This is a genomic window from Paenibacillus sp. CFBP 13594 (assembly GCF_014842675.1).
GTDB lineage: Bacteria > Bacillota > Bacilli > Paenibacillales > Paenibacillaceae > Paenibacillus > Paenibacillus amylolyticus_B.
The window spans coordinates 1-230,686 of sequence record NZ_JACYVQ010000006.1 but is presented as its reverse complement, the minus strand read 5'-3'; the positions used below and the strand labels follow the sequence as shown (position 1 = coordinate 230,686).

At 43.9% G+C, this 230,686-nt stretch carries 260 protein-coding genes, 4 pseudogenes and 1 riboswitch (1 of these 265 cut by a window edge); of the genes and pseudogenes, 49 read left to right on the top strand and 215 right to left on the bottom strand.

Annotated features, from left to right (window positions below):
• The 41 genes and pseudogenes from IFU39_RS20315 to IFU39_RS20120 form a co-directional block, all read right to left on the bottom strand.
• Nucleotides 1–76 carry the start of an HAD family hydrolase gene (locus IFU39_RS20315; RefSeq protein ID WP_192134559.1) on the bottom strand. Its footprint begins 587 nt before the window's first position, so only the first 76 of its 663 coding nucleotides appear in the window; its start codon is at nt 74–76; its stop codon lies off the left edge, out of view.
• Nucleotides 63–524, bottom strand: a complete 462-nt coding sequence (locus IFU39_RS20310) for a GNAT family N-acetyltransferase (RefSeq protein WP_192134557.1) — start codon at nt 522–524, stop codon at nt 63–65. Before IFU39_RS20310 ends, IFU39_RS20315 begins: the two co-directional genes overlap by 14 nt.
• A gap of 94 nt (nt 525–618) precedes the next feature.
• The gene (locus IFU39_RS20305) at nt 619–789 is read right to left on the bottom strand and encodes a YHYH domain-containing protein (RefSeq protein ID WP_094030640.1); all 171 of its coding nucleotides are present in this window, start codon (nt 787–789) and stop codon (nt 619–621) included.
• A 115-nt stretch (nt 790–904) separates the two neighbouring features.
• A pseudogene (locus tag IFU39_RS20300) lies at nt 905–1,042 on the bottom strand (HAD family hydrolase); the annotation flags it as partial.
• 83 nt (nt 1,043–1,125) lie between these two features.
• A complete protein-coding gene (locus tag IFU39_RS20295; RefSeq protein WP_192134555.1) occupies nt 1,126–2,688 on the bottom strand; it encodes a PH domain-containing protein in 1,563 nt (520 codons plus the stop codon).
• Nucleotides 2,685–3,182 carry a PH domain-containing protein gene (locus tag IFU39_RS20290; RefSeq protein WP_192134553.1) on the bottom strand — a complete coding sequence of 166 codons (498 nt, stop codon included), beginning with the start codon at nt 3,180–3,182 and terminating at the stop codon, nt 2,685–2,687. The genes IFU39_RS20295 and IFU39_RS20290 overlap by 4 nt, the downstream gene beginning before the upstream one ends.
• Before the next feature lie 131 nt (nt 3,183–3,313).
• Nucleotides 3,314–3,874, bottom strand: coding sequence for a GNAT family N-acetyltransferase (locus tag IFU39_RS20285; protein WP_192134550.1), 561 nt, complete (start codon nt 3,872–3,874; stop codon nt 3,314–3,316).
• A 27-nt stretch (nt 3,875–3,901) separates the two neighbouring features.
• Entirely contained in the window at nt 3,902–4,324 is a 423-nt protein-coding gene (locus tag IFU39_RS20280; RefSeq protein ID WP_192134548.1) for a hypothetical protein, read from the bottom strand.
• A gap of 98 nt (nt 4,325–4,422) precedes the next feature.
• Nucleotides 4,423–5,103, bottom strand: coding sequence for a zinc dependent phospholipase C family protein (locus IFU39_RS20275; RefSeq protein ID WP_206759576.1), 681 nt, complete (start codon nt 5,101–5,103; stop codon nt 4,423–4,425).
• A 138-nt stretch (nt 5,104–5,241) separates the two neighbouring features.
• Nucleotides 5,242–6,021 carry a hypothetical protein gene (locus tag IFU39_RS20270; RefSeq protein WP_192134544.1) on the bottom strand — a complete coding sequence of 260 codons (780 nt, stop codon included), beginning with the start codon at nt 6,019–6,021 and terminating at the stop codon, nt 5,242–5,244.
• Between the two features lie 147 nt (nt 6,022–6,168).
• Nucleotides 6,169–6,498 carry an HIT domain-containing protein gene (locus IFU39_RS20265; protein WP_179198453.1) on the bottom strand — a complete coding sequence of 110 codons (330 nt, stop codon included), beginning with the start codon at nt 6,496–6,498 and terminating at the stop codon, nt 6,169–6,171.
• Between the two features lie 42 nt (nt 6,499–6,540).
• A complete protein-coding gene (locus IFU39_RS20260) occupies nt 6,541–7,131 on the bottom strand; it encodes an HD domain-containing protein (protein WP_192134542.1) in 591 nt (196 codons plus the stop codon).
• Between the two features lie 30 nt (nt 7,132–7,161).
• Nucleotides 7,162–8,001, bottom strand: a complete 840-nt coding sequence (locus IFU39_RS20255) for a GNAT family N-acetyltransferase (RefSeq protein ID WP_192134540.1) — start codon at nt 7,999–8,001, stop codon at nt 7,162–7,164.
• A 52-nt stretch (nt 8,002–8,053) separates the two neighbouring features.
• Nucleotides 8,054–9,052, bottom strand: a complete 999-nt coding sequence (locus tag IFU39_RS20250) for a phosphotransferase (RefSeq protein ID WP_192134538.1) — start codon at nt 9,050–9,052, stop codon at nt 8,054–8,056.
• The gene (locus IFU39_RS20245; RefSeq protein WP_192134536.1) at nt 9,036–9,491 is read right to left on the bottom strand and encodes a GNAT family N-acetyltransferase; all 456 of its coding nucleotides are present in this window, start codon (nt 9,489–9,491) and stop codon (nt 9,036–9,038) included. The genes IFU39_RS20250 and IFU39_RS20245 overlap by 17 nt, the downstream gene beginning before the upstream one ends.
• Nucleotides 9,492–9,528: 37 nt before the next feature.
• Complete coding sequence (locus IFU39_RS20240) at nt 9,529–10,422, bottom strand: PhzF family phenazine biosynthesis protein (protein ID WP_192134788.1); 894 nt, start codon at nt 10,420–10,422, stop codon at nt 9,529–9,531.
• Entirely contained in the window at nt 10,415–11,080 is a 666-nt protein-coding gene (locus IFU39_RS20235) for a Type 1 glutamine amidotransferase-like domain-containing protein (protein ID WP_192134533.1), read from the bottom strand. Before IFU39_RS20235 ends, IFU39_RS20240 begins: the two co-directional genes overlap by 8 nt.
• A 20-nt stretch (nt 11,081–11,100) precedes the next feature.
• On the bottom strand, nt 11,101–11,643 hold the full coding sequence (locus IFU39_RS20230) for a GNAT family N-acetyltransferase (protein ID WP_192134531.1): 543 nt from the start codon (nt 11,641–11,643) through the stop codon (nt 11,101–11,103).
• Nucleotides 11,644–11,684: 41 nt separating this feature from the next.
• Nucleotides 11,685–12,059: a hypothetical protein gene (locus IFU39_RS20225; protein WP_192134529.1), complete on the bottom strand. Its 375-nt coding sequence runs from the start codon at nt 12,057–12,059 to the stop codon at nt 11,685–11,687.
• Nucleotides 12,056–12,568, bottom strand: coding sequence for a nucleoside deaminase (locus IFU39_RS20220; RefSeq protein ID WP_091015005.1), 513 nt, complete (start codon nt 12,566–12,568; stop codon nt 12,056–12,058). The genes IFU39_RS20225 and IFU39_RS20220 overlap by 4 nt, the downstream gene beginning before the upstream one ends.
• 31 nt (nt 12,569–12,599) lie before the next feature.
• The gene (locus IFU39_RS33020; RefSeq protein WP_218780897.1) at nt 12,600–12,734 is read right to left on the bottom strand and encodes a GNAT family N-acetyltransferase; all 135 of its coding nucleotides are present in this window, start codon (nt 12,732–12,734) and stop codon (nt 12,600–12,602) included.
• A gap of 20 nt (nt 12,735–12,754) precedes the next feature.
• Nucleotides 12,755–13,321: a phosphoglycerate mutase family protein gene (locus IFU39_RS20215; RefSeq protein ID WP_192134527.1), complete on the bottom strand. Its 567-nt coding sequence runs from the start codon at nt 13,319–13,321 to the stop codon at nt 12,755–12,757.
• 14 nt (nt 13,322–13,335) lie between these two features.
• Nucleotides 13,336–13,827: an NUDIX hydrolase gene (locus IFU39_RS20210; RefSeq protein ID WP_192134525.1), complete on the bottom strand. Its 492-nt coding sequence runs from the start codon at nt 13,825–13,827 to the stop codon at nt 13,336–13,338.
• Nucleotides 13,824–14,009 (bottom strand): hypothetical protein, encoded by a 186-nt coding sequence (locus tag IFU39_RS20205; RefSeq protein WP_036610391.1) that lies wholly within the window; start codon nt 14,007–14,009, stop codon nt 13,824–13,826. The genes IFU39_RS20210 and IFU39_RS20205 overlap by 4 nt, the downstream gene beginning before the upstream one ends.
• A 38-nt stretch (nt 14,010–14,047) precedes the next feature.
• Nucleotides 14,048–14,887: an adenylyl-sulfate kinase gene (locus IFU39_RS20200; protein WP_192134523.1), complete on the bottom strand. Its 840-nt coding sequence runs from the start codon at nt 14,885–14,887 to the stop codon at nt 14,048–14,050.
• A gap of 63 nt (nt 14,888–14,950) precedes the next feature.
• Nucleotides 14,951–15,460 carry a hypothetical protein gene (locus IFU39_RS20195; protein ID WP_192134521.1) on the bottom strand — a complete coding sequence of 170 codons (510 nt, stop codon included), beginning with the start codon at nt 15,458–15,460 and terminating at the stop codon, nt 14,951–14,953.
• A gap of 239 nt (nt 15,461–15,699) precedes the next feature.
• Nucleotides 15,700–16,047, bottom strand: coding sequence for a hypothetical protein (locus IFU39_RS20190; protein ID WP_192134519.1), 348 nt, complete (start codon nt 16,045–16,047; stop codon nt 15,700–15,702).
• Nucleotides 16,019–16,444, bottom strand: a complete 426-nt coding sequence (locus IFU39_RS20185) for a hypothetical protein (RefSeq protein ID WP_192134517.1) — start codon at nt 16,442–16,444, stop codon at nt 16,019–16,021. Before IFU39_RS20185 ends, IFU39_RS20190 begins: the two co-directional genes overlap by 29 nt.
• A gap of 40 nt (nt 16,445–16,484) precedes the next feature.
• Nucleotides 16,485–16,883 (bottom strand): hypothetical protein, encoded by a 399-nt coding sequence (locus IFU39_RS20180; RefSeq protein WP_091015018.1) that lies wholly within the window; start codon nt 16,881–16,883, stop codon nt 16,485–16,487.
• Between the two features lie 15 nt (nt 16,884–16,898).
• Nucleotides 16,899–17,309, bottom strand: coding sequence for a hypothetical protein (locus IFU39_RS20175; protein ID WP_091015019.1), 411 nt, complete (start codon nt 17,307–17,309; stop codon nt 16,899–16,901).
• Complete coding sequence (locus IFU39_RS33015; RefSeq protein ID WP_105597853.1) at nt 17,306–17,752, bottom strand: LytTR family DNA-binding domain-containing protein; 447 nt, start codon at nt 17,750–17,752, stop codon at nt 17,306–17,308. Before IFU39_RS33015 ends, IFU39_RS20175 begins: the two co-directional genes overlap by 4 nt.
• 208 nt (nt 17,753–17,960) lie before the next feature.
• Nucleotides 17,961–18,461: a hypothetical protein gene (locus IFU39_RS20165; RefSeq protein ID WP_192134516.1), complete on the bottom strand. Its 501-nt coding sequence runs from the start codon at nt 18,459–18,461 to the stop codon at nt 17,961–17,963.
• A 25-nt stretch (nt 18,462–18,486) separates the two neighbouring features.
• Nucleotides 18,487–18,990, bottom strand: coding sequence for a DUF4188 domain-containing protein (locus tag IFU39_RS20160; RefSeq protein ID WP_445739030.1), 504 nt, complete (start codon nt 18,988–18,990; stop codon nt 18,487–18,489).
• 42 nt (nt 18,991–19,032) lie between these two features.
• On the bottom strand, nt 19,033–19,476 hold the full coding sequence (locus IFU39_RS20155; RefSeq protein ID WP_192134514.1) for a hypothetical protein: 444 nt from the start codon (nt 19,474–19,476) through the stop codon (nt 19,033–19,035).
• Nucleotides 19,477–19,612: 136 nt separating this feature from the next.
• On the bottom strand, nt 19,613–19,885 hold the full coding sequence (locus IFU39_RS20150; protein WP_192134513.1) for a hypothetical protein: 273 nt from the start codon (nt 19,883–19,885) through the stop codon (nt 19,613–19,615).
• A gap of 53 nt (nt 19,886–19,938) precedes the next feature.
• The gene (locus IFU39_RS20145) at nt 19,939–20,574 is read right to left on the bottom strand and encodes a zinc dependent phospholipase C family protein (protein ID WP_192134511.1); all 636 of its coding nucleotides are present in this window, start codon (nt 20,572–20,574) and stop codon (nt 19,939–19,941) included.
• Between the two features lie 43 nt (nt 20,575–20,617).
• Nucleotides 20,618–21,082: an NUDIX domain-containing protein gene (locus tag IFU39_RS20140; RefSeq protein WP_192134509.1), complete on the bottom strand. Its 465-nt coding sequence runs from the start codon at nt 21,080–21,082 to the stop codon at nt 20,618–20,620.
• A 505-nt stretch (nt 21,083–21,587) separates the two neighbouring features.
• Nucleotides 21,588–22,121: a GNAT family N-acetyltransferase gene (locus IFU39_RS20135; protein WP_244661040.1), complete on the bottom strand. Its 534-nt coding sequence runs from the start codon at nt 22,119–22,121 to the stop codon at nt 21,588–21,590.
• A 194-nt stretch (nt 22,122–22,315) separates the two neighbouring features.
• Nucleotides 22,316–22,552 (bottom strand): hypothetical protein, encoded by a 237-nt coding sequence (locus tag IFU39_RS20130; protein ID WP_105597845.1) that lies wholly within the window; start codon nt 22,550–22,552, stop codon nt 22,316–22,318.
• 33 nt (nt 22,553–22,585) lie between these two features.
• Nucleotides 22,586–23,074, bottom strand: a complete 489-nt coding sequence (locus IFU39_RS20125) for a cysteine hydrolase family protein (protein WP_105597844.1) — start codon at nt 23,072–23,074, stop codon at nt 22,586–22,588.
• Between the two features lie 49 nt (nt 23,075–23,123).
• Nucleotides 23,124–23,834: an AAA family ATPase gene (locus IFU39_RS20120; RefSeq protein WP_192134507.1), complete on the bottom strand. Its 711-nt coding sequence runs from the start codon at nt 23,832–23,834 to the stop codon at nt 23,124–23,126.
• A gap of 296 nt (nt 23,835–24,130) precedes the next feature.
• Here IFU39_RS20120 and IFU39_RS20115 point away from each other — a divergent pair, with 296 nt between their 5' ends.
• The 3 genes from IFU39_RS20115 to IFU39_RS20105 are packed head-to-tail and all read left to right on the top strand — an operon-like array spanning nt 24,131 to nt 27,006.
• On the top strand, nt 24,131–25,015 hold the full coding sequence (locus tag IFU39_RS20115; protein ID WP_342345673.1) for a PRD domain-containing protein: 885 nt from the start codon (nt 24,131–24,133) through the stop codon (nt 25,013–25,015).
• Complete coding sequence (locus tag IFU39_RS20110; RefSeq protein WP_446740349.1) at nt 25,015–25,518, top strand: PTS sugar transporter subunit IIA; 504 nt, start codon at nt 25,015–25,017, stop codon at nt 25,516–25,518. The genes IFU39_RS20115 and IFU39_RS20110 overlap by 1 nt, the downstream gene beginning before the upstream one ends.
• Before the next feature lie 30 nt (nt 25,519–25,548).
• Complete coding sequence (locus tag IFU39_RS20105; RefSeq protein WP_192134503.1) at nt 25,549–27,006, top strand: PTS transporter subunit EIIC; 1,458 nt, start codon at nt 25,549–25,551, stop codon at nt 27,004–27,006.
• A 152-nt stretch (nt 27,007–27,158) separates the two neighbouring features.
• On the opposite strand, the gene IFU39_RS20100 is transcribed toward IFU39_RS20105, so the two are convergent.
• The 7 genes from IFU39_RS20100 to IFU39_RS20070 form a co-directional block, all read right to left on the bottom strand.
• Nucleotides 27,159–28,172: a bifunctional glycosyltransferase family 2/GtrA family protein gene (locus IFU39_RS20100; RefSeq protein WP_192134501.1), complete on the bottom strand. Its 1,014-nt coding sequence runs from the start codon at nt 28,170–28,172 to the stop codon at nt 27,159–27,161.
• Entirely contained in the window at nt 28,169–29,182 is a 1,014-nt protein-coding gene (locus IFU39_RS20095) for a phosphodiester glycosidase family protein (RefSeq protein WP_192134499.1), read from the bottom strand. Before IFU39_RS20095 ends, IFU39_RS20100 begins: the two co-directional genes overlap by 4 nt.
• Nucleotides 29,183–29,479: 297 nt before the next feature.
• A complete protein-coding gene (locus IFU39_RS20090) occupies nt 29,480–30,436 on the bottom strand; it encodes a radical SAM protein (RefSeq protein WP_192134497.1) in 957 nt (318 codons plus the stop codon).
• A gap of 335 nt (nt 30,437–30,771) precedes the next feature.
• On the bottom strand, nt 30,772–31,347 hold the full coding sequence (locus tag IFU39_RS20085; RefSeq protein WP_192134495.1) for a GNAT family N-acetyltransferase: 576 nt from the start codon (nt 31,345–31,347) through the stop codon (nt 30,772–30,774).
• Between the two features lie 79 nt (nt 31,348–31,426).
• Nucleotides 31,427–32,083, bottom strand: coding sequence for a pyridoxine/pyridoxamine 5'-phosphate oxidase (locus tag IFU39_RS20080; protein WP_192134492.1), 657 nt, complete (start codon nt 32,081–32,083; stop codon nt 31,427–31,429).
• Between the two features lie 105 nt (nt 32,084–32,188).
• On the bottom strand, nt 32,189–32,803 hold the full coding sequence (locus tag IFU39_RS20075) for a histidine phosphatase family protein (RefSeq protein WP_192134490.1): 615 nt from the start codon (nt 32,801–32,803) through the stop codon (nt 32,189–32,191).
• Between the two features lie 119 nt (nt 32,804–32,922).
• Complete coding sequence (locus IFU39_RS20070; RefSeq protein WP_179198456.1) at nt 32,923–33,429, bottom strand: DUF2569 domain-containing protein; 507 nt, start codon at nt 33,427–33,429, stop codon at nt 32,923–32,925.
• Nucleotides 33,430–33,769: 340 nt separating this feature from the next.
• Between IFU39_RS20070 and IFU39_RS20065 the strand changes: the two genes are divergently transcribed.
• Nucleotides 33,770–34,714 carry a hypothetical protein gene (locus tag IFU39_RS20065; RefSeq protein ID WP_192134488.1) on the top strand — a complete coding sequence of 315 codons (945 nt, stop codon included), beginning with the start codon at nt 33,770–33,772 and terminating at the stop codon, nt 34,712–34,714.
• Nucleotides 34,715–34,733: 19 nt separating this feature from the next.
• Here the strand turns inward: IFU39_RS20065 and IFU39_RS20060 are convergent, their stop codons facing one another.
• From IFU39_RS20060 to IFU39_RS20020, 9 genes are all read right to left on the bottom strand, one after another.
• A complete protein-coding gene (locus tag IFU39_RS20060) occupies nt 34,734–35,027 on the bottom strand; it encodes an RNA polymerase alpha subunit C-terminal domain-containing protein (protein ID WP_192134486.1) in 294 nt (97 codons plus the stop codon).
• A 19-nt stretch (nt 35,028–35,046) separates the two neighbouring features.
• Nucleotides 35,047–36,054 carry a phosphotransferase gene (locus tag IFU39_RS20055; protein ID WP_192134484.1) on the bottom strand — a complete coding sequence of 336 codons (1,008 nt, stop codon included), beginning with the start codon at nt 36,052–36,054 and terminating at the stop codon, nt 35,047–35,049.
• Between the two features lie 79 nt (nt 36,055–36,133).
• Entirely contained in the window at nt 36,134–36,727 is a 594-nt protein-coding gene (locus IFU39_RS20050; protein WP_192134482.1) for a DUF4304 domain-containing protein, read from the bottom strand.
• 27 nt (nt 36,728–36,754) lie between these two features.
• Nucleotides 36,755–37,168 carry a DUF4275 family protein gene (locus IFU39_RS20045; protein WP_244661039.1) on the bottom strand — a complete coding sequence of 138 codons (414 nt, stop codon included), beginning with the start codon at nt 37,166–37,168 and terminating at the stop codon, nt 36,755–36,757.
• Nucleotides 37,169–37,289: 121 nt separating this feature from the next.
• Entirely contained in the window at nt 37,290–37,850 is a 561-nt protein-coding gene (locus tag IFU39_RS20040) for an NUDIX hydrolase (protein ID WP_192134480.1), read from the bottom strand.
• A gap of 164 nt (nt 37,851–38,014) precedes the next feature.
• Nucleotides 38,015–38,692 (bottom strand): ABC transporter ATP-binding protein, encoded by a 678-nt coding sequence (locus IFU39_RS20035; protein WP_192134478.1) that lies wholly within the window; start codon nt 38,690–38,692, stop codon nt 38,015–38,017.
• The gene (locus IFU39_RS20030) at nt 38,689–39,819 is read right to left on the bottom strand and encodes an ABC transporter permease (protein ID WP_192134475.1); all 1,131 of its coding nucleotides are present in this window, start codon (nt 39,817–39,819) and stop codon (nt 38,689–38,691) included. Before IFU39_RS20030 ends, IFU39_RS20035 begins: the two co-directional genes overlap by 4 nt.
• A gap of 67 nt (nt 39,820–39,886) precedes the next feature.
• The gene (locus IFU39_RS20025) at nt 39,887–41,263 is read right to left on the bottom strand and encodes an ATP-binding protein (protein WP_192134473.1); all 1,377 of its coding nucleotides are present in this window, start codon (nt 41,261–41,263) and stop codon (nt 39,887–39,889) included.
• Nucleotides 41,260–41,937: a response regulator transcription factor gene (locus IFU39_RS20020; RefSeq protein ID WP_192134471.1), complete on the bottom strand. Its 678-nt coding sequence runs from the start codon at nt 41,935–41,937 to the stop codon at nt 41,260–41,262. The genes IFU39_RS20025 and IFU39_RS20020 overlap by 4 nt, the downstream gene beginning before the upstream one ends.
• Before the next feature lie 290 nt (nt 41,938–42,227).
• Between IFU39_RS20020 and IFU39_RS20015 the strand changes: the two genes are divergently transcribed.
• Nucleotides 42,228–43,199: a cation diffusion facilitator family transporter gene (locus IFU39_RS20015; RefSeq protein ID WP_192134469.1), complete on the top strand. Its 972-nt coding sequence runs from the start codon at nt 42,228–42,230 to the stop codon at nt 43,197–43,199.
• Nucleotides 43,200–43,345: 146 nt separating this feature from the next.
• On the opposite strand, the gene IFU39_RS20010 is transcribed toward IFU39_RS20015, so the two are convergent.
• The 13 genes from IFU39_RS20010 to IFU39_RS19950 all read right to left on the bottom strand — a co-directional run bounded on the left by IFU39_RS20010 (nt 43,346) and on the right by IFU39_RS19950 (nt 50,985).
• Nucleotides 43,346–43,642: an SHOCT domain-containing protein gene (locus tag IFU39_RS20010; RefSeq protein ID WP_091015079.1), complete on the bottom strand. Its 297-nt coding sequence runs from the start codon at nt 43,640–43,642 to the stop codon at nt 43,346–43,348.
• A gap of 65 nt (nt 43,643–43,707) precedes the next feature.
• Nucleotides 43,708–44,091, bottom strand: coding sequence for a hypothetical protein (locus IFU39_RS20005; RefSeq protein ID WP_105597824.1), 384 nt, complete (start codon nt 44,089–44,091; stop codon nt 43,708–43,710).
• Nucleotides 44,092–44,179: 88 nt separating this feature from the next.
• Nucleotides 44,180–45,217 (bottom strand): hypothetical protein, encoded by a 1,038-nt coding sequence (locus IFU39_RS20000; RefSeq protein WP_091015082.1) that lies wholly within the window; start codon nt 45,215–45,217, stop codon nt 44,180–44,182.
• Between the two features lie 143 nt (nt 45,218–45,360).
• On the bottom strand, nt 45,361–45,744 hold the full coding sequence (locus tag IFU39_RS19995; protein WP_091015083.1) for a hypothetical protein: 384 nt from the start codon (nt 45,742–45,744) through the stop codon (nt 45,361–45,363).
• A gap of 15 nt (nt 45,745–45,759) precedes the next feature.
• Nucleotides 45,760–46,326 carry a MepB family protein gene (locus IFU39_RS19990; protein ID WP_192134465.1) on the bottom strand — a complete coding sequence of 189 codons (567 nt, stop codon included), beginning with the start codon at nt 46,324–46,326 and terminating at the stop codon, nt 45,760–45,762.
• A gap of 205 nt (nt 46,327–46,531) precedes the next feature.
• Nucleotides 46,532–47,005: an NUDIX domain-containing protein gene (locus IFU39_RS19985; RefSeq protein WP_192134463.1), complete on the bottom strand. Its 474-nt coding sequence runs from the start codon at nt 47,003–47,005 to the stop codon at nt 46,532–46,534.
• Between the two features lie 19 nt (nt 47,006–47,024).
• Nucleotides 47,025–47,573 carry an HAD-IIIA family hydrolase gene (locus IFU39_RS19980; RefSeq protein WP_192134461.1) on the bottom strand — a complete coding sequence of 183 codons (549 nt, stop codon included), beginning with the start codon at nt 47,571–47,573 and terminating at the stop codon, nt 47,025–47,027.
• Nucleotides 47,574–47,633: 60 nt separating this feature from the next.
• Nucleotides 47,634–47,849 carry a hypothetical protein gene (locus tag IFU39_RS19975; RefSeq protein ID WP_091015091.1) on the bottom strand — a complete coding sequence of 72 codons (216 nt, stop codon included), beginning with the start codon at nt 47,847–47,849 and terminating at the stop codon, nt 47,634–47,636.
• Between the two features lie 329 nt (nt 47,850–48,178).
• Nucleotides 48,179–48,877 (bottom strand): DUF4085 family protein, encoded by a 699-nt coding sequence (locus tag IFU39_RS19970; protein WP_244661038.1) that lies wholly within the window; start codon nt 48,875–48,877, stop codon nt 48,179–48,181.
• A 193-nt stretch (nt 48,878–49,070) separates the two neighbouring features.
• Nucleotides 49,071–49,586 carry a hypothetical protein gene (locus tag IFU39_RS19965; RefSeq protein ID WP_192134459.1) on the bottom strand — a complete coding sequence of 172 codons (516 nt, stop codon included), beginning with the start codon at nt 49,584–49,586 and terminating at the stop codon, nt 49,071–49,073.
• Between the two features lie 59 nt (nt 49,587–49,645).
• Complete coding sequence (locus IFU39_RS19960; RefSeq protein ID WP_206759575.1) at nt 49,646–49,999, bottom strand: hypothetical protein; 354 nt, start codon at nt 49,997–49,999, stop codon at nt 49,646–49,648.
• 96 nt (nt 50,000–50,095) lie between these two features.
• A complete protein-coding gene (locus tag IFU39_RS19955) occupies nt 50,096–50,590 on the bottom strand; it encodes an NUDIX hydrolase (RefSeq protein WP_192134454.1) in 495 nt (164 codons plus the stop codon).
• The gene (locus IFU39_RS19950) at nt 50,587–50,985 is read right to left on the bottom strand and encodes a winged helix-turn-helix transcriptional regulator (RefSeq protein ID WP_192134452.1); all 399 of its coding nucleotides are present in this window, start codon (nt 50,983–50,985) and stop codon (nt 50,587–50,589) included. The genes IFU39_RS19955 and IFU39_RS19950 overlap by 4 nt, the downstream gene beginning before the upstream one ends.
• Before the next feature lie 247 nt (nt 50,986–51,232).
• Here IFU39_RS19950 and IFU39_RS19945 point away from each other — a divergent pair, with 247 nt between their 5' ends.
• Entirely contained in the window at nt 51,233–51,820 is a 588-nt protein-coding gene (locus IFU39_RS19945; protein WP_192134450.1) for an NAD(P)H oxidoreductase, read from the top strand.
• Between the two features lie 102 nt (nt 51,821–51,922).
• Here IFU39_RS19945 and IFU39_RS19940 read toward each other — a convergent pair whose 3' ends face one another.
• The 6 genes from IFU39_RS19940 to IFU39_RS19915 form a co-directional block, all read right to left on the bottom strand.
• On the bottom strand, nt 51,923–52,564 hold the full coding sequence (locus IFU39_RS19940) for a FusB/FusC family EF-G-binding protein (protein WP_192134448.1): 642 nt from the start codon (nt 52,562–52,564) through the stop codon (nt 51,923–51,925).
• A gap of 296 nt (nt 52,565–52,860) precedes the next feature.
• Nucleotides 52,861–54,477, bottom strand: a complete 1,617-nt coding sequence (locus IFU39_RS19935; protein WP_192134782.1) for a xylulokinase — start codon at nt 54,475–54,477, stop codon at nt 52,861–52,863.
• Between the two features lie 119 nt (nt 54,478–54,596).
• Nucleotides 54,597–55,064, bottom strand: coding sequence for a GNAT family N-acetyltransferase (locus IFU39_RS19930; protein WP_192134446.1), 468 nt, complete (start codon nt 55,062–55,064; stop codon nt 54,597–54,599).
• A 43-nt stretch (nt 55,065–55,107) separates the two neighbouring features.
• Nucleotides 55,108–55,764, bottom strand: coding sequence for a hypothetical protein (locus IFU39_RS19925; protein ID WP_192134444.1), 657 nt, complete (start codon nt 55,762–55,764; stop codon nt 55,108–55,110).
• 196 nt (nt 55,765–55,960) lie between these two features.
• Complete coding sequence (locus tag IFU39_RS19920) at nt 55,961–56,833, bottom strand: carbohydrate ABC transporter permease (protein ID WP_091015104.1); 873 nt, start codon at nt 56,831–56,833, stop codon at nt 55,961–55,963.
• A 16-nt stretch (nt 56,834–56,849) separates the two neighbouring features.
• Nucleotides 56,850–57,707, bottom strand: coding sequence for an ABC transporter permease (locus IFU39_RS19915; RefSeq protein WP_179086446.1), 858 nt, complete (start codon nt 57,705–57,707; stop codon nt 56,850–56,852).
• Nucleotides 57,708–57,981: 274 nt separating this feature from the next.
• Here IFU39_RS19915 and IFU39_RS19910 point away from each other — a divergent pair, with 274 nt between their 5' ends.
• The 3 genes from IFU39_RS19910 (at nt 57,982) to IFU39_RS19900 (ending at nt 63,641) form a co-directional block, all read left to right on the top strand.
• On the top strand, nt 57,982–59,793 hold the full coding sequence (locus IFU39_RS19910) for a sensor histidine kinase (RefSeq protein ID WP_192134442.1): 1,812 nt from the start codon (nt 57,982–57,984) through the stop codon (nt 59,791–59,793).
• A 423-nt stretch (nt 59,794–60,216) separates the two neighbouring features.
• A complete protein-coding gene (locus tag IFU39_RS19905; protein WP_192134440.1) occupies nt 60,217–61,827 on the top strand; it encodes a response regulator transcription factor in 1,611 nt (536 codons plus the stop codon).
• Between the two features lie 134 nt (nt 61,828–61,961).
• Nucleotides 61,962–63,641, top strand: coding sequence for an ABC transporter substrate-binding protein (locus IFU39_RS19900; RefSeq protein ID WP_149846476.1), 1,680 nt, complete (start codon nt 61,962–61,964; stop codon nt 63,639–63,641).
• A gap of 124 nt (nt 63,642–63,765) precedes the next feature.
• Here IFU39_RS19900 and IFU39_RS19895 read toward each other — a convergent pair whose 3' ends face one another.
• From IFU39_RS19895 to IFU39_RS19860, 8 genes are all read right to left on the bottom strand, one after another.
• On the bottom strand, nt 63,766–64,068 hold the full coding sequence (locus IFU39_RS19895) for a hypothetical protein (protein ID WP_149846475.1): 303 nt from the start codon (nt 64,066–64,068) through the stop codon (nt 63,766–63,768).
• Between the two features lie 36 nt (nt 64,069–64,104).
• Entirely contained in the window at nt 64,105–64,290 is a 186-nt protein-coding gene (locus tag IFU39_RS19890; RefSeq protein WP_149846474.1) for an aspartyl-phosphate phosphatase Spo0E family protein, read from the bottom strand.
• An 810-nt stretch (nt 64,291–65,100) separates the two neighbouring features.
• A complete protein-coding gene (locus IFU39_RS19885) occupies nt 65,101–67,344 on the bottom strand; it encodes a protein kinase domain-containing protein (protein ID WP_149846473.1) in 2,244 nt (747 codons plus the stop codon).
• Between the two features lie 976 nt (nt 67,345–68,320).
• Nucleotides 68,321–68,467 (bottom strand): hypothetical protein, encoded by a 147-nt coding sequence (locus tag IFU39_RS19880; RefSeq protein ID WP_188310536.1) that lies wholly within the window; start codon nt 68,465–68,467, stop codon nt 68,321–68,323.
• 121 nt (nt 68,468–68,588) lie between these two features.
• Nucleotides 68,589–69,107, bottom strand: a complete 519-nt coding sequence (locus IFU39_RS19875; RefSeq protein ID WP_149846472.1) for a hypothetical protein — start codon at nt 69,105–69,107, stop codon at nt 68,589–68,591.
• Nucleotides 69,108–69,369: 262 nt separating this feature from the next.
• Complete coding sequence (locus IFU39_RS19870) at nt 69,370–70,659, bottom strand: hypothetical protein (protein ID WP_192134438.1); 1,290 nt, start codon at nt 70,657–70,659, stop codon at nt 69,370–69,372.
• 151 nt (nt 70,660–70,810) lie between these two features.
• Nucleotides 70,811–71,371, bottom strand: a complete 561-nt coding sequence (locus IFU39_RS19865; RefSeq protein ID WP_149846470.1) for a hypothetical protein — start codon at nt 71,369–71,371, stop codon at nt 70,811–70,813.
• Nucleotides 71,372–71,549: 178 nt separating this feature from the next.
• Complete coding sequence (locus IFU39_RS19860) at nt 71,550–72,191, bottom strand: hypothetical protein (protein WP_192134436.1); 642 nt, start codon at nt 72,189–72,191, stop codon at nt 71,550–71,552.
• A 549-nt stretch (nt 72,192–72,740) separates the two neighbouring features.
• Between IFU39_RS19860 and IFU39_RS19855 the strand changes: the two genes are divergently transcribed.
• Nucleotides 72,741–73,136: a hypothetical protein gene (locus IFU39_RS19855; RefSeq protein ID WP_149846468.1), complete on the top strand. Its 396-nt coding sequence runs from the start codon at nt 72,741–72,743 to the stop codon at nt 73,134–73,136.
• A 44-nt stretch (nt 73,137–73,180) separates the two neighbouring features.
• On the opposite strand, the gene IFU39_RS19850 is transcribed toward IFU39_RS19855, so the two are convergent.
• The 35 genes from IFU39_RS19850 to IFU39_RS19695 form a co-directional block, all read right to left on the bottom strand.
• Nucleotides 73,181–74,806, bottom strand: coding sequence for a serine hydrolase domain-containing protein (locus IFU39_RS19850; protein ID WP_188310534.1), 1,626 nt, complete (start codon nt 74,804–74,806; stop codon nt 73,181–73,183).
• Between the two features lie 293 nt (nt 74,807–75,099).
• Complete coding sequence (locus tag IFU39_RS19845; protein WP_149846466.1) at nt 75,100–75,654, bottom strand: hypothetical protein; 555 nt, start codon at nt 75,652–75,654, stop codon at nt 75,100–75,102.
• Nucleotides 75,655–75,766: 112 nt separating this feature from the next.
• Nucleotides 75,767–76,330 (bottom strand): hypothetical protein, encoded by a 564-nt coding sequence (locus IFU39_RS19840; RefSeq protein ID WP_192134434.1) that lies wholly within the window; start codon nt 76,328–76,330, stop codon nt 75,767–75,769.
• A gap of 148 nt (nt 76,331–76,478) precedes the next feature.
• A complete protein-coding gene (locus tag IFU39_RS19835; protein WP_149846464.1) occupies nt 76,479–76,823 on the bottom strand; it encodes a hypothetical protein in 345 nt (114 codons plus the stop codon).
• Between the two features lie 463 nt (nt 76,824–77,286).
• Nucleotides 77,287–77,781, bottom strand: a complete 495-nt coding sequence (locus tag IFU39_RS19830; RefSeq protein WP_149846463.1) for a hypothetical protein — start codon at nt 77,779–77,781, stop codon at nt 77,287–77,289.
• 57 nt (nt 77,782–77,838) lie between these two features.
• Nucleotides 77,839–78,588, bottom strand: a complete 750-nt coding sequence (locus IFU39_RS19825) for a metallophosphoesterase family protein (RefSeq protein WP_149846462.1) — start codon at nt 78,586–78,588, stop codon at nt 77,839–77,841.
• Between the two features lie 190 nt (nt 78,589–78,778).
• Nucleotides 78,779–79,099: a tyrosine-type recombinase/integrase gene (locus IFU39_RS32610; RefSeq protein WP_223199891.1), complete on the bottom strand. Its 321-nt coding sequence runs from the start codon at nt 79,097–79,099 to the stop codon at nt 78,779–78,781.
• Nucleotides 79,084–79,380 carry a phage integrase N-terminal SAM-like domain-containing protein gene (locus IFU39_RS32605; RefSeq protein ID WP_149846460.1) on the bottom strand — a complete coding sequence of 99 codons (297 nt, stop codon included), beginning with the start codon at nt 79,378–79,380 and terminating at the stop codon, nt 79,084–79,086. Before IFU39_RS32605 ends, IFU39_RS32610 begins: the two co-directional genes overlap by 16 nt.
• Nucleotides 79,355–79,585, bottom strand: a complete 231-nt coding sequence (locus IFU39_RS19815; protein ID WP_192134432.1) for a hypothetical protein — start codon at nt 79,583–79,585, stop codon at nt 79,355–79,357. Before IFU39_RS19815 ends, IFU39_RS32605 begins: the two co-directional genes overlap by 26 nt.
• A gap of 210 nt (nt 79,586–79,795) precedes the next feature.
• Nucleotides 79,796–80,089, bottom strand: a complete 294-nt coding sequence (locus IFU39_RS19810) for a hypothetical protein (RefSeq protein WP_223199890.1) — start codon at nt 80,087–80,089, stop codon at nt 79,796–79,798.
• A 12-nt stretch (nt 80,090–80,101) separates the two neighbouring features.
• On the bottom strand, nt 80,102–81,328 hold the full coding sequence (locus tag IFU39_RS19805; RefSeq protein ID WP_223199973.1) for a WXG100 family type VII secretion target: 1,227 nt from the start codon (nt 81,326–81,328) through the stop codon (nt 80,102–80,104).
• Between the two features lie 330 nt (nt 81,329–81,658).
• Nucleotides 81,659–83,458, bottom strand: coding sequence for a serine hydrolase domain-containing protein (locus IFU39_RS19800; protein ID WP_192134430.1), 1,800 nt, complete (start codon nt 83,456–83,458; stop codon nt 81,659–81,661).
• A gap of 111 nt (nt 83,459–83,569) precedes the next feature.
• Entirely contained in the window at nt 83,570–83,944 is a 375-nt protein-coding gene (locus IFU39_RS19795) for a hypothetical protein (RefSeq protein WP_192134428.1), read from the bottom strand.
• Nucleotides 83,945–84,049: 105 nt separating this feature from the next.
• Nucleotides 84,050–84,685, bottom strand: coding sequence for an AAA family ATPase (locus tag IFU39_RS19790; protein ID WP_192134426.1), 636 nt, complete (start codon nt 84,683–84,685; stop codon nt 84,050–84,052).
• 88 nt (nt 84,686–84,773) lie between these two features.
• On the bottom strand, nt 84,774–85,004 hold the full coding sequence (locus tag IFU39_RS19785; protein ID WP_192134424.1) for a hypothetical protein: 231 nt from the start codon (nt 85,002–85,004) through the stop codon (nt 84,774–84,776).
• Between the two features lie 170 nt (nt 85,005–85,174).
• Entirely contained in the window at nt 85,175–85,606 is a 432-nt protein-coding gene (locus IFU39_RS19780; protein ID WP_341072749.1) for a DUF4279 domain-containing protein, read from the bottom strand.
• Nucleotides 85,607–85,817: 211 nt separating this feature from the next.
• Nucleotides 85,818–86,210 carry a hypothetical protein gene (locus IFU39_RS19775; RefSeq protein WP_150366412.1) on the bottom strand — a complete coding sequence of 131 codons (393 nt, stop codon included), beginning with the start codon at nt 86,208–86,210 and terminating at the stop codon, nt 85,818–85,820.
• 423 nt (nt 86,211–86,633) lie between these two features.
• Nucleotides 86,634–87,134 (bottom strand): hypothetical protein, encoded by a 501-nt coding sequence (locus IFU39_RS19770; RefSeq protein ID WP_192134778.1) that lies wholly within the window; start codon nt 87,132–87,134, stop codon nt 86,634–86,636.
• Nucleotides 87,135–87,204: 70 nt separating this feature from the next.
• Nucleotides 87,205–87,354, bottom strand: a complete 150-nt coding sequence (locus IFU39_RS33600; RefSeq protein ID WP_445739053.1) for a DUF6557 family protein — start codon at nt 87,352–87,354, stop codon at nt 87,205–87,207.
• 150 nt (nt 87,355–87,504) lie between these two features.
• Nucleotides 87,505–87,834, bottom strand: a complete 330-nt coding sequence (locus IFU39_RS19765; protein WP_206759574.1) for a hypothetical protein — start codon at nt 87,832–87,834, stop codon at nt 87,505–87,507.
• 86 nt (nt 87,835–87,920) lie between these two features.
• A complete protein-coding gene (locus IFU39_RS19760; RefSeq protein WP_192134420.1) occupies nt 87,921–88,229 on the bottom strand; it encodes a hypothetical protein in 309 nt (102 codons plus the stop codon).
• Between the two features lie 131 nt (nt 88,230–88,360).
• Nucleotides 88,361–89,056, bottom strand: coding sequence for a hypothetical protein (locus IFU39_RS19755; RefSeq protein WP_192134418.1), 696 nt, complete (start codon nt 89,054–89,056; stop codon nt 88,361–88,363).
• 37 nt (nt 89,057–89,093) lie between these two features.
• Nucleotides 89,094–89,510 carry a hypothetical protein gene (locus IFU39_RS19750; RefSeq protein ID WP_150366416.1) on the bottom strand — a complete coding sequence of 139 codons (417 nt, stop codon included), beginning with the start codon at nt 89,508–89,510 and terminating at the stop codon, nt 89,094–89,096.
• A 221-nt stretch (nt 89,511–89,731) separates the two neighbouring features.
• Entirely contained in the window at nt 89,732–90,337 is a 606-nt protein-coding gene (locus IFU39_RS19745) for an oxidoreductase (protein ID WP_341072748.1), read from the bottom strand.
• Between the two features lie 330 nt (nt 90,338–90,667).
• Complete coding sequence (locus IFU39_RS19740) at nt 90,668–92,389, bottom strand: helix-turn-helix domain-containing protein (protein ID WP_192134416.1); 1,722 nt, start codon at nt 92,387–92,389, stop codon at nt 90,668–90,670.
• 45 nt (nt 92,390–92,434) lie between these two features.
• A complete protein-coding gene (locus IFU39_RS19735) occupies nt 92,435–93,211 on the bottom strand; it encodes an IucA/IucC family C-terminal-domain containing protein (protein WP_192134415.1) in 777 nt (258 codons plus the stop codon).
• Nucleotide 93,212: 1 nt separating this feature from the next.
• Nucleotides 93,213–94,253: an ABC transporter substrate-binding protein gene (locus IFU39_RS19730; RefSeq protein ID WP_192134413.1), complete on the bottom strand. Its 1,041-nt coding sequence runs from the start codon at nt 94,251–94,253 to the stop codon at nt 93,213–93,215.
• A 137-nt stretch (nt 94,254–94,390) separates the two neighbouring features.
• On the bottom strand, nt 94,391–94,669 hold the full coding sequence (locus tag IFU39_RS19725; protein ID WP_192134411.1) for a hypothetical protein: 279 nt from the start codon (nt 94,667–94,669) through the stop codon (nt 94,391–94,393).
• Nucleotides 94,670–94,797: 128 nt separating this feature from the next.
• On the bottom strand, nt 94,798–95,103 hold the full coding sequence (locus IFU39_RS19720; RefSeq protein WP_149846446.1) for a hypothetical protein: 306 nt from the start codon (nt 95,101–95,103) through the stop codon (nt 94,798–94,800).
• Nucleotides 95,104–95,108: 5 nt separating this feature from the next.
• Complete coding sequence (locus IFU39_RS19715; RefSeq protein ID WP_192134409.1) at nt 95,109–95,705, bottom strand: chloramphenicol phosphotransferase CPT family protein; 597 nt, start codon at nt 95,703–95,705, stop codon at nt 95,109–95,111.
• 156 nt (nt 95,706–95,861) lie between these two features.
• Entirely contained in the window at nt 95,862–96,401 is a 540-nt protein-coding gene (locus tag IFU39_RS19710) for a hypothetical protein (RefSeq protein ID WP_192134407.1), read from the bottom strand.
• Nucleotides 96,402–96,578: 177 nt separating this feature from the next.
• Nucleotides 96,579–97,304, bottom strand: a complete 726-nt coding sequence (locus IFU39_RS19705; RefSeq protein WP_105597786.1) for a hypothetical protein — start codon at nt 97,302–97,304, stop codon at nt 96,579–96,581.
• A gap of 30 nt (nt 97,305–97,334) precedes the next feature.
• Complete coding sequence (locus tag IFU39_RS33010; protein ID WP_244661037.1) at nt 97,335–97,472, bottom strand: hypothetical protein; 138 nt, start codon at nt 97,470–97,472, stop codon at nt 97,335–97,337.
• Between the two features lies 1 nt (nt 97,473).
• Nucleotides 97,474–97,665 carry a hypothetical protein gene (locus IFU39_RS33005; protein ID WP_244661036.1) on the bottom strand — a complete coding sequence of 64 codons (192 nt, stop codon included), beginning with the start codon at nt 97,663–97,665 and terminating at the stop codon, nt 97,474–97,476.
• A 111-nt stretch (nt 97,666–97,776) separates the two neighbouring features.
• Nucleotides 97,777–98,343, bottom strand: a complete 567-nt coding sequence (locus IFU39_RS19695) for a histidine phosphatase family protein (RefSeq protein WP_192134405.1) — start codon at nt 98,341–98,343, stop codon at nt 97,777–97,779.
• A gap of 127 nt (nt 98,344–98,470) precedes the next feature.
• On the opposite strand from IFU39_RS19695, the gene IFU39_RS19690 reads away from it, so the two are divergent.
• The gene (locus IFU39_RS19690) at nt 98,471–99,115 is read left to right on the top strand and encodes a hypothetical protein (RefSeq protein ID WP_192134403.1); all 645 of its coding nucleotides are present in this window, start codon (nt 98,471–98,473) and stop codon (nt 99,113–99,115) included.
• 53 nt (nt 99,116–99,168) lie between these two features.
• Here IFU39_RS19690 and IFU39_RS19685 read toward each other — a convergent pair whose 3' ends face one another.
• The 14 genes and pseudogenes from IFU39_RS19685 to IFU39_RS19630 form a co-directional block, all read right to left on the bottom strand.
• Nucleotides 99,169–99,648 (bottom strand): hypothetical protein, encoded by a 480-nt coding sequence (locus IFU39_RS19685; protein ID WP_192134401.1) that lies wholly within the window; start codon nt 99,646–99,648, stop codon nt 99,169–99,171.
• Between the two features lie 161 nt (nt 99,649–99,809).
• Entirely contained in the window at nt 99,810–100,454 is a 645-nt protein-coding gene (locus tag IFU39_RS19680) for a DUF3885 domain-containing protein (RefSeq protein ID WP_192134399.1), read from the bottom strand.
• Nucleotides 100,445–100,714 (bottom strand): DUF3024 domain-containing protein, encoded by a 270-nt coding sequence (locus IFU39_RS33595; protein WP_446740348.1) that lies wholly within the window; start codon nt 100,712–100,714, stop codon nt 100,445–100,447. The genes IFU39_RS19680 and IFU39_RS33595 overlap by 10 nt, the downstream gene beginning before the upstream one ends.
• A 160-nt stretch (nt 100,715–100,874) precedes the next feature.
• The gene (locus IFU39_RS32670) at nt 100,875–101,030 is read right to left on the bottom strand and encodes a hypothetical protein (protein WP_206759573.1); all 156 of its coding nucleotides are present in this window, start codon (nt 101,028–101,030) and stop codon (nt 100,875–100,877) included.
• A gap of 235 nt (nt 101,031–101,265) precedes the next feature.
• Complete coding sequence (locus IFU39_RS19670; RefSeq protein ID WP_095289351.1) at nt 101,266–102,102, bottom strand: carbohydrate ABC transporter permease; 837 nt, start codon at nt 102,100–102,102, stop codon at nt 101,266–101,268.
• Between the two features lie 17 nt (nt 102,103–102,119).
• Nucleotides 102,120–103,055 (bottom strand): carbohydrate ABC transporter permease, encoded by a 936-nt coding sequence (locus IFU39_RS19665; RefSeq protein ID WP_091015158.1) that lies wholly within the window; start codon nt 103,053–103,055, stop codon nt 102,120–102,122.
• A 72-nt stretch (nt 103,056–103,127) separates the two neighbouring features.
• Nucleotides 103,128–104,429 carry an ABC transporter substrate-binding protein gene (locus IFU39_RS19660; RefSeq protein WP_192134397.1) on the bottom strand — a complete coding sequence of 434 codons (1,302 nt, stop codon included), beginning with the start codon at nt 104,427–104,429 and terminating at the stop codon, nt 103,128–103,130.
• A gap of 371 nt (nt 104,430–104,800) precedes the next feature.
• Nucleotides 104,801–105,925 carry a GntR family transcriptional regulator gene (locus IFU39_RS19655; protein WP_192134395.1) on the bottom strand — a complete coding sequence of 375 codons (1,125 nt, stop codon included), beginning with the start codon at nt 105,923–105,925 and terminating at the stop codon, nt 104,801–104,803.
• A 189-nt stretch (nt 105,926–106,114) separates the two neighbouring features.
• Nucleotides 106,115–106,246 carry a hypothetical protein gene (locus tag IFU39_RS33275; RefSeq protein ID WP_258170201.1) on the bottom strand — a complete coding sequence of 44 codons (132 nt, stop codon included), beginning with the start codon at nt 106,244–106,246 and terminating at the stop codon, nt 106,115–106,117.
• Between the two features lie 370 nt (nt 106,247–106,616).
• Nucleotides 106,617–108,659, bottom strand: a complete 2,043-nt coding sequence (locus IFU39_RS19650; protein ID WP_192134393.1) for a B12-binding domain-containing radical SAM protein — start codon at nt 108,657–108,659, stop codon at nt 106,617–106,619.
• Between the two features lie 545 nt (nt 108,660–109,204).
• The gene (gene recQ / locus IFU39_RS19645; protein ID WP_192134390.1) at nt 109,205–111,085 is read right to left on the bottom strand and encodes a DNA helicase RecQ; all 1,881 of its coding nucleotides are present in this window, start codon (nt 111,083–111,085) and stop codon (nt 109,205–109,207) included.
• 344 nt (nt 111,086–111,429) lie between these two features.
• Nucleotides 111,430–111,724 (bottom strand): annotated as a pseudogene (locus tag IFU39_RS33590) (Rpn family recombination-promoting nuclease/putative transposase); the annotation flags it as partial.
• Nucleotides 111,721–113,484, bottom strand: a complete 1,764-nt coding sequence (locus tag IFU39_RS19635; RefSeq protein WP_244661053.1) for an ABC transporter ATP-binding protein — start codon at nt 113,482–113,484, stop codon at nt 111,721–111,723. The pseudogene IFU39_RS33590 and the gene IFU39_RS19635, both read right to left, overlap by 4 nt.
• A 196-nt stretch (nt 113,485–113,680) precedes the next feature.
• Nucleotides 113,681–115,501, bottom strand: coding sequence for an ABC transporter ATP-binding protein (locus IFU39_RS19630; protein WP_192134386.1), 1,821 nt, complete (start codon nt 115,499–115,501; stop codon nt 113,681–113,683).
• A 114-nt stretch (nt 115,502–115,615) separates the two neighbouring features.
• Here IFU39_RS19630 and IFU39_RS19625 point away from each other — a divergent pair, with 114 nt between their 5' ends.
• The gene (locus IFU39_RS19625) at nt 115,616–116,509 is read left to right on the top strand and encodes an AraC family transcriptional regulator (protein ID WP_105597775.1); all 894 of its coding nucleotides are present in this window, start codon (nt 115,616–115,618) and stop codon (nt 116,507–116,509) included.
• A gap of 24 nt (nt 116,510–116,533) precedes the next feature.
• A complete protein-coding gene (locus IFU39_RS19620; protein ID WP_192134384.1) occupies nt 116,534–117,058 on the top strand; it encodes a DUF5412 family protein in 525 nt (174 codons plus the stop codon).
• A gap of 246 nt (nt 117,059–117,304) precedes the next feature.
• On the opposite strand, the gene IFU39_RS19615 is transcribed toward IFU39_RS19620, so the two are convergent.
• From IFU39_RS19615 to IFU39_RS19595, 5 genes are all read right to left on the bottom strand, one after another.
• Nucleotides 117,305–118,435 (bottom strand): glycosyltransferase, encoded by a 1,131-nt coding sequence (locus IFU39_RS19615; protein WP_192134381.1) that lies wholly within the window; start codon nt 118,433–118,435, stop codon nt 117,305–117,307.
• A gap of 449 nt (nt 118,436–118,884) precedes the next feature.
• Nucleotides 118,885–119,637 (bottom strand): class I SAM-dependent methyltransferase, encoded by a 753-nt coding sequence (locus tag IFU39_RS19610; RefSeq protein WP_192134379.1) that lies wholly within the window; start codon nt 119,635–119,637, stop codon nt 118,885–118,887.
• Nucleotides 119,624–121,147 carry a nucleotide sugar dehydrogenase gene (locus IFU39_RS19605; RefSeq protein ID WP_244661035.1) on the bottom strand — a complete coding sequence of 508 codons (1,524 nt, stop codon included), beginning with the start codon at nt 121,145–121,147 and terminating at the stop codon, nt 119,624–119,626. The genes IFU39_RS19610 and IFU39_RS19605 overlap by 14 nt, the downstream gene beginning before the upstream one ends.
• Before the next feature lie 63 nt (nt 121,148–121,210).
• Entirely contained in the window at nt 121,211–122,200 is a 990-nt protein-coding gene (locus IFU39_RS19600) for a polysaccharide biosynthesis protein (RefSeq protein WP_192134377.1), read from the bottom strand.
• A gap of 17 nt (nt 122,201–122,217) precedes the next feature.
• Nucleotides 122,218–122,907, bottom strand: coding sequence for a glycosyltransferase (locus IFU39_RS19595; protein ID WP_192134375.1), 690 nt, complete (start codon nt 122,905–122,907; stop codon nt 122,218–122,220).
• Nucleotides 122,908–123,218: 311 nt separating this feature from the next.
• Between IFU39_RS19595 and IFU39_RS19590 the strand changes: the two genes are divergently transcribed.
• Nucleotides 123,219–123,929 (top strand): GT-D fold domain-containing glycosyltransferase, encoded by a 711-nt coding sequence (locus IFU39_RS19590; RefSeq protein ID WP_192134373.1) that lies wholly within the window; start codon nt 123,219–123,221, stop codon nt 123,927–123,929.
• Nucleotides 123,930–124,144: 215 nt separating this feature from the next.
• Here IFU39_RS19590 and IFU39_RS19585 read toward each other — a convergent pair whose 3' ends face one another.
• Nucleotides 124,145–124,552, bottom strand: coding sequence for a hypothetical protein (locus IFU39_RS19585; protein ID WP_091015180.1), 408 nt, complete (start codon nt 124,550–124,552; stop codon nt 124,145–124,147).
• A gap of 189 nt (nt 124,553–124,741) precedes the next feature.
• Here IFU39_RS19585 and IFU39_RS19580 point away from each other — a divergent pair, with 189 nt between their 5' ends.
• From IFU39_RS19580 to IFU39_RS19510, 14 genes are all read left to right on the top strand, one after another.
• Nucleotides 124,742–125,890 (top strand): RluA family pseudouridine synthase, encoded by a 1,149-nt coding sequence (locus IFU39_RS19580; protein WP_192134372.1) that lies wholly within the window; start codon nt 124,742–124,744, stop codon nt 125,888–125,890.
• Between the two features lie 72 nt (nt 125,891–125,962).
• On the top strand, nt 125,963–126,541 hold the full coding sequence (locus tag IFU39_RS19575) for a DUF1273 domain-containing protein (protein WP_036669296.1): 579 nt from the start codon (nt 125,963–125,965) through the stop codon (nt 126,539–126,541).
• Between the two features lie 157 nt (nt 126,542–126,698).
• Nucleotides 126,699–127,514 carry an adenosylmethionine decarboxylase gene (gene speD / locus IFU39_RS19570; protein ID WP_036610662.1) on the top strand — a complete coding sequence of 272 codons (816 nt, stop codon included), beginning with the start codon at nt 126,699–126,701 and terminating at the stop codon, nt 127,512–127,514.
• Nucleotides 127,515–127,698: 184 nt separating this feature from the next.
• Nucleotides 127,699–128,109 carry a flagellar basal body rod protein FlgB gene (flgB, locus tag IFU39_RS19565; protein WP_192134370.1) on the top strand — a complete coding sequence of 137 codons (411 nt, stop codon included), beginning with the start codon at nt 127,699–127,701 and terminating at the stop codon, nt 128,107–128,109.
• A 149-nt stretch (nt 128,110–128,258) separates the two neighbouring features.
• Nucleotides 128,259–129,359: a GNAT family N-acetyltransferase gene (locus IFU39_RS33435; protein WP_342345672.1), complete on the top strand. Its 1,101-nt coding sequence runs from the start codon at nt 128,259–128,261 to the stop codon at nt 129,357–129,359.
• A 61-nt stretch (nt 129,360–129,420) separates the two neighbouring features.
• Nucleotides 129,421–129,675: a hypothetical protein gene (locus IFU39_RS19550; RefSeq protein ID WP_192134367.1), complete on the top strand. Its 255-nt coding sequence runs from the start codon at nt 129,421–129,423 to the stop codon at nt 129,673–129,675.
• 14 nt (nt 129,676–129,689) lie between these two features.
• Nucleotides 129,690–130,190 (top strand): helix-turn-helix transcriptional regulator, encoded by a 501-nt coding sequence (locus IFU39_RS19545; RefSeq protein WP_192134365.1) that lies wholly within the window; start codon nt 129,690–129,692, stop codon nt 130,188–130,190.
• 69 nt (nt 130,191–130,259) lie between these two features.
• Nucleotides 130,260–130,781 carry an ankyrin repeat domain-containing protein gene (locus tag IFU39_RS19540; RefSeq protein WP_192134363.1) on the top strand — a complete coding sequence of 174 codons (522 nt, stop codon included), beginning with the start codon at nt 130,260–130,262 and terminating at the stop codon, nt 130,779–130,781.
• Nucleotides 130,782–130,957: 176 nt separating this feature from the next.
• Nucleotides 130,958–131,473, top strand: a complete 516-nt coding sequence (locus IFU39_RS19535) for a sigma-70 family RNA polymerase sigma factor (RefSeq protein ID WP_240661784.1) — start codon at nt 130,958–130,960, stop codon at nt 131,471–131,473.
• Nucleotides 131,470–132,804 carry a DUF4179 domain-containing protein gene (locus tag IFU39_RS19530; RefSeq protein WP_192134361.1) on the top strand — a complete coding sequence of 445 codons (1,335 nt, stop codon included), beginning with the start codon at nt 131,470–131,472 and terminating at the stop codon, nt 132,802–132,804. Before IFU39_RS19535 ends, IFU39_RS19530 begins: the two co-directional genes overlap by 4 nt.
• Nucleotides 132,805–132,901: 97 nt before the next feature.
• Nucleotides 132,902–133,945 carry a S66 family peptidase gene (locus IFU39_RS19525; protein WP_192134360.1) on the top strand — a complete coding sequence of 348 codons (1,044 nt, stop codon included), beginning with the start codon at nt 132,902–132,904 and terminating at the stop codon, nt 133,943–133,945.
• A 64-nt stretch (nt 133,946–134,009) separates the two neighbouring features.
• On the top strand, nt 134,010–134,315 hold the full coding sequence (locus IFU39_RS19520) for a hypothetical protein (protein WP_047842070.1): 306 nt from the start codon (nt 134,010–134,012) through the stop codon (nt 134,313–134,315).
• A gap of 245 nt (nt 134,316–134,560) precedes the next feature.
• Nucleotides 134,561–135,322, top strand: a complete 762-nt coding sequence (locus IFU39_RS19515) for a threonine/serine exporter family protein (RefSeq protein WP_091016159.1) — start codon at nt 134,561–134,563, stop codon at nt 135,320–135,322.
• An 18-nt stretch (nt 135,323–135,340) separates the two neighbouring features.
• Nucleotides 135,341–135,799 (top strand): threonine/serine exporter family protein, encoded by a 459-nt coding sequence (locus tag IFU39_RS19510; RefSeq protein WP_047842069.1) that lies wholly within the window; start codon nt 135,341–135,343, stop codon nt 135,797–135,799.
• Between the two features lie 102 nt (nt 135,800–135,901).
• On the opposite strand, the gene IFU39_RS19505 is transcribed toward IFU39_RS19510, so the two are convergent.
• From IFU39_RS19505 to IFU39_RS19485, 5 genes are all read right to left on the bottom strand, one after another.
• Nucleotides 135,902–136,453 (bottom strand): DUF2569 family protein, encoded by a 552-nt coding sequence (locus IFU39_RS19505; RefSeq protein WP_192134358.1) that lies wholly within the window; start codon nt 136,451–136,453, stop codon nt 135,902–135,904.
• 275 nt (nt 136,454–136,728) lie between these two features.
• Entirely contained in the window at nt 136,729–137,196 is a 468-nt protein-coding gene (locus tag IFU39_RS19500) for a DinB family protein (protein ID WP_223199881.1), read from the bottom strand.
• Between the two features lie 390 nt (nt 137,197–137,586).
• The gene (locus IFU39_RS19495; protein WP_192134356.1) at nt 137,587–138,531 is read right to left on the bottom strand and encodes a DUF1963 domain-containing protein; all 945 of its coding nucleotides are present in this window, start codon (nt 138,529–138,531) and stop codon (nt 137,587–137,589) included.
• Nucleotides 138,532–138,680: 149 nt separating this feature from the next.
• On the bottom strand, nt 138,681–139,970 hold the full coding sequence (locus IFU39_RS19490) for an ammonium transporter (protein WP_036610695.1): 1,290 nt from the start codon (nt 139,968–139,970) through the stop codon (nt 138,681–138,683).
• Entirely contained in the window at nt 139,967–140,386 is a 420-nt protein-coding gene (locus tag IFU39_RS19485; RefSeq protein ID WP_036610699.1) for a hypothetical protein, read from the bottom strand. Before IFU39_RS19485 ends, IFU39_RS19490 begins: the two co-directional genes overlap by 4 nt.
• 286 nt (nt 140,387–140,672) lie before the next feature.
• Here IFU39_RS19485 and IFU39_RS19480 point away from each other — a divergent pair, with 286 nt between their 5' ends.
• Nucleotides 140,673–141,164 carry a DinB family protein gene (locus IFU39_RS19480; protein ID WP_192134354.1) on the top strand — a complete coding sequence of 164 codons (492 nt, stop codon included), beginning with the start codon at nt 140,673–140,675 and terminating at the stop codon, nt 141,162–141,164.
• A 114-nt stretch (nt 141,165–141,278) separates the two neighbouring features.
• Here the strand turns inward: IFU39_RS19480 and IFU39_RS19475 are convergent, their stop codons facing one another.
• Nucleotides 141,279–141,782 (bottom strand): GNAT family N-acetyltransferase, encoded by a 504-nt coding sequence (locus IFU39_RS19475; protein WP_192134353.1) that lies wholly within the window; start codon nt 141,780–141,782, stop codon nt 141,279–141,281.
• A gap of 108 nt (nt 141,783–141,890) precedes the next feature.
• Nucleotides 141,891–142,940, bottom strand: coding sequence for a peptidoglycan DD-metalloendopeptidase family protein (locus IFU39_RS19470; RefSeq protein ID WP_192134351.1), 1,050 nt, complete (start codon nt 142,938–142,940; stop codon nt 141,891–141,893).
• A 229-nt stretch (nt 142,941–143,169) separates the two neighbouring features.
• On the opposite strand from IFU39_RS19470, the gene IFU39_RS19465 reads away from it, so the two are divergent.
• From IFU39_RS19465 to thrS, 3 genes are all read left to right on the top strand, one after another.
• The gene (locus IFU39_RS19465) at nt 143,170–143,931 is read left to right on the top strand and encodes a response regulator transcription factor (RefSeq protein WP_192134349.1); all 762 of its coding nucleotides are present in this window, start codon (nt 143,170–143,172) and stop codon (nt 143,929–143,931) included.
• On the top strand, nt 143,928–145,688 hold the full coding sequence (locus tag IFU39_RS19460) for a sensor histidine kinase (RefSeq protein WP_192134347.1): 1,761 nt from the start codon (nt 143,928–143,930) through the stop codon (nt 145,686–145,688). Before IFU39_RS19465 ends, IFU39_RS19460 begins: the two co-directional genes overlap by 4 nt.
• 564 nt (nt 145,689–146,252) lie before the next feature.
• On the top strand, nt 146,253–148,160 hold the full coding sequence (gene thrS, locus IFU39_RS19455) for a threonine--tRNA ligase (RefSeq protein ID WP_342345674.1): 1,908 nt from the start codon (nt 146,253–146,255) through the stop codon (nt 148,158–148,160).
• 47 nt (nt 148,161–148,207) lie between these two features.
• Here thrS and IFU39_RS19450 read toward each other — a convergent pair whose 3' ends face one another.
• Nucleotides 148,208–149,071, bottom strand: a complete 864-nt coding sequence (locus tag IFU39_RS19450) for an SDR family oxidoreductase (protein ID WP_192134345.1) — start codon at nt 149,069–149,071, stop codon at nt 148,208–148,210.
• Nucleotides 149,072–149,175: 104 nt separating this feature from the next.
• Here IFU39_RS19450 and IFU39_RS19445 point away from each other — a divergent pair, with 104 nt between their 5' ends.
• Both IFU39_RS19445 and IFU39_RS19440 read left to right on the top strand, forming a co-directional pair.
• The gene (locus IFU39_RS19445) at nt 149,176–149,718 is read left to right on the top strand and encodes a hypothetical protein (protein ID WP_105597750.1); all 543 of its coding nucleotides are present in this window, start codon (nt 149,176–149,178) and stop codon (nt 149,716–149,718) included.
• A 55-nt stretch (nt 149,719–149,773) separates the two neighbouring features.
• Nucleotides 149,774–150,505, top strand: coding sequence for an MBL fold metallo-hydrolase (locus IFU39_RS19440; protein ID WP_105597749.1), 732 nt, complete (start codon nt 149,774–149,776; stop codon nt 150,503–150,505).
• Between the two features lie 523 nt (nt 150,506–151,028).
• Here IFU39_RS19440 and IFU39_RS19435 read toward each other — a convergent pair.
• On the bottom strand, nt 151,029–152,240 hold the full coding sequence (locus IFU39_RS19435; RefSeq protein ID WP_105597748.1) for a PQQ-dependent sugar dehydrogenase: 1,212 nt from the start codon (nt 152,238–152,240) through the stop codon (nt 151,029–151,031).
• Between the two features lie 262 nt (nt 152,241–152,502).
• Between IFU39_RS19435 and IFU39_RS19430 the strand changes: the two genes are divergently transcribed.
• Nucleotides 152,503–153,591 carry a M24 family metallopeptidase gene (locus tag IFU39_RS19430; protein ID WP_091015224.1) on the top strand — a complete coding sequence of 363 codons (1,089 nt, stop codon included), beginning with the start codon at nt 152,503–152,505 and terminating at the stop codon, nt 153,589–153,591.
• Between the two features lie 109 nt (nt 153,592–153,700).
• On the opposite strand, the gene IFU39_RS19425 is transcribed toward IFU39_RS19430, so the two are convergent.
• The 3 genes from IFU39_RS19425 to IFU39_RS19415 form a co-directional block, all read right to left on the bottom strand.
• Nucleotides 153,701–154,054 (bottom strand): hypothetical protein, encoded by a 354-nt coding sequence (locus IFU39_RS19425; RefSeq protein WP_192134343.1) that lies wholly within the window; start codon nt 154,052–154,054, stop codon nt 153,701–153,703.
• A 207-nt stretch (nt 154,055–154,261) separates the two neighbouring features.
• Entirely contained in the window at nt 154,262–154,945 is a 684-nt protein-coding gene (locus tag IFU39_RS19420) for a queuosine precursor transporter (protein ID WP_192134341.1), read from the bottom strand.
• Nucleotides 154,946–155,210: 265 nt separating this feature from the next.
• Nucleotides 155,211–156,608: an L-cystine transporter gene (locus IFU39_RS19415; RefSeq protein ID WP_192134339.1), complete on the bottom strand. Its 1,398-nt coding sequence runs from the start codon at nt 156,606–156,608 to the stop codon at nt 155,211–155,213.
• 353 nt (nt 156,609–156,961) lie between these two features.
• On the opposite strand from IFU39_RS19415, the gene IFU39_RS19410 reads away from it, so the two are divergent.
• Nucleotides 156,962–158,662 (top strand): methyl-accepting chemotaxis protein, encoded by a 1,701-nt coding sequence (locus tag IFU39_RS19410; RefSeq protein WP_105597743.1) that lies wholly within the window; start codon nt 156,962–156,964, stop codon nt 158,660–158,662.
• Nucleotides 158,663–158,788: 126 nt separating this feature from the next.
• On the opposite strand, the gene IFU39_RS19405 is transcribed toward IFU39_RS19410, so the two are convergent.
• The 11 genes from IFU39_RS19405 to cobD all read right to left on the bottom strand — a co-directional run bounded on the left by IFU39_RS19405 (nt 158,789) and on the right by cobD (nt 170,414).
• On the bottom strand, nt 158,789–160,333 hold the full coding sequence (locus IFU39_RS19405) for a cobyric acid synthase (RefSeq protein WP_192134770.1): 1,545 nt from the start codon (nt 160,331–160,333) through the stop codon (nt 158,789–158,791).
• Between the two features lie 129 nt (nt 160,334–160,462).
• Nucleotides 160,463–161,353 (bottom strand): adenosylcobinamide-GDP ribazoletransferase, encoded by an 891-nt coding sequence (gene cobS / locus IFU39_RS19400; protein WP_105597742.1) that lies wholly within the window; start codon nt 161,351–161,353, stop codon nt 160,463–160,465.
• A complete protein-coding gene (gene cobU, locus IFU39_RS19395; RefSeq protein ID WP_192134337.1) occupies nt 161,350–161,910 on the bottom strand; it encodes a bifunctional adenosylcobinamide kinase/adenosylcobinamide-phosphate guanylyltransferase in 561 nt (186 codons plus the stop codon). Before cobU ends, cobS begins: the two co-directional genes overlap by 4 nt.
• On the bottom strand, nt 161,907–163,028 hold the full coding sequence (gene cobT, locus IFU39_RS19390; RefSeq protein WP_149846408.1) for a nicotinate-nucleotide--dimethylbenzimidazole phosphoribosyltransferase: 1,122 nt from the start codon (nt 163,026–163,028) through the stop codon (nt 161,907–161,909). The genes cobU and cobT overlap by 4 nt, the downstream gene beginning before the upstream one ends.
• A gap of 45 nt (nt 163,029–163,073) precedes the next feature.
• Entirely contained in the window at nt 163,074–163,946 is an 873-nt protein-coding gene (locus tag IFU39_RS19385; protein WP_244661034.1) for an ABC transporter ATP-binding protein, read from the bottom strand.
• Nucleotides 163,943–164,989 carry a FecCD family ABC transporter permease gene (locus IFU39_RS19380; protein WP_091015237.1) on the bottom strand — a complete coding sequence of 349 codons (1,047 nt, stop codon included), beginning with the start codon at nt 164,987–164,989 and terminating at the stop codon, nt 163,943–163,945. The genes IFU39_RS19385 and IFU39_RS19380 overlap by 4 nt, the downstream gene beginning before the upstream one ends.
• Entirely contained in the window at nt 164,986–165,984 is a 999-nt protein-coding gene (locus IFU39_RS19375) for an ABC transporter substrate-binding protein (protein WP_192134335.1), read from the bottom strand. Before IFU39_RS19375 ends, IFU39_RS19380 begins: the two co-directional genes overlap by 4 nt.
• 410 nt (nt 165,985–166,394) lie before the next feature.
• A riboswitch (cobalamin riboswitch) is annotated at nt 166,395–166,525 on the bottom strand.
• Nucleotides 166,526–166,694: 169 nt separating this feature from the next.
• Nucleotides 166,695–167,381, bottom strand: coding sequence for a histidine phosphatase family protein (locus IFU39_RS19370; protein ID WP_192134334.1), 687 nt, complete (start codon nt 167,379–167,381; stop codon nt 166,695–166,697).
• Nucleotides 167,372–168,352: an adenosylcobinamide-phosphate synthase CbiB gene (gene cbiB, locus IFU39_RS19365; protein WP_192134766.1), complete on the bottom strand. Its 981-nt coding sequence runs from the start codon at nt 168,350–168,352 to the stop codon at nt 167,372–167,374. Before cbiB ends, IFU39_RS19370 begins: the two co-directional genes overlap by 10 nt.
• A gap of 44 nt (nt 168,353–168,396) precedes the next feature.
• A complete protein-coding gene (locus tag IFU39_RS19360; RefSeq protein WP_192134332.1) occupies nt 168,397–169,227 on the bottom strand; it encodes an adenosylcobinamide amidohydrolase in 831 nt (276 codons plus the stop codon).
• Nucleotides 169,224–170,414, bottom strand: coding sequence for a threonine-phosphate decarboxylase CobD (gene cobD, locus IFU39_RS19355; protein WP_192134330.1), 1,191 nt, complete (start codon nt 170,412–170,414; stop codon nt 169,224–169,226). Before cobD ends, IFU39_RS19360 begins: the two co-directional genes overlap by 4 nt.
• A 189-nt stretch (nt 170,415–170,603) precedes the next feature.
• Between cobD and IFU39_RS19350 the strand changes: the two genes are divergently transcribed.
• Together IFU39_RS19350 and IFU39_RS19345 are read left to right on the top strand one after the other, a co-directional pair.
• Nucleotides 170,604–171,608 carry a lipoate--protein ligase gene (locus tag IFU39_RS19350; RefSeq protein WP_091015244.1) on the top strand — a complete coding sequence of 335 codons (1,005 nt, stop codon included), beginning with the start codon at nt 170,604–170,606 and terminating at the stop codon, nt 171,606–171,608.
• Between the two features lie 277 nt (nt 171,609–171,885).
• Nucleotides 171,886–172,689, top strand: coding sequence for a Cof-type HAD-IIB family hydrolase (locus tag IFU39_RS19345; protein ID WP_192134328.1), 804 nt, complete (start codon nt 171,886–171,888; stop codon nt 172,687–172,689).
• Nucleotides 172,690–173,017: 328 nt separating this feature from the next.
• On the opposite strand, the pseudogene IFU39_RS19340 reads toward IFU39_RS19345, so the two are convergent.
• Nucleotides 173,018–174,543, bottom strand: a pseudogene (locus tag IFU39_RS19340) (FAD-dependent oxidoreductase).
• Nucleotides 174,544–174,700: 157 nt separating this feature from the next.
• Here IFU39_RS19340 and IFU39_RS33270 point away from each other — a divergent pair.
• Nucleotides 174,701–174,979: a TetR/AcrR family transcriptional regulator gene (locus IFU39_RS33270; RefSeq protein WP_342345671.1), complete on the top strand. Its 279-nt coding sequence runs from the start codon at nt 174,701–174,703 to the stop codon at nt 174,977–174,979.
• Nucleotides 174,933–175,271: a hypothetical protein gene (locus IFU39_RS19330; RefSeq protein WP_192134323.1), complete on the top strand. Its 339-nt coding sequence runs from the start codon at nt 174,933–174,935 to the stop codon at nt 175,269–175,271. Before IFU39_RS33270 ends, IFU39_RS19330 begins: the two co-directional genes overlap by 47 nt.
• Before the next feature lie 64 nt (nt 175,272–175,335).
• On the opposite strand, the gene IFU39_RS19325 is transcribed toward IFU39_RS19330, so the two are convergent.
• Nucleotides 175,336–176,274: an EamA family transporter gene (locus IFU39_RS19325; protein WP_192134321.1), complete on the bottom strand. Its 939-nt coding sequence runs from the start codon at nt 176,272–176,274 to the stop codon at nt 175,336–175,338.
• Nucleotides 176,275–176,394: 120 nt separating this feature from the next.
• Here IFU39_RS19325 and IFU39_RS19320 point away from each other — a divergent pair, with 120 nt between their 5' ends.
• On the top strand, nt 176,395–177,816 hold the full coding sequence (locus tag IFU39_RS19320) for an aminotransferase-like domain-containing protein (protein WP_342345670.1): 1,422 nt from the start codon (nt 176,395–176,397) through the stop codon (nt 177,814–177,816).
• 140 nt (nt 177,817–177,956) lie between these two features.
• Here the strand turns inward: IFU39_RS19320 and IFU39_RS19315 are convergent, their stop codons facing one another.
• The 11 genes from IFU39_RS19315 to cysT all read right to left on the bottom strand — a co-directional run bounded on the left by IFU39_RS19315 (nt 177,957) and on the right by cysT (nt 186,990).
• A complete protein-coding gene (locus tag IFU39_RS19315; RefSeq protein WP_192134319.1) occupies nt 177,957–178,583 on the bottom strand; it encodes an ABC-2 transporter permease in 627 nt (208 codons plus the stop codon).
• Nucleotides 178,576–179,442, bottom strand: a complete 867-nt coding sequence (locus tag IFU39_RS19310; RefSeq protein ID WP_192134317.1) for an ABC transporter ATP-binding protein — start codon at nt 179,440–179,442, stop codon at nt 178,576–178,578. The genes IFU39_RS19315 and IFU39_RS19310 overlap by 8 nt, the downstream gene beginning before the upstream one ends.
• 5 nt (nt 179,443–179,447) lie before the next feature.
• Nucleotides 179,448–179,822 carry a GntR family transcriptional regulator gene (locus IFU39_RS19305; RefSeq protein ID WP_091015256.1) on the bottom strand — a complete coding sequence of 125 codons (375 nt, stop codon included), beginning with the start codon at nt 179,820–179,822 and terminating at the stop codon, nt 179,448–179,450.
• A gap of 227 nt (nt 179,823–180,049) precedes the next feature.
• The gene (gene clpP, locus IFU39_RS19300; protein ID WP_091015258.1) at nt 180,050–180,631 is read right to left on the bottom strand and encodes an ATP-dependent Clp endopeptidase proteolytic subunit ClpP; all 582 of its coding nucleotides are present in this window, start codon (nt 180,629–180,631) and stop codon (nt 180,050–180,052) included.
• A gap of 18 nt (nt 180,632–180,649) precedes the next feature.
• Nucleotides 180,650–181,522, bottom strand: a complete 873-nt coding sequence (locus tag IFU39_RS19295; protein WP_192134315.1) for an RNA polymerase sigma factor — start codon at nt 181,520–181,522, stop codon at nt 180,650–180,652.
• Between the two features lie 118 nt (nt 181,523–181,640).
• Nucleotides 181,641–182,447 carry an MBL fold metallo-hydrolase gene (locus tag IFU39_RS19290; RefSeq protein WP_105597730.1) on the bottom strand — a complete coding sequence of 269 codons (807 nt, stop codon included), beginning with the start codon at nt 182,445–182,447 and terminating at the stop codon, nt 181,641–181,643.
• 174 nt (nt 182,448–182,621) lie between these two features.
• Entirely contained in the window at nt 182,622–183,068 is a 447-nt protein-coding gene (locus IFU39_RS19285) for a hypothetical protein (RefSeq protein ID WP_192134313.1), read from the bottom strand.
• 156 nt (nt 183,069–183,224) lie between these two features.
• Entirely contained in the window at nt 183,225–184,289 is a 1,065-nt protein-coding gene (locus IFU39_RS19280; protein WP_192134311.1) for a sulfate ABC transporter substrate-binding protein, read from the bottom strand.
• Nucleotides 184,290–184,314: 25 nt separating this feature from the next.
• On the bottom strand, nt 184,315–185,379 hold the full coding sequence (locus IFU39_RS19275; RefSeq protein ID WP_091015266.1) for a sulfate/molybdate ABC transporter ATP-binding protein: 1,065 nt from the start codon (nt 185,377–185,379) through the stop codon (nt 184,315–184,317).
• Nucleotide 185,380: 1 nt separating this feature from the next.
• A complete protein-coding gene (locus tag IFU39_RS19270; RefSeq protein ID WP_017689977.1) occupies nt 185,381–186,178 on the bottom strand; it encodes a sulfate ABC transporter permease subunit in 798 nt (265 codons plus the stop codon).
• Nucleotides 186,175–186,990 (bottom strand): sulfate ABC transporter permease subunit CysT, encoded by an 816-nt coding sequence (cysT, locus tag IFU39_RS19265; protein WP_017689978.1) that lies wholly within the window; start codon nt 186,988–186,990, stop codon nt 186,175–186,177. The genes IFU39_RS19270 and cysT overlap by 4 nt, the downstream gene beginning before the upstream one ends.
• 345 nt (nt 186,991–187,335) lie before the next feature.
• Between cysT and IFU39_RS19260 the strand changes: the two genes are divergently transcribed.
• Nucleotides 187,336–187,737 carry a secondary thiamine-phosphate synthase enzyme YjbQ gene (locus IFU39_RS19260; RefSeq protein ID WP_192134308.1) on the top strand — a complete coding sequence of 134 codons (402 nt, stop codon included), beginning with the start codon at nt 187,336–187,338 and terminating at the stop codon, nt 187,735–187,737.
• 189 nt (nt 187,738–187,926) lie between these two features.
• Here the strand turns inward: IFU39_RS19260 and IFU39_RS19255 are convergent, their stop codons facing one another.
• The 5 genes from IFU39_RS19255 to tkt form a co-directional block, all read right to left on the bottom strand.
• On the bottom strand, nt 187,927–188,529 hold the full coding sequence (locus IFU39_RS19255; RefSeq protein WP_192134306.1) for a TetR/AcrR family transcriptional regulator: 603 nt from the start codon (nt 188,527–188,529) through the stop codon (nt 187,927–187,929).
• A 5-nt stretch (nt 188,530–188,534) separates the two neighbouring features.
• A complete protein-coding gene (locus tag IFU39_RS19250) occupies nt 188,535–189,167 on the bottom strand; it encodes a YigZ family protein (RefSeq protein WP_036669098.1) in 633 nt (210 codons plus the stop codon).
• 176 nt (nt 189,168–189,343) lie between these two features.
• A complete protein-coding gene (locus tag IFU39_RS19245) occupies nt 189,344–190,699 on the bottom strand; it encodes a glucose-6-phosphate isomerase (protein WP_091015272.1) in 1,356 nt (451 codons plus the stop codon).
• Nucleotides 190,700–190,935: 236 nt separating this feature from the next.
• A complete protein-coding gene (ppnP, locus tag IFU39_RS19240; protein ID WP_017689983.1) occupies nt 190,936–191,253 on the bottom strand; it encodes a pyrimidine/purine nucleoside phosphorylase in 318 nt (105 codons plus the stop codon).
• Between the two features lie 195 nt (nt 191,254–191,448).
• The gene (gene tkt, locus IFU39_RS19235; RefSeq protein ID WP_036610788.1) at nt 191,449–193,491 is read right to left on the bottom strand and encodes a transketolase; all 2,043 of its coding nucleotides are present in this window, start codon (nt 193,489–193,491) and stop codon (nt 191,449–191,451) included.
• Between the two features lie 431 nt (nt 193,492–193,922).
• Here tkt and IFU39_RS19230 point away from each other — a divergent pair, with 431 nt between their 5' ends.
• A complete protein-coding gene (locus IFU39_RS19230; RefSeq protein ID WP_192134304.1) occupies nt 193,923–194,402 on the top strand; it encodes a hypothetical protein in 480 nt (159 codons plus the stop codon).
• 74 nt (nt 194,403–194,476) lie between these two features.
• On the opposite strand, the gene purU is transcribed toward IFU39_RS19230, so the two are convergent.
• The gene (gene purU, locus IFU39_RS19225) at nt 194,477–195,370 is read right to left on the bottom strand and encodes a formyltetrahydrofolate deformylase (protein ID WP_017689986.1); all 894 of its coding nucleotides are present in this window, start codon (nt 195,368–195,370) and stop codon (nt 194,477–194,479) included.
• A gap of 42 nt (nt 195,371–195,412) precedes the next feature.
• Complete coding sequence (locus tag IFU39_RS19220; protein WP_192134302.1) at nt 195,413–196,519, bottom strand: deoxyribonuclease IV; 1,107 nt, start codon at nt 196,517–196,519, stop codon at nt 195,413–195,415.
• Between the two features lie 170 nt (nt 196,520–196,689).
• Here IFU39_RS19220 and IFU39_RS19215 point away from each other — a divergent pair, with 170 nt between their 5' ends.
• A complete protein-coding gene (locus tag IFU39_RS19215; RefSeq protein WP_192134300.1) occupies nt 196,690–197,157 on the top strand; it encodes a DUF2621 domain-containing protein in 468 nt (155 codons plus the stop codon).
• A 159-nt stretch (nt 197,158–197,316) separates the two neighbouring features.
• Nucleotides 197,317–198,228: a TIGR01777 family oxidoreductase gene (locus tag IFU39_RS19210; RefSeq protein ID WP_105597724.1), complete on the top strand. Its 912-nt coding sequence runs from the start codon at nt 197,317–197,319 to the stop codon at nt 198,226–198,228.
• 12 nt (nt 198,229–198,240) lie between these two features.
• On the opposite strand, the gene IFU39_RS19205 is transcribed toward IFU39_RS19210, so the two are convergent.
• From IFU39_RS19205 to IFU39_RS32665, 25 genes and pseudogenes are all read right to left on the bottom strand, one after another.
• Complete coding sequence (locus IFU39_RS19205; protein ID WP_192134298.1) at nt 198,241–200,013, bottom strand: DUF6382 domain-containing protein; 1,773 nt, start codon at nt 200,011–200,013, stop codon at nt 198,241–198,243.
• 322 nt (nt 200,014–200,335) lie between these two features.
• Complete coding sequence (locus IFU39_RS19200; protein ID WP_192134296.1) at nt 200,336–200,851, bottom strand: A24 family peptidase; 516 nt, start codon at nt 200,849–200,851, stop codon at nt 200,336–200,338.
• Nucleotides 200,852–200,862: 11 nt separating this feature from the next.
• On the bottom strand, nt 200,863–201,894 hold the full coding sequence (locus IFU39_RS19195; protein WP_192134762.1) for a pilus assembly protein: 1,032 nt from the start codon (nt 201,892–201,894) through the stop codon (nt 200,863–200,865).
• Nucleotides 201,895–201,923: 29 nt separating this feature from the next.
• A complete protein-coding gene (locus IFU39_RS19190; RefSeq protein ID WP_244661033.1) occupies nt 201,924–204,152 on the bottom strand; it encodes a hypothetical protein in 2,229 nt (742 codons plus the stop codon).
• Nucleotides 204,133–204,807: a TadE/TadG family type IV pilus assembly protein gene (locus IFU39_RS19185; protein WP_105597721.1), complete on the bottom strand. Its 675-nt coding sequence runs from the start codon at nt 204,805–204,807 to the stop codon at nt 204,133–204,135. Before IFU39_RS19185 ends, IFU39_RS19190 begins: the two co-directional genes overlap by 20 nt.
• Nucleotides 204,791–204,979 (bottom strand): Flp1 family type IVb pilin, encoded by a 189-nt coding sequence (locus tag IFU39_RS19180; RefSeq protein WP_047842034.1) that lies wholly within the window; start codon nt 204,977–204,979, stop codon nt 204,791–204,793. The genes IFU39_RS19185 and IFU39_RS19180 overlap by 17 nt, the downstream gene beginning before the upstream one ends.
• An 11-nt stretch (nt 204,980–204,990) precedes the next feature.
• Entirely contained in the window at nt 204,991–205,860 is an 870-nt protein-coding gene (locus IFU39_RS19175; protein WP_091015287.1) for a type II secretion system F family protein, read from the bottom strand.
• 12 nt (nt 205,861–205,872) lie between these two features.
• Nucleotides 205,873–206,616 carry a type II secretion system F family protein gene (locus tag IFU39_RS19170; protein WP_105598426.1) on the bottom strand — a complete coding sequence of 248 codons (744 nt, stop codon included), beginning with the start codon at nt 206,614–206,616 and terminating at the stop codon, nt 205,873–205,875.
• A 40-nt stretch (nt 206,617–206,656) separates the two neighbouring features.
• A pseudogene (locus tag IFU39_RS19165) lies at nt 206,657–207,082 on the bottom strand (ATPase, T2SS/T4P/T4SS family); the annotation flags it as partial.
• A gap of 52 nt (nt 207,083–207,134) precedes the next feature.
• Nucleotides 207,135–208,862 carry a recombinase family protein gene (locus IFU39_RS19160; RefSeq protein WP_192134294.1) on the bottom strand — a complete coding sequence of 576 codons (1,728 nt, stop codon included), beginning with the start codon at nt 208,860–208,862 and terminating at the stop codon, nt 207,135–207,137.
• Nucleotides 208,863–208,878: 16 nt separating this feature from the next.
• Entirely contained in the window at nt 208,879–209,202 is a 324-nt protein-coding gene (locus IFU39_RS19155) for a hypothetical protein (protein ID WP_192134292.1), read from the bottom strand.
• A gap of 185 nt (nt 209,203–209,387) precedes the next feature.
• Complete coding sequence (locus IFU39_RS19150; protein WP_192134290.1) at nt 209,388–210,191, bottom strand: hypothetical protein; 804 nt, start codon at nt 210,189–210,191, stop codon at nt 209,388–209,390.
• Between the two features lie 98 nt (nt 210,192–210,289).
• Nucleotides 210,290–210,523 (bottom strand): hypothetical protein, encoded by a 234-nt coding sequence (locus IFU39_RS19145; protein ID WP_192134288.1) that lies wholly within the window; start codon nt 210,521–210,523, stop codon nt 210,290–210,292.
• A 135-nt stretch (nt 210,524–210,658) separates the two neighbouring features.
• The gene (locus IFU39_RS19140; protein ID WP_192134286.1) at nt 210,659–211,033 is read right to left on the bottom strand and encodes a type II toxin-antitoxin system PemK/MazF family toxin; all 375 of its coding nucleotides are present in this window, start codon (nt 211,031–211,033) and stop codon (nt 210,659–210,661) included.
• 436 nt (nt 211,034–211,469) lie between these two features.
• The gene (locus IFU39_RS19135; RefSeq protein ID WP_192134284.1) at nt 211,470–211,862 is read right to left on the bottom strand and encodes a hypothetical protein; all 393 of its coding nucleotides are present in this window, start codon (nt 211,860–211,862) and stop codon (nt 211,470–211,472) included.
• A gap of 268 nt (nt 211,863–212,130) precedes the next feature.
• Nucleotides 212,131–212,838 carry a BRO family protein gene (locus IFU39_RS19130; protein WP_192134282.1) on the bottom strand — a complete coding sequence of 236 codons (708 nt, stop codon included), beginning with the start codon at nt 212,836–212,838 and terminating at the stop codon, nt 212,131–212,133.
• Nucleotides 212,839–213,224: 386 nt separating this feature from the next.
• Entirely contained in the window at nt 213,225–213,434 is a 210-nt protein-coding gene (locus tag IFU39_RS19125; protein ID WP_192134280.1) for a hypothetical protein, read from the bottom strand.
• The gene (locus IFU39_RS19120) at nt 213,382–214,065 is read right to left on the bottom strand and encodes a DUF3990 domain-containing protein (protein ID WP_192134278.1); all 684 of its coding nucleotides are present in this window, start codon (nt 214,063–214,065) and stop codon (nt 213,382–213,384) included. Before IFU39_RS19120 ends, IFU39_RS19125 begins: the two co-directional genes overlap by 53 nt.
• Before the next feature lie 223 nt (nt 214,066–214,288).
• A complete protein-coding gene (locus tag IFU39_RS19115; RefSeq protein WP_192134276.1) occupies nt 214,289–214,678 on the bottom strand; it encodes a hypothetical protein in 390 nt (129 codons plus the stop codon).
• Between the two features lie 72 nt (nt 214,679–214,750).
• On the bottom strand, nt 214,751–215,479 hold the full coding sequence (locus IFU39_RS19110) for a stalk domain-containing protein (protein ID WP_192134275.1): 729 nt from the start codon (nt 215,477–215,479) through the stop codon (nt 214,751–214,753).
• Between the two features lie 80 nt (nt 215,480–215,559).
• Nucleotides 215,560–215,847 carry a hypothetical protein gene (locus IFU39_RS19105; RefSeq protein ID WP_192134273.1) on the bottom strand — a complete coding sequence of 96 codons (288 nt, stop codon included), beginning with the start codon at nt 215,845–215,847 and terminating at the stop codon, nt 215,560–215,562.
• Between the two features lie 26 nt (nt 215,848–215,873).
• Nucleotides 215,874–217,433 (bottom strand): hypothetical protein, encoded by a 1,560-nt coding sequence (locus tag IFU39_RS19100; protein ID WP_192134271.1) that lies wholly within the window; start codon nt 217,431–217,433, stop codon nt 215,874–215,876.
• Nucleotides 217,434–217,451: 18 nt separating this feature from the next.
• Nucleotides 217,452–217,898: a hypothetical protein gene (locus tag IFU39_RS19095; RefSeq protein WP_192134269.1), complete on the bottom strand. Its 447-nt coding sequence runs from the start codon at nt 217,896–217,898 to the stop codon at nt 217,452–217,454.
• 28 nt (nt 217,899–217,926) lie between these two features.
• Entirely contained in the window at nt 217,927–218,103 is a 177-nt protein-coding gene (locus IFU39_RS19090; protein ID WP_192134267.1) for a hypothetical protein, read from the bottom strand.
• Nucleotides 218,104–218,550: 447 nt separating this feature from the next.
• A complete protein-coding gene (locus IFU39_RS32665) occupies nt 218,551–218,802 on the bottom strand; it encodes a hypothetical protein (RefSeq protein ID WP_206759572.1) in 252 nt (83 codons plus the stop codon).
• Nucleotides 218,803–219,083: 281 nt separating this feature from the next.
• On the opposite strand from IFU39_RS32665, the gene IFU39_RS19085 reads away from it, so the two are divergent.
• Nucleotides 219,084–220,580 (top strand): DEAD/DEAH box helicase family protein, encoded by a 1,497-nt coding sequence (locus IFU39_RS19085; protein ID WP_192134265.1) that lies wholly within the window; start codon nt 219,084–219,086, stop codon nt 220,578–220,580.
• Between the two features lie 461 nt (nt 220,581–221,041).
• On the opposite strand, the gene IFU39_RS19080 is transcribed toward IFU39_RS19085, so the two are convergent.
• Nucleotides 221,042–222,190, bottom strand: coding sequence for a hypothetical protein (locus tag IFU39_RS19080; protein ID WP_192134263.1), 1,149 nt, complete (start codon nt 222,188–222,190; stop codon nt 221,042–221,044).
• Between the two features lie 470 nt (nt 222,191–222,660).
• On the opposite strand from IFU39_RS19080, the gene IFU39_RS19075 reads away from it, so the two are divergent.
• The 3 genes from IFU39_RS19075 (at nt 222,661) to IFU39_RS19065 (ending at nt 226,067) form a co-directional block, all read left to right on the top strand.
• A complete protein-coding gene (locus IFU39_RS19075; RefSeq protein ID WP_192134261.1) occupies nt 222,661–222,840 on the top strand; it encodes a hypothetical protein in 180 nt (59 codons plus the stop codon).
• On the top strand, nt 222,837–224,828 hold the full coding sequence (locus IFU39_RS19070; RefSeq protein ID WP_192134259.1) for a recombinase family protein: 1,992 nt from the start codon (nt 222,837–222,839) through the stop codon (nt 224,826–224,828). The genes IFU39_RS19075 and IFU39_RS19070 overlap by 4 nt, the downstream gene beginning before the upstream one ends.
• 402 nt (nt 224,829–225,230) lie before the next feature.
• Entirely contained in the window at nt 225,231–226,067 is an 837-nt protein-coding gene (locus tag IFU39_RS19065; protein WP_192134257.1) for a hypothetical protein, read from the top strand.
• Nucleotides 226,068–226,125: 58 nt separating this feature from the next.
• On the opposite strand, the gene IFU39_RS19060 is transcribed toward IFU39_RS19065, so the two are convergent.
• The 7 genes from IFU39_RS19060 to IFU39_RS19030 all read right to left on the bottom strand — a co-directional run.
• Nucleotides 226,126–226,749 (bottom strand): recombinase family protein, encoded by a 624-nt coding sequence (locus IFU39_RS19060; protein ID WP_192134255.1) that lies wholly within the window; start codon nt 226,747–226,749, stop codon nt 226,126–226,128.
• Nucleotides 226,750–227,443: 694 nt separating this feature from the next.
• Nucleotides 227,444–228,040 (bottom strand): hypothetical protein, encoded by a 597-nt coding sequence (locus tag IFU39_RS19055; protein WP_192134253.1) that lies wholly within the window; start codon nt 228,038–228,040, stop codon nt 227,444–227,446.
• A gap of 140 nt (nt 228,041–228,180) precedes the next feature.
• Nucleotides 228,181–228,561, bottom strand: a complete 381-nt coding sequence (locus IFU39_RS19050; RefSeq protein ID WP_192134251.1) for a hypothetical protein — start codon at nt 228,559–228,561, stop codon at nt 228,181–228,183.
• A gap of 137 nt (nt 228,562–228,698) precedes the next feature.
• Nucleotides 228,699–229,133 (bottom strand): hypothetical protein, encoded by a 435-nt coding sequence (locus IFU39_RS19045; RefSeq protein WP_192134249.1) that lies wholly within the window; start codon nt 229,131–229,133, stop codon nt 228,699–228,701.
• Between the two features lie 428 nt (nt 229,134–229,561).
• Nucleotides 229,562–229,729, bottom strand: coding sequence for a hypothetical protein (locus tag IFU39_RS19040; RefSeq protein WP_192134247.1), 168 nt, complete (start codon nt 229,727–229,729; stop codon nt 229,562–229,564).
• Complete coding sequence (locus tag IFU39_RS19035) at nt 229,729–230,079, bottom strand: YolD-like family protein (protein ID WP_192134245.1); 351 nt, start codon at nt 230,077–230,079, stop codon at nt 229,729–229,731. The genes IFU39_RS19040 and IFU39_RS19035 overlap by 1 nt, the downstream gene beginning before the upstream one ends.
• Nucleotides 230,076–230,686, bottom strand: a 611-nt coding sequence (locus tag IFU39_RS19030) for a DinB/UmuC family translesion DNA polymerase (protein WP_446740347.1), incomplete at its 5' end; no start/stop codon positions are given. The genes IFU39_RS19030 and IFU39_RS19035, both read right to left, overlap by 4 nt.

Here is a 230,686-nt window from a genome sequence, read left to right as displayed (position 1 = left end):
TGAAGCCGTCAAAGGTCATCGTTCTGTTCAGAATTGTATTGTCCAAATCAAAAATAACCGCTTTAATATGATCCATCTTCCTTCTCCCCCAATTCCAGTACATGCGTTATCTTCTCCATACTTGTCACTTCTCTAAATCCCAAGTTGCGATAAAAAGATCCAGCAACCGGTTGATCCGTGTACAGAACCAGTCGAGCGTAATGATTTTCCGCTTTTTGAATAACCGCATCCATCAGCCTGCCCCCAACCCCATGTCTTCGAAATTCTCTCATCACATAAAGTCTGCGAATTCTTCCGGTATCAGTCACCTCAGAATAAGGATCTCTGTTCAAACCGCAGATCCCAACCACCTTATCGTGCACTCTGCATTCAAAAAGCGCTTCATCTTCTTGCTCGAATGTATTAATTCCTGTCTCATATTCATGGATTAATCGCTCGATATGTCTGAACCCCTCACTGGAGCTCTCGGCCAGCATCTCCACTAAATCGTCATGATTCCATCCCCATATCTCCTGTATCTGCATGGTGTAACCGCCTCCATCATTTTAAATCAATGGTACACATGCAAACCCAACCATACATTGAATGATGGCCGGGTTTATCTTGTAAAGCTCATTCTCATTTTTTCTTTTTGTGATAGTGATAACCCGTGCACAGACCCTTTTGTTTGGATTTGGCTGAACAGTTATGTCCACCGTTCTTATCCAGTCTGCCTGGATGAGCATAAGCGGAAGAGGATACACCAACAAGTACGACAAGAGACAGGATTACGATAACAACCTTTTTCATAAGTCACCCTTCGATCAACACCCTATGCTTTAGGGTTTAATACGTGCTATATCATTCTACATGAAAATCCACAATTGGGATATCCTTCATCTTTTTCATCTGTACATTCTCATAAAGGCCTGCCTGTAACGAGTACGACTTGAACGCCTTTACGAATCAACTCCGGGATCGACTCAGCTGTACGCGGTGATAAACTCCGATCTATTTCGCTCAGCAATGTACCGTCCACATCAAAGAATACAGCTCTAATCATATTGTCCTTCCTCCTCTATCTTCAATTTAAAAAGAGCAAGTACAGAATAACCTTGTTTGGTCTTCCTGCACTTGCTCTTGCAATTAACGGGTCTGAACATCTTGGGTACGACCCATGTACCATGATTGAAATGATTTCGCCGTATCCAGGGAAATGTCATGTGCCCGATGATGCAGTACTGGTTTGGCACGGTTCACCGTATGAACAGAAGCCACACCGAACCAACGCTGTAACACATTACGGGTGATCTGCACTTCGATGACTTTCTCACGTTTGGAGATGAAGAGTGTCGACGTGAGCGCACCGGTTCGAAGTTGAATGAAATTCTGATGCAGGATATATCGGGTATGGAAAAAGTCCATCACTCTGCATGTTGCAATCCACACGAGCAGAATCGCGGAAATCATCCACCAGGCATGTTTCTGCCCAAACACCACTGGTTTGAAGTACCACAATAAACCCGTGATTATGATCCATCCCCAGCTTGGTTTGAGCAGGCGCAGCCATAGTGATATTCGTGGAAGTTTTTCCATCTCCTGCGTAACCCGATAGGATGGCAGGATCTCCTCAATCAGGATATAGGCTTGCTTCACAGGCAAGAAAGGATAAAGCGAATTCACCTCCTGCTCGGATTCCCCCAGACTACCCGCAGTCGTCAGTTCTACTTCCGCCAGTCCAAGCAGCCTTTTCATCGGAGACTGTGTAATTTTCACGGCCTGTACTCGTTCTTTCAGGATTGAAAATGACGTTTGCTCCATCATGCCCTTCGAGATATAGATCCGCTTGGCATCCGAGGTGATCTGGAAATTTCCATATTTTACGAAGGTTCTGACTATGCCCAAAGCAATAGATATAATCAATAAAACTAAAATCATTAAACCGGCAATCCACCAGGAATCAAGCCAGGTTAATAACAAACTTTCCGTTACTTCTTCATCAGGGAAGAAGTCCTTCACCCAGGAATAAAGCGTAGCCAAGACCGGAATCAGTACGAGAAAACTAAGCGAGGTAAAGGATGCTTTGAATATGTCCTTGCGGGTGGAGTGATAATGAACAATCCGTTCCTGTTTTTCTTTTGCAGGTAGAGACATCGCTTCAACAGTTATAAAAGGTTCGGATTGCGCCTCTCTCTCTTCCATAACCTGAACTGCATCCAACGTATCATGTTCCTCTGTTGCCCCTGCTGTTTCTGCTTCTTCAGCCATATGACCTGCTACAATTTTCTCCAGCTGTTCCGCTTCGGAAAGTGAAACAACGTGTAACTGAAAGGTAGCATCTTCTCCCTTAATTCCGGTCTCGAATCGAATCGACGTCACGCTGAACAACCGATGAAACAACGTCGTGTGTCGGTTCACGTTCTGGACCTTGGTATACGGTATCGTTCTTCGAGTACGGTTGAACACACCACTGTAGATGTGAAAGGCCTTAACGTCTGCTGTATAACGAGAAGTAAACCACTTCCAGATGATCGACACAATGCCGATGGAAATCCCTGCATAAAAGGCGATCCTTCCATAGAAAAGCCATGGGGACTCTGACCCTTGACGGAAAACAAACAAAAACAGGACGATGGCGAACGAATTTTTCACCAGTTTCCACAGACTCCAGAGCATGGTTAATGGATGATGTCGCTTCAGATCGATCATTCATCCACCTCATTAATCCGCGCATAGGACGCAATTTGATGACGGAGTGCAAGCGCGACTTCCTCTGGCAATGCCGGGATTTCATGCGATGAACCCATCGTGCCAACCGATACGGAATAGAGTCCATATTTTCGCATCAAAGGTCCCTGATTTGTTGTAACCGATTGCACTTTCGCCATGGGGATGATCTGATGTACCTTGGTTAGCGCCCCACGCTTCAGTTGCAGGAACTCCTCATTCACATCATAGTACCAATGCTTGTATAACCATGACGGCTGGATGAAAATATCCCACACCGCATAGACCACAGATATAGCCGTAACGCCCCACAAGATCCAACCAATCCACGTCTTCCATCCATAGATGGAGTCGAGTATTAACAGTATGGCAAGGATCAAGAAACCTATTACATTCCATATGATAGCGCTAATTCTCCACAAGTTTACCGCATAAGGGGAAAGCCTCTGCTCGGGTATATTCCACTGGATTGACATATGTTCACTCCTTTTTCCTCGGGTACATAAAAACACACATGATACACTGTACGAACAATCGTCCACGATCGATGCAAAAAGATAAAGAGATGACCCCTATACAATACAGGTCGTCATCTCTTTTGTTCATTTCATTTTACTATAAAATCCTGTACTTCACACAGCCATACCATATGATCTGTTCCTTCGCCCCAATAGTTGTTCGCCACCACATAGGGTTCACCGAATTTGCGTTGCCACTTTTTCTGTGCGATCTGGTAACCGCTATCCAGGCAGAATTGCTGAATTCCCAGCCGTTGCAGTTCAGTAACCAGTGCGAGAATGAGCGCCGAACCAACCCCCTGTCCTTGAACCTCGGGCAACACATACAGGCTACCCAGTTCTCCGATATCGTTCAGCCGGCCCTCTGTACATTCTCGAATCTCCTTACCACACGGTCCATACGAGATTGTGCCTACAATAACATCTCCTATTTTGGCGACGAGGAAAAATACACTTGGTTCTATGTTGTCCTTTGCCTGCAATGCCTTGTGAATCATCGCTTTTTTCTGTGCTATTTCATCCTGAATATCATCCAGAAGCGAGCCTATTCCCTCCTGATCAAATGCTGCGGGAATGGTTATCTCGAACACCTGATACACTCCATCTGCATCCGATCGCAGCAAAGGTTCAATGGTAATTTTGTCATCCACAGATTCTTCTCCGTTCCATATACCTTCTTAATCTGTACGTCGCTGAATCAGTCTTCTTATTTGATTCGAATCCTCAAGGGATATGCTATATCCAATGTTCGTGTCTTCATGATTTACTAACAGGCCTTGCATCTTGGGATCCATTCCTAATGAAAAATCATACCGTGTTATCGAGCCATCCACATTGGTTATGCTCAGGTCGTACTGTGTACCATAATCGAGAATGCCGGGCATACGCTCAGCCTTATGTATGGCCTCCATCATGATCCGTATCTCGTCAGATCGATCAAACTTAACATCTTGGCATGGTTCCAAAGTGAGGTTTGGATTACAGGTTAAGGTGATCAGCACAGGAAGCCCCTCTTCCGCGTTCGATTCATTCGGTTTACTGCACCCTGCAATGAATGCGGCAATGACACATACGAGCAACACTCCTACATATTTCACCATACTGCACGCCTCCCTGACTTAGTATTAAATAAACTAGTAATGAGTAGAGAAGTAATAAATACAGTATATAATGACTCAACTGCACTAACTATCTATATTCATATCAAGTTACGTAACTCCGGGTCCCATGAAGACAACAAAGCGATCAGTCGCTCTAAGGTCTCTTCCACAAATACCTGAACTCTCTCACCTGTAATGAACTCAGGAGTAATTCCAGGCTCTTCCCCATTAAGAAAAGAAAACGTGTGGTCCCGCCAGCGTACAATCTCATCAGCAGTTAAACGATCCATCATGTCATAACCTGGTGAACTGTTGAGCACCTGCCATACCTCTTCGCTCCAACTTGAACCTTGATAGAGATTAAAATCGATCTGGTCCGTCTCCTGGTAATATAAACGCGCCATTTCATCCTTCGATCTGCTACTGCCTGCATGTTGGTCTACCTTGTTGACCCGTTCGACGAATTCGGGATGCACACTCCGGAACCAGTAATAGTCTGTCAGCACATGCATAAAGTATCCTCGCACAAACCACTTCCATCCTTCATCGGTAAGTTGTTGCATATAGAATGAGTAGAGATCCTTCAGTTCACCAACGTAATCTCCATCATCTTTTGGGTTAAAATGGGTGTACTCCTTATCATCTCTGGTTGTACCTTCGCGCATATGTATGGAATCCGGGGCGATATTCCCCAGATAGAATGAACCTCGATCAGCCTGCATTTGCAGCGAGTCTGCAATCAGATTAGCAATATTGAGATGAACCATAGGTAGCGGCATAGAGATGATCTCCTTTTATCGGGAAGTATTCTACTATACTTAGCAAAAAGAAACCATATAATCTACTGGTGCAACGTACAGATCACTGGAATAGTGAGACATCGCTATGTTCCATCCTTTTTCACCGTAGATGCGTGATTATCCCTGAATTCTCTCCACTTGCATGCGGTCAAACAGCTGCTCCAGATCCGTATGGTATTCCTGGTCCTGCTTAACAAGCAGAGCAATGTATTCCGACCCACACTCATAGAACATCAAGCGGTTAAACGGAGCTGTGTCTCCCATATGATTGCTTTCCTGCCCGAATTTTGCCCGAATCAGATTCTCAATATAACGCGCGTAACCCTCGTTCCACTCCAACCAGCTCCAGTACTCAGCTTGTTCTTCATTTAATGAAGTGAACAACGCCTTTCTAGCTGTCTGTACTTGTGTCAGGTCTTTACTCTTCAAAGCAGACAACAATGAGTTAACCCGCTCCACAACGATTTCATCTTCATACGGAAACTCATAATCCAGTTCCCATGTTACGCGCTTCAGTTGGTCCATTTTATGCTTAATCTGAAGACGGTTGACGATCCGCTCATCATATTTCTCATATACATAACAATGAACATATTCATGGAACAGATAAACTTTCTGCTCCAGATCTTTGAACGCTGTATCCGTTACGATCGCACACATTCGTCCGTCCATATGGTGCACCGGCATAGCGGCAAGGCATTCATCTGGAATATATAAATCGTCCGGTACCGTTTTTATCCACTCATATTGCTGTGTCTTGGACGAATAATCATAGATATATAATAAAGCTTCATAGGCGACAACCACTGGATAATGTTCTGCAAACAAAGGATGTATGCTGACCAAGTCTTTCTGAAGCTCGTTTAACTCGTTAATTTGCTCTAAAAAAGCATCCATGTCATTAACCCTCTCTTTACTGGATTGATGCGTTAATCATACTAGAATAGAAAAGATAAAACACTGAGAGAAAAATGATAATTCTGTTCGAGTATGAGATGGTGAACGTTAGAAAGGTGGAAGTTTTATAATCCGGCATACATTTTTCTAAGTTCGTTCACCACTGACTATATGCCAATGTTGATGCTTCGAGTCCTGATAACTGCCCAGGTTAGTTATAATCTTTGATGAGCCTGTCTGAGCTAACATGTCAGCAGCTACTTTTTTAATGACCCGCATCATTTCAATAAGCAGCTCATCATTATTCTCTTCCTCTTCTGAAATGAAGGACTGAATATGTATCTTGGGAATTACAACAATGTGATGCTTGTAGTATGGCCGAGTGTGATGATAAGCCATAACGTTCTTTGTTTCCATCACAACTTTGACTTGCGTTTTACCACTTAACACCTCATCACAATAAAAGTCCTGCGTCATTATACTCCTCCATCTTCGAAATGCATACGTTAAAACGTATCCTTATGATTTGGTCAAGATTCCCTGATCCACAGATTTCTGAATAAGCTGCTGCGCATACTCCCACAATGTTTCGGAACCGTTCGCAATCTCACGGTTTCTGTTTAACACCTGATCACTTGTAATGTTATATTTCTGCCATGTATCTCCCTCATTCTGATGGTTGTGGATAATAGGCTGCAATCGATCAAGAGAGGAGGCAAATTGCGCTTCAGGCGTCTGTTTTGCTTCAAATTCCAACCATAACTGGAGTAGTTCTTCAGCCTGTGCCTTAGGCAACATACCAAACAGCCGATGAGCTGCTTTGAGTTCACGATCATATTTATCCGTGTGTCCCACCGTATCGTAAGCGAATGTATCTCCGGCATCGATCTCAACCAGATCATGAACGAGAAGCATCTTAATAACTTTGAGGATATCCACATCCTTGTTGGCATGACTCTGCAAAACCAAGGCCATCATCGCCAGATGCCAGGAATGCTCTGCATCATTTTCAAGTCTATCACCATGCATAATTCTCGTCTTTCGTTCAATCGTTTTGAGTTTATCAATCTCAATGAGAAATTGAATCTGATCCTGTAATGAGTCGCTCACAACATATCCTCCTTCATATCTGATCTCCCATCAAATAGAGAGGTCATACCAGTAGACTCTATAGTTAAAATCCAGTGACATACCAACACCCTGAGCCAGACGGATTGAACCCGTATTGTCCGGGGAACAATCCCAATATGGATGTATGCCTACGCGGTTGCACTCTTCTACAAACGCTTTTGCCACCATCGCACCATAATTTTTTCTTCTATAGTCTTCAAGCGTTTCAATATCAACCGCATGTGTCTGATTTGCAGTAAATGCCGACAGGCAAACACTCGCGATATCATCGTTATGCACTATAACGTAGCCAAATCCATGTTGTAAAAAATCATCTCTTGTCGTCCAAAAGTGAGAGATTTTATCTTTCAGGAATGGAGAATTGTTATATCTTTTCTCTCCTAATAGTACTTGATCTATCCTGAGAATTCTGACTTCCTCGTCCTGTGAAGCACATATGTCGAGATGTACTTGCTGACTTATCGAATTTGGATTCAACTTGAATACATGCTGAATATCACTGGAGATATCTCTTTTCCCGGAGATATGTTGAAGAACATCTTCCCAAGCTTCATCCACCACACCAATTTCCACAGCATGAATATGTAAGTTCAATAATTCAGGTTCAATACGTTCCCGCATGTACTCTTTCAATTCATTCAGAAAGGGTTCACTTCGAGAATCTCCGATCAACTGAAAACCAGATTGTCCATGTATCCAAATTAATGCTGCTGTGATATTCTCTGCATCATCTACATAGATCCGTCCCGGGTTCAAACCAGACGACACCGCCTTGACTTCAATATTCTGACACGAATCCGTGAGATGTTTTACTTTGTGAAACTCCTGTTTATTAATCTCGGTGATCATAGGATCATTCCTCCTAAAACGACAGCTCAGGAATTATTTATCTAACGTGTAATCAGATCAAGTATCTATTAAGCAACTCTTGAATGCTAAGATTATGCTTTTCCAGCCAATTCATGTTCCTCTCAAACTGTTCAATCATAAACGTGAAGTTGTGTTCAATCGTTGCTCCGGCATAATGCTGACCAATATAGAAATGAAGTACTGCTATATAATAGATTTTTGTAAGTAAAGGGAGATAACCGAACTCAAGCACTGAATGCTTGCGTTCACGACCATACCCCTGAATAAAGGACTCAATCATTTCCATTGATCCTTGGGATTCCTGAACCACATGGTTAAAGCTAATTGTGAATTCCATAAACGCAGCATCCATACCCATAAAATCAAAATCCAGTACGCATGTGATCTTCTCATTTTCAGCGAGCAAATTATAAATCAACAAATCATGATGAACCAACTGTTGTGGTAATATCTCTAACTGCAGATTAGAACTCTTAATTTCTGTGATCATTTTCTGATAAAAGGTAACCCTTGCAACTGATAATTCAAAAGGTAGATTTTCATAAAAAACCTTAATCGATTGACGATTAGCTAACGGATGAATTTCGTACACTTTAGTAAATGAAATTCCCCTGTAAACTTGCTTGCCTATTGGGAACCCTTGCATTCGTGTCGAAAACTCACCCACCAGCTGCCCAAACTTCTTAGATTTGTCTACGCTAGACAATTGGGGTACAGTACCTTCTAGAAAGGTAGTAATAGCCGCAAGCGTCCCATCTTCTAATATTAAATAGTTTTGGCCATCTATTGTCCTATGAAAGCGAGGGACCTGAAACGAGGAATGAGTGCTTTCAAGGAACGCTGTCACTTTACATTCAAGTTCAATACCATCCATCGTTTTGAGATGTCTGTTGTAGATACGAACGATAAACCTCTGTCCATGTATTTCAAGAATTTTGGTCGTATTCGTCAAGCCAAATGGAACGGCTTCCAAGGTATACTCGGTATCTTCGAAATAATGAAAAATGATTTCGTCAAATCTTATATTCATAGATTCTCGTCTCTTCATCATCAAGTAGATATCCTTTACCGATATAGGCCCAGTTATTTTTTTCATAATAATCGGTCAGATCAGTACATAAATACAGCTTGTCATACCCCTTTGTTTTCACCTCATTCAATGCATGGGTCTGGAGTTGTCCACCCAGGTTTCGGCCCCGATATTCTGGATCAACATGAAGACATGCAAACCAGGGAAAGAGATCCTGCCTGCTATTCAGATCACTTCGTAACAAAGCGTACCCACCGATAATTCGGTCTCCGTCCAGCATCACATAAAACCTTGGTACATCACTATCTGTCTCCACAGAACGCTCTATACAATCCCGATAGAAGTGGAAGCTTGATTCCGAACCCCATTGTTTCCAGAAATACTGCACTGCTTCTTGCAGCACGTCCGGCTTCTGCCGAATATCAAAAATTTGCAACATGTTAATCTCCCTTCGCGCTTTTTACTTTCGTATAGGATCAGGTGTCCAATTCAACATTCAGTTCACGCACAAATACAGCTGTCCCCTTTATTCTGACATCCATATCCTCACCATCCCGAATCACACTCACTTGAACCTTACCATCTCTTCCAATCTCATGCCCTTGCTCTACCACAAACTGTACCTCATCAATCCCCGGTTTCACATAGGTTAAATAATAAGCCCCCATCACCCCTGAGGCTGTTCCAGTCACTGGATCTTCCGTCGTACCTGAGTAAGGTGAAGAGAAATGTCTGACATGCATCATTGAATCGGAATCACGGGTTTCGAAACCAAAGGGATGTAGGGAAGCTTTGGGATTCTCAATTAAAATTCCTGGAAACAGGGAAGAATCCGGTTTCATTTTCATAAAAGAGCTTAGTTCACGAATTGGAATTAATAACGTCCAGGTTCCTGTACTTCCATAAACGATTGGCGTAGAAAGGTCAACCTCATCCAGAGTGAGGTTTATGGCGCTCACCAGCTTCTGGATATCACCCTGGAACGGTATAAACTGCGGTTGATCCTGTTTCATTTCCATGTAAATGGTGTCGGCAGCGCGCTCAAATCGTATAGGTAATGTTCCTACATTGGTTTCAATCGTGATCAACTCTTGGTCACCCAACATACCACGCGTCTTCAAACCATACAGTGATGCCATTGTGGCATGACCACACAGATTAATCTCATGGCCCGGTGTAAAATAACGTAATCTGACGTCAGCTACTTCAGAATTCAACACAAATACTGTCTCATTAAAACCAACCTGATAAGCGATCTGTTGCATCTCCGTCTCACTGAAATGATCAGCATCAAAAACCACTCCTGCCGGGTTACCTTGGCCGGAAACTGTGGAGAAAGCATCATAATGATGGACCTTAATATTACTCATCACTTGACCCACTTTCTTTGCCATCTACGAGACGCACATTTCCATATAACTCTACGCTTTCACCATCAACTACAACCCCGTCTCCATCTTGGCACGCGTAGATCGCTGTACGGTGAACATGAGTATATTCTCTTAATGGATTTAGTTTATCTTCCGAACCGTCCCAATGCGGTGCAAACTCAAAATTAACGAGTTCCAGTGCTTTCATATCTTTCAGATCTACTTCGTTTTCATCAGCATCTTCCCCATACCCCGCTATCTCTATCGTAGGTGTCGTCAAAATACTTCCTGCGCTGACCCCGATCAGCATGCCGCCACTCTTCACATAGGAACGTAGCAAACCAAGCACATTTCTCTTCTGTAATAAACTTAGAAAATAAAACGTATTTCCTCCGGATAGATGAATTGCATCACACTCGAAAATAGAGCCAAATGTGCTCTCCTCATACTTCAGATCAAGATCATAATATTGAATGTTATCTATTCCTAATTGATTGTAGTAACGTCTAGTGTGTTCAAAATACTTCCGCTCCGGGTCGGAGCACGAAGGGATATATCCAATGGAAGGCTGTTCACTGTTAAATAAGCTTCGTATTCTCTGATCCAATTTATCGTTAGATTCGAACACCAAATCACTTAGCAGAACCAACGACGTCATCTTATTTCCTCCCGTACCTATTAGACTGACTTAAACTCTCTATCCAAAATCGAGAAAAAATACTGGTCTGTCCACTGATTGTTCCACCATAGTTCTTCTTGGAAGACGGCCTCCCGTGTCATTCCCACATGCTGCATCAGTGCTGCTGAGGGAACGTTTTGTGAATTGCACATGCCAACGACCTTATGAGCTTGTAACTCTTGAAACGCAAATTGTAGCAAAAGTCGGGTAGCTTCACTCCCGTATCCTCTACCTGCGTATTCCGAAAGTACAGCGAATCCAAGTTCCCAGCTTTTTCGGTGATCCACATAACTCCACATCTGAACGATACCAATGGGTGTATCCTCTGGATCATTCATGCGCCGTATAACGAAATCATAAGCATACGGTTTCTCATCTGCGACAGCAAAATGGCTACGATAATCCTCACGAACCTTTTCCTCATCCGTCTCAACAGTTTCCTCAAAACTCCAAATGTTTGTGTCACATTCAAGTTGACCTATGAAGTTGAGGTCCTGCTCTGTGACTGTTGTTATTCTTACCTTCTCTCCCACGAATTCCATGTGGCTTCATCTCCTTTGGAGTATGCCATCGTTCCCATAGACTACTGCATCTGCCCATTAATATATCTTCTGTGACTTGCAGATGCTTCCTGAACCCACAAATCCAACTCCACTCTACTAACAAAAAATTGATCCTGAACCTTAATGAACGGAAACATTCTCCCATCAAAGAAACCTGATACGGTAAAGCTCCCTTGTTCCGCCTTAATAATACTCATCACCTGTTCTTCAGTCATACTCAGATACTCGGCAGTTTCTTGCATCGTCAATAATACTTTATCGTTTGGTACTACTTGTTCTTCTGCCTGAGTGAGTTCACTATTTCTCTCCTGAGTCGTTAACAATATGCAGCCAATAATAAACGAGATACCCAAAACGACACTGGATAACAGGATAGAGAGCGTTACAGATTTCATTGTTTTGGAATCTCCCACTCTGTATGAAGCACTCCTCTACCAATGTTCCATTTGGCAAGTAACGCCCTTTGTCTATTTTCCAAATCCAGATAGGGAGCCGCTACACAGGATAGCGTATCAAACATCTGGATAAAATGAGGTCCTTCCTTGAACCGTCGAAGCCCTCCATACTCTTCATCATCTGCTGCCCATACAATCTTTTTAATACCCGACATTAGTATGGTACAGGAACACATAGGACAAGGTTCACAGGTAGTGTAGAGTGTCAAATCATTCTTCGTGTATCTCTTCTTCTCTACATCCAGCAAATGTTGTCCGGCCCGACGAATGGCATCCACTTCAGCATGTGCGGTGGGATCGCACGCAGAGTAGACACGGTTCCTGCCTTTACTCACGACATTCCCATCTACATCAACGATTATCGCACCAATCGGATACGTTCCTTCAATCAGTGATTGCTCTGCTTCTTCCATAGCCAAAGTTAAATATTCATAATCCGATAACTTCATTGAAAATCCCCCTAAGTGCAGTTATAGTCGCTTATACAGCAGATTCCTTCTCCATAAACCGGGTTACATCCGGTTCAGCGAAATGTTCATACACATCCTGCCGGTCTGCTAAGGTTAATTCTCTGAGGTACAGACGTTCAGTCTCTACATTAGGAAAATGTATCATGACATGATCTCCTTTAATCGTTAAACGTTACGAATTGTGTACTGCCCTGCTTCACCAAGAAAATCACTTTTGGTTATCCCTTTTTCTCCGAGTAACATCCTGTAGTTCGATATCGTACCATCATGTGAAATGATAAACGTATTCCCGCTCTGTTGCCTGCACCATTCAAGAAGCTGTTCAGCTAATATCTTGAATCGACATGCATCCATCTGATTAATACTTTCTTCCCAACAATCCAGCCCCAGCTCAACCATTCTTATGCCAGGATACTTATGGCTGAGCTCTTCATTGGAATAGATCTGATCACAGACGAAAGGAACAGACTCTGGATTCTGAGGAAACATTCTTGGGCCAACCAGTGGGCTGAACGTAAGATTGGTACTTTGGGCTAAAAGGAGTGCCGTTTCAATCGTACGTTTGGTTGGACTAACCAAAATGACGTCTTCAGGCGCAACAACCAATTGTTTACGTAACGCTATAACCTGACTTTTTCCCAATTCAGTGAGACCAGGATGCAGGCAATTTAATTGGTTAGGGTAGTCCATCAAGTGTTCACCATGACCATGACGAATAAATGTAATGTCCATAGGCACCTATTCCTCTATTTCTGAATGAAGTGTTTGATGCCTTTTGCATCAAGAAGGTTACTCAGTTCCTTTTTCAAAAACACAGGATATACTTCCATCTGCTCTAGTTCGTCCAAGGAAAACCATCGGAAGATTAACTTACCGTTATCTTCTAGTCCTTTGAATTCAGTTGCACTATATAGCTTATGGGCTTCCGGCAATGTGATGAGATAATAAAAGCCAACTTCATGATACTTCAGGCCATCATATTCAAAGAAATCTTCACTAACATATGCGAGCCTTTGCGCTTCTACCTGAACACCCAGTTCCTCCATCATCTCTCGCACAATAGCCGCTTCTGTTGTCTCGTTTAATTTCACCCGACCTCCGGGCAGATTCCAGAAAGCATCCTGTTCAGTCGTATGCAAAAGAACTCTTCCCGCATCCATCACAATACCTACCACACGGAAGTTGAATTTGTTGTTATTTTGGTCATACGATACATTATTGTTATCTGCAGTGGTCATCTCGCTGACCATCCATCAGCAAATCCATCCATGAATCCCATGATGAATGAGGGAATGATGAGTACGAGCAATAAAATTAAACTGGCTATGCCCCATCTAAGAATTACTTTCCGTTTGCTTCGAACACCTATAATAATTAAGATTGCGGTTGTTGCAATTAAGGCTACTCCATAAAATGTCATAAAACTAACCTCCGGTATGTATTCGTATTTCATTAAGGTTACTGCAAAATCTTTTCTAACTTGTGCCTACAAGCCTCGCGGTCATAATCCGAATTATCCAGCCATACCTTATCCATCTGAAGTAAGCCATAGATTTCGGACTCCAGCTTCTTTCTTTCCTGCAAAACCTGTACCGTACCCTTAACACCCTGATAACCCTGTGCCTGCCCCAAACCCTGGTTCGTATAATAATGAATGAATCCCTCTGACCATTCTTTGGGTCTTTCACTAACCGCCTTATCAAAGGTATAGGATATATCTTTCTGATCGATATAGATGAGAAGCGGATTCAGAGCATGAATGATACGCCCCAGTTCCAATACATACTGCACGTTCTGCTCTTTGGATTGATTGCATTTTACGAGACCCATGGTTAGTGGATTCTGGATAAAACAACACTCAAATATCGTGATGCAGTCATCATTCGTGCTTAACACGTTTTGGGTGAAATCTTGCCACTTCTCGGTGATCAGCTTCACATTTTGCGCAAAAGGAATTTCGTAAATATCCCGGCTGAAAATATCCTGTACAACGTGACTGGGGAACTCTATGCCCCGTTGTTCTTTCATCTTACGATAAGGAATCAGGTATCCTTGATCATGAGCAATTGCATGGCTTTTCAGAATCTCTGTGTATTCTTCATGCGTTTTCAATAAGGACTCGAAGTCTCCAGCATCATAAAAAGCAACACCTTCGTAATCAGCAGGGTGATCCAGGTTCCCTTCTTGAAATAGTTGTACCACCTTGCCTTGTTCTATCAAAATTTCGGATACCATTTGGGCAATTGTTGACTTGCCTGAACCCGGTAATCCTTCAATCAGTACTAAGCGTCTAGCCATTATTACATCATCCTTTATTTTGTGCAATGACATGGATTTTCCATGTATCTATCCGCTATTTTATTAATCAATATCTGCAATAATCCATTGCGCAGAATCGCCATCTTCTTTCTTTTTCCAAAACACCATCGTATTGCTATACTCTTCGTCGTTCTCATTTAACTCGTTAATCATCACCACTGCCTGATAGAGCTTCCTTTGCTCCTGTATCGTTATGTCGCTCATGGAAGTAACCTTGAGAACTTTGTATCTTCCCATACCTGATATAGGAGATTTCGGATCAAAAAGATTCATATATCGCTTTTCATCCTCTTCGTATAAATAACGCATACGTGCATTCATAAGTTTGACAATCTCCAATTGGTCCCCTGTATAGTTTGTTTCATCGAGATACTCTGGTGGGATGCCTTCTTTCTCTTGAAGTGTCGATATTTCTTCATTCTGTTGTGTCTCTTTTTCAGTGACGCTTTGAGATGGGGAATCTATTGATTGCTGTGCATCTTGTGTGTTTCCCTTGTTCTGACAGGCCGCCAGAAGTAGAAGTAATAATGAAAGTACGGTTAACTTTCTCATAATCAGTCCTCCAATCAGCAATCGTCTACATAAGAAGACTTCCTATCTATGTAAAATTTTCTCTCAAGGTACATCATAACCCATAATGTGGGATTTGCGAACGAGCGAAATTAGCCATTTCAACGTATAAGGCATCTCACGCCAAAAACACGCTTCTCTGCACAAGTTACATCATGCATAGAGCGTGGATATCAGCAGAACTTTTTCCTAACTTTTTTAACTGTCCTTAGTCAATCTACCTATCTATTCCATAGCATATTCATTATGCCGACCGCTTCAATCTGGATTTCTTTTTCTTCATGATCCGAGAAAAGATAACTATACGTTGAAAAGATTCCCATATGGCGTATATGTCCACCTTTGTAATGAAGCCTCTTTTCGTCACCGTCGATCTTCTGCGTAAACGTCCTGCCTTCATCCACATCATACGAAGCATGGATGCCATGTTCACTTGAGAGCCAGGCAACAAAATCCTCTTCGTTTGGATTGGTCATGACTAGAATAACGAGCAGAACAACAAATACAACAATGCCTGTTCTTAGTCCTGCGCCCCTCTTGCTACCATGTTGCGTGTATTGAGGCTTCATCTTGATCACCCATTTCTTGAACAGAAATCTCTACGTTCTTCGCCAGAACCCAACCACTCAAACCATACGAAGATGAGATCACCATGTACTTATATTTCTCCTTGATCAGCCGGGTGTGCAATTCGTCATCGGAATCATAACTGACAGGCCAGCCTTGACCTTTCCCCGATTCCAATAACTCGCGATTATATGGGATAAAATGTTCTAGATCCCACTCATCCAGATCCAAAATAATGCTGCCATGCAGCGGTGTATCAAACGCATGGGCCATTACACCAGAGAATAAGACATCCATATTTTTCGGCACAGCGTGACTTGAACGAGTACGCATCCTGATTCTTTCGTTCTCTAAATCCACTTCGTAGCTCAATATGGTGTTGTCATGTAAACTTGGCATACTCCCCCTCCTTCCAATATGTCCGTTAGCTCGTTTATCCTCAAACACCATAATATCGTTTATAGTTCGAGACCCATTCCGCTTTGGAGAAATCAACAAAATCATACGGCTCGCAATGTCTAAGGTACAGCAACTCCTCGTGCGCCTGTTCCCCGTCCATCTTTTCCAGGTAAAACAATGTCTCTTCATACCCTGCACCACATAATAACTGCACATCAATATAACTGCTCGTATCCTGATTCTTCTGTTTGGCTTGCCAGATCAGCGTGGTGTCCTCTACATTTCCAATACAGAATAACATGATGCACAACAGTCTCAGAACCTCGTTATTCTCTGACTTTCGGTTCTCAATCTCTTGCTGAAGCAGCTGCCGGATGGCCTCCCGGTGTACCTCATCAGGTTCCACCCCGTACAACTGCAACATTTCTTCCTCGTTCATATTTGTTCCCCTTACCTACTTGAGAATGTTGTTTAACTCTTCCGCTTTTTTCTTGCTATCCATTCTAGCATAAAAATAAAAAGCGATGATGTGCAGCACGATGGATAATAACCACATGCCGGGGAACCAGGGAGCGATGAACTGGAACATGTCTACCGAGAATAACCATACCATCGCCATACCTCCTGCAATATTGAATGTGGACGAGATGACGATATTCCATACCGGTTTTAACGTAAAATGGTTCCATAGTAGGTTATACATCATTCCAAACACTATAGCAGCAATGAAAGCAATACCCGCTATGTTCCATAAATAGGACATCTGAATGGGCAGTTCACCAAAGAATATGGTTGCCAAGAGCGTGACCCATAGCGTCATTATGGTGAATACTTGAAAAAAAGAATGTCTAAGTTGAGTAATCATGATAATTTCCCCCTAAAGTTTTTAATATAAAATCGGCTGACAAAGTAACTGGAGCGATCGCTCAGGTCTACCTTAATTCGGGCATGGTCTGTTGCAGAGAATGCGGTGATGTACCGTGTATTGATGATCGTTTGATTATTAATTTTCACAAAATGAACGTCATCCAGATCCTCTTCTACAAATTTCAGACGTTTATTAAGCAAATATCTCTCACCTGAGATCACCCGGACACAGCACATCCGATCCTCTGATTCAAAGGCAACCACCGAGCTCAATTGGATCTGCATATTGCGATTATTCTTGGCATGGATGACCGTTAATTGAGTTTCTGATTCGCAGATCGCCTGCTGAATACGGTCCCACTTCGACTTCTCCACCGGATGAGTAGTTACCTTGGCTACTTTTTGCTCTATTGCTGGATCCTCTTCAAAAATGATTTTCACGTGTTGCCCTCCTCTCACAACTCATATTACAAGCATAGCTACGACAATCCCACTGTATTGCGTTTTGTTGCAGGATTTTGCAAGTTTGTTGCATCGGCACTGCATAGATACGAAAAAGAACCACTCCATGGGAGCAGTTCTTCTATGTACTCATCCAGAGCATTCAGGGCATGAGTTATTCTTTTCGCATACTGGTGCTAGGTTAACGTTAATCAATCTCCAGATACATCTCCTGATTTTGCAGGATCATTTCGTTCATGTGTGTAATAGCTTTTTCTGCCACAGTCTGATAAGTAGCATATAATGCCTCTGTTCTCTGAAGCAAGATCGGGTCCTTCTCCAGATCCGTTGCCAACACCTCACGCCACGTTTCATCCACTCTATTGTGGTCCGTAATCAGGCATTCGATCTGATCCAGTACATTCACCATCTCATCTAAATGAAAAAAGCGCATCCCATTTTTTATTCCATTCCAACTTTTGATCTCAATGATATTATATGCCGAAAACCAATAAAATTCTGTCAGACTCTTCGTGTGATTGTGATAAGAATAGAACAAAAATAAAGCTTGTTGCCCCTCATGTAACTGTCGGTATATCTCTGTTTTGGCGGCCATATCTCTGCCCCCTACGGAAACAAGCATCGGTTCAATACATAACCAGCTTAATTGCTTGGAATATATATCTTCCGGTCGAAGTCTAGCCTTCATAACATGCTCCTCTCTATTCACTAATTTAAGGATTCTCTGGTGTATCCACCGCCGGGTCATTCTCTCCGCCCATTCTGCGTCTGGATGTCTCCATCTTGCCTGTCGAAGGCACATGGTCAGACGCTTTAGCTAATCCGAATTCGGGCATATTGACATATATGGTCTCGAAGGAACCCGACTGAGCCTTGTATGTTTCATGATAAATTCCTACTGTTCCGTCAGTACCAATGGAGCGGTTGAATTTTTTCCAAGCTTCCAAGTGTAATCCGCCCCGTGCGTATTTCTCCAATTCATCGTAAGAGCGCCAGTATTGGAGTAACGTCACCCCGCGCCAGCTTATAAAATACTCTGTACTCAGAAATCCGGTCTCCGGATTCATATACAACTCTTTAATCATCGGGCCCATGGACTTAAAGACAGGCAGCCATTTGTGTATAGCCCACAAACGATTGATCCTCATTCCGATAATAAAAACAACAAATTCTCCCTCAATCTGAGCTGAATATCTTCCTTTATGTATGTTCGGCACGTCACCCCTCCTTCTCGTCAAAAACATTCGATTTCATCGGATCTAAACGATCCTTCCTATCCGCTCATAGGCATTCAGAGGGAAATCAAAACTCCACCGCTTGTGATATTCCTCCAGTCCCAATTCCTTCATTTTGCTCAGTTCTCTGTAAAATAGCTTAGTCAACTTGACCAAGGATAACTCCTCAGACATGAGCAATCGCCCCTCTGTAACGGCTTCCGTGCTAAAGTTATCACTCATCTCATACACCATGAATTGAACGATTACCTGCGAACGTTTCTTGATCCAGAAGCGATATTCTCCAGGTTCTGTCTGCATGGTCATGGTTACCTCCGTGGCTCCTTTGTGCAATGCAACGATTTGACGTGCTATCTCATCCACCGCATCCGACAAAAAAGAAACCGGAATCTCAATCTGTTCTCCCTGATCAGGTTGAACCAGGATATCCAGCCATCCGTGCGGTTCAAGCGTCATAACGATGTCCATGTCCTTCCTCCTTTATGCGATTCTATGATGCAAGATTAACTGGTGGCCATGCCTTTCATTACATATCTTCTAATTTAAAATAGGTGAATTAAGGAGCAGGAGACGTGTTTTCAATTTGTGTCCACGTTCCTTATGATCATGTTTGTTTCTCTGCCATTAAAATTCTTACAATGCTGTTCGCGTTGTTGAATCTCATTTTGTTGTTCTTCTGTTGGTAGTCCCACCCTTGTTTTATAGCATATTGAATAAGGTTGGATATCAGTCTGGGTTCATAGACAAATATATCCCATGTATCTTCCCAAGCAACATCGAACTCTACAAATGTGGATTTAAGCGCATTCGAATAAACCCGAATGACGATATCGTATGCTTGCTCATCCACAACGTACAGGAACAGTGTATCATTCACTACAATTTTGCGGAGTTGTTTCCTGTATACCTTCAGGTAAATCCCTCCCTTACTTACACACTGGTGCGTAAATCATTATACACATTCCATTTTGTATACAATTGTTTTAGCGCTAATCCTGTTGTATGTATGAACTTGTCCATAACTTCCATGGATAAAATATTTAAATCACCCAAAGGTTCGTTGTCAGGGTTAGTTAAAAACTCAAGTTTCTTTCCTCTATACTGGTACACCTCAGACTCCAGCAATCCACCTAAACCAAATGCTTTCCCCACGTTCAGCTCACTTAACCATTCATGGGCCCCGTTCCAATTCTGTAGAATCATAAACTCTAACTTCGTGACATCCTGTGTATACACGTTTCTTCCATTGGGGTGAACTTCATATGCAGGATATATATCGAATGTCCACACGCGATCCGTATAGATATGGGCGATGTAACCACACAGATATTGCAGGAATTTGGGATCACTATAAGCTATCTTCTTGTTGGACTCAAAAAATCCTTTAAGTTCTTCGTCTGTTGCGAACCTTCCTGCCTCAGGCATGAGGTGGGTTTTCGCCTTTTCGGTACGAAGATTAGTTCTTACATGGATGGAATCTGGAGCGAGGCTTCCCAATAATAATTCAGGGGATGGATCTGATATCAATTCGGATGCAATTGCAAAATGAACCATAGGCCAAGGCAATATAAAAACTCCCTACTGTATCTAAACTATTCTATTAACGCGATCACTCGCGTAGCAATTTAGACTCCCCTTGCTTCAAGTCTACAAATATAGGCTTCTGCACATTGTTAATTGTGGCAATATCAATCTCATCCACACTTTTAAAGATAAGCTGTAATGACTCCTTTTGTTCATCTTCAAATAAAAGAGTTACCTGGTCATCACAGAGTTTTCCTTCCAACTCCGCAATAACGTCAAATAAAAACATTACAAATACTACTTCATTTCCATCCGGATACGTATAGTGCATCCTCTCGCCCGTGTAGATGGAGGCCAATTTATAAGAACTCACGTCAAGCCCTGTTTCCTCTTTCACTTCTCTAATCATGGTTTCTTCGATTCGTTCACCTGGCTCCATACCCCCACCTGGTAATCCCCAGTCCCCATAATCTGATCTCTTTTGCAGCAGAATCCTCCCCATATGATCGCGAATAATAGCTCCACCCGTAACAACAATACGACTAGTCATTACTCTTGCTCCTTTCTATTAGATTGCTTCTCAACAGCTTACGATTTTTATCAGGAACCTTTTCTATCGATTCATATCCCAAAATGCACAATGCATTTACCATTTGCCTCAGCGTACTTTGCCATGTTCGCAAGCTTATGTAATTCGTAGATTAATTCAACCTTAGGGCTCCTCTTTCGTCAATCATAACCCATGTATTGGTAAATGAAAATTGAAAAAGATCCTATCCACCTCCCAACGCAGGAGAAGCAAATCGGACCTAAAAAAAATCAATTACACTCAAAAAACCTTTCGTTTATACAGGAACTCTGCCCCTTCCTCACGATACATCTCTATCCATTCATTGGTCACATGATCATGTCTCAGTATTCCCATATAATCTGTTCCAGGTTTCTTTGGTCTATAATCTGAATCCACCTTGTAGATATTGAAGTGCACCTCATCTTCGTCCCCTGATATATCCGTATGATCGAAAAGTGAAATCACTTCATCTTTGCCGAGAAACCTAAATGGAGATGCCTGACGCTTTTCCACGCACAAAAGTCTGAGACAAAATCCGGTGGCTGCCAGCGATGTTGTCAATCTCAATGTTATATTCAGACTCGGTATATTCAATCTGATGTTGCTCATAATACTTTTTCCAGAACGAAACTGCTGCTGCATTGTTAGCGAGTTGTCCTACTTTGAATCTACCCTGAAACTGAGCAAAAACCAAGTCGACCGCTTGTGCTGCCAGTCCCTGTCCACGATACTTTTTGACCAGGAACAGCTCCTGCACGGTATAATCCACATCTTCTGGCACATATGGAGGTGAACACACCAGGACGAATCCAATAATCTTTCCTTCATACTGAATCAAAAACGGATGTAATTCATCGCGTTCCAGATAGAGATAGGTGTTCGTTGGATCATATTTCCCCTCTTTAAGTAGATCCTCGCCAGAAAATTCAGACAGATCATATAAGTACAAGTTGTACAGGTTGAGAAACAATTCCTTTTGTTCTGCCAAAATACTCTTAATTTGTACGTTCATCTTCATTGCACATCTCCCTTAGTTAATGAGTTAGTTAGTGATCAATACATAACCTTTCCGATGTTCACAGCACGTTTGCTGTGCCCTGTTCTCAATATATCCTTTCAACCACAACAGATATAGGCAAAGTTTGGTTTAATCCATAGAGTAAACTTAACTTTCACAGTGGACATGAACATTTATGCATAAAAATAGACCCTTTACAGGGTCCGGTTGGTGCTCTTGTCTTTATTTTTCACCAAGTATCCACTAGCAAGTGCAGCCGGAGCGATAAAAGGTAGAAACGCCATCCAATCCAGGAAGAGGAGTATAGGAACGAAAATAAATATTACACTGATATACATCATGACTGGCGATTTTTTCTTCAATCCCTGAACGCCGAAGGCAACGCCTGCCAATGAGATCACAAATACAAAAGCAATGTGAAGCACGTTCATCACCATCACCTCCATTTTGGATATAACCGACACTTAATGGATTAGATAATCAACCACAGGATATGAGATCACATTGCGATCTCTGTACGTTGAAATCACCGCTTCGTGATGGGTGCTTAGAATTCCATTTTGCAACATCACCGGACGGAAACCTCGCTCCATCGCACCGTTGTAGGTGAATAGAACACATTCCTCTGCGGCAAACCCGGCAATAATCACCAATTCAATTCCGTGACTCTTCAACACCTGCTCCAGATTAGTCTGCCAGAAAGCGTTGGAAGCTTCTTTGGTAACTGTGATATCCTTCTCATTCACATCTACCTCGGGAATAATACGATATTCTTCCGGTGGTGTCTCCTCCATGCCCTCCACATCCTGCACGTGAATGACCACATGATCATTCGAGCGCAGCACGTTAGCTACATGGTTAATGTACTCGCAAGCATGGTCTATCGAGCTCTGATCCATCTTTTTCCGCACAATACTCTCTTGCATATCAATGATTATGAATCCTACTTTCATCCAATCTCTCCTCATAAAATGTAGTATTAAACTTGTATCACATCTCAACTTAGTCTTTAAATAATTCATTCAGCATCCGGTCGCGGTTCTCCAGAAAACTGCGGGTAATCTGGTAGTGATCGGTATCCTCATAGACTACCTCTTGAATATGGTTATCGTCAAAACTTAAAATCTCCGCCCCCGGATACCCGAGCAGAATAGGTGAGTGCGTCGCAATAATGAACTGCGAAGTGCCTGACAGATCATGAAGAATCCGCAATAAAGAGAGCTGCCTAGCTGGGGACAATGCGGCTTCGGGCTCGTCGAGCAGATAGATGCCTTTGGAACTAAAGCGGTTGACGAACAGACTGAGAAAAGACTCCCCATGTGATTGTTCATGTAATGAACGCCCGCCATAATACGGAAGCGATTCCGGCATCTCGTCGACATGTGATGCGAATTGATAGAACGATTCAGAGCGCATGAAGAAACCCTTCGTTATTTTGGGCAACCAGGCCAGCCTGAGATAATTCCCGAGCGAGGATTCCGAAGCATGTGTCTCATAGGTATTATTCCTGCCACCCCCTGCGGTATTGAAGCCACATTGATGTGCGATGCCTTCCAGCAGCGTAGATTTCCCTGAACCATTTTCACCTACAAAAAAAGTAACGTTATTCGTGATCTCCAATCGTTCCAAGGACCGGATCGCGGGGATGTCAAAAGGATATTGGTCCCGATTCTCGATCTTGGCCGACAGGAGTTCCACACTTCGAAGATACATAGGCATACTCCTATTCATGTTAGATTTGGCTCCAACTACGGCAGGTACCTTTTCGTTTACACATTCCCTATATTAAACGACGAACAGTTGGATGACAAAATTATGGTTGACGGTGGCAGATCAGCTTTATATTATGTAGGAAGAACGTTCTGATGAAAACATAAAATGAATTGGCGTGTTACCACCCCAGAGGGCATGAGCCAAGAAGCGAACATGAGACTATACTCGCTTCTTGGCTCTTTTTGCGTTCCGGAGGCATGAAAGCGTTAACTTTAGAAATGAGGAGGCGGTGAACCGTGAGTAAAGGAATGATTTTGCAGGTGGAGCGGGTCGTTGGCAGTAATATTGTTCTGGCCCGGTCGCACCAGAATACCAAGGAGTACGTACTGATTGGCAAAGGGTTGGGATTTGCGTTCAAGGTGGAAAGCACCGTTCAGGCCGATGATCCGCGGATTGAAAAAAGGTTCCGGCTGGAAGACCGGGAGGAGTGGGGGCAGGCGCAGGAGCTGATGAGGGACTTGGACCCCAATGTCATCGACATCTCTGACCGAATTATCCGTCTCATCGCTGATCAGTTTCCCGGCAAGCTGAATGACAAGATCTACCTTGCTCTTCCGAGTCATATTCAGTTCACCTTATATCGTATCCGCAATGGGATGGAGATTCTGAATCCTTTTCTTACGGAGACAAAGCTCAGTTTTCCGAAAGAATTCGAAATCGCCTTGGAAGCGGCGGCCATGATCGGAGAGGCCTTTGGCGTAGAGGTACCGGAGGATGAGGCCGGGTTCCTGACATACCATGTGTACTCCTCCGTAAATCACGTCCCTGTCGGACAGTTGGTTAAGGTATCCAATGTGATCAGCAAACTTCAGTCGATTATTGAAGAGGAGGGTGGTGTTCGCTTTGATCAGGGCAGCCTTAGTCAGGCAAGACTCATGATACACCTGCGCTTCTCCATGGAACGTCTGTATCAGCAGCCGATGACGGCCCCCACCTTCGCACAATATGTGAAAAATGAATATACGTCCGAATACCAGCTGGCCAGAAAACTGAGCGCTGTAATGGCCGAGGATTTGGGTACAGAAGTGCCTGAGGAAGAAACGGCTTTTCTCGCAATGCATTTATACCGGCTTTTTCAAACCCATGCCAAAACCAACAACAGAAAGGACAACACACAATGATCTGGAAATGGAAAAACAACAAATCTGCCAAAACATCTGAAACAATATCCGTCGCATCCCCACTCACCGGAACCTGCGTCAGTTTGGAAGAAGTGCCTGACGAAGCGTTCGCGCAAGGACTTATGGGACCGGGAGTTGCAATGATTCCCCAGGAGGGCAGGCTGGTCGCCCCTATCGACGGCACTGTGGTGCACCTGATCAATTCGCACCATGCCGTAATGATTGAGCATGCTTCCGGGCTGCAGCTGCTGCTGCATATCGGTATGAATACTGTCAGCCTGAAAGGACAGGGTTTCACCCCCCAAGTGCAGACCGGGGATCAAGTCACTATCGGTCAGACTCTGATTGAATTTGACCTGAATGCCATTGCTTCCGCCGGTTATCCGGTCATCACCCCTGTCATCGTTGCGAATGCGACTGAACAGCCGTGGGAGTCACACCCGGAGTATGGCAGCGTAGAAGCAGGCATGGGAACGATCATGAAAGTCAGCTTGTCCAAATAACCTAAATCAAAGAAAGAAAGGAAGAACAATATGCTGAAATCACTGCAAAAGCTGGGAAAATCCCTGATGCTTCCTGTAGCAACCCTGCCTGCGGCAGGTATTCTTCAAGGCCTCGGTCTTCTTAATTACGAAAAGGACATTCCACTCGGTCCCGTGATCGGGGGATTTCTTAATCAGTATGTAGTTCCATTCCTGAATGAGGGAGCGGGGGCGATCTTCGGCAACCTTGCGCTCATCTTCGCCATTGGGGTTGCAATCGGACTGGCGGGGGATGCGGTCGCCGCGCTTTCCGCCCTGATCGCTTATATGGTACTGACGCGGATTCTGGGAGCCGTTCCAGGTGTATTCGGCTATATTCCTGACGATGTCAAGCTGGATATGGGCGTATTGGGCGGGATATTTGCCGGACTGCTTGCAGCCTATATGTATAAAAAATATCATAATATCAAGCTTCCTGACTGGTTCGGCTTCTTCTCCGGCAAACGCTTTGTACCGATGGTCACCGCCGGCTCCATGCTGGTGTTAGCCATCCTGTTCGGCATGGTCTGGAGCCCGATTCAGGATGCCATCGGCGCTTTCGGCGCCTGGATTGTAGGTTTTGGCGGCGTTGGCTCCATGGTGTTTATGATCGCCAACCGCCTACTCATCCCGCTCGGTCTGCATCATGTCCTCAACTCCATCGCCTGGTTCCAGATCGGAGATTATACCAATGCAGCCGGGGAAGTCGTGCACGGCGACCTGACCCGCTTCTTCAACGGAGACCCTACGGCAGGCATGTTCATGTCTGGCTTCTTCCCGATTATGATGTTCGCTCTTCCGGCGGCGGCGCTAGCCCTGATTCATACAGCCCGGCCTGAAAAGCGCAAAATGGTCGCTTCGATCTTTATCGGCGCAGCGGTGGCTTCGTTCTTAACGGGTATTACCGAGCCGCTCGAGTTCTCCTTTATGTTCGCGGCGCCTCTACTGTATGTGGTTCACGCTATTCTTACCGGTGCGGCGGCCCTAATCATGTACCTGCTGAATGTTAAGCTGGGCTTCGCCTTCTCTGCAGGTCTAATCGATTACCTCGTGAACATGAAGCTGTCGACCAATCCGCTGCTCATGATCCCGGTCGGACTCGCATTTGCGGTCGTCTATTATTTCCTGTTCCGGTTCATGATTATCAAGTTCAACCTGAAAACGCCGGGGCGCGAGGATGACGCTTATGATGCCGATGCCCCCACTAATGCTTCCGCCGTGGCAGCGGCGTCTGCCGACACCAAGGCTGGCAAAGTGCTCGCCGAGATCGGGGGAACAGATAATATCGAGAGCATTGACGCCTGCATCACTCGCCTCCGGCTAGTTGTCAGGGACGACAAAGCCGTCAACGATCAGGCGCTCAAACAGCTCGGCGCTTCCGGCGTCATGAGGCTCGGTGGTGGAGCTGTGCAGGTCATCTTCGGCACTCAGTCCGAAATCCTGAAGGATGAGATTAAGAAGCTGATGTAACGCTCGTCCTCCTGTGAGTTTAAAAGGCCGAGAACAAGGGTATGCTTCCCCCTGTTCTCGACCTTTTTTGTTAACCAAGAAGCGCAGGATATTCTTTTGAAACGGTTTTGATTGAAAAAAAGAGAGCAAACTGTATGCCCACTCTCTCTGTGTTAATAGACAAATCTGCGCTGCGCCCAATAGCTGAACAGGAAGATGGACACCTCGGTCAACAGCTTGGCTGCGAGCAGTGGGATAATTAATTTTTCATTATAAAAATAAAATAAACCGTAGTTTAATAACAGCACCAGTAGGACAAGTGAGAAGTATTTGGGCAAAGAGTGCCGAACCTTCGAGATTCGCCCTGCGGAGAACACGTACTTCCGATTCATCGTGTAGTTGAAGGTGGAGCTGCACAGTCTTGCTGCAAGGACCGACAGAAACAGATTGTGAGTGAAATACTGAATGACGAATAGTAGTCCAAAATCAATTAGAGCAGACAGCAACGAAGATGTGCTGAACATCAGGATTGGCCTATAGATCCGGAACGAATCGACCAGCGGGCGGAAATGAGAGGACTCATTGTGATCCAGATACACCGTATCAATAAACTCCTCCGTAATCTCATACCCTTCCTTGTGTGCCGTTAGCAACATGTTCATCTCGTATTCAAACCGATCCCCGGGAATCTGGTTCAGCCAATCCAGCATGGAGTAAGGAAAACCGCGTAGACCCGTCTGCGTGTCATATACTTTGGTACCTGTCGTGAGCAAAAAAACTGCCCGAGTGACTGTGTTGCCAAAACGGCTGCGTGCTGGGATTTTCCCGCTGAAGCGACGGCTGCCGAGTACAATTCCGGGTCTCGTTTGTGTGAGCAGCCCTTCGAAGATACGCTTAATATCATGTGGCAGATGCTGTCCGTCACTATCTGCGCACACTACACCGCCTTGAGGTCCGTACTCCTTAATATGCTGAAAGCCTGTCTTCAACGCCCTGCCCTTCCCCAGATTGACGGGATGTGTCAGGACCGTACAGCCATAAGCTTCTGCCGTCTCGAAAATCCCACGGTAACCCGGGCCACTGCCATCATCCACAATCACAATGGGTCCAAGCTTAAATGTCTGTAACTGCAGAACGAGATTCAGCAAACGCACATCGGGTTCATAGGATGGAATTAATATCGTCATGATCCTTGTCCCTCCGTCAGATATAGAATGTCACTTACGCCACGTTCCTGGTTGCGCCCCAGTGGATTATTGACGATTCTGCCCATAAAATACATCGTGGATGAACCGCCGCCGTCCAGATTGTAGGCTTCGGTTGCTCCAAGGCCTTTCATGACATCGGCCAGTTCTGCCAAGGTCATGCCACGACTGTCGTCCTGCCGCCCGTCCACCACCACGAAAACGTAATGATTCGGAGCAATCATGCCGATTGCAGTTCTTGGATTCGCATCCTGGATGGAGCGGTTACCGAAGTTGTTGTCAATTTTCACACTGCTAAAATCACTGACAATCTCTCCATCCTGAATCAGAATGGGCCCAAAGGATAACGTATTGGTGGCACCTTCGGCCAGTAATTCCGAGGAAGAAATCTCGTTCTCGTTATATGTTTTCATCGTTCCGTCGTTGAACAGGGCAAGTGCATCCCGCGTGGGGCTGTCCCGATACAGTGTTCCATTTCGAATAATGACACCATCATCGCGGAAACCGTAATAATCACCGTTGATGGCAAAGATCGCATTGTTGGCTGCGGCAATCTCTGACGTATTCTCGGTAATGTTCGTTCCAAAACTGTTATCCGCCAGTGCTGTTCTCAGGCTGCTTGCATCCGTTAGCTGAACATCAGCGACATAATACGTAATCTGATCCGAGCCAGATCCTGACTGTACCTTATCAATATGGACCTCCATATCATCACTCGAATAATTCCAATCATCTGACATTGCATTCACTTCAGTAGCGGTGGTCGATGTACTGATGGAATCATTGGCGTTGCCAGATGCTGCCGTTGCCGTGTTCTCATCCGCTACAACCACCTGTACATGCCGGATCAGGTAACGGTCAGCCAGGCTGTACAGGATTCCACCTACCGCAAGCACGATGACAAGTGTGATGATGAGCCATCTGCGCTTTCTTGGGGAGAACAGTCTTTTATGTGGGTCTTTCCGGTTTGGGTTCCCATAGATCTTTATCATGTGAAGCTCACCTCTTCATCTAAGTTCTTAAGGCCATATTAGGCCGGGTAGCTTAAATGAATCTGAAACCGAATGAATTGGACTAAAGATTATTACACTGACACTACGATGACAGAACAACCTTCCAATCGCTGTTATTGTGTGAATGAATAGTTCAATAAATAAGGTGATCCTTTTTCCTACTGAGGAAATCAGATCACCTTGACTTTTTTAATCTATATAACCTTAAATGTCGCTGTTATCGTTTATATGTTTCGTTCAGCTTACATATCAAAACATCTTCGTCAGAGCTTCCTGTTATGCGTTTGCAAAAAGAGCATCATACGCGGGACATGGCCGCTTTTCCAAAAATTCTGTCAACGCCGGTGGCTGCTGGGCATAAATATCCTTCAACGACGTTCCGTTATAAATGTTGCCAATCACGACAGGTTGGCATAACTCACATATGAGAATATCTCCGTTGCCGTGCAAGTGAAGTTGTTTCGTGCCATCCACGCAATTAGAGAAATACACGCCCGGTTGCTCCCGCAAATTCAACTGTTCAGCAAACCGGTCCATACAGGTGAAATAGAGCGTTGTATCTGGCTTTTTATGCTCAATTAATTCCGTTACAGATCGTACAAGAGACTCTTTGGATACAATCTGGCTCCAGTCCGTATGCGGCATCTTAATGCTGTTCTGGATCTCATGGATGCGCACACCCAGATCATATACCTTATCGCTAATGGCCTGCATATTCGCTTGATTACCTTCAAACAGTAACGTTTCCAGTACCGTCTCCAGACCGGCTTCCGTGCACAAACGGATATTCTGTTCCAATCTCTCATACATGCGAGGATGCACACGGTAGTACGCAGCATAGGCCTCTGCATCCGTATAGTTGAACGAGATATGGATGTTGGACAAGCCCGCATCACGCAAAGCAAGAATCCGTTCTTCTGTCAGCAGACTGGCATTACTGTTCAATTGTGTATCGATTCCATGTGCCGCGCAGTACGTCACGATCTCCAAGCAATCCTGGTATTTCAGGGTAACTTCTCCCCCGGACAACCGCACGCGCTTAAGACGAGGAAGCTCACTAATAATGCGGATGACTTCCTGACTATCAATGCATGCTCCATCATCCCGATTGTAGGCGCAGCAATAGTCACATTTATAATTGCAGTTCGATGTCACTCCCACTTCAAGCCCTTCCAGCTCATATACGCCGGGTGTTTCCAGTTCGAGTGATTTATATCTGTTTTTGGCTATCAATTCGTTGTACCTCCTGATTCCTTCATTCAATCCACGTTTGGATAACTTGAAGAGTATAGCGGATGGCACACGGTTGACGATATGACATTATGTACGTTGGTTGTTGAAACAAAAATAAAACCCAGTTCCTCAGCGATCAGGAATGGGCCAAAGCTTGGCATATAATTATTGAATTAGACAATATAAAATACGATACCTTGACCTTTTGATGCAGCAAATTTAAGCTCTTTCTTACTTCTGCTTTTATTGTGTACCACTGATAAATTCAGGATTATAGGAAAATCTATGGCTTGCCAGCATGATAAATGACACATGACTTTTCAAAAACACGTTCTTTATTTAATACGAGTATAGAAATCTTCTTTTACAATGGCATACATCTTCAGATCCTGAAGTTCATTTTTCACCTTCATGTATTTCTTCAGCACACCTTCAAATTGCATGCCGGCCTTTTCCATGACTTTCGCGGAGCCCGTGTTCTTCACTAAACATTGAGCCTGGATTCGTTCCAATCCCACTTTGTCAAATCCAAATTGGATGATTCGTTTCACCACTTCGGTCATGTAGCCTTGATTCCAATATTGATCAGATAACACATATCCCAACTCGACTCTCCTGTTATCGCTATCACACCCTAGATAGTTACAACTCCCAATCAGCCGCTTGGTTTGTTTATCTTCAATGCCCCATGGGCCTATTAAATTCACATCATACCGGCTCATGACAAAATCCAAAAAAGCTTTGGTATCTTCTTTGCTCTTGTGCGCGTCCCAGGTAGTGAACTCCGAGACAGCAGGTACAACACAATATCTATACATATCATCCAGATCATCATAGGTAAGCCGCCGGAGTATCGTCCGTTCTGTCTCCAATACCGGAAATGGTTCGAAGAAACTTTCAATTGTTTTCATAGATTCGCCCTCCCTGAGATTGTTAAGAAAAGAAACAGATAACCGTTCGATCCGCGCTGCCTACTCATCTGTTATAAAATCAAGGCCACAACCTGCGTGTCTTCCACTGCCCATCTTGCATCACATATTGGACTCGCACATGCTTACGCTTTGAATCTCCCTGCCAGAACTCCACCTCTTGTGCATTCACGGCATATAAACGCCATTGTGGTGTAACGACATCGGGGTCACGTTGAATGTGTTCTTTCTGAGTTTCAATGGCATTATCCAACACTTCCTCACTATCCAAAACCTCACTCTGATGCCCGGTCATGGCAACTGCTCTCGCTCCAGCTGACCGTTTGCGGAAATCATCAGCGCCCGCTTGATCTCCCTGATCCTCGGCAATTCCCCTTATCCGAATCTGTCTTCCCAGTGAGGGCCAGTAGAATGTCAGAGCCACATAAGGGTTCTCCTTCAACTGCTGCCCTTTTCGGCTCTCCGAACTCGAAGCAAAATAAAACGTTTCGTCGATTACGTTTTTCAAAATCAACACCCGCGCATCAGGATAACCATCGTGATCCACGGTGGAGATCGTCATGGCATGAGGTTCTTTCACTTCGTTCTCAACTGCCAATCTCAACCACTCCAAAAATAGCTTCCCCGGCCGCTCCGGCAAATGCCCCATATCCCACGTTGGAAATGGGCCGGATAAAGATTTTAAACGTTGCAACAGTTCAATGGGTTGATTACTCATGTCATCGCCTCCATCTTCTATTTTTACCATTGTAATACATTGGGGCCTATGAGTCTCTACAGCCTGATTAAGTCTCGACTGATCAGCTCTGGATCTAATAAACAACTACTCTAGATGACTTAATGCATTTGCACTGCTAAGTTTCCAACCATGCCTTCCCTTTTCAACGGTATGTACACTGGTGTTGCCCATGGGATAAAAGCTGGACTGATTGCTCCATTCCCGATTCTCAAGCAGATAATACAGGATGTTAATCACTCCGCCGTGAGTAATTAACAGAACATTGGACTTGAGTGTATTCTCCTCTAGACCTCTGAAAAGATTCTCGAAAGCAGTGCTTATCCGTTTATAAAAATCCCTTGGACTTTCTCCTCCCGGAAAAGGGGAATCCATCTCAAGGGTGTTGAAATAAACCCCTGGGTAATGTTCTTCAGCATCCTTATGGAGCATGCCTGCCAAATCTCCGTTATTCATCTCCCGCCAATCTTTCATTAAGCTAGCCTGCATGTTTAATCTCTTCTCAATTTCCCGTGTAGTCTGTACTGCACGAGGAAGATCACTGCTAATGATCGTATGTATGTTGTACTCGTCAGCATGATGTTGCAAATGCTCTCCCAATTTCCTGGATTGATTGATTCCTTGTTCCGTAAGTCCACGATCGCTCCATCCGCCTCGATACCCTTCCTCATCCATCCCATGCCTTATCAGATAAATTTTCAAGATCTCTTCTCCTTTTCACTTTGAACAGGTTAACTATATATGTGACTGGTTTCGTTTGTAACAAATAAACCCGACCTCTGATAGCTTCTATCCGAGATCGGGCATTTCCTGCAACCCATTTATCTTACAAATGTGTTATGAACTCGCTCTGATTTGATAAAGTAAGGAATCCAGATCGCACAAGTAAGTACCGACTTGCCAATATCTCTTAACGAGTTTCCATCCTCAAGTTCTCTCGCCATCGGAATCTGAAGCAACAATAAATAATCAATGACACTAACGGCTAGACTGACACTATAAAACATGATCATAAGACGAGGAAAGATCGATTTTTTACTATACAAAGCAATGATAGTATATATGCTAAACACTAAAAACAGTGCGTTATATACCGTTTCAAAAATAACGACCGGTCCCCATAGCGGGTGATAATATGCAGATTGCTCCGAAGTTAGCAACTCCCAAGTCTCTGTGGTAAGCATGGGCAAACAATACAGGACCAATTGGAGCGCCAGGAAAATCAACGTAAGAAATAATCCGATCTGGACGAGAATCAGCCAACCACCCAAGCCCGATACGCCTAGTGGACGGTAGTCTGTCTTTTGCTCTTGAATATGTGGTTCCACCTCGTAACACTTCCTTATACATTTTAGTTTTTTAGTTTTTTAGTTTTTCAGAGATGAGTCTTCCACGTAATCGTACTCATACAAATCAAATCTACGGGTACTTCTTTCCCCTTACTACACGTGCGTTGTATGTATTCTCACACTCTTCTTATAGCTACCTCTCCATCCTCCTCTTATATAGAATTTTACACAACTTCCTTATTGTACTACGTGTGTCAAGAAAGCCAAAGAAGACCTTCGCTATACTTCCGCCATGTTCAGTTTAGTACGCGTCAGTCATAATCCTCTTATACAGATGCAGATGGTGACTCAGTATTTGACTACAAAGGAGGATATGGATATGTCCAATCCCAAAGTAAAACTTTTGCCTTTTGCCGACATTTCGAACTATGTCGAGGGATTCGATATCGTTTCCACCCAGTGGGGCGGGGATGGCCGAGTCTATGTGCTGTTGATGAATCAAATCCCCGAAAGAAAACGAGGTATGTTCGTCCAAAGTAATTTGAATCAAAGTTATACGTACAAAGTGCTTATTGTGACTGACCAAACTATCGAGGAAGTTGTCATCTGGGGACAGACGTTCAATTATCATTACGTACAACCATTACATGATCATCTGCTGCTGGTCGGAGCACGGTGTGCGAATTATGGGAATGAACAGGTTGATCTGAACGCCAAAGTGTGCGATTTAGACGGAAATACAATTCGTGAGTTTTTGTTGGGAGACGGTATTCAGAGTGTACAGGTCACAGAAAAGGGAACGATCTGGACTAGTTACTTCGATGAAGGGGTATTTGGTAACTACGGATGGAACGATCCGATTGGATCATATGGTCTGCTGGCTTGGGATGAGCACGGGAATAAACTATATGAAAATCGTGAAGCTGACATTGCGGATTGTTACGCACTCAATGTGGTGAATGAGAAGCAAGTCTGGTTCTACTTCTATACCGATTTTGAACTCGGTTGTATCTCAGGGGGCACCCGTGAACCCAACGTTACATTCATGAATCCAAACATCTCCGGTTCCTCCGGCTTCAGCACGGATGGTTATCATTTCTTGTTTGATGCCGGGTACGGTAAACATGGGACGTTTGTGCTTAAGAAGATGGAGAAGCCCGGAAGATTGAGCAAGGGGCAGAAGGTTGATTTATTAAATGAAAATGGTCAGCCCTTCAAGCAGGCAAGGCAGGATTTTCGCCAACATCGTCTGCTACTCAGTGAAGGTAACTTGTTGTATCGGGTAACGATGGAGGAGATTACTTCCGCTTCTGGTTTGGATTAGTGGAACAGCGTGAAGAGGGTTATTTCTTAAAAGACATTCCCTCTTCTTCCAAAGCGCTTCGCAGTTTAGGTATGGCAGATGGCCCGATTCCGTGCAGCTTCAGGATTTCTTTCTCCGTGTACTCCGCAAGTTGCTGTAGTGTTGTAATCCCTTCATTCTCCAAGGCTCGTCTGGCGGGAGCAGACATCAAGGCTAGAAATCCATTTTTCGGTTTACGTTCAGCTTCGCACGTTGGACAGGTTGGGCAATCACTTTTTTTATAATACGAATGTCCTTGTTCGCATGTTCTGAGTGTTCCTTTATCGTTTGCCATATGGGCATCCCCTTCTGGATTAAGTATTCAACCAGTTCTTCATATCTGAGATCATATTTTCGTATTGTTTCAAAGCCTCTAAAGTCCTAATGACTTGTGATGTTCCTAATAACTGTTCCTCTATGTCCGTACATTCAATCCACAGTGACCGTTTAAGACTATACTCGAGCCAGTCCAACTTTCCAGCAAAACCAACATCCAGAACCACTTCCCAATTGGCTGTTAGACTCCCCACTCGCTTCTTATATCCACCTATAAAAGCCAAGAACTTTTCCTCGTTTATACTTCCAGAGCTATCTACTGACCAATACACAGCTGTTTCTACCAGATCATGCATCGGATTAATATAACCTGCCGATTCCCAATCTATAATAATAGGAATGTCTTGTCTCCACATCACATTCTTAGGCTCCAGATCTCTGTGACTAATAACATTATTGGATGCCAGCATTGAAGATGAATTCTTAGCTTTCATGCTCCACTCATACAGCTGATCCATATTGGAATCCAAAATCTTAATCCATTCCGAATTCTCAATTCTTCCTTTGTTCAGATAAAACATCCAATCTATTTTTTTAGAATTAGTCGCCTGTGAACTATCCAATTCTAGTTGTCTAAAATCCGTTTTATGGATATCTGCAAGGATCGTTCCCATCAGAGAACTGTTATTGAAGGTAACTTCATCTTGTTTCAAACATTGACCCTCAATCCAATCAAATATTAGATAGAATTGATTATCAATGTTATGCATAGAAGCACCCTTTAACCTTTTTGCAGGTTGAGCATGGATATGTTCAGCTGCCACGTTTGCTATTTTTTCTGAATCCATATAATTCTGCACAGCAGAAGGTCTTATCATGATTTGGGGATTCAATGCCTTAACTGCATAATTAGCTTGCGTCGTTTCAATGGCGTACATTCGATGAAGAAGTCCACCTGAGATTGGTTTGGGCGAACTGATCAATTCACCAAGCTGTAATTCATTACACAGTTTCTCAAAATTTAAAGTATATTGAGTATCGCTCATATGTTATCCCCATTCATTTTGTATTGATCAAATCCCTCGCATTGGAAATTCTCATTTGGGCCATTTGTCGAATCAAAGATTACATTCCGTACTCAGCAAAAATGGCTGCATATTTCTTTTCAAATATCGTCCAGCGCTTTTCGGCTCCGTATTTGGCATGTAGTTGCTGTAAATAATACTTGGCTTCTTCCGTATCGCCGGCTTGTAGCAGGAAGCGGAAAGTTTCTTCACTTAAATGTAGCGCTGTCTTCGCCATATAATAATGGACTATATCTCTGGCCCCTGTTAGCGAGTGTAGGAATGAAATACCCTCTTCCAAATGTGAAACCAGTTCTTTCGATAAAGCGTCTGGATTGATATCGGGCGTTAAGGTATAGTGCGCCGGAGCGGAAGGGACTATTTCCTCGATCCGGCAGGTGAAATGCGATTTGTTCTCCAATACGACCCCACTCAATGCAACAGACTGCAACTCCGCGAGCTCGGTGGAATGGACACTACAGTTAATATAAAACTGCACGTGACTACTCGTGTTAACCTTTGATTTTTGAACGTTGAACTTGTATACGAGACTTCCAGCCGCTTTGGAGAAATTCAGATCTTTCTTGGAATAGTCGTGTTTGGCCAATAAGGGTTTGACGTCTGTGTTGATGATCTTCTTAAACAGTTCCTGCATAAGATATCACTCCCCTTTTGTTCAGAATCATACTTGTTCTATTTTATAAAAATAAGGGCCACACATGGATTCATGCGTATACACGTACGTCCATGTAAACGCCCGGTCGAAGATATAGATATCTTGCTCCGAATCAAAATCTGCTGCAATGATCCGATTCGCATTTTCGTATAAAAGTACCCAACCACCACTTTCATACATCACACATACTTCATCTTTCGGCTCGGCATTGAAAGCATCTCGTGCTTCATCATGTGTCAGACATTTCTGTTGTTCATAACTGAACATATGCCACTTGTACTCGCTATAATGGATAGACTCTTTGACCACATCATCGATATTATGTGCAAACACGCTATCCCATTGCTTTACAATCCCTTCGGATTCCTCGTACAGTTCGGACACGATAACTCTCTTATCCTGCAAGTTCTTCTTGAACATTTATTCCTGATGGATACGCTCAATTCCCCAATATGCTCGGTTCAGTTCCAATTCGGGTAAAGTATCCAGCAACTCATTAATTTTATCTCGAATCATCATTACCTCCGTAGGCTATCTGGAATTAAAATAGTTGGTCCTTGCCTGCCTGTTTAGCTTCTTCTCGCAGCATATGAGCCAGTTGGTACATCTCGGCGATGTCATATCTGTTCTGTGCCCGGAACCTCCGAATCGCTTCATCAGTCTCTACCACTTCAACAGCAACCACCTGCTCGCCATCCTCTGGATTCAGCGGATCACCGACAAGTTCAACATCTCCATATCCGATGATTCGCACGAAATGGGGATGCGGGATATGCGGTCGATACGGTTCCAACGCACTGGATGTACAGTGGAATTGGCCAAAAATCTGATAGGAACGCATTTCTGCCCCAAGTTCCTCCATCAGTTCGCGCTTCAGTCCATCCATATACTGCTCACCTGCTTCAAGCGTGCCTCCGGGCAGCTCCCAGTCTCCATTATCCAGTTGGAAGACAACACATTGATCCCCGACAAATGGAATGATGCTAATATTGCTCACCAGCTTTTCATCCAGGATGTCGTTTAATCTGAACTCTGCCTCAATAATCCCCCAATGAATCGACGTACTCAGCGCCGGGAATTGTTCTGCATTCAAGCTGCTCATCCGCACCGTTCCTCTCTATGTAAAATAAAATCTCTCATCTATATACTTCTGCCAATTATAGATGAAAATGAAGAAAGAAGGCCACCTTCCCCTTGAGGGAATACATGACCTTCTCGTCCTTAATCACATCAGATCGTTCCATTCCTGACAACTCACCTAATCGTCTAATGCTGCACCAGCTTTCCCCTTTCCAAAAAAAGAACCTGGCTACAGAGCGGCAAGATCCGCTCATCATGTGTAACCATCACTGCACTCTTGCCCTGCTCTTTCACGAGCCGTGCAATCATGCCGACAATATCCAGCCCGCGCTCCGCATCCAGGCTAGCTGTCGGTTCATCCGCGAGCAGGACAGCCGGATCGTTCATCAACGCCCGTGCAATGGCGACCCGCTGACGTTCCCCGCCAGACAGTTTCTCCGTATACGCCTTCCGCCGATGGGTCAACCCTACGGTATCCAATAGCTCATCCACTCGTTTCTCCGCCTTGTTTTTATCCGTTCCGGCAAGCTTCGCGACCACCATCAGTTGTTCTTCTACTTTGAGGTAAGGAATGAGGTTGGCACTTTGGAAAATAAAACCAAGCTGTTGAAGCCGTACATCGGATATATCTTGTTTGCTTTTGCCCATAATAGAAGCCCCGTCCAGCAGAACCTGTCCTTCCGTTGGTTCAAGAAGTGCGCCAGCAATGGACAGGAATGTACTTTTACCCGAGCCGGAAGGCCCCATCACAGCCACCAGTTCCCCCTCGGCCACCTCAAGGTCGAGCTTATCCAGAATCGTGCGTTTACTGCCACCATCTTCAAAGGTCTGGGTAATTCCCTGTAATACCAATCGGTTTCTCATGCTGCAGTCCTCCCAATCGCATCAAGTGCATCAATTTTGGTAACCTTCCACACTGAAAATAATGAACCCGCCATAGACATTAGGATGAACAATATGCAGGTTGAGGCAAGCGTGGATAAGCCTAATTGAAATGGCATTGATGCTGGCAAGATGGACTCAAACAGTCGAACCAACAGTACGCTAATGACCAAACTGCCAACCGATAGAATGAACACTTGTAACGAAACACTACCCGCCAGATATCCATTCCGCGTTCCGATCGCTTTTAATATGCCGAACTGACTTGTTTTCTGAATCGTGATGACATAGAAGAATACCGCAAGCACAAACGCCGAGATGACATATAGAAAAGCGATCATCATGAGCAACGATCCCTGCTCTTCCTTATATCCAGGAATGGCCGATACGGCATCCGATTTCGTGATGACTTCCGTATTAGGCATTGCAGCACTTAGTTCGTCTACCTGCTCACCCGCGTCCTTTACCGCAATGGCATTGTATATCGGAGCATTGGCATTGGTGTCGGCCGAACCTTGTGTAGTTCGTGAACCTCCTTGAAGCGTAACCCATTCTTCTTCATTCAGGAACACGACCGGCGAGTGACTGAAAGACTCATTTTGTACAAATCCGCCAACGGTCCACTTCATCCCCGAAGCTTGATCGACCAGAACGGTGCCAATCGTCACACCGGATTCAGCTAACTTATGATCCACCACAACCTGCCCGTTGGTCTGATCCGTAATCGGAGTTCCTTCGGTAACTGCTGGAGCAAGCCAGCCTTCCGGATTCACCATGAACAACGTGACATCAATCTTTTTCGTGTCGCCCATTGGACTGACGGTTGTCATTTTCACACCGAGCGGCTCAGCGTTCTCTTGCCCCACTACGGAGCGAGCTTGATTAAGCTGATCCTGATCCACTTGTGACCGGGTAAACCGATGATTCGAATCCTGTTCCAGCACAAAGTGGGTTGCTGCCATATTTTTGACCGAAGCTGCGTTATCATACGCCAGCCCCTGTGCAAGACCTGTAACAAACAGTACCAGAAATGAAACCAGCACCATGATTGTAGCAATTAAGGCATACCGCCCTTTGGCATACCTCATTTCCCGAATAGCCAAGTACATGTTGTGTGACCTCCCTCTTGATAATCCAAGTATAGGAGGCGAAAATGAACGGAAAATGAATAACAGATTACATCTGCGGAAGGGTCACGGTAAAGACTGTTCCCTCAGGCGAACTGGCAACCTCAATTGTACCGTCATGGATTCGGATAATTTTCTGCACAATGGCAAGTCCAAGCCCGGTTCGCCCCGAAGAACGTTCCCGCGCACGGTCCACCCGGTAAAATCGATCGAACAGAAAAGGCAGATGCTCCGCAGCAATGCCGTCCCCTGTATCCCGAATCTGGATTACACACTGGTCATCTATCTGCTCGGCATGGATCTCGATGCTTCTTCCTTGTGGAAGGTGATTCACCGCATTACCGAGAAGATTCATCCAGACTTGCATGAGCAGCACTTCATTGCCAATCAGCTGGATGGATTCGGGCACCGAAATCCGAAGGAGCAGTTCTTTTTCTTCCAGTTGCCATTGCAGCACCTGAACCGCTTGCCGGAATTGATCCCGCAGAGAGAACTTCACTTTGGTCAGATCTTCGTTGCCTTGTTCAAGGGAGGACAGGAGAAGCAATTGTTTGCTGAGCAAAGAGAGATGACGACTCTCCTCCTCAATGATCGATGCATAGTGCTCTCGTTCCTGTTCGGGTAGATCTCGATCCGCCACCAATTGGGCAAACCCCTGAATCGAGGTCAGCGGTGATTGAATCTCATGGGATACGTTCGATACAAACTGTTGCCGTGCCTGATCGACCCTCTCCAATTCACGGCTCATGGTCATGAAATGCTGGGCTAATTGTCCAATCTCATCCCGTCTTGCAGTAGGCAATTTCAGATTATATTTTCCTTGTGCGATGCGTTTGGTCGCCTCGGACAGACGTTCAATCGGATTGACCAGATATCGGGTACTGATCAGAAAGATCAGGATACTGATGCCTATGGTAAATGCGCCAATCAGTGCAAAAAAGATTCGCAGCTCACCGAACTGCAGAATTACATCCGGACGCATAAAGAGAGCGTAATTCGCATTGCCTAGCTGTAGATAAACACCCACGGTATTGCTTAATTGATTATCGAAGAAACCGGTAATGAACGGTTTACTTGGAAACTGGGCGACGCCATGGTACACCTCACCATTAAGTACCAGATCTACAGCTCGCTTGTCCAGGTCCTTCTCACGGAATTCGCGGCCGTAGAATTGGTCGTTGCCTTTTCCATCCGTTACATAGATTTCGTACCCGAGTGCGGCGGCATTGTTCAAATACTGCTCCATGGTGCCGGGTTGCTGCTCTACAAATTGCTTCATTTGCGTTGCAATGCCTACCAGCTTCTCATCATTGAATTCCTTGAGCTTCGCATGATAGTAGATATTCGACAAAAGGAAACCCAGCATGCCGCTGACCACAATTACCGCAACCGTAATGAGGAATACTCGGACGTACAAGGTCCTCACGGTGCTTTCACCTCCATCTTGTAACCGATGCCTCGCACCGTTTGGATGACAAAATCCTCCGTATAATCAGCAAACCGATCACGGAGTCGCTTAATATGTACATCAACAGTACGGTCATCTCCTTCGTAATCTGCTCCCCAGACAAGTCGAATGAGTTCATCCCGAGAGAACAAACGCCCCGGAAACTGGGCAAGCTGTGAGAGTAATTCAAATTCCTTCATTGGTAAAAAGAGAATGGATTGCCCGTCCGTGACCTCCACATTGTTACGGTCAATGACGATTCGATTCATGCGGATGATATCGCTGGATGTGCGATGGTACCGACGAAATAATGCCTTTACCCGGTAAACCAGTTCTTCGGGTTCAAACGGCTTGGTCACATACTCATCCGTTCCTTTCAAATAACCTTCTCTCTTATCAGATAGCTGATCTCGTGCCGTCAGCAACATAATCGGAATGTCGTAATGCTGCCGAATGAAATCACATAACTCCAGTCCGTCCATGCCTGGCATCATGACATCGAGGATCGCCAGATCGATTGGCGTTTCTTGCATCAGTTTCACCGCTTCTACACCATCCTGCGCTTCATGGACCCGATAGCCTTCCTTGGTCATGACATGCCGGAGGAGTGCTCGAATATTTGCATCATCGTCTGCCAGCAGCAGATGTTTCATATCGTTATCCGCCCTTCTATGTTGCGAGAACATCTCACTATCATCCTGCACAGATGGTAGCACAAAAGCAATCTCATTCGCCAGCACGTGCACGGAGATACCTTGGTATGTTTACATTTCCTTAAATCTGGTTGACACTACTATGAGGCGCAACTATAATAAAACAATAACATATGAACAAACGCTCATATATTCATTTGTAGGTGATTAATCCTTGTTAGGGATCATTTATAGTCACACTAGAATTCATATTACATAACGGAGCCTCGCTCCAAAGGAGAGGATTTAATATGTCTGGACATCAACACAGTCATAACCATGGGCACAACCACGCTCACACCACCAATAACAAGAAAGTCCTGTTGTTTTCCTTCATTATTATTACCGTCTATATGATCGTTGAAGCCTTTGGCGGATTCATTACCAACAGCCTTGCTCTAATCTCGGATGCAGGTCATATGTTGTCCGATTCCATTGCACTCGGGATCGCTTTGCTGGCGTTCACGTTTGGTGAAAAAGCCGTGAATACTGGCAAAACGTACGGCTACAGACGATTCGAGATTCTAGCTGCCACGTTAAACGGAATTACATTAATCGCCATTGCACTCTACATTTTCTACGAAGCCATTGGTCGATTCATTAACCCGCCAGAAGTCGCAACCGTAGGTATGTTAATCATCAGCGTCATTGGATTGCTCGTCAATATTCTGGTGGCCTGGATCATGATGCGTGGTAGCGATACGGAGAATAATCTGAATATGCGCGGTGCTTATCTCCACGTCATTAGTGATATGCTCGGATCGGTTGGTGCCATTGCGGCAGCATTGCTCATGATGTTCTTTGGCTGGGGTTGGGCCGATCCACTGGCAAGTGTAATTGTCGCGGCACTCGTATTGCGTAGTGGGTTCTATGTCACCAAATCATCTCTGCATATCTTAATGGAAGGTACACCGGCCAATGTGGATGTGAATGAGCTGGTGCAGACCATCAAACAAGTGGATGGCGTCAAAGGCGTACACGATGTGCATGTCTGGTCCATTACCAGTAACCTGAACGCACTGACTGCTCATATCGTCGTAGATGGAACGATGGATGTTTATGCATCCGAGATCCTGGTTCAGAAGATTGAACATATGCTGGAGCATAAAGAAATTAAACACGTGACGCTTCAAGTGGAGTCCGAGAAACATCTGCATGACACCTCGGTACTATGTACGGTCAAAGGCGACGCACCAGATGCTCACGCACACCATCACCATTGAGATGGGTATAAATATATAATTGCTTCTAAATAAAAACAGGGCAGATTCCCCGGAATGGGAACGCCCTGTTTTTATTTTCCTAAGTTCAGCTTTTTGGTATGAGTAGAAAATGGAATAGCCTTTACCTTATCGCAGCAGACTCTGGGCTATTTGTATCTGGCGAGTAGCTTTTCTTTCTTTTGATCGAATTCATATTCTGAAATGATATTTTTTTCTTTTAATTCACCTAGCTGAAGCAGTTGTTCATGAACATTCACAGGGGTCTTTTTTCTCTTGCCAGATATCACTAGGGCTAGAATTGAGAAAAGCAGACCATATAGGACACCGAGAAGTCCCAAACCTGCCGCTACTTCCGCACCATCTTGCGAACCATCTAAAAAAACGACCATTAACAAAAAATTGAGTACGAACCCAATAAGGCTGACAATCGATAATGCTTTCAATGAATTTATTCCTCCTACTTGTTATGTATGTTTTTATTCAAAATCAGGAAAGGTCGGTCAGAAGACTAAACATTAACCTCGTCCCAGTTTGTTATGACGTATCCAAGCTGAAACAACAGGATGACAATATAACTGATGTTGATTCCCAGACTGGTCTTCACTCTCTTAGTCTGATCTAAGAATTCCTCTTTGTTCATTTTTCCGCGTTCCAGCTTGGACTTTATCTTTTGTTTTTCTTTCCATAACAGCATAAACTCGATTACACCAAATACACCCCATACCAACGTATATATCAGTAACACTGCATTAGCAACTGACAACAGCATAAGGGAACCTTCATCCAAACCTTTCTCCATTCCTAGTTTGAAGCTTACATTCACACTCAAGGTGAGAATGACTAATCCAAAACCTATAAAACTTAAATACGGTGTGAATCTGGAGCTTCGCATGTGCTCTTCCTTTCCGGAATTTCCATTTGTCTAGTGACTGTTTCATTCAAGATTGCAGATTCTAATGCAGCCTACATACTCAACTTCATTAATCTCCGCCACCACCACAAGATGAACAGCTGGATGAGCTGCAAGAAGAGTCAGAAGATGATCCCGAGGATGATCCGGATCCTCCCGAGGAACTACCACTATCAGTACATTGATCCGTATAACAGCTGGAACCGCTTGTGCAACCACTGCTTGACGAGGAACCAGAGACTGCCTTTTCTTGTGGAAGAATTTCCTGCTCCAGTCGGCCCATGTGTAGTCCATATGTCGCCTCATTATGCATGGAGTAATACACCATGGCGCTAGCCATGACGAGAGCTACATCGCTACCTCCGGAAGATGCTGGAGATAACTCTTCTTCACTTAGAGTTGCGGATCCACTTAATTTATCAATCAAGTAAGCAATCACCTGAGCAGCTTCAGGATCCTCTTGCATGCGTCTGGCATGAAACAATTCATTCACAAGTTTTGATTGATCACCCTGTGTAATCAGCTTCTGAACATCACTGGATAATGGGTAAGCGAAAAAATCACCCCAGATTGCAGCACTGTAGGGGGTGAATTCGAATAATTGACAGTACACCCAGTCAAACCATGCACGTGCTCCTGGCATTTCGCGGCGAGTGATTGCAGGTTCATGGTGTACCATGGAACCCATTAACTCTGCACAAAAGTCAGCGTAAGATTTCGTGAACATCAGCATCTCATGCCACAAATCATCTATCTCATCACTAAACATAGGCACCTGCTTAAGTAATGAAGCCATAATGAAGTATCGCTTAAGCTCTATTAGTTTCCACCGATACTCCAGCGTTTTCATGTGAGGATATTCCTGTTGAATTCGGATCTTGAGTTTGTTGGCAAAATGTTTATTGTAGCTCTTCTCCAACTGAAGAATGGTTTGTTGATAGGAAACTTCTTCTCGAAGTCCAAGATTCAATGGCACTTTTTTTCGTCTGTACGTAACTTTCGTCTGTTTCCTGCGTCTTCCTGCTGGACGGAAAGTCTTGAGCTTGCGTCGAATCAAATAGGCTATTACAACCAATAAAACTGCTGCAAGGTAGTAGTAGATCGGCATAATAAAACCGCTCCTCTCCGTTGATCTTCTCTATGTAAGGGTTAAACTATCAATAGTATAAATGAGGAACGGCAGTGATTCATAGAGCCCTTTGGCATAACATGCCAGGGCTCTAGTTTTGTAAATTTCGTTGTTGCCCATTGTTATGAAATGGCAATGATTATACTCGTTATCAGCATCAACAATGTTACAGGCGCCCAGATTCTTCGTTCCCATACACTTCTCGTAATCAGATTCAAAATCGTCCCAAGTACTAAATACGCGACGATAAACCAGATCGCTGTCTCTGCAAAAACAGACCACTGAGGCCAAAGCAATCCTGCTTTACTCAGAACAATGATCCCCATGAATGCCAAAATCGCAATCAGAACTATGCAGGAAAATCGCATGGAGATAGGGTATTTCCCGGGAAACTTCCCACCCATAGCATACTCGCCCCACGGCACACCTACCGCTAAAGCAACTTGAAAGAGAATCACGATTAGGATCAGGAAGGTAAATGCTATTGCTGACGTTAATACGATCATGAGCACGCTCCTAAATCATAGGTGATTATAATGGTTTATCATAAGTACCCGGGCTTGATCACAGTTCAATGGTTCAGTAAAAGGTACTTCCAGGAAGTATTCAAGCTGCCACTGCTGGGTTTTCTGAGCCTGGTTACTTGTTGGTTTGTCCCAAGGCGGATATACACGTATGGCGCGCTTGCCACCTTTGCCTTGATCCGATATGATATCTCGCTGTAACAATACATGTTTTGGAAATACAAATTGACCAAAGTTGCTACCTGTGCGCGTACTAATGACATACATATCTGCTGGATCTGATACATCATATGGCTGTGTCGATCCATCCTCACTCCGCTCCCACAGGGTAACAAATTGTCCAATCTTAGTTGGGGTGGTTTTGGCGATGCGAAATCGAATGGAGAGAGAATTTAAGGTGAATACATACGCCCCGTATTCAGCATTTTGTGCTTCTTCATGTGGTTGTGAGCAGATAAAGCCACACTTGTCATAGATAAGTTCTTTACTGGCAACTAAGTCGCCATGAAGTATATCAGGAGTAGTCCAAGCATTCGGACAATTCAAACTACTTTTGTTATCCAACTTGTGATATCTCTCCTGTCTTATATAGTCTGAACTAAGGCATTTGCGATAATTTCAGATATTTCTTCATTGATATGATGTATATTGAATAAGTTATTGATCTCATTTATCGTTGGATTGATTAACATATAGTTCCCTCATATAACTAGGATCTTGATTCATTTGGTAAACATGCGGCGAGGTTAGCTTCCAATTACACAGGGGGTTATCTTTCAAAATGGGCTCGTTCTTCTTGCTTGGAACTAAAAATATAATCCGGATACTGGTTTGCCATGGGTGGAAGCTGATCCTCGGGGAAAAATTGCAGATCCTTCATCTCTTCATTATCGGGCGTGAGTTGCCCCGACTTGATCCTGCATTCAAATACGATAGTCAAATATTCGACCTGATGACCGTTACTGTATGTAAACCGTCTTGCTTCACCTCCGTATACTCCGATAATCTTTTCGGGTTCAACGACCAGACCTGTCTCTTCCAGTGCCTCTCTCACCATCGCTTGCGCCGGTATTTCACCAAGCTCAATTGCTCCAGCAATGAGCCCCCAGGTTGATTCGTTATGTTTACGACCGAACAGAATCTCCCCTTCTCCATTCCGAATAATCCCAGCTACACCCGGCATAAAAATAAGCTCGTTGCCGATCTTGTCCCTCAGGTTTTTGTAATAGTCTGATATGCCCATACAGGTCTACCTCCTGTCTTTAATTAATGAATTCTCTTCTATGAATGATCCATTGTACGGCATCCCAAATATCTGCAGCGATATAATCAGGTTCAGTCTCCATCCATCTGTCTCTGAATTGGGTTAGTGAAGATTCCCCCCAGCCTGTTCTCACCATGATCTTGGTCGCTCCTACGGCATGGGCAGCAAGCATGTCTGTATCTCCCACATCTCCAATAACTATGCATTGGGATAAATCCAGACCGTGTTCCTCGGAAGCTTGCAGTAACATTCCGGGTTTCGGCTTTCGGCAACTGCATTCTTGCTCATGTGGACATATATAGGAGTGATCGAATCCATACTCGCGAAATTGCGCTTCAAAATCCTGAACACTTGCTTCTCCACGTGAGATTCGATATTGATTCGTAAACGCCAGTACCATAATTCCTTCTCGCTTCAAACACATAATGGCTTCTTGAGCTTTGGGGTATAAGCTGAAATCTCTCGGATGAATAAAATGTCCTGTACCACCGATGGTTCCATCTCTGTCTATAAAAACAGCTTGTACATTCCCATTTGGTTTCATCATGGTCTGTTCCTTTCCGAGGACATATTATTGTATCTCTCGCATCGATCTAAAATTAGTTCCCTATACTTTCTCATCGATAATATGCTTGCTATCATCTTGCTGCTTATGGTGTTGCTGTTTTTTGATTTCAGTTTTAAGATAGTGTACTTCTTTGATGAGTAGATCCAGCTTTTGGGATGTTTTGGATGAATCTACGGCATAACGTATAATTGCCGCAAAGATAAGAACCACAATAATACTTATCATTGAGATAATCAAAGCCCAGAAAAACTCCATATTTTTGCTCAACTCCTTGCTGTCAAAAAACTAAATTGTAAAACTCTTCTGAAAACCAAAACCATATCAACCCCAGGATCACCATAATGGTGCCTAGTACTTTTAATATTATTTCGATATGTTTAGGGATATCACTATGAGGTGGGTTATCTTCGAACTCCCAATTCGGTTAAATTTCTCGATATCTCATCAGAACAAATACTTTGTATAAAAGGTTAGGAAAAAAGTAACACGCAACGCCCACGATAAATACGGGAGTAGATAAATAACCAAAGGTGCTGGTGGTCCATTCCATCTCTATTCCCTCCATCCTCCTTTTGGACTCTCTCTCACTCTTCCTCTGCGAGAATGTCAGCACAGCGAACAATCAATTCAGGCATATTTTCTCCATCAAATAGAACATGAAGCTCATATCCATTATCGATCCGATACAGCTCCTGATACAACCAGTGAGTGCCTATAATCCCAACGTCTTGCTTGATGATTTCGGGTGCAACCAGCGTAAGTTTGTTTATATTGGTGAAGCCCCCGCGGGTGTCAAAACGAATGAGCACTTCATCCCCTGTCAGTAGCTCTGTTACAGTACAATCATGAAACTGAACCCGGTTACGAATTTCATCGGAAATACCCTGCGCTATAATAACTTCCCGGTATTCATTCGATACACGCTCCATCTCTCTCCTATTTTCTGCACTCAGTTTCTTTAGCTGTAGCATAACCTCTTTCGTACAGTAGCCCAACGTAAACACACGGATATCCGCAATTTGTTCAACGATTTCCTGTGGCAAATTCTCTGCCTTATATCGAAAATTCCATTCCATTGATTCTTTGTACTCTTCCTTGCATTTCTTCTCATCAAACGGAGGGCGTACATCATATTCTGCAATAAGTTTCTCGATATGCGCTCTTTGTTCCGGCGGCATGTGAAATACGATCTGATCCTCTTCTGTCACTTCTCCCTCACCGAAAGCTTTGTCTACGCGAGTGAGCACCTGTCCATCATGCTCCAGCATGAAACGTGGATCCATATTATATAGCTCTCGCTCCTGTTTCACATGCGCTTTTTGCTTTCTTTTATATAGCCTTAAAAATAGATTCTCATCGAACTCATACGCTCCTCTATGTACCCTCATCCCAAAATGAAGTCCTATTCGTTGACACAGCTCATACCATTCTTTCGTTAAATATCTCATATGCACCTCTTCTGCTGATTTTTAGAATCTACTTTGCGATTGAAGCGTAAAGCTTTTTTATTTGTGACGAGAAATTAGCTGCACCTGGAATATGTGTGCGTTTAAAAAACGCTGTTAATTGTTTAGGATGATTTTTGACCATATCATATTCAATGATGGTGTTAGCGATAACAGATCTCGTAAAACCTAATACCTCGACCACTTCAGTTCGATCTCCCGCATCAGGCTCCTCGCCTTCTGGAAATTCTCCATCTGGATCATCTTCCAATTGTTCACTGAATGTTAAACGAGCCAGAACATAAGACATGATGTGGTCCTTGTTTCCGTCCATCTGCTCCATAATCCACTGTATGCACTCTTCTTCGGTTGGAGCCGAGACGCCAAACCCTTCCAGCACATATTTCCGTTCTTTAAATGAATCCATCAGCAACGATGCTTCGAAACTGGCATGCTCGACAAATTGGACCTGAGGTTTAAGCTGAATAATTTCAGTTGTTACCTGTGTATACCAATCACTCGTTAGAAATTGCTCTATGGTTTGCATCGCTACGCCTCCCCTATCTTCAGCCTTAACAATCCCTTATACTCAACAGACGTACAGGTCTACGCCAAGGTTTGGAAAAATTTGTGTTTTATTTCTTTGTCGTTTCGCGCCGCCCATTCATGCACAGCTTCTACACCTGCGGAATCCTGACCTCGTCGAAAATAAAAGCACAGATCGATCGGCACTAAACGTTTACCATAGAGTTTGATGCCAATCCGTCTGTAATTCACATAAATACACTCAATCTGAGCTGTATCATATCTATGATTTCTCGTAGAAATCACATGATCTCTTTCCAGCGTAATACTGGGTTTAGTGAAAAATAAACGCCAGATCAGGAAAACGATATAACCGAGAATAAAGGTCAATATAACGATCAGGGAGTACTTCGAAATACCATTTTTACCGTACATACCATCCCTGAAAAGTATAGCTTCAATGACCAACATACATAGTAGGCTCAACCATGCTCTTGGATAAATCGTCTTGTACGTGATGAGTTCCACCTCCTAATTATTCTCTCCATTAATCCGAAGCCACTTGGAAGGGACTTTTCTGGCAAAATGCTTTTCAACAAAATCCAAAATGTCTTCAATTCCGGGCAATGCCGCATTTTCTTTGGCTTCGTCAAACGTCATCCATTGGTACTCGGTATGTTCATGATTTAACCGGACAACCTGGCTTTCATCCACGTATCCTACGAATACGGGAGCGGTATAGATATACTCTCCCATGGGTGAATAATATTGTTCGAATTGATTGGCAGAATACAACTGGACTTCCGTAATACCTGTTTCCTCGTGGGCTTCTCTGAGTGCAGCTTCCCATGCCTTCTCGCCCTTCTCTATCCCGCCGCCAACATAACACCACTCATTATGCAACATACGACCAGCCCGCTTCAGCATCAGTACACGGTATTGATCCAGGCTCTTCTTCAACAGAACTACAGCCACGCCTTCGCAACGAAAGGGCACTGCCTGTTTCGCGTGCTCCTCACCATTCATATTCCCGACCCCTTCTCTTCGGAATCAAAGTCTTCCAGAACCTTAAACTTATCCCCGTGGATTTTGTCCAGATGATCTTCTCCCCAATAACACAAATGGTCCAGGGCAGGCTTAAGTCCCCAGCCGTAATCCGTTAACTCATACTCCACTTTGGGAGGAACCTCCGAATATACCTTGCGCTGCACAATCTCGTCCTTTTCGAGACCTCTGAGCTGTGTTGTCAGCATCTTCTGCGTAATGTCCGGTATCAATCGTCGAAGCTCTGACGTGCGTTTCCGTCCAGTCATCAAGTGATAAATAATCAAAGGCTTCCACTTCCCACCCATCACTTCCAAGGCCGCTTCCACGCCTACTTTATATTTCTTTGGAGCACTTGTTTCTCCATGTTCCGTCATTTTTGAACCCCTCCATAATCAGGCTGTATCCTAGGTGAAAACATAATCTTCTTGCTTCTCTTTTTCCATTTATTCAAGCCCATTTCGGGGCCGCCATTTAGGGTACTTCAATGTTCCTATGGCACTTTATTCTTCTTATAGAACATCAAAGTGCGTACTTCCAGATGTTTTCATACCTGTTTATAATAGCATCAGCCATTGATTTATGGCTACAAGACCGTAATCCAGAAAGGTAGTGAAAGTTAAGATGAACGTACTCGTTGTCGTATCCCACCCGCGTAAAGATTCGTTGACCTTCCAGGTAGCTGAACGTTTTGCAAAAGGGCTTACCGAGGCTGGTCACGGTTATGAGATATTGGATTTACATGGAATTGGCTTCGACCCGATTCTTCGTGAAAAGGATGAACCCGACTATACTCAAGAAAATCAGGTGTTCTCACCAGAGGTTGAAACGGAGATGGAGCGTTTGAAGAAGCACGATGCTGTGGCTTTTGTGTTTCCTCTCTGGTGGTGGCATCTGCCAGCCATGTTGAAAGGTTATGTAGATCGTGTCATGAACAATGGGTTTGCATATGGCAAGAACAAACTTCCTCATCAGCAGATATTATGGATCTCTCTTTCGGGTGTGACGGAAGAACAGATGCATAAGCGCAACTATGGTGAATCAATTGCCAATCTGCTCAATGTGGGTATTGCCGATTATTGCGGCGTGTCCCGATCCAGGGTTGAGTTTTTATATGAAACGTTGGAATCCAAGCCTGAGCATTATGAGGCATTGCTGAACCATGCGCATAACCTGGGACTGAACTACGCCAACGACCCTTCGACGTTATAAAGGCATTATAGCGCTACATCGATATGACGCCTGACGCCGCAACTCCGCTGGAACACAGCAAAAAGGTCGCTCCAAAGAGCGACCCTGTCTGTTTAAATGCAATTATTTTACGGTCGAGAGAAGGAACTTCTCCAACATACTGGTATCGGTAATACTATGGTTGCAAGCTGTGTTATCCATGCATACGTACTGGGCCACGGAAGAACTGTTGTCCGGCGTATAACTCTTGGTTTTCACGTTGAAAAATCCGAGCTCCTGATGGCGATGACAGAACATGCAATACCCTTTCTTGTTCGTGGCTGTAAGCCGTCCCTCAATTCCGAGGAATCTGCCTTCATGCGGATACACGATGAACAAGCGATCGGTAGCAATGTCGGTCCATCTCAGATAAGTTGTACGTGCGTAATCGACGGATTCCAGATCCGGCACTTTGAGCTTCTTTACCTTGGGAAACAGCTTCTGAATCTGCTTCGCGGATACTTGCGGAAATGGAATCAGATATGCTTCCAGCTGGTTCAGATAGGTCTGCAACTCATGTGTCTTCTCATACGTGGATAACTGCTCCAGCAGTTGCTTTTGTTCCGGCGTCAGATCATCGAAGATGCCAACGGCATTCGTACTGACGGTATAACGGACCGTATCCAATACTTTGGGGTCCACGACCGAGCGCAGCGTTTTGAGCAGGAAATCAGCTTGTTTTTGAATATAATTGAATTGATGATTATGAATAAATGGTGTTTGCATGGCTTTCAGCCCCTTATTTTTATTAGGAAAATAAAGTAAGGTGCAAAGCCTGCGGGTTGAACCATGATGTTGATGTTGATTCCAGGGCAACGATCTCATTTTGTCGCGCCCTACACAAAGTCCGCCCCTATTCAGGCTTTGCGTAAGGCTTTCTAGCGAACGAGCAATCCGGCATCATCCATATTGCCACGTCATAACCCCCAATACGATAGATATATCGAAATTATATCAGGGTAGCATAGCGTAGGCAACGGGCTTCGTTCCAGTTTTCTCTTTTCAGGAAATATGATTGATTCTCAGGCTTTCTTCCCATTTTCCACGAAATGATCTACTGCTGACTGCTCAATGGCCAGTCCTTCAGTGTAACGCTCCATGAACAAGGCAAATCCATTCACATCCGCGCTATTTGGAGAAACCTCTTGTCCTTCTGCATCAATAAACACCTTAGTAGTAAGGTACTCCGCCAAACCCTCATGCTGCTGCTTATTCACCATGTAGGAAGCCAAAATAGCCATTCCCCATGCTCCGCCTTCGCCCGCGGTAGACATGACCGAAACGGGAATATTCAGTGCGGATGCGCACATTTTTTGAGCGACAAGTGGGGTTTTGAACAATCCGCCATGCGCCCATATGTGCTCAATCGTTACGTGCTCCTTCTGTGTGAGAATATCCAGTCCGAGCCTGAGTGCAGCAAATGCAGCAAACAGATGGACTCTCATGAAGTTTGCCAGATTGAAGCGACTCTCTGGAGAACGCACGAACAACGGACGACCTTTCGCAATTCCTGTAATGTTCTCGCCTGAATAGTAGCCGTAGCTCAGTAAGCCACCGCCATCCGCGTCAGCTTTCAGCGCTTCATTGAACAAGACGCTAAATAACTGATTCATATCGGGTTTCATCCCCATCGCCACATAAAATTCACGGAACAAGTCGACCCAGGCATTAATATCGCTGGAGCAGTTATTCGCAAGCACCATAGCCACAGGATTGCCATCAGGTGTAGTGACAATATCAATCTCAGGGTATACCGCAGATAGGTTTTTCTCTAATACAATCATGGCAAAAATCGATGTACCCACGGAAATGTTGCCCGTACATTTTTGGACACTATTCGTAGCAACCATGCCTGTTCCGGCATCGCCTTCCGGAGGGCAGAGTGGGATATGGGATTCCAACCTACCCGATGGATCTAACAGTCGCGCACCAGCTTCACTAAGATATCCGGCATGTTCACCGGCAGTATACACATTAGGTAAAATATCTATAAGATTCCACGCGTAGCCTCTGTCAGCAATTAAATCGTCAAACTTCTTCAACATAACTTCATGATATCCCCGTGTGGATTCATCCATTGGGAACATGCCTGAGGCATCCCCTATACCAATAGCTTTACTGCCAGTTAACAGTCGATGTATGTAACCCGATAACGTCGTAATATAATTGATGTTCGTGACATGCTCTTCTCCGTTCAAAATCGCTTGATACAAATGTGCGATGCTCCAGCGCTCTGGAATTTTAAACTGGAATTTCTCGGTTAGCTCTGATGCAGCCTTCCCCGTTGTGGCATTACGCCATGTACGGAACGGAACCAATAACTCCCCTGCCTGATCAAGTGCAATGTAACCCTGCATCATAGCAGAACATCCGATTGATCCAATCTTTTGTATCGTTACACCATATTTTTCCTCAATCTCTTGCTGTAATTGATGATAGGTTTGTTGCAACCCATGAATCATTTCATCCATATGGTAAGTCCAGTAACCGCCAATCAATTGATTTTCCCATTCATAACTGCTGGAACAGATGGTATTAAAATGTTGATCTATGAGTACAGCTTTGATTCGTGTGGATCCAAATTCAATGCCTAGCGAAGTTTCTCCCCTGACTATTGCTTGTTGCAAGTTTTGACCCATGATCGTATTCATCCTCTCTGAATTTGAAATAGCTCGATTCGGGAATAGGTGATTTGAATAGCCCAAATCAAGGTGTAAATTTCATGAAGAAAGAGCAGGATTGGAGCTGTAACGGACATTTACAAAGGTAATACCGCCTGTACTTCACCACATGCCAATATTTCACCGGTTTGAATAAAACCAAGAGAGTCATAAATTTTCTTCGCAGCTAGATTTTCAGGTTTGTAGGTGAGTTCTACAACTTTGGCTTTTCCACGTGGGAAAGTCCTCGCATACTCAATTGCTTTTACTACGATTTCTTTACCATATCCGTTACCTTGGTATCGCTGGTCAATCATCATCTTGAAGATGCCATAACTGCTATATTCAAAGTTGCCATCCCCGTCATCATAGTACATCGAAATAAAACCTACCATATTGTCTTCCTTATAGACTGCAAAAGTAATAATAATCTGCCCCTCATCTGAGGCAACGTACGCTTCAGCAAGTGCATGTTGGTTCGAGGATATGAATCTTTGTTGGTCTGGAGTGACTTTAAGTTCAATACATTCGATAAAATTATCCCAAGTTATTCTTCTAAATTCCATTTTGAATTCCCTCCTGCACTTGTCATCATTACTAGTTTCTTCTCTATCTAACTGCACTCGTAAAACTCGCTTTAAAAATAAGATCATACACATTGGTGTAAGAATCGTAATACTCAAGTGCCTGTTTTCTTTCTTCGTAAAACGACTTCAACCTCTCTGTGTCTCCAGTATCGACATAAGCGATTAACTCACGACTTGCTTTTTTGTATGCTTCTACACTTTGTCTCGTAGGTGCAAAATCAAACGAATTATAATCTAGCACGGGAGTAAAGTCCTCCGGTCGGATTCCCACATTTGATTCAGCTTCCGCTATGAACTCGTGTAATTTCGAGAAATCTACCGGCTCTTCCAGAAGTACATTGCCCAAAATGTGAACCACTTCCTGATCCATCTTGTTGAATCGAGTTGTAAAGATGTGATTCAACACATGCATCTCCATCAAATTTCTGGTGTACAGAAAATAGCTATTAACCAAATGAAGCGTTGAGTTTTTATACTCTACCGAGAATCTCGCACCTCGAAGGATATTAGCCGGGATATATACTCGGCCGTCTATCATTTTTGCTTCGGCTCCTGCCTTTGTTTGGAGTTCCTTTTCATTAAATATCACGCTGATTTTCTTAGGTGCACTTGAAACGGTATGAGCCATGGAGCAGCTTAATAACGTTATAGCAAGTGTAAACATCATCATCTTTTTCACTATGTACAACTCCTCGATAGGAATAATCAGGATATACTTGCATTTCATTTTTTATCGTACCATTTTATTCAAATAAAGGTAATAGACTACATATATGCAACGTTCTTTATCCATACACCAAAAAGAAGCCACCTCCCTGGCCTTCCCCAGTTCAGTGACTCCTATTTCACAGCCCTATTCTAACCCTTACATTTAACTACTCCTTAACAGCACCAACCACAATCCCGGTTACAAAGTACCGTTGCAGGAACGGATACACTAACAAGATCGGAAGTGCACTGATAAAGATCTGCGAAGCCCGAATCGTCCGTTGGGACAGGTTCTTCACCGCTTCCGGATCAAGCTTCGACATATCGGCCTGTACAATAATCGTCTGCATGAATGTCGCGAGTGGCAGCTTTTCCGCATCACGGATGTAGATAATCCCATCGAAATATGCGTTCCAATGCCCCACCATCATGAAGAGCGAAACGGTTGCAATAACAGGTACGGAGACTGGCAGATAGATTTTGATAAACGTCTGAAAATGTCCTGCCCCATCGATAAATGCAGCTTCCTCCAGATCCTTCGGAACGGTACGGAAGAAATTGAGCAACAGAATGATGTTGAACACCGCAACCAATCCCGGCAGGATCAAGGCCAGCAATGTGTTCATCAGTCCCAGCTTCAGAATCAGGATATACCCCGGAATGAGACCACCGCTGAACAGCATCGTGATGACAAAATACCACAGATAGATGTTACGTGCGCGGAACACCCGCGTCTCCTTGGAGAGCGCATAGGCTGCAATCGTATTAACGATTAACGCAAGTCCTGTACCCAGTACCGTCCGCTCCACAGATACCCATAAGGAGGAGAGGAAGTTGGTATTGGCAAATGTTTTTGCATACGCCTCCAATGTAAATCCAATCGGCCAGAACGTGACGAGACCAGCATTCGCAGGTGCAGATGCGCTAAGAGATACCATGAGCAAGTGATACAAAGGCAGCAAGCAGAGCAGTGAAAGCAGGGTCAGTAACACATTGTTGAATATGCTGAATATGCGGTAAGGCATCGTTTTATGATACATTCGTTCGTCCTCCTTTCTAGAAAATTCGGTATCCGGCGAATCGGTAAGCCAGTCGGTACGAGATCACAATCAGGATTAGGCTGATGACCGATTTGAACAGATTCACAGCGGTAGCGAAACTGAACTGCCCACTAAGCAGACCTTCTCTATACACAAACGTATCGATAATATCGCCTTGTTGGTAAATCAACGGGCTATATAAGTTAAAGATCTGGTCAAAGTTGGCGTTAAGCACATTCCCCAGTGCCAAGGTTGCAATGACGATCCCAATCGGAATAAGAGCCGGGATGGTAATATACATCGTTTGCTTCCAGCGTCCTGCGCCGTCCACCTCAGCCGCTTCATACAGAGCCGGGTTAATGCCGGACAATGCCGCGAGGAAGATGATCGTGTTGAATCCAAACTCTTTCCAGACGTCACTCGCAATAATCGTGAATCGGAACCAGCTGCCATCCCCCAGGAAGAAAATCGGCTTGATACCGAATACCGAAACCAGGAACTGATTGACAATACCCGTCTGGGCTAGAATGTCGATCAGGATACCGGATAACGTTACCCAAGACAGAAAGTGTGGTAGATACACGAGCGTTTGAATCGTTCTTTTTAGCGCCATCTTCCGTACCTCGTTGAGCAATAAGGCGAAGACAAACGGAATGATCAGATTCATGACAATCTTCGTACAGGCAAAAAATAGCGTGTTCCACGTAATTTGCAGGAAGTAATCATTTTCCCACATGTACCTGAAGTGCTTTAGCCCTACCCATTCGGAATTGAAAAATCCCAGTGCAGGTTTATAATCCTGAAATGCCATCAAAATCCCGGACATCGGAATGTATGAAAATATAAAGACCATAATGGCCGCCGGCAACACCATGAAGTGCAGAATCCATGGCTGTTTATAGCGTTTTTTTCTCTTTTTTTCCAGCTTGTTCCCAACGTTTGCCTGCGGGACCCGCTTACCCTCCAATTTAGCCTCCATAGCACTGCTCCTGTTCCCAAAAAAAGTTTTTGTGTGTGATGGGGTTCTCTGATATAAATAGTATCAAGCCATACTGAGGTCTGCTATATAACATTGTTAGGCTTGATAGTGTTTTGTTAGGGCCATCCTAGAAGAAGTTGTTTACACACGAATTAGAAGGAGACTTTTTATGTATATATGGAAGCGCTTCATGCCTTTTCAAAATAAAACCAGATCCCGATTCAGTCTATTCGCCAAAATAAATCTGTTAATTGTGGTCTTGTTCATCCCCATTCTGATCATGTACACCTACTCCAACAACGTCACCTACGATGTCGTCAGCAAAGAATTACAGATCTCCAACACGAAGCAGCTCACGTTCTTGTCCAGTCAGATCGACTCCCGTATCAATCAGATGATGGATTTCAGCCTGATTCTCTCCCGAGATCCGAATGTCAGAGCCTTCAACGGCCTGAACATGTGGGATGATCGATATGACCGGATGCAGACCCGTTATGTAATTCAGGAGAAGATGATGCTTCAGACGAGCGTTACCGATATATGGCCTACCCGATATGCGGTGTATTCACAGCAGAATGAGGATGTCATCGCCAACTACAACCGAACTACCGGATATGATGAGGCCTATTTGAAAAAAAATATGAGCGGACAATGGACCTATGGGGACCAAAGTGCCGAATCACAAGATGAGATGAAATCCTTCTATTGGTTCTATACGGACTCCCTTGCCCAACCAGGAATGCTCACGGGAAGCAATCTGGTGATTGAAGCCAGTTTCAGCTATGAGAACATTCAGAATATGCTGGATACGTATAAAGCAGGCGGACAAGGCGATCCTTTCTTATATCACAAAGGAAATGAACCCATTCTGAATCGCAGCGCGGACAAGCAGTTATCCGCAGCACTTACTCAGTATCTGGATACGCACTCACCAGAGGATACCACACAGGACGTGGTCGAACTGAACGGAAAGAAATATCTGGTTAGCTCCGTGAAGTCCACCTATCTGGATTGGCATCTGGTTGACGTCATCCCGCTGTATCAGATTTTGAAACCCATCTCGCTCAGTCAGAATCTGTTCTACACCAGTATGATCTTACTACTCGTTGTGGGCATCTCGGCTTCCATCCTGCTGTACCGGAATGTCCAGTATCCCATCAAACAGCTGATCAAAGGTTTACGCCGCGTAGAGCAGGGCGATTATTCCGTTCGACTGCATAGCAAAAACCAGAATGAATTCTCATTCCTGTTCCGCCGATTCAACGATATGTCCCATCAGATTCAGGATCTGATCGAGAATGTGTTCCATGAGAAGATTAGAGCGAGGGAAGCTACGCTGAAGCAATTACAAGCGCAGATCAATCCGCATTTCCTATATAATTGTCTTGGTTATATCATCAACATGGCCCAGATGAAGGACGAACAAGCTGTGGTCTCCATGGCGCATAACCTAAGTGCGTATTATCGCTATACCACCCGTATGGAAAAAGAGACGTCTTCGCTTCAGGAAGAGATCAAGCTGCTGATCAACTATCTGGACATTCAGAAGCTGCGCAATGGCCGGATTGAATATCACATCGATATCCCTGAGGATATGCTTGCCCAATCGGTGCCACGATTAATGCTTCAGCCAATGGTTGAGAATTCCGTCATACACGGCGTGGCGAAGTCCTATTCATCCGGGGAAATCCGAATTACCGGGGAGCGCAAGAACGGTTTTGGCAGAATATACATCGACGACGATGGCCCCGGCCTAAGCTCGGAACAGTACGAAGCGCTGAACTTGAAGATGCAGGAACCACTGCAAGAAGAAATGGGCTGCGGCCTTTGGAATACGAATCAACGAATCATGCACACATTCGGAAGCCATTCCTACCTCCTATTCGGCCCATCCCCGCTTGGCGGATTCCGAACCGAAATCATCTGGGAGATATCAAAAGAGGATACGGATTCCGATAAAGGTAGTACAGATACGAATTGATATGATACGAACGATAAGTTGATATTTGATTTTGAACGAACCATTTACACGTGAACGCGGAGGACAGAAAAAACCTGAAGAAACGAAGTGCTCGGAAGTGTTCTCTTGTGCGGCTTTTATTAAAAAGGCTGCACAAGAATCGCAGCCTTCGCCCCTATTACAAATTCAACCTTTATATAAGGCTCATTTTTAAAATAAAGGGTTAGACTTTACGTGAACCAAAGCGAAGGATTGAAGGGATTCTGTAGAAACGAAGTGTTCGCCTTTCAAGCATCATTTTAACCTTATAATCATCTAATTCAGAAAATGGGGCTTGAACAGCGATCGAAAGAACCCTTCAAATCCGTAGCGACCTCGTTCACAAGAAGCATCCATTGATTTTAACTTTTAAGACCTATATACCACCAAGGGAGACACTACAACATGCAAATGATGATCGTAGACGATGAAGCACACTGGGTCGATAACCTGTCCATGACCAAGCCCTGGCATACGCTGGGGATTGAGCATGTGCATAAAGCCTACTCGGCACACGAAGCACTACAAATGATCGACACCCACCCCATCGATATCGTGATCTCGGACATCCAGATGCCCGAAATGACAGGCATTGAACTAATCGAACGCATCCGCATCCGGGACAAAAAAATAAAGTGCATCCTGTTATCTGGGTATTCCGAATTCGAGTACGCCAAAAAAGCCATCCAGTTCGAAGCCGTAGACTATCTGCTGAAGCCGCCCACTGACGATGAACTAATGGGTGCTGTGCAGAAAGCCATCGATCAATTGAACAATGAATGGGAACTGGTCAGTTCACTGACACGAACGCAATTTACATTGCGAGAGAATCTCCCCCATTTGCGAGGACGACTGCTCCTTGGGGCTCTGCAGGGACAACGAATCGCCGCTGCCGAATGGGAGCGGAAGCTTGCCAATTACGATCTACCCTTTCACACAGGGGATGCCGCATTAATGTTGGTTCGTTTGGAAGAAGAATTCGGACACTATGACAGCAATGATCAGACCCTGATCGAATATGCGATCATCAACATGGCGGAAGAGATTATGGGTGAGTTTATGGAAGTGTGGGGCGTCAAGGAGGAGCACGGATATCTGGTGTTTTTGCTACAGTTGAAAGAACGGAAAGGTGATATTGGCAAAGAAACCATGCTGGAGAAGCTATCGATTCAGCTTCAATCCAAAGTAAAGCAGTTTCTGAAAGGCTCCCTCTCCATCGTTATCACTGAGTGGTTCACCTTCCCGGAACAGATTTACGATCGTTTCCGTCAGGCTTCGGCCTATTTCCGGCAGATCGTCGGCGACGAACGCGAATTTGTCATGCGCGTTAGCGATGTCGAGACACCTGCGGCGAAAGGCCCCTTGGATGTACTTTACACCCCGCCCACCTTCATTAGTCTATTGGAAAGCGGACAGTGGGATGCCGCCGAAGAGAAAATCCTCGCAGTCTGCGCAGAGCTGGATGAGAAATGGTCGGAATCCTGGGAACATTGCATGGAGGCAGGTTTTCTTATTACCGCTTCGTTCACCAACATCGCCCACCGGAACAAGCTCACTCTGACCACTTTAATGGGCAATGATGTCGAAGATTTGCAAAGTGGCGAAGTTTTCGCTACCATCAGCAAACTGCGGAAATGGTCGCTCAGCGTGCTAGGCAAACTCAAGGAAGGCACATCCAACGAGATCAAGGATATTCGTTCGGATTATGTGAGGAAGATTCAGGATTTTACAGATAAAAACCTGCATCTGGATGTATCTTTGCGCGTGCTCGCTGACCATGTCAATCTGCATCCGACCCACTTGTCCAAGATCTATAAAATCGAAACGGGCGAAGGTATCAGTGATTATATCTCGCGCCTGCGTATGGATCGGGCCTGTCACAAGCTGGTGACGACCACCAAAAAAGTATATGAAATCAGCATGGAGATTGGTTATATGGACCCGGCTTATTTTATCAAAGTGTTCAAGCGTCAATTCGGCGTTACGCCGCAAGAATACAGAGACCAGCACAAATAACATGACTGAAAGCTGTTCTTTTGGAACATTCACTAATAGAGTCCTATGGAAACTAACAAACTCATATAGATGCCCTCCCGCTCAAATTGGTACAGTTACATTGTAAAGATCATACACCGTAGGGGGATTGAACAATGATCAAATTTAAAACATGGTGGTCACTGCTCATGGTTATCGCGCTCATCACGATCACTGCGTGCGGCAGTGGCGAGACAGCCAGTGACAATGGTACCGATAATACGCCGGGAACTGTCGGCTCAGCGGAAGCAGAAGCTGCTTTTGCTAAAGGAAAATATGATCCACCCATCGAGTTCAGTTCGGTATTAATGCCGAAGAAATACGTGCAAGGAGATACCAAAGAAAATAACGTGCACGATCGCTGGATGCTCGAAACGCTGGGTATGAAGCATAAAGATACCTGGTATCCGGCCAATGACGATCAATACAGACAAAAGCTGCAACTGGCTATCGCCTCTGGCGAGAAGCTCCCTGATTTTGTCACCGTACCCACCAATGCGGTATTGACCAATCAACTGATCGACTCCGGTCAATTCATCGCCATCGATGAGTTGTTCGACAAGTACGCAAGCCAGACCCTGAAAGATCACGCAGCAGCACATCCTGAACTGTGGTATCCGTTCACCAAGGACGGCAAGAAATACAACATGCCGATCATGGAGTACACCGATAACGACGATACGCTGCTCTGGCTCCGCGAGGACTGGATGGAGAAGCTGAACTTGGAAGCGCCGAAAACCATCGCAGACCTTGAGAACATCATGGACAAATTCAAGAACGAAAACCCGGACGGTCTGTCTCCTGACAAAGTATTCCCGCTGGCAATCTCGCTGAAAAATAACACCAACACCTGGATGGGTCAGCTCGACTGGTTGTTCGGTGCATACGGTACAATTGAAGAGCAATGGAACAAAGACGCAAACGGCAACCTAGAGTACGGCTCCGTTAACCCGGGTGCCAAACAAGCCCTTGCCAAGCTGGCTGAATGGATGGATAAAGGTTATATCCACGCTGACTCCGCTCTGTGGGACGAAGGTAAATCCGCTGAAAGCTGGACAGCTGGCAAAGCGGGCATTCTGCCTGGCGCTAACTGGGTACCAGACTGGCCAGCACCTGACCTGCTGAAGAACGTACCTGGCTCTAAGTATAAAGCTTACCCTGTTCCAGCTGGCCCAGACGGCAAGATTGGTACGAAGTGGCAGAACTCTGGTGTCAACGCAAGTATCATGATCAACAAAGATGCGAAGCATCCAGAAGCCATCTTCCTGTATTACAACTACTTGCTGGATAACCTGGCTAACCCGAAAGCGGGCAGTGAGTATGAATACGGCTTCGCCAAAGGTTACGACTGGGATATCATTGACGGACAACCGACCAGTGACAAAGAGAAGATCAAAGACTTCTCCAACGAATTCCCTTTCCTGACCGGCCCAGCACGTATCCCGGATCTGTACATGAAAACACTCGTGAAGCTGGCCAACGGCGAGAAGCCTGAAACACCGTACGAGAAACAAATGGCCGAATTCCGTAAACCGGAAAACTGGTATGCAGGTAAAGTCGTCATGTCCCAGATCGATATCCGTAAACAAAACTATTTCACTGGCGCAGCCACACCAACCATGGTATCCAAATGGAACCTGCTCCGTCAGTCCGAGATGGAAACCTTCAACAAAATCATCTACGGCAATCTGCCAATTGATGCCTTTGACCAATTCGTTGCCAACTGGAAATCCAATGGCGGAGATCAGATCACTCAAGAAGTGAATGATTGGTTTAAGTCTGTAAGTGCGAATTAATATTTGGATTTTGGAAAAGTAGAGCGTTAAAAAACCAGCCGAAGCGTGTAATTTACCGCTTCGGCTGGTTTTTTAAGTTAAGATCGGGGTCGCTCCCCCTTACTTTTGGGTTCGCATTAGTGGATCAAGCCTTCGTATCAATCTCCTCCGGCATCGACTGACCTAGCAAGGATACAGTGAGCCGAATCCCATCTCTTAGCCCCTGCATGTACAACCGCTCATTTTCTATGCCTCTGCTGACAATATATCGACTCTCCCACTCAGCATATTCTGGTGTCTGCTCGACATCTTTGCTAGCAAACAAAGCTTCAAAAGCTTCGTCGGTTTCCCCACGTACACGACTAAGTTCAGTATCATGTTCGATTCGGGCAGATACCTCATCCAGCCTTGCTTGAATCGCTCGTTGCATCCACTGTGGAAAATCCATTGCTTCCCCTCCCCTAAGCATTATGTACCTCGCTCATCATCGTACAACTCGATTATGTCTCGCCTTCATCTCACTCACTCGGGCCACCAGTTCATCCACCCTCCGGCTCTGTTCCTGAACCTCAGGGTTCTCCCACAACGGAATCGCTTGCTTCAAGGATGCCTCACCAAGCTGATTAAGCATGCGCCGTTCCACTTCCAATAAGTCAAGCAATCGGCTCATACATCCACCTCTCTAATGGGTCTAACCACATCATGTCTTGTTGCTGTTAGACGGAAGCAACCTTTTAATGCAAACCTAGCTCTATGGTGCACATCCATTCTATTGTCTCATCCAAATTTTACATAAAAATATGATTGTTTTAATGCAGGTTTCGAATTAAAACTGCTATAAACCTTTGATGTTAAAAATATTATCAGTTCCCGGGTTGTAGCTATCGGCAAAAATAAAAGCATCAAACAACAGAGTTTCTTGCCAGAATGTAGACATTAGGGTTAGATACCTGTCGGGGATTTACTTGAAGGGGAAATCTGATAAATGAGTTTTAACCACGAACGCTATCATTGTAAATGGTCAGCACTCCAGCTTCAAAATCAATTCTGCCCATAGTGAAATTTTCTCCACGCAAGAAGACTAATGCTTTTATCATTTGTCATCCTTTAAATATTTTTATAAAAATGTGGCTCAACCTTAAAATAAGTGCTTGGCACTTGAGCATCCACAAAACCTATTTCACAAAATTCATGGTACAACATGAGCATTGTTTTAAACCAAGCACTTATTTCGGCTTTGAGCCCAAAAACATTAAATTATTTTAAGGTTTTAATATAAAAAGGAAAAGAGCCAGTCCCTGAATCACAAAGGGTGGCTCCTTAACGATTATTGATGGATAAATTATTACTCTAGATGTAGTACACGCAAATAAAGAATGTATGCAAATGCCATCCAGATACACAATGAAGCAAACTCTCTAAATATTCATGCTATGCACTAAGTTGGAATCATCAGTCTCATAAAACATTAATAATAATTTTAGTAATACTCTCTAATTTCCTGTATTAGAATATCTATATCTTTATTCTCATGTACATAATCCATATACATACTTACCCCGGATTGCAAGTACATTAACCATCCTTGTAGAGATGATACATAAACATCATCCAATGTCGAAAGTTTAGAGTATTTTCCAACATATACATTTCCAGCATTCCATGATTCATGTCTTACCGGATATAAAATGCCCTTGTTTATATCTTGAATAACTTTAGCATACCCATTCTCATCAATTACTAGCATGTTATGGTTACGATCATCAGCAATTCGCATAACTTCTTCAATTTCTGACTTTGTAAATAGATGAGTCGGTTTTCCAATTTTTTTTAAGGTTATTGAAAAATATTGTTCATATTCTAGTAAATCAAGCCCATTTCGAACAAGAATATCACTAACATAATTAGTGAATTTATCAAGTAGATGCAATGCATCTTCTCTATTATAAATACAGTACGCCTCGATTGCATTTTCCTCATTTAAACTTTTTATATAACCATCCTTACAAAGGTAGAACTTTTCCCTTGAATACGTGGGATAATGCGATTCCTTTTTCACATTATATAAAATATTAAATGCGATGTTTCCTTTACAAAACTTTTCATTAGCAATAAATTCCGAAAGACACCATTCTAGATAGTTTGAATTTATAAATTCCCTTGTACTTTTGATATTCCCTTTTTTAGTAGTCCTTTTAATCTCTTTGGTTGTTTTAAACGGATTTTCGTTAAATAATGAACTGCCTAAAATCCTATCTTCTTCAAATCCTCTACTCTTCAAAGTATTAACTGCTACTATAATTTTATTGATATACTCTCTAAACTCATCGTTATTGCAATCACCATGTCTACCATCATATGTAGCGGGGATTGCATTATAAGGACCATTTTTTAGCACTATTAAGAATTTACCTTTCAAATATCGATGTACGATTTTATAGTTATCTGGAAGTGGTTCGCCACTATCATAATCATACACACCATACTGAGAGTAATCAGCAGAAACGTAATTTCCTGGATAGTCTTCAACAAGATATTCACGGGATACGTCATGATTAAAACAAATTGGTGACAGCTCGTCTAGTTCAAGCAAGAAATAATTCCAAACGTACTCTTCACTAAACCCTTCATAGCGTAGGCAACTTGGCTTTACAACAAAACAAAATCCAATTGAATCGTATAAGCAGATACACCCATTTTCATCAGCTTCCCGAGCCATGCTAAAATCTAATCCACCACCGTCTGAGAAAAGGATGTGATTATATGCAGGCAGCGTACCAATTACATTTAAGACGTCAACTATTTTCCCCACGTTTCTCCATACAGTAGATTCTGGAGGATTGTTTCCAAATAGATATTTATTCAAAAAATTCCAATCACTAGCCTGAGATTTTTCATAATCATTAAAAATATTCGACCAAAACTTTAATTCCTTTACGAATATATCAATGCTCGGTCTGATTTCAGGGCTATTATCAGTTGATTTTTCCAATAACTCTTCCAATTCCACAAGATGAACACTTTTAAATAAATCCATAAAACGCAAACTATGGCTTCTATCAAGGAAGTTATATACTCCATCAAACCCTAGTTCATTTCCTGCAAGTAACATCCACATTGTTTTAGCTATAGAAAAAACATCTGCTTTTTTTCCATCAGCATTTTTAGGATTTCGTTTCATTTCTGGGGCAATTGTAAAGATAGCTCCAAGACCTTTATCTGACTTTGTGAAGTCATTTGGATTATCTGGGAATTCAACCAATCCAAAATCTCCAAAACAGTATCTTCCATTGTAAAAATATATGTTTGAGGGCTTTATATCTCTATGAGAAATTCCTTTGGAATGTAATTTACTCAATGTTATAGAAAGCTGAATAACACCATCTATGATCTCTTCTATAGTTTCCTCCGAAACCCTTATATGTTCTAATATCGGTAGAGCGATTGGCATAGTGTACCAAAATTCTTTTTCAGAATATTCTTTAATTGGAATAATTCCATCTATACTTTCAAAATTATTTATTATTACTTGAATTTCATCAATGAATCTACCTTTCTTCTCTTCATTTTTATTGTATAGATGCTTTAATGCGAATTCTGCTTTATCGATTTTTCTTATAACATGATATACTCTAGCGTTACCACCTACTCCTAATTCCGAAACAATTTCAAATTGATCTTCCCAAACTTTTTGTTGGTCCTTACGTTTTTTATTTTTAGACATAAAAATCTCCCTTTCGTATCATCTCAAACCATTTTCATGATAATTCTTATATATTAGCTAAGATCCACAAGTCCGTCCTTATTACATTCAACTAACTTTCATAAAAAAATCGATCATGGGGTTTCTTAACTCAACTTTCGCATAGTCAAAATCGAGTTAACCCCAGGCCGAGGTTAATGTGAAGCCGATTCAAGTAGCCCATCTTGCCCATATAGAAAAACACCTCTTCATTTGGTAACGTGAGATTGTAGAGATCCACTAAACCACAGAAGAGGTGTCCTTCCATGATAAAACAAAAGTCATCCCTAGATAAACTTCCACTTCAAATGAGACCTGCTTTTCAAGAACTCGGTGTGCTAAAACATCTGAGAAACTCAGGATTCAAAAAAACATTTGGCTACACCTGCTCACAAGGCGCATTCATACAACGAGAATATTGTGTTAGATGTAGTTTAATAGATCAGAAGATCTCCAACGCTTAAGTTTTACTACCTTAAATCCTGAATCAATAATTCTGTTTTTATGAAATTCCATTAGAATCGGTGTATACTTCTACTTCGGTAAAATGCTTTATTTAAATCATGTCCTTCCTGTCTAATTTCGTTATGTTTTACCCTTCTGTTGTCCAAATTTCTGATTATAGGGTAAAATAACTTATTTGACATCTCGTACAACTTTAAGTGTTTCATTACAAAATCATCAGGGGGTCCAGACACTTTCAATTCAAAATGCGCTTCTTTTTCATTTTCAATCCACGAAATATTCAATGATTGAATTTGAGGATCATCAATAAGTATTCATTTTGAGCCTTTTATGGCATTACAAATCAATTTTGCATATTATCTAAATCAGCGAGTTCCGGTGTCTCAAATCTTTTCTGTTCAATTTAATAAAGAGTTATATTCACTCTTACTTCTCCAAAATACACATAATTTACTTTTAATTCAGAAGCACTTTCTCCTTAAATACATGTCTCTCACGAACCATAGGGAATAGGTTCAAAGTTAAATTTTCTTTGATACTCTCCAAACATTGGGTTATTGTCGTTTTCATAACCCTCGTTTTCTATTTTCAGTATTTCATTATCGTCAAACATAAAAATACCTTCAAGAATTAATTCCATGTAACGTTCCTGTATTCACGACCCGACGTATGTCGGGTGTCCGGCTAATGCCGGGCCAAGGACGAATGTCCGCAGCGTGAATATTATGTTATGTGGAGGCAATTTCTTCTTCGGATTGTAATCACTTTTGTTCGTCCTTCAAGTTTCTAGTTTTCCTTCTTTCTTTCCAATACTTCAATGTCTTTTTATGAAGGGGTAATGTAATTGACTGGATTTCTGAATTTACTGTACTATGTGCAAATCCATATAAAATAGATAATATGTTTTGAATTCTATGAATCCAATCAAGAAGTTCATCCTTATCTAACTTATTATTGGTTAATCTTTCATTGATTAATGTCCAGAAATTACTCGCTAATATATTTGAAAATTCCCCAAAATTAGCACCTTTAATTTTATGAAATAATATAAGACCTTCATGAAAATATTCAGTACTGAATTTAGACAAATTTGGTTTCTTCTCGTCATTATCTAAATCAATCTCTAGTTTAACTTGATGTAACATTTCTAAGTATTTTTCAATATCACTAAGTACATCTTCCCTTCTTTTCAAGAAAATTTCAAAAGCTTTTAGCTTCATTTGATTTCTGTAAGTCAAATAAGCCACTGTTATTGCAGAAATCAGTAATATATATTCCAATATTATTCATATTTACCTCCTTTTGATCTTCCAATTACTTTCACATAACGTTCTTGGATTCACGAACCCTCACAGCCTTAAGTGAGCGAAGGTAAGGACCGCGATGTGCTAAGGGAGTGCAGGGTTGTCCGGCTGAATCTGCTTCCCTGCCACTGCAATTACTCCAACCGAATCCGCTTCTTATTGCTCCGGTCCGGACCAAGACCACAGGTCGCAGCGTGAATCTTGTGTTAGGTGATGTTTTCACCTTCTATGAGTAAACTTACGATATTATTTCATTTTTTGTGTTTGTCATTTTCTCAATAAAAGCTTCATATTCAGCTGTTTGTCGAACAGAATTAAAAATTGGCCATTTTTTTAAATGTTCAAGAGATATCTCCGAAGGACAGACCTCTGGAAGAATATTAAAAAAATTATTAAAGTCATCCTTAAGAGCGAAAAAACATAGTTGGAAATCCAGACTTCTATCAGAAAAATCTTCCTTCTCAATTTCACCAATTACCTGATCATACTCGTTTAAATTTTTAAATGATTGCCAATAGTTAATAAGCCCCATAGTTTTACTACGATTACCAATCTCTCTTTCATTTATTAGTAAACTAAACACTTCTCTAGATAATTTCCACTTTCCTTGAAGCATAAATTCAAATCCATATTCTTGTATAAGATCCTGACGAACCATAGACACTTTTTCGAATTTTTGCCACAACTCCAGTGCAAGAATTACTCCTACATATTCAATTAAATCAATTGTTTCATCCATATATTCATTAGTAATAATTATCTTCTTCCCAAGGCTAAAATCTTTAACTAAATCTTGATTTACTCTTGATAAATAAATGTTATTTACAATTCCTTCATTATGAACAAAGAGATTTCTTCTCTGAAAAACTTCAAAAAGTTTAGCCTCTATATCAGTTAGGAATAGAAATTTTGATTTATAGTTTTTTTTCATATACTCAATCCAATCCAGTATATTCTTTCTCATTATTTGTTCAACTTCATTTTCAATTAGATATATTTCTGCATTTTCAAATGAGCCAAGCTTTCTAATTTCTTCGAGAGTTAAAGATCTTTCATCAATATTCAAAGCACTAGGATAATCAAATAAACGTTTTTTAATAATACTCGCAACTAATAACTCAAAAAAAGTAGCAAGACTTATCAATGAACTTTGGTATAAGATATTAACTTGATTCTTATTTAATTTGTAAGATTCAAACTGATCTTTTATCTTTCCAGTAAGACCGCCAGTCATTGTAACTTTTGCGGTTTCTGGTTCTTCTAAATCAATTTCTAAATTGAATTTCTCCTTGAGTTTCTCTTCCAGTTCTTCAAATTTTTCATTATGGTCGTTAAATTCAGAAGGATTTATTTTCTTGCGAATAAGAAGCTCTATTGCATTATCAAGAGATTCAACGAATTTTTGATCACTTTTTTGATTATCAAGCGATAATGAAACACTTTTGATGTACGTTCTTAGTGAATTAATATTAAATATAAATTTTTTAAATATAGTTTCAAATTCGACTTGAGCTTTTGTTCTTTTCATGTTTACCATCCTTTGCAATAATTTCACCTAACGTTCCTGTATTCACGACTCGACGCCTGTCGAGTGTCCGGCGTATGCCGGATCAAGGGCGTATGCCCGCAGCGTGAATATATTGTTAGATGATGTTCCTGGCTTTTAGCTTTACACTCAATCAATATTTATTTATTAATTTAATCGTGCGTTTCTCATATCTTTCTATCATTCTTTCAATATTAAAGACATGCTCTCCTGATGAACTAACACTATATCCTTTCTCTTCTAATCTCTTAAACAACCATGTTAAACCCTCGGTTCCTTTCCCATAAAGCCCTTTATTAAATTCATCTAAGAATTCATTTAATTCACTATCATTTGTACTTATTTCAAAAAATATATCTTGAGATTTATTGTTTTTTGCCTGCAACCTATAAATAAGGCATGGGACTATTATCGTTGCCATACATGATACTCCAGCAATAACAAGTTCAATACATCCATTGTTGATACTTTTAATTTGTGCTCTATTTCTGAATTCTCTAAGCAAATAATTATTTCTTGTCATAATGAATTTTTGTCTTGAGGATAAAAAGTTCTCATCAATAAGCGAAAATCTTTCGTTTTGCATCAACTCACTAAAAACAATCAATTGATATAAATCTGTAGAAAAATACCCCAATTCATACAACGTATTATTACCAAAATTAAATTTAAGTTTTAATTCATATGTTCCCACGATAATTTCTCCTTTAATTTAGTATATCTATTGCTTTTAAGGAATTTCATCTAACGTTCCTGTATTCACGAACCCCGAAGGGGTTGTCTGCTGAAATCCCTCCTCGAATTCCTTCCCGCAGACCAAGGCTCCAACGGAGCCGTTGCTTGAATATTATGTTAGGCGATGCTGCAATGAATCACTCACAAAAATCTTCCAAGTAGTGTCTACTCACCTTGTTAGAAAAATCAATGAAGGTCTCTATAGATTCTTTAATACTTATTATTAATTCTGATATGGGCAACTCTTGTCCTAATCTGATTTCATTAGACGAAAACAATGAATTTAATAAAATTGTATTCCTTACGTGCTCTGCAAACAAGAACCTTTGGTCGTTCTCTTCGTAAAATATAATTTCATTGCTCAACGCTTTTAATGCTTCTGATAGTTCGTTCCTTTGAGGTTTGGAGTAATGATAAGTTATGTTTCTTGCGTTTGTTAATTTTTGCAATAAATCTGCCTTTGCACCGTTTCTAAATAGAAGTTTAAGAGCCATATACATCTGGATTAACTGCTCAGGTAAAGAATTAATATATGTCCTTATTTCTGCTAATTTTTCAGACTCCTCTAGATAGAAAATAGCCTCTCTTAGGGAAGCAGTGAGAATTTTAAGGATAGATGGTGCTTCTGAAATCAAGTCCGAAAGCACGTCTGAAGATTTGAATAACTTCTTCTTTAGAAAGAGAAAATCATTATGTATGACTGCCAATCCAACTACCCACTTAGCAACATCATTATCACTTGGAAAAACCTCGTTCATGCAGATAATAGCATAATCCATTAATGTACTCCTCTTTATTATTATCTACTACGAAGTTTCGCCTAACTACCTAATCTATGTACTTCGTAAATACCACACTTCCTGCCTGATATCTGAACTAGGTATATGATAACCTATACGGTGACTTTTGCGAAGAAAAATTTGGTGAAAAAGGGAGAATTATAGGGAGGCTCAATTCCCGTATCCATATGATCCGATTGGCTTTGAATGCGATGAATATTTTTCATACTAACATGCGTATAGCGCTGAGTTTGTTCGTGCACTTTTATAACCGAGTAGCACCTGGATGTACCGTAGATCTTTCCCGTTTTCCAGCAAATGAGTGGCGAAGCGCATGAATACTCACCACTTTTGCAATCCCTGCAGGCTGTCTAGCTTCTTCGAAAACCTGCTGCAACGATTCTTTGATCGATTGGTTTTTTACTTACTAGCATTTCATTGAAACAATCTACTTACAGATAACGGAAAATGCTGATAGAATAAACGGATGATAAAGTTGTTTTCACACAGTGATATTGTTAGTAGTACACACATAAGGATGGTGTTTATTTGAATAACAAGAAGTTAATATTTAGCGTCTTTACACTTTGTATTCTAATCATATTGGGTTTTCTCAGGTGGGATAATCTTGAATCCAGCGCAGACTTGCATTATAAGTATGATCGATGGGCAGGTCAAAAATGGGTAGAGTTCTATCCGCCGCTAGCTGCTTCTTCCAACAGCATGGAGTTTCCACTTATATATATAGATGAAACTCATCCGAATGATATAAATAAATATTTAGGAAAACAAGCTCTCTCTGGAGAGTTAGTGAACAAGTGGGTTGAACGTACAAAGTTAACAGATGGATATATAGGTCTATTATTATTGAATATTCTAATGGTCATTTACAGTTTCTTCAAAAGCCAAAGAGCATATAAACACAAAGACAGCAGTCCCCGATGAGGAACTGCTGTCTTTCACTCCAATACCTCTTCATGAGTGCCCTTCTAAAAATACAAATCCCATCCCACAATAAAAGTAGCAAATAGGAAAGCCGATACTCCGGTCATGATATATACAACCTTTCGCTTTTTGCTGTAACTTATCTTCCACAGTTTGTAGATTAGCAAGACAAGATATGCTAAAGCTAGAATCACATAAATCAGGTTAAAGATGAGATGAATTCGTAATGAAGAATAAGAGGCGTTTAAACTCAATGCTCGCATGGCTAGTACTGTAGTATTCAGTAGGAATGCCAGACCTGCAATATTAATGGCAACATGATATTTATCAAACCCTGTCCCGGGTCTTTCCCATTTTTTCAATCTGTAAAAACATAATCGGATAAAATAGCCAATCACAGCTCTCAAATTGAATACGATGGCTATTGCAAGAGCTATTAAAGAGGCAATGATCCAGATCATCGTTGAGCTTGATACACGTACATAATCATTGTAAGTAAAGGAGACCTTCTCAACGACACCATCTTTCTCAACAACATTGGTGAAGTTACTAAGATCAAATGTGGAATACTTTTTCAGCAAGAGAATCGAATAAAGCTTCGTAAATCCAGAACCGGAACGTCGTGTAGTGAGATAATATCCATCATTTCCAGAGGTTACAGAGCTAGTGCTGTAATTATCCCCAAACAATTTCTGGACAAGACCGAAACAATATACCTCTTCTTCGAACTGGTTGGTCATCACCACTAACCCAAAATTAGATTTCGGGTCAAAGATCAATTTATTCGAAAACCCCAATGTATTCCCACCGTGTTCCAGTGCAGGTGTCCAGTACTCTACCTCAATGAATCCATGTGCGATTCGAGGGATAGAAGTTCCATCATAATACAGACTGGTTGACAGCATTTCGTTTAAGGTTTCTTTGTTCTTGAATAATAAATTACCACGATTGATTGGCATCAGGGCTGCTAGGAATTTTGCTGCATCTTCTGCGGTGCCCATGGCACCTCCTGCAGGATATATGTTCATGTATACTTTGGTTTTGGGGATGAGTTCGGCATTAGCAGTATAGCCTTGAATCTGATCCCTTCTCAGCACGAGGTCTGGACGATCTTGATGTGATGGATGAATCGTAGTTTCTTTCATATCCAGTGGTTTAAATATATGTTCATTCACGTATTCGTAAAAAGGTTGTCCGCTCTGCACTTCTACGATGTAGGCAGCCATAGCAACACCATAGTTTGAATAAGCAAATACACTCCTCGGTTCATAGATCTGTCTTGGCTCAAATTTTTGCAATGTTTCTCCCAGATCCATAACTTGATTCTCGGATAGATACCATAACTCAAGCATCCTATCCTCCCAACCCGCTTGATGATTCATAAGATCTAATAGCGTAATGGGGGCATCATACTCCAGCTTCTTTAGAAACCCTTTCGGTAGATATTCCTGAATATTAGTATGTAGATCGAGCTTTCCCTGCTCGACAAGCTGCATTACACTCGTCCAGACCAACAGTTTAGTGACGGAACCCCATTCAAAAACAGTAGAGCTGTCCGCCTTTCTCTGTTGCTCAATATCTGCATAGCCATAGGCCTTACTATAAATCGTTTCCCCATTCTTGATAGTCACAATTGAAACGGCAGCGGTGTTTTTCTCATGCGTAGCCACATAAGAATCGATCGTCTCCTCTAGCGAGGACAACGGAATCCTGGAAGGCGTAGTCTCCACATTCTCTATCTCAGCGTGGGCCGGTAACCCGCATGCCATAATGAGAAACACGAATAACAGAACACAGGCGACCACTTTGTTAGCATAGCCATGCCTTCGAACTATTTGCATTAGCTGATCTCCTTTAACATTAAAAATAACTGTAATTTCATCACGATATAAAGGTATCAGGGCAGAGCAACCTTATAGTCCTGCATTTGCTCCCGCCTTTACGAATGCGTTCTCAATAAAATCTAACCAAACCAGAAAATCATTCTTACATCTTCCGTACTCCCTAATTTCAATAACTTTGGAATGGTTACATTGATAAATTCAGAGCATGTATTTTTAATATTTCTGTACTCCATAAATTGATCACAATAATAACTTTGATCCCAATTGAACTGAAGGATCTCCTCCAATAAAAGCCAACTGTGGTCATAAAAATCTTCTTTATCCTCAAGTACAACTTCACTTAAGTCTGGCGAGGTATCTACCGGAATTCCTCGTGGCGAAGATATGAAAGGTAGATTTTGATCATTCCTGGTGTTTGATAAAACACTAAACAAATCATAATTCCGCCCCCCACTATAAAATTCATGAGGATCACTTAGTTTCAATTTAGAGATCTTTTTTTCTGGAAACAAGTAATAATCAGGATTAATCATCCACTTATCCATACTGATCCAGCGAGCAGTACTATTCAATTCTTCCTCACTCTTTGTTATTTCTCTTACAGCACCATTATTCCATTCATATTCTCTCCTGTAATGCCTTACCTCTACAAAGAAACAAATGTCTGTACCCATGTATCCTCCTGATTTGTTTATTGTTAAATCTATTCTACAATGTTCTGGGATATCTGAGAGCCTGGTTTCTTATGCAATGATTTCACCTATCTATTTTGGTGTGACCGCTGAATTACTTCTTAGAATAATCATACACGTTATATCCATCGTACTTCACATAGAATCCCTCACTTATTAATTTCTGTTCTTCCGTTTCAATTCCGAATGAGAACGATGCTTCAGGACCAATACCTGTCTGAACTACGGAGAGCTGATTCATGTTTTTATCATATAACCGTACTTCCTCTGGTGAATAAGTAAACGTTCCATTCTCATTAAACAGACCATTATATATGAACTCCCCAGATGGATCATCCATATTAAATGTAGTCCTAAAACTAAAATAAATATCATCATCTCTGTTCTGCACATCTAATATCAAATTGCTGCTATGAGTCTCTGATACTTTGATATCTCTTTTAAGAGGTTCACCTGCACTGAATGGAATCCATTCAGATTTCACAAAAATTTGAATCGGCATTTCTGGAGTTCTCAGCGTCAATGCATATCCATCTTGATTTAAAACCTTGTTTGTTATACCCTCATTCGTATAATTTAACGTGTAGTATTTATAGATGAATAAGAAGATTAAGATAAAACTGACGGATAACAAGACCACTATATTTCTCTTCTTCATATTCACTCTCCCCTCACTTTCCCTAATACGAATCGATCTGTTCCTCCACAGAAAGCAACTGAATTCAAGAATCTTTGAACTATCCACACATCCTAATCAGTATCTTAGTTACATCTATGATGACGATGTCACCTTCGAGAATCTTTTATTAGTATTCACCGTTATATTCAACGAAACTGGTTTGTTTAAACCGTGTAATATGATAAGGAGTATACATATTCTTAGTAGCTGGACTGATTTTTTCAATTAAACTAATTGCTGCATCTATATGCCCATCTGATGAAAAAACGTCCTCATCTAGGAATCCACTTAAGAGTGCTGCATCATCTTTATTTTTCAAGCAAAGATATCCATACCCAGGATCAACTATTACTAGATTTATTATGTCAGCTTCTGCTTGTTCTTTAGATCGATTAAAAAACCTGATTATAATGTCATTGTCTTTGAGATAGATCTCAGTATCACAAGAAAAATTCTTATAATTAAACTTCATGCTGTTTGCTCTCCCACTTTTATACGTATGTTTTCATTCTAATTGTAACTCTTTCTTGTAACCTGTTATGTTCACGAGTCTGTAATCCTTAAGTGACTAACGAGGATGATTCGACAGCCTGAGAAGTGCAAATTTGTCCATTAACCCCACTGATATAGATCTAAGATAAATACTTCATTACCTATGGAACATCCTCCAAAGTAAGTACATTACTTATTCCTTCTAAATATCCATTAATTTTATTGCATAGTTCATGATTCATAGAGTCACATCCAATATTTTAGTGAATTTACTCCGGTGTTATGATATACCAATAAAAGTAAACTCTCTAATGCCACATATGGAACTGATAGTAGAACCGCATGTCGGGTGTCCCGTGAATGACGGACCAAGAGCGTATGCCCGCAGCGTGAACATTATGTTAGCTGATGTCACTGACTTCTTGAAAAACCCTCAATAATATTTAAAAAATCACTAACTTGCCAGAAGGCCACGTTCCTTCCCATCCACAAGGATAATGACCGATTGAATATATGTATAATAAGTGATCGGAGTAAAATTTATTGCGGTTATTCCCTAACTCATTTAAATAACTGTATTCCATAATGATGTTCAAAATGTCCCATCTTACACATTCACCAAACATATCATCTAGTTGAAACGCATTTCGAGTTTTATTCAGCTGCTCGTTTAAAATCTCATCGCTAATTGTCTTTGCCTCTTTGACTAAGGCATTCCAATCTAAATACTCTTTTGAAAAATGATTATGCAAATATGAAGTTAATTGATTTCTAGTCTTCAAAGTTGTTTCTTCCCATTCTTGAGAATCACAATATTCAGAAGCTTCAACCCAAGAATTAGTGTAAAGTATGGTGTTACTCTGATAATCTCTCATTCCACATTTACTAAACCACTCAATGTTAGATAGCATTTTTATTATTTCTTGGTTTATCTTCACGTAATAGCTCCTTCCCGCAGACCAAGGCTCCGAAGGAGACGTAGCTTGAATATTATGTTATGAGATGTTATTTCCATCTTTGAAATCTCTCTCAAGTTGGTTCCCATGAAATGCTTTTATCATAAACTCTCTGTCTGGAACTTTTAACTGCTCAAAAGACTCCAAAAATGCTTTATTATCATATGTGATTCCTATAAGCTGAATATTCACTGTTCTTTTTTTCAGTTCTACTACCGCGTATCTTGCAATCGCATGATCATTACAACCTAAAGCTCCAGGATTCAAATAAACTCTTTGATCTGTCTTGAAGTAATGGATTGGATGATGATGACCAAAACAAACGAGACTATACGGTGAGCCTTCATACCTTGCGTCTAATTTTAATCCCGAAGGGGTTTCATCTATTATTTCTCTTTCTTCTTTCTTCATATGGTAATGCGTTATTAATATTTTTTTCCCTTCTATTTCAACTTCTAATGTCTGAGGGAGATTTTCTATAAACTTGATATTTTCTTTTTTTAGCTGCTTACCGACCCACTTATGATGTTCAGCAATCATTTCATGACCTGGCAAGGTATCTTTCCCTTGCAGTAGTTTTAAAACCGCTTCTTCATGATTACCTGAAACCGCCGATACATCCTTACGATTCATTATCTCTTCAAGCACTTCGTTAGAGTTAGGGCCGATACCAATCATATCACCCAGACAATATGTATGTTCGATGTCCCCGCGGAAAACAATATCAGAGAATACGGCACTCAATGCCGGATAATTACCATGTATATCAGTTATAATTGCAATCTTCATTTAGGATTCTCCTTCAATCACTTTTATTTATCTTTGATATTTTTTCTTGCAATAATTTCTCATAACATCTAATTTATGTACTTCGTAAATACCACACATCCTGCATGATATGTGAACTACGTATATGATAACCTATGGTGTAGTATTTGCGAAGAAGAATTTGGTAAAAAAGGGGGATTTATCGAAGCATTCAATCTCCCAAATCCATCCGATCCAGCCGGCTTTGAATACGCTGGATATTTTTCGTACTCACATGCGTATATCGCTGAGTTGTACGTGCACTCGTATGACCAAGTAACTCCTGAATGTAGCGCAGGTCTGTCCCGTTCTCTAACAAATGAGTGGCGAAGGAGTGTCTCAACGCATGGATACTTACCTTTTTCATAATTCCTGCGCGTTGTCTAGCTTCTTCAAAAACCTTCTGTACGCTCCGCTCGGTAAGATGTCGTTCAGAAGATTGGCCCGGAAATAGCCAACGATTGGGTCTGTATTCATCTATGTATTTCTGCACCCTATCCCAGGCGAGGCTTGAAAGAAGCGTTCTCCATGTTTGCAATAGAAGCGGAGCGCGCTAATGGTCTGATTCACGCTTGAATGGGAAATTCCTCGCTCCAGCAAACCTAAACAATACATCTGAACATTGGAAGTAGTGACATCCTTATTTTTAAGGCTAAGGCTGCTTAGAAAACGCTCGACCTGATTACAATACGCTTTGATCGTTTTGCGACTATATCCTCGTAACTTTAGTGCCTTCTGTAACGGTTCTTTACTCCGGGGTAATCTGAACTTCATCTGGATCAAACTGGCTCGTAAACTCCTGGATGGCCGCAATAGTGCAGGGTATGATCCACATTTTCTGTTTGGGTTCCCACTTTCTGCCCGTAATCTGGCGAATGCACTGAATATATGCAGGGTTATAGGGACAACGAATATGCAATGAATCAGTGGAACCTTTAGTTATGGTAATCTTCTTTTCCGTTGTATTATCATCGTTCATAGGAAACTCTCCTTTGTTTGAGTCTATGTCTTTCTCCGCAATTCTGAGAAATAAAAAGGAAGGCTATCCTCATCCCAAAAAGGGAATCAGATGACCTTCCGATGCTTTCGGAACATATATGATCTTTAAAAGAAAGATGGGCACAGTCAGTGCAATAAAAACTGCCACTCCATGTAGATTCAACAAAGTATACCTACTGTCAATTTGTCCTCATGGATAACAGTAGACGATTGAACCCGCAGGTATTTCGTCTGGGGATATACTTTTACCCAAACATATACCGATATTCTTTTTACCCGCAATAGAATGATTAATTTGAGTAGAAACAACTCCAAACACTTGCTCCTCCCCATCCGTTTTTTTGATAATAATCTGGTCACCGATCATCTCTTTGATTGTTGACGGAGTTAGTTCATCCAACTCTTCATTGGCTCCCATGACGATGGTTCCGAATTCCGGTGTATCGAAGACTAACCCAACGCCAAACAGCATTTTAGTTTCCATTGTAAGGCCTCCTTATCTCTGATCTATGAATAGCTCGCCTTTGACATCTCGCACTCTGAGATCGGCATTACGAAGTCTAACCATCGCGTCTCTTAATAAAGCATACCGTTCAGTAGAATTGAGTTCAGGAGCAAACCTTGCTGCCCGGATACTTGCCTGAGCCTCATCAAGAGCATAGTTTCTCTTGATGACTTCAGGAGGAAGATCATAAAGTGGGAACGATCTGCCTGCGATAGAAGCCTCATAGTGCCCAACAATCTCGTGAGCTAGTGTAGCATTCATTGAAATGCGTGTATTCGCACTCAAAGTCCCTACTCCCGGGGCTGCTGCTGGTAAGACATCCGTATTGATGACCAAGCGATTATACATCATGCCTGTATTCCAGGTATCATAATAACCAGGTTGTGCGATTAAGATATTTTCTTCGGGGAAATCAAGCTTGTTCAAGTAACTCTTTATCTCAATCTTTTGGTTATCCGTCAGCGGAAGCTCATTGCGTTGTCCGTCACTTAAAATCTGTCTAAAATCCACTGCGCCCTCATATTTGACAGGGGTATCGATATGCAGCTTTGGTTTGAAAACAGAGCTTACCCCTAATACCATACCACCTGTACCAAGCATACTTGCCCAATGTTCACTTGACCAAGCATTTGTAGGCAAAACGGCTTCCCTAATCGTTCCATGGACTCCAAATGTCAACCAGTTCAGTGTGTCTTGAGGCGACTCTAAAGCTTTGTCAGCTCGATCAACATACCCGTTTACGAGTCCACTTGGAATACCAAATGTCCAGTAATCCAGAAATCCGCCTACACTATCATATCTCTTCTGATATCGGTCATCTGCCGATTGTATAAATGCTTGTCCTAGCTCTTTTAAACTATCTACAGACTTCTCAATTGCATTCCGATCGTCTACACCTTCCTGTGGGCCACAAGCATTCGGTGGGGGTGGTGGTAAACAGTTCATGTCTACTTGCCCTTCCGACTCGTGATCAGCTTGGAGAAATCGTTCTCCATGGTTATGTAACACAGTTGATATTGAACTCATAAGTGTGACAACTTCAGTCATAACAAGCTGTGACTTCTTGAAATCATAGTAGAACCTTTCTCTAGTACTCCCATCCCAGTTCGCTTCTATATCAGTCATGCTTCGTAGAAGACTTTCATTCATGTGTTGAAGGGTAGTATAAGCTGTAGAGAACTGTTTACTAATTGCGAAAAGTTGCTCTGGCGTAACCATAATTCTCGTCATAGAATACCTCACACCTACTAAAGAAATATTTAGTTTCTGAATTCAGGGAATATCTGGATTTTACCGTTCATTTATTACCTCTGTCAAATACCTGTAGCAATAAGCCAGTAAAGGATCTAAACTAGAGCCCTGATCATTTTTGTTGTTACCTTTGACTTTGTTTATATGCTTGTCCAACTAATTTAAAGACAGCAGGTCCCGATAAGGAACTGCTGTCTTTATGTCTTTGTAATTGACCTCACTTAATATCACTTATATATAGGAGTCATCCGCAAGCCTTTGTAATGTTTGAAATATCTATATTTAGCTTCTGCCCTTCTAAACATACAAATGCCATCCCACAACAAAAGCAGCCAAGATGAACGCCGAGATGCCAGACATGATGTACATCACCTTTTGCTTTTTGCTGTAACTGTTCTTCCGCAGTTTGAACATAAGCAAGCCAAGATACGCGACTGCTAGAACCACATAAAGTAGGTTAAACATTAAATTGATCCGTATCGAAGAGTGAGCAGGATAATTGGGAAGTCTCGTGTGTATGATTAACAGGTTAAGAGGAAGTACCGCACCTGCAATATTAATTGCAAGATGATATTTATTAAAATCTATCCGAGGATTTCCTCGTTTATTTCGTTTGTGAAGTAGCATCCGGATAAAATAGACGAGCAAAGCAGTCACACTGAAAAGGATAGCTAGTATGACAGGAATAAAAGATATTACAATCAAGTTCACCTTCCATTTCGATACAGGCAAGTAATCCATGTAAGGAGTGAAGGAAATTTTCTCAACCACGCCATTATGCTCGACCACATTATAAAGACTACTTAACTCAGCTTTTGAAAATTTCGTTATATCAAGCTGTCTGAATAAATCGGTAAATCTAGCGGCAGGTCGTCGTGCGGATTGAAAATATCCTCCCCCCTCTGAAGTAATAATATTAGAATTTACGTTATCGCCAAAAATCTCTTTGATAAGCCCATAATAATAAATTTCTTCAAAAGACTGGTTTGTCATGACCACCATCCCAAATTTAGATTCGGGATCAAAGACAAGTTTGCTGGAGAACCCTTTCAGATTCCCCTCATGCATCAGTGCAGGCACCCAGTATTCCATCTCAACGAACCCATGCGCAAATCGCGGAGTAGAAGTCCCGTCATAATAGAGACTTGTCGACAACATTTCGTTCAACGTATCCCTGTTCTTAAATAATACATTGCTATCATCCACAGGCATCAATGCCGCAAGGAATTTCCCTAAATCTTCTGCTGTCCCAATCGCTGCCCCTGTAGGATAAAACGTTACGTATACTCTGTTCTCAGGGATCAGTTTCAAATCTTTCGTATACCCTTCAACCTCATTCCTTCTCTGTACGATGTCTGGACGATCTCGCCCCGTTGGATGAACCGTAGTGTCGTTCATATGAAGAGGTTCGAAAATATGTTGATTAACATATTCATAATAAGGTTGCCCACTTACCAATTCCACGATGTAACCGGCTAATCCAACGCTATAGTTTGAATAACCAACGACGCTATTCGGTTTATATATCTGTTTCGGCTCATTTTTACGCAACGTTTCTCCCAAATCAACATTTTCATTCTCGTCGTAATAATACACTTCCGTGACTGTTTGATCTTCCCAACCCGCATTGTGATGCATCAGGTTCAATAGGGTAATCGGATCATCATATTTCAGCTTTTTGAAAAATCCCTCTGGCAGATATTCCTGGATATCCGTCTCCAAATCAAGCTTTCCTTGTTCGACAAGCTGCATCACACTCGTATAGACCAACAGTTTTGAGATGGAAGCCCATTCAAAAACCGTAGAGGTATCCGCCTTTCGCTGATTCTCAATATCTGCGTAACCATATGCCTTATTCACAATGGTTTCACCGTCTTTGATAGCCACAACCGAAACGGCAGCAGTATACTTCTCATACGAGGCTACATAAGCATCAATCGTTTCCTCTAAATTGGATAAAGGAATCCTGGATGGTGTAGTCTCAACCTGTTTCTCATCAGCGTGGGCAGGTACTGCTATTGCCATAATGATAAATATGAATGACAGAACACAAGCGATTACTTTGTTAACCGCGTGATATCCACGATTCATCTGCATTAGCTTCTCTCCTTATGTATCAAATGTTAATTACATACTCTTTTTTCACGTATACGTTTTCAAAAGAGTCCACATGAATCTAAATTTTTTTCAACTACAATTACACGCTATTCAGGAGATAGGTTGGAGAATTTCACCTTTCCAATTAACGATGTTTATTTCTTTGTTTTTCAAGAGGCACCAATCAATAATTTCTCCTATCAACTTTGGCGTGATGATCTCATCGCTCCATTTCGGTGTTAGTACTCTTCTGTATCCTATATATTCTGTTGTCCAGCCTTCAAATTCTTCTCCGATGATGACTATAAATGGGGGCTTGTTCTTAATACTGTGTTGTCCCACTTCATAAGTGACGATTAACTTCTTATCCTCAGAAACGATATGTAATTTGATTATCCCTTCGTCGTCAATATCCGGGTCAACATACCAATAGAATAGTCGATTGGATCGAACGATTTTACGTTTATATTTTTTTCTTACGCCCATAACTCACCTCACATATTCCTTTTTCCTTTGGTCACAGTATTTGGTCAGTTATCCAAGGCACAGCTACAGTAGTTTTGGAAACTAATATCAAACACCATACGGAGTTTAAGGAGTAGTACTCTTGTAAAAATCAATGACTCTATCAAAGATCTCGATCTCTCGTTTTTTTATGCCCGGTAATGTCTCGCAATGCTTTACAATATGATGTATATTATCTGCTATAGACTCAGCTTTATGAATTCCCACATATCCTGGTACCAGTTCATTAAGATAATGGAAGTATCTCATTTGAGGTTCAATCATGCGTAGGTGTTTATCAAAATTTCTTCTGGATCTTGTCTGATCCATTTCCTTTCGCTTGCGCAGCTCATCTTCTTCCGCCCAGAATAGAACATATGCATCCGGTAATGATATTTCATTCTCTGATAACTTCTCTCTAAAAAAGTTCGCTGTTTCATCTAAAGATAGGTGCTCATAACCATATATCCAACTGTACCAAATCTTAAATACATCACCATCCAAAATCACATACTCATGTTGTTGATTCTTCTCAGCTGCTATATGCCATCTTTCAATTTGTCTCTCCAGTAACCACATCATAAGTTCCTTACCTTCAAGATGAGGAGTTTCAAAAAGAATCCCTGTTTCTGGAACAATAAATGCATCATATTGTGTAGCGAATTGCTGACAAGTCGTACTTTTACCTACAGAGCTGGCACCTTCGAGACAAATTATCGTCATTGAAATATATTACCTCCTGATATGACTCACAAAATAATTAATCAACCTTCACTGGCTCTTAAGTGATCATGTTGAATTTCATGTTAGACTATGCATTGTAGAGTTCTTTGATCTTCAGCCATGTTTCATACCAAAATGTTTTTCGTTTAAGAGGTTTAATCACCTTAATTTGGACTTCTTTTCGTTTCAAATAAACCGTGCCATCTACTTCGATGAGTCTATCGCCAAATTCAAATGCCTTATCCTTGCAGTCTTTGTGATACTGGTTCTCTCTTGTTTCTGACCACTCCGCTTTATCAATAGAATGCCGTTTTCCCATTTTTTAAGATCCTCCTTTAAGGAAACACCACTATTTTCAGCAAAAATGATACCTGTCCCACATCATAAACACCTTGTTATCCGATATTGATGATCCTTAAGGTTCATTCATTCCTACACAATGTTATCTGATGTCCATTCCTTCGAAGCCTGTTTTAAAAACTATATTTCTTATTCCAATTTTTCATTATATGGATTTGCATATAAATCAACATCAACTTCAGCATGAATCATATTAACAAATTCAATAAAATCAGAATCGAAATAAAGAGCAGGCGTTTCCCCCTCTTCTATTCTTATTACAATGAAAAATTTCGTGCTTAATTGATGTTCAATCCGAATCGAATTGATCTCTTTTGCTTTGTTTCTTAACATATCGACTACTTTTATTAATTGGTGATTCACATCTAATGATTCTTCATAATCCGTACCTAATGTCCATGATGTTTCTTTTATTCGATGCTTTTTGTTAATTATGTCGCCTTTGTAAGCCGTATTGGTAGGTTCGATTCTAAGTATTGAAGTTACATGATTCGGATCGAATTCATCTCCAAACAAACTAAAATAAGCCATCACTTCGGTTTTGTCTTTCAGGGGTTTCACCTCTTTAAAAATGGATGTATGGAGTTCACCTTACGTTCATAAATTCATGACTGGCTTCATCCTTAAATAGTTCTTATCTTAGGAATGAAACCTGTGTTGGTGATCATGCTTCTAATGTATCTCTTCTTACGGTTAAGGGCGCATGCCCATAGCGCGAAACTTTTGTTATGTGATGGGTAGATTTCTGCAAATTACTCACATTATCCATTATCTAAAAAGCCCACCTATGCTCCTCTGGCAAACACTCATCACAAAGTAATTGTCCTTCAACAACTGCTCCGTTATTTAGTTCATCAATATGATTTGGTTTGTCTCTATCAGTTACCCATGAATTACATTTTGCGCATCTTCCGCAATTCATTGCTTCTGGATCGAGCAATACAGAGGAACTGCTCTCCCAATGTAATTTCAAATCTCTCCTTATTGTAATTTCATTCTCTAGTATAGGAGTCAATTCCCCATCAAATTCTTTATATTCTTCGTCAGTCAAGTCAATTAGATAAGCTATATTTACAAGATATGTCTTCTTATTCATTTCTTTCATCCTTTGATTTTCATGGTTATATATTTTCCTAGTTTTTCTTACAACATCTAATTCATTCACTTCGAAAAAACTACACATTCATCGTAATATCTGAACTACGTATATGATAACCTATGTGGTGATATTCACAAAGGAAAATTTGGTTAAAATGGGATAATTATCAGAATACTTAATCTCACATGTCCATATGGTCCAATGTTTTTTTAATACGCTCATTATATGGTGGGTTGTATGGGATGCGAATATGAAGTGAATCAGAGGAACCTTTCTTTTGTGATGACAAAACAAACAAGGGAGGCCCTTCTTCATCCCACAGGGAATCAGTGTACCTTCCTCAAGGAAATATCCAAATTAATCTAAATAATTGAAAAATATCTTTCTATTGCCGAGCTCAAGGTGCTAAAGTTAAAAAAATTTAATATTTTTCTGCGCCTTAGGCTGAGCTAAGCTCTCCCGTTATGATATTAATAACGTTTCCTATGCTCACGACTCAGCATAGCTGTTTCGAATTTTTTCTTTCTTCTCTTCTATGATTTTCATTAATTTCATAGCTTCTTTTTCTTTTATTTCCCCATTGATCAGGTCGTTTTCGATCTCTTCCATCATATCTTCTAACAAGTTCCTTGTTTGATACAGTCTTAATCCAGTCCAATCCGAAATAAAATAATCATCTTCAACCTGGCCGTCTATACCGAAAATTAATCTGTAATAGCCTATATGATTTGCTCGATATTCAATTCTGACCTTAACTTCAATATATTCAAGCTCTTTATTACTTGGGTCCAGGTATTCCAGACTCTTGATATGGAGTGATATATCCTCTATCCAAATTTTCAAATACTTTTGGTCGTAATCCCAAAATAACTCTGTAAACTCCTCAGGATCTTCAACTCTATAGGTTTCTAAGTTATGCCAAAAAGCCTCTATTGCCCGATTTCTTGCATTATGCTTATCCGACCAATCCCTTAAATCTTGTATATTCATAAAATCACTCATTTCATGGATGTATAGTTTTCTGGGATTCATATAATGTTCCTGTGTTGAGTAGTACTTGCTAAGATGATTTGTCGTTCTCCAAGTTATCGGTCTTGCTCTTGATTTGTTCTTCAGTAAAACCAAGCCAAGTCATTTCATATAAACAAAGCGTTACAATTTGTTCACTCGAAAAATTTTCAATTACTTTATGATCTACATAAAAATACAGTATGCTGTCTCCAACTTTTCTGGCAATTATTCTGCATCCGCTACTCTCTCCAGTGAATATGCTCCTTAGAAATGCATTTTCAACCGAATATGTTGATTTTAATGTTAGATGAAGCTAATTTTTTTCTTCAAGTTACTTTAAAAGTCAATATTATTCTTGCTTCCATTGATGTGATTCGTGTAGTTTACCAGTTTCATGAAAATACTGTAGTACTTCAAGCATGGGTATTAATTCTATACAAATGTTATCGCAATAATTTCCTAACTGACCACCAATAACTAGAGAAATTTCACTATTTCCCTGCTTATCGTTCATAAGCGTATATATATGTTCATCCATTGTAATAGACACTACAAAATATTCCGGTCCCCCTCCAACTAATGCTGAACCTGTGTCTGATACCTCAAGAAAAACTAATGTAAATGTATCTCCATCGAGTTTTCTCAAAAAACGTAAACTGTCTGCCCATGTAGGGTTCATAACGATCTCTTCATTAAATGTGGTCCCATTCCGTTCATCAATGCTAATAGAGTTTATCATTTTTTCTTTTTATCCTCCTTCTTTCATCACACATATCCATCTTCAGGTTCGCCAACATCAAACCCCAACACTTTTGACGCTTCCAACTTAAATGTTTCTATCCAAGATATCCATACATCGCTATTCATCTGTGCATAAAATGATAATCCACTAGGCTCAACGGATGCTTGAATGAAGACATCATCCTCTTCAGTTCCAAACCAATATGGAATTCCACTTTTATAACCACTCCACCCTGGCATCCGCTCATATACTTTAGAAACTTTATCCCACACTTCATCAGGTAGATCATACCTTATATTTAGGTTGCAATTATGAGAGTTTATGTTGTTCATTTACATTCTCTCCTTCTACCTTAGACGTATATCAAAATTCATCCTCTATTTTTATGTAAAGTAGTACAACTCTTCCACCACTTGCTCAAAATTGTATCTCTTGGTCTTTATATACTATTTTCGTTTATCGTTTACCAAATATCTTCTCCCTTTAAGATTTCTTTCGTAGGCTGGTCTACAGCTAGCCAAGTCGAAATATCATCTTCTATTTTTCTCTTCCAAGCTATTAAAAAATGTACTTGGCATATCTCGTGAGAATCCATCTCTGACATAGGTATCATAGCTACTTCAATGCCTTGATCAGAATGTAAGACAAAACTATAATTCTCAAAATCAGAATTTAAAGCAAGAAATTTAGGAATCATATCACCTTGGTTTCTTTTTCGCATTATCAGTGGTTTTTCTTGAGTTCCTATGTGTAGACGGTATTGTTCATTCTCATATTCTACAGCTTCAAGATTTTCTCCCGTGTCAGCTCCGTAATCGTCCCAGCTGTATCCCTCTTTCCAAGAAGCAGAAAAGCTACACGTGCTTATCTGATGATATGCATTGGGTTTGATTCTAAATACGGCCCCCCAGCATTCGTCTACTTCCTGAGGTGAAGAAAGATTATGGTTCAGATTACAGAGCAATAACTCGCAATCAAACGCGTCGTAGTAATACTGGTATAGTGTGCCGCCATGTTTGAGCTGAGCACAGTGAGTAGGAAGATAACATTCGCTGGAGACAGCAAGAGAAAGTTCAATTGTTCCTAGAGGCGTATATATTAAAGGTTTTATAAGATCAGTACCTTGAATTAAGGCTTCTTTTCCACGAAAAAGCTTCATAATGTCCCTCCTTACTCATCTACATAAGAGTTACTTTCTATTCTTGATAATTAAAAAAATATTTATTATATAAGTTTGGCTCCATTTCTTTTATTCTAATTCCATTCTCTCCTGTGTCCTCTATTCCTCTTATGTAGAAAAGACACTTTAAATTTTTATCAAAGACAATACAAGAAAAGTCCCAGTCTTGATACCTGTATTGATCTAATAAATCTTTCTTGGATTTAATATATGGTATAAAACTCATCTTATTTGAGTTATCGATTATTTGTATCACATTATCTAACTTTAATACTTTATTTTTAGATAAGTAGGTATCGAGATCTTCTTCATGGTAAATGTCTAAAAATAAAATAGAATTATCTTCTATTAGTAATCCATCTAGAACCTCGGTGATATTACAATTTAGAATCTTAAAGTATGGAGGCGTATTGATAATTGGTAATGATTTCATAAGTCCTCCCCAAAAAAAGTTTTATCGAGAATTTCATAAAGTGTTCTTATATCTACAAACCCTCACTACTTTAAAGATGCAGCGACTTGTCGCAATTCAATAAGGTAGTGCAGGGTTACCTGCTGCCTCCACTTCTTCGAATACCCTCGGCAGACAAAGAAGTGGAGGCAACGTAGCGTAGATATGTTGTTATTTAGATCTCATTACCTTCCACAAAACACTTATAGATTGTATTTCGTTTTAATTCTTTCATATAACTTAAACTCCGTATTCCGATTTACAATCTCTCCAATTAACTCTTTCCATTTGTTTTCAATCCACTTAGGACTTTGTTTTTTCAGAATATCCTCGTTAAATTGACTATCAATATACTCCAAATCTTGTTTAAACACTCCTATATCCTTAATCAGTTGATTTCTCGATTCTTTTTCTAGCGATATCTTATTCGATATAATGTCGTCTGTGATTTCTACACTTATATACGTATACATATCTCTAAACACATTATAGATTAAATAGGTTGATGATAATTGATCTTCCCTGATGTCGGAATCCAAAAAGATGAATGATTCTTCACCCACTTTCAAAGATACGGCCACATTTCCTAATCCATGTATGACTGTCTCCTTCGAAGAATTGTCCTCTAAGCTTTTGATCACATTATCTAAATTGTAGATTGATTCTTTTATACCAATTTCGGTTCCATGATTCAGTTTAACGGTGTAATCCACTTCTTGATTGTCTTTGTACGCTTTGAATTTATAGTTGAAGTACATGCTTATTATCAATCCAACCATTAGTATGATTATCGCAATATTTTTTCTCACTGAATTACCTCCTACTAGTGCCTGAACTACGTATATATTAACCCATATTGTTACAATTGCGAAACCAAATTGGAGAATAAGGGAGATTTATTACTTTTCTCAAACCCTCATCCATACAATCTAATGGGCTGTAAATACGCTGAATATATGCAGGGTTGCGTAGAATGCGAGTATGCAGTGGAACCTTTCATTATAGTAATAAAACAAAAAGGCCGTTCTTCATCCCACAGGGAATCTGACGACCTTCCGATGCTTTTGGAATATATCAATTTTTTAAAAGGTGAACGTACCATCTTTCGCTTCAAGCGGGCTAGCACCAGCAACTGCCCCTCACCCCAACAACGCCTGCTCAATCTGATCCACAATGCCATTGATCCCCATCGGCCCATAACAGCCAATCCATGTCGCGGCATCTACCGAATGTATGTGCTGTCGCTCATCCTTATCAAGCATCCCCCGAATACGTTGCTCTGTCGTGGATATTCCCTCCTGCATGAGTTCATTGCTAAGCAGAAAGTAGTGGCTGGCTTGGACAGCTGGTAATCTATCAATCGAAATATGATAGGCTGTGTCGTCTGTATCTGCTACAAATATTGGAACAGGCAGACCCAGATCACGGTACAGCACAGCGCCTGTACGATGAGCGGCAGAATGTACACGAACGAGAGAGTCCAGCGGACGAATTAGTGCCACGCTCTTGCCTGCCAGTACCGGAGCCAGTTCTTCGGACAGCAAAGCAGTACGTCGATGATAATCCGCAAGTATACGCTTGGCCTCTGCTCGCTTGCCTGTCAGTTCACCGAACAGACTCAGAATAGTCTGCCAGCTCTCATTACGTTTAAACATGATTACTGGAGCAATTCGGCTTAACCGTTCAACATGTTGATCATGTACCTCGGTACAGATAATCAGATCCGGCGACAATCGTTCTACAGCAAGCAGATCAGGGTACTCATACGTTCCGAGTAATTCGGTACCCTGAAGTCCTGTTCGGATATATTGAGGGAAATTGACCACAGCACTTCCCGATCCTACACTTCCTACTGGAGACAACCCAAGCGCGAGCAAATGATCGGCATATTGAACATCCAGTACGGCAATACGCTGTGGTGATTCAGTAACTTGATATTCACCTCGCATATGGCAGATCACCGGACCTTGGGCCGACTCGTACGAAGAAGCTGTGCGATTCCGCAGTAAGGCTTGAGCATAGTTTTTATCTAGCTCTGAAGCGGCTGCTAGTCGATAACGCAGCGGAGGAACACCATAATATTTCTTAAACGCCCTGCTGAAATAATACATATCGCGGTAGCCCATTTTGTCAGCAATTTCCCCAATGGAAGCATCCGTATGGAGCAACATCCTAGACGCATTCTCCATCCGCAACTGGATGACGTACTCCATCGGCCCGAGCTGCTTCTCTTGTTTGAATCGTCGCTGCAACTGCCTTACACTGCATCCAGCGAGGGCTGCCAGCTCCTTAAGCTCCAGATTCTGGCGATAATGCGATGATATATAGGACACGACAACATCCACCATGTCGGACTCTCCTCCGCCTTGACCACGTTCATAATCCATGATCAGTTCGTAGATCATCCCCTGGAGCAACGCATTGGCATGAAAACGTTCCAGCCCTTCGCCGCGGCGCCATTTGGCAACGATTTTTTCCGCATTCTGAATCCATTCCGCTTGCATCACAGGATTTTGAATAAACGACGTTTGCAGCGGATGTTTGCGATACGAGGGCAACGCATGGGAGGCTCCTTCCAGGGAAGAAGCCTCATACATAATCAAGATATAATAAAGTTCGTCTGATCTGGCCGTCAGCGTAAAGGATGTTCCCTTCGCCACATGACAAGCAAAAGAAGCTCCAATGTGGCAAACTTCACCATTCATTGCAAGCTCCCCTTCCCCGCCTATTGCCAGCAGCAATACATTCGAGGTTAATTCGGTTTCGCTAAGAACACTGCTTGTCTGCAAAGTACCGCTATACCCGTCAAGCATCTTGATCGTCGTATCACTCCATAGACTTGTCTGTTCTTGCAGCGGCATTTCTCTCATCTCCTGACAATAGCAATGGTAAAATTGTTGCTGTTGTCATTTTAATTGAGATTCTTTCTCATTGTCAATTTTCGGACATTTGAGACAATATTCCCCTGACATCTGGTAATAGAAACAGCAGGTGATCCGCTCACTTTTGGCAACATGCACATTGTCCTTACAATCGGTGAAGCGGGTTAACGGATTCTTCCTCTCACCAAATACCTCCCCGGATGCCACCTGCGTCAGATAAGAAAAGTCCTCTCGGATGATCTTACTTTCCTGCTCTGTCTCGGCTCCATCAGGAGCGAATAGTCGGCCAATCCGTACCATAATATTCTCCCAGAGAATGCTCATCGAAAGAGGTGCAATCGCAGCAAGTGTCTTTAACAAAGGTGTCAGCTGTACCGCAAACATCTCCTGGACCACTTTTTCCCGCCATACGTTCCTGTCTCCAGTCAGTTCTTCAGCCTGAAGCCCATTCACCGCTAGAAAAGGAAACCGTGTACCGCCCTCCTGATCTGAGAGCGCCGGATGATAGAGATAACTGTTCTCCAGCTGAAAGGTTACATGCTGATGATGAAACGTCATCGCGGTCACGAGCGGAGTCGTCCATAGATAGCCAAGCCGCTTGGCCAACATGGAGGCTGCAACTTTCATGTCAGGCGCATCGATATAATTCTGAAACCAGCGGATATACTCTCGACACGCCTCTTCGTCATGCAACTCACTCAAAGCAATGGTACGGACACTATGATCAGGCGGCTCACCAAGCAAAATCGAATGATCCTCTACCGTCTCTTTCCATAAGTCTGTCGAGAGATATGGGTTCATATTAATTCGATCCGAGCAGGGCTTCCGCTGCCTGATCTACAATCAGATTAATCGCAAGCGGTCCATAATAAGCGATCCAAAGTGTTGAGTTCACATCATACGTGCGGTTATTTTTAACAGCATCCAGGGACTTCCACACGGGATTACTCACCATAGCTTCTGCTTCTGCCGCAAACAGCTCATCCGACAGCACAAAATAACGATCTGCCCCGATCTCAGGCACCTTTTCCATCGAGATTTCTACGGAACCATCTTCATTAATCTCCTGTACAAGAGCAGGCATTTTCAGCCCCAAGTCATTGTACATAATACCACCGATGCGATGCTCAATACCGTGAACACGAATTCCTTCTTTTCGTGGACGAATGATCGCCACTGTTTCATCGCCCAGCTTCTCTGACAATTTTGTCTTCAGCCCGGCAATTTTGTCTTCATACGCTGTACGCACTTTCTCTGCCTCGTCCTTCTTGTCTGTAATCTGAGCTACTGTAGCTAACGTATCACGCCAGTCTTCGTAGAAGTCAAGTACGAGGGTAGGTGCAATTTTGCTTACACTTTCATACTGTTTCTCCTGGAAGTCAGTCATGATGATCAGATCCGGGTCGAGTGCAACAATCGCTTCCAGGTTCGGCTCGTCTCGTGTACCCAGAACTTCTACGCCATTCGGTTGGTCTCCTAAATATTCTGGAAAATCGGTATTCCCTCCTGCAATAACACTACCTGCTGGCTTCTCACCGATCGCTAACATTTGATCCAAAAATTTAACATCGAGAATTGCAATTCTCTGTGGTTTTTCGTTTAGAGTGATGTCACCCTTCATACCCTTGATCGTTACGGGAAAAGCTCCATCCGTCTGTGTTTCCGCATTCGCAGGTGTCTCTGCTGGTGTTGCCGCAGATTGCTTACCGCTATCTGTACCTGTTGCAGCACCGCAAGCTGTCAATACAAGAATAAGGGCCAACATCAAGCCCATGAGTAATCGTGATTTGTGAGCAGCATAGCCTTTGGTTCCGGCTGCTTGCCCCTTTGTTCCTTGTTTCATTTGTAAATCCCCCTTATGTATACTAGTGATAATGATTTTCATTATCGAAACATAAAGAGAGTATATACGATCTCCGTATCGGGTTACCATGTACTTTTGCGACATTTCAGCCGGACTAATGCGACATCACGAATCACTTATCCGCCCTTTAACTTTTCTGCAATGTACGCTTGCAATCGGTAGATATCCGAAAGAAGCTCTTCTTCCTCCAGTGTATTTCCATACTCCCCCAGCCAGCGCGGTGTGCGGATATGCCAATCATTAGACAAGTATTGCTGTCCATCCCGATACTCCAAAATATGTCCCAGGAAATATTCCAGTGAGCCGAGGGATTGTTTATTGCTATCCTTAATGATGGATTGTGTTTTTTCGATGATCACCTGCAACATATGTTGGATATGGTCTTCTGGATTCATTGCGTTGCCCTCCTTGTCCACAAAAATTATAAAATCAAAAAGAGGAAGGGCCTTCTCTATTCCATAGAGAATCAGACAACCTTCCAACATGCATTAACACATCTTATATAGAACTCATCATTTCAAAGCTACTCTGGATATTCCTTTGATGCCTCGATCAATTTATCTTCTTCATCAAAAACGTTCAACACTCTCTCAATGTCATCCACTTCATAGCTTCTAACAACAATCAGTTGCTGCATATGAAGACCTGGTGGGTCAATGTCCAGTCGAGACAAATTATTTAGCAAACGTTCTGGTGTATATAAGATGCTCCATCGTCTAGAACCATCTGTGAAAACCATTGTGATCTCTATCCAATTCCAGTCTTCCGGATGATCCGACCTAACCTCATCATCAAAACGCCAGCCTACCAGCCTTGGCCTTGAATTCATTACTTTTACGATGTTTTTACCTCTCTTCTGCTTAACTTCTTCAATGCCGAGTATTCTTGATCGGACTTGATATAACTTAATATCTTTTCCGCACATGCAGCTGAGCTAAGCTCTTCCGTATTCACTTCCAGATCATATTCATCATAAGAGTAGATGTAGTCGAACTGGGAATGGGCAAGTCCAATCTCGCGATCTCCCCTGCTCTGCTCTCTTCTGGTGAGTTCTTCTTTCGAGCACTGCACGCCTACAAACAGTATCGGATAATCCGATAGTAAATTATAAAAATCGTTAAACCACTTGTCATTGCTGATGACCGTATCCACGATGACATTTAGACCCATCTCCGAAAACAGTTTAATGGTTGCACAGTACAACGAATTGATGGGGTCGAACAGGATATCGGTCATCACATGGTGTTCCACTTCTCTTGTTGGATTCATATCTGGGTATGTATTGTCGATAAATTGATCATAATTATGCAAAAATTGATCTACAGATAGATGATGAAACGGAATGTCTCCCTGATTTTTCATTTCCATCGCAATGCTTGTCTTCCCCGAACTTGACGTACCGTTCAAAAATATAATGAGTCCTCGCTCCATATTGATCACCCTTATCTATAAAATTACATGAGGCCTTCCCTTATAAGCTGTTATACATCCTAGAAGCAAAATCGAATAAATAGGTCTCTATTTCTTCCTTGTCAGTGATTTACGTGTCCGATGAATCACTTTTTCAACAAAATCATAATGCAAATTTTATTTTGATGCTTCTCTTTCCTTCATAGTATATTGTTTAAAATACTCCCTAAACACATCATAGAGCTCCTGCATTTCATGAATTTCGCCCCGAAACTTACCCCATATTTCTTCTCTTTGTTTATGTTCAACCTCAATGTTAAATTCTTCGGCTTCATATTCAGTCAATAATTCAAAGAAATATTCACAAGGCTCTTTCACAGCTTCACAACTGTCAGCATACTGGCCAGACTCCAGCAGAAAGCTGGCCCAGGATATTTCTCTTCTGTCGTACTTTATGTACAAACAAGCAATGTATTGATCGAAAAGTTTACTATTGTAGTAAGTAATACAAGGTTCTGAGTGAATATATTTGTTAACGATTTCAATAGCGCTGCCTTGATAACGCACCGTGGCTAGTTCTATGATCCAGAACGGCGGGTTCGTGTACTCAAGGATAATGTCATCACAAAAAGGATGAAAGTGTTTGTACCAGATTAATTTACTATCGAGCATAATACCCATCTTACAAGCAAACTCTTTATTCGGTTCTATCTTCATACCAGTAACTCCTTGTTGGGTAGAATATTCCAAATGACCTTAAGCGCTTAGAATTTCTCCGTTTAACTAATGTCTACCCAGGAGTTCTGCTTCTTCTACTCCTCTTTCATTCTTCTTATCCTTGTCCTCTTGTTGACTAATGACTGTTTGACTACTAGTTTCAAACCCCAACATTCTTTAGCGTCTGCCGATGAATAGCTTATTTTGAGTCCAATGAAGATTATAGCCATAACGGTATAGCTCAAAGTAAGGATGCAGGCAGTCTTCCGCCTCCTGTAGACCTTGATAGCGGGGCCACTGCAAGTAGTAGGATATCCAATAATCGCAAGCGATGGAATAGTACGCTTCGCTTAATAGCTCGATGGTTTCATCATAATCACTGCGCGAACTGAGGAGTTCTCCGAGTGCTTCGTAAACGACCTCTCCATCTTCTTCATCCGTGCCTTGAATCAATCTTTGCTCCAGCTTGTTAATTTCGCTTGTAGGTAATACAACGACCTCCGTAAGACTTGCCAAATCTTGTAATGCTTCATTTGCTACGTCAGCCGCTTCGTCATCTTCCGGTACCATGGAGAACAGACTCTTCAAATTTTGAACCAGCTTCTCCCCCAGACCACGCAACATTGCCTCAGAAGCAGGCTCATTTCCACCGTTGAAATATCCTGGCACATATTCGCCGGCGAAGTCCTCAGGATTCAACATCTCATAGATCGGACGTATTCTATCCAAAAAACGCTGACCGTCTGGAATAGGCTCAAACACACGTTCAACGCCTGCTCCCGATGGCATAAACCACTGAAAAAATCCGTAAAGATGGTCTGCTTCAACTTCAGCATCATCCGCTGGCTTGAATTCTTCTCCACCCATCGCTAATAAATAGCGGCCATATTCCTGTTGATTCAATCGGTACCATCTCCTCTTCTGTTACACCGTTTACCACTCTCTCCATTCTTCCGTAATATCTTCATCCTCCTCAATGTCTAATCCAGCCAGCCTAGCTGCCTTGTCTATAAAATCAGCCAATTCTTCACGTTCCATCGTTTCAATAAAGTAACCATTGGCCTCATTCATTTCATTTAAACCTAACCACAGCTTCTTCTACAGCCTTCATCATGCGCTCAGAATCTTTCGTTTCTTGTAATGCTGTTAATTGGTGCAAATATGTATCCAGGGCTTGATCAGACATGAGTAATCTCTCTTCTGTGAAAAAGCTCATCTCCGTGTTTAACCATTCTCTCGTTCCATAGTTTCGTTGGTTTTTCATGAAACAAGTTTTGTAACGTCAATAGAATCAATCCCTTCCATATATAATGATGTCTGTATTTTACCTGTAACCAAAATCATGAACAAGCGTTCTAGCCTATTCACTTTCACCCTATTCGCCCCATAGCCTTGTCACGTTCTCTAATTCCATCTCGTCAAATTGTAATCGATAAATGTCCGGTTTCTTGGTTTGATTCATAAAATCCAATCCGTAACTCGAATCAAAGTAATTCATCATCAACGTCATTACATGTCCGTGTGTGCCGATCGCCACTTTTTTACCCATGTATTCTTCTAAAATCTGTTTCAACACGCCCACTGCTCTATTCTGGCAAACTGTGTTCGACTCGCCTCCTGGCAATGCATAATCCGGGTCATCAAACATCTTCTTCGAAGCAGGCTTGAACTCTTCATCCGCAATCATATCATCTGAAAAATGTCTTTCCCGAAGATCCTCCATGATCTGAATATCTAATTCTAACGCTGCTGCCACACCTTCTAAGGTCAGAATAGCCCTGGCATAAGGACTTGAGACAATGGAATGTATTCCTTCATTCGTTAATATTTCCGTTATTCGTTCTGCATTCATCTTGCCCTCCAGAGTAAGCCCCCTCGTTCTTTCCGTTCCTTCCGTATACGGTGACTCCGCATGCCTTACCATATAAACGATGGTCTTCATAGGACCCTCCTTGAATTTCTTCTATCAAAATTTATGGTCACGCTTAATTTTGATTCTGGATTCAGAATTGATATTCTGCTAGACATTTAATTTACAATATATATGTGTATAGTAGAAATGAAGCAAGATGCTTTCAAAAGAAGTTAAATCTAACGGAGAGGATGAGATCATGTCTTTTTTCAAAAAGAAGGTTGTTCTAGTCTCTTTATTCGTATTGGCTATCTCTGCTGGTGCAATCGCTTACGTAAATGGTCAATCGAAACCGGACGTGCCCATTCATAAAGTCGTCAACCTTTCAGCCAACTCTTTAATATTTCATGAAATAGATAAGCTGGATGCGTTTGCTGAACTGATCGTTATTGGTTATGCAACAGAAGATTTCAGAGATCGAGAGCATGTTATTACTGCATTTGATGATGGAACCATGCAGTCCTTTCACACCAATACAAACATCAAGATTGAAAAGATATTAAAGAAACCCGACGATTTCCCTTCGGATCAGAACGAATTGACAATCATTGAACCCGTTAGCCTCGAAGGAGACGTCAAATATACAGTTAATGACTATGTAGAACTACAGAAGGGTGATAAAAGTGTGCTTTTCTTGATGAAAAACACCTTTGGTGATTATGGATTAATCAATGATAACTTGGGCAAATTCAGCCTTGAAGGGATAACTCAATATAGTGTACCTCAATCCTCCACTGCACAAGCGTTATCAGAATACGAAACATTTCGTAACTCTGTCATGGAGAAGTATAATCCGGATTAAAGTTTTCATGATGCAACGATCATCCCTTTGCGGACATAGCTGCTCCCTTCAATCTATTGCACTTCTTTATCAAGACTTACGGCAAATGATGAAGTTATCGATTTTTGTCTAAAATCATTGGGTATCACTTTAATCTCCACATTTAGATGTATAGATTCAGGAAGATTCATTTCAGTTATATTCTCATGACCAATGAAGTAATGATGCTTTTCATTCAGTTCTATTAAACCTCCACCTGTTGAGCCAGAAGTTGAAATCAAATGTCCGTCATGATAAAGCTCATAAGCAATATTATATTCCTCCAAACTGAATCCTTTCACTTCATATCCAATCTTGATTTGATTTTCCGTGTAATCAGCATTTCGTAAACTGATCGCACCACCATTGACCATTTCGGTCTGAATTGCAATATTTGCTTCGGGCATCTCCGGTTTCTTTAATAGATAGCCTACTTTTAGGTACCATATAACTCCGAATACAACTACAGCAAGTACAATCAAAACGATGATAGACTCCTTCTCTTTTTTATACATAATCCTTACTCCTTACATCTGGACACTCTTTAAGTTCTTTTCAAACCAGTGTTTCAAATAATACGTTATCCCTGCTCGATCAACATCAGAATATTGTCTTGGATCATCGATCATCCATTCCATTCGGGATTATAATCGATTGAATTTCAGGTTTTCCCGCATTATCCTAGAAATACATTGTTAATTCTGTCTCGATCATAATCTAGAATCCAATCGTTATATTCTGAATAGATATCCACTAGCGCTTCCCTTGATGCTGAAATAACATCGCAACCTCTATCATCATAGATATGAAATATCGTTTTCTTACTTATATTAATGAAATACACCCTATGATAAATCTTTGGCTTAATTCCAACATCATGATTACATATAGCTTTGATTAACTGATTATATTTCAAGTCCTCAACTCTACATTTAGTCCAGTACCTATACATGTTGTTCCTTGGGTCTAGGATGTCATCCGATTCACAATCCAAACCTGGAATTATCTCAAGGCTCAAGGCTCTAATCGGCCCTTTCTTCTTGATATATTTCCTGTACAGGTTCAATTTCTTCACTTTGTGTTTAGGCTTATCTGCAAAATAAGCTTGAGTTATTAATAGGACTTCATCTTCTTGATCATGAAGAGCCTTAAATAATTCAATTGATCGATGATAAACTTGTTCCATGTAATGCTCCGTATTCATTCCAAACATCAGAGGATTGCCAAGCTCGAATCGTATTGCAACATCCCAATTATAAAAAAGGGGCGGTTCTAAGGTCAGGTTTGGAAAATTCTCTGCCAGGTACGTCTTCAGATCCATTCTGTGGCCTCCGTCTCTTCAATAGTTGCCGATTTGATATACGAAAAATTAACCCCAGAACATTCCGTTATGACCTTCGTCCACGATCTTGAGCTGTTTTTCAAAATCTCCGTTCGGATCGATATCATCGATGTAATGCCACTTGCCTTACTGTCCTGCCAATACACTTTCCATGCCTTCTCATCCAAACTGAACTGTGCTACCGGCATCTGTACCCATTGATCACTTTGAAAGGCTTGTCTTTCTTCAATCAACGTCACATGTTGTCCTCTGATTTTATAACTAATCTTTATCTGACTTTACACATGCTCGGGTACAGCCTTCTCGGTGTAATGGTCCATAATCTTTTGAATGCCTTTCTTCGTAAAATCATCCATGCTCTCTAACTCTCCTGCCTTGATCCGTTTTGCTTTGATTATATCATGTTGTTTTCTCCGATTTAAATGATGCTTTTAGTGTTGTAAAAGGTGAAACGGAGCGCTGCTTATGCAATGGCAAGCCGCGTCTGGATGAGGTGCTGCGCCCAATGGGCAGCACCTCATGAGGTTGCACCGCGTGCATTAGCGCGGTGCTCATGCTGCCATCACGAGCACACTTGCATGATGGCAACACTTGGTGCATCACGATAGCTGCGCCGTGATGCACGCAAAAAAGCGCCGCGACCTCATCGTCGTGGCGCTTCCTCCTGCTGCATAATGCCAATCGGCCATGCAGCTTCTGCTTTACACATCGCTGCCTATTTGCATATTAACTTTTTTCCACCCTTGCGTTTAATCAAATTCAGTATCGCTGGAGCTGATACAAATGATGTTCAACCTTTTATACCGCTAAATGTAATGCCGCTAATAAACGTCTTTTGAAGAAAAAAGAACAAAACAATAATAGGTAATGTCATCAAGGTGGATACGGCCATTAATAGACCCCATTCGGATCCCTTTTGACTCTGAAATTGCTGCAATCCGAGCGAAACCGTGTAAGATGGTTCATTGGTTAAATAGAGCAAGGGGCCCATGAAATCAGTCCAGCTCCCCATAAATTGAAACAATGCCACGGCTAATACGGCGGATTTGGCTAGTGGAAACATGATCTGTAAATATATGCGGAACTCACTAGCGCCGTCTAAGCGGGCCGCTTCGCGCAAGGCATCAGGCAGTCCCATGAAAAACTGCCGCAACAGAAAAATGTAAATGGGCACTCCAAAAAATTGGGGTACAATCAGTGGAAGAGGAGTTCCTACCCAACCTAATTTAGTAAACAACAGGAATAGAGGAATCATGGTCACCTGTCCGGGGATCATCATAACAGCAAGGGTAACAAAGAAAAGTATACCTCTCCCACGGTACTCTAATTTGGCAAAACTATATGCAACCAAGGGACAGGATATGATCACACCAAGCGTACTAACGATAGTTATAATCGCCGTGTTTTTCAGATATGTCCAGAAAGGGATATACTCAACAGCACGGGAATAATTACTCCACAGAATTGGACGCGGAATCCACTCTGGTGGGAATGTAAAGATTTGTGTGAGTGGTTTAAGAGAAGTCGAAAGCAGCCAAATGAACGGAATCATGAAAAATGCAGAAGCAACAATTAGACATACATAGGCTAAGGCACGATTGATTCTTTTGATAGCGGTAGGATTCATCCCTTACTTCCTCCTCCTTATTTCCCCTGATAATGAACCCAGCGTTTAGACGTAATAAAAATAATTCCGGTTAATGCCATAACGATAATAAATAAGATCCAGGCCATTGCGGAAGCATAACCCATTTTGAAATACCTGAAGCCGTTCTCATATAAATACATGACGTAAAAAGTCATGGAATTTGCAGGAGTTCCTTGCCCTTTGGTCAATGTATAGGGAAGAGTAAACTGTTGGAATGCACCAATCATTCCCATGACAAGGTTGTAGAAAATAACGGGAGTGAGCAAAGGCAAGGTTACCTTTCTCGTTTTCTGAAACCAGTTAGCTCCATCAATTTGCGCCGCTTCATAGTACTCCTCAGGGATGTCTCCTAATCCAGCAAGGTAGATAACGACAGCTTGCCCAATACCCCAAAGCGACATCAGAATTAGAGAGGGCTTGGACCACGACTCACCACCAAGCCAAGCGGGCCCATCGATACCAATATTCGCTAACATCCCGTTCACCAATCCGAAGTTTGGATGTAACAGCCACATCCACAGAACAGCCAGAGCCACTTGTGGCACGAGAGTAGGTAAGAAAAAGATTGTTCTGAATACAGCCATACCCTTGACCTTCATATTCAACATCATAGCGAGTGCCACACCGAAAAATATACTTAATGGAACAAAAAATACCGTAAAATAAATCGTGTTGTATATGGATTTCCAAAATAGAGGATCATGAAAAAGCTCTTTATAATTATTCATTCCGATAAATTCACCAGGCTGCAGAATGCTGTAAGTAGTGAAGCTGAAGTAGATGGACATTAGCATCGGAATTGCATAAAAGCATAGCAGCCCTATAGCCCAAGGTGAAGCAAACAGCCACCCAATCGCGTTAGTTCTGTGGAGTGCTCGTTTACTTGCCGATGGAATTGCTTTTACTTGAACTGGATCGGCCAGTTTCACCATGTACATTCTCCTTCCAAGTGTCATTCATGAATAGGCAAGGAGAGAGAGTTCGCTCCCTGCCTACCGAGCACTCTATTTGTCGTATTTTTCTAAAGCCTTATTAACAGTCTCTGTTACTCTATCCAGGTTCTCTTTCGGAGTACCGTTACCGCGGGTTGCCTTTTCCGTAGCGGAAGCTAACTCATTCCACAGCAGTTGTCCTTCAGGAATAACTGGGCGGTTGTGTGAATTGGGCAAAATATTAATAAATTCCTTCATAATCGGATCGTCTTTGTAACCGTATTTGTCGTTAACCGAATCAATAACGGAAATTTGAGAGTCAGCGTTTAATAACGTTTGCCCTTCTTCTTTCCCTAAGAATTCGAGGAATTTCCAAGCAGCAGCGACGTTCTTGGCGCCTTTAGGGATAATAGCGGACCCGCCTCCCGACCATGTCGTAAAATTAGTACCTGTTGGGGTCGGTATGGGTGCAACACCGTAATTTAAATCCGGCTTAAATTTTTCGATACCCTTCACCGTAAAGTTTCCACTTATCTTCATGCTGACTTGACCAGAAATGAACGGATCCATTTCCTCCGTGCCTGCTGCGCTTGTGAATCCCGCAATATCCTCGACATTGTATTTTTTGCCGAAGTCGGTCATCCATTGTAGCGCTTCCACGACTTTAGGATCATTTGCGGTAATTTTGCCGGTGGCAGCATCCTGGAATTCTCCTCCAAATGCCCATCCCCAAGTATACAGCCAGCCTTGCGAATACCATGGGATGAACCCGATCCGTTTGAACCGTTTACCTTCCTTGATGGTTAACTTATCAGCGGCCGCTTCAAGCTCGGCGATCGTTTGTGGTGGTTTGTTGGGATCCAACCCTACTTCTGTGAAATGATCCTTATTGTAAAATAGCAGACGAGAGTCTGTATCCATTGGCATTGCATAAAGCTTTCCTTGATAACTGGACTCCTCCCATGCAAATGGATAATACATTTCCTTACGTATTCCGGATTCTGCTGCCATCGAGGATAAGTCAGTCAGAGAACCTTGCGCAGCCCAAGTACCGACCTTAAAACGGTCGAATAGTGCAACGTCAGGAGGATTGCCGCCTGCGACTGCAGTAAGCAGCTTCTGATCGGATCCCTCGTTGGATTCTGTATAAACCAAATTCATTTTGATCGTAGGGTTTTTCTCTTCAAATGCCTTCACGACTTTATTCATATTATCTAAATCAATTGAGGTAAGACCATGCCACATCGTAACCGTTGTAATCCCCTCTCCGGCCTGATCGCTAGAGCCTCCATTCGTTGAACAAGCCGTTACAAGTAGTACCATAACCAGAAAGCAAACAAGAATTGGAAATGCGAATCTTTTGGATCTCCTCATTCAAAGTCCCCCTTAAGTTAAATGAATTCGTTTAACTTGGATTCCTATAGGATCCACTTCATTTTCTGATCATCCACAACTTATGTAAGCGCTAACAACTCTGGTGATATGAACTATTAAAATCAGAAAATGATGAACGCCGTGAATTTGTTATAAGAGCCCACTAGTTATACTAAGTATATTAATATGACATCATAAAACATGTCAATTGCAATATTACGACATCACTATTCATGATGTATGGCTATAATTTAGATATAGAAATCGCGTTTCATATGTCTGATATCAAAAAAAGTGCCGATAAGCCCCTTGGGACTTCTCGACACTTTGAACAATATCCTTGCTTTTGTTTAGCTGCACTTGTATAAACCCTACCCGTTATTTTTCACGACCATACGATGTTTAATAATGTTAAGCTCGGGAACTGCTGTTCCATGCAGTTGAGAGATTAACATATCCACTGCCAATTCACCCATCTGCTTCTCGTCCTGCTTAATATGAGTGAAGATGGGTTGACCCAGGTGATCGTTCAGGGAGTCGAAACAAACGATCTCGTATTCCTCCAGAGATTTCCCCATCGAGTGGATGACTTGAGCCAGCATGGTAGCTATTAGAAATTCCGATGCGACAAACGCCTTTACATCAGGGTGTTGTTTCAAAAAGTGCTTTACTGTTTCTTTATCACTTTCAATCGCTGTTCCGTTTATGTTCTTGGGAAGGGTGCCCTTCAAGTTCGTCAATACATAATCTTTGTTCAAATTCATTCCTTCCTGGGTGAAGGCAAACGTATATCCGAGCAGCCTTTCCTCCAATGTTGAAGTGTTCTCTTCCGGCGGAGATAAAAAAGCAATTTTTTTATGACCTTTGCTAATCAGATGACGCGTAAGATCCATGGCTGCTTTCTTATTGTCTGTGTATACCGAACAAACCGGAATTCCTTTTAGATATCTATCGGCCAAAACAATTGGAAACCGATCTAATACAAGTCGAAGCAGTTCAGAATTATAGTGTTGACCATGAATGGGGGTCACGATTAATCCTTTGATGCCTAAACCAATAAATAAGTCGATCGCACGTTTTTCCTCATCCCGATCCCCGCAAGTTCGCTTGATAATGAGTTGATAATTATGCTCAGCACTCCGCTTTTCCATCGATCTAAGAAGTTCCAGGCCAAACTCGTCAGAAAAATTCGGTATAATAAACCCAATCAACCGCTTATCGTCCTCAGGAACCAAAGTTGTTCTTACCTCTGAATAATGCTTCGGTTCTTGTCCTCCAGTGATACCATCGGCCACATATGAACCTTTTCCTTGTATTCGTTTAATAACCCCAGAATCTGCCAATTTCTCCAGAGCCTTTTTAGATGTAATACGACTGACGCCAAATTGTTCAGCCAACTCTTTTTCAGAAGAGACCCGGTCACCTTCGTTTAAGCGACCTTCTTTAATCTCTTGTACAATATAGCTATATATCTGCTCATATAAATGCAATTCCACAAAACCACCCTGACATCATAATATTAATATACTAAGTATATTACACAAGAAGTAATTCGCAAAGTTACTGGGTGGGATTGTGGTATTCCTTGAAGAAGGTCGAGTGCCTCCTAGAGGCTTGATGATTGTACAGGCGTCAATACAGAAAGTTATCGTGGAATTCTAGGTTTAGCTTCGCTGAATGGATCTCTAAATTCGTCTACCCGATATCTGACGAATGTGTTGAATATGTACAGCGTTATAGAGAATATGGACATGTAGTGAGTCAGCTGAACCTTTAGGTACAGTGATTGTCTCTTCGGTTCTGGTCTTATCATTCATACGAAACACTCCTTTGACTGAATTCGACATGTGATTCTATGTAACTTGCAAACAAAAAAAGAAGATCATTCTTCATCCCGTTTGGGAATCAGATGACCTTCCGATGGTTTCGGAAATATGATGTTGAAAAGGTAAAGCGGGAGCGCGGCATATGCAACGGCAAGCCGCGTAAGGGTGAGGTGCTGCGCCCGATGGGTGCAAGCACCTTATGAGGATGCACCACGTTCATTGACGCGGTGCTCATCAATGCAGGCATCACCCGCGCATAGCCGTGATGTCTGCCAATAAAGTGCAACGACCGCAAAGCCGTGGCACCTCTCCCTTCTGCATCATGCCAGTTGGCCATGCAGCTTGTGGAAGGCCGCCGCACCTACATGGCAGCGGCTTCTTCTCCCAGCGGCAGCGTGTAATACTGCGCCTGCTGCCCTTCATGCTGCTGGTACACAACGACCAGCAGCGTCCGGCCTTTCGCAGCAAGCGGGCTGGCGCCAGCTAGCACACGCTCAAGCCGGAACGGAAGCACATCCAATACGGTGTGCTTCTGCAGTTCCTTTTCGCCGAGACCAAGGTCGGCGAAAGCACGGGCACCCATGACCGTCTGTGCGGTCATGGCCGAGGTCATCGGCAACGCACGCGAAGCGTTGCCGTCTTCCCCGTCCGCCGCTCCATCCGCGGCGGACCCTGTTGCGTCGCCCGCAGGGAGCGACGCTTCACCCCCGGCTTCGCTGCCGATTACACCCGCCGCATCTGCGGCAGAGTTCTCCCCGGCAGCAGCCGAGCTTGCCACAGCGGCACTCGGACCCGTGCCGCTGCTTTCCAGCCATGCCGTGCCAGCGGCACCGGCAACACGTGGCAGACGAACGTCTTCCGGACGTTCAGCCAACGTTTTCATATAACCCGCCCACTGATCTTTCTGGAGCGGATCTGCCCACCAGATTTTGCGTGGTTTGTACTTGTGGCCGAGGAAATAGTCCAGCTTCATCAGGCCAAGCACAATCTCCATATGCGGCGTATTCCGCGACTCCAGGAAGCTGTGCAGACGAGTAAACAAATCCTCCAGTTGGTGACCGATCTTCTGCCAACCCTGACCCTCCCAGTAATCCCCGAACGCCTGGAAGAAATCAAACGGCGAGTTGAACTCCTGCTCCATCAGATATTTCAGCGTATGATCCATCCGGTGTGCGTTCCAGTATTTCTCCAGCACATCTTCCAGCCGCTTCAAGCGCACAATGTCGCTGAACGGCAGCACGTCACTACCCAAAATCTCATACGGCGCGTGATCCATATACGTATAGTTGTATTTTTCCGCATCCAGACGCAGACCCGTACCACGCAACATTTTAAGGAATCCGAGCTGAAGCTCTTCCGGCCCCAAGGCAAACACATCGTTAAACGTCTTGCGGAACGTATTGTAATCTTCCTCCGGCAGTCCAGCGATGAGATCCAGATGCTGGTCGATTTTGCCGCTGGCTTTAACTTTGTTTACCGTGCGGCTTAGCTTCGTAAAGTTCTGGCGACGTTTCACCAGTTCATTTGTCGGATCATTCGTGGATTGAACCCCGATCTCGAACCGGAATGTGCCTGGCGGCGCATTCTCTGCCAGATAATCCAGTACCTCGGGACGCATAATGTCCGCCGTAATTTCAAACTGGAACACCGTCCCCTGATGATTCTCAATCAGGAATTTGAACATTTCGAGCGCATAATCCCGCTTGATGTTGAACGTCCGGTCCACAAACTTGATCAGCTTCGCACCCTTCTCAATCAGATACAGAATGTCCGACTTTGTCCGCTCAATATCGTAATACCGCACGCCGACCTCAATACTGGACAGACAGAACTGACAACTAAATGGACAGCCACGGCTGGTCTCAAAATAAACAACCCGTTTCCCAAGCTCCGGTATATCTTCTTCAAATCGATGCGGTGACGGCAGATCATTCAGATCCGCTTTCGGCCGACCTGGCATGAGAATGACCTCTTCCCCTTTGCGATACGCCAGTCCATAGACAAAGTGGAACTTTTTGCTTCCTTCCAGCTCTGTCAACAGCTGATGCAGCGTCTCTTCCCCTTCACCCATCACGATGAAATCAACATTGGGAATCCGGTTCATCCAATATTCCGTGTCGTAGGACACCTCCGGCCCGCCCAGCAAAATTTTCACGTCAGGCATAACCTTTTTCAGATTATCAATGACCTTAATCGTCTCTTCGATGTTCCAGATGTAACACGAGAAACCAATCACGTCCGCCCCACGCTGGTACAGATCAGACACAATATTCATCACCGGATCTTTGATCGTATACTCCGCCAGGTCAATATCAAAATCCTTCTCACTGTACGCCTTCAGACACCGCAAGGCCAAGGAGGTATGGATGTACTTTGCATTTAATGTAGATAGAATAACCTTCATGGTTCACAACCTTTGCCTGGACACCCAGACCATATATTTTTAGGGAAAAGTAAAGCTCCACAGCCATCCTACCCCGGATGCTGTTCATCTAAACCTCTTTTGAACTAGCCATTCCACGTCTCATGGACATATCCTACTTTTGTCTTTCAAAGAGTGGACACTCTTTTCAAAAAGACACATACAATTCGTCAATACTCAAACACAACATACAGTGTACTATCAACTAAATAAAACTACATATTGTACATGCTGCTTTCTGACATTCCTAACGCCAATGTCCACCCTTTGAAAGACAATTCACCTTAATTTGTCCACAATACAGAGACACACTATAGTCCAAGTCCATTTCAAACTTAATTGCGCTCCGGCTTTCGACAGGTTTGAAGATATCCTCTGGATAGACATATAGCATCTCTACAATCATTTAAGCTTTACGCAAATGAGCTTCAAAGACCTGAAAGCGAGAATTTAACCACAATTCACACTTCATCCCAACTTGCTCATATCTGAACATACTCACTCATATCTGATGATACCTTCTCATACTACTCATACTCGTAAAATGCATCATCATCCGTATCTACTTCTTCGCCCGATTGCTTCTGGAAAAACTCTAGGAACGGCAGTCCGTACTTGCGGTACTTGACCTCACCGACCCCTTTGATATCCAGCATGTCACGTTCTGTCTGTGGACATACCACACTCATCTCACGCAGGGTCGCATCATTGAAGATAATGTACGATGGTACATGCTCTTTCGCCGCCAGATCACGCCGGATCAGACGAAGCTGTTCAAATACCGTCTCATTAACCGCAGATGGCATCGCATCGCGTCCGCGGCGTCCACCATAGTTCGTACCCGAAGCCATCGCCGCTGTTTTGCGGACAACACGTTGCATCACTTCACGCTGGCCCTTGAGCACTTCAACCGCCAGCGGCTGCAAACGCACAACCGGATACTGTCCCTCAGAAAGCATCAGATATCCTTCGGATACCATCACGTTGATGATCTCCGAAATTTCACGCTCTGTCCGATTCCCCATCACGCCGTAGGTAGGCAGAGAGTTGAATCCATAATCAAGCACTTTTTTGGCACGGGAGCCTTTGAGCACCGAAGCGACCAGCGATACACCATACCGTTCACGCATGCGGTGAATGCAGCTGAATATTTTCTGCGCATCAATCGTCATGTCTACCAGCTCGCGGTCGTCCGTACAGGAGCTGCAAGTACCGCAAGGTGTATCGTCATGCACCTCACCAAAATAATCCAGCTGTGCACTGCGCAGACAACGTGTCGTGTAACAGTAATCCACCATCTGTTGCAGCTTCCGGTAATCGTTCTGTTTGCGGTCGCCGTCCATCGGATTCTGCTCAATCAGGAACTTCTGGGTGATAATGTCCTGTGCCCCGAATAGTAGAATACACTGGCTCGGTTCTCCATCCCGGCCTGCACGTCCGGCTTCCTGCACGTATGCCTCCATGTTCTTCGGCATGCTGTTATGAATAACGTAACGCACGTTCGATTTATCAATCCCCATTCCGAACGCATTGGTCGCCACCATCACTCGGATATCATCGTACAAAAAAGCTTCCTGGCTCTGGGAACGTTCATCGTCCGTCATCCCGGCATGGTAGCGTCCTGCGGGCAATCCCGCCTGCAACAAACGCTGATGCAGATCATCCACGTCCTTACGGGTCGCGGCGTACACAATACCCGGCTCGCTGGCATGCTCGCGCGCATAATTCAGGACAAAATCCTTCTTGCTCTCGCCGCGCAGCACGCTAAACGCCAGATTATCCCGCCCAAGTCCGGTCACATACGTCTGCGGGTCCTGCAAACGCAGCAGCCGCAGAATATCGCCCATGACCTCGGGCGTCGCTGTCGCCGTAAAGGCCGCAACCACCGGCCGCTCCGGCAAACTGTCCACAAACGGCGCTACTGCCAGGTAGCTTGTCCGAAAATCATGCCCCCACTGTGACACACAGTGAGCCTCATCCACTGCAACGCACGAGATCGGCAAATAGCTCATCTCCTCGCGGAACCAATCCAGCTCCAGTCGCTCAGGCGCGACATAGAGCAACTTCAGCTCACCGCGCTGCGCCGCGCGGATGCGATCATTCACTTCTTTGCCGCTAAGTGTACTATTAATATACGCGGCAGCAATTCCGGCGGTCGTCAACGCATCGACCTGGTCCTTCATCAATGAGATCAACGGGGAGACAACAAGCGTCAGACCCGAATATAACAGAGCGGGGATCTGATAACAGATCGACTTACCGCCCCCGGTTGGCATAATGCCGAGCGTATCTTCACGTTCGAGCAGGCTGGCTACGATCTTTTTCTGTCCCTCACGGAAGTCGGGGTAGCCATAATATTTTTGCAGGAGACCCTGCGCTTCTTCAATAGTAGGTGTTTGCACACTCATGTAAAGACTCCTTACTTATCACCGGTGTTCTTCCACCAGCTTGGTCCGATCCGATTCTGACATCCGAAAGCGGCTCATCTACCGCATCCTTGACAACAAAATGGCGTTCTCATGACTTGTCCGTCAAGCAAACGCCGCTCCCTTTAGTTTAACGGCCCAGCCCCGAATGAGCAACCGCGTTTTACTGTAAAACGATCTTTTGCAAATGTGTAACAGTGGTATAACCTGAGTCATAGGAAAGATTACAAGGAAATTAAGATGTGATTGAACATTCTAGTAAAAATCAAAAAACAATCGCATGCCTTTTTAGGGACAAGACGATTGTTTGAATTAAAGTACACTTGCTAATCTTTTAGCGCCTCAACTTCAGACACAGTTAGACCACTTGTTTTGGCAATAACTGAAACTTCAATCCCAAATGAGAGCATGTTTTTTTGCAATTTCAATCGCCTTCCTTTTTTCCCCTTCTACTAATCCCTTTTCTATTCCTTGAGCTATCCCCTTTTCCGTAGCCTACTCAATCATGGAAGCTTCATCATGCAAATACTTCTGCCGTTCTTCATACAAACGACGCGCTTCACGATCCTGACTCAAGAACTCCAGCGTATCCATTGCTTTCTTAACCCCAGATTCATTCATGTTGTATCACCTCCTCTTGCATTCATCCGATAATACAATCCTTTCCTCTGCATTAACTGTTCATGCGTCCCATCCTCAGCAATTCGGCCTTGCTCCATCACAAGGATACGAGAACACTGACGAGCGACCTCCATGCGATGTGTGACAAGCAACCCGATTCTGCCTTTCATAAAGTTCAGCAAGTGATTCATCACCTTCTGTTCTGTCTGAATATCCAGTGATGACGTTGGTTCGTCCAGAATGTACAGATCGGATGACCTCATAAAGAGCCTGGCTAGCGACAGTCGCTGCTGTTGTCCTCCAGATATATTGGAGCCTTTCTCTTGCAACATGGCTGCGTATTGTCCTTCCTGAGCCTCAATGTATTCATGCAAACCTGCCTGCTCTGCCGCAAGCTTCACTCTGTCCAATGTAACGTCTGAACTCAGACGAATATTTTCTTCGATCGTTCCTGTAAAAAAAGTTGGGGTCTGCGGCATATAAGTCAGTCTGGATTGCTTATCCATCTCATTATCCATCTCTATATACTCTGCAACATGTTGATCACCCAGCAATGCGCTTCCGTTTGTTGGCTCGATCAGCCCTGCACACACTTGGCATAATGTAGATTTGCCTGCCCCGCTGGGGCCAACTACCGCAACCAATTCACCAGGAACCAGACTAAGCGAAATCTGATCCAGAATTTTTCGACCACTGTCTTCATCGGTTACCGTAACCTGTTGAAAACGTAGCATAGCCATTTCGTTCTCTTTATGTGCCCCTTTTTGTGTACTCCCTTGATCTTGGTTACACATTCCCTGTGCAAGCGCCCCGTGCTTAGTATTAGATGCGTCTGTCTTCTTGTTCTCCGCCAATTTCAACCATGCAGAGATACGTCCAAATGCTCCCACGCTGGCTTGCATCTGACTCCACTGGCTGGACAAGCCGAGTACTGGCCACACCACCAATTCAAACAGCAGACTACTTGCAACAACCATGCCCGGAGACAAAGTTCCCCTAGCCGCTGACAGAGCAATAAGGAACAACGCTGCCAATTGAGCCAGACCAAACACCGCCATCGCCACGTTATCCGACATGCTCAGGGTCATCTGTAACTTAGCCTGAACACGATTCAGTGATTGCTGTTGTGTCCGAAAACGAGCGAGAAACCACGGTGAAGCATCATACATCTGAATCACAGGTATCCCTTCAACATACTGTTGGATCTGTTCTTGGGACTCGCCTTCTCTGGATTCGACCTCATCGGACAGATGTACAATCCGCTGATCATACAACCTCGCCGTAAACCAGATTGCCCCTGCACTTACCAAGGCAATAACCGCAACCCATGCATCTGCTCTGTACAAGTATCCCAGCGATAGAGCAATGATGAATACAACCGTAACACCCTCTGCAATAGCCTCCACAACTTCCGCACCATGCTTGGTGTCTTCCTTGATGCGAAGCATCACATCCCCGGACTTCTGTCTGCGCACCCAGGAATAGGGCATCCGGTTTAACAGTTTCAACAGATCCATGGACATATCCCGTTGCATCGATTCCTTGAGCCATACCAGCACATACCGATGCATCGCGAGCAACACGATAAACCCTGCCAGAATGGCAATAAAGATCAACGCCGTAGCATTAAGCTGCTCCTGTCCCCCATCATGAATGGCATCCACGAAGAATCCCTGTACAAAGGCAAGTCCCCAATCGAAGATTGCATCTGCTGCAATAAAAATGAGCAAGATCGCTACAGCTAATCCATAAGGCTTCATCCATCGAAAAATAACGGGCCATACCGTTGCCAGTGATACAGCTTGCTTTAGGTCATCTGGAACATGACTTTCGTTCATCTGATGATCAACTTCTATTTCACTATTTTCATTATTTTTATTTATCTCATTTGCTCCACTTTTCTCTTGACTGCTCTTCGTTCCAATACCATCGGCATATGCTGCATCTTCAATTTTGTTACTCATGCTGCCCCTCCACTTCCGTATACTGCTCCGCAATATAGCTCCGATATCCATTGGGACGATCCAGCAATTCACGATGAGTCCCTGTATCTTCGACGCGTCCCTTCTGAATATAGATGACCTGATCTGCCCGTTCTATCAGCGATAATCGATGAGTAACTGCAATAACCGTTGTGCCTTTGTCAGCAGTAATTCTCGCAAAGAGATCATTCAATCGTTGCTCATGCCACGGGTCTTGAGATGACGTCGGTTCATCCAACAATAGAATATCCGGATTCCTCAGCAGCGCTCTGGCTAGACTGATACGCTGAAGCTCACCACCTGACATCGTCCCGCCTTGCGGCTGAAGCTCTGTCCCATAGCCAAGTGATTGACGCATAATCGCGTCATGTGCATGCGTCATGTGGGCCGCAACCTCTACCTGATCGGCAGATATCCCCTCTTGTCCAAAAACAATATTCTCTTCCACTGTGCCTGTGAAAATAAAGGCTTGTTGCGGAACATACACCTGATTGACATGTGCTGTCTGAACTTCGTGCATATCCTTCAGTGAATTCTTCTGATTCATGACCTGGATCGAACCAGTAACAGGTCTATCTAATCCGGCTATTAATTTCAATAACGTGGTCTTCCCACATCCGCTTGGCCCAGTGATTACAGTAAGCTTTCCTTTCTTGGCTTCAAAAGTAATATCCGTTAACACTTCTTCTTGCTCTGCATACTTATAAGACACATGCTGTACGTTGATGCCAGCCGGTTTAGATTGGTTTTCAAGCTGCCCTAAATTCGTATCGGACCGTACATATGTATTTGTACTGGGATTAGCAACCGTGTTCTTTTTCTCCAAATCCAACACCTCAAAGATTCTGGACGCATGAGAAGCCGAACCAATAAAATCATTCCACAGCCCAGATAACGATTCAATCGGACGAGTTAATTGACTGCTTGCTACCAGAAAAGCAGCCAGTCCTCCTACATCCATATGTCCATTCAGGACCTGCATGCCGCCTAGATAGAGAATCAGAATCATGCCACCATACGTCGAGACCCGTCCGGCTGCTTCCGAAAGTCGTTGTAACACAGATACGGACATCGTATGTTTGAACACCTGATCCATTCGCTCTTTAAAATGATGGTGTACATAACCCGCGAGTCCGTAACTTCGGATCTCAACTGGGGCTTGGATGATTTCAGTCAGTATCTCATCTCTTGACGCTGCGCTGGCATTCAACTGATCATGTCGTCTTTGTAGACGTTTACCAAGTCCTACCGTTACAAGAGGATAGATTAACGTGAATGCAATGATAGCCAATGACAACGGCAAGTTCACCCAGCTGAAGTAAGCAAAGGCAAGAATCAGCTGAATGATATTTTTTGCAAGTTCAATGCCATGTTGGTTGATCCCCTTCTGTGCTTCCTTGGCTGAAGTCCAGACCCTAGAGGTTAAGTCACCCGTATGATAATGTGCCAGATCGCGTGTCTCTGTGTTGCCTAGAGATGAGAACAGTAGAGACTGCATAGACAATAATGTCTTTTGCTGGAATAACGTCTCGACCCTCGTCATGAATGCGGTTACAATCAATCGTAATACTACAATGCTAACGCCTATGATCAAACCTGAGTAGAGTAACGAAAACTGTGCTTCGGTAGCACCTTTGACCAGTCTTCGGATCGATTCCAAATAACCGACCTCAATCAGGGAGACCATACATGCGGCGAATAGTAACAGAATGATGAACACACGGTACTTGCCCGTTAATGTCCATAATCGAGTTATCATGCCTAACGTTGTATACGTTCTTTTGTCAGCTAACATGGATGGTTTCTCCAATCTTGTCATTAAATTATGTACTTGGTTATGATATCATCGGTGATAAGGAAAAAATGAACATTTATTGCTGTAAGTACTATTCGAAGTAGGGAGATTGATATGCAACATGATTTGCTAGACACACTTGATAAGCTATTCGACTACATAGAAGACCATATTCAAGACAAATTAACACTGGATCATCTGGCATCGGTGACTCATATATCCAAGTTCCACCTGCATCGTATGTTCAAACATGTGAGTGGGCAATTGCCTGGAGAATACATTCGTTCACGCAAATTGGCGCGCAGCCTGGAGCAATTGGTGAATTTGAATTGGAAAATTATCGATATCAGCGGACATTACGCTTTTGAACATGAACAATCCTACATACGTGCTTTCAAACAAGCCTTCGGCATTACACCCCTGCAGTATCGCAAACAGGGAGCTGGAGACCTTGAATTCACAGCTCGTATGACTTCATCCATGATCACAATACTTCCGTATGGATATATTTTCAAACCAACGTATGTACGAAAACCGGTCATGAAACTCATCGGACAGCGTTCCCATATTCGGTATGCAGATAACGAAGAGCATTATGAAGCCAATTCAGCAGGCAACGACTTTTTTGAAAAACACTTTCATTCGATTCCTAACGTGCTGCAACCCAACGTATATATCGGATTTACCAATGAAATTAACGAGGATTACAGTACATATCAGCCGTCTGTAGAAGTAACCAGTCTGGATCATATTCCTGAAGAACTGGACGGAATTGAGGTCCCGGCCAACCAGTATGCCGTATTCAAATTCGTCTGTGATTTCCATCCAAGTCTGATCAACATTGATCATCTGGACAGTGTCTGGACATTTATTGATGAATATTGGCAGAGCCATTCAGGGTACGAGAAGAGTGACTCATACTACTTTGAACGAATTGATGGCAGTCTGGCTCAGGACCACTACGGAGAAATGGACATTTATATCCCTGCAAAGCAAATTTCACTGTAAGCTGCAAATGGAGGTCCAATGCTTATGGATCAAAATACTCAAGCTAATTCAAGTTCATCCTATACAGATTCTCGCAAACCTTGGATACGTAGACACCCTTTTTTCACCACATTTTCATTGTTGATTCTTGTACTGTTCGTTGCCTTATTCCTGTATTTCGGGCTCCGCCCATACTTCTCCACATTTGACCGTTCCGAACAGGGGGAATTGAGCTATTCGATGCCTTCACGGAACGGTGAATATACTGCCGAGATTTACGGCGTACCTTACGGTGGTGCGGCAGGCGGCGTTACGATCTGGGTCGATGTAAAAAAGACGAGTGCCCCTGAGGACTCAACGGTAAAAACGATCTATCGTGCCGAGCACCACGGAAATAACCATCTTGAATGGGAAAATGAAAACACACTCCGGATTGAAAACTGGAATGAATACACGGATGAGACCATTACCCTCAATATCGATGACGAAATATATGATGGATGGGGCTGGGTGTGCAAAAGCTTACGGATGAAAGACCACTATGTGCGCTGCCTGGCACCCGAAAAGTAAAGCAACTTAATAGCTAATATGACAGCCCTGAGCACTCGAGGTCTCCTCTTGTGACATGTAAATACTCACTGCACCGCACATCAGAAGTTTTGCCCGGTGTAAGCCTTGTGAAAATTTCACCAAATGCTACTTCATTACACCATGGCAAGAAATACACGCGGCACGAGAAACGTAACAAGCCCCACTCACCGACTCTTTCGGTTAAGCGGGGCTGCTCTTGTTCATTATCTGTCCCAGTTCGTCTCCCTACTTACGCGGTGACACTTCACCACGTTCTTCCCGCTCCTTCATCTCTTTGCGTACCACAACTTCGAGCTTCTGCCGATTGGCAAGCAATCCGGGATCGTTTGGCAAGTACTCACGGGCTCTGGTGTTATGCATCAATGCCTGCTCCCAGTTGCCTAGATGGGCATAACAAAGGGATAAACGAGCATGTGGCAGCCAGGTGCGGCAAGCCATAGGCACCGGGCGCAGACCCGGATCGCGGCTGCTCACGTCCACCGCCTGCATATACCAGTAGATCGCCGAGACGGGTTCCTGCCGCTCATGGAAACAAGCCGCAATGGCGCAGCAGAAGTCGGCATGTGGCAGATCATACTGGAACGACTGCAGCAATGCGCCGAGCTTACGACCCGGCTCACCCAGTCGTTCATAACATTCCGCCAGCCGCGCACAGGCAATCAGGCGATCCTCGTGGTATCCGCTTGGCTGTTCCAGCAGCTTCGCGTACCCGCGTGCCGCCGCCGCATAACGCTGGCGGTCATAACATTCGCCTGCATAATAGAACAGCAGGCGACCTTGGGCTACGCCCTCTTCGGCGATCCATTTGCGCAGAATGCGCACGTTTCGCGCCGAATGATGTCCCGCTTCGCGGCGATGCGTGACGGCAATGTCTGCCGTAATGACCTCGCCCCGCGGGAAGCTGAGCTGCTCGTGCAGCCGGCCATGCCAGCTGCACCCAGCATCCCGCTTGACCAGGCGAAGGCGTCGGTCCGTCACAAGTGGACTCTCCTCCGCTCCCTCGGCCAGCGTGTAGTTCAAGATCACAGCTTCCGTCTTCCCCCCGGACGGAAGCTGCTGCTTCAACACCTCCAGCTTCGCCCGTTCCGCGGGCAGCAGCACATCATCCGCATCAAGCCACAGGATATACTCCTGCGTGGCCTTGGCGAATGACTCATTCCGCGCTGTGGCGAAGTCTTCCTTCCATTCATACGTGTAGACATGGTCGGTATACTGCGCAGCGATGTCCATCGTGCGATCCGATGAACCGGTATCCACAATGACGATCTCGTCGGCGATGCCAGCAACCGAATCCAGACAACGCGCCAGCGTGCGTTCCTCGTTCTTCACAATCATGCACAGACTGATGGTGATCACGTTTTGAGCCCCTTCCTGTCCCTTTTAGCTCCGCTTCTTGAAATTCTTTCTGCCTTCACCGTTTCGTGTGAATGTTTATTCCAATTTATTTGGTATTGGTATTTGGTATTTGGTATTGGTCACGGAATTTATTTCATCTTTCTCCTTGGCTAACGAACTGAGGTAACGCTATATGGTGTATTTCAGCTACTTGGAAAATGTAACGAATCTGAGACCCTCTATTCTCGCATTTCAGGGAACTATTCGTCGTTTATCAAAGCTTTCAGATGAAATAGCACCGCTGAGATTCGTTACATTTCTCATCTCGTCTATTTCGTCAAAATAAGGCGTGTGAGATTCGTTAGAATATAGAATAGCTCTAGCTCTGCCGTCACACTAAACAACAGGGAGGAATAAAAGATGCTCTTGTGGCCCTAACCCTCGCCTTGCCGCTGTCTCTGTCCCTACCTTCACTGCTCCCCTTCCCCACTCTCCTGACGACGAAGCCGTTTCACCTGCTCCACCGCACTGTCCAGAGCCTTCTTGCGCTGTTTCATTGCGCGTAGATGCTGTTGTTCCACCTCGGCAAAATGTGCATGATCCAGCTCCATCCACTCCATCAGTTGATCTAACGTTGGCGACATATGCAGCTGTGTTCTCCGCCGTCTGCGGGCCACGCAACATAGATATTTATGATGAACTTCCAGTTTCAAGACTTCAAAATACGGCATAAGGGTCATCGCCAGATTTCCTGCATAGAAGGTCTGCTTGTGATCATAGAACGGATGATATCCATATGGCACGGTTACAACCAGCGTCCCCTCTTCTTGCAACAGCCGATGAATCTGGATCAACAACGTCTCCGGATGAGCAAAATGCTCCAGCACTTCTCCAAGCAGTACAGTATCAAAGGTAGTCCTTACTTTCCATTGCGTAATATCCAGCATTCTAAAATCTACATTGTTCCGAACTGGCCTAGACTCTTTGGCAAGCTCTTCTTGTGCATACCTAATGCTCTCTTCCTCCAGATCAATGCCAGTGACACGAAATCCTTCACGGCCCAGCAGAATGGACGTAATGCCCTGACTGCACCCGACATCGAGGATTCGTTTGCCTGTCGCCTCACGGCACATCCAATGGATACGCGTTCTCGTCGCTTCATGAGAATCTTCCGAATTAATCTCGCCATAGTAGCGCTCACTCACTCGATCATGATTTGCCATGGGCATCTCCCTGATCCTTGTCGGGATCGATGGCAACTTCATGGTGAGCTGCAGTATCCTTGACTGCCGTTTCTTTTTGTCCTACCCCTACACTCTCCTGTTGCTCGCGAACTCCCTTCACCTTAGGCCGTATAGGCTGGCCCAGCACCACAATATTTCCCCCGTGGCAGTCGGCCGTTGCGTTACGTGTATCGAAGATCAGTTTTGCATGATCTGCCATCTCCTGATAATTGAATCCCGAATGATCCGTTGTGATGATCACCAGATCAGCCCATGCCCACAATTCCGGCACCGCCGGACTAGCGTGCAGCACTGTCCCATCATCCTTGCGGAAGACAGGCACCATCGGATCGGCGAAAACCACATCTGCCCCCGCTGCGCTCAGCAGCCGAAAGACGTCCAGCGCTGGTGATTCGCGCAAGTCGTCAATGTCCTTTTTGTAAGCCATTCCCGCCAGTACAACGCGCGCCCCCCGCATAGATATTCCCTTCTGCTCCAGCAACTCCGCTGCACGCTTCACTACTTTCTCTGGCATTTGCCGATTGGTTGTATCCGCCAACTGGATAAATTGCAGCTCCGATCCTTGCCGGCTTGCCGCCCAGGACAGATAGATGGGATCGATTGGGATACAGTGTCCGCCGATGCCTGGACCGGGATAGAATGGCATGTAACCAAACGGCTTGGTGGCCGCCGCACCCAACACCTCCCAGATGTTCACGCCCATCTGTTCACAGGCCGGAGTCAGCTCATTTACAAGTGCAATGTTGACACTGCGAAATGTATTTTCGAACAGCTTTGCCGTCTCTGCTACCGTCGTCGAACTGACCGGAACAACTTCGTTGAGGAACGAGCCGTAGAACTGTTTACCATAATCCAGACAGGCAGGAGTAGAACCGCCAATGATCTTTGGCGTATTTTTTACACCATAATGCACACTGCCCGGATCTACCCGCTCGGGAGAATAGCAAACGTAGAACTGTTCTCCCGCCCGCCAGCCGTTTGCACTTTCTATCGGTTGTTTCACGCGTTCTTCCGTCGTGCCCGGATAAGTCGTGCTTTCCAATATAACAAGACTGCCCTCCTGCAGGTATGGAGTCATGCCATCCACCGCCGCTGCAATATACGAGATGTCCGGTTGGTGCTCGGCAGTCAGCGGAGTGGGCACACAGATTACAATGACATTCGCTTCTGCCACCGCTGCATAATCCGTACTGGCCGTGAACAAACCTGCCTTCATGAGAGACTGCAGGACATCATCATCTATACCGATGACATACGATTGTCCCGCACTCAGCTTGGCTACCTTGGAGGTATCGATATCGATCCCGTGAACCTGATATCCTGCCTGGGCCATCTCGATGGCCATGGGCAAACCTACATAACCGAGACCGATGACAACAGCTTTCAAGGAGCGGTCATGAATAGGTTGTATTGGGGTCGGTGGCTGTAATTCTTCATTTCCTTCGTGCTGCTCATGGTGATGATTCTCTTCCATTCCTTCCAACTCCAAATGCTCCGCCTCCCTTCGCTGGGCGTGTCTGAAAACTCCGAAAAAGCCGTTTTGAGACACACCCTAATCGATATAACCGCCTGCACGCAAAAACCGGGCAATCGCTGATTTGTTCATCATGGCACTGTCCGAACGATACTCGGAGAAGTTCACACGAGGCAGGCTGCTGTAATGTTCCGTCAGTCCCTTGTCCTGGTGCTCCGGCAGGATCACATAATACTGCGCATCGTATTGACGAGTGCGCGGTGCTTCAAAGGGCGAGATCAGCACTTCATGCAATTTCTCCCCCGGACGAATTCCCGTCACCTTATAATCGAAGGATGGACGACCTGCCTGTTCCAACATGACGGATGCAAGTTCCGTCATCTTGCAAGCTTTCATTTTCATCACAAACGTCTCTCCGCCCACGGCTGCCTCAGCGGCCTTAAGCAGTAAATGTATGGCCTCGGTACGCGTAAGGAAAAAACGGGTCATGCCTTTGTCTGTAATGGTCAGGCTCTTGCCTTCATCGATCTGACGACGGAACAAGGGCACAACACTTCCGCTGGTTCCAAGCACATTACCGCCGCGGATGCAGACAAACCGGGTCCCTTCACTCAGCCAATTGGCACGGATCATCATTTTTTCACCCAAAGCCTTTGTCATGCCATATACGTTAATCGGATCTACCGCCTTATCCGTGGACACATCAATAACTTTGGGAATCCGCATACGGATCGCAGCCCGAATAATGTTCTGTGTCCCGATTACATTGGTCTTGAACGCCTCATCCGGCTGGTCCTCGCAGACCGGAACATGCTTCAGCGCAGCCAAATGGAAAAGCACATCCACGCCCCTGCATGCATCTTCCACTGCCCGATAATCCCGGATATCTCCAATGATGAATCGCAGACGCGGGTCATGGTTGAACTCACGCTGCATTGCAATCTGGGCGTATTCATTGCGTGACAGAAGGCGAATCTCAGCCGGGTCCTGTTCCAGCAGCACCTCGGTCAGCTTTTGACCCCAGGAGCCTGTTCCTCCGGTAATCAGAATCGTTTGTCCTTGAATCATCGATGAATCCCCCCTGATCAGATCATAAATTCCCGTAATACCTGTGCCATCTCATCCCGGCTTAATCGGTCCTTGGGCGGTACTTTTTTCACTGAAGTATTGTTTGAATGTACGATGTTGACATAATTGCGCGGAGCAAGCAGTTCATGCGGCAAGTCAATGACATTGCCATGTGTGCCTCTGCCCGGAAGCTTGACCCGGTATCCGGATGCGTACTCCGCTGTTTTATACAGGTAGACATAGAATTGCGGAGAACGATGAAACGCTGGTGCCATCTCGTTGTTCACGCTATCCCAGAGATAACCGTTCTGATTAATCAGTGCTACCGTCTGCGGCTGTGGCTGAATATCGTAGAGTTGTTGGACAAAGGTTCTATGGTACAGATCATCCGAATCCAGACGGGCAATATAGATATCCTCTGCGCCTTCAGCAAAAGCCAAAATGGCACGCACACTTTCAATATTTGTTCCAAAACGGATATTGGAAGGGAGCGGCTCTTGACCTGCCAGAATCTCCTTCATCAAGTCCCCCGATTCCTTGGACAGCTTCACCACGGTCAGAAAATCCTGATTCGTCTGTGCCTTCAGGCAATGCAATGTGAACTTGCGGAAGATGCCCATCCGACGCTCCAGCCACTCCCGCGTTAATCGCTGCGGGTCCATCCCATAATTGTTGAAGTTAATCTCAATTACAACTTTCCTGGACATAACATTCCTCCTCATGGACACTGCAAGTTCCGTTTATCGGATGCAGACTGTTTTCATAGTTTCGATGCCGTCTTCCTACGAAAACCATCTTCTATCTATCTGATCACTTCCAAGCAACATCTCCTTTGGAATCCCGCACTCTATAACGTATGAAACGTTAGTAGAAGCGGTACCGACAGATGTACTAACTTTCCATATAAATAGATTCATATACGCCTGAAGATGGAGCCCTGCGGGTCGAACGTACATATCGTTGTTCCAGTCGCAACATAGAATAGAGCAGTTCTATTTTCAAAGGGGGCAATCGCTGAATGGATTCGATCTATCTTGAACTGGAAGGTGTGCTTGAGCAGCTTGAAGCGGCGCTTCGTGAACAGCGTCCGCTCTCGCTTGTGCGAGTCGGTGATGGCGAGAATATCGTCATGTCTCAAGAAACCGTGTGGACCACGGAACAGGTCCTTCAGGAGCGTTGGGCCAAGAAAGCCAATTTAGGACAAAAGGGATTGCGTCTTCCCAACCCGCAGCTCCGGGATGAAGTCGCTGCTTCCTTGCAACGGGCGGATATCGTCGGCGTTCTTCCTCGCGGTGACAGTACCATTAACGCGCCGGATTATCTCAAAAGACCTCTGACCGATATGGTGTTTGCACACTTTGGCATCTCTCCTCCGATGACTTGTCACGCCTGTGTTAATCGGGAACTGGCGCAGAACCCGCGTTTCTGGCAGATGCTTGCAGGCAAGCGTGTATTACTTGTTACTCGTGAGATTGAGGCACTGCGTGTCATGCTCGAACGTGAGCCGTATAATCTGGACATTGTGACTGCCCTGCCCTTTGACAGCTATGATCAAATGGATGAAACGCTGCATTGGATTCAGAATAATCAAACTATATTTGATGTCGCTCTCTTCTCCTGTGGCGTCAATGCGGTTATCCTTGCGGAGCGAACAGCTGCACTCGCAGGTAAAGTTGCCATCGATTTTGGCAAAGCCAACAACATCATTCTGAAAGGCCGTGCCAACTGATCATGGACAGTTCCAAACTTTAGATTCGTGAGTTGTATTGAAACATGCAGATGCTTGTACGGCAAAAACCCCCGACTTCTTAAGCCGGGGGTTTCTTGCTGGCGCTAGTCGAGACCATCGCTGCATTGTCTTGCGTTTCTGGGGTATGAAGCGAACTCTGCCGTCAACGGAAGTGATGACGAAGCACTCTGCCTGTAATATTTCGCCTTTCACTACTAACCGGTGGCTGCAATACCGTATAACATCTCCGGCCCGGTTCTTACTGCTGTGGACACCCCCGAGATGAACGAAGTATACACACTTTCCAATGCTGGTGGTGCAGCTAGATCCTGAGCTGTGAACGAATGAAATTCGGCACCTCCGTTCTGTCCAATCGTACCTTCAGCACGGTAGATGATATAGAAAGGATCATATAAAAAACCCCGCACAAGCTCCACAACAAAGGTATCTCCCAGTTCTCCCGTAACACCTACTGTCCCGTTCAACGTAATAATGGGATTCACCACGCCCTGCGTCTGTAGACCAATGGTGCCAAAAGCGGTCGGGGATTCTGACAGTGACAAACCGGGCTGTCCTACGGTTGCCGAGTTCATCGAAGTTCTCATATCGAGAAACACGCCCATGAGTAACACCTCCAATGCTATGGGATACCCTATCCTATGAATCTCACTACTCTTATGATTGGATGTATGCAGATTGCATGAACCTATTTTTATTTGTCGACTGTTAATGGTATATTGAACTGCATAACGAAAATGAACGGATCGTATGCACACAAGCGGTACAGGCTGTTCAGAAGGAGATTACTATTCATGAATAAACGCAAACGTCCAACAGGCAAGACATCGGCCTCGACCAAAGGGAAATCTTATGCAGGTTCATCTTCAGTACGGTCCGGCAAGTCTAACTTCTCATCTGCAAAATCATCAGGTGCTTCCGCATCACGCAATACGGAGGAGAATAAGAAGCCATTAGCCGCGAAATCATCGGGTGCACCCAAGAAAGCTGGAGGCAACAAACCCAAAAATGCCAGCGCATCCAAACGACCAGGCAATTCCTATTATCGCAAGCAGGAACCACCACGCCAGTACAAAGTGACCGAACCGGATGAGCTGTTGAACTTTCTGTTGCAGCATTTGAAATCAGGACGGAATGCAGTGAAGTCCATTCTGGGTCGTGGACAGGTATCCGTGGATCAGAAGGTCGTAACCAAGTTTAATGAAGCGCTGACGCCAGGTCAGATTGTTTACATCCGTAAAGAAGGTGCAGTCGCTGCTCCATCCTTGACGGGTATTAACATTTTGCATGAAGACGATGATATCATTGTGGTCCGCAAGGAAGCCGGACTGTTGTCCATTGCCGCTGACAAGACGGATGACCTGACGGCTTATCGTCAACTGACAGAGCACGTGCGCCGCACCAATCCGCTCAACCGGATCTTTGTTGTCCATCGTCTCGATCGGGATACATCGGGTGTGATGATGTTTGCCAAAAGTGAAGAGGTACAGCAGAAGCTGCAAAACAACTGGAAGGAAAATGTGCAGGACCGCGTATACGTTGCGCTTGTTGAAGGTTCAGTAGCCAAAGAAGAAGGCACCATCTCTTCCTGGCTGAAGGAAACCAAAACGCTGAAAATGTACTCCAGCTCTCGTCCAAATGATGGACAACATGCCATTACACATTACAAACGTCTGAAGTCGAACCGTGAGTTCTCCCTGCTGGAAGTGCGTCTGGAGACAGGGCGTAAAAATCAGATTCGTGTGCATATGGAAGATCTCGGACATCCGATCGCCGGTGACAGAAAATACGGCGCACGCACAAGAGACCTTGGCCGTCTCGGACTTCATGCACGTATACTCTCGTTTATCCATCCCACAACGGATGAGTTAATGTCATTCGAAACGGATATTCCAAAGCCATTCCTGTATCCGTTCCGTGCAGAAACTCCACCTGCGAAATAACTGCACCTCTAATGTGTGCATATATAGAAAATTCACTGATTCATTGATCATGCCTGAAAGGAGGAACGGACACTGAAAAACCTGTTGATCACCGGTTACCGGGCACATGAATTGCAGATTTTTGGACAGAAGCATGAAGGTATTCCTTTTATCAAAAAAGCCATCTCCTCCCGCCTCACACCTCTTGTCGAAGATGGTCTGGAATGGGTGCTGACGCCGGGACAATACGGTGTGGATCTGTGGGCCTGCGAAGTGGTAATTGATCTGAAGAAGACGTATCCACATCTGAAACTGTCGATCATCACTGCTTTTCAGAACCCGGAGGAGCAATGGAAAGAAGACAAGCAGGAGTATTACCGTTCCATCCTCTCGGGTGTGGACTATTACGGTGCGATTAGTAATCAACCTTATATCGGGCCGTGGCAGTTCACTGCACGGGATGACCTGTTGCTGCGTAAAAGCGACGGTCTTCTGCTCGTCTATGACGAAGATGCTGGAGAAGGCAGTCCCCGTTTTGTGAAGGAAAAAGCCGTGAAGAAACAGCAGAACGAGGACTATACAATCATCAGTGTCACTTCAGAGGATATTCAATCTGTAGCTGAGGATGAGCGCATGAACGATGTTATAGACTTTGACGATTCTTCATTCTGAAAAAATGTAGATTATCTGAAGTCCTTTCATGCATAGCCGTGATCAGAGGAGAAACGTATTTCGAATGACGTACATATGTTTTTTTTCGAGGCAGGTTGGGTATAAGTAGTATTATAACTGCGATGATATGTCGTATGGGATAAGGGGAACTGCAACCATGACAATTACGCCAGAGCAGCGCATTCAACTGCATGGATTTAACAACCTGACCAAGTCATTGAGCTTTAATATGTACGATATTTGTTATACCAAAACCAAAGACGAACGCGAAGCTTACATTGAATATATTGATGAACAGTATAACGCCGCCCGGTTGAGCAAAATTTTGAACAACGTCTCCGATATCATCGGAGCCCACGTGCTGAATGTTGCCCAGCAGGATTACGTGCCTCAAGGTGCGAGTGTGACGATGCTGGTCTCGGAAGGTCCAATCGTGGAGATTCCCGAAGAATCACTCGATGAATCTCCCGGCCCTCTGCCCGATAACGTTGTCATGCAGCTGGATAAAAGCCATATCACTGTGCACACCTACCCTGAATTTCATCCTAGTGAAGGTATCAGTACCTTCCGTGCGGACATTGATGTCTCCACCTGCGGTGAGATCTCACCGCTTAAGGCGCTGAATTATCTGATTCACTCCTTTGATACGGACATTATGACGATGGATTACCGGGTGCGTGGTTTTACGCGGGATACGAGCGGGCGCAAGCTGTTCATTGACCATGAGATTGGCTCGATTCAGAATTATATTCCGGACGAGATCAAGAGCAGCTTTGACATGATTGACGTGAACGTCTATCAGGAGAATATTTTTCACACCAAGTGTAAACTGAGGGAATTCGATCTCGACAATTATCTGTTTGGGTACACCAAAGATAAGCTCAGCAAGAAGGAACAACAGGAGATTACGGAGTGGCTGAAGCTGGAGATGGACGAGATCTATTACGGCAAAAATATTAATCGTCCCTCTTAAAGAGGTTGTTCAACGCTGATCCGTAAGGGCAAGGTCTAAGACAAGACTTCATGAAGGCAGGGTTCTTCTTTTCGGGGGACCTCCGGCATGTGCTTGTCTTTTTCTTTGTTTTGTTGACAGTGTGCAACTTTATTTCTTATTATAGAAGTAACTGTATCAATCTACAGTGAAGGAGACTGAGCCCGTGATCGAAACGAATACGACAAGACGTAATGAATCACTGTTACAAGCACTGACTGCACAACACAATGCCATCACCAATAACATTGCCAATGCAGACACGCCCAACTACAAAAAGAAAACGGTAGAGTTTCAGGAAGAGCTTAGACGTATCGTTGAAAATGGCAAAACAGATCAGCTCGCCATGAAACGGACTCATGACAAACACTTTCCTATCAGTGATCCCAATTCTTCCATCGTGAGGTACCGAATTGTCGAGAACAACGAAACAGCCATGAACAATAACAACAATAACGTTGACATTGACAAGGAAATGGCGAATCTTTCGGAGAATCAGCTCATGTATAACTACATGGTCGATCGGGTCAGTGGACACTACAAAAAAATGAAGAATTTATTGAATGATCTGAAATAATGAATGTACAAGCAGCCCGAAACGGCTGCTTTTTTTTGTTGTTTTTCACGTGAATGTAGCTCGTTTGGTGCCATTTTTCGGTATCCTCTCCTGTTCGTAGTATAATGGGGGGAAACGATTGATTTCATATCGAACAAAAGAGGTGCAACATGGCTCCACGTCATTTAAATGCTTTTCAAGGTTCCAAAGTCAGACTCGCGGCCCCATGCCCGGAAGATTGCATGCGTCTCTCCCGCTTCACGGACGATTACGAATATTTGCGCAACATGGATACCGATATTGCTGTTCCATTAACGCCGGATGAGACAGGTTCCTCCTCTGTCCGTCGAGACAACGGCTTTGAATTTGCATTACGTACACTGGAGGGTAACCGATTTATTGGATTCACAGCCCTCTACCGGATTGAATGGAACAATCGCTCCGCCCGTCTGGCGATTGGCATCGGTGAAGAAAATGATCGGGGTAAAGGATATGGCAGCGATGCCCTCGCCCTGATTCTTCGGTATGGCTTCCACGAATTGAATCTGAACCGGATTGCGCTGGAAGTCATCGAATACAATGAAGCGGCTAGACGTGCGTACCTAAAAGCTGGATTCCGGGAAGAGGGGCGCCAGCGTTCAGCAGTTTTGCGGGATGGCATGCATTACGACCTGATCTCGATGAGTATCCTTGCCGAGGAATGGTCGGCGCAGTCTGGGCTTCCATTGTCATTCCAGTCTACTCACACTCCTCAATCTGGGGAAAGGGTAGCGGGTGGTTTCTCACAGCGTAATGGGAACGAACAAGCTGCGCTGTCCCTGTCGGAATTAAGTTCAGATCCAAAAGGTGAATCTGAAATTTCACCTCGCATCGGCGTAGGTGCGGTCATCCTCAATGAACGGGGCGAAGTGCTTCTCGCCTGGCGGAATCGTCAGCCCGAGCAGCATACCTGGAGTATTCCCGGAGGGAAAGTCGATCCCTACGAAACACTGGAAACCGCCGTTATCCGTGAAATCAAGGAAGAAGTGGATCTGGATATTGCCATTGACAGTCTGCTCTGCACAGCGGAGACGATCCAGCCACAACAGAAGGAACATTGGATATCCGTGCTCTATTCCACCAAGGTGATTGGCGGCCATGCTCGTAATCTGGAAGAAGGCGGAGCCATTGGTGAGATCGGCTGGTTCCCATTGAATGATCTGCCTTCTCCACTCGCCTGCTTTGCCGTGCCTGGGCTGGAAGCTGTGAAGAAGTTATACAACCAGAATTAATCTTGGAGGTGCTTGCAAGTGTTGGAGATTCCTCTTCCTCGACCTGTACCCTTCATTCTGCATGAATCGAGTTCCCAATTCGATTGGAAAGGCAGCGGGACGCGGTCACTTCGCAGTCACTAATGAGAACTATCTGCTTCTGAATGAGGGCCAGGAATATGGTCTTCACATTGATTCATCTACGCCAGTTGAATCCTTCTGTATCTTCTTCCCTCCCGGTTATGTGGAAGAGATCGGTCGGAATCTGATTATCAGTGATCTTGGCTACTTGATGAGCCGTATCGTTATTCACCCTCAAGCAAGATGGAGTGGGTAGAACGTACATACGCGATGAATAATCGGCTTGGCGCAGCCCTGAAACATTTGCGGAATTTGTACAGTCAAGACACCTTGGATTCCTGGGCAATAACGGAGCAGCTTCATCAGCTTGCTGTTCACATGCTGGATCTACACCGTAACGTTCAGCAAGAGATCAACGAACTGGATATGATCAGACTTTCAACCCGAGAAGAGTTGTATCGAAGAGTGTATATCGGGCATGAGTATATCTCCGCCTACTATGATCAGCCGTTAACGCTAGAACAGACAGCATCGGCTGCACAACTATCCGTGAATCATTTTCTACGCAATTATAAAAAGTTGTTTGGTACTTCACCCCATCGTTATCTGACTGAATGCAGACTATTGGCTGCGAAGCGGCTTTTGCTAGATTCGGACAGGTCTGTCACCAATATCTGTTATGATGTGGGCTTCGAAAGCCTCGGTTCGTTCAGTTCATTATTCACTAGACGCTTCCATAGCTCTCCTTCCCAGCTGCGGGCAAAAAGGTGATTATGAAGAAGAACCTCTGAAGGGTAACATCTATAATTACATTATCTCATTAGATGGAGGTATTCCTTTATGAATCATGCAGAACAGATAAATCAACTATTTCAGGCTGCACAGGCTGGAGATGTGGCCAACCTGCAATTATTGCTCGCTTCTCACCCGGAACTCACCAATACTGAAAATCAGGATGGGTTAACTCCGCTGGGGTATGCATCTCATTATGGACAAGCAGGAGCAGTTCGTCTTCTTCTGGAGCATGGAGCGGATGCTAACGCCCTTTCTCATTCCAAGATTTCCTTTATTCCGTCCAATACTGCACTACATGCCGCGCTTGCGGGAGAACGTTCGCCAGAAGTTATCCAACTTTTACTCGAACATGGGGCATCCACGAGTATTCTGGACAGCGATGGACAATATGCGTTGCACTCGGCAGCATTCCATACGGATCAGATCGAACTTATCGAGATGTTACTTCAGCATGGAGCTGATCCAAACGCGCTGAACTCAGTGGGCCAGACTGCACTGGATATTTCACTTGAACGTGGTAACACGTCTACAGCTTCATGTCTGCGAGCAGCCGTGGCAGCACAGTAGCAACAATTAGATAACGTGAGCAATCCCGTGAATAACCGTCAGGACTCTTTTTGGAGTACAAAAAGAAGGTCTGACGGTTATTTGTTATTCGATTACATACCTTTTTTCAGAAAACAAGAACCGTTTGACGCCTTACACGGTCTAATACTCAACATATCCAGGAAAGGAGGAGCCATGTGACCCCTACTCAGCTCACCATCGCCGCACAAAAAGGGGATGCCGAGGCTTTTGCAGCCTTAATGGAATTACATCAGAGCCAATTGTACCGTATCGCCTATGCCTACCTGCATAACGAAGGTGATGCGCTCGAAGCGATTCAGGAATCAACGTTCAGGGCATTCCATAAACTCAAAAAATTAAAAGAGCCCTCCTACTTTGGCACTTGGCTCATCCGCATACTGCTCAACTACTGTGCGGACGAACGCAAACGCAAAAGTCGGTTCAGTCCCGTCACCGAGATTCATGAATCCAGCAGCTGGGATCATCCTGCGGACCCCGATCTTGCTGCCGCTGTATCCACTCTTGACCGGGATTGCAAACAGATTATTATTCTGAGTTATTTCGAAGGTTTCTCTTTAACTGAAGTTGCCGATATTCTCGAAATTCCGACCGGAACCGTAAAATCCCGATTACATCGGGCGCTCGGACAGCTCCGTGATCAACTTGAAACGAAAGGAGATGCATCCTCATGACGGATGAACAAAAATCATTTGACACATTGGAAGAACGGCTGAATGCTCGCAAGACGGAATATGAAACCATGCCTGTACCGGATGCTGCCTATCAGGCTGTGCAGTCCGGAATCCGCCAGGCTGCCCGCAAACGAAAGTCCCGGCTGCGCTGGTACATGAGTTCCATCTCGGCAGCGGCCCTCATCCTACTGTTTACCGGATGTATCCGTGTCTCTCCCGCTTTTGCGTCCTTTGTGGAGCAATTGCCCGGCATGGAAGGCATTGTGAGTATGATTCGCCAGGACAAGGGATTAATGATGGCGATCGATAAGTCACTCTTACAGAAAGTCGGTGTCACCGACGAGCATGATGGTGCTTCCGTGACCGTTGAAGGCATTATCACGGACGAGTCACGTATGGTTATTTTTTACACGATGAAAGGCATGAAAGATCCGGAGAAGGGTGGATATGATATCGATTTGCTCGATGAGAACGGTAAAGATCTTCCGGTTGGATTTAGTTACGCTTATCCGACGCCTTCTTTAGACGAGAATGTGTATGAGAATATGATTGATGTGATCTTCACGGATGGAGCCTCTCCGCCCGAAGAGCTGAGCGTTGTGTTTAAGTCCAGAGATACAGCAAGTGCTGAAGAGTGGAAAATGACGTTCCCGGTAGATAAGAATCTTACCAAAGGCATGAAAAAAGTCATTCCTGTGAATCAGACGTTAACAGTGGATGGGCAGCGTATTGATGTGAAACAGGCTACTCTGTATCCAACCCGTCTTGTACTTAATGTGAATTTTGATCCAAAGAATACCAAAAAGGTATTTGGCCTGAGTGATCTTCAACTGGTCGACGAACAAGGCCGCGCGTGGAGAACAGATACCTCAACAGGTGGGGATGAACGCTCCATTTACTTCGAAAGCATGTACTTCTCCATACCGAAAAAGCTGACATTGCAAGGATCTGGCTTCTCGGGATTGGATAAAAAGGATCTGGATCTTTCCCTTGATCTGAAGTCACACCAGATTACAGGTGGCCCTCCTGGATTGAAGATGGTTGGCAGCAAGGTTGAAGGCAAAGATCTAATTATCGACTTTTCTGTTGTTGGCAGTATGGACGGTGGGTTCGTTCTCTCTTTCGGAAACGTTACAGACAGTGCAGGGAAGTCATATGAGGTTCCTGGCTCCAGTTGGAGTAGTGGAGATGGGACGGATGACAGTCATACGATTGTTTCTTCTACTGTCGAAAATGGAGCCAAATTAAAAGGAGAAGTGAAGATGAACATCTCCACCTATCCCATGAAAGTGAAGTCACCATTCTCATTGGACATTCCGGTGAACCCTTAATCTTCCGTCAGCAGGCTGTGATTATTGCAAATATTCTATATAATGGAAACATTCATAATAACGATTAATGATGTTTACAGGAAAGGGTGTTTCCGCAATGAATAATCGTTCCATCCGTTATCCGCAACCACTCGCGCAAGGGGACATGATCGGTGTGGCAGCACCCTCCAGCGGTGTAGGCGAATCCCTGCACCATTACCTTGAGGAGAGCAAACGCAACATGGTGCGCCTTGGTTTTGGCGTGATGGAAAGCCCGTCGCTCCGCCACAATACCAAATGTGTTAGTGCCTCCAAAGAAGAACGCGCCGAAGAGATGAATGAATTTTTCCGCAATCCAACTATTCAAGCCATTATCCCTCCATGGGGCGGGGAGTTTCTCATGGATATCCTGCCACTGCTGGATTGGGAAGCTTTGAGAACATTGCCGCCCAAATGGGTCATGGGATATTCGGATATCAGCACGTTCCTGTTCGCATACACCCTGATCACCGGAACAGCATCAGCACATGGCACCAATTATGTTGATCTAAGATCAAACGCCCTCGATCCGGTGACTGCGCGCTGGATTGATGTTCTACAGACCGAATACGGCGGACAGATCACACAATCGTCTTCCACACATTATCAATCGGCATGGAAACCGGAATCTCCTGGATTTAACCTGGATACACCTTCGCGCTGGAAACAGCTCGACCACTCGGAAGATGCAGACACAGATGTGGTGTTCTCCGGTCGGCTGATCGGCGGCTGCATGGATACGATCTCCAGTCTGATTGGCACGCCGTATGCACCTGTTGCATCCTATCTGGAGCAATACTGTGCAGTCGAAGGTACCATCTGGTATCTGGAAAGTTGTGAGATGAATGCGGGGGATATCTACCGTCATCTGTGGCAGATGAAACAGGCTGGCTGGTTTGCAGGTGTGCAAGGCTTCATGTTTGGCCGACCTGCGGGTTATTCCGATACAGCCGATTTCAATTTCTCTGATGCTCTATCCTCTGCACTTGGGGATCTGGATGTCCCTGTACTGTACGATGTGGATCTCGGCCATGTTCCGCCCCAGCTTATCTTTGTGAATGGAGCATTGGGCAAAGTCGCTTATGAAAATGGATGTGGGAGCCTTGAGACGGCGTTTGTGTAATCACCTTTTATAGGCAGATGCATACCTTGAAGTAAGAACTTATTTTGAGGAAGGGTTGTGCATCATGTCTGAATCCACATCCACGCCATCCACACGTGTCGTGTATCAAGCCAATCAACCGATGCTTCAATCCGTACAAAGTGTGCGGAATATGCTTCATCATACAGCCCGGCAGCATGTAGGCAAGAAGGTACAAGTCCAGAATATCGATGGGCAAGTGTGGGAAGGTGTCATCATCAGTGCAGACCGGGGGATTTTGTATCTCCAGGTTACCCCGATGCATGGATACCCTGAACCGCGTGCCTTGTTTGGACCCACGATTTTGCCGCTTGTGCTGTATGAATTGTTGGTTATCACCCTGTTGATGTAGGGGTATTGTTCCTGTTGATCCTTTTATATCCGAACCTGTTCCACGAAGCTTCGCTCCTGAGATCTTCAAATCTTGGGAACGAAGCTTTTTTATGGTCTTGGCGATGGTGCGGTATGATTCCTTGCGAGCGTGTGAAATATGATACAATGGTGTCGCACCACCCCATATCACTTATGAAACGGAGCTTGATCCGGTTGGAATACATACGTCATGATTCATCACCCGTATCACAAGTCGAGACGGGTATGATTGACAGCAACCCTACTGAACAATCCCGCGTGATTGCCATCTGTCTGCTCGCAGGCAAAATCATGCTGCAAAGCGGTGGTGAAACCTACCGTGTGGAAGATACGATGAAACGTATGGCCGCTGCGCTCGGTTTACCCCATTCACACAGTTACGTTGTGCCTACAGGCATCTTCTTTTCTGTCGATGCAACCGAACCCGCCAAGCTGATTCGTATCTCCGAGCGTACGACGGATCTGGACAAGGTATCCGAGGTGAATGCGGTCTCCCGCCGCATCGGACAAGGTGAGCTATCCGCTCAGGAAGCCCATGAACTGTTGGTGCAGATCGAAGGCAAGCCCTCCTCCTATTCAACGGCTGTGCAGCTTACGGCCGCAGCGTTATCCAGTGGTTGTTTTACCATTATGTTTGGCGGAGGCTGGAGCGACTTTCTTCCGGCGCTAATCTGCGGGGGCATAGGTTATGCAGCCGTTATTGCCTTTCACCGGTTGGTACGGGTCAAATTCTTTGCCGAGCTTACGGCATCCTTTGTCATTGGCTTACTCGCTTTTCTCCTGATCTATATGGGAGTAGGTCATGAACGGGACAAAATCATTATTGGTTCGGTTATGCCGCTGGTTCCGGGGCTACTGATTACCAATGCTGTACGCGATCTAATGGCCGGACATCTCGTCTCCGGATTATCCAAGGGAGCCGAGGCATTTCTGACTGCTTTTGCCATAGGTACCGGCATTGCAGTTGTATTTTCACTTTTTATGTAAGACGGAGGAATGCAGGATATGCTCCATTTTATTGAACAAGCCTTAACCAGTTTTGTCGCTTCAGCCGCGTTTGGGATCATCTTCAACGCACCACGGCGCATGCTGCTCCACGGTGGATTTGTCGGCATGATCGGCTGGATCATCTACATCGTGCTTGAATATGCAGCGGATGCGGTGCCTGCTACACTTGCAGCGACCATAGCCGTAGGTGTCATCAGCCAGGTATTCTCTCGCATGTTTCGCGCACCCGTCATCATCTTCAGCGTTGCAGGCATCATTCCTCTGGTTCCTGGTGGACTGGCGTATAATGCGATGCGAAGTTTTGTGCAAAATGACTACAGTGCCGCTATGGAGATGGCCGCCAAGGCACTCATGTTATCCGGCGCTATTGCCGTAGGCCTTGTGCTGTCCGAGGTATTAAACCAGATGATACGCCGAATTCCCGCCTCACTGCGGACAAAATCATCATCGAAATGATTATTCTTTTCATAGATTCAACACACGTAAGGCCCGTTAGCATACAGGATGATCTCTTGTATACCTACGGGCCTTACGTATCACTTTTCCAATCCATCCTTTTTACTTCACGAACGTATTCTTCACACGTACCGACCTCAGGAAATACGGAATGAAGATACTACACACCAGAATGGATCGTACGATCAGATGAAAAGCCGAAGTTGCATCAAGCACATGCTGTTCTCTTGGGATTTCATTTCGCGCAATCAGAATCCAGGTCACGATGCTTATGATCACATTCATCCCGTACATCACCATCATCACACGTGGAAACTGTCTCTTCCGTTTATATAAAAGAATGAGACTCACAATAACGATCATCAATAGAATGATACTGCTTATGAAGCCAAACCACAGAAGTGGACGAACCATCTCCGTGTAGATCTGAGGATCGACACCACGGCCGACTTCCCATCTGGCAGGGTCCATGATGACATTCACCTGCGATACATCCGAGATGAGAAACACCAGGGCAAGCCAAAGACTGATCTGGATTAAAATAAGCCATCCACCTAATCCGGAGATACCAGGCCGTTCCGGTCTGACACCAGTTTTGGGTTGCAGTGCGTTTATATCCGTATCTGCATCCGAGTTACTGTATTTACCTTCCATTTCATCCTCCTTTTACACTAGATAAGACAACATATTATACATTAAAATCTGGATTCTGTGTATTTTAGAGGACGAACGGAACGTGTTATTCCCGTTTTCCCTACTACCTTGTGCTTACCTAACTATGCACGACTTCCTGTTTCCTGACTAACTACATTTACGTGTAATTTCGTTGGTCTATCCCCATGTTAACCCATAATGTTCCCCGTAACATGCTTATATGTATTCTATCCGTTTCTATCATTACCTTATGTCTCGTAGAGAATAATACCTTTCTATTTAAAAAGAACTGATTCAGGTTCTTTACCCGTCAGGGTCAGCATCGTATACAATTGTCCTCTGTGATGATATACATGCCCCATAATCTCAAGTAACCACTCCAGCCGACTATAGGAGGCTCCCCAGTACGAATCCGTCACATGTAATAACTCTTCCGTGTTAAACTGCCTGTAACGTTGGTATAGATACATCTGGTTATCAATCAAAGCCTGCTTGATCTCACCGAGCGAATGCACCTGATTCTCTACATAGAATTGAGCCATCTCTTCCTCCGAGGCACCTTCGGAAATATAAACATCCGCTCGGCAGATCACAGACAGATGAGCTAGTAACTCTCCAACAGGCCGTTTACCTTCAATTGGAGTCAAAGCCAAGTCTTCTTCCGACAGCTGATCACATATATCAATTAACGATGTTACAGCCACGTCAATATGTTTGAACGCAGATTGAATCAACAGACACACTTCCTTTTTATCCCATTATACAGAACATATGATCGGTTACCAACCAACATATCCCTCCTTAATATATACCCCAAATCTATATAAATTGAACAAAACATTTACACAAAACGGAGAGGACAGAAAGGACCTGAAGAAGCGGAGCGTTCGCCTACAAGCTTTCTACAAGAAAGCTACATCGGAAGCATACGCTATCGCTGGATTCCCTTTATAAAAGGAATCAAAAAAATCTGGGGATAACAGCGATCAAAAGGTTGTTCTGTCATCGGAGTGTACAGTGTAAATATTCTTTAGTTCAATTTATATAACAATCTACGAACAAAAAAAGTCCTTCCTCCTTCATATAGACGGGATTCAGGACATTTTGTTGCCTATTTGTTTTCAAATCTTTGCTCAACTTGAGTATAACGAACAATACGTTTGCTCGAATCGTTCAGCCTCCAAGTCAGACTTGCGAATGAAAAATTGCAGTTCCCCGCAATCCCACCATTGGAAACCAATAGCATCATGTGTATCTATCTTCAGCAGCAGCAGCAGCGTATCGGATAGTTCCTGCCATGTCCGATCCTCATCTCCGCCGTAATACTTGGTCAGCTTCTTCTCACACGCCTGCTCATTATAATCGTACTCTTCTCCCAGTGCGATCTGTAACAAGGCACGATGCTCGGCATCCGGATGCTGCCCGTCAGGATATCCAAACATCCCCCCCCAATTCAGCGTACTTGGATGATTCCAACTCGACTCGAATTCAAGGTAACGGTCATACAAACTCACTTCCGCTTCGGCCTCATCGTTCTCGAGCCTCTGCGGCGATAGCTCATTCAGCGCGTTGGCGTCAATATATGCATATGTAGGAAACTCAAGATTAGGCAGCACGGTCACCGAATGTGCAACAAACGGTGCTCCATCCAGCGCAGTATCACCTTCTGACTCTCGCCTTATCAGGTTATGAGAACTCGGCTCAAAAATCACACGATGTTCAATGGGACTAGCAGATTCATCCGTGCCAACGAAAAAGTATAACATTCCGCGTTCAGGCAAAGTCCCGCGCCCATCATTCGGCGTATACGGCGACAGATCCACCAGGTTCAACTGGGCCAGGAAAGTCATCGGAACTCCTTCTTGTGTTACGGGCCACTCCATGCCACTCGGCAAATCCGGATGTCCACCTACACGTGAGTTTCCTGTCCTGCGATATTCGTCCAGTGTGGATACATCGAGGCGAATTCCCCAGCGGCTTGAGGACAACAGCAGATCGGCAGCAACTCCCAAACCATATTCCTCAAGTGTTTTACGGGCTTTTCTGGTCAGACGTTCACATTGTTCTGGCTTAATCATATAGATCCTCCCCTTTTGACAATACACCTATGCTGAGACATATTCAGGTTCACACCTGTATATTCTTCCGCCCAGTCGTCTTTCCCTGCTTCTAGCAAAAAAAGAGACTGACTTTCCTTGTCAGTCTACTTCCTTATCCTATATTCCATTTAACGATTTGGATCAGAAGACTTTTCCTGGTAAGCGCGCATATGCTCCTCACCGTCCAGGAATTCATGGGCCTGATGGGCTGCCATCACACCATGATAGCTGATATCCAGACCCAAATCCTCCTCTTCCTCTGTCGAACGTACAGGCACAATTTTGCCAATCAACTTTAACCCGATCCAAGTCATGGCGAATCCCCAGATGACCAGGGCTGTAAGGCCAAGTGCCTGAACACCCAGCAACCTCCAGCCGCCGCCCATGAATAATCCACCATCCGTGGCAAACAGACCTACAGCAATCGTGCCCCACATTCCGGATGCAGCATGCACCGGGAAAGCACCAACTGGATCATCAATCTGCCGACGGTCCAGCCAGTTGGTGGCAGCCATCATCAATAAGCCGGATACTGCCCCAATGAATATCGCTGCTACATCACCAACAAAAGCACAGCCTGCCGTAATACCGACCAGTCCCGCAAGCGAACCGTTAATGACCGAGGGTGCATCTGAACGATTGAAGCGGAATAACGTATACAGCAACGTAACCGCACCACCCGAAGCCGCAGATAACATCGTGACAATCGCAATGTGACCAATTCTTACATCCGTCGCGCTGAGTGTACTACCAGCATTAAAGCCAAACCAACCGAACCATAACAGAAATGCACCTACAGATGCCAGTGGCAGATTGCTTGGGAGTGCAATGGCACTTACGCCAAGTGGCGTGTACTTCCCTTTACGCGGACCAATGATAATCGCAGCAGCCAGTGCTGAGAATCCGCCGAGCGCATGGATGACAGCAGAACCGGCAAAGTCCTGCATCCCCAGCTGACTAAGCCAGCCGCCGCCCCATGCCCAGTGTCCACCAATTGGATAGATGATTGCCGTCATCAATATGATATACAAAAGATAAGCACGGAAGTTGATCCGCTCGGCTACCGCTCCCGAAACGATGGAAATAACGGCAATGGTAAAGGCCGCCTGGAACAACCAGAATGTCTCCAGAGATACCGGCACGTCCAGGTGAGACAAATCCCCATTCAGGAAAAATCCCGTTACTCCCGCAAAACCGCCTACGTCCGAACCATACATCAGTCCAAAACCGATGGCATAGAACAGCAACGTTCCAATCGTAATGTCAGCAAATACCTTCATAATAATGTTCACACTATTTTTATAACGCACAAAGCCAGCCTCGAGCAGGGCGAATCCACCCTCCATCAATAAAATCATCGCTGCACTCAGTACGACCCAGACCGTATCAATCCCGGTGCTTAACGTCTCCAAAGTCATGCTTGTACATCCTCCGTTTCACTAAGCTGTCTGAGCTCACGGATTGTATCGGGCGCAAGCTCAATCTCGTCCCGCTCAATGCTGTCCGGATGCTTAATTCGTTCTGCGATCTGATCCAATTCACGTATGCGTCTGCGAATCTGTTCCATCTTGCGAAAACGTTCCTTCACCTGCACCATATACTCTACCGCCTGATGATGGGATGCGGGGCGTCCCGCAAACCATTTGCGTACGGGCGACAACGATTGATAAGCAACCTCTTCCGCTCGACGTTTCTGTTCGAACTGTTCGATCTTCTGCTTGAGCGTTTGGATCTCATTTTCTTTTTTGACCTTCAGCCGTTCGATAAGGTACAATAAATCGGACGATGATATTTGCAATGCTGTATGGTGATACACCTCGTCGATTACTAACATATCATGTCAGGACTCCTTACATATCAAGTTACTTGTACCGATTATAGTTTGCCGGGGTCTGCCCGTCAATCTTTTTTTGGACTTGGGATGGATTTAAATGAACCGTTCATGGAGAACGGCTTTTTTTATTTGGCACAGATTACATCTAACAAAGGCTAATCTTGCCTAGGTTCGCTTTCCCTCTTTCCATTCTCAATGCTTATAGAATAAGCATCCACATTTGGGGTAATGAACATACACAGACTACCCGCATCATAGAACCTGTATATAAGGAGAGGATTCCACAATGTTTACTCGTAATGACAATATACGCAACCAAATCTGGGAAGCAGTCTCTGGACTCGAAGAAGAACAATTGAACCGAAAACCTTCACCCGAGCAATGGAGTATTATGCAAGTACTACGACATCTGAATCTGATGGAAAATGTAATTGGAAAACAAGCCCGCCTGGCCCTCGAGAAGGAACAGACGGTGTCTGTGGACAAAAAACCATATGAACTATCGTTGGACCGCAGCCGCTCCGTCGAGGCACCACCCCATCTTCAGCCTCCAGCAGCACCTGAAGCACTTGCAGACGTACGCAGTGATCTGGACGAATCTCACCAAGCGTTAAACAACTTTGCATTGGATCATGATCCTGACCTGCTGCGCAGCAAGTCCTTTCCGCATCCCGTATTTGGTGAGATGGATCTTACCCAATGGATTGACTTTACAAGTTATCATGAGGAACGTCATCTGGGACAGATCCAAGAGATTAAACAGCAGCTTGGCGTATAAGCACAACCTACACTTTCACATAGCGAAGAATATAGTTGAACGACAAAAAAACCTCCAATCCTTAACCTGGGTTGGAGGTTTTTAATGTTCTTATCTCACGAACAAGAACAACACTTATATTTTTTTGCCCAAAATCGCCAGATCTCTATTCACACCATCCAACACGGCCACTTCGGGATAATAACCCCACTGTTCAAAACCATGCTTGCGCAATAACCCCAGACTCGGTTCGTTATGCCCGAAGACAAATCCAAGAATGGTTGTAATTCCAAGCGCAGGACATGCCGCAAATACCGTTTCGAGCAAACGTCCGCCAGCCCCAATTCCGCGGCATTGCTGATCCACGTATACACTGACTTCCACCGTTCCATTATACGCAGGGCGTCCATAGAACGAGCTGAGACTTGCCCAAGCTACCACATGCCCTGCCTGCTTCATCACCCAAAGCGGACGATGATCCGGTGAATGGTCCTCAAACCACGGAATACGCTGCTCCACCGTCACCGGCTCCAAATCCGCTGTTGCCATACGGCCCTCAATAGTGGAATTATATATTTCCACAATCCTCGGCAAGTCCTCCAGGCGCGCATATTCAATCTGCACATCTTCCAGTTTCATCGCTATTCCTCCATCATTCCAGATCAAACCTCTAATTATAGAAGATATTATAACGGAGAAGAGAAGTCTTCGTCATCCCTAACATGCTGACAGAGAGTTACTCAATCATCACTCTGGGAGTCCCTGTATTGTGTTTCCACGCGTTAACTGCTGACTCTGGTCAGCCCAACGAATGTTAATTGAGCGAGATGTGAACAGATCCGGTCCGTCAGATACCTGGAAATGCAGATGAGCTTCACTGGAGTTACCCGAATTACCCAGCTCACCGATGAGGTCTCCCTGCTTGAGTTTATCTCCTTTTTGGACCGTAACACTGCCTTTCTTGATGTGTCCTGTGATGCTGTATTCCCCATTCCCATGGTCGATCACGACATAATTACCCGCTGGCTCCTCCGGATTCATAACACCCGGTACGTTGTCCGGAAGATCATTCTTGATTTCGACGACAGTACCATCGGCAGCTGCATAGAGCGGTTCACCAAAAGCATAGTAGTTTTCATTAACCGCCGCATCCCCCTGATAACTTGAATGATCCTTCATCCGAACAATATCCAGCGCATAGCGCTGTGTCTCATGCTCGTAATGATAGTTGGACAGTACATTATGACCTCCCCAGAATACATACCATTCCCCCTTCATCGGGAATTGAAACTCTGTTTTGGTGAATGTGTTATCCGTGGATTCATGTGCTTCCAACGGTTGAATAGTTAGACCACCGATCTGATTATCTTCTGTAAAATAAACTCGAAGCCCTTTGGTACCTGTTTCGTCTTGCCATGCATGCTCCCTTAGATGATTCACTTCGGCGTCTACCACTTGCTCCCACGATTTAACGCCCTCAAAAAAATTATCGGCGGAAGTTTTGAACTGTTCAAGTGTTAACGCCTCCTTCAATTCCGGAGAAAACTGACTATAGATTGCATCTTTCGAACCATTCATCAACGTATCGATGAAATTGTCTGGTGTAATAGCCACGCTCGCCTCTGAACTTGAGTTCTGCTCCTGATTCGAATTCTCGCTCGATTCATTATTCGACGTCTTTTCGACTGACTGCTGCTCCGCCTGTTCGGATGTATTCTTGTTACTGTTGCCGCAAGCTGACAGAATCACGCAGGCTCCAAGGGCAATCGCAAGCACCTTCCAATTCTTTCTTTGCATCATTTTCAACATCCCTTCTGCTAATGCTAATCGTTATACTTTCCAGTTAAGTGTACAGAATGAGTCTTATCCTTCGTCTAACCCTAACTTACCAGTAGATAAACTCGTCTGGCCCTTTAACGATGCATAATTAAGATTCCGTTAAGATAGCTTGTACGCAATACTGCCCTCTTGGATGGTATGATTAGCAATAAACACAATGGAAGCATCAGGAGGTCATTTTCAAACTATGGATAACGTCTCAATACTGCTTGTGGATGATGAACAGGCTATTCTGCATATGCTCAAAACCGTTCTGCTCAAAGAGCAGTTTCTCGATATTGATACCGTTACAACAGGCGAAGCTGCCATCGAGGCATGCAACAACAAGACGTATCATTGCATCGTGCTCGACATCATGCTTCCTGGCAAAAGTGGACTGGAAATCTGTCCTTTTCTACGGCAGGTCACCGATGCGCCCATCCTGTTTCTAACGGCCAAAACAACCGATTATGACAAATTAACCGGATTCGCCGTTGGTGGCGACGATTATGTCGCCAAACCCTTTAATCCGCTGGAAGTCGTTGCTCGAATTAAATCATTACTGAAGCGTTATTTACCTTCTAAAACCGCAGCGATCTCAGACCACGTCCCATCTAACGTAAATACGTCATCTCCCAGCACATCGGAAGGCGTGTACGACTTTGGACGGTTTCAAGTGCTGGAGTGGGCTGGTGAACTTCGTGTTGAAGGTGAGTCCGTATCTTGTCCGGCACTTGTGTTCCAACTGTTACTCTTTTTCTGCAAACATCCCAATCGAATCTTCACCAAATCAGATCTATATGAGCGGGTCTGGGGCTCGGAAGCCATTAGTGATGACAATACCGTGATGGTTCATATTCACCGCATTCGGGAGCGCATTGAAGCCGATCCTTCCAATCCCGTGTTTCTCGTAAACGTCCGGGGTCTGGGTTACAAACTGATTCAGCCGGAACATGTGTCACGATCATGAGTATTCGGCGCAGGTTAATGACCCGGTTTATCGGGATGCTTGCCGGTGCAGTCGTTCTTATCATCCTGCTTGGTTCTGTAGCGACTTACTGGGTCGTGCAAAAGGTAAATGAAGTGAATCTGGTAGATGATTTTGCTGCCAACGGTCTGGACCAATTAATTAATACAGCAGAGATCATGCCGGATGATACGATCCGCTATGACCCCGAATTGCTAAAGCAAGTGGATAAATATCAAGGCTGGCTCCAAGTTTTGGATGAACAAGGTTACGCCATTGATGAATACCACACACCCGCCGATGTTCCTTCTCACTATAAACCGGGGGAATTGATTGCATACTGGGAAGGCCAGAAGCCTTTTCCTTATCAGATCGTCATGCTGATCCGGGAGAAAAACGGGAAGAACTTCACCTTGTTATATGGCGAGAGTAACCCGGCCAAGTCCTTAATGAATAACATTCGTTCAGACCTTGCTTTCACCAACGGGAAGCTTAATCTTCAGCCCGACCAACAGGAGGCCCTTCGTGCCGCCAATGCTTATCTTCAAGTATTGGACGCATCAGGAAGCGAACTCTCCTCCTATAACAAACCAGCCATGGGCGTACCAAGTGAATACACCATTCAGGAACTGGTTCTGCAAATTCGCTATCCGAGTCGATCAGGTATGTCTGTTGCAACGTGGTACGACGAACAGAATGAAACCACCTGGCTGATTAGCATACCTGGTGATCCATTGACGACCGGAACTCAAAACCCCTACAGTTTTATTCTGGAACCGGCATTGGTTGTATTGATCGTGTCTATCATCATGCTGCTCATTTTGCTTGCCTTCTGGTATGCCAACCGATTTGGCTCACCCATGCTGCATATGCTCCAATGGTTACAACGTCTGGAGCGAGGACATTACGAGGAACCTGCCGGAGCCTCTGGAGTGCCTCGCAGTCAGCGTCGTAACGGAAAATGGAAACGAAAATACAACGTGTATGCTGAAGTGCTTCGCTCCATGCAGGCCCTGTCTCACACTTTGAAGCAAGATGAAGAACTTCGGAAACAGACCGATTCTCTGCGGGAGGAGTGGATCGCTGGCATAACACATGACCTGAAGACACCCCTCTCCTCCATTCAGGGATATGCTCATATGCTTGAGGCGGATAAGTATAGCTGGACCGCGGAGGAAGTCAGGGAATTCGCAGGCATAATGCTCGATAAGTCCATGTATATGGACAGGCTTGTCAACGACCTTGCCATGACCTATCGATTACGCAGTGGAGGATATCATCCTGTAGTGGAAGAGACTGACGTAAATACGTTGCTCCGTGATCTGATCCAGCGCGCTGAACGGAATCCGGCATATGGAGAAGGTCGCATCCTATTCCAACCTTCCGAAGTGCCTGTGTATGGACTTGTTCATATTCCGTCGTTTGAAAGAATTGTGGATAATCTGACCGCCAATGCCCTTCTTCATAATCCGCCCGAGTCCATCCTGGTTGTCAGCGTGCATTCTGGTAAGCAGGCAGATGAATTCAGCATTCAGTTTGCCGATAATGGAAGAGGCATGGACTCCGAGATGGTATGGAAGTTATTTGAACGATACTATCGCGGTACAGATACAGGTACATCGGACGTTGGATCAGGGCTGGGCATGGCGGTAACCAAAGGTTTGATCGAAGCCATGAATGGTCGTATTGAGGTACAGTCCACCCCTGGTGAAGGAACGATCATTCGCTTAATATGGGATGGGCCGTCCGAAACCAATTAAAATGTTCCGCTTGACCTTTCCATTTTCAGTCTATATAATCGACACTCAATAACACCTGTTCCAATATATTAATATTGAATGCAACACATTTCAGAATAATTTGAATGAGTTGATCTAACATATTTGGCGATGACCAGAGACATGATTTCGTTTGCGTGCTGCCCAGAGAGAGAGGGGATTGGTGAAACCTTCTTCAGCGAACGGACCGGAATTACCCCTCTGCAGCCGTGACCTCGAACCTCAGCATTTCGAACTTCCCTCGGATGTTTGGCTTGTTGCCAGTAGAGTTCACCGCCTGATCCCCGATAACGGATTCCAATGAGGGTTATGATGTTTTCTGTTCCGGCGGCTGGCCGAGAGCAGGGTGCACCATAACCAAAATTAGGGTGGAACCACGAGCCAAGCGCACTCGTCCCTTTTCCGGGACGGGTGTTTTTTGCGCTTTCATTTTAAGAAATGGAGAGTGGTTCAGATGAGCAAACAAGAAAACAGTAACTCAGCAAGCAACAAATCAGTAACGAAATAAACAACCAAGCAAATGGATTTCAACCATCCAGTCATTCCATTGAGGTCCGTCTGCAAGGTGGCGCGGTACGTTCATACGAAGCAGGCATCACTGTAGGTGCGGTTGCCTCATCTATCAGCACAAGTCTTGGGAAACAGGCTATCGGCGGTATTGTAGATGGTCAAAATGTCGATCTCGATTGGGTGCTCCAGCAAGATTGCGAACTTGTTATCGTTACTTTGGAAAGTGCGGAAGGTCTGTATCGTTATCGTCACACTGCAGCACATGTGCTGGCACAGGCGCTCAAACGCATCTACGGTGCAGAGCAAGTGAAACTGGGTATCGGCCCAGTCATTGAAGATGGATTCTATTACGATGTTGATCTGGAGCATGCCTTGTCCATCAGTGATCTGGCTGCCATTGAGCGGGAAATGAACAAAATCATTCAGGAGAATCATAAGATCAGTCGCCGGGTCGTTAACCGGGAGGAAGCCCTCCGTATTTTCGGAGAGATCCAGGACCCCTACAAGCTTGAACTCATTCAGGATTTGCCAGAGGGCGCCGAACTTTCAATCTATGATCAAGGAGAGTTCTTCGATCTGTGTCGCGGTCCACATCTTCCATCCACTGGTCGAATCAAAGCGTTCAAGCTGCTGAATGTGGCTGGTGCGTACTGGCGGGGTAACTCGGATAATAAGATGCTACAACGCATCTACGGCACTGCTTTCCCGAACAAAGCCCAACTGGATGAACATCTGCACATGCTCGAAGAAGCGAAGAAACGAGATCACCGTAAACTTGGCAAAGAGCTTGAACTGTTCATGTTCTCCGAAGAAGCTCCCGGCATGCCGTTTTATCTGCCCAAAGGCATGACTGTTCGCACTGAACTGGAGCAATTCTCCCGTGAGCTACAATTACAGGAAGGTTATCAGGAGGTTCGGACTCCTCTCATGATGAACAATCGTCTGTGGGAGCAATCCGGTCACTGGGAGCATTACAAGGACAATATGTATTTCTCGGAAGTGGACGATGCCACTTTTGCACTGAAACCGATGAACTGCCCTGGGCATATGCTGATCTTCAAAAACACACTTCATTCCTATCGCGAATTACCGATTCGCATGATGGAATTTGGTCAGGTTCACCGTCATGAATTCTCAGGTGCCCTGAACGGCATGATGCGTGTGCGGACATTCTGTCAGGATGATGCCCATCTCTACGTCATGCCAGAGCAGATCGAGGACGAGATCAATCAGGCGATCTCACTGATCGGACGTATGTACGATATCTTTGGATTCGAATATAAGATTGAATTGTCCACTCGTCCGGAAGATTCCATGGGATCGGAAGAGCTGTGGGATCAAGCGGAACGCGCATTGCAAAATGTACTAGATCGTCGGGGCGTGGAGTATCGCATTAACGAAGGGGACGGTGCCTTTTATGGACCGAAAATTGACTTTCATATCCTCGATGCGCTGAAGCGCAGCTGGCAGTGCGGAACAATCCAGCTTGATTTTCAAATGCCGGAGAAATTCGACCTCACTTACATTGGCGAGGATAGCCTGAAACACCGTCCGGTCGTGATCCATCGTGCCATCTATGGTTCGATCGATCGTTTCATCGGCATCCTGACTGAGCACTATGCAGGAGCGTTCCCACTCTGGCTCGCACCTGTACAAGTGAAGCTCCTACCTGTGTCAGATCATTATGCAGACTATGCACTCCAAGTACAGAACCAACTCCGTGCTGCGGGCATTCGGGTAGAAACAGATCTGCGCAGCGAGAAGCTCGGGTACAAAATCCGTGAATCCCAGATGGAAAAAGTGCCTTATTCGCTCGTGCTTGGTGAGAATGAAAAAAATGCCTCATCCGCCTCTGTCCGTGCATACGGTCAGGGAGATCAAGGCATCCAACGTATTGAAGCTGTTATTGAAATGATCCAACAAGCTGTGAAGGCAAAAGTATAAAAGATGTAACGACTCTATTCATGGGTCACTCATCAGCTTGTGCTGAATTACAACTTCTCGTCATCTCTTAGCCCCACCTGTTCTTCGCTCCACGTCCAGAAACGCTCAGCTGAAGCATCGTCAACGGCATGTGCCTTCAGCTGCTGCTCTTTCTGTTGATAGAAGTAACGACCGGTGATGCCGACGACTTCAGGGCTTGTGGCCAGATAAACAGCCGTTCGCGCCCCTTCTTCAGGGGACAGAAAGAATGGAAGTTTACCTGCAAACGCCATAATGCGTGTGCCAAATCCGGTATTGCGATCTACGCCAATACTCGTTCCCACCGCACCAGGGTGTAGACAGTTCACTGTGACAGACGTACCTGACAGTTTGCGAGCCAGTGCACGAGTGAACAGCACGTTAGCCAATTTGGATTGAGCATAGCTTTTGATCGGATTATAACCTGTGTGCAGATGTGGATCTTCGAAGTGGATTTTGCCGGCCTTGTAAGCACCTGACGAAACGTTCACAACCCGTCCCTGCTTCGCAGCTTTCAGAGGTTCGATCAAAAGTAAAGTCAGCAGGAAATGTCCCAGATGGTTAATACCGATACTTTGTTCGAACCCATCTGAGGTTTCCTTCCGCTTGACCATCACCACCCCCGCATTATTAACCAGAACGTCAAGGCGATCATGACGCTCGCGGAATGTGCGGGCAAACTGGCGTATACTTTCGAGTGAACCTAGGTCACACAGCATCAATTCAATCGCAGAAGAGCCGGACTGACGCACAGCTTCCTGAAGAGCCTCCTGTCCGCGCTTCTCACTGCGGCATGCCATGATTACGCGATATCCTTGTCTTGCAAGTTCAATGGTGGTTGCCAACCCCATACCTGAGTTAGCTCCTGAAACAATTGCTGTCTGATTGGACATGAGGTACTTCCCTTCTGAACCTGAGGTTCTGAAATTAGAGGCGCGACGACGGACAATATGAGATAATGATAGGATCACATCTCGGTTTCCATGGGAGGACAAGTATGCTGACCAAAGAAGATTTTAAAAAAGTTAAAAAACAAGCCAAACTTGAAATCGCACTACTCGAACAGGAATATCAGGAAATCTTGCAGAACGTTGATTCTACGCTGTATGAAAAATACGGTATTTTGGACAAAGAAGAAACACGTGAACTCACCCGAAAACGCAAAAACCGAAGATATGCTTCACTCGTCATCGAACTATGCGCCATTATTGAACAAATGTTACATCAACTGTACAGAGACGTATATCAGAAAAAGTTTAATTCGACCCAGCTGATGAAAACTCCTGCCTACCGTGCACGCTCCAACATGGAGATCATTCAAGCCGAACTGAGTAAAGAGTTCATTGCTCTGGAATCCGAAAAAGAACACTTCGCTGAAGCCCTTGGTCTGGTATTTCAGACAAGGAACAAACTTGTTCATGAGAACTTCTCATTTGTCTCCATCGTTAAGGATGGCAGTAATGAAGAAGAAACGTTTGAAGCATTACTCCATACGGTCAAAAAATATAGAAAACACTTAAAATATAATCGCCCTGAATAACAACATCATCGCTAAAAAAGAAAAGGAGGTGTACCGGACTACGGTCCGGATCACCATGAGCCATCCAACAACTTCGATTACTGTGTTAAATCTCCAGATTCCGACACCTTCCGGGAACAGCCCCATATTCCCCGTCATGCTTCGTGATGTAGATGGCGCTACCTTGGTGGATACGGGCATGATTGGACAATTTGCTGAACTTCAATCCGCATTGGAACAAGAGGGCGTACAGCTCTCGGACGTTAAACGGGTGATTATTACTCATCAGGACATCGATCATATCGGTAACTTGGGTGCTCTTTTGGATTCCATCCCTGATCTGGAAATCTGGGCACATGCCGATGAGATTCCATATCTAACCGGTGAGAAACCTTTGATCAAATTCACACCTGAACGTCGTGCTCTGCTGCCCGCGCCCGTTTTGGCACTGGCAGACCAACTGCTTATGCAGCTGCCGGAAGTGAACATCAGCAGAACTTTGGCAGACGGAGACCTTTTACCTCTGCAAGGAGGCACACAAGTCATTCATACACCAGGACATACCCCAGGTCATATCTGCCTGTATTTCGGAGAGCAGCAGTTCCTGCTCGCTGCCGATGAACTTCGTGTAGTTGATGATGAGCTGGTTGGCCCTGCACCACCCGCGACACCGGACATGCCTGAAGCACTCCGAAGCCTGAAGAAACTAACAGACCTTAAACTCGATAAGGTTCTCTGTTATCACGGCGGAGAGTACACGAATGATCCGGCCCAGCGTATTGCCACACTTGCGGAGAGCGCAGAATAAGTAAAGAAAGTGGACTTGTGAGTATTTTTGGAACGACACAAGCATCCTACTAACGCTGTTTCTCTTCGTGCGGCATTGTGCGTTGTAGCTCATTCAAGATTAGGATGACACATACATTACAAGCAAGGAGCTGTCCCATAAGTCATGAATTTGACGGGGACAGCTCCTTTGATTAATTAACCATGTGTATTTACCACTGCACTGGTGTTGACCGTATGGCAGCTCCTATTGCGCACGCCATGCATACGGTATGCACGCAGTATCTTATATCACACCGCTATATTACACCACGGCATGTGCACAGTATCTTCCCCTGCCCGTTTGGCAAAACAATTCACCGGAAAATCCGTAACGTAAGTGTTTGATTTTTGACAGAGTTCCACCAGACCTCTTATTTACTCATTTCGTTGATTTTCCCGCAGGTTTCGAGTGAATTTTGGCGATATAACGTGGCTGAGGTTCGTTACATTCTACAAACGCCATTATACCTCTATTTATGGTGTGCCAGGTTCGTTAGAATAAATCAGCTCTCCGGAGTTAGTACAATCAGCTTGTCATCTCCATCCCGTGGCGATCCTCGTCCATCCCGATTGTTCGTAAGCACATACAACTTTCCGTCCTCACCAGCACTCACATTACGAATCCGGCCCCATTCATCTTCGAAGATGGGTTCCACCTTCGCTACCTGTGTGCCATCTTCCGAAAGAGTAATCTTCAGCAACTGCTCTCCACGCAGATTTGCAGCAATCAGTGATCCAGCCCAAGGTCCTTCCTCAACAAAAGCTACACCAGACGGCGCCCATGTATCATTCCCACTATGTGCAAGCGGAGCCTGATATGCGCCATTGTCATCATCGTCTCCCTCCACCTCGGGCCAGCCATAATTCTCACCAGCTACAATCCGGTTAATCTCATCATGATTCCGCTGACCATGCTCCGTGGAATAGAGGTAACCGTTGTCTGGGTTCCAGGCCAGTCCCTGTGCGTTACGGTGTCCCATACTGTATACAGGTGAATTCGGCCATGGGTTGTCTGCCGGGATCGACCCGTCAAGACCTATCCGCAATATTTTACCTCCAAGGCTATCTTCGTTCTGTGACAATTCCGGCTCATAACGTTCACCTGTCGTGATATAGAGCAACTTGTCCGGGCCAATTTTGATCCGCCCACCATTATGATTTGTTCCGCCTGGAATGTTACCAAGCAACTCTTGATCTATGACCGCTTTCGCATCATTCACCTTGAGACGTAACACTCGATTGGCAATGTCATCGCCTTCCAGATAAGAGTGGTATGCATACAAGTAACCGTTCTCCTCAAAGTCCGGATCTGCTGCAAGACCTAACAAACCTCCTTCACCTTCTTCATTAAATGGGGCTGAGAATTCAATCAGTGGTTCAGGGGCTAGTTTTCCATCCTCAATGACTCGAATCGCACCAGGGCGTTCCGTTACGAACATCCGACCATCAGGCACACTCACAATCTCCCATGGTGCATTCAATCCTTCAACCAGAACGGAAGCCCGATACGGAATGACCGTCTCTCCCTGCGCTCCACTCTCATTTCCACTTGCACCGGTATTGCTTCCATTCGCTGTCTGTCCCTGACCTGTTCCCTGTCCCTGAGACGTCTGCTCTACTCCTCCCGTTGAGGGTTCGCCTGAAGAGCATGACGCGGTCAACAGTGCCACACTTAATAATGAAGCATACAGTGGAACGATTCCTCGATTATTCATGATTACATCTCCCTTCGCATATCGATCTTTTGTATAAAATAAATAAGCCAAGCTTCAATGTATTGTTAACATATTGTTCTCTATAGTTGTCGCACTATTATTCATGTGTATCACGGTTTCGCCCTGTATTACCCTTCACACCAGCCGCTTAAACGAAGAATGCAAGGGATTCCGAGGACATGAAATCATCGCAGTTTGGAATTCCATCATAATCTTTTATAATAGAAGGATAGTATGAATGGAAAGGTGGACAACTACACTTATGAATCAAAATCCTTTATCTCGTCTTGAAGCCGATCTGTCCGGGCAAGGATTGGACGCCATGCTGATCACAGATCCGAAACATATCTACTATTTAACTGGATTTGCGAGCAATCCGCATGAACGTTTCCTCGGTCTGGTTCTCGCACGTGGCGAAGAGCCCCTGTTGATTGTACCCGCACTGGACGCTGAAGCTGCCGCAGCCGCTTCCTCGGTATCCAACATTGCCACGCACACGGATACGGATAATCCATACGCTTTGTTTGATCGTTATCAGGGGCGCTTGGGCCGGGTTGGTCTCGAGAAAGAATACGTGACAGTCGCACGTTATGAGCAGCTTACTGCCGCTCTTGGTGCTGCCAGCTTTGAAGATGTAGGCCCGTTGCTTCGCACATTACGTGTGAAAAAAACTCCGGATGAGGTAGCCCGCATTCGCCACGCCATTCACCTGATCGAAGAAACATTGCGTCAAGGCCTCTCTCATGTTCGCACAGGCGTAACCGAGATTGAACTTGTTGCCGAGATGGAATATCAGATGAAAAAACTGGGTGCCGATGGCCCTTCCTTTGATACCATGGTACTCACCGGACCCAAAACAGGTCTGCCACACGGTACACCGGGTGAACGGAAACTGCAACATGGTGACCTGTTGATGTTTGATATGGGTGTGTATGCTGGCGGATATGCCTCGGATATCACGCGTACATTCGCCTTTGGTGACATCTCACCTGAACTCAAAACCATCTATAACACGGTACTCGCAGCCAACGAAGCGGCTATCCAAATCGTAAAACCAGGCATCACCTGCGCTGAAGTGGATCGTGCAGCACGCCAAGTCACGGAAGAAGCCGGATACGGCGAACGTTTTATGCATAGAGTAGGTCATGGACTGGGTATTGACGTACATGAGTATCCTTCTCTCCATGGAGAGAATATGGACATCCTGAATGAAGGTACCGTATTCACGATTGAACCGGGCATTTATACCGCAGCAGGCGGCGTTCGTATCGAGGATGATGTCATCGTGACCGAGACGGGTGTTGAAGTTCTGACAACATATCCAAAAGAACTGCAAATCCTTACCGACTAGTCCAATTGTGAACTCAAAAATCCCGCAAATCCATGATATCATGGGTTGCGGGATTTTAATTCATACGAAGCATATCCTACGTGTCTTATTCCTGCTCACTCATGTACCATTAGCCAAACTCATGCGTGATATCCTGCCAGGATTCCAGCTGTGGCAGCTGTTGCTTCCCCCAATAATCCAGAAACCATTGAATAATCGCAGTCTGATCTGTTGTCTTGTAGCCGTAATGCCGGAAACCATCCTCACCTTCCTGCAACCGAATCTCCGCCACCATGTGCCCTGGTTCCTCAAGCGCAGCAGCCTGCAAATACATACTTCCCTCCACCAGCTCCGAAGGTACAAGTACTACGTATTCCTGCAATTCCAGATTGGTAATCAAATCCACCAATAGTGAGGCATTAATGCTATCATTCTCGTAGGTTGTGCCATTGCTTTCCAGTGTATAACGCAGTGTAGAGTACATATGCGATTCCCCTTTGGTTGAAATCTTCGTGCTAATGATACATGCTCATAAACGACAGGTCGTTTATATTATAACTTTTTCATAATAATGTAAAAAGAGTTTTTCTTGTTTCGGGTAAATGTGTTTTCTATAAAAAATCCCCTTGCAGAGTCCGAATTACAAGCGACTGCGCAAAGGGTGATTTTAAGTCATCCTCTTGAATATTATCTAAGCTTCATCCTTGAACTTAAAGCTGCGTGCAGCATACAGGAACGGTGTTCCAACCGCAGTTAATACAAATTTGATAATATACGTCGTCAGGAAGATTTCCAGCCAAACGTCCCAAGGATAGATGAACGCAAACGCAATCGTGCAGAACACCAGTGTATCCACGAATGAACTGATGATCGAACTGCCGTTGGTACGAATCCACAACTGATTGCGTCCTGGGGCCACCTTGCGCAGCCAGGAGTATAATCGTACATCCAGGAACTGACTGATGAAGTACGCTGTCAGACTTCCGAGAGCCAGACGTGGCAGCAGACCGAATAATGTTTTCATCGAATCCTGTGCAAAGTCCGTCGGTGCCGGATCAAAGCGTAACACCATTTGCATCAGTACCGTCGTCATGATCAACGTAAAGAATCCGAACCATACGGCTTTGCGTGCCTCACCTGGTCCATATTTCTCATTGAGCAGGTCACTGGTCAGGTACATGCTGACATACATCGTGTTGCCAAGCGTCAGTACAACCCCCATAATATCTATCGTTTTGGTCACCTGAATGTTGGCTATAACCGTAGCCACACCAATCCAGGCATAGAGACCTTTTTTACCGAACAAGCGGTAACACAACAGGAAAAATCCATAAGTTACGAGAACGAAAATCGCTCCCCACCCTAAGTTAAACATAAATACATACACTGCCTTCCTAGTTTTGATTACGCGGGATGGTTACGAACCGCGGTTTGGCTCAGGGCCAAAACATGAATACTCTATCACATTTCTCGTCCCATGAACAGAACTAAATAACTCCAGGTCTGCCTGAGTGACAGTATAATTGGATTGCCACAAAAAAAACCGCCCTCCAGATTCCTCCGAAGGACGGCTTTTCCCACTTGGCTTATAGACGGCTCTAGATATCTTAATATGAGCCTCTATCTAAATCCATTCTGTATTAAGCCTGAGCCGCAGAATCCAGCTCACGGCTCTGATCATTGAATGTGTCATGATCATTTTCTTTCAAAATTTTGCTGGTTACAAGTCCAGAAGTCATGGACCCGTTCACGTTAAGCGCTGTACGACCCATGTCGATCAGCGGCTCCACCGAAATGAGTAGTCCAACCAGAGCCACAGGCAGATTCATGGTGGACAATACGATCAGGGAAGCGAAGGTTGCCCCGCCGCCAACGCCAGCCACACCAAACGAACTGATCATGACTACGAGGATCAGAGTCACAATGAAGTCCCAGCTCAGCGGGTCGATGCCGACCGTCGGAGCAATCATCACCGCCAGCATGGCCGGATAGATCCCGGCGCAGCCGTTTTGCCCGATCGTCGCCCCGAAGCTTGCTGACAGGTTCGCAATACCGTCCGATACGCCCAATTTCTTCGTCTGAGTCTCCACATTCAGCGGGATCGACGCTGCACTTGAACGGGATGTAAAGGCAAATACCAGTGTTGGCAGAACCTTTTTCACATACGTAATCGGGTTGAACCCGGACAGTGAGATAATGATCAAGTGAATGATAAACATCACGATGAGGGCCACGTAGGACGCAATGACGAATTTGATCAACTTGAGAATTTCATCCGGATTCGTTGTCGCCGTTACTTTGGTGATAAGGGCAAGAATCCCGTATGGTGTAAGCCTGAGCACCAGCGTAACAATTCGCATAACCACCGCATATACCGCATTAACCATACCGCGGAACGTCTCCGCCTGCTGAGGTTTTTTGCGATCCAGTCCAAGTACGGCTACACCGATGAACGCGGAGAAAATAACCACGGCCAGTGTGGATGTACGACGTTCTCCTGTCATATCTGCAAATGGATTCGAAGGAATGAATTCCAGCACTTGCTGCGGGATGGTCTGATCCTTCACATCAACAAGCCGTTCCTCCACCTTCTGAACCTGCGCATTCTCCCGCTCTCCTCCTTGAATCTCAATGGAAGTCAGGTTAAAGCCAAGGCTCGTTACAATGCTAACCCCTGCGGCAATCGCTGTGGTGATCAACAGAATGGCAATAATGGAAACACTCATCTTGCCGAGATTTTGCTTGCCCTTCAGATTCATAATGGCTGAAATGATCGATACCATGATCAATGGAATCACGACCATTTGCAACAAACGAACATATCCTGAACCGACCAGATTGAACCAATCGACTGATTTCGTAACTACATCAGAACCTGATGTGTACACCAATTGGAGAATAACCCCGTAAACAACCCCCAGTCCCAGACCCGCAAATACGCGTTTCGTAAAGGAGATATGCTTTTTCTGCATCCAGTAGAGGATGCCAAGTAAGGCAAGCATAACCACTACATTCAATATGACTAGAAAAGTATCCATTTCTTTAAATCCTCCTCAGGCATGTGTGTAACCGAAAAATATCCGGTTTTCTCTTTTATCTTTTTGTACTTCCGACAAAGACATTTTACAATATAACATATAACAAACTATTCTGGTAGGTATTAATTGATATTATGTAATATGCATGTAATAGATTCATGTATTTCTGAAAAAAATACACCAATTCGTGAAAATTGTTCTATTCAACCTCCGGTTAATTTTGTAATATAGGTATATCCGCTTATTCCCAAGTTTTCTCAACGTATAATTTAGGTCTTTGTTCATTGGTAGATAGGTCTTATGAGTACGGAAAAGCGATAATGTTAATGAACTTGACGTGAAAGGATGATCATATGTTTCGTAATCGCACCGTCGCCGGTAAAATCAGAGGCACCTTGTTCCTCGTTCTGCTGGTTGCTTCCCTGTTGTTCAGTATTAGTTTCTATGCCGTGTCGATGAATATTATTCAAAGCTACGTGCTACCGCAGTTTGACAAAGTCCTAAACACGTCCATTCAGGATATATACAAGAATACTTCAGCATCCAAAATCCTACAGGTACAGAGTGGCGGAGCCGGTTCTGAAGGTGCTGCCATGACCGTGGAATCGTATCTGGCAGATAAAGCAAAAGAACATAATCTGGATGCAGCTTACGTTGTCGCTATCCAGGATGGCTCAGCCAAAGTCGTTGTGGCCAACTCTTCCTCAGGTATGAAAGCCCAGGATGATATCACTGTAGAGCCAGCAATGAATACAGCCATCGAGAGCAAAGAAATGGTAATCAGCGAAGTCTATTCCGATTCCTTCGGTGTACATAAGGCAGCATTCATTCCAATTGCAGGAAGTAACATGATTATGGCTGTGAGCATGGATGCCCAGTTCATTCAAGACAAGATTACCCAGATTTTCTGGTTGTGTCTTGGGATTACAGCATTAGTGTTTGTGCTCGGCTGGCTTATCTCCACTAGTATGATCAAAAGAGTTACCAAACCAATCATCAAGCTCGTCCAACATAGCAAACAAATATCCCAAGGTGATCTGACCGCTGAACTCCAGATCAAAGGCAAAGATGAAATTGCCCAGCTTGCCGCAAGCTTCCAGACGATGACGCATAACCTGAAAGAAATGATCAGCCGTGCCTTGTCCACGTCCAATGAAGTTGTGTCAGGCTCCAATGACCTGCTTCAGCGGGTTGAATCGATGTCCGGTATGGTACGAAACTCCAGCCGCTCCGCAGAAGATGCAGAAAAAGGAAGTATCAGCATTGCGTCAAGCGCATCCGAGAACGCCAGAGCTATGGAAGAAATTACGCAGGGTATCATGCATATTGCTTCTTCTTCCGCTGAAGTGTCTGACCAGATTGGTGAAGCAGCCAACGAAGCAGTTAACGGTAACCGACTGGCTCAGAATGCCATTGAGCAGATGGAGCGTGTAGGCCAGACAGCAAGCGAATCGTTGCGTTATGTTGAAACTATGAATGAACGTTCGGTAGCCATCGGCACCATTGTTGCTTCCATTTTTGAAATCACCAAACAGATTAACATGCTGTCACTCAACGCCTCCATTGAAGCAGCACGTGCCGGAGAGCATGGCCGCGGATTCGCTGTTGTTGCTGGAGAAGTTCGCAAACTTGCCGAGCAATCCAAGACAGCCACTGAAGAAATTTCGGATTATCTGGGTACCATTCGTGAAGATGCTGAACGCTCGGTTGATGCCATGAACCGTGTAACCCAGGAGATTGGTTCAGGCACAACTGTCGTTCAACAAGCAGGCTCTGCCTTCCAGCAACTGAATGAATTGATTCAGAACGTGAATCTGACCATTCAGACCGTCTCTGCTTCCACTCAACAAGTATCTGCTGGTGCTGAAGAAGTGAGTGCATCCGTTGAAGAAACGGCACAGATTACGACCAAATCCCGTGAGAGCATGTTACAGATTGCTTCAACAGCAGATCTTCAGCTTAGCGAGATGGATTCACATTCGAATACGGTTCGCCATCTGCATGAACAAGCTGTAGAACTGCAATCCGCTATGAAAAATTTCAAAATAAACTAACAGGTTAACCATTAACCTATCATCACCTGTTTTAAACCTCATTGAATCATAGGATATACAATACCCCCATGCCGCTAACATTCCGTTTCTAGAGAACGGGTTGTCGGACATGGGGGTATTGTTGTTTCACTCGGGTGCCTGAACACCCATAATCTCGTACACGCGCTTCATATCCAATGCCGAACGTAACGATTCGGCTACCCGATCAAACTCCATCTCCTTACGTTCATGTACACTATATGTCTCCTGAAGTGGAGCCAGTCCCTTTCCTACACGCAAACCATTAAGCCACGAACGGCGGAACAGATCACTTTCAAACAAACCATGCAAGTAGGTTCCCCACACGCTGCCATCCGCTGAGCCCCAGCCTTCTTGGAAAGGTTGACCACCTGGATGTGAGATTTCAAACAACGCGGTTACACGTTCAGGCTCGTGGCACTCTGTAACGCCCATATGAATCTCATATCCGTTAATAGGTAATGAAGCATCTGTTACATCTCGCTCACCATACAGACGAATCGGGTGATCAGGCCGCACCCGTCCGGAAGCTCTGACGGTCTGCTTTTCCTGAAGAAACGTTGTCGATAGCGGGAGCCAGCCAAGTCCTTTTGCTTCCTGGATCTGATTCGCCTCCACAGCAAACGGGTCCTTCAGATGTCGTCCCAGCATCTGGTACCCGCCACATATGCCTACGAGCTGAACATGATCACGCTCGGTCTGGCTCGCAATCGCCTGCTCCAGCCCAGACTCACGCAGAAACGCCAGGTCACCTATGGTATCCTTCGTACCCGGTAGAAGAATGGCATCCGGACTACCCAATTCCTCTGGCGAGGTCACGTAACGCACATTGACATCCGGTTCACGGGAAAGTGCATCGAAATCTGTAAAGTTGGAAATTCGCGGATATCGGATCACCGCCAGATCCAGCTCGGTTTTGCCGGATTTCCCATGACGGATGGAGTCCAGCACCACTGAATCCTCTGCTTCAATCTGAATATCTCTTATGTAAGGCAATACACCTAATACTGGAATGCCTGTCCGTTCTTCGAGCCAGTCGAGTCCTGGCTGCAACAGGGACAGATCACCGCGAAACTTGTTGATAATGAACCCTTTGACACGAGCAACCTCATGGGGTTCCAGCAGCTCGAGCGTACCTACAATGGAAGCAAATACCCCGCCCCGATCAATATCAGAGATCAGAATTACCGGTGCATCAGCCCAACCTGCCAGATTCATATTGACGATATCCCGATCCTTCAGATTGATTTCGGCAGGACTGCCCGCTCCTTCCATCAGTACAATATCATAGGTATCCCGTAGCCGGTTCAACGCATCCATAACTGTCTGCTTTGCTTCAGGCAGGAAATGCTGACGGTAGTCCGAAGCACTCATCTGAGCAAAAGGTACACCGTGTACCACGATCTGCGAATGCATGTCCCGCACCGGCTTGATCAGGATCGGGTTCATGTCGGTTGTCGCCTCAATACCGCAGGCTTCAGCTTGTGCTCCCTGAGCCCTACCTATCTCCTTGCCATCTTCCGTCACATAGGAATTCAGCGCCATATTCTGTGACTTGAACGGGGCTGGCTTGAAGCCATCCTGCTTGAATATACGGCATAAAGCCGTTGTGATGACACTTTTGCCCACATCAGAAGCCGTTCCTTGCAGCATGAGTACCGCCGCTGTTTGCTGTACAAGCTTACCCTCCACGATCTCTCCCCCTGTCTCCGTGTTATCTCCAGATCACCTTGCTCCCGACCTCATGCGTAACGCTATCCAAACTGCTTCACACTTCAAAAGTTAAAGCCAGAACAGTCCTTGAAGCACGCTCAGCACGGTCAACAAAACCGCCTCCAACAGCTCATTCATGGCACCATACGTATCTCCGGTTAAACCGCCGAGCCGTTCACTGATCCGGGCAGCCACGAATCGGCCGATGTAATAACACGCCACAGGCAGTATAATAACGGCCGTCACCGGGTATAGCCACCATGGCAGTGTTCCCAGACCACTCACCATCGCATCCGCAATCCCCATATCCGGCTTGAAAAGCCACACCGCGGCAAACGTAATTGCACCTGCGATCAAGGTCAGGCCAACGGCTGAGCTGCGTGCACGCTGGACCTCCTTCCGATCACCCAGACCTTTGAACAATACGGCAAGTCCATCATCTCCGCGGGCATTCGGCCAGGCCGACATCGCATATACCATGAACCAGCGGCTCCAGATCATGGGCAGAATCAGCAACGCACCGTATACCCAGTGGCCCCGGGCAATAAAATCGGCGATCAGCGCAGCTTTCATCATAAGCAGCAGCACACAGGCAATTACCCCCATGGCCCCTACACGGCTGTCCTTCATAATCTCCAGCATCCGTTCACGGGTACGATAACTGAGCAAACCATCTGCCGTATCCATCCATCCGTCAAGATGGAGCCCTCCGGTGAGCCACACCCATAACGTCAGGGTCAGGACGGCAGCCGGAAAGGCTGGAAGCACTGCACCACTTAAGGCTCCCAAGAGCCAGACACACAGACCGATTGCAGCACCGACCAACGGATAAAAGACAACACTTTCCCGCAGCAGCGGCGGGACAAAATCGATGTGCATTTTGACAGGGAAACGGGACAAAAATTGAAAAGCGGCTGCCGCTGCATGTTTACGCTGAGGAGCAGTCGTGCCATCCTTCATAAGCGGTACTCCTTGCTTTTTAGTTCAATCGCAATGCCTACGGTCACCAGAAACACTTCACCGCATATCGCCGCAATGCGCTGATTCAATACACCGGCCAGATCCCGATATTTCCTGCCAAGAGCATATTCCGGTACGATTCCGTCCCCCACTTCATTCGTAACCAGAACAAGCAACCCCGGATAGGTTCGAATCGCTTCAACCAGCGCGTCCAAATGTCCCTGTAACACATGTTTCTCGTCATGCTCATGTGCTAACAAAACATTTGTCAGCCACAGCGTCAGGCAATCCACTAGAATGGTTGGTGCAGAAGTCCCTGTATGCCCTTCACCCATGCGGCTTATCAAAGCAGGCAAATGTATCGGCTCTTCCATCGTGTGCCACAGATACCCTGATGCCTCGCGTTGATGCTGATGCATGGCGATACGCTCACGCATTTCATCATCGTACGCCTGGGCTGTCGCCACATACCAAGCCTCCGAGGAACGCTGCATGCAGAGACGTTCGGCAAAGGAGCTTTTGCCACTGCGTGCCCCGCCCGTCACCAGTACACTCATCGGGAACTCTCTCCTTGCAGGGATGAATCACCCGACGCAGTGGTGTCCGAAGCAGTGCTTGACCCATCCGTGACACCCGCGCTTGCAAAGGTTGCCATCTCATTCAGAATGAGACATGCTGCGTCAATCAGATGAAGACTGAGCACACCACCTGTGCCTTCACCCAGACGCATGTCCAGATCCAGCATCGATTTCAGGTCCAGTTCACGCAGCAGCGCTCCATGTCCATTTTCATGTGAAGTATGAGAAGCGATCATATAGGCTGTGCTCAGAGGTGCAAGTTGTCTCGCAACCAGCGCTGCTGCGGTAGAGATGAACCCGTCTACAACGACCGGGCAACGATGAGCAGCTGCTGCGAGGATAACCCCCGTGAGTCCAGCAATCTCCAGTCCACCCACCTTGCACAGAACATCCAGTGCATCTTCCGGGTTCGGTGCGTTTACGCTAAGAGCACGGCTGACTACAGCAGCCTTCCGCTGTAAGCCTGCATCATCAATGCCGGTTCCTCGCCCCACGGCGGCGGCAGGGGCAACTCCGGTTAGTGCGCTCATTACCGCAGCACTTGCAGTGGTGTTGCCAATTCCCATCTCTCCGGTGACAAACAGCTGTGTTCCCTTCGCCACCTCTGCCGATACAACTTCGGCTCCTGCAAGGATCGCCCGAACTGCCTCATCCCGGGTCATCGCTGCCCCTCGGGCCATGTTGGCCGTACCTTTGCGAATGTTACGGGAGAGCAGGCCTGGATGTTCAAGGTCGGCATTCACCCCGATATCCACACAGATCACATCAGCACCTGCGTGACGTGCAAGCACATTCACGGCTGCGCCCCCAGCCAGGAAATTCATGACCATCTGCGGGGTTACTTCAGCAGGAAAAGCACTGATACCTTCTTCCACTACGCCGTGATCTGCGGCCATGACAATGACCGCTCTGTGATCAAAACGCGGACGTGCATTGCCCGTCATGCCTGCCAGGCGGATTACCAACTCTTCCAATTTGCCCAGACTCCCTGGCGGCTTCGTCAACGAATCCACGTGTGCAGAGGTCGCTGCCGCCACTTCCTGGTCGGGAGCGGTAATCCTTTGCGTTAATTGAGCCAACACCTGTTCATTATTCATACAACCAGCACTTCCTTCATCAAAATATGTGTTGCCCCGCTTCATTTAATCGATGTCCCGCCGCAGTAGCAGTTGAGGTATGGCATGGTCGGGATGGGAAACAATTGCGGGTTTGACGCGAAATATGTCCTGAATATTCTCATCGTTGATTAACGTATGAGGCGTGCCCTTTCCAACCGCAATGCCCTCACGCAGCGCCAGAATGTGATCGCAAAATAACGCGGCCAGATTCAGATCATGCAGCACAGCCACAATCGTAATGTTATTTCTCTGTCGCCATGCCGATAACAATTCCATGAATTGCAATTGATATTTAATATCCAGAAACGTGGTTGGCTCGTCCAGCAGTAGTAACCTCGGCTCCTGAGCCATAACTTTGGCTAGTGCGACCCGCTGACGTTGCCCGCCGCTGAGTGCATCCAGCGGTCTGTCCGCCAGCTCAGTTAATCCCAGGTCTTCAAGCACTCTGTCCACCACAAGTGCCCCATCGCCCACTTCCCGCCCCAGCCAGTTCTGGTATGGATATCGCCCCATCTCCACCACGTCTCGTACAGGATAGGAGATGGGTGGCAAGCCATCCTGTTGCAATACAGCGATCATGCGCGACAGGTCCTTACGGCTGTAAGAGCCAATGTCTCGACCATCGATACGGATCTGACCTTCGCTTAACTGTTCCGTTCCGGCAATAAGCTGGATCAGGGTGGACTTGCCGCTGCCGTTTGGCCCGACAACTCCCCAGCAGTCACCTTCGCCAACATGCCAGTCTACATTGCGCAGTGCCTGATGATTGCCATATGACTTCCCTGCTCCCTTAATGGAGATAAGTGAAGTCGAGTTGGAACTGGAATTGGTACTTGTACTAGAAGCCGAAACCGTGTCCCGAAGTTGATTCGTACGTCTCTCCTTCTCTTCACTCATGGCATCATCCCCTTCTGCAACTTTTTGTTCCGGTGCAGCAGGTAAGCAAAGAACGGCGCACCAACAAAGGCGGTGACGACACCAAGCGGAATTTCAGTTGGCGCCAGCAACGATCTTGCGATGGTATCGGCCCACACCATGAAGATCGCTCCACCAATGGCAGACAAAGGTACCAGCAGTCGGTAATCCGGTCCCACCAGCAGTCGCAACATATGGGGGATCACCAATCCAACGAATCCGATGACACCCGATACAGAGACAGCCCCAGCAGTCAGCAGTGTGCCAACTGCCAGTACCGACAGCTTGAGTCTGTCCACCCCGATCCCGATATGTGCCGCTTGACGTTCTCCCAGTGCAAGCACATTCAACGAGCGTGCGCGGCTCCAGAGAAAGACCAGCCCTAACAGAAAATACGGGAAAAGGATGGCCGTATACGACCACCCACGCAGAGCCAGACTTCCCATCGTCCAGTATATAATTTCATTAATCGTTTGTTTCGACATGGTCGACAGGAAGGAAACAACTGCGCCCAGGAAACTTTGCATGACCACACCAGCCAGAATGAGGCTGTGTGTAGGTATTTTACGCCCTTCACGAGCCAGTGCCATAACAAACCATAACGTAATTACACCCGTCAAAAACGCCACCAGTGGCAACGTCCAGATTCCGATCAGTGCATACTGCAATCCGAAGAAAATCAGAAAGGCTGCACCCACCGAAGCACCGGATGACACGCCCAGGGTGAACGGGTCTGCCAGTGGGTTCCGAAGAACCCCCTGGAATCCCGTACCGGCAATCGCCAACGATGCGCCCACGAGCACGGCAAGCAGTACACGTGGGAATCTGACTTTCCAGATAATCTGTTCGGCTGCCCTATTCCAATCCGGTGTAATCCAATCGCCCACCCAGGGAATTTTGTGAATCAGGATGCCTGCAATATCCCGGATCGGCAACGCTACTGAACCAATGCCCGTGCAGATGAGCACGGTGAGCACCAGCAGCACCATGCCCGTCGTTCCGAACAGGATCAGCTTTTTACTCATTGGAACAAGTCAGGGTAGATCGCTTTGGCTACTTCTTTCAACCCTTGAGTTACACGTGGACCCGGACGGCTCAGCAGGTTGGCATCCAGGCCAATAACCGCGTCATTTTTCACAGCCGTAATTTGATCCCAGCCGCTGCGCGCCTTGATGATCTGATCCAGTGTTTTGGAGTTTTCGTCAATTACATCGTTGGCATACAGGATCACATCCGGGTTGGAGGCAATCACGTTCTCTTCATTAATTTCATACCAACCCTCTTTGTCCGAAGCAATATTGCTACCACCAGCTACAGTGATGAGTTCATCCATAAATTCGCCTTTACCCACAGTCCAGCCTGGGGAGAATTCAACGTATACTTTTTTCTTCTCTTCCGGTTTAACTGCCTTCACTGCTTCGGTTACATCCGTAACGTCCTGTTTCATCTGGGTGATGATTTCTTGTGCTTTTTCCTGATGATCGGTAATTTTACCGAAGGTTTCGATATTGTTCATCACATCGTCAATGGATTTAGGATCCGTTTTGAAAATGGTAATGCCCAGTTCGCGCAGCTTTTTCACCGCATCCTCGCTCATCGAGATACCTGTGAAGACGATGTCGGCTTCAGCTGCAATGATGGACTCTTCATTGGGCTTGGTGATACCGCCCATTTTCGCTTTGGTTGTTGCTGCTTCCGGATAATCATCATAGTCGGATACCCCTACAATCTGCTCGTCCAGTCCAAGTGCAAACAGGGATTCCGTCTCAGCCGGAGACACGGATACGATTTTGGCCGGTGCCTTTTCAAAGGTGAATGATTCACCCGTTGCATCCGTAACGGTAAGTGGATATTGTGTTTTGAGGTCCGTCTGCGCCTGGCTTTGGGACTGCTCCTGTGCCGGTTGCTGTGAAGTACCTGTGCCCTCGTTTGTTGTTGCATTGCCACATCCGGCCAAAGCCAGTGCAAGTGCCGCTGCACTTAGCAGGGACGCTACGCTTTTCCAATTTTTAAAATTCATTCTGTTATTCTCCCCTTCTCTATTTGCGCTATTTTCTTGCATCGTGCTCGAACTCTTACTCCCCATGTCTTGGTGTTCCTATACAAGATTTGAACTCAACATTTACACGTTAACGGAGAGTGCAGAACCGATCTGAAGAAACGAAGTGTTCGCCTTTATCACCGGATTTTCCCTTTCGAAAAGGGAATCAAAAAAATCTGGGGATAACAGCGATCGGAAGATGGTACTGCAATCGTAGTGACCTCGTGTAAAATTGGACTCATTTATCTTACATGAACAATAAAAAATCCCTAATCCTTACATCCAGGATCAGGGATGACGTCTCGCATATGGCAATCTGTACATGTTCAACCAAGGGTTGTCCATGCGCATAGAATGGCCCGAAACGCTGTCCTTTCCTCGAAGGAACACCGGTTTGTACGTCCAGGGCAGGTAACCTGACTTACAGGAATCATCCTGTTTTACAGTGGCGGGACCGTGCCGGATTTGCACCGGCTTCCCCATTTCACCCTTGTGTGTTTCACGACTCGTACTAATAATCTGCCATGAACACAGCCTTCACACGCGGGACCCTTGGTCGCTGATATGGTAAATCATTGCCGTGTAATTTCTGCATGTTGCATACTCGTTCAGGCTTCACTGCCTGCAGCGTATCTGTATCCATGCTGAAGTCACACTTCTGTTGTGATTATAGGGTATATTGTACATCCTTACAACCCGATCGGCGGAAAAGTCACTATGCTGCCAAACCACTCATTCCCCTGTTGATCAAGCTGAACCTGAATCGCCTGTCCCGGGACAACATGTGTATCCCAGAATCCAAGCCCGGCAATCAGACGGGACAAGGCATAGCGGATGACACCACCATGCGTAACTACAACTATGGTTGACTCGCGCCCCTCATCAACGTGCATCGAAGGACGACCCTCCAATAACATCTCTTGGAGAAAGGAATCCAACCGTCCGGTAAACTCCTGCCACGATTCCCCTCCGGGCGGAGTGACCTCCTGTGGCGCATCAATCCAGCTTCGGTACACAGGGTTATCCTTGAGCTGATCATACGTCAGCCCTTCCCACTCTCCAAAATCATTCTCGCGCAGACGTGAGTCGAACTTCACCTGTCCGATGGCATCAGGAAGAATCTGTTCCAGCGTCTGCCGACAGCGAAGCAGATCACTGCAATATACCTCGTGCCACGAAACACATCTCAATTGTTCATGAAGCGGAGCCAGTTCTTCTTTGGCATTTGGCAGCAGACCGATGTCGGTATGCCCCAGGTATCTTTTTTCCAGATTCCACAGCGTTGTCCCATGACGGACCCACAGGATGTTTCGTTTCAGCGGCCCGGGTTGATCCCTATGTACTTCATTGCCTGCATTCTCTTCATTTACGGCCATAACAGCGTCCCTCCTGCCAGCCACACTCCCAGCGTTATGAACACGCATAGTACCACAAAAGCCCCTGCCGACCAGAACATCAGACGTGACGTTTGCACAATATCCTCGGCTTCCATCGGCCTTATTGCCTCGCCCATGTAGGCACGAAATGAAGCAACTCCGTGATACACGTTATGTCCGCCAAGCCGGATGCCCAGTGCTCCAGCTACCGCTGATTCGGGAAAACCGCTATTCGGACTTGGATGTAGTCTTGCATCCCGTGCGACCATGCGTGCTGCTCCTTTGGCGTCCAGCTTCATGACCCAGGCACCCACAATTAACAGCATCGCGGTCAGTCGCGCAGGTATCCAGTTCGCCACATCATCCAGACGGGCCGAGGCCCAGCCAAGATGCAGATACTTGTCATTTTTATATCCGACCATGGAATCCAATGTGTTGACGGCGCGATAAGCCATGGCTAACGGAGCACCTCCAATGAGCGCATAGAATAACGGGGATACAATGGCATCCACGATATTTTCGGCAACCGTCTCTACCGTTCCCCGCACAACCTCCGGTTCATCCAGATGCGCTGTATCACGTCCAACAATCATGCCCAGTGAACGTCTGGCAGCCGGCCAATCCTGCTGCTTTAGATGACGATACACTTCCATACCTGCATCCTTCAGCCCTTTTGAAGCAATGGTCGTGGCGATGAGCACCACTTCAGCTGCCGCCGCAATGACAGGATGAATCAACCCAAGCACATATACGAGTCCCCAAGTGATGGCAAAGGAACCTCCCGCAATCACAATTGGGAACAAAACCCCTGCTCTCTTCAGCCCCGAATCTGTGTTCACACGCGAGCGAATGACACGCTCCAACGCCGAGATGCCTTTTCCCATGCCAATCACCGGATGGGGAATCCAGCGCGGATCTCCGATACATCGGTCCAACAGGTAAGACAGTATAATAATCCAGGCTCCCGCCATGCCTGTCCAGAGTGGCCAAGTCCATAGATGCTCTACCTCAAAAGTCATTTGTGCCTGATCCTCTCTTTCCATAACAGTCCGGCCTGAAGGCTCTCCGTTACCGTGTCGTATACCAATCTGCCAATCGCCGCCCCTGCCGTAGTCGCCGTCCCGGCATACGTGATCATCGGATGAGGTTCCTCCACTGCCTGACGTACCGCAAACACAATGGCATCGGTTGTGGTGCCCGTGGCGGGCAACCCGTTCTCCGAATCCAGAACACCTGCATCCGCCAGCGCTGCCGCTTTGGCTTCCACCGCCGTCTGTACCGCATTCACCATCGCCCCGGTGGTCATGCGTCCATTCAACCAGAGCATGATGTTAATTGTACCCGGGACATAGGGCTGCATGGTTAGATTCCGTGCTGAAGGAGAAGAGTGGTCCCTGCCGGAAGCCATCGTCTTATTTCCCGCCGCATCAAATACCGTTCTCTCCGACCCCGCGCGTGCTGCATTTGATACACCCGCAGTGGTACAGCACAGAAGACCAAATTCATCACTTGTATATTCCTGAACGGAGGTATGCTCCAGCCTTACGGCTGTCAGTAATCCGGCACATTGATCCCGTGGCTCTTGCCATTCGTTCAGTGCCTGTTCGATATCACGAGGCGGATCTTCACAGCGGTAATGCCTATCCACATAGATATTAAATATGCGATCCAGTTCTAACATCCCACCGCCATATACCGCACTCGACAACGCTTGGGCAGCCATTGGGCTCTGTGCTTTGATATGTCGTTCATGTGCAGATATGTTCAGTCCCGGCCAGGAAGAGGACACATATTCATTTTCGTCTGTTTTTCCATTAGCAAAATAATTATAAAACGGGAGTGTCACTGCCGCTTCCCTCCCTGTTCCTGTTCCGAATCTTTCGTCTGCTCCTGCTGACTTGATTCATGAATGGAGGTCTGATCAGCATTCGGATATCCCTTGCTTTCCAGCACGCTGCCCAGCACTTCGAGTAATGTAGCATTGGCATCTGCATCCTTGACCGCGAAACGAACATGCCCTTCGTCAAGCCCCGGATACATGGCACAGCTGCGAATCAGAATGCCCCTTTGGCCCAGCGCCTGCTGCATGGATGCTGCTGTCCAAGGGGCTGGCACACGTGCCAAAATAAAGTTCGCCTCTCCCGGTGTCACCACACATCCACGCGCCTGCAGTCCTGCGATGAGATGTTCCCGTTCCCGCGAGATCTGTGATATGGTCTCCCGTTCGTACCGTTCTCCACTTCGCAGACAGGCCTCACCTGCCATGAGCGCCAGACCGTTAACACTCCACGTCACCTGTTTCTTCGTCATCGCCTGGATGTATTCCGCACGACCCAAAGCATAGCCGAGACGCAAGCCCGGAATGGCATAAAACTTCGTCATCGAACGAATGATGATTACATTGGGATAGTCGCTCAGATGTGCTGCCAGGGAATGACGCCGGTTTACCGGAATAAAATCCATAAAGGCCTCGTCAATGACAAGTACGGTTCCCGTTTCTTCCGCTTTGCGGGCAAGCCTTTGCAATACCTCAAGCGGATATTGTACACCGTTTGGATTGTTCGGCTGGCCGAGGAAGAGCAAGTCTACCTTTTCCATGAGTTGCTCGATGTCCTTGGGTTCTGCTCGCCACGCCAGCTCTTCTTTGCCCTCTGTATGCACAACCTCGGCACCAAATTGTCGGGCCAATGCGCGGTACTCCGAGAATCCCGGTTCCACTGTACCCACCTTGCGCGGGGCAAGCCCCAGCAGAATGAGCGCCATACTTTCGGCTGCACCATTGCCCACGGAAATCTGCTCCTGCATCACACCAAGACGCTCGCTCAGCAGTGCTTTGAATCTACGATGCCCCGGATCGGGGTACCGAATCACGGACTGCAACCCTTGCTGTATAGACTCCAGCACTTCTCTGGGCGGACCGAGCGGATTAATGTTGGCACTGAAATCCAGAAATTCAGCGGCTTCCCTCCCAAATCGCGACGCAGCCGTCTCCACGTCCCCGCCATGTCCGAACACTTCGATATAACCGGTCATTCTTCCGTCATCCTTTCTGTATGTCCTTTTTATTATGGATGGCACGGGAGGTGTGGGTCAATCCTGTTTTCTTTGTGTCCCAACCATAATTCGTTTACAATAGAAGAGGAATTTCGGTTCCGTTTGATATACAAGGTTCACTACATAAGGGACTAGCAATCCCTCACATACATTAATGGAGGAATGACCATGCTGTTTGTAGACAACCAGGGCATTACAGATCCTTCTGTAAACCTTGCCATTGAGGAGTACATTCTGAAGCATCTGCCGATGGAGGATGACAGCTATCTGCTGTTCTACATCAACCGTCCGTCGATCATCATCGGAAAGCATCAAAATACAATTGAAGAAATTAATATCGAGTACGTTCAGGATAACGGTGTGCAGGTGGTTCGTCGTCTTTCGGGCGGCGGAGCGGTATATCACGATCTGGGTAACCTGAATTTCAGTTTTATTACAGCGGATGACGGTCAATCCTTCCACAATTTCCGCAAGTTTACCCAGCCTGTGGTTGAAGCTTTGCACGAGCTTGGTGTAAATGCAGAGTTGACCGGGCGTAATGATCTGCAAGTTGGCGAAAAGAAAATCTCGGGCAACGCCCAGTTTTCCACACGTGGGCGCATGTTCAGTCATGGCACATTGATGTTTGATCTGAATCTGGAGCATGTTCAGGCTTCCCTGAACGTCAATCCCGAGAAATTCAAATCCAAGAGCACCAAATCCGTGCGCAGCCGGGTCGCCAACATACGGGATCTGATTGACACCAACCTGACGATTGAGCAGTTCCGCGACGAGCTGTTACGTCACATTTTCCGGATGGAGCCGAAGGACGTTCCACAGTACACGCTCACTGATAAGGACTGGGACAAAATCAAGGAAATCTCTGCTGAGCGTTATAACAACTGGGACTGGAACTATGGCTTGTCTCCGGAAAGCAATGTGAAGCACACTCGCAAATTCCCTGTCGGTATCATCGATCTGCGCATGAACATCAAGGATGGACATATCGAAGATATCAAAATCTTTGGCGATTTCTTCGGTGTAGGCGATGTGGCGGATATCGAAAATATGCTGCGCGGCAAGCGTTATGAGGAATCCGATGTGCGTACTGCACTTGAGGGACTGGATGTAAAACATTACTTCGGCAATCTTGAGCTGGAAGACTTTATCGGCCTTGTTTTCCTGGAAGAGTAGGATCTAGATGGAAGTATAGTTTTAGAACGAAGTCTAAGATTACACGTTAACGGAGAAGACAGAATTCATCGGGAGAAGCGAAGCGTTCGCCTAAAGCTTTTTGAAAAAAGCTACATCGGAAGCATACGCTTATCAACGGATTTCCCCTTGGGGAATGGAATCAAAAATCCGGGGATAACAGCGATCGAAAGATGAATCTGTATTCGGAGTGGCCTCGTGTAAATCTTATTTTTTCGTTCGTTAGTATAGATACAGATAAAAAAGGAGAGAAACACAGATGACCTACAAATTGATTGCAATCGACATTGATGACACACTGATTAACGACAACAAGGAAGTAACCCCTGCTACACAGACTGCACTGGAACAAGCGGTTGCCCATGGTGTAACTGTAACGCTGGCGACTGGACGTGCTTATGCTTCCGCACAAGCGCTTGCTCGTCAAACCGGACTTAACGTGCCGATCATTACGTATCAAGGCGCATTGGTGAAAAACCTGCTGGACGAAAAAGTCCTCTATGAGCGTTACGTTCCACAGGAAGCTTCCCGCAAATTGTATGATTACTGCCTGGAGAACAATCTCCACCTTCAAACATACATTGACGACAAGCTGTATGCCCGTGAGGAAAACGACAAGCTGCGTGATTATGCCAAACTAAACGGCACCCAATATTATATCGAATCTGATTTCATCAAAGTCATCGAACAGAAGACACCGAAGCTGCTTATTATCGATGAGCCTGACTACTTGGATAAGGTTGCTGTTGAACTGCGTGAATTGCTCGGACCACAAGTGCATATCACCAAATCCAAACCTTACTTCCTGGAAATTATGCACAATGAAGGAACCAAAGGTCACGCCCTTACGTTCCTGGCTGACCACTTCGGTCACCAGCTCAGCGAGTGTATTGCCATCGGCGACTCCTGGAATGACCATGAGATGCTTGAAGTTGCTGGTCTTGGTGTAGCAATGGGAAATGCCATCCCTGCCCTGAAAGAGCTGGCGGACTACATTACGGCAAGTAATAACGAAGACGGTGTAAAAGAAGTTATTGAGAAGTTTGTGCTGAACGCAGAGTAAATAAGGTCAACGAACAGCCCAGTCAGTGAATTTCACTGTGCAGGGCTGTTTTTTTGATTTTAAAAATATGTTCATTATCCTATTTAAACGATTATATTAGCTATATTTCTCTGTTATTTTTTATGTTTTGAGAGCAACAATGCGGTAATCAAGGATAAGTGTAGTGAAATCGTAATCGCCATAGATAAGATGACACGATTTGTATCTTGGACATCGGCAAAAAACAAAACAATAAAAAATACAATGAATGAGATTACAATGCTAGCTATGAAATTTAAAGTTATTCGTTTCATGTTTTGCCCACTTTCACGCACCACGGAGTATTGTCTTACTTGCTCATGGCATGCTGGAAAGACTCCAGCAGTTTCTTGATTTGCCCATCAAATTCCAGTTGAAATGACGGAATGATCTCATCTATTTTTTGCTGGAACAGCTCCGGATCTTGGACACCAAGCTCCGCTCTTAACTCCATTTCTTCTTCGGAACCATTGTCGTTCAGGATCATGTTCAGGATTTCACCTTTAAAATATTCACTCGGAGGAAGGATTAGAGCATTCATCAGGAACTGGGTAAAAAAGAGATGTTTATTATTTTCCTGACTCGCCTTTTTCATAGCCTGCTTAGTAAACAAGTTTATATACTTCTGAGCAAACGCAACCCCTTTCATTCGGGAAGGTCCAACATGTTCGACCCCTTTCCAACGCAGATCGGCCACAGAACTAAGCCACCAGGCCGGTTCAATGGCCTGCTGCATACGAAGCAACACTTGGCGCTCAAACTGCGGCTCAGGATGCATTCGCTGCTCATCCAAACATTTCGCTAGGGTCTCCGCTTCAATTGCAGCGACCGTCATGCCTTGGCCATGGATCGGATCGAAGCTGCAAAATGCATCGCCAAGGACGAGTAATCCGGAGGGCCAATTCTCCATCAGTTCAAAATGTTGACGGACAGACTCGGAAATACGGTATCCACGCGGCCCTTGAAAAGGCTCCAGCTGTTCTTCCAACGCTACGATTTCATCCGAAGCAAACAGATGTTTGATTTGCTCTTGGAACTCATCCGGATGAGTTGAAGGATATTCATCTCCTCCTGCGTTGAACAATAATAGTCCAGCGATATCATTTTCAATGCGCCACAACATGCCTGCACGAATTCCTTGCACAGGATCGGACTCTGTTATCACCGTACCCCAGTCGTTTTGAATAGAGGATGGTATCTTATAATAGCGCGTGCTGTAACCAAGCGACACCTTCAGCACTTCCGGCTCAGGCACGGAAAACGCTATCTGTTCAAGCCATTTGATCAATTTGGAAGAACGTCCCGAGGCATCAATAACCATATCTGCTGCAAGCATTTCTTCCCGGTTATCCCTACCTCTTATTTTGGTATACACGCCTGTAATCGAACGCTCATCTTCTGATGTCATTAACCCGGTAACTTCCGTATTCGTTAAGAAGTTTATATGTTCTATGTGCTGGACTCGCTGACGCAGTACCCATTCCAGCAGAGCTCTGCTGCTCGATGCAATTTTGAATGAGGAAGCAGCATTCGCCTTATTAACTAATCTACCATAGCGATTGGCAATCATAAACTTCTCTTCATGCGAAGGAATGGCACCAAGCGCGACCAATTCGTCATTGTATCCGGGAAAGTAATTTTCCAGAATGAGTCCGCCCCGGGTAATACACGATGTGGATGAAAGGATTGAGGCACTCCCTGCCGATTCGCCGGCTCAGAAGGCAATTCATCTCGCTCAATGATACATACCTTATCATAATAATCAGATAACATCCTTGCAGTGATTAATCCTGCAATACCTGCCCCAATTACCACTGCTTTTTTCATGTCGGACATCGCCACTTCACCCTCTCTAATCCATCATATTTTATCTACACTTGTAGCCCTATCAAAAAAATTACTTATAATACCAATATACACTTGAAATCTCGTATCATGTAAGAATCAATGTGTTGATACTATATAGCTAAACTACAATAAGGAACTGATGTAGATGAAAATGATTGATAAAAAGGTGGATTTGAGAGTTACCCGAACTCATAAATTGTTAACGATGGCACTACTCGATCTGTTATGTGAGAAAGGCCAACTATTCAGCAACATCACAATTAATGAGATATGTGACAAAGCTATGGTTCACCGAACAACGTTTTACAAACATTTTAAGGATAAATTTGCTCTACTGTCCTCCACCCTAACTTGTCGTCCTTCGGGATTATTTACACATGAATGTAGAAGATCGATTACAGCAGCCTTTACAAAGCGTATCTAAAATTTTGTTTGGAAATGTACTAGAGACAATTGTGCAGAACCAACAGAAGGATGAGGCGTTTAACAACTTTTTCATACATTATATCGGAGAGATATTCAGAAGAGATTTTCTGGAATTGAAGAGAAGAGGTAAACAATTTTTACTTCCCATAGAACTGGTAGCCGAGTTTCACTCGGGGGTGATTCGTTTACTTGTGACCTGGTGGATACAACATTTCGAAGAGAATGTTACGGCAGAACAGATGGATGAATATTATTACCTACTGGTTAACGAGAATATCATGTTGGAATAACAAACAGCTCAACCTAAAATCAATGGCTGATTTTGAGATTGAGCTGCATACCTTCAAACTTTACCTATTTTAAAACAGACTCGGAAGCCTGCACTGTCATCCTCGCACGACTTCTTTTCTTCAACCAGCCGCTCACCTTCTCATTCATCGCCAGCAGACCTGAAACGACAAGCACTACACCAATCCATGTAACCCAGCTGACATGCTCACCGTAGACAACAGCACCAAGCCCTACGGCAATGGGTGGTGAAATGTATAACCATGTTGCTGGAAACAACGGGTTCGTACGCGACATAATCCAATAGAACAGACTGTGCCCAACCATCGAGCCAACTACAGTCAAATATATCACGGACGAGACGGCAGGAAGCCAATCCAAAGCAGACATGTTCCAGGATTCGGTCACCGCTGAGAGCAAGCTTAACAACAGTCCCCCATACATCATCTGTACTGCGTTAATCGCAACGGGGTTCGCTTCTTTGAACTGATTAATAACCTTTTTGGAGTACAATGCACCTGCCGAATAACAGACCTCCCCCACCAGTACCGCGATACAACCCCACATGAACAGAGATCCTGCACCAAGCGATACACCTGGCAGCACAACCAGAACCACACCGGTGAACCCGATCAGGCAGCCTGTAATCATACGGGCAGATGTTTTTTGCCGTAACAGCGCCGTCTGCATCAACATAATCATCAGCGGCCCTGTCGCTGACAGAATGGCACCCACACCCGAGCTCACATGCTGTTCAGCCCAATATAATGTGGCAAAGGTGCCGAAGGTCAGACCCGCTCCCGTCAGCAGCATCTCCTTGCGGAACAGCAGGGACCAGCTCACTTTGCCCTTCATCCTCATCCATGCAAACATCAGCGCTCCCGCGATTACAAATCGCAATCCGGCTGACAGAAAAGGTGGCATGCCTGCCTCTACTCCAATTTTAATAGCCAGAAATGTTGTACCGAAAATAAGACACATAACCGTAAATGCAATCCCCACCACGATAACCACTCCTTTATCTGTTCTCCATCATATCTCATGGTCTACAGAACAGAATTAAAAAAACAGAACAGTTTTCTCCCATTAGCTGTTACAATAGAGTTCAAAAGGAGTGTGAACCGGGTGGGCAGAACCATGATGATGACAGATAACAGCCTGAAATTATATGAGCAAGTAATCCATTATCTCGTTGTGCGTATAGAAGCGGGAGAGTGGGCCGAACATGAAAAACTGCCATCTGTACGAAGCCTGTCCGAGCTACTCGGCGTCCATCGGCTGACCGTCTTCAAAGCCTATCAGGAGTTAAAGGAACGTGGGAGTGTTTATGTGAAGGACAAGTCCGGTTATTATGTCAGTCCATCAACTCCCTTCTCAGTAACGGATCAGGCGGATGATCCCGCCGTGTCTGCCTGGCTGCATTGGGATTCACTTGCACGAGTACAGTCCCTTGAAGCAGAATACCAGTTTTCCAAATCGTTAATCGATCCCTCTCTGTTGCCCAACCGTTATTGGGGTGAACTAATGCGTGATTTGCTAGATCAATATCCCCGTTTGCTCGGAACGTATTCCACAATTCAGGGAGATCTGGAATTGCGAAGTGCGCTGGCAAGCCATCTAACAAAAAAAGAACGTTTCTATCTCTCTGCAGACGAAGTGCTCATTACATCGGGTGCCCAGCAAGCGATCGATGTCATCTCGCGGACGCTGGTCAAACCCGGAGATCGGGTGTTGATGGAACGGCCTACGTATGGACCAGCAATGGAGATTTTCCGCAAACAAGGTGCTCGTCTGATCTTTACGGATATTCACTCGGACGGGTATGATCTGGAGCAGATCGAACATCTGATGAAAAGTGAGAAGCCGCGCCTCTTTTATATGACACCGACCTTTCAGAATCCAACCGGCATTAATGTTCCAGTAGAACATCGCAAGCAGTTACCCGAACTTGCAGAACAGTATGGTTGTTTTCTGCTCGAAGACGACAGCACCTATGATATCTATTTTAAGGATAAACCTCCTGCACCGATTTTCACCTATGACACCACCGGACACACGCTGTACATTCGCAGTTACAGCAAGTATGTTGCACCCGGGCTACGGATTGCAGCCATCATATGCCGTCAGCGTTTCATGCCAGGACTACAGGCTGTAAAATCACTTACAGATAACGGAACACCCCTTCTGAACCAGAAGCTTTTTCTCCGTTATTTTCAGTCAGAACGTATGCATCAGCATCTGTCCAAGCTGCGGACCGCCATCCAGCTACGGATGGAAGTGATGGAACAATCTCTGCTGGAAACGGACTGGACGTGGACCCGGCCGGAGGGCGGACTCAACTTTTGGGTAGAGCTTCCTGAGGGTGTGGATACAGGGAGACTACTTCACCGATGCATGGAACAATCCGTTGCCTTTGTACCCGGAACCGTATTTGATTCTTCGGATCATTCAGCCAGTCGCAAGCTGCGCCTGTCCTTCTCTTATGCACATGAGCAGCAGATTCGGGAAGGCATGAGCAGGCTTATTACGCTTGCAAAAGAAATGTAAGGTTTGGATTTCCTGGAACTGTCATCACTCCGAAGAATATCAAATGCAATTGCCCTCTCACTCTGCTACATCAAAAAAAGTCGCCTTAAGGCGACTTTACTTTTGGTGTTCTATATTCTCTACCTGCACCCGCTTTGTGCTTAAAGGTCTTTTCTTGCAAACAAGCGGATCGTAATAAGATAAGACACTACAAACAAACCTATAATGCCTACAGAAACCAATGCCATTGTCGTTGTGGTAATCATACCGTTCTCGTTGGCCATACTCATGAGGTACGCAACGGGTTGCGCCAGTATAATCATGCAGACCATGAATATCGCATTGATGATACCAGCACCTTTTTTGCTAAGTCCGTAGAAAAGAGGCATGTATATGGAAACTAATACAAGCACCATACCTACGGCAATGACAATATCCCTAAGTGAATAATTCGGCTTGTTCAGTTCAGGATAATTCAGGTTCACAAGCTGGTGAATTACAAACGACGCGAGTACCCCGAATAACGTATAGATTATAGCAGAAAGGTACTTGGCTTTTACAATCTGTTTGCGGCTAACGGGGAGTGTGACCAGGAAATTGTGATTATGGTTCTTGATATCAATCATGGTTGCCAGCATGACCGAACCAAAGGCTGTGTAGATGCCTACAAAATACATTGACATTTCACTCTGGGGTATAAAGGCGAAACTAAATACCACCAGGTATAATCCAATCGTCCACAGTGAACTTTTTAGTACAATGAAATCTTTACGAAGCAAGTTAAGCATATTTGCGTCCTCCCTTCGCCGTAAAATAAATGAGGTCTTCCAACGTAGGTCTTTGTAAAAGAGCAAGGCTATCAAATAACCGTTCTGCCTCTGCCTTATGATCCGACAATGCTTCAAAACCAACGGCTGTCTCGCGTATTCCGATGAAATGTTTCCGAATGTCGGAATCAAGCAGATCCATATCCCCTTTTACAATCGTATACCTTTCCAGCACATCATCTTTGGCTTCATTGAACACCAGTTTTCCTTGATGAATAAACGTAATGTAGTCTGCAATACGTTCCAGATCGGTCGTAATATGCGTTGAGAAAATAATGGACCTTGTTTCGTCCTGTATCATATCTGCAAGCAGATCGAGCAGTTCCCGCCTAAATACAGGATCAAGCCCGGATGTTGGTTCATCCATAATCAGCAAATCTGCTTCATGCGACAAAGCTACGGCGAGAGAATACTTGATCTTCATGCCTTTGGACAGATCCTGAATTTTCTTTTTGGGAGACAGTTCGAACTGATCCAAGTAGTCATTGAACGCTTTATTATCCCATTTGGTGTAAAAAGGAGCGATCATTTGTGTCATTTCCCGGATCGTTAGATGCTCATAGTAAAAACATTCATCGGACACAATGCCAAGGCGTTGCTTGATATCAACTTCCTGATTGGGCATCTCACTGCCCAATGTCTTGAGGCTTCCCTTATCGGGCTGGATCAGACCCGTGATCATTTTGATCAAAGTACTCTTTCCCGCCCCATTCGGACCAATAAGTCCCGTAATATATCCTTTTTTCACATCAAGAGATACATTATCCACTTTAAATAAGGGATACGTTTTGGTTACATTACGTAATTCGATAGCGTTCATTATGCTTATTCCTCCTCAACCAACAATGTAAGATGATGGATTACATCCTGTGAACTCATGCCCAGTTCTCTGCTCTCACGAATCACTTCGAGCATCTTCTCTTCCAATTGTTTCATCCGCCGCTCTCGAATAAAGTCCTGATTGGCTCCGGATACAAAGCTCCCTTTGCCTACAACTGAATCGATCAGCTTCTCCTTCTCCAGCTCTTCATAGACACGTTTAGTTGTAATAACACTGACTTGCAGATCCTTGGCGAGTTGCCGAATGGAGGGAAGACTATCTCCAGCAACCAATTCTCCGCTCAAGATGCTCTGTCTGATCTGATTTAAAATCTGCATGTAGATCGGATCGCTCGAAGCGTTCGATATTAAAATGTTAATCTTTCCTCACCTCAATGATGTTACGTAGTTTTCAGTAGGTATAGTGTATATATATAATATATACACTATACCTACTGATGGTCAATCTTTATTTCAGATTGTTCTTATTCTGATCCGATCCATAGACACGGACTGGCTAATCTGTACGACAAAAAGAGGACGTCAGTTTCCTGTTCGTCCTCTTGATTAATCAAGCCCGAAAGGTCACATGACCTTCCGGGCTACTGTTATGAGCTGGATATGACCTTATCCACCAATCCATATTCGACTGCTTCAGCAGCGGTCAGGAAATAATCTCGATCTGAGTCCTTCTCAATCCGCTCAATCGACTGTCCTGTATGATCGGCTAACAGCTTGTTAAGGCGCTGACGATGCTGAATGATGCGGTTAGCATGAATCAGCATATCCGACGCCTGCCCTCGCGTACCGCCATGTGGCTGATGGATCATGATCTCACTGTTTGGCAATGCCATACGTTTGCCTCTTGTTCCACCTACCAGCAATATCGTGCCAAAGCTTGCCGCCATCCCTGTACAGATCGTGGAGATATCCGGCTTCACGAATTGCATCGTGTCATAGATCGAAAATCCTGCGGTCACCGACCCACCAGGGCTGTTGATGTACATCTGGATGTCCTTCTCCGGGTCCTCTGCAGTCAGAAACAATAACTGGGCCACGATGGCATTTGCCATCTGATCCTCAATCTCTCCGGACACCATAATGATCCTGTCTTTGAGCAAACGGGAATAAATATCATAACTCCGCTCTCCGCGAGCAGTTTGTTCCACTACATAGGGCACTACATTCATATGTGTCGCCTCCTCGGTTTAGGCAACCATGTTGATCGTGTACCCGCCTCCATATGACATCGAGTTCATGCCAGAAGTAGAGTACCCGTACATCATTGGCTGCATGGATGGAGACGGCAAAGTCTGCTGCAAAATCGTCCCCGCCACAGCCATCGGATCATCGGTCCGATTCAGGCACAGATCAATGATTTGGGCTGTATCCCCATTACGAAATGCCAGCAGGTAGCTACGCAGTTCCTCCCGATTGTCCTCCACTGCGTCCTCCTCGTACTGCAATTCTGTGTCCGATTGTTCCAACCTGTGCCTCACTTCAGCTATGGCAGAGCGTGCACGACTTAACGCTGCTTTCACAGCACCTTCTGTCGTATCCAGCATTTCCGCAGTCTCTGCCGCCTTATAACCCATTAATTCACGTAATACATATATCACTCGCTGCCACGGTGGTAGCGTATTTACAAGAAGTTGTACGGCAGACTCCAATTCCTCGAATCGCCTTTCCTCCTCCATTTCGTGTAGGAGCGGCTTTAAGCTATCCAGTTTATATGCCAATCTCTCCCGCTGACGTAAGATATCAATCCAGCTGTTGCGTGCAATACGAATCAGATAAGCTTCCCAGTTTATATCTTTATTCATCCCGGAAGTTCCAACTACACTCGACGACAATACTTTGAGACAGGTCTCCTGAACCAGATCCTCCGTGTCTGGAACTGATTTCGTCAGAGATAAACAATACGCATACAACGAACCCATCAGATCGGGTAGTACGGTATGGATGCTTTGGTTCAATTGATTTTTTCTGTCGTTGCCATTGAATTCAATATCGAATTTATCTTGTTTCCCATCATCATGTGGTCTGTTGATTCTGCAATCCACGGACTTCACAAAGGCCATCTTGGGGGCCCCCCTTTGCTGGTTCCTGATTGATTTTGACTTACACTATGTAAACGAAGAACCCCTTGTAAAGGATACGCTCTTCTGAATTTATTTTTATTACGCTAGTTAAGTTGGGTTACGCATTCGTTTCCAGCTTTAATGTTCCAAGCGGCACCTTCATCCCGGTAAGGGCAATCGTAATACGTTGATCCAGATTATAATTCTGCCGTACATCGACGTCATGAGACATATGTGTAAAATAAGTATGACCTGGCTTCAGTTCCAGCAGCAGCTCCTGCGCCTCACGCATATCGTACACGGAACGTGTTGAGAATTCCGCAAGTTCATGCACAAAGCTTGTTCCAAGCACCAGCAGATCCAGTCCCAGCAACGGCTCTTTTTCGGATGGCTTCAGGTCAATGGCGTCTGAACAATACGCCCAGCTATACCCAACCCGATCCAGCCGATACGCGTACGAATACCCGTTATGCCCATGACATACTTTCCAGGAATGCACCTTCCATCCCCCGAGTTCAATATCATCATCAGTTTCCAGAAAGTCCATATGACGCCCTAACCAGGGAAACTGTCCCTGAATAGTGGATATCACTTCACGCGGTGCATACAAACGTCCCTTTACACCCAACCAGCGGCATGCATCCGCCCATTCCGGCAATCCTCCAATATGATCAAAATGGGCATGAGTGACGAGCAGCGTATGCACCATACGTAATCCCTGATCCTCCATCTGTGATCTCCAGTCTGGTCCGCAGTCAATCATGAACTGTTCATTCGCACCATCCCCACCACCGTCAATCAGAACAGAAGAACGTTTCCGTTTATTTTCTCCCGTAAGCCTTGCCTCTGTACATATTTCGCAATCACAATACACACGTGGAACGCCCATCGCATCGCCAGTGCCCAGAAATGTTAGCTGATTCAATCCGCATTCCCCCTGAATTAATGATATGTAGATTGTAATCGTCCACCCCTGTTTTTGCAAAAAAAGACCATCCCGCTGCAGTTCTCCACTGCAATTCGGGACAGTCTGTGGTCTGACCGTTCGCCGTCAGACTTTAATTCCATGCTTCGCTCCATTCGGGAGCGTACGCTCAATTTAAACCAGTGCCCGCAGCTTCAACGTCAGTTCCTGACCCGCAGGTACATCCTTCGAATCCGTAATCACCCAGTTCGACGCAAGCCGTTTCGCCAGCACCTCTGCCTGCTCCGGTTTCAACTGTAATCCGGTGACGATTCCTTCACCCACTGTGAAGTCTCTCTCTGGCTGTACCTTAAAGGCCTTTTCCAACCAGATTCCGAGTCCACCACGTGTGTTAAAGGTAATCCGGTAGCCGTCTTTCACTGCTGCTTCCAGATTTTCACCATGCTCATCCGCATACGAGAAAAATTCGTTATATCGGTATTCCTCTTCAGACACGGCGTCAAAAGCGGAAACGTCTTTGGCTTGAATGGCTTTTAGAATATCTTCCTCGGACATTCCCTTACCGCGGGCCTGCTCCAGTCGAATTGCTGTACTTTGGGATAATTTGATCTCTGCACTCATCCAACTCACACCTTCCTGCTAGTACTATGTAACAATCATGATTCAGTATACCTCTATTATAACCTTTTGGCAGTAAAAAACCTCCATCTCTATTTCCATTGAAATGAAGGTTTAGTTCCACATGCGCGGTTACCTATTCGATTACATCAGCCATACTCATAATCCCGCGAGCACCTGATACCACACGCCACGTTTGGAGTACAACGTACTGCGTACCTCATCCCATCCCCCTAGATAGTTAATATCAAATAGCCCTTCTGGCGTTGGGAATGTGGACTCTGTCTGTGCAAATACATCCGGATCTACTGAACGAAAACCATGCTTGGCAAAAATACGCTGCGCTTCTGGTGTACGCAGATATGCGACAAAGGCTTCTGCCAGTTCGCGATTTCCATGTTTATCGGCATATTTATTCACTACAACTGCCGGGTTCTCAATCAGGATCGTATTTTTTGGAATGACGATGTCATAATCCACACCTTTGGCGATCCGGGCAAGCAATTCATTTTCATACGTGACGATGACATCACCCACACCATATTCGAATGCAGCCATCGAAGAACGCCCACTCTTGTCCAATGATTCAACGTTACGATGTACCTGTTCGAGAAAAGCCTTGGCTGCGGCAGGATCTTTCTTCCCCTCTTGCTCCTCCGACAGTTTCAATCCGGCACCGTAAATGGCATTAATGTCCCATTGTGCGCCCCCGGATGTCTTTGGATTAGGGTAGAGCACCTTCACTCCCGGTTTGGTTAAATCCTGAAAATCATGAATTCCGAGCGGGTTGCCTGCTCTTGTGCCCAGAACAACAATCGAACGGGTGATCATGCCCTCATGAGGGGTCTGTTTCCAATCGGAGCTAACCAGATCGGCTTTGACCAGCTTCTCGATATCACTCTCCATCGCGAGCAAGGCCACATCAGCCTCGAATCCACCAACGATGGCTCTTGCCTGTGTACCCGATGCTTCATAGGACTCCTGGAAGTTAATCGTCTGTCCGGTTTTTGCCTTCCACTCCTCCTGGAACTTGGGTAGCAACTCGCCTACAGCGTCTTTCGCTACACTATAAGCACCAATCACCAGCGTATTGGATGAATCGTTACCAGAGGGCTCGTTCTGTTCGCTTGCCCCCTCCTGCTTGCTGCACCCAGCGGTCATGCAGACGAGCAGAAGCATGAGGGCAACATTTAAGAGTATGGCTTTCTTCTTCCTCGTCTGCATGGGCAGCCCCTTTCTTCCACTTGATCTAAATCATCACCGGCATCGGATCTTCCTTCAGTCGGTTTTCAACCACCCAACTGTTGGAGTCATTGAACAGGTATGCACGGTGTACAAGGACGCGAATTTGTTGACCGATCTCCAATGTCGTTTTCTCCAGGGAACGATATGTGATTAACTTATGACCCTGTACGTCCACCTCTACCATCCATTGACTGCCGCGGAAATGAAGATGTTTGACTGTACCTTTTTCCGTTGCAGACAACATGGTGAACTCGTTTTTCAAGCCGATCTCAATATACTCCGGTCGAATCAGCGCTTTGGTATGTTCACCCTCGACGGCATGTTCGAATCCTTTCAACTGGGAAGCATCCTCCACAACCGTAGACTCCCCGATAAATGTAGCGACAAACGGTGTCTGCGGGTTTTTGTAGATATCCCAAGGTGTGCCCTTCTGTTCCAGACGACCCTGACTGATAATCATGATCTCGTCCGCCACTTCAATCGCTTCATCCTGGTCATGCGTTACAAAAATCGAAGTGATTCCTACCCGCTCGATTAGCTCCCGCAACCATGAACGCAGTTCCTGACGGATCTTCGCATCAATGGCCGCGAACGGTTCGTCCAGCAATAACAGCTGCGGCTCAGGGGCGAGTGCTCTGGCAAAAGCCACACGTTGACGCTGTCCACCAGACAACTGGTGTGGATAGCGCTGTTCAAAACCTTTTAACCCGGTCAGTTCAACAAGTTCCATCACCCGATCACGGATCTGGGCTTTTGGTGTCTTCTTGACCTTGAGTCCAAAAGCAATATTCTCAAATACCGTCATATGTTTGAACAAGGCATAGTTCTGGAATACAAATCCGATGCCACGCTCCTGTGGAGGCAGATGGTTCACGACTTTTCCGTGAAAGCGAATCTCTCCGGAACCCGGATTTTCCAGACCCGCAAGCATCCGCAGAATGGACGTTTTCCCGCCTCCGCTGGGTCCAAGCAGACCGATCAGATGGCCTTTGGCAATATCGAATGAGACATCTTTTACCGCATGAAAATCACCGAAATGTTTGTTCAAATCACGGACTTCTACATGCATATCAATGCACTTCCTTTCGCTTCTTGGCCCATTCCATCATGAGCAGCAGCCCGACGGAGAAGGTGACCAGCACCAATGCCACACCATTTGCGGCAGCCACATTAAAATTCTCAACATCCTGATACACCAGGGTTGTTGCGGTCTGCGTTTTGTTCATAATATTACCGGATACAACCAGCACTGCACCGAATTCCCCAAGTGAGCGGGCAACCGTCAAGACCAGACCATACACTACCGCCCAGCGGATCGAAGGCCATGTCACACTCCAGAACGTTCTCCAGCCGTAGGCGCCAAGTGTAGATGCAGCCTCCTCTTGCTGAGAACCGAGTTCCTGGAGGACAGGCATAACCTCCCTGACCATCAGTGGAAAGGTAACAAATAACGTTGCGATCACCATACCTGGGAAGGCATAGACCACATTGAATCCAATTCCTTCAAAAAAAGCACCCATAATGCTGTTAGGTCCCAACATCAATACAATCATCAAACCGCCAATGACAGGAGATACGGCATAAGGCAAGTCTACAATGCTGTTCAGCAGCCCTTTTATCCGTTCACTCAACCATCCGGCACGAACCAGATACAGAGCCATCATGATGCCAAACAATGTATTTAACAGGGTGACCACCAGGACCACCAGTCCGGTCATCATCAAGGCGTGTAACGCCTCAGGGCGCATCAGCCCTTTCAGGAATCCACCTGCCCCGTCTTCAAATGCACCAATAAAAATGCGTCCAAGCGGGATGATCAACAGTACTATAAATACCGCAAACGTCAGTCCGATTAAGAGTCGTCTCATCGTCTTCTCCCCCGCATCTGCACCAGATTGATCAGCCAGAGGATCAGGAAGGAGAGCGTCAGGAGCAACACGGATACCGCAGCGGCTCCCGTTGGATTATCACTTTCAATCTCCCCGTATATAAATACGGAAGCAGTCAGTGTTCTTCCCGGAATGTTACCAGCCACCAGCACGACAGCCCCGAATTCAGCCAGTCCTCTGGAGAAAGCCAACATCCCTCCACTGATCATGCCAGGTGCCATGGACGGCAGAATAACCTGCATGAACGTGCGCGCCTTGGATGCCCCCATCGTGTATGAGGCCTCTTCCTCAGAAGGATCGATTTCTTCCAGCAAAGGCTGCACCGCACGAATAACAAACGGAAACGTGACAAAGGTCATCGCGATAACAATGGCGGGCTGGTGAAATACAATCTCAAATCCCATGGATTCTGCCAGTTTTCCGATGGCACTGACCGGACCCAAAAGCAGCATAATCATCAAACCGCCCACCGCTGTTGGCAGTGCAAACGGGAGATCAACCAGACTGTTAAGAAACGATCGGCCGACAAAGCGATACCTTGTCAACACCCAAGCGATCATCGTGCCCAGAACCACATTAATTAGCGTAGCAATCACGGCCAGCCGAATGGTCAGCAGTACGGCTTTCCACGCAATAGGGTCCATAATGCTCTGAACAAAGTTGCTCCATCCTTCAGAGAAGGAATTGACGTACACACCGATGATTGGAAGTACAATAAGTACGATAAAATATAACAATACGGTACTGCGGAATCCCCAAGTCCATCCCTTATGACGAAGAACGGTATTCATTGCTGCGTTCCCTCCCAGCCTCCGGCTTTAGCTCCGGTCGGCAGTCTTCCTGGCTTCAATACGACATTTTTCCTAAGTTGGATGATATTACTTTAATATTATTCCCATTAGTCTACTTGGTTTTGCTTTTCTGATACTTTACCAGTTTGCAGTGCTAATCGTCAATGCTTTTATTGAATATAATTGGGCCACATCTGAGATTAATTAATAAAATCACTTCAGGTTATTTCTGTCCTCTCCGTTATGATGCAATTCCCATAATCAGCGTTATATGTGGTTTGTTTGGTATGTAGTGGTTAAGGTACAATCGAGGGTAAGAAATGAGATCCTAAGGAGTGATTTAAGATGTTATACAAGAAGAATATGTCCACTTCCACACGAGATGAAATGAAGGATATCACATGGGACGTAAAGCAGGTTGTCCAGAGTAGCGGAGTGCAGAATGGGACGGTGCTCATCTACTGTCCACATACAACGGCGGGTATAGCCATCAACGAAAATGCAGATCCGGATGTGAAACACGATGTCTTGTTGCGCCTGGATGAGGTGTATCCCTGGGAGCATCCCGAGTATCGACATGCCGAAGGCAATACAGCCTCTCACCTCAAATCGATCACAACAGGGCCATCACAGGCGGTGATTATTCACGAAGGCAGACTGATGCTTGGCCGCTGGCAAGGCATTTACTTTTGCGAATTCGATGGACCACGTGAGCGGGAGTATTTTCTCAAAATCATGGAAGGTTAGTTGGGTCCAATAGGCCTGCCAAATACTCTTTCATTTTTGCAAACACAAACAGGCGGTCCACCCTCATTCCGGGTCGGAGCCGCCTGACTTGGTCTGCTACGTATGCTAACTTTCGCGAGACAACGTTATAAAGAATTAAAGTTATGACAAATCACCGCCCTGAAGTGTAGGGGTGCAACAACAGCGCCATTATTGGTCGCCAGGCTGCTGATCCAGATTGCGGCACAGCACTTTGACATGAGACAGCGCAGACGATTCAATCTCCACAAACGTTAAACGGTCCTGAATGTAATAAGAAATGAATCCGTGCATAGCCAAAAATAGCGTACGCGGTACCCTTTGAATATCCTCTTCCGTACAGTTCGCTTCATTCATATACTGCCTTATAATCGATGCAAACAATTCGAAGCAACGTCCCTGTTCGGTACGACAATAAGACAACAGTTCTTCATCCCTGATCATAAACATAATTTCGTACTGGTATGGATTCTCCAGACCAAAGCGAATAAACTCCATCATAATGTGCTCTACCTTGCTCACATCATCACGAACCGGCCTGACCATGGCTTGCAGCAGTAAATGCCCCAGATGATTAAAATCTTCAACCACGATGGCATAGAACAGCTCTGCCTTTTCCTTAAAGTGATAATACAGCGACCCATGACTATAGCCCAGATGCTGGCCGATGCTTCGCATCGAAATGGCGCGGTATCCTTTGGTAATAAAAAGGTGCCTCGCCGCCTCCAGTATCCGCTCCCTCGACAACTCCTGTTCGACTGCTCTTCTAGCCATATATTTTATTCCCCTTCAATAAAATAAAGCCGCTGTCCCTCCGTGATCCGGGATTGCCCTTGCGTCAAATCCGTGATCCAGGCTATAAAAGCCTCGGTTTCACTATCCGGCGGAAGACAAGTCAACGTAACCTTATCGGTGAATCCAGTTTCACCTGTACGGACTTCCCGGCTTCTTAACTCATTTTCCACTTTACCCAGCCACGTATAATCCAGTTCAACAAACACTTCACGATGCAGCACGTTGGTAATGGCTTCTCCGGCTTCAATGGCTGCTACAGCTCCATCCGTATAAGCACGAATTAACCCGCCAGCTCCAAGCATAATTCCCCCGAAGTATCGCGTAACCACAATTGCCACATTTTTTAATTTCTGATTTTTGATCACTTCAAGAATGGGTTTCCCTGCTGTTCCGCTGGGTTCACCATCATCGGATTGCTTCTGGATCTCGTCCCGCTCCCCAATCATGTATGCAGAGCAGTTATGAGTTGCATTCCAATGTTTTTTCTTGATCTCATCGATGAAAGCAACAGCCTCTTCCTCTGTCGTGACCGGCATAATATGACCGATAAATCGCGACTTCTTGATTACAATTTCCAGATTGCCCGGTCCTCGAACCGTGCGATAACGTTCAATCATCCTAAATCCAACTTTCTGATCTTTTCCTGAGTCCATTTTACAAGAAAGCAGTTCACCGCGCGAACGCGGACGAACTGCCCTGGTTATCTATATCCGGGAACCCTGCATCTTACACGAACAGTGATTCCCGGTTAGATTTACATTACCTTATTTAACTATATGAGCAGACCGATGAATTATTCGGAAAGTCTCGCTTCGAGCGCTGCTTTCTCTTCTTCAAAGCCTGGTTTGCCCAGCAGTGCGAACATATTTTTCTTGTAAGCTTCCACGCCTGGTTGGTCAAATGGATTGACGCCCAGCAGGTAGCCACTGATACCGCATGCTTTTTCAAAGAAGTATACCAGATATCCGAAAGAATATGGAGTCATATCTGGAATGTTCACAATCAGGTTTGGTACTTGACCATCCGTATGTGCAAGCAGTGTTCCTTGGAACGCTTTTTTGTTAACAAAGTCCATCGTTTTTCCTTCAAGGAAGTTCAAACCATCCAGATCGTCCGGATCGGATTTGATTGAGATATGCTCAGCAACTTCAGTAACCTGGATAACCGTTTCGAAGATATTCCGGCTACCTTCCTGAATGAATTGACCCATGGAGTGCAAGTCAGTAGAGAAATCAACGGATGCAGGATAGATCCCTTTGTAGTCTTTACCTTCACTCTCTCCAAACAGTTGTTTCCACCACTCGGACACGAAGTGCAGAGATGGCTCATAGTTTACAAGAATCTCAGTTCCTTTGCCTTTACGATACAATGCGTTACGAACTGCAGCATATTGATATGCTTCATTCTCAGCTACGTTCGGGTTGCTGTATTCCTTGGATGCATCAGCCGCACCTTGCATCATTTCTTCGATGTTGATACCAGCTGCTGCGATTGGCAGCAAACCTACAGCTGTCAGAACGGAGTAACGTCCACCTACATCATCAGGAATAATGAAAGATTCGTATCCTTCTGCATTTGCCAGTTCTTTCAGTGCACCACGCGCTTTGTCTGTTGTAGCATAGATGCGTTTGCGAGCTTCTTCCTTACCATATTTCTCTTCCAATGCTGCACGGAAGATACGGAAAGCAATCGCCGGCTCTGTTGTTGTACCGGATTTGGAGATAACGTTAACGGAGAAATCTTTGCCTTCAACCAGATCCAGCAAATGAGTTACATATGTGGAACTGATATTGTTTCCTGCAAAATAGATTTCAGGTGTTTTGCGTTTGTCTTTTGGCAGATTGTTATAGAACGAGTGTGTCAACATTTCAATCGCTGCACGTGCACCCAGATATGATCCACCGATACCGATAACAATCAGTACTTCGGAGTCGCTTTGGATCTTGGCAGCCGCTTTTTGAATGCGAGCAAACTCTTCTTTGTCATAAGCCGTTGGCAGGTCAATCCAGCCCAGATAATCGGAGCCTGTTCCTGTTCCGTTGTGAAGCTGCTCGTGAGCCAGACGAATCGGTTCTGCGAAATAATCCACTTCGTGCTGATTTACAAATTGCAATGCCGTGCTATAGTCAAATGTCACTTTTTTTGCCATGATCTCAAAAACCTCCTGATTTCGATTATAGTGCGTGTTCAAACTTTGTAATCAAAAGCGGACTTTTTGAACAACCTCTTATATTATGTCCGTATTCCATTCTAAACAACTTGCCTTAAGGATACTTCAAATCCACGGGGCTGACAAGCTTGCAGCTCGAACTTTGTCGTTAGAATTCAAGAAGCAAAAAGGGTAAACCGAATCCGCGGGTTGCGGTTCTGCTTACCCTTCTTATGTTATTCCGCCGGGTACGAGCAGACGTAGTCAGTAACGCTGCGTATCTCCAGTTTAAATTTGGATTCGGCAGGCACGTGGAACGTAGCTTGGCCTTGAATCTCTTGCCACTCTTCTTCTCCGGGAAGCAATACTTTCAGATCTCCGGACAGAATCTCCATAATTTCACGGGAATCCGTACCGAATTCATAACTGCCTGGAAGCATGATGCCCAGAGTCACTTTGCTGCCATCCCCCAAAATAACTGTTCTGCTGGTTACCTGACCATCATAATAAATGTTGGCCTCTTTCACTACACTGACTTGATCGAATTGTGACATGCGTACCCGCTCCCCTGAAGTTAATGAAAACAAAAGGCAAAACAGATCAGGGCGATAACATTTATCGCCCATGTTCTGCGGAAATAACTTGCTGCCATGGATCAGGACAGCATGATGCTATCCCGACCATAGCAGCGCTTATGATGCCGTGAGGCATCCTTCGTAATCAAAAGCAGACTTTTTGAACAACCTCTATTACAGCAATGCTTTTACGCGGCTAACCACGTTATCCACTGTAAAGCCATATTCTTGGATAACACGGTCGCCAGGCGCGGAAGCACCAAATGTGCTGATTCCGAGAATGTCACCTTGATCGCCAACATATTTCTCCCAGCCCATTGGATAAGCCATTTCAATTGCAAGACGAGCTTTAACATCCGGAAGAAGAACGGACTCTTTATAAGCTTTGTCTTGTTTCTCGAACAGATCCCAACTTGGCATGCTGATTACGCGCACTTGGATGCCTTGTTCTGCAAGTGCTGCTTGAGCTTTAACAGCCAATTGCACTTCAGAACCTGTTGCGATGATTTGTGCTACCGCTTTGCCATCTTTTGCATCAGAGACAACATAAGCACCACGTTTCACGTTCTCACGTGAACCTTCAACCGTACCTTCCAGGATCGGCAGGTTTTGACGAGTGAGTACGAGTGCAACCGGGTTGCTCTTGTTCTCAAGCGCGTAAGCCCAAGCAGCCGAAGTTTCATTACCATCAGCCGGACGAATAACCGTCAGGTTAGGAATGATACGCAGGGATGCCAATTGCTCGATCGGTTCGTGCGTAGGACCGTCTTCACCAACAGCGATACTGTCGTGAGTCAGAACATACGTTACAGGCAATCCCATCAGGGCAGCCAGACGAACAGCTGGACGCAGGTAATCGGTAAATACGAAGAACGTACCTCCGAATACTTTCACACCGCTGTGCAGTGCCATACCGTTCATTGCTCCAGCCATACCGAATTCACGGATACCAAAGTAGATGTTACGGCCGGAGTAATCTTCAGGTGTGAAGTTCTCCAGGTTGTTCAAGTGAGTCATTGTGGAGCTTTCCAAGTCAGCAGATCCACCTGTCAGTTGTGGCACGTTGTGCGCCAGACCGTTCAGAGCGTTACCGGATGCTACACGAGTTGAAAGGGCTTTGTCTGTTGCTGCATATTTAGGAAGATCACGGTCCCATCCTTCTGGAAGGTCGCCGTTAATCGCTGTTTCGAATTGAGCTGCCAGCTCAGGGAATGCTTTTTTGTACTCGGCAAATTTCTCGTCCCAAGCTTTGTTAGCAGAGATACCACGATCTTTCACTTGTGCAAAGTGATCGCGAACTTCAGCTGGTACGTGGAAGTTTTCTTCATAAACCCATTTGTAATACTCTTTAGTCAATTTGGCTTCGTCTGCACCCAGTGGAGATCCGTGAGTACCGCCGTGGCCGCCTTTACCTTGTTTGTTCGGGCTACCATAACCGATAACCGTTTTAACTTCGATCAGTGTAGGACGCAGCGTATCTGCTTGACCTTCCTGAATTGCTTTTTCAATTGCAGGCAGATCGTTACCATCTTCAACGCGCAGCACTTGCCAGCCATAAGCTTCAAAACGCTTCGCGATGCTTTCGGAAGAAGACAGATCCAATTTACCATCGAGCGTGATGTCATTGGAGTCGAACAACATGATCAGTTTGCCCAGGTGCAAACGTCCAGCCAGGGAAGCTGATTCATGAGATACGCCTTCCATCAAGTCACCATCACCACAGATTGCGTAAGTGTAGTGGTCAACTACGTTGAACTTGTCTTTATTGTAAGTTGCGCCCAGTTGAGCTTCAGCCATCGCCATACCTACAGCCATTGCAATACCTTGACCCAGTGGGCCGGTAGTTGCATCAACACCTGCAGTATGTCCGAATTCCGGGTGACCCGGAGTTTTGCTTCCCCATTGACGGAACTGTTTCAGTTCTTCCATTGGAAGATCATATCCGCTCAGGTGCAGCAAGCTGTACAGCAACATGGAGCCGTGTCCTGCAGACAGGACAAAACGGTCCCGGTTAACCCAAGTTGGGTGGTCCGGGTTATGAGTCATCGTTTTTGCAAAAAGTTGGTACCCCATTGGAGCGGAGCCCATAGGCATACCCGGATGTCCGGAATTTGCCTTCTCAATTGCATCAATCGCCAAAGTACGTACGGTCGTAATCGACAGGTTGTCGATTGTAGTGTTCTCGTCCTTTTGAATCGCTTCGTTCTTGTCAGTCATGGTTTGTCCTCCTCATGTCTTTAGATAAGTCGGGTGCGCAAGCGAATCCCTCTCATCATACAAGCAAACCGAATTTCACAATAAGTGAATCCGCTTGAGTGTTTCATTTTGACTTATTCACTTTTGTATTGTATCACTTGGCGTGAAGCTTTTCCATAACCTTCTTTCAGAAGTTCGTGAAAAATTGGTTGTTTGTGATGAATAATCCCTTGCCAATCAAGCAAAAACCGTACCAGAACAAGGCATTAAATTCCATAAACAGACCTATTAAGCCTCGCAAATCCATCGGATGAAGTATAACCTTTAACACGAAAACCATACACTTTTTAGATATTCAAGTTAAATTTACATAACATATCCTGAATATGGATTCGAAAGCGGGACTGTGGTTTACTTTTCAAAGTAAGCATCAATCATAGGAGGTTGTTATCATGTCTGTACCTGCTGCTCACCCTACTGGGTACTCAAATCGTTCATTACCCTGGATCTCGGGCATTTTAACAGGTATGGTTTCCGGAGTTGTCCTTGGATTATTCCTCAAAATAATTCAGCTTTACACTGGTGAAAAGGTATATACCTTACTTCTGAATATTGATTTTGTACCTGGACTTCCGCCAACCTTACCCGAAATCATTGAATTTTCTCTGCATCTAGTTGTGTCCGTTGTGATCGGCATCCTCTATGTGTGGTGGGTACGACTTACAGGGCGTCCCATGTTCAAAGGAATTTTGCTTGGTGCCGCCTCATCCCTGCTCTACATTCCACTCTCTCAATTATCATCACGTGTGCCAGACCTGTACGATGTGTCCGCCATCCTCTACTGGATTGTAGGACATCTGCTATTCGGTATTATGCTTGGCTTGTGCGGAAAGTATATCAACACAACAAAAAAAGCGAATCCCGTTTCGTAAACGAATTGGGGTCGCTTTATTGTTAGTCTATTACGAGGTTCCGAATCAACCTTGCACAGTATTAAAGTGTAAACTTAAAATACGACCGTCTTATTTTCATGAACGAGAACCCGGTCTTCGACATGCCATTTCACGGCACGTGCAAGCACAACACGCTCAATGGTACGTCCAATACGCTTCAGCTCGGTTACATCGTCCCCGTGGCTTACACGCTGCACGTCCTGTTCGATAATTGGTCCGCCATCCAGTTCTTCCGTAACATAGTGCGCTGTCGCACCGATAATTTTGACACCACGGTTGTACGCCTGCGCATACGGTTTACCACCCACAAAGGCTGGCAGGAACGAATGGTGAATATTAATGATTCGATTGCGGTAATGCTCAATGAACATTGGAGAGATAATCTGCATGTAACGAGCCAGAATGATCACATCCACATCGTTGCCGATGACGTCCAGTTGGCGCTGTTCCGCTTCTTTCTTCGTATCTGCTGTTACCGGAATATGATGATATGGAATGCCAAATGATTCTACATAGTCCTTCATGTCCAGATGGTTGCTGACCACAAGAGCAATATCAGCATCCAGGTCGCCTGCCTGCCATTGCCACAACAATTCAACCAGACAATGATCTTCTTTGGATACAAAGATAGCCAGTTTCTTCTTGCGGCTAACCGCAGATAACGTCCATTCCATTTGGAAACGGCTTGCCACTTCTGCAAAATCAGCTTCCAGTTTCGGCAAATTGACCAACAATTGCGGAAGATCAAACTCAATTCGCATAAAGAACATGCCGCCAGCTGGGTCCATGGTGTACTGGTCCGACTGAACAATATTTGCACCATGCTGGTGCAGGAAATGAGAGACGGCAGCTACAATTCCTGGACCATCCGGACAGGAAATGAGCATGCGCGCACGATCGGCGCGGTTTTTAGAATCAGGGCGTACTTGTTTAGCGTGGATCTCCATCGGGTTATTCTTCCTCCTTCAATTAAGCCATGACCTGCGGGGTTAACCCGCAAGCCATGCAATCAAGCGATGATTCAGTTGTTCTTCATTCAAATGTGGGAACAACGCAGCTTCAGTCACCATGTCATAGAGGCGTTCCAGCGGTTCGCGCGGGTCTGCCTTTTTGGCTTTGGCATCATTTTTGAGCAACGTCCACACATCCAGAATATACGAACGGGACTCAATCTCTTTACCTTTGAAAAAATGTTGCAATTGTTCTACTTCTGTCAGGAATTCTTGGCCGAATCGACCGGCAACATCCCCACGAAGCAGCGCAATCTCCACCTCATACATTGGACGCTGTGTCTTGGCCTCTTTACCAATCCAAGGTGTCTCCAGAATAAATGGACGTCCTTGAAGCTTCTCATGGTTGACAATGCGGTTAATCGCTTCAAACCCGATCCAGCCAGAGCCAATCGGTGTATGGCGGTCCTTGTGCGCACCCACAGCATTCTTACTATCATTAATATGCATTACGGCAATGCGGTCAAGTCCTACCGTGCGGTCGAATTGTTCCAGTACACCGTCAAAATCATTAACGATATCATATCCGGCATCATGAATGTGGCATGTATCCATACACACAGTCAGGCGCTCGTTATACGTTACTTTCTCAATGATCTGGGCGATCTCTTCGAAACTGCGCCCCATTTCCGTACCTTTGCCAGCCATGGTCTCCAGAGCGATGTTCACATCCGTGTCTTTCACACCCTCCAGCACTTCATTCAATCCTTCTGCGATCCGTCCGATCCCATAGTGGGCATCTTTGTCTGTAAATGCGCCGGGATGTAATACGATGTTTTTCACACCAATGGCATGTGTACGACGGATCTCTTCCTGAAGGAAATCTACAGCGAGTCTATACGTGTTGTCTTTGTATGAGCCAAGATTAATAATGTACGGTGCATGGACAACGATATCTTCCATTCCACCCTCTTGCATGGCAAGTCTGCCTTCTTCAATATACATGGATTCAATTGGCTTGCGACGTGTATTCTGTGGTGCACCCGTATATATCATAAACGAACTGGAACCGTACGAGGACGCTTCCTTCGTTGCACTCAATAATCCCTTGTCCGAAAAGGACACGTGGGAGCCGATTTTCAGCATTATTGATCCCCCTTAATCTGAATTATCCCTTATTCTAACGCGATTATCGAAATAAATCTAGAAATGCGTTATAATTCGGGATAGAGGCTATTTCTGACAGCTAATATGTGGAACATGGGTAGGCGAAATCCGTCTTTCCGTGAAAATCAATGAACCGAGGTGACTCCGCAATGATTTTCGACTCCTACGCGATGATACTGACCAGCAATTCCCCTAGCAATTGGTTTATGAATACAATCGCATTCTGGACTTTTTTATTGCTTGGCAGCATGTGTATCGGTGGATTCTTCATGATGCGCAAGTTTTTGAAAGTGCTACCAAAAGCAGACGGCAAGTCCAAACTGGATTGGCAGAACTATTGGGTTGAAGCCAGCCGTCACTTATGGACAGATGAAGCCAAAGCTTTTTTGGATCAACTAGTGGAGCCTGTTCCCGGGCCATTTCGAGACATCGCCAAACATTCCATTGCTGCAGAGATCGGTAAGATTGCAGTTGAAGACAATGCCACAGAAGTATCGAGAGATCATTGCATCAAAGGATACATTATTGCCACACCGAAGCGGGATAATAAGTTTTTGGTCAAATTTTTGGAGAAAAACAAAATCGATTATTCCCCTTATCAACATTTGATTAAATAAAATAAAAGATGAGTTAAGTGGCATATAGATTTGGTTAAATAAATACAGATATGCTCCGTCAGGTAGGTTGTTCCCAACAGGCAGTGCTTACCGTACGGGGCTGTTTGTCGATCCAACGGTATATATCAGCGCAGTGAAAATACAGAGAGGATGTTTGATATGAAAATTGCCATTTGTGGAGGTACCGGATTTGTGGGAGGAGCACTTGTAGATTACTGGCTGCAAGCCGGGCACCATGTGAAAGTTATTACACGAAAACTGCCTGACTTGCATAATCCAAGTAAAAATCTTACATATATATCGTGGGAACAAGTCGAAGAACAACCTCACTTGCTGGAAGGTATGGACGCTCTCGTTAACCTCGCCGGAGAAACGCTGAATCAACGTTGGACAACCAAGGCGAAGCTGGAAATTGTTGAATCCAGGGTCACGACCGTAGCGCGGGTAGCCCGATTGGTAGAATCCCTGGAACAAAAGCCGGAAGTGGTCGTTCAGGCTTCTGCCATGGCCATCTATGGAACCTCTCCTAACGAAACCTTTGACGAAAGCAGTCCGCAAAAATCCATGAATTTCCCGTCCCGGGTCTCGGAACAATGGGAAGTCGCTGCAGATGCAATCAAAAATGTAAGACTCGTTAAAATCCGGGTAAGTCTGGTTCTTGGACATAAAAGAGGTGCTTTTCCATTGATGAAACTTCCTTATATGCTGGGTGTTGGTGGCAAGATCGGCAGTGGCAAGCAATGGACTAGTTGGATTCACATTATGGATATCGTAAGACTCATTGATTTTAGCATTCAAAATAAACAAGTGTCAGGTCCGGTCAATGCTTCCTCCCCGAACCCTGTCACCAATGATGAATTCGGACGCACAGTGGGCAAGGTGTATCATCGCCCTCACTGGTTCCCTGTACCCAGCTTCTTAATTAAAACCTTAGTTGGTGAACTATCCGTTGTTCTGCTTCAGGGGCAGAGAGTCATTCCGCAAAAAGCTCTCGACCACGGATTTCAATTCACTTTCCCTACCTTAACCCAGGCACTGGAAGATCTGAAGCACCGCGGCTTGTCTGACTGATTGAACTATGCCTTATCCAACCGACCGATAAGTGTAAACAGATTCCGCAAGTGTAAATGTGTCTCCATCCGCCAAGGGATACTCCTTATACGGAGCAAGAATATTACCCTGAAGAATGGTCCCATTCACTGAACCCAGATCCTTAATGACATAGCCCGATTTGTTCCGGCTCAATTCCACATGAGCACGGGACACACCGGTCGCTGTGTCCACCCACTGAACCATATCCACTGATCTTCCGATGACAAAAGATGCTCCTTGCACATCCATCCGTTCATGTTGGTCACCGGTGCCAGATCTTCGTTCAAGATAAAATGATGGCAATACCGAGCCTGCCCCTGTAACAATTCCTCCACTCAGATTCTGCAAATTCACGGTTGCCTCCGCAATTGCATTCTGTCGAATTAGCTCTGAAGTTGAAGCTACCGTTTCCACATGGCGCTGAACGAACGGTGGATCAGAGTGTTCAGGTGTCATATGTAGACTTTGAAAACGGGAATGCTCGCTACCACCTTCTGAGGCGGATGCAACCGTTTTGTTTATGCGTTCCTCTTTCCTATCAGCTGTATTCCAGCGCCAACTTTCCTGAAATTGTTCCTCGTCCTCTTCCGTTTGCTTGCCTTTGTTCTTACCTAAACTGAATGAAAAAGACCGCTTATTCTCTGAGTCATTATGAGTGCTTCCCTTACGCTTCCACGTCCATCCTGCTACACCAAATAAGCCAAGGCTGAGTACCATGCACAGGATCATCTGCGTCTGTCCCGGTTGCTCCATGTAAATAAATCTCCATACCAATGCCATGGCAACCATGCAGCCCAATATGATATAGGTTACTTTTGAAGAACCAGGCTTTTCCTCCACCTCCATATCAACACGCTCTATCGAATCATATGGGTTACTTCGTCCCTGATCCATGTCGTTTGAGCTCTCTAATGAATATTTCTCAGGTGAGCGCCTGCCTGGAAAGGTTCGAGATCTCACCGGAATGTCTTCAACCTCGGATTCACTCGTTTTCTGCGGCTGACGGAAATTTGGCCCAGGCCCCACAGCAGCGTTGTGAACGGAAATACTCGTTTGATATGGCCGAGAAGAACCAGTGACTAGCCTGCTATCTCGCTCAGAAATCGACGAAAGAAGATCACCCCTTGAATCATTGGGTGTTTCCGAAGTTCTGGATGAGAGAAATGCTGCGCCTCCTCCATTCTCTTGCTCGTCAGCGTATAATTCCAGCAGAAGCTCGCGCAACTGTCTGATATCCCAGCGCTCGTTGTCACATAACTGCAGAACACGCTGAATGCCTTCTCCCTGCAGTTCCTGTACATGTGCCATCAGCCTGATCACCAGCTCACGGAATTGCTGAGGCGTTGGATCAACTTCAACTGTATCCATGATTGGTACATATACCATCCCAAGTTCGCCCTGTTCGAATGAACCTTTGATGAACAAGTACTCTTCCTGGATCAATAATTTACGAGGCTCCAGCATATATTGCCGGCATTCCGTGAAAGCATCAGCTAGTTGGAACAACAAACCATACAGAACCCGTAACTTGATTTTGCTTGACTTTAACATCTGGGATAACATCTTGTACCCTGATATGTCGTACTGCAAAGTTACATTTCGATCGACTTCCCGAATATGAACAGGAAGAAGTCGCGGAATTTGATTGGAGGATAACATCCCCATCTGTACCCGGCTCAATTCCTCCATTCGTAACCCGTCATCTTTCTCCAAAACCATGAACGCTCCGCCGTTACGAATAAAATCTCTCGTTAATCCATACATGCCAATCCTCTCTTTCCATTGCTATATAGGATCAACTAAAGAAAGTTACACTAGGTACTTCGATGACGGAACAACCTTCCGATCGCTGTTATCCCCAGATTTCTTGATTCCCTTCTATAAAGGGGGAAATCCGGGGATAAAGGCGAAGTATATGCTTCCGATGCAGCTTTCTTTCAGAAAGCTTTTAGCTCCGCTTCTTCAGGTTTTTTCCGTCCTCTCCGTTCTCGTGTAAAAAATTTAGTTGATATAAGTTGAGTTACAATACACCACACTCTTCCACTCCAATCGCAGTGCTATCTTAGCGTTTTCCAGACTCCTGATATCAAGGGAAAAGTCCTGAGACAAGGACCGTGATAAATCCAGGTAACACCGCCAGCATAAATGGAAATTTCAATGTCTTCTCTTTATTTACCAGCTTGAGCGAACCGAGCATGAAAAAACCTGCAAGACTACCTGCCATGCCTCGAATTCGTTTTGCTGAATCTTTACGGAATAGAAGTATTACTAGACCAATTGCGCCCGCGTACAAAACAGAGTAAATAATCACATGAATGCCAAAAGCAAACCCCGTCCATGCCCCAATCCCACCAAACAATTTCACATCTCCTGCTCCTACCGCCCCAATCGCATACATCAGAAACAAAATGCCAAAACCTGCTGCAAATCCAGCGGCTGAGAACAAGAAACCATCCCACCCTCCCCATATGATATGGGCCAATACGCCTGCAACAGTCACGGGTAAAGTCAATCGATTTGGAATTTTCATGGATCGAATGTCAGTAGTAAAAGCTGCAATAATGTATAGGCCACAGGCAATGTAGAACCACTCCACCTCCATCATCCCCTTCCTTATTTCTTGGAGGCCACATTAAACGTAGTCTCCGTCTTGGCACCGTCTCCTGTCTCAACGACAAAACTCCATGTTCCTTCTGTTGTCCGAGTACCAACAAACCAGTTCCATTCAATAATTCCATTCTCATCTGCGCTCGCCCAGCCGATGTGCTTCGCAGAACTTTCACCTGACTTGTAAAATATCGTTAAGTTGGCTGTCGCTCCTGGTTCTACCTTCACCTTGATCGTTGCATTGTTGCCTATGTAAGCCGGGTCAGGCTTCAACAGTACCGTTGCTGAACCCGCAGTATCCCCGTCTCCTGCGCTGCCATCCGATCCTTCTCCGGTATCTCCAATCCATACCCGTTCTGCCGCAGCAGCCTGAATCCGAAGCGGTTTACTGAGAAAGGGGACTTTTACAGGCAATTCATAACTCAGTTCAAGTCGGAAATATGGATTTGTTTTGTTTTTGAGATCAGGTATCGAAATACCATTCACATGAACACGTTCCATATTCAGCAGCGTTGGCTCGATAAATGGTTGAAGCAGCGGTTTTACCGTGGGATCAAGTACGGTTTCCAAGACGGATGTCTTGATCTCCTGTAGTGGCTGTTCACCACTGGCCGCCGCTGAACGTACCCAATCACTTAATGGCTCGGGTAGAGAAGAAGCATAACCTTCTGCCCATTCCGTCAGAGATAACTCTGGTATCTTCCAACCCCCTCCAGAACCTTCTCCTCCGGCAGAATCAGAAGGTGTGAATGCAAGGGAAACGGGATATATTTTCGTTGATAACTGCTTCACCGCTTCACCCGCTGTGCTTTGTAACGCTGTGGAGATTAGAGTCATCTGCACTATGAAGATGAGAAACATGATAAAGAACAGAAAGACAGGTAACACCAGTGAAGCTTCCAGAACCATACTGCCCTGTTCCTTTTTCGGAGAACATATCTGCTTTTTGAGAGACTTCAAACGCTGCAATCTGATTATTCTTATTAAACGGGTCTGCATTTGTGCGCTTTCTTTTTCATAATGTTGCTGCTTGTCCATAATCCCTCCACCGAAACGATCCTGATCATTCAATAGGAATAATCCGCCTTCCGCTCAATGAAAAATCGCCCATCTTCAACCTGATCCGCACTACCCATAACTGCACCTATGCTTCTAACCACCCCTGGTAAAAACCACAGCTTGATGCTACTGCGCATGTTACCCGAAGCGTATGTCTGTTTCTCATCCGGATTCACACCCGTATTCAATCGGATCAGAGCCAGCATTCTGGACATTTTGCGTTCATTGTTGCTGTGCATCAATAGAAACAATCGGAGATGGTCCCTGTACGTCAGTTTGACTTTGATATACTTGGACAATTCCACACTGCCCTCTTTTGCTAGTTTCACCATATCCGCGATGGCGTTTGTAATCCCGTATAAGATTGCCGCCGATAATACCAGCAGTGGGTTCCCAAGCTTGCTGTGCTCAATTAACCCTTCGGCCGTCCGAATAGCCAGCCGCATCCCAAATATCTCCGCATATGCCGCAGCGATGTTACCGGAAGGATTATGAAACCCGTAGACGATATACTCCAGTTCCTGATTCTCCAATTTGAAGACATCACCAGCATCTCCACCACCTTCAGTCCAGGTAAATAACTGACCAAAATCCATGGAGTTGAAATAGGCTAAAGCATATTCATTCTGAAATAATTCGTCGCCAAGACTGTCCAGCAGACCGGACATCCCGCCAAACAAACTGTCCATTCCCTTCATGGCATCGCCACCAGAGTCATAGGGATCACCAGCAATCTCTGCCTTTTTGGCTTCCTCACGACTAGCCTCGTTAAAAGCAATATTAGCGTTGTAATATTCCTCCAATTGTTTGAAAGCGTCCATGGAACCCGAACTTCCATTCTGAATCTGCGACAAGATTCGTTTGACTTCCTTCAATTTCCCTTTGGATTCTTTGTCATTCTCTTTGCGCTGGGCATCCGACCCACGACCACTTTCCAGCTGCTGCTTACTTTGGAGGATGAGATTGGCAGGACCGCTACGTACATAGGTGTCCATATATCGTTCCGTAACCTGACTTGCCTGTCTGACCGCCGGTTTAATTGGAACTCCACTCATTCCCGTAACGCTGCGAAGCTGATTATTCAACTCCATGTTGTCTCTTCTGACGTTAGAGAAGTCCGAATTCTGTGAAACCACACGTGCTTTCAACTGATCAAATAGGCTATCCGCCCTCACAAGCTCCGAGGCGAGGGAACGTGTGCTTTTAGCTTCACTGCCTGATCCAGTAGATGCAGGACTCGTTCCAGGCAGATCCGAGTTGCCCACGTTGTCGTAACTGGCATTCTGCGAACGGTTCTCCCCCTCCGCGATCACACGTTTCATTTCCTCATTGATCTTACGTGCTTCTTCGATTTTGGACTGTGCTTCCTCCAGCTTCGTTTGATGGGCCTGTAACGCCGGTTGTATAATCATGCTGATGCCTGTCACCACATTACCAACACCAGTCCGATAACGAGCCAGTTCCAATATGTATTGTTGCTCTCTGAACGGCAGTCCCTCATCTGCCTGTTTCTTGTTAAGATAATCTGCATAACGTGCTGCTGCCTCGGTAGCTGTCTCTGGTGTTTCTTCCAACATTTCTTCATAGATAGCTTGTGAAGGCGGGTCCATGATTAACTTTGGAAGATTCTTCAGCTTCTCCGCGGATTCCGTCTGATTGGCAATGGCTTCGTCCAGTAGTTCTTCACGTTTGTCATATAACTTCTGTAATTTTTTCAGCAAGTCTACCGTGTGCGCGGCTTCCTTCATCTCGTCTGATATCGGTTTGAACCGATTGATCACTTCAAGGGTAAAATCAACCGGAGCCCGATACTTCATATCCTCCTGAATCTGGCGATTAAATATATCGTATCTGCCCAGTTCACGCTCCATGCTCAGCGAAGTTGTATCCCACTGGATATCCAGAATGGGGAATCCATCTTTTACAGATGAAGGCTTCACACTATCATTCAATACTTTAGCCATAATCGCATCCCCACTGCTGTCACCATACCCGAATAAACCATACTCTCGGAGTGATGTGTCATAGGCTGACATGACGGATCTCATCGCAGCATGTGTCATCCGTTCGGTCTGCACCTTGAATGCCGCTATACGAGCGTAATCAATAAATATAGCGACAAACATATAAACTCCGGCCAATATTAATATTAAAAAAAGGGTTACGGCTCCCAATTCACCGTCTTTTTTTCTAAACAGTTCCGCCCTCCTCCTTTTCTCACTTTTTGCTTTTGCCAAAATGCTGCACAACCTGTCCGGCTTCTGCCGCTGTAGTGGTCCCCGCACCGCCTTTTCCTTTAAACTTGGCTGCGTAATACCGGATTAAATCTACAGTTCGAATGAATTCAACCGGTTCAACAACTGCAGACGATCCCTGGGTCAGTACACGGTTACCTGAATCGAACAAAAAAGAAGGAAGAGGCAAAGAAATTACTTGTTCCAGCTTGGTTGTTACTTTCCGCTGAATCAGAGAATTCTGATACTCAATCGTTCCTTTCATAGCTGAGGGCATATGTTGCACCGCTTGTGCTAATTTCTGTTCCGAGAGATTGCCGCCTTCACCAGCAGGTATAGAAACGCTAACCTGATTATCCGCTCCCGCCCAGCCAAACAGCGCTCCAAGCATACGATCGTCCGTCAGTCGCCAGTACAGATTGTCATGTTCTCCAGCAACATATTCACCTGTCATCGCCTGCTTGTGGCTGTTGTCCCAGCTATAGGCTGCACGTTCGGAAGCTGCATAAGCATGTTGATTCAGGAATGTCTTTTGATACATGTACATGGTAAAGAAGAGTAACAACACAAGAATAAACAGCACAACAGGGAAGATCAGGGAGGCTTCAACCGTGAAGCTCCCTTCTTCCTTTTTGAACTTGTTATTCGAAGAATTCATTACTTTTATTACTCACATTAGTTAACAGTCTTTCTACCAATTTTTTAATTTGGTCCTTGAAAATCAAAGCAATAATGATAATAACTCCGATAATCAGAATCAGCTCCAATGTGCCGAGCCCGTCCTCTTCCTTCCAAAATGCGTTTACCTTGTTCTTCAATACTTCCATCATCCCAATTCCTCCTACATATTCATCATCATAAAAGCAGGTGCCCCGATCATGACCACAATCGTAAAAAAGATCAGTACCATCGGAAACACCAATTTGGAAGAAGCCTGTTCTCCCTTCGCCCGACTGACAGCCTTGCGTTTCTCCCACAACACATGTGACAGATCCCGCAGCGCCAATACAAAGTCACCTCCCCCACGCCGGAAATTCAGCAGCACCGTTGTCGTAAAAATCGTTACTTCCTGTACACCGCAGCGGCGGCTGAACTGTTCAAATGATTGTTGAAACGAGTAACCATTATTCCAATCTCCCACCGTCTTTCTAAGTTCGTTGTACAACGGATGATTCCGTTCCCCCTGGCTTGTCACACAGTGAACGATAGCGCGTTGCACGGTCTCCCCTGCGCCAACCAGCAGTACAATTCGGTTCAGCAGCTCAGGCAGTTCCATAAGAATATCCTGGTCTCTTCGCTGCACCTTTGTATTGAGATCTTTGTAGAGCGCAAAAGGCAACACTGCACCGAGCGCGAGCCCACCCATCATACCTCCGATGCCCATATCTCCAACGAGTGATAACAGGCAGCCAACCAGCAACATGAGCCATGTATAGGTCAACATTTCAGCGCAATAGAGCATCGTTTTCTCTCCACTGTGCTGTATGCCATACATTTTCTGAATGGCATGTTGCATCCGAAACATGAGTACTGGCAATCTGCGTCCAATCTCAAACTTGTCCAATATAAACAGGAAGGGGCCATGCAATTTTTTCAGTCGTAATCCTTCCATATCCAGCTTGCGCAAATGCCGGTAGGTCTGTCCCCGGGTTCGATCCAGCACCAGCCATCCCGCTCCGAGCATCCCTGCGATTATAACGGGAAGCAGCATCGTTTCAGCTCCTTATACTTTGATATCCATAATGCGATTAATCCACAGATAACAGCAGGCGAGTACTGCCAATGCACTACTAGAGATGAGGTACCCCATCCCGCTATATAACGGCTCCATAAAATCCTTGGCGGTCAGATTGAGGAATATCAGAAAAATAAATGGAGCGGCAAACATCACCTTTGATTCAAACTTTTTCTGCGATACCGCGACCATAATATCCTGCTGAATATCCAGCTTCTCACCAATCACCGCAGAGGTACGACGCACAACCTCAACCAGATCCCCGCCAGTTCGTTTGCACGTAATGAACACATCTGCAAAATTCGTAATATCTTCAATCTGCGCCCGATCCGAAAAATCCTGTAGCGCCTCTTCGATTGGTTGTCCATACTCCATCCGTGTCCGCAATATCGTGAACTCACGAATCAGATCGGTATCCGCTTCCGGGTTCAACATCCGCAGATCTTCCACGGATTCCTTGAATCCATTTTCCACCGATTTTCCTGCGGCTAGCGCCGAAGATAATGCATATAATGCTTGCTTAAAATGTAAACTGAGTGTCATTCTTTTTCGTTCCAACAGCACTTTAGTCCAATGTTTTGGTACCCATATGCAACCCGCAGCGAGGATCGCTCCAGCCAACCAGTGATGATAGAACAGAATTCCGATGCCAAAAAACAGCAGACCACTAATCAGCATACAGACCATTCGTTGTCTCCGGGAAAGCGTATATACGGTGTAATCCGTCAACATCTGTCTGGCTTCACCCAACAATAATCACCTTCCAATGACTTTAATTCACGTTGTTATCTAATGAATCTATTCCAACACTATATTGTTCTATGTATCCATTCAGCCATTCCCCGAGCCCAGCCATCTGAATTTTATCCACCTGATTCAACTTCCCAACCTGTACTAACCCACCAATAATTTTGCCTTCACGCTCTTCTTGTTCCTGGAAACGAAACAGTGGATTCAGCAAAACCTCACCGTTCTGCATGCCAATCACTTCACTAATCTCTGTCACCCGCCGTGAGCGGTCTCGCAGCCGAGATAGATGTACGAAAATATCGATTGCTGAACTAATCTGCTGCCTTACAACCGCAATGGGAAGATCTGCACCACTGAGCACCATCGTTTCGAGTCTGCTAATCATGTCCGAGATGGTATTCGCATGCCCTGTAGACAAAGATCCATCATGGCCAGTGTTCATGGCCTGTGGTATGTACATATAAGTGGGTACAATAAGACCAAAAGAAAAACAGCTATTATTAGCTGTCTAAAGTAAACTCCTCTATTAGTTTATCTACCGTATCCTCAATAACACTTTCTCTTGATTTCCCAAATACACGCCAATAAATTCTTAACTGTTCTTCCTTGAATTCATGTTGTGTGAATCTTGGTAATGGCGCTGCCCCTTCGGGTGAAGTTACTTCAAATCTGTCGATAATCTGTCTTAGAGTTGCATTGGTTAGGTTATCAACATCAACTTTGGAGAGAAATTCCAGAAACTTTTTATGACGTAATTCAAGTTTTTCAATCTCAACACTAATATTCTCAAGCCGCGATAAGTTGTTCTGTTTATCAGTCAATTGAGTCTGAATTGAGGTGTTACGTTGCTCATATTCGGTGTCGTCAATGATGCTTTTGGTAAGGAGTCTGAAGTTTACTTCTCTTTCCTGAGTTAATCCTTCAACCTGATTCTTAAGTGACTGTATATCTCGCTCCACATTCTTTAAATCAAACTGTGATTTGATATAGTAATTAAGGTTCTCTTGGTGAATCTGTTCATTGTTTCGATACTGATTGATTTCCCTTTTAACATACTCCTTTAAATCTTCTTCATATTGGAGATTTCTATACTGACAACCTTTTCTGCCATACTGGTCATTGTTGCGGCATATCCATTGAATAAATGTCCTATTTTTATTAAGCTGGACTTTTCTTCTCATACTTCCACCACAATTTCCACATTTTAGTATATTGGAAAAAATGTGCTTGGATGAATGCCTAGATAAACCACGTTCTAGAACATGTACCTTTTGTTTCTCAATCTCACCATTATTCTCAACCGCAATTTCTTTAACAATTAATGTACCAAAGTCATCTTTTCTCTTTTCTTTTTCTATTTGAACTAGCTTGAAATCATCAATGTCAATTAACGCTAAATCTTCATCATAGGTTATAATCTGTTGTTCGGGCGGTATTTTCTTAATTAGATTTTGATTCAAATCAATCTTCCGTGTTCTATGTAACCTGATCTCACCTGTATAAACAGCATTCTTCAGCATCTTTGAAATCAAACTTTGATCCCACAAGTTAGCCCCACGTTTAGTGGGAACTTCGTCAGTGTTAAGTTGCTGTGCTATGCTCCTTAAACCCATACAGTCATTCAAATACATAGAAAACACTCTCTGGACAATGGGAGCCTCATTTGGATTAACCACTAACCTCCCTTGTCTAACATCATAGCCATAAGGAGCACGACCTCCCCATATACCTTTTTTATAGCCTTGAAGCTTACCAAACTGTACTGCTTCACTCTTTGCTCTGGATTCTTCCTCTGCTTGTGCTGCAAAGATAGTCAACTTAAAGTCATCGGCTCTATTCATTGTGTTAATTTTCAAATCTTCAAAGTATACAGCAATATCATAACTTCTTAGCTCGGCAACTGCTGCCAATAGTTCCTTAGTGTTACGTCCAAATCTGCTTATGCTTTTAGTTAGTATTATGTCGAACTTTCTTGCTCGTGCATCATTCATCATCTGCTGGAACGCTTTTCGGTATTTGTTTGATTTAGCCCCTGAGAAACCTTCATCAACAAAGTATCCATCTGTCACACTAAATGTACCATCTGTTTTATAAAACACACCTGTCTTTGAGCGTTGGTAATTGTTTTCATCAAGGTATGTATTGAAATATTCTACTTGGCTTACTATTGAATTTTTTTGTTCATCGCTATCTGTGGATACACGGGCATAAAACGTTGCAGTAAGCATTCCAGTATCTCCTTACCTATGTAATTCTATTGTTTAATCTGTTCAAATTCTCGTTTAGATGGAGCTTAATCCCTAATTTCATAACTGCTAAAGCTGTAAACACATCATTGTTATAGTCATTATTCTGCTGAATGAATGTCTTAATTGCTTCAGAATTCCCTTTTATAGTATCCACTACATCTAACAAGTTACATTTCTCCTGAACATCCTTCAGTTTCTTGTAGTAGTCACTATATAAGGATTTTTCGTTGATGCTAAATTCTTGACATATGTAGGTTATAAATTCTTTTTGTTCAAAAAGGGCAATCTCATGTTCATCATATTTGAGTGCTTCAATCAATTTAAATCATCCTTTCTATTTTTAATTTGTATATCTACAAGGTGACCCCAAGTGTCACCCCACCATACTGTCCAGAATCGATTCTAAAGGATTATTTATTATGTAATCATTCACTAACATGGATGCAATGGCTAGTAGACTTAGAATTGTAATCTGGACAGTTTGTTTAATCTTCTGTTATGTATTCATGCTTCATTTTTCAGTTTTATTTGCATCTGCTCAAAGGTGAATGGTTGATTAATAGTATATAGCTGTCCATCAATCTCTATCTGGCCTATCGGTATGTAACCCGTATATACTTTCTGTTCACTCTCATTACTGTCTAATTCAACTGATTGGTCTCCTACTGTTGTAGCGCTCGACTGCAAAATAAACGTTTTTCCATCTTGAGTGTTTGTGAAAACTCCAGTATCGTTTTCTAGCTTAGGTAAACCCAAGTCTTTCTTTGCATCTGTAATCGAATCATATCTTCTAAATGTGGGGATTACATTGGATTGATTTTTCCCCATCTCAAATGCATAAACTGGCTTGTTGACCGCCCTCTGAGTATTCTCTCTGAAGGAGAGTAATTGAATATTGTCAAGTCGATATCCGATATTAGGGTCAGTTTCTATGCGGTCGATGGTTGGGCGGTATTTTTGCTGCTGATCGTTTTCAAGAAATATCCGAGTCTGCTCAATCCACCCCTGCCACATCTCTGGTTTATGTCTGATGATATCCATTACTCCATTCAAAGGCACGTCCCACTCACAGAAAACTCCTTCATAGATACCCTGCGAATACCGACAACTGTGAATTCTTGATTCTATTGATTTGAAGAGTAGGTAACAGGCAAATTCGTGCTCTTCTTCAATTATTTCGTTCTCAATTAAAGTCTGTGTACATAAAATTCCCCTCGGAAGATATGTGTTATCACCGTACTTTTCAATCCACTCCTCAATCTCTGATGGAGGAATGATACGTGGCCTCCCCTTCTTCTTATCTGCCATTGTATTCAACAACCTTCCTGCACAAATATTATTTTATCGTTTATAACTTTAAAATAGAAGTCGGACATCTACGCCCGACCTCAGTGACTGTATAATTGCTACTCGCTAAGTTTCTTGTAATATTTCAGATGAAGATGCGGGTTATAGAACATCTCGGTGTTGTTTGTATATGTATTGTCAATCACATAGAGTTCCCCCACTGTAAATATTGAACCGTTATCAACTAAAACTTCATATAACTTCCCAACTGTAAAATCACTCGTCTCACCACTCACCAATTCAATAAAATCTGCTTCATTGATGTCTGCAATTTCTCTCAACTCAGGCCGCATTTTGCTTTCCTCCGCGTTTTATATATTTGATAGACACAATTGACGGGAAATTAAATCAAATCAATCGCATCACCACCCTCATTGTAGCGTCAATGGTGTCTAAATATATGAAACACTTAGTAAATCGTATGTAAACTAATCCCATGCACTGATATAGCCCATCTGTATCTGTCCAGCTCGATCCAGTTGAGGTATGTAGGTCGCGGGAACTTCACCAATCCTCCACAATAGCTGATCCTTTTCAATCGTAGTCATAGTCTCGAAGAGAACTATACTATCGTCTCGTAAGCCACATTCGGTAGCATCTAGATTTACATGTGTAGGCATGTCCTTTTTCCGCGCTTTAGTTATTGTCGCCACTTGTATTGTTGGGCTGTATTTGTTGCCGATATCATTCTGTACGATCAGAACAGGTCGCTTCCCTCTCTGAACGCTTCCACTGCTAGAATTACACAATTGTGCGAACCACAGCTCATATCGTCTATATTCAGTCTTTTGAGCAGTCAACATTTCGTTTCACTCCATTTGTCGTTTTCTTTATAGTTGTTAGTATATATTCTGTAATTATAAAATACAAGTATTATTTTTACATAATTGAGGATGAAAAATAGAATCAGGCTTATTTGCCCAATCCTTTGTTTATAATAAATCAAATAAAAAAAGCCCTATTTATAAGGCTTTTATGGCGCTAATTTCTATGTAAATTTGGTATTTCATCATGCTTCTTCTTTTAATTAAAATCCACATTTACCTAAGTTTTATACGCGAAAAGAGCTAATTGAATAAATGTGCCCCACTTATAAAACTGTGGGGCATTATTTATTTTTTCAGTAGTGTAGATATGATAAAATAACAAATTATCCCGACTATGAAGATTAGTATCATTGTACCTCTCCTCATTACAAATCATCCCCAATCACTCTCTAAATATCATCGGACAATAAATTTAGAAATCACCTTTTACTCCACAGTAAGGGTGTCCTGCCTTAGTTATTTGTATTTGACTGCAACCAGGGTTACTTTTAAAGTAATTTAACGCAGTAGCTGCCCATTCTCCACCTGATTGGCCTGTTGCGGATATCAGTATTCCATCAATAATCCAACCAACAAAAATTCCACCAAAGAATATTGCTACTCCCACCAGAGGTCCAGCATTTGGAACAACCTCTCCATCTGGATTCTCAATTTGAGATGGCTGATAAGTATATTGTAACATTAACTCTTCACTGGATGTATCTTCTCCCTGAGAATTAAATATACTACTAGCAGAAACACTAGATCCCAATAACAAACTTAGACTCAAGATAAAAGATAACATTACTTTCAATTTTGATTTCATTGTTTCTTCCTCCTAATCAATTGTATTATTTGAGAGTAATTGGTATCTTTAAAGATTACACAATAATTGGAATAATTTCAATAATACTTATTTTTACACATAATAATTTACATATTAATTTTCTCATATTAATATTATTTATTTAACGTGCTACATCTAAGTAAAAGAGGAGGAGTTAAACGAACTATTGCTAGTTAAAGTATGATTTCATGGGAATAAAAAAGCCACCTCTAACATGAGGTAGCCCCTTACTATGATATTCTATGTATTATTTACAAGCCGCTGTTCTATAACGCATATTCTCAACTTTCCATTCAACCATACCTTTGATCCTCACGTATTCTTGAGCTAGACCTGCTTGATGGTAATCATTAAACTGCTGAATCTTAACATCTAGAAAACTAATTAACTCATTACGAATATCTTCCATACTTTCAATATGGTCTTTAAATTTCTTGTTTCCATGGTGTTTTGAATTCTTTCGTTTATAGGGTAGGCGTGTCTTATGCTGTCTGTGAAATGCTAAAAACTCTTCAATAAGATTATAGAGTTTAGTGATATTGTAATCATCCAAATTAGCCATGAAGTTTGGAACATTGTACTTAACTTGCTCATGTGTTGCTTCATCCGATATGTACATTCCATCTCTACGAATAGCTTCAATTGTATCAGTTACCCAATCAAAAAATTCATCAGCATTGTCAGTTCTAGCCCATCGGCATATTTCCGTTATCCCACGAGCATTATACAGTGAGGTCTCATACTGTTTATTATAAGTACCCCTCAAACTGAGGGTAACTGAAAATTTATCCAATCTGTCCTTTTTGCGCTCATGTAGATTATCAATCGCTTTTTGAGGATTGCTATACATCAAACATTCGCCAATTTGTTTGCGTGTTGCAAAAATATCTCCAGTTTCATCTTTATAAAAATCCATCACCAAGTTACCAAATTTCGCTTGTTTAATCAATTCCACTAATCAAATCATCCTCTTCTAATTTCTATTTTATGTGCAAGCGACAGTCCACCTTCAACCTGTCTTCAGGCGGTATTCCATCCTTACATCAACTCAACTAGCTGGTTTCATCTGGTTATGTATTGTGTAGCTATGTCTTGCTATTTGGCATTCAATTCCTCCTCTCATATACATTTTAATTCAAGAGGGGTCAAATCGTTAAGACAATTGGAAAAGAAATTGGACAATTTAAATATGAAAGCATAATAAAAAGCCACCCTCATAGGAAGGTGACTTCATTTTGATGGAAACCATTGAAGCGATCAGAACGCATCTGATTTATATGCTCAATACTTGCACACGACTACAATGGGTTTACTCCATCAGCATATTTATTTGAATAAATGTTAAATTTTAAATTGTTTAATTAAATCTTTAGCAAACCAATTGATACCTTTGTGAGAGAGAGCAGAGTTTGAAAAATCAACTTTTCTCATCACAACATTTGCAACTTGTTCCGCTTTTTGAAAAGATATTCTTTTATCAGAAAATCTGACCAATGCTTTAGCTAACTGATTCGTCATCAAATCTTCGTTCTCTTTTGTTAAAGTAGTCATCAACATTTAACTCCTCTCCAGTATCAATTATGAACGCTCTAGATGGTCTTATTGTATCACATAGCTGTTGACTATGTACAGAGAGCTGCTTTGAGCTCGTTGATTTTTTAAACCCCTCTAAAACTTCAAGTTTTTCAAGTTCACTATTTCTGTATCTTTCAATATCAACAATCGGATTACTGTCACTCATTACACCGAAAATAAAGTCATAATTATGATGTTCTTCGCCATTAACATTGTACATTCTATTATGAAATACGAATTCAGCAAATTCATCGTCATATTGATTAAAAAAATGATGATTGTGCTCTTTGTGCTGCAACCATTCCAAAGGAGAGATATCAAACTCAACAAGCACAGGAATTGATTTACTCTTATCAACTTTAGAATCCAGCAAAAATTCAATTTCTGATAAAAGACCTTTATTTTTATATTTTAACAAGGTAGTGATGTATTTTTCTGCTTGTATTCTATTATGAGTAAGATAGAATCCATGTCCAAAGTCAAGTTCGTTCCCCACATTATGATTGGCTTGAATTCCATATCGACAGATACTTTTCCATCCATCGAGCGTGGTCCCGTGATACCATTTGTCCATCTTTAAGTATTTAGTTGGTGATTTGTTTGACATTGTTAAATGATCTCCAATCGGATACAAATCTATAAACTCTTATACTCTAGTATACGACAAATGAGAACATATTCCCACATAAATCTACCAATAATAGATAGTTTAGCCTATTCACATGGGAATGTAACAGCTGCGAGAAGGTTAAGCTTCAACCAAAGCAGGGGAGAGGACACCCAATTCAGTTAATCGCTCGGTGAGTATTGAGTCGATATTTTTGAAATGATTACATGTTAATCAAGTTATCTCCCTCAAAGACTGTTGTAGACGTTCCTAGGTACGTCCGAACCGTTGATCCCTGAACAGCTATAAGTTTGCTATTCAAATATACCCTTGCACCATTGCCTGTTGTGATTTGTCCCTGACCACTTCCACTCGTACCAGGACTAATTGAGATGATGCTTCCACCTCTTTGTGGCGATGGTGATGGATCAGCAACCCATTGTTCAGTGGTAGAGTCTCCTACGCATGCTACCGAAATACCATTAACCGTAAACTTGTTGTTGTTGGAAGCTACTGTTCCAGTAATTTCAGCTCCAGTGCTATGAGTCGTAGTCGTATATTGAGGATTGCCATCTTCATCGTAGCCATAGAAGTAACGTTCAACATATGACACATGACCACGTTTATTTGATTCGTTTAAACGTGATCCTTGTAATGCTACATTTGCGATATGAATCTTCCTTTCTTACATGAATTTCAGATAGCGTTGTTCATATGAACCCTGTTCAGCATAATCAATTGCTTTCTTTCCCTCTTTGTCAGTAATCGTGATGTCTGGTTTCATATCAATGATCTCACCGAAGTAAAAATTGCTTTTTTCCAAAATACTGATCATCAAAGGTGTCTGTCCTAGACTATTTTGAATATTCGGATTTAACGCATTGCGTTTGATTGCTTTTAACGCTTCGTAATTGTCCTCAAGCACAGCTAGATGCAATAGAGTATTTCCCGTATAACTATCTTGGTCGTTTACTCCGAGAGTGGCATTATTCAATGCAGTACGCAACTTTTCGGCATCTAATTTGCCATCAGTTGAATATGTCTCTTTCAAATTTTTCACCTTTTTGCTTGATGTATTTATAGAGCTGTTTGGAGTGGTAGATGTGATATTGTTTGAAGGTATAGCTGTATTAGAAATAGTTGACGACTCCTTCAGTGAAACCTGAGAGCTGGTAACAGACTCAACAGAATAACCCATGGCATTTGCTGTATCTCTTACAGGAAGAAAGAGTTTACCATTAATATTCATTGGTCTTTCTGACAGCTTCACTTGAGTTCCGTTTACAACAATCTTCACGCTAGACTGAGTTGCTTTAAGGTATGTAGCTGCACCCACTGCTGTTCCTGCTGTAAGTGTAATTCCTACTACCGCTCCAAGTAGAAATGCTGGTACTTTCGTTGTTAATTTTTTCATATTATGTGCCTCCGATAGGATGATATGGTATATCATTAATTATGACAAACTATACCATATTTATCGGTCAATCTATGAGATTATTTAACTCTGACTCCATCGATGTAAACCTCTTTGCCAATATTAAGAGTCAGCTCTTTAGTCTCATCTGGTTCATGCGTAATCAGACGCACATAACTGTCCAATTGGCTTGAATCTTTGCAATCCTTGAGCTGCTCATAGATATAATTGTCTAACATTTTCGTTAAATTGTGCTCCATAATGAAATTCATAAGAATATCGCCCTCATCCATGGTCATCTCATACAATTCTCTTGTTTCTTGTAATTCTTCCATCAACTTCTTCTCTAGCTCAAATCGTTTATGCATATGTATATATTTTCCTTCTCTGTCAATTAGTTTGTATGAAAATTGAAAGCTTTTCCATGGAATTCAAACGTACCATCTGCAGTAATCTCAATATAGCCATTAGTATTGCCGATTTTAACAGGGCCACCGTCAGCCATAGTAGTTAATTGTTTAGCTGTAATGAAAATACGTCCATTCTCTGAATTCATATCAATTCCATCGTCCATAAAATCAATACTTCTTACTCTTCCATTATTTGAGGCCTTATATTCCTGCTTATATGAACCGTTGGTCTTAGTCATGACCATCTTAGCCCTATTGTCAGCCCCACCATCACCAGTACCAATAATATCTGTAGGTTGTGCTGCATCACCTGAACCATCAAAACTAATCTCTCGTTTAATCTTCTCATTAGTCAACTTATAGGAATACGCAATAATACCTGTATCTTCAGTTGTAAGAATACGCTTCTCACTATCTTGCCAGAACAGTAACCGATCACGAGAATCTTTGGCTTGCTCTTTTGATTGAACTTGTGCTGTAATCCAACGTTGGTAATTATCTTGAATGTCAATATAGTCAATGAATTGACCCACATCTGCATCCTTACCGATAGTTTTCAAACGATTGACTGTGAGGTTATTAATGTAGCCATCATCCGCAAGGATTGTATTAACTTCTAACATCTCAGCTACCAATTTACCTACATTGATAATGTCCAGTTTATCCATATCCATATATCCAGCCTCTGTATCAATAAGAACGTCTCCCGCTGGGCCAATAAACTTACCTTTATGCGCTACTAAGTTCCCGAAAAGGTCTACGCTAAACGGTGAATCATGGAAGTTTTCAGATCCAGCCCACATCCCAATGCGGGGAAAAATCTTGAACACTCCTGTACCATCACGTAAGGTAAGAGATGATCCTTCAATTTGTGCATGTGCCACAATCATTTTTTTAATGTTCTCGGTGTTGTCATAGGCTCCTCTATCACCCGGATACCACTGGAATGGTTTTTCTTCAATTTTCTCGTCAAGAATCTTACGAATGCCCTGTTTTGCTAGAACGAAAAGTTCCAAGTTGCCACCAATTTTCTCGCTGCTTGCATTAGCATATGTATTTCTGTAAGCTTCGAGTACATCATTTGCTTTTTCTGTTTGGTCAATGAAAAACTCATTATCATATTTACAGTTCACACCTGCATTGTAGTATGCGACCTTATCATGAGCCTTAATTTTCTTAATCTCAAATTCGCTTCTTTGATCCAGTTCATATAACACAGGTGAGCCATTTTCAAATTTTGCAACAACTGTCATATTTACTATCTTACCGCTATCAACTATTTCTTTTACGCCCGGTCGTTTAAGATAGTATCGCTCAAACCAATACTTAATTGTCTCTTTCAATGTATTAACGTCCCTACTTTCCTTGTTCTTGAATTCATCAATGATGATTTTGGACAAGTCTGCATCTCCTGAAGAAAAAATAATCATATCGTCAATATGATGGATCTTTTCTCCCTTATTGTGAAGTCGGTAGGAAACACCGTTTAATCTAGAAGAAATTGCTGTATCAGCACCTATATATAGAAAATCTTTGTTAAACATAACCTGACAATAACTCAATTAGACATCTCCCTTTTTATCTTTTAGAAATTCAGTGAATTTATTTCGATAGAACTCATATATCTCATAGGCTTCTGGTGTTTGAGCAAGACAGTCCATTTCAAGGAACATTTTCACAATATGAGTAACAATGTCTTCGTTTTCTCCCTCAGTAGGAATATACGCATTCTCTAGGGCAAGATCATTGTAATCCTTAATGAATGCTTCCTTGTCTTTCATAGCAAGCCTATCTCCAACTTCATTTGATTCAAGAATGATTAAATTTCCATATTCGTCTCTCTCCGTATGTAGCATTGTAAGACTCTCAATTTCCTTATTCCATGTGTCATTCAATGGAGATAGTATCTCGTTTAAAAATCGCTTCTTCATTCTTTCACCTTGAGCATTCATCTTAAGGTTGAGGATATATTTCCCCAACCATGGTATATGATAATTAGGTATTTTCAAAAATATTTACTCTCCTTGTAACTTTGACCTAGAACTCAGCAACAAGCGCTTTAACCTCATTGCCTTTACACACATAATTTCCTTCAACGTATATATCGAAATCACTTTCAATTGACACCAACATAGCCTCAATATGTTCTTTAGCGTAATCATTTGTTCTACTGACCATACCTCGACCATCTTTGAGCAATAATTTAACTTTCATATTCGCATAACTCCAATTCATTATGTATTATTTTCGACTCTCACTATCTACAGTCAATCTATATCCGAACTCATTCCCTCTTCTTCATCCCCTGCTGCTACCTAATGCTCTCCTTGGATCACTTCCAGCCTAACCGCCGCATCAATCTGTACCATACATATCTAACCTTCCACGTATCTCATCCCTCCCGTTCATCTGTATTCATAGGCTCCAAGAGTCTGCCTTGGAATTCGTTGACCTTGTACTCTTAATATATCCACAAACTATATTACGGTCAAGTATTATTTTTACATAATTAAAAATTAATTTTCTCTTCTACTATAGTGACACCTCCATTTCGATTCTCTTCCTCATTTCCTTGATTAATTGATAGGAAATTGGAACACAACTCCCCCATAGAGGTATAAAGTGACCCCAAACAATGAAAGGCTGATTCCTCCTATAGATTTATTGTGATTTAGGGGAACTATAATTCACCTCCATTTTTTGGAACACGAAATTTCGTGCAAGTTGTTCTGCTGCTCTAACTCCAATATCACCGGATGAAACGAATGATTGGATCTCAGGTATCAGTTCATTAAGTTTAATTAAGCGTTGAGTTGTTCGTTCAGTCTCACCAATTGATTCAGATACATCCTTCATACTTTTTTGCCCAACCAAAGATAGTGCAACGTTGTTTCCATTGTTCTTTACCCCCAATATTCCTTTAAGAACGCAGCTTGTCTTCCCTTCTTAACTGGATCACTCTCCTCTTCTCTCCTACGTTCTGTATTCTCAGCAATTAGCATGTACTCAGCTTGCCATTCGTCTATATCCATAGAGTTTGCCAATCAGTACTATTTACAAATTCAACTTGCCTTACCCAATTTCATATGATATTATCTTTTTACGAATATTATTTTATCATAATTAATTTTGTACTCATCCCTTTCGAATGTCCCAACCACCACTACCATTATAAGGAGGAACGCAAATTCACAATGACAAGACGCAAAAAAAGACTCACAGTAACAGACATCATAGGTAGCGAAGTTGAACAATGGAAGCAAGGCGAGATTATTACGATTGAAGCTGGTACAGGTGTAGGTAAGTCATACTTCATTAAGAACACACTGTACGAGAAGGCTAAGCGTGAGGGAACTAAGATATTGTTCCTACTCAATAGAACACGATTAAGTGAACAGTTTCAACGAGAGATTGAACAGGATAATAAGGGTGATGTGATAAAGATTCTTTTGTATCAGAAGGTCGAGGATGTTGTAAGAAAGCGAAGTGTGGTAGTTAGCAAGGATTATCAGTACATAGTATCAGATGAGTTCCATTACTTTCTCACGGAATCGAAGTTTAACAATAACACAGAAGATTCATTTAATTTGATTATTTCCGAATCAGAAAAGACCAGGATATTCATGTCTGCTACAGCAGATGGAGTAATAGAATATTTCCGTTTCAAAGGTATCGAACATCGTAGCTACAACGTTCCTCATGATTACAGTCATATCAAGGAATTAATATTTTATAGAAATGACAAGGTGCTAGAAAAGTTTCTACATACGATCCCTAAGAATCAAAAGGCCGTTTGTTTCAGCAAGAGTGCAAAGAAAGCCTTTAGCTTACATGCCATATTCAATAATTCCCTTTTCGTTTGTTCTGCATCAGGGACATCTAGAGAAAAGAAGTATCTCGAAAAAGAAAAAATCAGTCATATGCTTTCAAATGAGAGTTTTGAAGAAAAGTTCCTGTTCACGACTTCCACACTGGATAACGGTGTCAACCTCAAAGACAAACAAATCAAGTATGTTATTGCTGATATTGAAGACATAGATATACTCATACAGTGCTTGGGTAGGAAAAGGATTGCTGATAATAGTGATAAGGTAACCGTAATAATCAAGAATATCTCAGACAAAATGATTAATAAGAAACTTGAAGACTGTGAACGCATAATTGATCCTGCAAAGTATCTGATGGATAATGGCTCGCTAGAATATGTTAAGAAATACAGGAAATATAGTAGTCCAGTTATCTATGACACTGTCACCGTAGATAATGACAAATTTGAAAAAGTCATCAACGAATTACGATATTTTAAGGAATGCTATGACAAGAAATTTTACGAAGATATACTACAGGAAGAAAATGGTTACATGACCTATTTGCAGACTAAGCTCCAACAAGATAGTTACACTGTGCTTGATGATACATATGAAAAGGCTACACTCTCAGATTACTTAGATAGTATTACTGGAAAGCAACTTTATAAAGAAGAACAAGAAGAGTTAATTAAGAAGGTCAATATTCGAGACAGTAGAAATAGGTTACAACGTGGATGTCGAATTATCAACGAATACTTTATAGAAAACAACTTTCCATATAGTGTAAAAGACAAGATGAAGGATAACAAACGAAAACTTGAAAACAATGAGCCTAATCCAAACTATACTAAGACGTATTGGTCACTTGCGAAATACAATTGATAATCACAAATAGTACAAAAATGAAAACGACTGAAATTCAAGAAAGTCAGTGTTTATATAGGTTTTTTGATAACTTTGCATATTTTTCATGGAATAAACCCTTATAATAAGGATTCATTTAGGTAAACAATAGCTCAAAACTCTTGATACGACTACGTTTATGCCTAATGATTGATTATTTATTTTGGAATTAAATGTACCAAATTGAATCGGAAGGTGAATTGGCGTAGCCAAGAGGAACGCGATAGGTCGATGAATACCGTTAACGAAGCGATAGCGAAGTGGTTTTTATCGAGATGGTATCGTTCCTAATTACTACCCTCTGTTACAGATAACAATAATCAAATTATCACTTAACACAACAATAATAGGTGGCGAGATCCATTCCGTTACACTCCATGGCTGTCGCTTCACCTTCATCCACAACATAAACCGTTGTGTCTGTAGAATTGTTTTTCTGATTAGCAAAATTGTACAATAGCTTTCTCTGCCAAACTTCTCAACACCTCAATCCAATACCCATCTTTAGATTCTGGATGGAATATCTCAATAATAGGTACATTAATTTTAAACTTTGTATCATACTTACTATGCACAATACTATTTCTGTACTCATAAAGTTTTGTCGAAAATGTTGACACGTCAAGACTATCAACAAGCCCCTTTTGTTTAGCATAGTCAATTTGATTTCCAATACCCTCAATGTTCCCAAGGAGATTTTTCAGTAGTTCTGATTCCTCTTTCCGATATAAAGCACTCATCTCGATGATGAACGCGTCTATGTTATCAGCATTGTTATAGCTTTCAATAGACTTTTTGATTTCGAGTTTCTTATTAATAATAAAGAAGTACTCAAGAACTCTATAATATAGGATAGGATCTTCAAGTTTTTTTGCCTTATTGTATAGGAAAATTGGCTCTGAATATTTTACTGGACTATACAAAAATTTATCAAAGACACTATTATCTAACCTATCATCGGGGTCATTCCATTTAGTATCCTCACCATGATTCGTGTAAGGAACAATTGTAGGGTAGTCAGCAATAAACTCGTATTCAGGAGCATGATATTTAGCGATTAAAAACAAAATTTGTTGAAGAGTTTTTTCCTGATCTGCGAATTTACAACCTCTCAACTTGACTGTTTTATGACTTTCCCATTCATCACCAAATCCCTTATCTTTAGCAAACGAATTAAAAATCAGCCTGTATAAAGAACTTGGTTCAGACACTTCAACAATAATATCTCCGATCATATAGTGCTCAACAAAACTTGAGTCAAAATAAAATAATGAATCATAGGTTATGAGAAATTCTGAATAATTTTGTTTTTTATCATGGAAACCACAATCTCTGTATATAACAAGAGCCTTGTTTTCACATTCGATAATTTCTTTCTTAAAGGAAGTTAGAACTCTACCAATATTTGAATGTAAATTGTGACCTGGAATAATATAAGAATAATTTACTGCTACTGTAACTTTAGTTTCTTTATGTTCAACCACAAGTTTAGATTCATCTAACCGATGAAAGTTAAACTCTGTTAAGAAATTGGGAATTAGTCTTTTAAACTCCTCACTTAATTCGGTTAGCACTTTTTGATCGATCATAGAAGCCCCTCCACTCATACATCATCAACATCTTGAATCTTAGTAATCTCACTCAATTCCTTTATATCCAATCCATGCATCATCCTCAGTAGATAAAAACCATCAGATGTTGTTTCCCCACCTTCCGAATTACTTCACAATAAAAATTTTCTAATCATTGGCCAGTGTAGGAATCATACCAGATATCTGATCCATCTTCATCTTGTCCATATACCAATCCCCATATCAAACTCGCATAGAGGTGTCCTCAAAGATAGTATCTATATAGTTAGAGTTTAGATTTTCTATTTTCACGTATAAACACCCCAGTATTTTCAAGTGGATAGCTAAACACTTTTTCGTATATAGTAGTCGTCTGCTCCCTCTTTCATGATTCAGAAATTTATGTTTTGGAAAGATTCCAACTCGTGGTACACAGCTTATGTACGTCATCAAAGCAAGTTGTATTTAATCTTATTAAGGTGGTCTTTATGAATTATAAGAAAAGAGAAGAATATAAGATTACTTCTCGTTATCCAAACGAAGACGATGCAGTCGCAGTAGAAATTATGGAAGTACAAATCCTTAATTGGATGGAGCATGTTCTGCTGAATTATTCCTTTGAGAACAAACTAGAAAACAAACAAAATTCGGAGGATCGATTAAAATGATTGTTCTAAAAGACATGCAAAAGCTAACTACAGCTCAAATTACGGCCTTGATCGGTAAGATCAGGGCTATTGTTTATACTCGTGTATCATCCGACATACAAATTGATAACTATTCATTAGAGTCTCAAATTGATATATGTGTAAAGGATGCGAAAGCGAAGTTTGATATTAATGAAGATGAGATTATTGTTCTACGGGAAGAAGCAGAATCAGGTGACAATCCTAATCGTCCAATGCTGAACTACATTCTTTTCTTACTACAAAAAGGATTAGGAACTAAAGCTATCTTCCTGCATCCTGATAGATTGAGTAGACATCTTCACTTACAACAACAAATTACACATCAAATATGGGAACTTGGTTGCGATTTACATTTCGTTGAGTTTGATTTACAAAAAGGAAATGCTGAATCAATGCTTAATTACAATATCCAAGGTTCCATTGCACAGTACAACAAGGCTAAGATTCTGGCGAATACTAAGCGTGGAAGGAGTACAATGGTATTTAATAATAAGATACCCGGAATGAATCGAATCTATGGATATACCTATGATAAAGACCTAAACACCCTTGTTGAAAATGAATATGAAAAAGAGCGATATCTTACAATGGTTAATATGGTACTAGAAGGTTCAACTGGTTCTGAAGTTGCGGCATATTTAGCTAAAAAGAAACATCCTGCACCAAAGGGAGACAAGTGGTATCAAGCGACCATCAGCAGAATACTCAGAAATGAGTCTTATATGGGTACATACTATTACGGGAAAACTGAAGTAGTGCGAATCAATGGAAAGAAGAAACAATTACCTAAACCTAGAGACCAATGGCAGAAGATTACTATACCAGCCTACATTGACGAGATTACATTTGGTCGTTTACAGAAGTGCTTAGATGGGAATATTAAAAATGGTGGTCGCCCTTCAGAAGATTATTTACTAAAAGGAATAGCTAGATGCGGAAGATGTGGTGCTGCCGCCTCATCTGGTATTACATCGAGGACTCATAATGGATTGCTGAAATACTATAGTTGCACAAGAAAAACAAGAAAATCATATAGCGTTGAAACAGGAGAACCCAATAAGATTTGCTTGGGTGAAAATTGGCGAGTTGATATGGTAGACTCACTCATTTGGAATGAAGTCGTAAAGTTGATAGACAATCCTAAAACATTGATCGATAAGATGCTTGAAAGAATTTCTGATGTATCCAAAGTAAAAGAGCTGGAGAGAAACAGAGATGACATTAACAAATTGATTAAAGAAAAAGAGTCTTCAAAAGCGAGATATATTGATCTTTATGCTGATGGAATAATTAAATCGAAAGAAGAACTCTCCATTAAATTGGAACCAGTAGAGGATGAGATTAGTGAACTAAACAAGGAACTTGGAACAATTAGTGAAAATTTAGAGCTGGACAAAAAACAAAATAAGAATACGTCATCAGGGGGGCCATTGGTTAAAAAATATCAAAATATCATTAATAACGAATTACAGATGAAAGACGCAAGAAAAGTATTGCGCATACTCGTTGATAAAATAGTCTTACATGATAATAAGCGTATTGAGATATTCTACAAATTCACTGCTGATAGTAAATTATTTAGAAATAATCCCTACGTTTCTGAGTCAGTTAACTTAGACAAGCTTAAGTGGGTAGTTGACTCCCTTCCTCCTAAATGGTCTGAAATTGAACACCTCTACCCAAGCATGTTGAAAATGTACAATGAAGACTTACTAAGTTTTGAACAAATTGCAGAAGCCACTAAAACCGACTGGTGGACTATTAAGCAAATGTTTAAGTCTAAGGGAACCATCTTGCTTACAACAAAAGAAAGAGGAGTAAAAAGACGTGCTAGTGACTTTGAGTGGATATATAAATTACACTATGAGGATGGACTAGCCTTCACTAAGATATATAAGGAACATGGCTTGAGTCCGACTTACTGTAAACAGGTACTTGAAGAAAATATAAACAAGTTGAAAAAATGAAAAATGTCTCCCTCTTATTCCTTTGGAACGAATAGTGTATTCCCCCTCCTCTTTGGAGGGCTATTTTGTGTAGATTGGATGGCATTATGGTGTCGGTTTTATCCAATAGAATTTCACTCGTTAAAATTCAACTCTCGTGTCGAAGCAGATGTGCTAGGGGCATATTCTGTAAAATGGAGACTATTTTAAATTTAAAATATCCCCCCATGTGTCACATGTATCGTCAATGCGACAACTTAGTGATCAATTGACAAGTGTTAGCGGATTATTTTCCAGAAATTATTACTTTCTGGGTGTAAATGTACCCCCGTATGTATGTCCAATCTTGTATCGGTTAGGCTTATTTCATTAGGGATGTATGTGGTATACTGTAATGTACGAATACTCTAAGGAAGGTGTTATATGACGAGTAAGGAAAGTGAACAAGAAAAGTTGGCAAGAAAATTATCTATGTTGCAAGAACAACACCTTAATGCAATCACAAAAATGAGTATCATGATCAATCAATCATCAATCTCCCGAATGGTTGAGCAAATAAGTTTATCTTCTAAGATTAACTCTCAATATAGTCAAGCATGGAAAGCACATCAAGGATTGGCAAGCTCTATTCAACAAGTGTCATTGGCTTGGAATGAACCACTAGCAGAAATTGCTAAAATAACTTCTTCTCCATCTTTTTCAAGTGCAATTAAGGGAATAAATGCTGCAAACAGTATAGGCATAGCTAATCTTCAAACCTTTTATAAATCTCCTTCTTTTGTATCTATGATTGATGCGATTTCAAATATGGACACTCATTCTTGGCAATCATTTGTTGATACTGTACCTGAAGATATTTCTTCTAACATTAATGATATCGAACAGGAAATAGAGAGTGATCCTGAGACCAAAGCTAACTTCGAACCTTATATAAAAAGCATTGAAGAGGTATTATCCTCTCATGTTGGTGCAAAAGTTGATCTAAGTAAGAGTAAACTTACTATTACTGGCTTAAAAATACTAATCCATCTCATCATTACGTTAGTTGGTATGTATGGTCCTCAAATTTTACTTCCAGATCCAACTGATGATTTAGTCGAGGAAACTAAGCGACACAATATAGTTGAAGAAAAGTATCAGCGAGATGATCTTGAGCTGAAACAGAAACAAATAGAAATTGACCAAGAACAGGTGAAAGTTAGCAAAGATATACTGTCGGAATTGAAGAAATCAAATGAACAAAAAAAGGACTCGAAATGAGTCCTCTTCTATTTATTCACCAATCATACTCAGGATTAATTCCCGAACAATCATTAGCCTAGCCATTTGCTTTAGCTTCTTGTTGTTCATGTTCCTTTACCCTGCGATAGAAAGTATTGGGCTTCATATCTAGTTCCTTCATTGCGGCAACTGCTGTAATCCTTCCATGTTTCCATTCTGTGTATGCTTGCTTAAACTCCTCGTTGATTGCTTGCTTTGGTCTTCCGAATACAACACCGTCATTCTTAGCAGCCGCGATACCTTCAGCTTGTCTACCGTTAATCCTCTCACGTTCAGACTCAGCCATATATGATAACAGTTCTAACACAATACTGCTTATAACCTTCTCTAATCCATTCTTGTATTGCCGTGTATCTAATAGTGGCATGTCAATTATGACAATGTGAGCACCTATGTTCTGGACAATATCCTGCCATTCATTCTTTATCTCTTCTGCATTCCGTCCCAAACGATCCAACTCTTTGACGAAGAGAATATCACCTTTACGAAGCACATTTTTCATGGATTGATAATATGGTCTGTCAAAGTTCTTGCCACTTTGTTTGTCTATAAAGAAATCACGATCCATTATACCTAAGTCCTTCATTGCTTCTAGCTGTCTCGCTTCATTCTGATCTTTAGATGAAACTCTTATGTATCCATACTTCCGAATCTCGCTCATACTGATCATCCTTTGCTATGTTGTTAAGGATATTATATCAAATTCATGTCAAAATGTATACTCATACTTTTGAAATGTTTCATATATATTTAAACACTATTTGAAATATATCATAACCACTTTTGACACACACTAAGAGAGTCTTTCAAAAAGTATACTTTTTGAAATGAGTGAAGACTTATAGTCTAGGTTTAAATTCGTAGAATGTCATACCAAATAATAAATGCTGATCGTTAATCAATCGTAGTCGAAATTTTTTCCTTTACTGAATTGAAATAACCAGTAAAATTCAAGGTAAAGAAACAAATATCATATTAGAAATCAAATCGTATCCTCAATCGTAAAGAATCGCACCATTAGAATACTCAGTATTATTAAGACTTTCCCTTCATCCAAAATAAGTAAATTTCACGATTGAAATTTAAAATCGTTTATAAATAAGAGAAAATCAATTAAGTCTTAATCGCAATCGTAACATAACAAATAGACGTTAGCGGAAGACATAATTAAAGAATATTTATTAACGTTCATTTCTAATTTTCTATTTAAAACTAAGAGAATTAGACAAGAGGTTCATTGTTGTTTCCAAATTCAAACTTTTATTAATCCCTAAATAAAAAAGGAGCTGCTAAATGCAGTCTCCTTCTTGTATGTGAAAATAACATTTCTTATAGATATTGTGCTTTTTCTATCTTCACATAAAACGTGTTTTCTCTAAAGCGAAATAGGTTTTATTCTTATTAACAGTTTCATCATTGTCAGCTACATAATCATTTAAAGATTCTTGTAACTTCCGAATCATTGCAGGACTCTCAACTCGAAGTTTTTTATATTGTGTAATAAAGTAATCTTCAGATTCTTTCTTGAATTGTAATGAGCCTGCTAGAGAATAAGCAATGCCTTCCTGCTTATAGGTTATTTTCTTTATATCGTTTTCTATGCTGTTGATTAAATAAACTTCAAACTTATTATTAACAGAGAGCCCTCCAAACCTTATCTCAAAAAAGAGATCCTTTTTAATCAATTTTTGAATCTTTTTATACCAAGATCTGATCTCAGTTTCACTACGTAGTAAACCATTTGTCACTATAGAGTTTATCAAATTAGAGTTAATGGTAAACTCCATAAATGGATCAACAAGTCCCGTGTTACTGTAAAATACTTTTTCTCCAATCGTATGTATTTTCTGTTCGTATTCATTATCTATTTCTCCAGTAATGGTGTTAGTTGCGCGTGAGTCAGCAACAACGGATAAAAAATCTTCACATACTACGACAGATACAAAGCTCATTTCAACATCTCCTAATATCTAATATTTGTACTCTTATTATATCATGAAATTGGGAATTGCTTATTATTTAGATCGTTTGAAAATCAATTAAAAGTCTTGTTTTACCCCATATAAAAAAGAGCCTATTAGGGCTCCTGCATTCATTTTTTGAGAATTATTTCTCTTACTTTATTCTTCATGTACTCTTCTGTCCTCATAAATCTTGTTATTGAGTACGACGATGTTCTATTTCTTTCGAATGCTTCTTTTTCAAGTCTAATGGATTCAAATAGGTTTTCTAGTGATTTTGCTCCTCCATAATCTCTATCTGCTGGACTGGTTCCATTAGTAGTTATGTTTCTCCAGTGTAGGTTTGATAGCCATACCAAAATTAAGTTACCTACCAATGCGACATCGTTGGATATTTCCGGGAAACGCTTCACCTCCAAACCTCTAGACTTAGCCATTTCTTCAACTTTTAAATATGTACTCTCAATCTTGTTAATTTCAATCCCTCCTATGGATAGATGTTCCTTTAACATGAGTTTGACAGTATTAACTTACCACACTTTTTGTTTTCAATCTAACCCTTAGAATTTTATAGTATATATTCATGAAAGACTTTTTTATTAATACATAGCAACAAAGACAACGTTCGATTTGTTTGTTTTATAATTACTTAAAACTTCTCTCTTTTCAATATTACTTTATTATCTGAAGTCATAGATACATAGTTTTGACTTTTACTTGTTGTTGTTTTGTCTAAAACATAGGAAGCTAATGTTAAACCAAAGGCTGCAATAGTTGCGTAGTTTGACAGTAAAACTAAATCTAGTTCTTTATCAAGTGTACCTGTATATATCAAATAAATCAGACGTACACATATAGCAACCATGATTGGAATCATAAAAATAATTAAGCCTTTATAAAACTTCGAAGTTACCTTTTTCCATGCAGAAAAAATGAGTATCATGAGTGAGATAATTAATGAAAATATTGATATTACTGCTGAAGTAAACGTCGGGATATCAATTTCAGCAAATAATACCACGATCCCATAAATGACAAAAATCACTGCAACCATTAGCAAAGAACCAAGATAAATACGCTTCAAGTAGAATCTTTCCTTTTTTAGTATGTATTTATTATAGTATACAACATATTTCCGATTGTATTAGCATTCCTTTCTAACTGCAAGTCAAATAAGCAATTTAATAAAACAATTCCCTATGCACTTCAGCCGTAACTGTTAAAATTCACTCCAGGTAAAAGTCTTCATATATGCCAAAGCAACCGGTTCTCTATCTTCTGTAATACACACATTCTAACTTTCAAAATGAAATCATGCGGAACTATCCAGGTAATATGTTATCCTTATTCTTCTTCAACATTAACATAACATCTGTTCTAACCCTGCTCATTAGTGGATTTATTTGATGATAGCCACGAATTGAGTAAGAAATAAACAAAGTTTCTTCAGTTCTTTTCTGTTCGATAATTTTAATGTCGCGTTCTCTTAAAGCTTTCCTCAGCTCGTATATGTCAGCGGTCACCCTTTCTTGTAGTGCACATAAATAAAAACTCATCTCTCTTTTTTAATATTACGCTGCTCTCGCCTATTCTCTTCTTGTCTTCTTCTATTACATCTACAAGTAATGGCATCTCAGCATATTTTTTCACTAGTTCCAACTCTTCAGCACTTTGCTTCATTATTCTAATCCTCCTCCTGATAATCGCACTGCAACTAAACTTTTTATGTCAATCCATTCGTTTCCATCTTCCCATTCTACTCTTATCTTCTTTCCTAGCTCATTAACCTTCGAGACAATCCCACTCACAAATCTTTTTGAGTTCAATTCAAACACCTCGAAATTTGCTTCTTCGGTGTATCTGTATGAGATACCTATGTTCTGGTAAATTGCCTCCCATTCATCCTCGTGTAGCAGAGGTTTAATCTGATCGTTATCTCTTGAGCGGTGCTCAATGATTCTTTCCTTATGTTGTGGCAGCATCATACGACTTGATTCCCAAAGGCCATTAGCTTGTAGCTTTTTACTCATTTGTAGTGCCCTCCAATTTTATTTGATCTGTCTATAGCTTGACCAGCAGAGGTAATGGAGCTTGCCCTAAGTATGGCTATGTCTCCAAATCGATCCTTGATGTCATCCATTACCTTATCTATGGCTCTCTTCTGTTCTTGGTCATCGAACAGTGACAGCTGATAAGTCTCAGCATTGGAAAGGTTGGATAACGATATCCCAACGCGTCTCACAGGCTGACCATCCCAATGCTGCCTAAAGATTTGTTTAGCTTTCTTACAAACATCTACAGTTATATTAGTGGGATCTTGCAATTTAACTTGTCTGCTGAATCCGGTTGGGTGATCGAAGTCTGCACCTGATAAACTCATAGTGACCACACTACCCATTAAACCTTTTTTCCGGGCACGTCTGCAAACCTCTGTACAAATATCTTGTATTATTACATCGATCTCCCAAGCTTCTGTATAGTCTCTAGGGAGCGTCATACCATTCCCAATATCCTTTTGTACACTATGAGTATTAATTGTTACAGGAGAGTCATCCAGTCCATTTGCTACCCTCCAAATAACCTCTCCGTTTACGCCCCATTTGCTTCTTAGTTTTGATAGGGGTGTATTTGCAAGCT

Bases quoted from the DNA above. Each gene is read 5' to 3' on its own strand.
- IFU39_RS19760 (WP_192134420.1), bottom strand. From the start codon at position 88,229: ATGAACAACATAAACTCTCATAATTGCAACCTAAATATAAGGTATGAT.
- IFU39_RS33010 (WP_244661037.1), bottom strand. From the start codon at position 97,472: ATGAATGAGGCCAATGGTTACTTTATTGAAACGATGGAACGTGAAGAA.
- IFU39_RS19975 (WP_091015091.1), bottom strand. From the start codon at position 47,849: ATGGAGTTTTTCTGGGCTTTGATTATCTCAATGATAAGTATTATTGTG.
- IFU39_RS19920 (WP_091015104.1), bottom strand. From the start codon at position 56,833: ATGTATCATAAAACGATGCCTTACCGCATATTCAGCATATTCAACAAT.
- IFU39_RS19800 (WP_192134430.1), bottom strand. From the start codon at position 83,458: ATGCAGATGAATCGTGGATATCACGCGGTTAACAAAGTAATCGCTTGT.
- IFU39_RS20230 (WP_192134531.1), bottom strand. From the start codon at position 11,643: ATGGAATTCGTGGGAGAGAAGGTAAGAATAACAACAGTCACAGAGCAG.
- IFU39_RS20175 (WP_091015019.1), bottom strand. From the start codon at position 17,309: ATGATTACTCAACTTAGACATTCTTTTTTTCAAGTATTCACCATAATG.
- IFU39_RS20015 (WP_192134469.1), top strand. From the start codon at position 42,228: ATGTCTGGACATCAACACAGTCATAACCATGGGCACAACCACGCTCAC.
- IFU39_RS19580 (WP_192134372.1), top strand. From the start codon at position 124,742: ATGAATAAACGCAAACGTCCAACAGGCAAGACATCGGCCTCGACCAAA.
- IFU39_RS19200 (WP_192134296.1), bottom strand. From the start codon at position 200,851: ATGGAGGTGGAGTGGTTCTACATTGCCTGTGGCCTATACATTATTGCA.
- tkt (WP_036610788.1), bottom strand. From the start codon at position 193,491: ATGACTGACAAGAACGAAGCGATTCAAAAGGACGAGAACACTACAATC.
- IFU39_RS19485 (WP_036610699.1), bottom strand. From the start codon at position 140,386: ATGTTAGTAATCGACGAGGTGTATCACCATACAGCATTGCAAATATCA.
- IFU39_RS19825 (WP_149846462.1), bottom strand. From the start codon at position 78,588: ATGAAGATTGCAATTATAACTGATATACATGGTAATTATCCGGCATTG.
- IFU39_RS20080 (WP_192134492.1), bottom strand. From the start codon at position 32,083: ATGAGTAATCAACCCATTGAACTGTTGCAACGTTTAAAATCTTTATCC.
- IFU39_RS19275 (WP_091015266.1), bottom strand. From the start codon at position 185,379: ATGCATGTAGAAGTCCGTGATTTGAACAAACATTTCGGTGATTTTCAT.
- IFU39_RS19460 (WP_192134347.1), top strand. From the start codon at position 143,928: ATGAGTATTCGGCGCAGGTTAATGACCCGGTTTATCGGGATGCTTGCC.
- IFU39_RS19175 (WP_091015287.1), bottom strand. From the start codon at position 205,860: ATGCTGCTTCCCGTTATAATCGCAGGGATGCTCGGAGCGGGATGGCTG.
- IFU39_RS32670 (WP_206759573.1), bottom strand. From the start codon at position 101,030: ATGAGCACCGCGCTAATGCACGCGGTGCAACCTCATGAGGTGCTGCCC.
- speD (WP_036610662.1), top strand. From the start codon at position 126,699: ATGACAATTACGCCAGAGCAGCGCATTCAACTGCATGGATTTAACAAC.
- cobU (WP_192134337.1), bottom strand. From the start codon at position 161,910: ATGAGTGTACTGGTGACGGGCGGGGCACGCAGTGGCAAAAGCTCCTTT.
- IFU39_RS19540 (WP_192134363.1), top strand. From the start codon at position 130,260: ATGAATCATGCAGAACAGATAAATCAACTATTTCAGGCTGCACAGGCT.
- clpP (WP_091015258.1), bottom strand. From the start codon at position 180,631: ATGAATGTAGTGCCCTATGTAGTGGAACAAACTGCTCGCGGAGAGCGG.
- IFU39_RS20140 (WP_192134509.1), bottom strand. From the start codon at position 21,082: ATGACTAGTCGTATTGTTGTTACGGGTGGAGCTATTATTCGCGATCAT.
- IFU39_RS19900 (WP_149846476.1), top strand. From the start codon at position 61,962: ATGATCAAATTTAAAACATGGTGGTCACTGCTCATGGTTATCGCGCTC.
- IFU39_RS19660 (WP_192134397.1), bottom strand. From the start codon at position 104,429: ATGAGGAGATCCAAAAGATTCGCATTTCCAATTCTTGTTTGCTTTCTG.
- IFU39_RS20040 (WP_192134480.1), bottom strand. From the start codon at position 37,850: ATGAGCAGCTTGAATGCAGAACAATTCCCGGCGCTGAGTACGTCGATT.
- IFU39_RS19260 (WP_192134308.1), top strand. From the start codon at position 187,336: ATGTTATACAAGAAGAATATGTCCACTTCCACACGAGATGAAATGAAG.
- IFU39_RS19375 (WP_192134335.1), bottom strand. From the start codon at position 165,984: ATGAATTTTAAAAATTGGAAAAGCGTAGCGTCCCTGCTAAGTGCAGCG.
- IFU39_RS33275 (WP_258170201.1), bottom strand. From the start codon at position 106,246: ATGAATGATAAGACCAGAACCGAAGAGACAATCACTGTACCTAAAGGT.
- IFU39_RS19585 (WP_091015180.1), bottom strand. From the start codon at position 124,552: ATGGGCGTGTTTCTCGATATGAGAACTTCGATGAACTCGGCAACCGTA.
- IFU39_RS19405 (WP_192134770.1), bottom strand. From the start codon at position 160,333: ATGCTGCAAGGAACGGCTTCTGATGTGGGCAAAAGTGTCATCACAACG.
- IFU39_RS19545 (WP_192134365.1), top strand. From the start codon at position 129,690: ATGAATAATCGGCTTGGCGCAGCCCTGAAACATTTGCGGAATTTGTAC.
- IFU39_RS19475 (WP_192134353.1), bottom strand. From the start codon at position 141,782: ATGAAACTGGAAGATGTGCAGATTGAATATGCGCGCCTGGAGGACTTG.
- IFU39_RS19915 (WP_179086446.1), bottom strand. From the start codon at position 57,707: ATGGTGTTGCCGGCGGCCATTATGGTCTTTATATTTTCATACATTCCG.
- IFU39_RS20225 (WP_192134529.1), bottom strand. From the start codon at position 12,059: ATGAAATCTGTAACGCTCTCTATCCTGTTATCCAGTGTCGTTTTGGGT.
- IFU39_RS19380 (WP_091015237.1), bottom strand. From the start codon at position 164,989: ATGAGTAAAAAGCTGATCCTGTTCGGAACGACGGGCATGGTGCTGCTG.
- IFU39_RS20130 (WP_105597845.1), bottom strand. From the start codon at position 22,552: ATGAACGTGCTTCACATTGCTTTTGTATTTGTGATCTCATTGGCAGGC.
- IFU39_RS19285 (WP_192134313.1), bottom strand. From the start codon at position 183,068: ATGAGTGCAGAGATCAAATTATCCCAAAGTACAGCAATTCGACTGGAG.
- IFU39_RS19465 (WP_192134349.1), top strand. From the start codon at position 143,170: ATGGATAACGTCTCAATACTGCTTGTGGATGATGAACAGGCTATTCTG.
- IFU39_RS19430 (WP_091015224.1), top strand. From the start codon at position 152,503: ATGAATCAAAATCCTTTATCTCGTCTTGAAGCCGATCTGTCCGGGCAA.
- IFU39_RS19805 (WP_223199973.1), bottom strand. From the start codon at position 81,328: ATGGTTACGCCAGAGCAACTTTTCGCAATTAGTAAACAGTTCTCTACA.
- IFU39_RS20020 (WP_192134471.1), bottom strand. From the start codon at position 41,937: ATGAAACATCTGCTGCTGGCAGACGATGATGCAAATATTCGAGCACTC.
- IFU39_RS19860 (WP_192134436.1), bottom strand. From the start codon at position 72,191: ATGGATTATGCTATTATCTGCATGAACGAGGTTTTTCCAAGTGATAAT.
- IFU39_RS19770 (WP_192134778.1), bottom strand. From the start codon at position 87,134: ATGAATATACAAGATTTAAGGGATTGGTCGGATAAGCATAATGCAAGA.
- IFU39_RS19650 (WP_192134393.1), bottom strand. From the start codon at position 108,659: ATGAAGGTTATTCTATCTACATTAAATGCAAAGTACATCCATACCTCC.
- IFU39_RS20165 (WP_192134516.1), bottom strand. From the start codon at position 18,461: ATGAAGGCTAGACTTCGACCGGAAGATATATATTCCAAGCAATTAAGC.
- IFU39_RS19205 (WP_192134298.1), bottom strand. From the start codon at position 200,013: ATGTATGGATTAACGAGAGATTTTATTCGTAACGGCGGAGCGTTCATG.
- IFU39_RS19280 (WP_192134311.1), bottom strand. From the start codon at position 184,289: ATGCAGACGAGGAAGAAGAAAGCCATACTCTTAAATGTTGCCCTCATG.
- IFU39_RS20190 (WP_192134519.1), bottom strand. From the start codon at position 16,047: ATGAAGCCTCAATACACGCAACATGGTAGCAAGAGGGGCGCAGGACTA.
- IFU39_RS20045 (WP_244661039.1), bottom strand. From the start codon at position 37,168: ATGTTCAAGAAGAACTTGCAGGATAAGAGAGTTATCGTGTCCGAACTG.
- IFU39_RS19065 (WP_192134257.1), top strand. From the start codon at position 225,231: ATGACGAGTAAGGAAAGTGAACAAGAAAAGTTGGCAAGAAAATTATCT.
- IFU39_RS19040 (WP_192134247.1), bottom strand. From the start codon at position 229,729: ATGAAGCAAAGTGCTGAAGAGTTGGAACTAGTGAAAAAATATGCTGAG.
- IFU39_RS20220 (WP_091015005.1), bottom strand. From the start codon at position 12,568: ATGAAGTTATCGGATTATGAATATTTAACTTTGGCTATGGAAGAAGCA.
- IFU39_RS19295 (WP_192134315.1), bottom strand. From the start codon at position 181,522: ATGGCCTTTGTGAAGTCCGTGGATTGCAGAATCAACAGACCACATGAT.
- IFU39_RS19730 (WP_192134413.1), bottom strand. From the start codon at position 94,253: ATGAAACAAGGAACAAAGGGGCAAGCAGCCGGAACCAAAGGCTATGCT.
- IFU39_RS20000 (WP_091015082.1), bottom strand. From the start codon at position 45,217: ATGCCGATCTACTACTACCTTGCAGCAGTTTTATTGGTTGTAATAGCC.
- IFU39_RS19220 (WP_192134302.1), bottom strand. From the start codon at position 196,519: ATGCTGAAAATCGGCTCCCACGTGTCCTTTTCGGACAAGGGATTATTG.
- IFU39_RS20135 (WP_244661040.1), bottom strand. From the start codon at position 22,121: ATGAAGATGAACGTACAAATTAAGAGTATTTTGGCAGAACAAAAGGAA.
- IFU39_RS19330 (WP_192134323.1), top strand. From the start codon at position 174,933: ATGAATGTAGAAGATCGATTACAGCAGCCTTTACAAAGCGTATCTAAA.
- IFU39_RS19750 (WP_150366416.1), bottom strand. From the start codon at position 89,510: ATGAAATCATTACCAATTATCAATACGCCTCCATACTTTAAGATTCTA.
- IFU39_RS19955 (WP_192134454.1), bottom strand. From the start codon at position 50,590: ATGAATGGTGAGGAGCACGCGAAACAGGCAGTGCCCTTTCGTTGCGAA.
- IFU39_RS19415 (WP_192134339.1), bottom strand. From the start codon at position 156,608: ATGGATACTTTTCTAGTCATATTGAATGTAGTGGTTATGCTTGCCTTA.
- IFU39_RS19435 (WP_105597748.1), bottom strand. From the start codon at position 152,240: ATGAATAATCGAGGAATCGTTCCACTGTATGCTTCATTATTAAGTGTG.
- IFU39_RS19350 (WP_091015244.1), top strand. From the start codon at position 170,604: ATGCTGTTTGTAGACAACCAGGGCATTACAGATCCTTCTGTAAACCTT.
- IFU39_RS19790 (WP_192134426.1), bottom strand. From the start codon at position 84,685: ATGACGATAATTTGTCTCGAAGGTGCCAGCTCTGTAGGTAAAAGTACG.
- IFU39_RS19525 (WP_192134360.1), top strand. From the start codon at position 132,902: ATGAATAATCGTTCCATCCGTTATCCGCAACCACTCGCGCAAGGGGAC.
- purU (WP_017689986.1), bottom strand. From the start codon at position 195,370: ATGGAGATCCACGCTAAACAAGTACGCCCTGATTCTAAAAACCGCGCC.
- IFU39_RS19725 (WP_192134411.1), bottom strand. From the start codon at position 94,669: ATGAATCCAGAAGACCATATCCAACATATGTTGCAGGTGATCATCGAA.
- IFU39_RS19385 (WP_244661034.1), bottom strand. From the start codon at position 163,946: ATGAGTGAAGAGAAGGAGAGACGTACGAATCAACTTCGGGACACGGTT.
- IFU39_RS19885 (WP_149846473.1), bottom strand. From the start codon at position 67,344: ATGTCTAAAAATAAAAAACGTAAGGACCAACAAAAAGTTTGGGAAGAT.
- IFU39_RS19060 (WP_192134255.1), bottom strand. From the start codon at position 226,749: ATGAGCGAGATTCGGAAGTATGGATACATAAGAGTTTCATCTAAAGAT.
- IFU39_RS19610 (WP_192134379.1), bottom strand. From the start codon at position 119,637: ATGGCAAATCATGATCGAGTGAGTGAGCGCTACTATGGCGAGATTAAT.
- IFU39_RS20205 (WP_036610391.1), bottom strand. From the start codon at position 14,009: ATGACATTTTATGGAGTAGCCTTAATTGCAACAACCGCAATCTTAATT.
- IFU39_RS20105 (WP_192134503.1), top strand. From the start codon at position 25,549: ATGCTGAAATCACTGCAAAAGCTGGGAAAATCCCTGATGCTTCCTGTA.
- IFU39_RS19710 (WP_192134407.1), bottom strand. From the start codon at position 96,401: ATGAAGATAGAACCGAATAAAGAGTTTGCTTGTAAGATGGGTATTATG.
- cbiB (WP_192134766.1), bottom strand. From the start codon at position 168,352: ATGGCGGGAGCCTGGATTATTATACTGTCTTACCTGTTGGACCGATGT.
- IFU39_RS19185 (WP_105597721.1), bottom strand. From the start codon at position 204,807: ATGAATTCTTCGAATAACAAGTTCAAAAAGGAAGAAGGGAGCTTCACG.
- IFU39_RS19595 (WP_192134375.1), bottom strand. From the start codon at position 122,907: ATGTCCAGGAAAGTTGTAATTGAGATTAACTTCAACAATTATGGGATG.
- IFU39_RS19935 (WP_192134782.1), bottom strand. From the start codon at position 54,477: ATGGGTCAAAACTTGCAACAAGCAATAGTCAGGGGAGAAACTTCGCTA.
- IFU39_RS20180 (WP_091015018.1), bottom strand. From the start codon at position 16,883: ATGAACGAGGAAGAAATGTTGCAGTTGTACGGGGTGGAACCTGATGAG.
- IFU39_RS19795 (WP_192134428.1), bottom strand. From the start codon at position 83,944: ATGGGCGTAAGAAAAAAATATAAACGTAAAATCGTTCGATCCAATCGA.
- IFU39_RS20235 (WP_192134533.1), bottom strand. From the start codon at position 11,080: ATGACGTCGTTGGTTCTGCTAAGTGATTTGGTGTTCGAATCTAACGAT.
- IFU39_RS20290 (WP_192134553.1), bottom strand. From the start codon at position 3,182: ATGTCAATCCAGTGGAATATACCCGAGCAGAGGCTTTCCCCTTATGCG.
- IFU39_RS19520 (WP_047842070.1), top strand. From the start codon at position 134,010: ATGTCTGAATCCACATCCACGCCATCCACACGTGTCGTGTATCAAGCC.
- IFU39_RS20065 (WP_192134488.1), top strand. From the start codon at position 33,770: ATGTCCAATCCCAAAGTAAAACTTTTGCCTTTTGCCGACATTTCGAAC.
- IFU39_RS19600 (WP_192134377.1), bottom strand. From the start codon at position 122,200: ATGATTCAAGGACAAACGATTCTGATTACCGGAGGAACAGGCTCCTGG.
- IFU39_RS19670 (WP_095289351.1), bottom strand. From the start codon at position 102,102: ATGAATCCTACCGCTATCAAAAGAATCAATCGTGCCTTAGCCTATGTA.
- cobD (WP_192134330.1), bottom strand. From the start codon at position 170,414: ATGACCGGTTATATCGAAGTGTTCGGACATGGCGGGGACGTGGAGACG.
- IFU39_RS19315 (WP_192134319.1), bottom strand. From the start codon at position 178,583: ATGCTTAACTTGCTTCGTAAAGATTTCATTGTACTAAAAAGTTCACTG.
- IFU39_RS20215 (WP_192134527.1), bottom strand. From the start codon at position 13,321: ATGGACATTACATTTATTCGTCATGGTCATGGTGAACACTTGATGGAC.
- IFU39_RS19055 (WP_192134253.1), bottom strand. From the start codon at position 228,040: ATGAGCTTTGTATCTGTCGTAGTATGTGAAGATTTTTTATCCGTTGTT.
- IFU39_RS19210 (WP_105597724.1), top strand. From the start codon at position 197,317: ATGAAAATTGCCATTTGTGGAGGTACCGGATTTGTGGGAGGAGCACTT.
- IFU39_RS19835 (WP_149846464.1), bottom strand. From the start codon at position 76,823: ATGAAGTTTAATTATAAGAATTTTTCTTGTGATACTGAGATCTATCTC.
- IFU39_RS19370 (WP_192134334.1), bottom strand. From the start codon at position 167,381: ATGGCCGTAAATGAAGAGAATGCAGGCAATGAAGTACATAGGGATCAA.
- IFU39_RS19075 (WP_192134261.1), top strand. From the start codon at position 222,661: ATGAATTATAAGAAAAGAGAAGAATATAAGATTACTTCTCGTTATCCA.
- IFU39_RS20270 (WP_192134544.1), bottom strand. From the start codon at position 6,021: ATGGATGCTTTTTTAGAGCAAATTAACGAGTTAAACGAGCTTCAGAAA.
- IFU39_RS19105 (WP_192134273.1), bottom strand. From the start codon at position 215,847: ATGCATAAACGATTTGAGCTAGAGAAGAAGTTGATGGAAGAATTACAA.
- IFU39_RS20050 (WP_192134482.1), bottom strand. From the start codon at position 36,727: ATGCAGGAACTGTTTAAGAAGATCATCAACACAGACGTCAAACCCTTA.
- IFU39_RS19445 (WP_105597750.1), top strand. From the start codon at position 149,176: ATGCTGACCAAAGAAGATTTTAAAAAAGTTAAAAAACAAGCCAAACTT.
- IFU39_RS19100 (WP_192134271.1), bottom strand. From the start codon at position 217,433: ATGTTTAACAAAGATTTTCTATATATAGGTGCTGATACAGCAATTTCT.
- IFU39_RS19905 (WP_192134440.1), top strand. From the start codon at position 60,217: ATGCAAATGATGATCGTAGACGATGAAGCACACTGGGTCGATAACCTG.
- IFU39_RS33005 (WP_244661036.1), bottom strand. From the start codon at position 97,665: ATGAAAAACCAACGAAACTATGGAACGAGAGAATGGTTAAACACGGAG.
- IFU39_RS19050 (WP_192134251.1), bottom strand. From the start codon at position 228,561: ATGTTAAAGGAACATCTATCCATAGGAGGGATTGAAATTAACAAGATT.
- IFU39_RS20255 (WP_192134540.1), bottom strand. From the start codon at position 8,001: ATGATCACCGAGATTAATAAACAGGAGTTTCACAAAGTAAAACATCTC.
- IFU39_RS19985 (WP_192134463.1), bottom strand. From the start codon at position 47,005: ATGGGCATATCAGACTATTACAAAAACCTGAGGGACAAGATCGGCAAC.
- IFU39_RS19895 (WP_149846475.1), bottom strand. From the start codon at position 64,068: ATGGATTTTCCACAGTGGATGCAACGAGCGATTCAAGCAAGGCTGGAT.
- IFU39_RS19160 (WP_192134294.1), bottom strand. From the start codon at position 208,862: ATGCTTACTGCAACGTTTTATGCCCGTGTATCCACAGATAGCGATGAA.
- IFU39_RS19665 (WP_091015158.1), bottom strand. From the start codon at position 103,055: ATGGTGAAACTGGCCGATCCAGTTCAAGTAAAAGCAATTCCATCGGCA.
- IFU39_RS20085 (WP_192134495.1), bottom strand. From the start codon at position 31,347: ATGAAAACAATTGAAAGTTTCTTCGAACCATTTCCGGTATTGGAGACA.
- IFU39_RS19690 (WP_192134403.1), top strand. From the start codon at position 98,471: ATGCTTTCAAAAGAAGTTAAATCTAACGGAGAGGATGAGATCATGTCT.
- IFU39_RS20280 (WP_192134548.1), bottom strand. From the start codon at position 4,324: ATGGTGAAATATGTAGGAGTGTTGCTCGTATGTGTCATTGCCGCATTC.
- IFU39_RS19740 (WP_192134416.1), bottom strand. From the start codon at position 92,389: ATGCCGCTGCAAGAACAGACAAGTCTATGGAGTGATACGACGATCAAG.
- IFU39_RS19505 (WP_192134358.1), bottom strand. From the start codon at position 136,453: ATGGAAGGTAAATACAGTAACTCGGATGCAGATACGGATATAAACGCA.
- IFU39_RS19785 (WP_192134424.1), bottom strand. From the start codon at position 85,004: ATGGGAAAACGGCATTCTATTGATAAAGCGGAGTGGTCAGAAACAAGA.
- IFU39_RS32605 (WP_149846460.1), bottom strand. From the start codon at position 79,380: ATGAAGTTCAGATTACCCCGGAGTAAAGAACCGTTACAGAAGGCACTA.
- IFU39_RS19755 (WP_192134418.1), bottom strand. From the start codon at position 89,056: ATGAAGCTTTTTCGTGGAAAAGAAGCCTTAATTCAAGGTACTGATCTT.
- IFU39_RS33435 (WP_342345672.1), top strand. From the start codon at position 128,259: ATGGCTCCACGTCATTTAAATGCTTTTCAAGGTTCCAAAGTCAGACTC.
- IFU39_RS19695 (WP_192134405.1), bottom strand. From the start codon at position 98,343: ATGAAGACCATCGTTTATATGGTAAGGCATGCGGAGTCACCGTATACG.
- IFU39_RS19345 (WP_192134328.1), top strand. From the start codon at position 171,886: ATGACCTACAAATTGATTGCAATCGACATTGATGACACACTGATTAAC.
- IFU39_RS19035 (WP_192134245.1), bottom strand. From the start codon at position 230,079: ATGAGTAAAAAGCTACAAGCTAATGGCCTTTGGGAATCAAGTCGTATG.
- cysT (WP_017689978.1), bottom strand. From the start codon at position 186,990: ATGAATACCGTTCTTCGTCATAAGGGATGGACTTGGGGATTCCGCAGT.
- IFU39_RS19170 (WP_105598426.1), bottom strand. From the start codon at position 206,616: ATGTTGACGGATTACACCGTATATACGCTTTCCCGGAGACAACGAATG.
- IFU39_RS19510 (WP_047842069.1), top strand. From the start codon at position 135,341: ATGCTCCATTTTATTGAACAAGCCTTAACCAGTTTTGTCGCTTCAGCC.
- IFU39_RS20095 (WP_192134499.1), bottom strand. From the start codon at position 29,182: ATGATAAAGATCTATGGGAACCCAAACCGGAAAGACCCACATAAAAGA.
- IFU39_RS19940 (WP_192134448.1), bottom strand. From the start codon at position 52,564: ATGCAAACACCATTTATTCATAATCATCAATTCAATTATATTCAAAAA.
- IFU39_RS19245 (WP_091015272.1), bottom strand. From the start codon at position 190,699: ATGGCAAAAAAAGTGACATTTGACTATAGCACGGCATTGCAATTTGTA.
- IFU39_RS19090 (WP_192134267.1), bottom strand. From the start codon at position 218,103: ATGAAAGTTAAATTATTGCTCAAAGATGGTCGAGGTATGGTCAGTAGA.
- cobT (WP_149846408.1), bottom strand. From the start codon at position 163,028: ATGAATAATGAACAGGTGTTGGCTCAATTAACGCAAAGGATTACCGCT.
- IFU39_RS20100 (WP_192134501.1), bottom strand. From the start codon at position 28,172: ATGACGATATTAATTCCATCCTATGAACCCGATGTGCGTTTGCTGAAT.
- IFU39_RS19490 (WP_036610695.1), bottom strand. From the start codon at position 139,970: ATGACTTTGGAGACGTTAAGCACCGGGATTGATACGGTCTGGGTCGTA.
- IFU39_RS19080 (WP_192134263.1), bottom strand. From the start codon at position 222,190: ATGATCGATCAAAAAGTGCTAACCGAATTAAGTGAGGAGTTTAAAAGA.
- IFU39_RS19110 (WP_192134275.1), bottom strand. From the start codon at position 215,479: ATGAAAAAATTAACAACGAAAGTACCAGCATTTCTACTTGGAGCGGTA.
- IFU39_RS19070 (WP_192134259.1), top strand. From the start codon at position 222,837: ATGATTGTTCTAAAAGACATGCAAAAGCTAACTACAGCTCAAATTACG.
- IFU39_RS19910 (WP_192134442.1), top strand. From the start codon at position 57,982: ATGTATATATGGAAGCGCTTCATGCCTTTTCAAAATAAAACCAGATCC.
- cobS (WP_105597742.1), bottom strand. From the start codon at position 161,353: ATGAAGGATGGCACGACTGCTCCTCAGCGTAAACATGCAGCGGCAGCC.
- IFU39_RS19880 (WP_188310536.1), bottom strand. From the start codon at position 68,467: ATGGAATTAATTCTTGAAGGTATTTTTATGTTTGACGATAATGAAATA.
- IFU39_RS19440 (WP_105597749.1), top strand. From the start codon at position 149,774: ATGAGCCATCCAACAACTTCGATTACTGTGTTAAATCTCCAGATTCCG.
- IFU39_RS19250 (WP_036669098.1), bottom strand. From the start codon at position 189,167: ATGATTGAACGTTATCGCACGGTTCGAGGACCGGGCAATCTGGAAATT.
- IFU39_RS33270 (WP_342345671.1), top strand. From the start codon at position 174,701: ATGAAAATGATTGATAAAAAGGTGGATTTGAGAGTTACCCGAACTCAT.
- recQ (WP_192134390.1), bottom strand. From the start codon at position 111,085: ATGAGTGTGCAAACACCTACTATTGAAGAAGCGCAGGGTCTCCTGCAA.
- IFU39_RS20030 (WP_192134475.1), bottom strand. From the start codon at position 39,819: ATGTACTTGGCTATTCGGGAAATGAGGTATGCCAAAGGGCGGTATGCC.
- IFU39_RS19630 (WP_192134386.1), bottom strand. From the start codon at position 115,501: ATGTTAGCTGACAAAAGAACGTATACAACGTTAGGCATGATAACTCGA.
- IFU39_RS33020 (WP_218780897.1), bottom strand. From the start codon at position 12,734: ATGATACATTTTCCTAATGTAGAGACTGAACGTCTGTACCTCAGAGAA.
- IFU39_RS20305 (WP_094030640.1), bottom strand. From the start codon at position 789: ATGAAAAAGGTTGTTATCGTAATCCTGTCTCTTGTCGTACTTGTTGGT.
- IFU39_RS19815 (WP_192134432.1), bottom strand. From the start codon at position 79,585: ATGAACGATGATAATACAACGGAAAAGAAGATTACCATAACTAAAGGT.
- IFU39_RS19685 (WP_192134401.1), bottom strand. From the start codon at position 99,648: ATGTATAAAAAAGAGAAGGAGTCTATCATCGTTTTGATTGTACTTGCT.
- IFU39_RS20060 (WP_192134486.1), bottom strand. From the start codon at position 35,027: ATGGCAAACGATAAAGGAACACTCAGAACATGCGAACAAGGACATTCG.
- IFU39_RS20185 (WP_192134517.1), bottom strand. From the start codon at position 16,444: ATGCCAAGTTTACATGACAACACCATATTGAGCTACGAAGTGGATTTA.
- IFU39_RS19125 (WP_192134280.1), bottom strand. From the start codon at position 213,434: ATGACTACTTTAACAAAAGAGAACGAAGATTTGATGACGAATCAGTTA.
- IFU39_RS19735 (WP_192134415.1), bottom strand. From the start codon at position 93,211: ATGAACCCATATCTCTCGACAGACTTATGGAAAGAGACGGTAGAGGAT.
- IFU39_RS19255 (WP_192134306.1), bottom strand. From the start codon at position 188,529: ATGGCTAGAAGAGCAGTCGAACAGGAGTTGTCGAGGGAGCGGATACTG.
- IFU39_RS19970 (WP_244661038.1), bottom strand. From the start codon at position 48,877: ATGGATCCACGTTTCATGCTGGAGCATGATGGACAGGTGCTCACTCGC.
- IFU39_RS20245 (WP_192134536.1), bottom strand. From the start codon at position 9,491: ATGTTGCAAATTTTTGATATTCGGCAGAAGCCGGACGTGCTGCAAGAA.
- IFU39_RS19840 (WP_192134434.1), bottom strand. From the start codon at position 76,330: ATGAAGAAGAGAAATATAGTGGTCTTGTTATCCGTCAGTTTTATCTTA.
- IFU39_RS20125 (WP_105597844.1), bottom strand. From the start codon at position 23,074: ATGAAAGTAGGATTCATAATCATTGATATGCAAGAGAGTATTGTGCGG.
- IFU39_RS20275 (WP_206759576.1), bottom strand. From the start codon at position 5,103: ATGCCGCTACCTATGGTTCATCTCAATATTGCTAATCTGATTGCAGAC.
- IFU39_RS20195 (WP_192134521.1), bottom strand. From the start codon at position 15,460: ATGAGAAAGTTAACCGTACTTTCATTATTACTTCTACTTCTGGCGGCC.
- IFU39_RS19980 (WP_192134461.1), bottom strand. From the start codon at position 47,573: ATGATGAAACCAAATGGGAATGTACAAGCTGTTTTTATAGACAGAGAT.
- IFU39_RS19765 (WP_206759574.1), bottom strand. From the start codon at position 87,834: ATGAACCCTACATGGGCAGACAGTTTACGTTTTTTGAGAAAACTCGAT.
- IFU39_RS19960 (WP_206759575.1), bottom strand. From the start codon at position 49,999: ATGTACGGTAAAAATGGTATTTCGAAGTACTCCCTGATCGTTATATTG.
- IFU39_RS19180 (WP_047842034.1), bottom strand. From the start codon at position 204,979: ATGATGGAAGTATTGAAGAACAAGGTAAACGCATTTTGGAAGGAAGAG.
- IFU39_RS19410 (WP_105597743.1), top strand. From the start codon at position 156,962: ATGTTTCGTAATCGCACCGTCGCCGGTAAAATCAGAGGCACCTTGTTC.
- IFU39_RS19550 (WP_192134367.1), top strand. From the start codon at position 129,421: ATGAATCGAGTTCCCAATTCGATTGGAAAGGCAGCGGGACGCGGTCAC.
- IFU39_RS19085 (WP_192134265.1), top strand. From the start codon at position 219,084: ATGACAAGACGCAAAAAAAGACTCACAGTAACAGACATCATAGGTAGC.
- IFU39_RS19995 (WP_091015083.1), bottom strand. From the start codon at position 45,744: ATGATCGTATTAACGTCAGCAATAGCATTTACCTTCCTGATCCTAATC.
- IFU39_RS19150 (WP_192134290.1), bottom strand. From the start codon at position 210,191: ATGGCAGATAAGAAGAAGGGGAGGCCACGTATCATTCCTCCATCAGAG.
- IFU39_RS19620 (WP_192134384.1), top strand. From the start codon at position 116,534: ATGGATCAAAATACTCAAGCTAATTCAAGTTCATCCTATACAGATTCT.
- IFU39_RS19680 (WP_192134399.1), bottom strand. From the start codon at position 100,454: ATGGATCTGAAGACGTACCTGGCAGAGAATTTTCCAAACCTGACCTTA.
- IFU39_RS19270 (WP_017689977.1), bottom strand. From the start codon at position 186,178: ATGAGACGACTCTTAATCGGACTGACGTTTGCGGTATTTATAGTACTG.
- IFU39_RS19450 (WP_192134345.1), bottom strand. From the start codon at position 149,071: ATGTCCAATCAGACAGCAATTGTTTCAGGAGCTAACTCAGGTATGGGG.
- IFU39_RS19890 (WP_149846474.1), bottom strand. From the start codon at position 64,290: ATGAGCCGATTGCTTGACTTATTGGAAGTGGAACGGCGCATGCTTAAT.
- IFU39_RS20240 (WP_192134788.1), bottom strand. From the start codon at position 10,422: ATGAGTAATATTAAGGTCCATCATTATGATGCTTTCTCCACAGTTTCC.
- IFU39_RS20200 (WP_192134523.1), bottom strand. From the start codon at position 14,887: ATGGCTAGACGCTTAGTACTGATTGAAGGATTACCGGGTTCAGGCAAG.
- IFU39_RS20310 (WP_192134557.1), bottom strand. From the start codon at position 524: ATGCAGATACAGGAGATATGGGGATGGAATCATGACGATTTAGTGGAG.
- IFU39_RS20250 (WP_192134538.1), bottom strand. From the start codon at position 9,052: ATGAATATAAGATTTGACGAAATCATTTTTCATTATTTCGAAGATACC.
- ppnP (WP_017689983.1), bottom strand. From the start codon at position 191,253: ATGTCACAATTCGATCAAGTCAGTGTAGTGAAAGAGGCCAACATTTAT.
- IFU39_RS19215 (WP_192134300.1), top strand. From the start codon at position 196,690: ATGATTTTCGACTCCTACGCGATGATACTGACCAGCAATTCCCCTAGC.
- IFU39_RS19945 (WP_192134450.1), top strand. From the start codon at position 51,233: ATGAACGTACTCGTTGTCGTATCCCACCCGCGTAAAGATTCGTTGACC.
- IFU39_RS20055 (WP_192134484.1), bottom strand. From the start codon at position 36,054: ATGAGCGATACTCAATATACTTTAAATTTTGAGAAACTGTGTAATGAA.
- IFU39_RS19495 (WP_192134356.1), bottom strand. From the start codon at position 138,531: ATGATTAAGCCAGAACAATGTGAACGTCTGACCAGAAAAGCCCGTAAA.
- IFU39_RS19635 (WP_244661053.1), bottom strand. From the start codon at position 113,484: ATGAAGCCTTATGGATTAGCTGTAGCGATCTTGCTCATTTTTATTGCA.
- IFU39_RS20155 (WP_192134514.1), bottom strand. From the start codon at position 19,476: ATGGACATCGTTATGACGCTTGAACCGCACGGATGGCTGGATATCCTG.
- IFU39_RS19950 (WP_192134452.1), bottom strand. From the start codon at position 50,985: ATGACGGAACATGGAGAAACAAGTGCTCCAAAGAAATATAAAGTAGGC.
- IFU39_RS20210 (WP_192134525.1), bottom strand. From the start codon at position 13,827: ATGACCACTGCAGATAACAATAATGTATCGTATGACCAAAATAACAAC.
- IFU39_RS19310 (WP_192134317.1), bottom strand. From the start codon at position 179,442: ATGAACGCTATCGAATTACGTAATGTAACCAAAACGTATCCCTTATTT.
- IFU39_RS19480 (WP_192134354.1), top strand. From the start codon at position 140,673: ATGTTTACTCGTAATGACAATATACGCAACCAAATCTGGGAAGCAGTC.
- IFU39_RS20295 (WP_192134555.1), bottom strand. From the start codon at position 2,688: ATGATCGATCTGAAGCGACATCATCCATTAACCATGCTCTGGAGTCTG.
- IFU39_RS20005 (WP_105597824.1), bottom strand. From the start codon at position 44,091: ATGCGAAGCTCCAGATTCACACCGTATTTAAGTTTTATAGGTTTTGGA.
- IFU39_RS19720 (WP_149846446.1), bottom strand. From the start codon at position 95,103: ATGAATTCAAGGCCAAGGCTGGTAGGCTGGCGTTTTGATGATGAGGTT.
- IFU39_RS19515 (WP_091016159.1), top strand. From the start codon at position 134,561: ATGATTGACAGCAACCCTACTGAACAATCCCGCGTGATTGCCATCTGT.
- IFU39_RS20265 (WP_179198453.1), bottom strand. From the start codon at position 6,498: ATGACGCAGGACTTTTATTGTGATGAGGTGTTAAGTGGTAAAACGCAA.
- IFU39_RS19195 (WP_192134762.1), bottom strand. From the start codon at position 201,894: ATGGACAAGCAGCAACATTATGAAAAAGAAAGCGCACAAATGCAGACC.
- IFU39_RS19470 (WP_192134351.1), bottom strand. From the start codon at position 142,940: ATGCAAAGAAAGAATTGGAAGGTGCTTGCGATTGCCCTTGGAGCCTGC.
- IFU39_RS19590 (WP_192134373.1), top strand. From the start codon at position 123,219: ATGGATTCGATCTATCTTGAACTGGAAGGTGTGCTTGAGCAGCTTGAA.
- IFU39_RS19625 (WP_105597775.1), top strand. From the start codon at position 115,616: ATGCAACATGATTTGCTAGACACACTTGATAAGCTATTCGACTACATA.
- IFU39_RS19135 (WP_192134284.1), bottom strand. From the start codon at position 211,862: ATGAAATCAAAATTGAAAGTAATGTTATCTTTTATCTTGAGTCTAAGT.
- IFU39_RS19120 (WP_192134278.1), bottom strand. From the start codon at position 214,065: ATGTCAAACAAATCACCAACTAAATACTTAAAGATGGACAAATGGTAT.
- IFU39_RS19810 (WP_223199890.1), bottom strand. From the start codon at position 80,089: ATGGAAACTAAAATGCTGTTTGGCGTTGGGTTAGTCTTCGATACACCG.
- IFU39_RS19230 (WP_192134304.1), top strand. From the start codon at position 193,923: ATGTCTGTACCTGCTGCTCACCCTACTGGGTACTCAAATCGTTCATTA.
- IFU39_RS19420 (WP_192134341.1), bottom strand. From the start codon at position 154,945: ATGTTTAACTTAGGGTGGGGAGCGATTTTCGTTCTCGTAACTTATGGA.
- IFU39_RS20035 (WP_192134478.1), bottom strand. From the start codon at position 38,692: ATGAGAAACCGATTGGTATTACAGGGAATTACCCAGACCTTTGAAGAT.
- IFU39_RS19715 (WP_192134409.1), bottom strand. From the start codon at position 95,705: ATGGAGCGAGGACTCATTATATTTTTGAACGGTACGTCAAGTTCGGGG.
- IFU39_RS19870 (WP_192134438.1), bottom strand. From the start codon at position 70,659: ATGAAAAGAACAAAAGCTCAAGTCGAATTTGAAACTATATTTAAAAAA.
- IFU39_RS19930 (WP_192134446.1), bottom strand. From the start codon at position 55,064: ATGGAATTTAGAAGAATAACTTGGGATAATTTTATCGAATGTATTGAA.
- IFU39_RS19530 (WP_192134361.1), top strand. From the start codon at position 131,470: ATGACGGATGAACAAAAATCATTTGACACATTGGAAGAACGGCTGAAT.
- IFU39_RS19140 (WP_192134286.1), bottom strand. From the start codon at position 211,033: ATGTTGACTGCTCAAAAGACTGAATATAGACGATATGAGCTGTGGTTC.
- IFU39_RS20120 (WP_192134507.1), bottom strand. From the start codon at position 23,834: ATGTATCTTCGAAGTGTGGAACTCCTGTCGGCCAAGATCGAGAATCGG.
- IFU39_RS19845 (WP_149846466.1), bottom strand. From the start codon at position 75,654: ATGGGTACAGACATTTGTTTCTTTGTAGAGGTAAGGCATTACAGGAGA.
- IFU39_RS19145 (WP_192134288.1), bottom strand. From the start codon at position 210,523: ATGCGGCCTGAGTTGAGAGAAATTGCAGACATCAATGAAGCAGATTTT.
- IFU39_RS19965 (WP_192134459.1), bottom strand. From the start codon at position 49,586: ATGCAAACCATAGAGCAATTTCTAACGAGTGATTGGTATACACAGGTA.
- IFU39_RS19425 (WP_192134343.1), bottom strand. From the start codon at position 154,054: ATGTACTCTACACTGCGTTATACACTGGAAAGCAATGGCACAACCTAC.